The 230,686-nt window shown below is 64.0% G+C and carries 181 protein-coding genes, 4 pseudogenes and 1 riboswitch (2 of these 186 running past the window's edge); of the genes and pseudogenes, 101 read left to right on the plus strand and 84 right to left on the minus strand.

Annotated features, from left to right (window positions below):
• Positions 1–116, plus strand: the end of a protein-coding gene (locus tag ABX298_RS22240) for an HlyD family efflux transporter periplasmic adaptor subunit (protein ID WP_137163741.1). 1,078 nt of this gene lie to the left of the window's left edge; only the last 116 of its 1,194 coding nucleotides appear in the window; its start codon lies beyond the left edge, outside the window; the stop codon is at positions 114–116.
• Positions 113–1,648, plus strand: a complete 1,536-nt coding sequence (locus tag ABX298_RS22245) for a DHA2 family efflux MFS transporter permease subunit (RefSeq protein WP_025338877.1) — start codon at positions 113–115, stop codon at positions 1,646–1,648. Before ABX298_RS22240 ends, ABX298_RS22245 begins: the two co-directional genes overlap by 4 nt.
• 42 nt (positions 1,649–1,690) lie before the next feature.
• Here ABX298_RS22245 and ABX298_RS22250 read toward each other — a convergent pair whose 3' ends face one another.
• Positions 1,691–2,641: an RnfABCDGE type electron transport complex subunit D gene (locus tag ABX298_RS22250; protein WP_317409162.1), complete on the minus strand. Its 951-nt coding sequence runs from the start codon at positions 2,639–2,641 to the stop codon at positions 1,691–1,693.
• The gene (gene rsxC, locus ABX298_RS22255) at positions 2,638–4,038 is read right to left on the minus strand and encodes an electron transport complex subunit RsxC (protein ID WP_317409163.1); all 1,401 of its coding nucleotides are present in this window, start codon (positions 4,036–4,038) and stop codon (positions 2,638–2,640) included. Before rsxC ends, ABX298_RS22250 begins: the two co-directional genes overlap by 4 nt.
• A gap of 251 nt (positions 4,039–4,289) precedes the next feature.
• Here rsxC and ABX298_RS22260 point away from each other — a divergent pair, with 251 nt between their 5' ends.
• Together ABX298_RS22260 and ABX298_RS22265 are read left to right on the plus strand one after the other, a co-directional pair.
• Positions 4,290–5,306 (plus strand): FAD:protein FMN transferase, encoded by a 1,017-nt coding sequence (locus ABX298_RS22260; RefSeq protein WP_317409164.1) that lies wholly within the window; start codon positions 4,290–4,292, stop codon positions 5,304–5,306.
• 76 nt (positions 5,307–5,382) lie between these two features.
• Positions 5,383–6,129 carry an SDR family oxidoreductase gene (locus ABX298_RS22265; RefSeq protein WP_061305325.1) on the plus strand — a complete coding sequence of 249 codons (747 nt, stop codon included), beginning with the start codon at positions 5,383–5,385 and terminating at the stop codon, positions 6,127–6,129.
• A gap of 9 nt (positions 6,130–6,138) precedes the next feature.
• On the opposite strand, the gene ABX298_RS22270 is transcribed toward ABX298_RS22265, so the two are convergent.
• From ABX298_RS22270 to ABX298_RS22290, 5 genes are all read right to left on the minus strand, one after another.
• Positions 6,139–7,833, minus strand: coding sequence for a response regulator (locus ABX298_RS22270; protein WP_367393652.1), 1,695 nt, complete (start codon positions 7,831–7,833; stop codon positions 6,139–6,141).
• A gap of 63 nt (positions 7,834–7,896) precedes the next feature.
• Complete coding sequence (locus ABX298_RS22275; protein ID WP_367393653.1) at positions 7,897–9,552, minus strand: ATP-binding protein; 1,656 nt, start codon at positions 9,550–9,552, stop codon at positions 7,897–7,899.
• A 57-nt stretch (positions 9,553–9,609) separates the two neighbouring features.
• On the minus strand, positions 9,610–11,019 hold the full coding sequence (gene mapR, locus ABX298_RS22280) for a GntR family transcriptional regulator MpaR (RefSeq protein WP_013972935.1): 1,410 nt from the start codon (positions 11,017–11,019) through the stop codon (positions 9,610–9,612).
• A 50-nt stretch (positions 11,020–11,069) separates the two neighbouring features.
• Entirely contained in the window at positions 11,070–12,473 is a 1,404-nt protein-coding gene (ccoG, locus tag ABX298_RS22285) for a cytochrome c oxidase accessory protein CcoG (protein ID WP_238066443.1), read from the minus strand.
• Positions 12,474–12,594: 121 nt separating this feature from the next.
• Positions 12,595–12,834 carry a DUF3203 family protein gene (locus tag ABX298_RS22290; RefSeq protein ID WP_013972933.1) on the minus strand — a complete coding sequence of 80 codons (240 nt, stop codon included), beginning with the start codon at positions 12,832–12,834 and terminating at the stop codon, positions 12,595–12,597.
• Positions 12,835–13,083: 249 nt separating this feature from the next.
• Between ABX298_RS22290 and ABX298_RS22295 the strand changes: the two genes are divergently transcribed.
• Positions 13,084–13,602: an MgtC/SapB family protein gene (locus ABX298_RS22295; RefSeq protein WP_013972932.1), complete on the plus strand. Its 519-nt coding sequence runs from the start codon at positions 13,084–13,086 to the stop codon at positions 13,600–13,602.
• Positions 13,603–14,134: 532 nt separating this feature from the next.
• Here the strand turns inward: ABX298_RS22295 and ABX298_RS22300 are convergent.
• The 3 genes from ABX298_RS22300 to ABX298_RS22310 form a co-directional block, all read right to left on the minus strand.
• The gene (locus ABX298_RS22300; RefSeq protein WP_367393654.1) at positions 14,135–15,034 is read right to left on the minus strand and encodes a hydroxymethylglutaryl-CoA lyase; all 900 of its coding nucleotides are present in this window, start codon (positions 15,032–15,034) and stop codon (positions 14,135–14,137) included.
• 19 nt (positions 15,035–15,053) lie between these two features.
• Positions 15,054–15,452: a MerR family DNA-binding transcriptional regulator gene (locus tag ABX298_RS22305; protein WP_013972930.1), complete on the minus strand. Its 399-nt coding sequence runs from the start codon at positions 15,450–15,452 to the stop codon at positions 15,054–15,056.
• 198 nt (positions 15,453–15,650) lie between these two features.
• Complete coding sequence (locus tag ABX298_RS22310) at positions 15,651–16,529, minus strand: helix-turn-helix domain-containing protein (RefSeq protein WP_075045031.1); 879 nt, start codon at positions 16,527–16,529, stop codon at positions 15,651–15,653.
• Between the two features lie 172 nt (positions 16,530–16,701).
• On the opposite strand from ABX298_RS22310, the gene pobA reads away from it, so the two are divergent.
• Entirely contained in the window at positions 16,702–17,889 is a 1,188-nt protein-coding gene (pobA, locus tag ABX298_RS22315; RefSeq protein WP_075045032.1) for a 4-hydroxybenzoate 3-monooxygenase, read from the plus strand.
• 235 nt (positions 17,890–18,124) lie between these two features.
• Here the strand turns inward: pobA and ABX298_RS22320 are convergent, their stop codons facing one another.
• Positions 18,125–18,775, minus strand: coding sequence for an ankyrin repeat domain-containing protein (locus tag ABX298_RS22320; RefSeq protein ID WP_286101774.1), 651 nt, complete (start codon positions 18,773–18,775; stop codon positions 18,125–18,127).
• A 117-nt stretch (positions 18,776–18,892) separates the two neighbouring features.
• On the opposite strand from ABX298_RS22320, the gene ggt reads away from it, so the two are divergent.
• A complete protein-coding gene (ggt, locus tag ABX298_RS22325) occupies positions 18,893–20,683 on the plus strand; it encodes a gamma-glutamyltransferase (RefSeq protein ID WP_367393655.1) in 1,791 nt (596 codons plus the stop codon).
• Positions 20,684–20,753: 70 nt separating this feature from the next.
• Positions 20,754–21,635, plus strand: a complete 882-nt coding sequence (locus ABX298_RS22330; protein WP_085591441.1) for a LysR substrate-binding domain-containing protein — start codon at positions 20,754–20,756, stop codon at positions 21,633–21,635.
• A 338-nt stretch (positions 21,636–21,973) separates the two neighbouring features.
• On the opposite strand, the gene ABX298_RS22335 is transcribed toward ABX298_RS22330, so the two are convergent.
• From ABX298_RS22335 to ABX298_RS22350, 4 genes are all read right to left on the minus strand, one after another.
• The gene (locus tag ABX298_RS22335; protein WP_075045036.1) at positions 21,974–22,240 is read right to left on the minus strand and encodes a hypothetical protein; all 267 of its coding nucleotides are present in this window, start codon (positions 22,238–22,240) and stop codon (positions 21,974–21,976) included.
• Positions 22,241–23,018: 778 nt separating this feature from the next.
• Positions 23,019–23,486, minus strand: coding sequence for a hypothetical protein (locus ABX298_RS22340; protein ID WP_367393656.1), 468 nt, complete (start codon positions 23,484–23,486; stop codon positions 23,019–23,021).
• A 108-nt stretch (positions 23,487–23,594) separates the two neighbouring features.
• Entirely contained in the window at positions 23,595–24,179 is a 585-nt protein-coding gene (locus ABX298_RS22345) for a DUF1963 domain-containing protein (protein WP_075045037.1), read from the minus strand.
• 13 nt (positions 24,180–24,192) lie between these two features.
• Complete coding sequence (locus tag ABX298_RS22350) at positions 24,193–28,794, minus strand: RHS repeat-associated core domain-containing protein (RefSeq protein ID WP_367393657.1); 4,602 nt, start codon at positions 28,792–28,794, stop codon at positions 24,193–24,195.
• A gap of 673 nt (positions 28,795–29,467) precedes the next feature.
• Here ABX298_RS22350 and mnxG point away from each other — a divergent pair.
• The 19 genes from mnxG (at position 29,468) to ABX298_RS22445 (ending at position 50,924) form a co-directional block, all read left to right on the plus strand.
• Positions 29,468–35,317, plus strand: a complete 5,850-nt coding sequence (gene mnxG, locus ABX298_RS22355; protein ID WP_367393658.1) for a manganese-oxidizing multicopper oxidase MnxG — start codon at positions 29,468–29,470, stop codon at positions 35,315–35,317.
• Between the two features lie 20 nt (positions 35,318–35,337).
• Positions 35,338–37,314, plus strand: a complete 1,977-nt coding sequence (locus ABX298_RS22360) for a cytochrome D1 domain-containing protein (RefSeq protein ID WP_367393659.1) — start codon at positions 35,338–35,340, stop codon at positions 37,312–37,314.
• Complete coding sequence (locus ABX298_RS22365; protein WP_137164147.1) at positions 37,311–37,967, plus strand: SCO family protein; 657 nt, start codon at positions 37,311–37,313, stop codon at positions 37,965–37,967. Before ABX298_RS22360 ends, ABX298_RS22365 begins: the two co-directional genes overlap by 4 nt.
• A complete protein-coding gene (locus ABX298_RS22370) occupies positions 37,964–38,629 on the plus strand; it encodes an SCO family protein (RefSeq protein ID WP_274079795.1) in 666 nt (221 codons plus the stop codon). The genes ABX298_RS22365 and ABX298_RS22370 overlap by 4 nt, the downstream gene beginning before the upstream one ends.
• Before the next feature lie 239 nt (positions 38,630–38,868).
• The gene (locus ABX298_RS22375; protein WP_367393660.1) at positions 38,869–40,359 is read left to right on the plus strand and encodes an ABC transporter substrate-binding protein; all 1,491 of its coding nucleotides are present in this window, start codon (positions 38,869–38,871) and stop codon (positions 40,357–40,359) included.
• Positions 40,360–40,371: 12 nt separating this feature from the next.
• Positions 40,372–41,013, plus strand: a complete 642-nt coding sequence (locus ABX298_RS22380; protein WP_085588441.1) for a SurA N-terminal domain-containing protein — start codon at positions 40,372–40,374, stop codon at positions 41,011–41,013.
• Between the two features lie 248 nt (positions 41,014–41,261).
• Complete coding sequence (locus ABX298_RS22385; RefSeq protein WP_031325917.1) at positions 41,262–41,795, plus strand: response regulator; 534 nt, start codon at positions 41,262–41,264, stop codon at positions 41,793–41,795.
• Between the two features lie 165 nt (positions 41,796–41,960).
• Entirely contained in the window at positions 41,961–43,634 is a 1,674-nt protein-coding gene (locus ABX298_RS22390; RefSeq protein ID WP_367393661.1) for a GspE/PulE family protein, read from the plus strand.
• Entirely contained in the window at positions 43,618–44,409 is a 792-nt protein-coding gene (locus ABX298_RS22395; RefSeq protein ID WP_025339369.1) for a hypothetical protein, read from the plus strand. The genes ABX298_RS22390 and ABX298_RS22395 overlap by 17 nt, the downstream gene beginning before the upstream one ends.
• Before the next feature lies 1 nt (position 44,410).
• The gene (locus ABX298_RS22400) at positions 44,411–44,953 is read left to right on the plus strand and encodes a PilN domain-containing protein (protein ID WP_075045046.1); all 543 of its coding nucleotides are present in this window, start codon (positions 44,411–44,413) and stop codon (positions 44,951–44,953) included.
• Positions 44,940–45,503: a GspMb/PilO family protein gene (locus tag ABX298_RS22405; RefSeq protein WP_025339367.1), complete on the plus strand. Its 564-nt coding sequence runs from the start codon at positions 44,940–44,942 to the stop codon at positions 45,501–45,503. The genes ABX298_RS22400 and ABX298_RS22405 overlap by 14 nt, the downstream gene beginning before the upstream one ends.
• A complete protein-coding gene (locus ABX298_RS22410; protein ID WP_286101780.1) occupies positions 45,503–46,012 on the plus strand; it encodes a hypothetical protein in 510 nt (169 codons plus the stop codon). Before ABX298_RS22405 ends, ABX298_RS22410 begins: the two co-directional genes overlap by 1 nt.
• Positions 46,009–47,874 carry a secretin N-terminal domain-containing protein gene (locus ABX298_RS22415; RefSeq protein WP_025339365.1) on the plus strand — a complete coding sequence of 622 codons (1,866 nt, stop codon included), beginning with the start codon at positions 46,009–46,011 and terminating at the stop codon, positions 47,872–47,874. Before ABX298_RS22410 ends, ABX298_RS22415 begins: the two co-directional genes overlap by 4 nt.
• Positions 47,871–48,350, plus strand: coding sequence for a type II secretion system protein (locus ABX298_RS22420; protein ID WP_015270589.1), 480 nt, complete (start codon positions 47,871–47,873; stop codon positions 48,348–48,350). Before ABX298_RS22415 ends, ABX298_RS22420 begins: the two co-directional genes overlap by 4 nt.
• A gap of 5 nt (positions 48,351–48,355) precedes the next feature.
• Positions 48,356–48,730, plus strand: a complete 375-nt coding sequence (locus ABX298_RS22425; RefSeq protein WP_024087221.1) for a type II secretion system protein — start codon at positions 48,356–48,358, stop codon at positions 48,728–48,730.
• A complete protein-coding gene (locus ABX298_RS22430; protein ID WP_013972856.1) occupies positions 48,705–49,232 on the plus strand; it encodes a type II secretion system protein in 528 nt (175 codons plus the stop codon). The genes ABX298_RS22425 and ABX298_RS22430 overlap by 26 nt, the downstream gene beginning before the upstream one ends.
• Positions 49,229–49,630 (plus strand): curli production assembly/transport protein CsgE, encoded by a 402-nt coding sequence (csgE, locus tag ABX298_RS22435; protein ID WP_013972855.1) that lies wholly within the window; start codon positions 49,229–49,231, stop codon positions 49,628–49,630. The genes ABX298_RS22430 and csgE overlap by 4 nt, the downstream gene beginning before the upstream one ends.
• Positions 49,627–50,040: a curli assembly protein CsgF gene (locus tag ABX298_RS22440; RefSeq protein WP_075045050.1), complete on the plus strand. Its 414-nt coding sequence runs from the start codon at positions 49,627–49,629 to the stop codon at positions 50,038–50,040. Before csgE ends, ABX298_RS22440 begins: the two co-directional genes overlap by 4 nt.
• A 32-nt stretch (positions 50,041–50,072) precedes the next feature.
• Positions 50,073–50,924 (plus strand): CsgG/HfaB family protein, encoded by an 852-nt coding sequence (locus ABX298_RS22445; RefSeq protein ID WP_367393662.1) that lies wholly within the window; start codon positions 50,073–50,075, stop codon positions 50,922–50,924.
• Between the two features lie 140 nt (positions 50,925–51,064).
• On the opposite strand, the gene ABX298_RS22450 is transcribed toward ABX298_RS22445, so the two are convergent.
• The 3 genes and pseudogenes from ABX298_RS22450 to ABX298_RS22460 all read right to left on the minus strand — a co-directional run.
• Entirely contained in the window at positions 51,065–56,299 is a 5,235-nt protein-coding gene (locus tag ABX298_RS22450; protein WP_367393663.1) for an RHS repeat domain-containing protein, read from the minus strand.
• Positions 56,296–61,599, minus strand: a complete 5,304-nt coding sequence (locus ABX298_RS22455) for a hypothetical protein (RefSeq protein WP_317409182.1) — start codon at positions 61,597–61,599, stop codon at positions 56,296–56,298. The genes ABX298_RS22450 and ABX298_RS22455 overlap by 4 nt, the downstream gene beginning before the upstream one ends.
• A 684-nt stretch (positions 61,600–62,283) precedes the next feature.
• Positions 62,284–62,391 (minus strand): annotated as a pseudogene (locus tag ABX298_RS22460) (IS5/IS1182 family transposase); the annotation flags it as partial.
• Positions 62,392–62,474: 83 nt separating this feature from the next.
• On the opposite strand from ABX298_RS22460, the gene ABX298_RS22465 reads away from it, so the two are divergent.
• The 5 genes from ABX298_RS22465 (at position 62,475) to ABX298_RS22485 (ending at position 69,597) form a co-directional block, all read left to right on the plus strand.
• A complete protein-coding gene (locus tag ABX298_RS22465) occupies positions 62,475–63,458 on the plus strand; it encodes an IS5 family transposase (RefSeq protein ID WP_317409183.1) in 984 nt (327 codons plus the stop codon).
• A 541-nt stretch (positions 63,459–63,999) separates the two neighbouring features.
• A complete protein-coding gene (locus ABX298_RS22470; RefSeq protein ID WP_367393664.1) occupies positions 64,000–65,910 on the plus strand; it encodes a sigma-54-dependent Fis family transcriptional regulator in 1,911 nt (636 codons plus the stop codon).
• 1 nt (position 65,911) lies between these two features.
• A complete protein-coding gene (locus ABX298_RS22475; protein ID WP_367393665.1) occupies positions 65,912–67,645 on the plus strand; it encodes an ABC transporter ATP-binding protein in 1,734 nt (577 codons plus the stop codon).
• Positions 67,635–68,312, plus strand: coding sequence for a S8 family serine peptidase (locus ABX298_RS22480; protein WP_367393666.1), 678 nt, complete (start codon positions 67,635–67,637; stop codon positions 68,310–68,312). Before ABX298_RS22475 ends, ABX298_RS22480 begins: the two co-directional genes overlap by 11 nt.
• Entirely contained in the window at positions 68,305–69,597 is a 1,293-nt protein-coding gene (locus ABX298_RS22485; protein ID WP_367393667.1) for an NAD(P)/FAD-dependent oxidoreductase, read from the plus strand. The genes ABX298_RS22480 and ABX298_RS22485 overlap by 8 nt, the downstream gene beginning before the upstream one ends.
• A gap of 119 nt (positions 69,598–69,716) precedes the next feature.
• Here ABX298_RS22485 and ABX298_RS22490 read toward each other — a convergent pair whose 3' ends face one another.
• Together ABX298_RS22490 and ABX298_RS22495 are read right to left on the minus strand one after the other, a co-directional pair.
• The gene (locus ABX298_RS22490) at positions 69,717–71,030 is read right to left on the minus strand and encodes a hypothetical protein (RefSeq protein ID WP_085615438.1); all 1,314 of its coding nucleotides are present in this window, start codon (positions 71,028–71,030) and stop codon (positions 69,717–69,719) included.
• Between the two features lie 152 nt (positions 71,031–71,182).
• A complete protein-coding gene (locus ABX298_RS22495) occupies positions 71,183–72,676 on the minus strand; it encodes an aldehyde dehydrogenase (protein WP_367393668.1) in 1,494 nt (497 codons plus the stop codon).
• A 493-nt stretch (positions 72,677–73,169) separates the two neighbouring features.
• Between ABX298_RS22495 and peaA the strand changes: the two genes are divergently transcribed.
• The 5 genes from peaA to ABX298_RS22520 all read left to right on the plus strand — a co-directional run bounded on the left by peaA (position 73,170) and on the right by ABX298_RS22520 (position 79,507).
• Positions 73,170–74,735: a quinohemoprotein amine dehydrogenase subunit alpha gene (gene peaA / locus ABX298_RS22500; RefSeq protein ID WP_367393669.1), complete on the plus strand. Its 1,566-nt coding sequence runs from the start codon at positions 73,170–73,172 to the stop codon at positions 74,733–74,735.
• Between the two features lie 49 nt (positions 74,736–74,784).
• Entirely contained in the window at positions 74,785–76,215 is a 1,431-nt protein-coding gene (peaB, locus tag ABX298_RS22505) for a quinohemoprotein amine dehydrogenase maturation protein (RefSeq protein ID WP_013972844.1), read from the plus strand.
• 1 nt (position 76,216) lies between these two features.
• Positions 76,217–76,540 (plus strand): quinohemoprotein amine dehydrogenase subunit gamma, encoded by a 324-nt coding sequence (gene qhpC, locus ABX298_RS22510; protein WP_004375838.1) that lies wholly within the window; start codon positions 76,217–76,219, stop codon positions 76,538–76,540.
• A 32-nt stretch (positions 76,541–76,572) separates the two neighbouring features.
• Positions 76,573–77,694 (plus strand): quinohemoprotein amine dehydrogenase subunit beta, encoded by a 1,122-nt coding sequence (peaD, locus tag ABX298_RS22515; RefSeq protein WP_015270567.1) that lies wholly within the window; start codon positions 76,573–76,575, stop codon positions 77,692–77,694.
• Between the two features lie 139 nt (positions 77,695–77,833).
• The gene (locus ABX298_RS22520; protein ID WP_367393670.1) at positions 77,834–79,507 is read left to right on the plus strand and encodes a fatty acid CoA ligase family protein; all 1,674 of its coding nucleotides are present in this window, start codon (positions 77,834–77,836) and stop codon (positions 79,505–79,507) included.
• A 218-nt stretch (positions 79,508–79,725) separates the two neighbouring features.
• Here the strand turns inward: ABX298_RS22520 and mobA are convergent, their stop codons facing one another.
• The 3 genes from mobA to ABX298_RS22535 form a co-directional block, all read right to left on the minus strand.
• Positions 79,726–80,301, minus strand: a complete 576-nt coding sequence (gene mobA / locus ABX298_RS22525; RefSeq protein WP_367393671.1) for a molybdenum cofactor guanylyltransferase MobA — start codon at positions 80,299–80,301, stop codon at positions 79,726–79,728.
• Positions 80,302–80,362: 61 nt separating this feature from the next.
• Complete coding sequence (locus ABX298_RS22530; protein WP_367393672.1) at positions 80,363–83,491, minus strand: multidrug efflux RND transporter permease subunit; 3,129 nt, start codon at positions 83,489–83,491, stop codon at positions 80,363–80,365.
• 11 nt (positions 83,492–83,502) lie between these two features.
• On the minus strand, positions 83,503–84,678 hold the full coding sequence (locus ABX298_RS22535; protein WP_024087211.1) for an efflux RND transporter periplasmic adaptor subunit: 1,176 nt from the start codon (positions 84,676–84,678) through the stop codon (positions 83,503–83,505).
• Between the two features lie 272 nt (positions 84,679–84,950).
• Here ABX298_RS22535 and ABX298_RS22540 point away from each other — a divergent pair, with 272 nt between their 5' ends.
• Both ABX298_RS22540 and ABX298_RS22545 read left to right on the plus strand, forming a co-directional pair.
• Positions 84,951–85,652 (plus strand): response regulator transcription factor, encoded by a 702-nt coding sequence (locus tag ABX298_RS22540; protein ID WP_003259958.1) that lies wholly within the window; start codon positions 84,951–84,953, stop codon positions 85,650–85,652.
• Positions 85,653–85,658: 6 nt separating this feature from the next.
• Positions 85,659–86,957, plus strand: coding sequence for an ATP-binding protein (locus ABX298_RS22545; protein ID WP_013972839.1), 1,299 nt, complete (start codon positions 85,659–85,661; stop codon positions 86,955–86,957).
• A gap of 206 nt (positions 86,958–87,163) precedes the next feature.
• On the opposite strand, the gene ABX298_RS22550 is transcribed toward ABX298_RS22545, so the two are convergent.
• From ABX298_RS22550 to nrfB, 4 genes are all read right to left on the minus strand, one after another.
• A complete protein-coding gene (locus tag ABX298_RS22550; protein WP_025339346.1) occupies positions 87,164–88,255 on the minus strand; it encodes a diguanylate cyclase in 1,092 nt (363 codons plus the stop codon).
• A gap of 140 nt (positions 88,256–88,395) precedes the next feature.
• Complete coding sequence (locus tag ABX298_RS22555) at positions 88,396–89,235, minus strand: DUF4434 family protein (protein ID WP_075045063.1); 840 nt, start codon at positions 89,233–89,235, stop codon at positions 88,396–88,398.
• Positions 89,235–92,240 (minus strand): phage receptor, encoded by a 3,006-nt coding sequence (locus ABX298_RS22560; protein WP_367393673.1) that lies wholly within the window; start codon positions 92,238–92,240, stop codon positions 89,235–89,237. The genes ABX298_RS22555 and ABX298_RS22560 overlap by 1 nt, the downstream gene beginning before the upstream one ends.
• Complete coding sequence (gene nrfB, locus ABX298_RS22565) at positions 92,237–94,411, minus strand: cyclic di-3',5'-guanylate-activated glycosyltransferase NrfB (protein WP_317409191.1); 2,175 nt, start codon at positions 94,409–94,411, stop codon at positions 92,237–92,239. The genes ABX298_RS22560 and nrfB overlap by 4 nt, the downstream gene beginning before the upstream one ends.
• 193 nt (positions 94,412–94,604) lie before the next feature.
• On the opposite strand from nrfB, the gene ABX298_RS22570 reads away from it, so the two are divergent.
• From ABX298_RS22570 to ABX298_RS22580, 3 genes and pseudogenes are all read left to right on the plus strand, one after another.
• The gene (locus ABX298_RS22570) at positions 94,605–95,036 is read left to right on the plus strand and encodes a PACE efflux transporter (RefSeq protein ID WP_025339342.1); all 432 of its coding nucleotides are present in this window, start codon (positions 94,605–94,607) and stop codon (positions 95,034–95,036) included.
• A 181-nt stretch (positions 95,037–95,217) separates the two neighbouring features.
• The gene (gene ilvA / locus ABX298_RS22575; RefSeq protein ID WP_075045065.1) at positions 95,218–96,777 is read left to right on the plus strand and encodes a threonine ammonia-lyase, biosynthetic; all 1,560 of its coding nucleotides are present in this window, start codon (positions 95,218–95,220) and stop codon (positions 96,775–96,777) included.
• A gap of 84 nt (positions 96,778–96,861) precedes the next feature.
• Positions 96,862–96,972, plus strand: a pseudogene (locus ABX298_RS22580) (hypothetical protein); the annotation flags it as partial.
• A gap of 310 nt (positions 96,973–97,282) precedes the next feature.
• Here the strand turns inward: ABX298_RS22580 and ABX298_RS22585 are convergent.
• The 4 genes from ABX298_RS22585 to ABX298_RS22600 form a co-directional block, all read right to left on the minus strand.
• Positions 97,283–97,882: an START domain-containing protein gene (locus ABX298_RS22585; protein ID WP_075045067.1), complete on the minus strand. Its 600-nt coding sequence runs from the start codon at positions 97,880–97,882 to the stop codon at positions 97,283–97,285.
• A 90-nt stretch (positions 97,883–97,972) separates the two neighbouring features.
• On the minus strand, positions 97,973–98,809 hold the full coding sequence (locus tag ABX298_RS22590) for a bifunctional allantoicase/(S)-ureidoglycine aminohydrolase (RefSeq protein ID WP_013972924.1): 837 nt from the start codon (positions 98,807–98,809) through the stop codon (positions 97,973–97,975).
• A 106-nt stretch (positions 98,810–98,915) separates the two neighbouring features.
• On the minus strand, positions 98,916–100,307 hold the full coding sequence (locus ABX298_RS22595; protein WP_123085029.1) for an LLM class flavin-dependent oxidoreductase: 1,392 nt from the start codon (positions 100,305–100,307) through the stop codon (positions 98,916–98,918).
• A 16-nt stretch (positions 100,308–100,323) separates the two neighbouring features.
• Entirely contained in the window at positions 100,324–101,304 is a 981-nt protein-coding gene (locus ABX298_RS22600) for an aliphatic sulfonate ABC transporter substrate-binding protein (RefSeq protein ID WP_025338898.1), read from the minus strand.
• Positions 101,305–101,500: 196 nt separating this feature from the next.
• Here ABX298_RS22600 and ABX298_RS22605 point away from each other — a divergent pair, with 196 nt between their 5' ends.
• Positions 101,501–102,385: a hypothetical protein gene (locus tag ABX298_RS22605; RefSeq protein ID WP_085616944.1), complete on the plus strand. Its 885-nt coding sequence runs from the start codon at positions 101,501–101,503 to the stop codon at positions 102,383–102,385.
• Between the two features lie 139 nt (positions 102,386–102,524).
• Positions 102,525–103,208 (plus strand): TetR/AcrR family transcriptional regulator, encoded by a 684-nt coding sequence (locus ABX298_RS22610; protein WP_025338900.1) that lies wholly within the window; start codon positions 102,525–102,527, stop codon positions 103,206–103,208.
• Between the two features lie 149 nt (positions 103,209–103,357).
• On the opposite strand, the gene ABX298_RS22615 is transcribed toward ABX298_RS22610, so the two are convergent.
• Positions 103,358–104,365, minus strand: a complete 1,008-nt coding sequence (locus ABX298_RS22615; RefSeq protein ID WP_025338901.1) for a GlxA family transcriptional regulator — start codon at positions 104,363–104,365, stop codon at positions 103,358–103,360.
• Positions 104,366–104,526: 161 nt separating this feature from the next.
• Here ABX298_RS22615 and ABX298_RS22620 point away from each other — a divergent pair, with 161 nt between their 5' ends.
• Both ABX298_RS22620 and ABX298_RS22625 read left to right on the plus strand, forming a co-directional pair.
• The gene (locus ABX298_RS22620; protein ID WP_025338902.1) at positions 104,527–104,997 is read left to right on the plus strand and encodes a hypothetical protein; all 471 of its coding nucleotides are present in this window, start codon (positions 104,527–104,529) and stop codon (positions 104,995–104,997) included.
• A 265-nt stretch (positions 104,998–105,262) separates the two neighbouring features.
• Positions 105,263–105,475: a PLDc N-terminal domain-containing protein gene (locus ABX298_RS22625; protein WP_013972488.1), complete on the plus strand. Its 213-nt coding sequence runs from the start codon at positions 105,263–105,265 to the stop codon at positions 105,473–105,475.
• A gap of 44 nt (positions 105,476–105,519) precedes the next feature.
• Here ABX298_RS22625 and ABX298_RS22630 read toward each other — a convergent pair whose 3' ends face one another.
• On the minus strand, positions 105,520–105,846 hold the full coding sequence (locus tag ABX298_RS22630) for a hypothetical protein (protein ID WP_286101792.1): 327 nt from the start codon (positions 105,844–105,846) through the stop codon (positions 105,520–105,522).
• 227 nt (positions 105,847–106,073) lie between these two features.
• Between ABX298_RS22630 and ABX298_RS22635 the strand changes: the two genes are divergently transcribed.
• Positions 106,074–106,484 (plus strand): RidA family protein, encoded by a 411-nt coding sequence (locus tag ABX298_RS22635; RefSeq protein ID WP_025338904.1) that lies wholly within the window; start codon positions 106,074–106,076, stop codon positions 106,482–106,484.
• 108 nt (positions 106,485–106,592) lie between these two features.
• Positions 106,593–107,465 (plus strand): DMT family transporter, encoded by an 873-nt coding sequence (locus ABX298_RS22640; protein WP_286101793.1) that lies wholly within the window; start codon positions 106,593–106,595, stop codon positions 107,463–107,465.
• A gap of 125 nt (positions 107,466–107,590) precedes the next feature.
• On the opposite strand, the gene ABX298_RS22645 is transcribed toward ABX298_RS22640, so the two are convergent.
• Complete coding sequence (locus tag ABX298_RS22645; protein WP_075045072.1) at positions 107,591–107,842, minus strand: hypothetical protein; 252 nt, start codon at positions 107,840–107,842, stop codon at positions 107,591–107,593.
• Between the two features lie 122 nt (positions 107,843–107,964).
• Here ABX298_RS22645 and ABX298_RS22650 point away from each other — a divergent pair, with 122 nt between their 5' ends.
• Entirely contained in the window at positions 107,965–108,624 is a 660-nt protein-coding gene (locus tag ABX298_RS22650) for a VIT1/CCC1 transporter family protein (protein ID WP_075045073.1), read from the plus strand.
• 11 nt (positions 108,625–108,635) lie between these two features.
• Here ABX298_RS22650 and ABX298_RS22655 read toward each other — a convergent pair whose 3' ends face one another.
• Positions 108,636–108,881 (minus strand): hypothetical protein, encoded by a 246-nt coding sequence (locus ABX298_RS22655; protein WP_137163768.1) that lies wholly within the window; start codon positions 108,879–108,881, stop codon positions 108,636–108,638.
• A 289-nt stretch (positions 108,882–109,170) separates the two neighbouring features.
• On the opposite strand from ABX298_RS22655, the gene ABX298_RS22660 reads away from it, so the two are divergent.
• The gene (locus ABX298_RS22660) at positions 109,171–110,652 is read left to right on the plus strand and encodes a DUF3300 domain-containing protein (RefSeq protein ID WP_367393674.1); all 1,482 of its coding nucleotides are present in this window, start codon (positions 109,171–109,173) and stop codon (positions 110,650–110,652) included.
• Positions 110,649–111,542 carry a DUF2950 domain-containing protein gene (locus ABX298_RS22665; RefSeq protein ID WP_367393675.1) on the plus strand — a complete coding sequence of 298 codons (894 nt, stop codon included), beginning with the start codon at positions 110,649–110,651 and terminating at the stop codon, positions 111,540–111,542. Before ABX298_RS22660 ends, ABX298_RS22665 begins: the two co-directional genes overlap by 4 nt.
• A gap of 25 nt (positions 111,543–111,567) precedes the next feature.
• Here the strand turns inward: ABX298_RS22665 and ABX298_RS22670 are convergent, their stop codons facing one another.
• The 3 genes from ABX298_RS22670 to ABX298_RS22680 all read right to left on the minus strand — a co-directional run bounded on the left by ABX298_RS22670 (position 111,568) and on the right by ABX298_RS22680 (position 116,561).
• The gene (locus tag ABX298_RS22670; protein ID WP_075046965.1) at positions 111,568–111,999 is read right to left on the minus strand and encodes a DUF6708 domain-containing protein; all 432 of its coding nucleotides are present in this window, start codon (positions 111,997–111,999) and stop codon (positions 111,568–111,570) included.
• 335 nt (positions 112,000–112,334) lie between these two features.
• Positions 112,335–115,520: a T6SS effector BTH_I2691 family protein gene (locus tag ABX298_RS22675; RefSeq protein WP_367393676.1), complete on the minus strand. Its 3,186-nt coding sequence runs from the start codon at positions 115,518–115,520 to the stop codon at positions 112,335–112,337.
• Between the two features lie 180 nt (positions 115,521–115,700).
• Complete coding sequence (locus ABX298_RS22680) at positions 115,701–116,561, minus strand: LysR family transcriptional regulator (RefSeq protein ID WP_367393677.1); 861 nt, start codon at positions 116,559–116,561, stop codon at positions 115,701–115,703.
• A gap of 92 nt (positions 116,562–116,653) precedes the next feature.
• Between ABX298_RS22680 and ABX298_RS22685 the strand changes: the two genes are divergently transcribed.
• Positions 116,654–117,082, plus strand: a complete 429-nt coding sequence (locus ABX298_RS22685) for a multidrug/biocide efflux PACE transporter (RefSeq protein ID WP_025338915.1) — start codon at positions 116,654–116,656, stop codon at positions 117,080–117,082.
• A gap of 197 nt (positions 117,083–117,279) precedes the next feature.
• Here the strand turns inward: ABX298_RS22685 and ABX298_RS22690 are convergent, their stop codons facing one another.
• The 3 genes from ABX298_RS22690 to ABX298_RS22700 all read right to left on the minus strand — a co-directional run bounded on the left by ABX298_RS22690 (position 117,280) and on the right by ABX298_RS22700 (position 120,698).
• Positions 117,280–118,299: a branched-chain amino acid aminotransferase gene (locus ABX298_RS22690; protein WP_085665581.1), complete on the minus strand. Its 1,020-nt coding sequence runs from the start codon at positions 118,297–118,299 to the stop codon at positions 117,280–117,282.
• A 136-nt stretch (positions 118,300–118,435) separates the two neighbouring features.
• Positions 118,436–120,013 (minus strand): ATP-binding cassette domain-containing protein, encoded by a 1,578-nt coding sequence (locus ABX298_RS22695; protein WP_367393678.1) that lies wholly within the window; start codon positions 120,011–120,013, stop codon positions 118,436–118,438.
• 325 nt (positions 120,014–120,338) lie between these two features.
• On the minus strand, positions 120,339–120,698 hold the full coding sequence (locus ABX298_RS22700; protein ID WP_112254063.1) for a hypothetical protein: 360 nt from the start codon (positions 120,696–120,698) through the stop codon (positions 120,339–120,341).
• A 98-nt stretch (positions 120,699–120,796) separates the two neighbouring features.
• Positions 120,797–121,010: riboswitch (cobalamin riboswitch) on the plus strand.
• Between the two features lie 99 nt (positions 121,011–121,109).
• Between ABX298_RS22700 and cobW the strand changes: the two genes are divergently transcribed.
• The 4 genes from cobW (at position 121,110) to ABX298_RS22720 (ending at position 127,634) form a co-directional block, all read left to right on the plus strand.
• Positions 121,110–122,177, plus strand: coding sequence for a cobalamin biosynthesis protein CobW (gene cobW, locus ABX298_RS22705; protein ID WP_075045080.1), 1,068 nt, complete (start codon positions 121,110–121,112; stop codon positions 122,175–122,177).
• Positions 122,178–122,180: 3 nt separating this feature from the next.
• On the plus strand, positions 122,181–125,942 hold the full coding sequence (gene cobN, locus ABX298_RS22710) for a cobaltochelatase subunit CobN (protein WP_367393679.1): 3,762 nt from the start codon (positions 122,181–122,183) through the stop codon (positions 125,940–125,942).
• A gap of 1 nt (position 125,943) precedes the next feature.
• Positions 125,944–126,966 carry an AAA family ATPase gene (locus ABX298_RS22715; RefSeq protein WP_317410278.1) on the plus strand — a complete coding sequence of 341 codons (1,023 nt, stop codon included), beginning with the start codon at positions 125,944–125,946 and terminating at the stop codon, positions 126,964–126,966.
• A gap of 101 nt (positions 126,967–127,067) precedes the next feature.
• Positions 127,068–127,634, plus strand: coding sequence for a VWA domain-containing protein (locus ABX298_RS22720; protein WP_317410283.1), 567 nt, complete (start codon positions 127,068–127,070; stop codon positions 127,632–127,634).
• A 108-nt stretch (positions 127,635–127,742) separates the two neighbouring features.
• On the opposite strand, the gene ABX298_RS22725 is transcribed toward ABX298_RS22720, so the two are convergent.
• Positions 127,743–128,009, minus strand: a complete 267-nt coding sequence (locus ABX298_RS22725; protein ID WP_013972506.1) for a hypothetical protein — start codon at positions 128,007–128,009, stop codon at positions 127,743–127,745.
• Positions 128,010–128,350: 341 nt separating this feature from the next.
• Here ABX298_RS22725 and ABX298_RS22730 point away from each other — a divergent pair, with 341 nt between their 5' ends.
• Positions 128,351–129,676, plus strand: a complete 1,326-nt coding sequence (locus tag ABX298_RS22730) for a sigma-54 dependent transcriptional regulator (protein ID WP_075045084.1) — start codon at positions 128,351–128,353, stop codon at positions 129,674–129,676.
• Between the two features lie 703 nt (positions 129,677–130,379).
• On the opposite strand, the gene ABX298_RS22735 is transcribed toward ABX298_RS22730, so the two are convergent.
• Both ABX298_RS22735 and ABX298_RS22740 read right to left on the minus strand, forming a co-directional pair.
• A complete protein-coding gene (locus ABX298_RS22735; protein ID WP_075045086.1) occupies positions 130,380–132,380 on the minus strand; it encodes a U32 family peptidase in 2,001 nt (666 codons plus the stop codon).
• 204 nt (positions 132,381–132,584) lie between these two features.
• Positions 132,585–132,965 carry a RidA family protein gene (locus ABX298_RS22740; protein WP_015270613.1) on the minus strand — a complete coding sequence of 127 codons (381 nt, stop codon included), beginning with the start codon at positions 132,963–132,965 and terminating at the stop codon, positions 132,585–132,587.
• A 136-nt stretch (positions 132,966–133,101) separates the two neighbouring features.
• Here ABX298_RS22740 and ABX298_RS22745 point away from each other — a divergent pair, with 136 nt between their 5' ends.
• The gene (locus ABX298_RS22745; RefSeq protein WP_075045087.1) at positions 133,102–133,794 is read left to right on the plus strand and encodes a tRNA (adenine(22)-N(1))-methyltransferase TrmK; all 693 of its coding nucleotides are present in this window, start codon (positions 133,102–133,104) and stop codon (positions 133,792–133,794) included.
• 1 nt (position 133,795) lies between these two features.
• On the opposite strand, the gene ABX298_RS22750 is transcribed toward ABX298_RS22745, so the two are convergent.
• Positions 133,796–134,059 carry a DUF2790 domain-containing protein gene (locus tag ABX298_RS22750; protein ID WP_075045088.1) on the minus strand — a complete coding sequence of 88 codons (264 nt, stop codon included), beginning with the start codon at positions 134,057–134,059 and terminating at the stop codon, positions 133,796–133,798.
• 126 nt (positions 134,060–134,185) lie between these two features.
• Between ABX298_RS22750 and ABX298_RS22755 the strand changes: the two genes are divergently transcribed.
• Positions 134,186–135,118 (plus strand): LysR family transcriptional regulator, encoded by a 933-nt coding sequence (locus tag ABX298_RS22755; protein ID WP_367393680.1) that lies wholly within the window; start codon positions 134,186–134,188, stop codon positions 135,116–135,118.
• Positions 135,119–135,287: 169 nt separating this feature from the next.
• Here ABX298_RS22755 and xthA read toward each other — a convergent pair whose 3' ends face one another.
• The gene (xthA, locus tag ABX298_RS22760) at positions 135,288–136,100 is read right to left on the minus strand and encodes an exodeoxyribonuclease III (RefSeq protein WP_367393681.1); all 813 of its coding nucleotides are present in this window, start codon (positions 136,098–136,100) and stop codon (positions 135,288–135,290) included.
• Between the two features lie 132 nt (positions 136,101–136,232).
• Here xthA and ABX298_RS22765 point away from each other — a divergent pair, with 132 nt between their 5' ends.
• Genes ABX298_RS22765 through ABX298_RS22775 form a run of 3 tightly spaced genes read left to right on the plus strand, consistent with a single transcriptional unit; the run spans position 136,233 to position 142,349 of the window.
• Entirely contained in the window at positions 136,233–136,883 is a 651-nt protein-coding gene (locus ABX298_RS22765; protein WP_075045090.1) for an N-acetyltransferase, read from the plus strand.
• Positions 136,884–136,935: 52 nt separating this feature from the next.
• Positions 136,936–138,678, plus strand: a complete 1,743-nt coding sequence (locus ABX298_RS22770) for an autotransporter assembly complex family protein (RefSeq protein ID WP_085704935.1) — start codon at positions 136,936–136,938, stop codon at positions 138,676–138,678.
• Positions 138,675–142,349, plus strand: a complete 3,675-nt coding sequence (locus ABX298_RS22775) for a translocation/assembly module TamB domain-containing protein (protein ID WP_367393682.1) — start codon at positions 138,675–138,677, stop codon at positions 142,347–142,349. The genes ABX298_RS22770 and ABX298_RS22775 overlap by 4 nt, the downstream gene beginning before the upstream one ends.
• Before the next feature lie 19 nt (positions 142,350–142,368).
• Here ABX298_RS22775 and ABX298_RS22780 read toward each other — a convergent pair whose 3' ends face one another.
• The 4 genes from ABX298_RS22780 to ABX298_RS22795 all read right to left on the minus strand — a co-directional run bounded on the left by ABX298_RS22780 (position 142,369) and on the right by ABX298_RS22795 (position 144,813).
• Positions 142,369–142,923, minus strand: coding sequence for a DUF2589 domain-containing protein (locus ABX298_RS22780; protein ID WP_025338935.1), 555 nt, complete (start codon positions 142,921–142,923; stop codon positions 142,369–142,371).
• 75 nt (positions 142,924–142,998) lie between these two features.
• Positions 142,999–143,658, minus strand: a complete 660-nt coding sequence (locus tag ABX298_RS22785; protein ID WP_367393683.1) for a DUF2589 domain-containing protein — start codon at positions 143,656–143,658, stop codon at positions 142,999–143,001.
• A gap of 64 nt (positions 143,659–143,722) precedes the next feature.
• On the minus strand, positions 143,723–144,103 hold the full coding sequence (locus ABX298_RS22790; RefSeq protein WP_046616589.1) for a Mor transcription activator family protein: 381 nt from the start codon (positions 144,101–144,103) through the stop codon (positions 143,723–143,725).
• A gap of 251 nt (positions 144,104–144,354) precedes the next feature.
• Positions 144,355–144,813 (minus strand): hypothetical protein, encoded by a 459-nt coding sequence (locus tag ABX298_RS22795; protein WP_367393684.1) that lies wholly within the window; start codon positions 144,811–144,813, stop codon positions 144,355–144,357.
• A gap of 151 nt (positions 144,814–144,964) precedes the next feature.
• Here ABX298_RS22795 and ABX298_RS22800 point away from each other — a divergent pair, with 151 nt between their 5' ends.
• The gene (locus tag ABX298_RS22800) at positions 144,965–145,153 is read left to right on the plus strand and encodes a hypothetical protein (RefSeq protein ID WP_003248064.1); all 189 of its coding nucleotides are present in this window, start codon (positions 144,965–144,967) and stop codon (positions 145,151–145,153) included.
• 36 nt (positions 145,154–145,189) lie between these two features.
• On the opposite strand, the gene ABX298_RS22805 is transcribed toward ABX298_RS22800, so the two are convergent.
• Positions 145,190–145,564 carry a fe2+ zn2+ uptake regulation protein gene (locus ABX298_RS22805; RefSeq protein ID WP_137163786.1) on the minus strand — a complete coding sequence of 125 codons (375 nt, stop codon included), beginning with the start codon at positions 145,562–145,564 and terminating at the stop codon, positions 145,190–145,192.
• Between the two features lie 195 nt (positions 145,565–145,759).
• Here ABX298_RS22805 and ABX298_RS22810 point away from each other — a divergent pair, with 195 nt between their 5' ends.
• Positions 145,760–148,075, plus strand: coding sequence for an acylase (locus tag ABX298_RS22810; protein WP_367393685.1), 2,316 nt, complete (start codon positions 145,760–145,762; stop codon positions 148,073–148,075).
• Positions 148,076–148,229: 154 nt separating this feature from the next.
• Positions 148,230–148,505: pseudogene (locus tag ABX298_RS22815) on the plus strand (penicillin acylase family protein); the annotation flags it as partial.
• 121 nt (positions 148,506–148,626) lie between these two features.
• On the opposite strand, the gene ABX298_RS22820 reads toward ABX298_RS22815, so the two are convergent.
• Together ABX298_RS22820 and ABX298_RS22825 are read right to left on the minus strand one after the other, a co-directional pair.
• The gene (locus tag ABX298_RS22820) at positions 148,627–149,349 is read right to left on the minus strand and encodes a UDP-2,3-diacylglucosamine diphosphatase (protein WP_013972909.1); all 723 of its coding nucleotides are present in this window, start codon (positions 149,347–149,349) and stop codon (positions 148,627–148,629) included.
• Complete coding sequence (locus tag ABX298_RS22825) at positions 149,346–149,846, minus strand: peptidylprolyl isomerase (RefSeq protein ID WP_025338942.1); 501 nt, start codon at positions 149,844–149,846, stop codon at positions 149,346–149,348. The genes ABX298_RS22820 and ABX298_RS22825 overlap by 4 nt, the downstream gene beginning before the upstream one ends.
• Positions 149,847–150,093: 247 nt before the next feature.
• Here ABX298_RS22825 and ABX298_RS22830 point away from each other — a divergent pair, with 247 nt between their 5' ends.
• Positions 150,094–151,797, plus strand: coding sequence for a glutamine--tRNA ligase/YqeY domain fusion protein (locus ABX298_RS22830; protein WP_025338943.1), 1,704 nt, complete (start codon positions 150,094–150,096; stop codon positions 151,795–151,797).
• Positions 151,798–151,806: 9 nt separating this feature from the next.
• Positions 151,807–153,189, plus strand: coding sequence for a cysteine--tRNA ligase (gene cysS / locus ABX298_RS22835; RefSeq protein ID WP_025338944.1), 1,383 nt, complete (start codon positions 151,807–151,809; stop codon positions 153,187–153,189).
• 134 nt (positions 153,190–153,323) lie between these two features.
• On the opposite strand, the gene ABX298_RS22840 is transcribed toward cysS, so the two are convergent.
• From ABX298_RS22840 to csiR, 3 genes are all read right to left on the minus strand, one after another.
• Entirely contained in the window at positions 153,324–154,715 is a 1,392-nt protein-coding gene (locus tag ABX298_RS22840) for a sensor histidine kinase (RefSeq protein ID WP_367393686.1), read from the minus strand.
• Positions 154,693–155,373 carry a response regulator transcription factor gene (locus ABX298_RS22845; protein ID WP_025338946.1) on the minus strand — a complete coding sequence of 227 codons (681 nt, stop codon included), beginning with the start codon at positions 155,371–155,373 and terminating at the stop codon, positions 154,693–154,695. Before ABX298_RS22845 ends, ABX298_RS22840 begins: the two co-directional genes overlap by 23 nt.
• 211 nt (positions 155,374–155,584) lie before the next feature.
• A complete protein-coding gene (gene csiR / locus ABX298_RS22850; protein WP_015270630.1) occupies positions 155,585–156,280 on the minus strand; it encodes a DNA-binding transcriptional regulator CsiR in 696 nt (231 codons plus the stop codon).
• A gap of 195 nt (positions 156,281–156,475) precedes the next feature.
• Between csiR and glaH the strand changes: the two genes are divergently transcribed.
• From glaH to proP, 6 genes are all read left to right on the plus strand, one after another.
• On the plus strand, positions 156,476–157,453 hold the full coding sequence (glaH, locus tag ABX298_RS22855) for a glutarate dioxygenase GlaH (protein ID WP_075045100.1): 978 nt from the start codon (positions 156,476–156,478) through the stop codon (positions 157,451–157,453).
• A 114-nt stretch (positions 157,454–157,567) separates the two neighbouring features.
• Positions 157,568–158,818: an L-2-hydroxyglutarate oxidase gene (lhgO, locus tag ABX298_RS22860; RefSeq protein WP_286101812.1), complete on the plus strand. Its 1,251-nt coding sequence runs from the start codon at positions 157,568–157,570 to the stop codon at positions 158,816–158,818.
• 151 nt (positions 158,819–158,969) lie between these two features.
• Complete coding sequence (gabP, locus tag ABX298_RS22865) at positions 158,970–160,361, plus strand: GABA permease (protein ID WP_286101813.1); 1,392 nt, start codon at positions 158,970–158,972, stop codon at positions 160,359–160,361.
• A gap of 87 nt (positions 160,362–160,448) precedes the next feature.
• Positions 160,449–161,342, plus strand: coding sequence for a PA4780 family RIO1-like protein kinase (locus ABX298_RS22870; protein ID WP_085616542.1), 894 nt, complete (start codon positions 160,449–160,451; stop codon positions 161,340–161,342).
• A 207-nt stretch (positions 161,343–161,549) separates the two neighbouring features.
• Entirely contained in the window at positions 161,550–162,524 is a 975-nt protein-coding gene (gene hemB / locus ABX298_RS22875; RefSeq protein WP_367393687.1) for a porphobilinogen synthase, read from the plus strand.
• A 159-nt stretch (positions 162,525–162,683) separates the two neighbouring features.
• The gene (gene proP, locus ABX298_RS22880; protein WP_075045102.1) at positions 162,684–164,186 is read left to right on the plus strand and encodes a glycine betaine/L-proline transporter ProP; all 1,503 of its coding nucleotides are present in this window, start codon (positions 162,684–162,686) and stop codon (positions 164,184–164,186) included.
• On the opposite strand, the gene ABX298_RS22885 is transcribed toward proP, so the two are convergent.
• The 11 genes from ABX298_RS22885 to ABX298_RS22935 all read right to left on the minus strand — a co-directional run bounded on the left by ABX298_RS22885 (position 164,187) and on the right by ABX298_RS22935 (position 176,785).
• Positions 164,187–164,888 carry a YoaK family protein gene (locus ABX298_RS22885; protein WP_367393688.1) on the minus strand — a complete coding sequence of 234 codons (702 nt, stop codon included), beginning with the start codon at positions 164,886–164,888 and terminating at the stop codon, positions 164,187–164,189.
• Between the two features lie 10 nt (positions 164,889–164,898).
• Positions 164,899–165,525, minus strand: a complete 627-nt coding sequence (locus ABX298_RS22890; RefSeq protein WP_075045104.1) for a riboflavin synthase subunit alpha — start codon at positions 165,523–165,525, stop codon at positions 164,899–164,901.
• 747 nt (positions 165,526–166,272) lie between these two features.
• Positions 166,273–168,339, minus strand: a complete 2,067-nt coding sequence (gene treS, locus ABX298_RS22895; RefSeq protein WP_367393689.1) for a maltose alpha-D-glucosyltransferase — start codon at positions 168,337–168,339, stop codon at positions 166,273–166,275.
• Between the two features lie 202 nt (positions 168,340–168,541).
• Entirely contained in the window at positions 168,542–169,384 is an 843-nt protein-coding gene (locus ABX298_RS22900) for a TIGR03915 family putative DNA repair protein (protein ID WP_367393690.1), read from the minus strand.
• A complete protein-coding gene (locus ABX298_RS22905) occupies positions 169,375–170,595 on the minus strand; it encodes a putative DNA modification/repair radical SAM protein (RefSeq protein ID WP_075045108.1) in 1,221 nt (406 codons plus the stop codon). Before ABX298_RS22905 ends, ABX298_RS22900 begins: the two co-directional genes overlap by 10 nt.
• A gap of 335 nt (positions 170,596–170,930) precedes the next feature.
• The gene (locus ABX298_RS22910; protein ID WP_367393691.1) at positions 170,931–172,451 is read right to left on the minus strand and encodes an ArnT family glycosyltransferase; all 1,521 of its coding nucleotides are present in this window, start codon (positions 172,449–172,451) and stop codon (positions 170,931–170,933) included.
• A 3-nt stretch (positions 172,452–172,454) separates the two neighbouring features.
• Positions 172,455–172,727, minus strand: a complete 273-nt coding sequence (locus tag ABX298_RS22915) for a lipid-A-disaccharide synthase N-terminal domain-containing protein (protein ID WP_025338958.1) — start codon at positions 172,725–172,727, stop codon at positions 172,455–172,457.
• On the minus strand, positions 172,724–173,467 hold the full coding sequence (locus tag ABX298_RS22920) for a glycosyltransferase family 2 protein (protein WP_075045110.1): 744 nt from the start codon (positions 173,465–173,467) through the stop codon (positions 172,724–172,726). Before ABX298_RS22920 ends, ABX298_RS22915 begins: the two co-directional genes overlap by 4 nt.
• Positions 173,468–173,501: 34 nt before the next feature.
• Positions 173,502–174,476, minus strand: a complete 975-nt coding sequence (locus tag ABX298_RS22925; protein ID WP_075045111.1) for an NAD-dependent epimerase/dehydratase family protein — start codon at positions 174,474–174,476, stop codon at positions 173,502–173,504.
• Positions 174,464–175,801 carry a UDP-glucose/GDP-mannose dehydrogenase family protein gene (locus ABX298_RS22930; protein ID WP_075045112.1) on the minus strand — a complete coding sequence of 446 codons (1,338 nt, stop codon included), beginning with the start codon at positions 175,799–175,801 and terminating at the stop codon, positions 174,464–174,466. The genes ABX298_RS22925 and ABX298_RS22930 overlap by 13 nt, the downstream gene beginning before the upstream one ends.
• A gap of 48 nt (positions 175,802–175,849) precedes the next feature.
• Entirely contained in the window at positions 175,850–176,785 is a 936-nt protein-coding gene (locus ABX298_RS22935; RefSeq protein WP_286101878.1) for a LysR family transcriptional regulator, read from the minus strand.
• 118 nt (positions 176,786–176,903) lie between these two features.
• On the opposite strand from ABX298_RS22935, the gene ABX298_RS22940 reads away from it, so the two are divergent.
• Together ABX298_RS22940 and ABX298_RS22945 are read left to right on the plus strand one after the other, a co-directional pair.
• Positions 176,904–177,767 carry a type 1 glutamine amidotransferase domain-containing protein gene (locus tag ABX298_RS22940; protein ID WP_367393692.1) on the plus strand — a complete coding sequence of 288 codons (864 nt, stop codon included), beginning with the start codon at positions 176,904–176,906 and terminating at the stop codon, positions 177,765–177,767.
• 120 nt (positions 177,768–177,887) lie between these two features.
• Positions 177,888–178,934, plus strand: coding sequence for a class I SAM-dependent methyltransferase (locus ABX298_RS22945; protein ID WP_075045114.1), 1,047 nt, complete (start codon positions 177,888–177,890; stop codon positions 178,932–178,934).
• 143 nt (positions 178,935–179,077) lie between these two features.
• Here ABX298_RS22945 and ABX298_RS22950 read toward each other — a convergent pair whose 3' ends face one another.
• From ABX298_RS22950 to yghU, 6 genes are all read right to left on the minus strand, one after another.
• Positions 179,078–180,322, minus strand: a complete 1,245-nt coding sequence (locus ABX298_RS22950) for a saccharopine dehydrogenase family protein (protein WP_003248123.1) — start codon at positions 180,320–180,322, stop codon at positions 179,078–179,080.
• Between the two features lie 31 nt (positions 180,323–180,353).
• The gene (gene nspC, locus ABX298_RS22955; protein ID WP_013972889.1) at positions 180,354–181,451 is read right to left on the minus strand and encodes a carboxynorspermidine decarboxylase; all 1,098 of its coding nucleotides are present in this window, start codon (positions 181,449–181,451) and stop codon (positions 180,354–180,356) included.
• Positions 181,452–181,818: 367 nt separating this feature from the next.
• Positions 181,819–182,736, minus strand: a complete 918-nt coding sequence (locus ABX298_RS22960) for a pyridoxal-phosphate dependent enzyme (RefSeq protein WP_317410037.1) — start codon at positions 182,734–182,736, stop codon at positions 181,819–181,821.
• Positions 182,733–183,407: a transcriptional regulator gene (locus ABX298_RS22965; protein ID WP_137163803.1), complete on the minus strand. Its 675-nt coding sequence runs from the start codon at positions 183,405–183,407 to the stop codon at positions 182,733–182,735. The genes ABX298_RS22960 and ABX298_RS22965 overlap by 4 nt, the downstream gene beginning before the upstream one ends.
• Before the next feature lie 184 nt (positions 183,408–183,591).
• On the minus strand, positions 183,592–185,295 hold the full coding sequence (locus ABX298_RS22970) for an amidase (protein WP_075045118.1): 1,704 nt from the start codon (positions 185,293–185,295) through the stop codon (positions 183,592–183,594).
• A gap of 265 nt (positions 185,296–185,560) precedes the next feature.
• Positions 185,561–186,403 carry a glutathione-dependent disulfide-bond oxidoreductase gene (yghU, locus tag ABX298_RS22975; RefSeq protein WP_025338969.1) on the minus strand — a complete coding sequence of 281 codons (843 nt, stop codon included), beginning with the start codon at positions 186,401–186,403 and terminating at the stop codon, positions 185,561–185,563.
• Between the two features lie 200 nt (positions 186,404–186,603).
• On the opposite strand from yghU, the gene ABX298_RS22980 reads away from it, so the two are divergent.
• On the plus strand, positions 186,604–187,650 hold the full coding sequence (locus ABX298_RS22980; protein ID WP_367393693.1) for an alpha/beta hydrolase family protein: 1,047 nt from the start codon (positions 186,604–186,606) through the stop codon (positions 187,648–187,650).
• On the opposite strand, the gene ABX298_RS22985 is transcribed toward ABX298_RS22980, so the two are convergent.
• The 5 genes and pseudogenes from ABX298_RS22985 to ABX298_RS23005 all read right to left on the minus strand — a co-directional run bounded on the left by ABX298_RS22985 (position 187,612) and on the right by ABX298_RS23005 (position 192,198).
• Positions 187,612–188,805 (minus strand): MFS transporter, encoded by a 1,194-nt coding sequence (locus ABX298_RS22985; RefSeq protein WP_286101821.1) that lies wholly within the window; start codon positions 188,803–188,805, stop codon positions 187,612–187,614. The two genes, ABX298_RS22980 and ABX298_RS22985, sit on opposite strands and share 39 nt — an antisense overlap.
• Positions 188,806–189,354: 549 nt before the next feature.
• Positions 189,355–190,941, minus strand: coding sequence for an ABC-F family ATPase (locus tag ABX298_RS22990; RefSeq protein WP_025338972.1), 1,587 nt, complete (start codon positions 190,939–190,941; stop codon positions 189,355–189,357).
• 32 nt (positions 190,942–190,973) lie between these two features.
• Positions 190,974–191,342 (minus strand): annotated as a pseudogene (locus ABX298_RS22995) (integrase).
• 3 nt (positions 191,343–191,345) lie between these two features.
• Entirely contained in the window at positions 191,346–191,513 is a 168-nt protein-coding gene (locus tag ABX298_RS23000) for a hypothetical protein (RefSeq protein ID WP_157896959.1), read from the minus strand.
• Between the two features lie 10 nt (positions 191,514–191,523).
• On the minus strand, positions 191,524–192,198 hold the full coding sequence (locus ABX298_RS23005) for an SOS response-associated peptidase (protein WP_084785173.1): 675 nt from the start codon (positions 192,196–192,198) through the stop codon (positions 191,524–191,526).
• 491 nt (positions 192,199–192,689) lie between these two features.
• On the opposite strand from ABX298_RS23005, the gene ABX298_RS23010 reads away from it, so the two are divergent.
• The 7 genes from ABX298_RS23010 to ABX298_RS23040 all read left to right on the plus strand — a co-directional run bounded on the left by ABX298_RS23010 (position 192,690) and on the right by ABX298_RS23040 (position 207,323).
• On the plus strand, positions 192,690–192,845 hold the full coding sequence (locus ABX298_RS23010; protein ID WP_155951619.1) for a hypothetical protein: 156 nt from the start codon (positions 192,690–192,692) through the stop codon (positions 192,843–192,845).
• A gap of 274 nt (positions 192,846–193,119) precedes the next feature.
• A complete protein-coding gene (locus ABX298_RS23015) occupies positions 193,120–193,488 on the plus strand; it encodes a hypothetical protein (protein ID WP_075045126.1) in 369 nt (122 codons plus the stop codon).
• A gap of 130 nt (positions 193,489–193,618) precedes the next feature.
• Positions 193,619–193,930, plus strand: a complete 312-nt coding sequence (locus ABX298_RS23020; RefSeq protein WP_075045127.1) for a hypothetical protein — start codon at positions 193,619–193,621, stop codon at positions 193,928–193,930.
• Between the two features lie 408 nt (positions 193,931–194,338).
• Positions 194,339–202,723: an Ig-like domain-containing protein gene (locus ABX298_RS23025; protein ID WP_367393694.1), complete on the plus strand. Its 8,385-nt coding sequence runs from the start codon at positions 194,339–194,341 to the stop codon at positions 202,721–202,723.
• Positions 202,723–203,994 carry a TolC family protein gene (locus ABX298_RS23030; RefSeq protein WP_075045129.1) on the plus strand — a complete coding sequence of 424 codons (1,272 nt, stop codon included), beginning with the start codon at positions 202,723–202,725 and terminating at the stop codon, positions 203,992–203,994. Before ABX298_RS23025 ends, ABX298_RS23030 begins: the two co-directional genes overlap by 1 nt.
• Positions 203,984–206,146, plus strand: coding sequence for a type I secretion system permease/ATPase (locus ABX298_RS23035; protein ID WP_286101824.1), 2,163 nt, complete (start codon positions 203,984–203,986; stop codon positions 206,144–206,146). The genes ABX298_RS23030 and ABX298_RS23035 overlap by 11 nt, the downstream gene beginning before the upstream one ends.
• Positions 206,136–207,323, plus strand: coding sequence for an HlyD family efflux transporter periplasmic adaptor subunit (locus ABX298_RS23040; protein ID WP_025338981.1), 1,188 nt, complete (start codon positions 206,136–206,138; stop codon positions 207,321–207,323). The genes ABX298_RS23035 and ABX298_RS23040 overlap by 11 nt, the downstream gene beginning before the upstream one ends.
• A 9-nt stretch (positions 207,324–207,332) precedes the next feature.
• On the opposite strand, the gene ABX298_RS23045 is transcribed toward ABX298_RS23040, so the two are convergent.
• Positions 207,333–208,190, minus strand: a complete 858-nt coding sequence (locus tag ABX298_RS23045) for a LysR family transcriptional regulator (protein WP_286101825.1) — start codon at positions 208,188–208,190, stop codon at positions 207,333–207,335.
• Positions 208,191–208,280: 90 nt separating this feature from the next.
• On the opposite strand from ABX298_RS23045, the gene ABX298_RS23050 reads away from it, so the two are divergent.
• From ABX298_RS23050 to ABX298_RS23060, 3 genes are all read left to right on the plus strand, one after another.
• The gene (locus ABX298_RS23050; protein ID WP_025338983.1) at positions 208,281–208,694 is read left to right on the plus strand and encodes a VOC family protein; all 414 of its coding nucleotides are present in this window, start codon (positions 208,281–208,283) and stop codon (positions 208,692–208,694) included.
• Positions 208,695–208,721: 27 nt separating this feature from the next.
• Positions 208,722–209,990: a cation:dicarboxylase symporter family transporter gene (locus tag ABX298_RS23055; RefSeq protein ID WP_367393695.1), complete on the plus strand. Its 1,269-nt coding sequence runs from the start codon at positions 208,722–208,724 to the stop codon at positions 209,988–209,990.
• Between the two features lie 257 nt (positions 209,991–210,247).
• A complete protein-coding gene (locus tag ABX298_RS23060; protein WP_013972524.1) occupies positions 210,248–210,670 on the plus strand; it encodes an anti-virulence regulator CigR family protein in 423 nt (140 codons plus the stop codon).
• A 484-nt stretch (positions 210,671–211,154) separates the two neighbouring features.
• Here ABX298_RS23060 and ABX298_RS23065 read toward each other — a convergent pair whose 3' ends face one another.
• On the minus strand, positions 211,155–211,355 hold the full coding sequence (locus tag ABX298_RS23065; protein ID WP_075045135.1) for a hypothetical protein: 201 nt from the start codon (positions 211,353–211,355) through the stop codon (positions 211,155–211,157).
• A 134-nt stretch (positions 211,356–211,489) separates the two neighbouring features.
• On the opposite strand from ABX298_RS23065, the gene ABX298_RS23070 reads away from it, so the two are divergent.
• A complete protein-coding gene (locus ABX298_RS23070) occupies positions 211,490–211,849 on the plus strand; it encodes a hypothetical protein (RefSeq protein ID WP_075045136.1) in 360 nt (119 codons plus the stop codon).
• 1 nt (position 211,850) lies between these two features.
• Here ABX298_RS23070 and osmE read toward each other — a convergent pair whose 3' ends face one another.
• Together osmE and ABX298_RS23080 are read right to left on the minus strand one after the other, a co-directional pair.
• Positions 211,851–212,207, minus strand: a complete 357-nt coding sequence (gene osmE / locus ABX298_RS23075; protein WP_137163844.1) for an osmotically-inducible lipoprotein OsmE — start codon at positions 212,205–212,207, stop codon at positions 211,851–211,853.
• An 81-nt stretch (positions 212,208–212,288) separates the two neighbouring features.
• The gene (locus ABX298_RS23080; RefSeq protein ID WP_367393696.1) at positions 212,289–213,524 is read right to left on the minus strand and encodes an NADH:flavin oxidoreductase/NADH oxidase family protein; all 1,236 of its coding nucleotides are present in this window, start codon (positions 213,522–213,524) and stop codon (positions 212,289–212,291) included.
• Positions 213,525–213,635: 111 nt separating this feature from the next.
• Here ABX298_RS23080 and ABX298_RS23085 point away from each other — a divergent pair, with 111 nt between their 5' ends.
• A complete protein-coding gene (locus ABX298_RS23085) occupies positions 213,636–214,055 on the plus strand; it encodes a MerR family transcriptional regulator (RefSeq protein WP_367393697.1) in 420 nt (139 codons plus the stop codon).
• Between the two features lie 150 nt (positions 214,056–214,205).
• Here ABX298_RS23085 and ABX298_RS23090 read toward each other — a convergent pair whose 3' ends face one another.
• Positions 214,206–214,412: a hypothetical protein gene (locus tag ABX298_RS23090; RefSeq protein ID WP_025338990.1), complete on the minus strand. Its 207-nt coding sequence runs from the start codon at positions 214,410–214,412 to the stop codon at positions 214,206–214,208.
• A 229-nt stretch (positions 214,413–214,641) separates the two neighbouring features.
• Here ABX298_RS23090 and ABX298_RS23095 point away from each other — a divergent pair, with 229 nt between their 5' ends.
• The 7 genes from ABX298_RS23095 (at position 214,642) to ABX298_RS23125 (ending at position 221,108) form a co-directional block, all read left to right on the plus strand.
• Positions 214,642–215,622 (plus strand): quinone oxidoreductase, encoded by a 981-nt coding sequence (locus ABX298_RS23095; protein ID WP_013972529.1) that lies wholly within the window; start codon positions 214,642–214,644, stop codon positions 215,620–215,622.
• A 13-nt stretch (positions 215,623–215,635) separates the two neighbouring features.
• Positions 215,636–216,484, plus strand: coding sequence for a TauD/TfdA family dioxygenase (locus ABX298_RS23100; protein WP_013972530.1), 849 nt, complete (start codon positions 215,636–215,638; stop codon positions 216,482–216,484).
• A gap of 54 nt (positions 216,485–216,538) precedes the next feature.
• A complete protein-coding gene (locus ABX298_RS23105) occupies positions 216,539–217,591 on the plus strand; it encodes a 3-keto-5-aminohexanoate cleavage protein (protein ID WP_075045141.1) in 1,053 nt (350 codons plus the stop codon).
• A 220-nt stretch (positions 217,592–217,811) separates the two neighbouring features.
• A complete protein-coding gene (locus tag ABX298_RS23110; RefSeq protein ID WP_075045142.1) occupies positions 217,812–219,128 on the plus strand; it encodes an MFS transporter in 1,317 nt (438 codons plus the stop codon).
• Positions 219,125–219,778 (plus strand): DsbA family protein, encoded by a 654-nt coding sequence (locus ABX298_RS23115; RefSeq protein ID WP_075045143.1) that lies wholly within the window; start codon positions 219,125–219,127, stop codon positions 219,776–219,778. Before ABX298_RS23110 ends, ABX298_RS23115 begins: the two co-directional genes overlap by 4 nt.
• Positions 219,775–220,101: a Rieske 2Fe-2S domain-containing protein gene (locus ABX298_RS23120; RefSeq protein ID WP_075045144.1), complete on the plus strand. Its 327-nt coding sequence runs from the start codon at positions 219,775–219,777 to the stop codon at positions 220,099–220,101. The genes ABX298_RS23115 and ABX298_RS23120 overlap by 4 nt, the downstream gene beginning before the upstream one ends.
• Positions 220,098–221,108: a YeiH family protein gene (locus ABX298_RS23125; protein ID WP_075045145.1), complete on the plus strand. Its 1,011-nt coding sequence runs from the start codon at positions 220,098–220,100 to the stop codon at positions 221,106–221,108. The genes ABX298_RS23120 and ABX298_RS23125 overlap by 4 nt, the downstream gene beginning before the upstream one ends.
• Before the next feature lie 152 nt (positions 221,109–221,260).
• Here ABX298_RS23125 and ABX298_RS23130 read toward each other — a convergent pair whose 3' ends face one another.
• Positions 221,261–222,319 (minus strand): AraC family transcriptional regulator, encoded by a 1,059-nt coding sequence (locus ABX298_RS23130; RefSeq protein ID WP_075045146.1) that lies wholly within the window; start codon positions 222,317–222,319, stop codon positions 221,261–221,263.
• 207 nt (positions 222,320–222,526) lie between these two features.
• Here ABX298_RS23130 and ABX298_RS23135 point away from each other — a divergent pair, with 207 nt between their 5' ends.
• The 6 genes from ABX298_RS23135 to ABX298_RS23160 all read left to right on the plus strand — a co-directional run.
• On the plus strand, positions 222,527–223,105 hold the full coding sequence (locus ABX298_RS23135) for an RBBP9/YdeN family alpha/beta hydrolase (RefSeq protein ID WP_367393698.1): 579 nt from the start codon (positions 222,527–222,529) through the stop codon (positions 223,103–223,105).
• A gap of 74 nt (positions 223,106–223,179) precedes the next feature.
• Entirely contained in the window at positions 223,180–225,135 is a 1,956-nt protein-coding gene (locus ABX298_RS23140; protein ID WP_085616459.1) for a DUF1302 domain-containing protein, read from the plus strand.
• A 38-nt stretch (positions 225,136–225,173) separates the two neighbouring features.
• On the plus strand, positions 225,174–226,532 hold the full coding sequence (locus ABX298_RS23145; protein WP_317409972.1) for a DUF1329 domain-containing protein: 1,359 nt from the start codon (positions 225,174–225,176) through the stop codon (positions 226,530–226,532).
• Between the two features lie 21 nt (positions 226,533–226,553).
• The gene (locus ABX298_RS23150; protein ID WP_367393699.1) at positions 226,554–227,549 is read left to right on the plus strand and encodes a WD40/YVTN/BNR-like repeat-containing protein; all 996 of its coding nucleotides are present in this window, start codon (positions 226,554–226,556) and stop codon (positions 227,547–227,549) included.
• A gap of 15 nt (positions 227,550–227,564) precedes the next feature.
• Positions 227,565–230,099, plus strand: coding sequence for an RND family transporter (locus ABX298_RS23155; protein ID WP_367393700.1), 2,535 nt, complete (start codon positions 227,565–227,567; stop codon positions 230,097–230,099).
• A protein-coding gene (locus tag ABX298_RS23160; protein ID WP_286101835.1) for an acyl-CoA dehydrogenase C-terminal domain-containing protein crosses the window boundary here: on the plus strand, positions 230,092–230,686 show its start. Its footprint extends 1,184 nt past the window's final position; the window shows 595 of its 1,779 coding nt (coding positions 1–595); the start codon lies at positions 230,092–230,094; its stop codon lies beyond the right edge, outside the window. The genes ABX298_RS23155 and ABX298_RS23160 overlap by 8 nt, the downstream gene beginning before the upstream one ends.

Consider the following 230,686-nt stretch of genomic DNA (forward strand, 5'->3'; position numbering starts at 1 on the left):
CGCAGCAGGCCAGCTACACCACCCAGGTGTATGACCGCCAGCTGGTCGAAGCCGACAACCTGATCGCCCGGCTGATCCACGAAAACAGCGCAACCGGCAAGACGGCCCAGCGATGAGCAACAACGCTGCTGCCCAGTTCACGCCACCGAGCCTGCTGCTGACCACCATCGGCCTGTCGCTGGCGACGTTCATGCAGGTGCTCGACACCACCATCGCCAACGTGGCCTTGCCGACCATTTCCGGCAACCTGGGGGTGAGCTACGAGCAGGGCACCTGGGTCATCACTTCGTTCGCGGTGAGCAACGCCATCGCCTTGCCGCTGACCGGCTGGCTCAGCCGGCGGTTTGGCGAGGTGAAGCTGTTCATCTGGGCCACGCTGCTGTTCGTGCTGGCCTCGTTCCTGTGCGGTATCGCCCAGTCGATGCCGGAACTGGTCGGTTTTCGCGTGTTGCAGGGCGTGGTGGCCGGGCCGTTGTACCCGATGACCCAGACCTTGCTGATCGCCGTCTACCCGCCGGCCAAGCGCGGCATGGCCCTGGCGCTGCTGGCGATGGTCACGGTGGTGGCGCCGATTGCCGGGCCGATTCTCGGGGGCTGGATCACCGACAGCTACAGCTGGCCGTGGATCTTCTTCATCAACGTGCCCATCGGCCTGTTCGCCGCCGCCGTGGTGCGCCAGCAGATGCGCACCCGGCCGGTGGTCACCAGCCGCCAGCCAATGGACTACATCGGCCTGCTGACGCTGGTCATCGGCGTTGGCGCGTTGCAGGTGGTGCTGGACAAAGGCAATGACCTGGACTGGTTCGAGTCGTCGTTCATCATTGTCGGCAGCCTGATCTCGCTGGTGTTCCTGGCGGTGTTCGTGATCTGGGAACTGACCGACCGTCACCCGGTGGTCAACCTGCGCCTGTTCGCGCACCGCAACTTCCGCGTCGGCACCATCGTGCTGGTAGGGGGCTATGCCGGGTTCTTCGGCATCAACCTGATCCTGCCGCAGTGGCTGCAGACGCAGATGGGCTATACCGCTACCTGGGCCGGCCTGGCGGTGGCGCCGATCGGCCTGTTGCCGGTGCTCATGTCGCCGTTCGTGGGCAAGTACGCGCACCGCTTCGACCTGCGTGTGCTGGCCGGGCTGGCGTTCCTGGCGATCGGCAGCAGCTGCTACATGCGTGCCGGGTTCACCAGCGAGGTGGACTTCCAGCATGTGGCGCTGGTGCAGCTGTTCATGGGTATTGGCGTGGCGCTGTTCTTCATGCCGACCTTGAGCATCCTGCTGTCCGACCTGCCACCGCAGCAGATTGCCGATGGCTCGGGCCTGGCGACCTTCCTGCGTACCTTGGGCGGCAGTTTCGCGGCGTCGCTGACCACCTGGATCTGGATTCGCCGGGCGGACCAGCACCATGCCTACCTGAGCGAGCACATCAGCCAGTTCGACCCGGCCACGCGGCATACCCTGGAGCAGCTGGGCGGGGCCAGCCCGCAGAGCTATGCGCAGCTGGAGCAGATACTCAACGGGCAGGCGTACATGATGTCGACGGTGGACTACTTCACCCTGATGACCTGGGTGTTTGCCGGGTTGATCCTGCTGGTGTGGTTCGCCAAACCGCCCTTTACCGCCAAGGCGGGGCCGGCGTCGGCAGGGCACTGAGCCGGGCCAGAACAAGGCCCGGGCTCAGTGCCAAATGCCAGGTCAGGCACTCGCTGCTGCGTACCAGGGCCGCTGCATGCGCAGCACCAACCGGTCGATTTGCGGCACCAGCAGGTTGCCGGCCAGCACGGCGAAGCAGAGGCCATCGGCGTACAGCCCGAACTCGCGAATCAGCTCGGTCAGCGTGCCGACGGTCACGCCGAAGAGGATGCGACCGGCGCGGGTATCGGGGCTGGTGACCGGATCGGTGGCGATGAAGAAGGCGGTGAAGAGATAGCCGCCGAGGCTGAGGTTGTACACGGCTTCCTGCAGGCTGTGGCCGGCGGCCATGCACAGCAATACTGTGCTCGCGATCATCGCCAGCGGAATCTCGATGCGGATCACCCGCAGCGAAGCCAGCAGCAAACCGCCGGCAATGTAGCCGTACCCCGACAGGTTGTGGGTGACATGGGTGAACTCGTTCTGCGCCAGTTGAGTGGCGCCAGCGAACGCATCGAGTTCCAGGCGTGGCGCCAACTGTAGCTGTTGCAGCAGAACCGCCTTGGCGTCCAGGGCTGCGGTCCAGGGGGCATGGTTCGATGGCGCGGGGTACAACTGCTGGTAGAAGCAGATGGCAACCACTCCCAGGCCAACCATGGCAGGGTTGAGGCGGTTGCGGCCAAGGCCTCCACTGGCGTGCTTGCACAGTGCCAGAGCGGCAAAGCTGGCCAGGGCGATCATCCACAACGGCACCATCAGCGGCAATGCCCGAGCCAGTATCAGGCCCAGCACCAGCCAGCTGAGGTCGCTCAAACCCTTGCGTACGTCATGCCCGCGCAGGCGCAGCAGGGCGGCTTCGAAGCCCAGGGCGAACAGCACGCACCAGAAGGTCTGCAACCAGACCACGACACCGAATTGCCAGGCATACAGGACGGTGCCCGGCAGCAGGCACAGGACGACCAGCAGCATCACCGTGCGCAGCCGTTGCGGGATGGGGTGGCGTATCAGGCTCATGCGCGGACCTCCGTCTTGCTCTGGCGGAAGCGTTCGCGCAGCGGGATATTGCTCGGGCAGATGCTGCTGCAGCTGCCGCATTCGATGCAGGCGTCCAGGCGCAGCTGTTGCAGGCTGGCCTTGTCCAGGCGTTCGGCAGCAGCGTAGAGGTCCAGCGGCCGCAGCGACATCGGGCAGACATCCACGCAGCGCGTGCAGCGAATGCAACTGCTGGCGGGGCGAGCAGCCGGCAGGTAGCGCTCGGCGCCGAATATCAGGCAACTGCTGGTCTTGCTGACGAAGGCGTTGGCGTCCGGTAGCGGCTGCCCCATCATCGGGCCGCCGACCTGGGTCAGCTGCCCAGTGGAGGACGCGCCAGCAATCGCGCGCAGTTCGCTGACCGGGTAACCCACCGGCACCCGCACATTGCCCGGGCGCTCGCAGTCACCGGTCAGGGTCAGCACGCGGCTGGTCAGTGGTTCGCCCTGGAAGACGGCCCGGCCCAGTGCGTAGAGGGTTGCGACATTCAGCGCCAGCACGCCGATATCGGCGGGGCGGCTCCCCGGGGCCAGGTTGCGGCCACTGAGGCTCTTGATCATCAACGGCTGCCCACCTGCCGGGTAACGCTCCGGAAGTGGACAAATCTCGACCCGGGTGCGCGCTTGGCGAGCGGCGGCACGTAACGTGGTCATCGCCTCCGGCTTGTTGGTTTCGATGCCGAAACGGGTAGTCGTTATTCCCAGCAGCGCGGCGACATAGTCGGCGGCCTCGATCAACGCTTCGGCATTCTCACGCATGAGGCGGTCATCGCAGGTAAGGAAGGGCTCGCATTCGGCACCGTTGATCAGCAGCAGATCGGGCTGCTGTGCGCCGGCCAGCTTGAGGGCAGTCGGGAACCCCGCACCACCAAGGCCGACTATGCCCATCTGCAATGCGCGCTCGACCAGCGCCTCTGGCGTTTGCGGCAGGCCCGGCGCCGGGCGTTCGAGCCACTCATCCAGGCCATCTGCGTTCAGGATGACGGCCATGACCGGCTCGGCCGAGTCGGCCGCGAAGACGTGATCGATCCGTTCCACGATGCCGGAAGTACTGGCATGCACCCAGGCGGTGGTGTTGTCGCCAATACCGATCACTTCGCCCTTGCTAACATGCTGCCCCGGCTGCACGCAAGGCTGGACAAACCGCCGACCCCGCCCGAGCGGGATCGCCAGCTGGATTTTTCCGATTGCGACCGGGGCAACCGGGGTGGCGTTGGACAGTTCCTTGTATCCCCTGAGCTCGATCCCTCCATGCCAACTACGCTGAGAGGATGAGGCGATGGCCAGCAGACGGCGCCAGAAAGGTTTCTGTTGCGGCTGACGCTGGGCGCGGATGCGGCTCTGCAGGCGTTCGACGCTCTGCAACGAATGGCTAGACATTTACTGTCCTCCAATTTTTGGGCAATGAACGCCCCTGTGCGCTTATGCACATGGTTGTTTTATTGCTTCCGGGACGTTAAGCGGAAAGGGAGGGGGGATGATTGATCACCCGCGCAGATCAGAGTGCTCGATGAGGATTTTGTTCGGTTTTTGACCAGGTTTGCTGATGAACGGTAGGCCAATTGCCATCTCGCAATTCTGGTGAAATAACCTGCGCCGCGAACGGGCGGCCAGAGTCGGCGAGGTGTCGAATGATGCGCGCAAGCCTGCTGGTGATGCTGGTGACATTGCTGTATGGCTGCGGCGATAGGATTGAACGCTTTGGCGGGCCGACCATGGGCAGCACGTATTCGATCCAGTACGTACCCACCGCGCAGGCGCCCGGCGCGCAGCAGGTAAAGGCCGAAGTCGAGAGGATTCTCGAGGCGCTCGACAAGCAGTTTTCCAACTGGCGCGGCGATTCCGTGGTTGCCCGCTTCAACGCTCTGCCGGCCGGCGCCTGTCAGGCGGTGCCGGAAGAGATGCAGCATTTGCTGGTGTACGGTGTGTCTCTGTTCCGCGAGAGTGGCGGGGCTTTCGACCTGACGGTCTTGCCATTGATGAACCTCTGGGGCTTCGGCCCGCAGTCACGCGGCAGGCAGGTGCCGGACGCCAGCGCACTGGCACGGGAGCAGGCACGGGTAGGGTTGCAGCACTTGCACCTGGATGGAGAAAAGCTGTGCAAGGATGTGGCGGCGCAGCTGGATTTCGACAGCATGCTCGCCGGTTATGCAGTGGATCGGGTGGGTGACCGGCTTGCGGCCCTGGGTATCCAGGCCTATCTGGTCGAGATCACCGGTGAACTCAAGGGCGTCGGCCGCAAGCCGGATGGCTCGCCCTGGCGCATCGCCCTCGAGGTGCCGAGTGGCGGGGGCGAGCAGCAAGTGGAGCGCGCCATCGCCCTGGATGGCTACGGCGTTGCCACCGCCGGCGATTACCGCAACTATTTCAAGGAAGGTGGCCAGCGCTATTCGCACACCTTCGACCCCCGTGTCGGCAGGCCGGTCAAGCACGCGCTGGCGGCAGTGTCGGTGGTCGACCCTTCGGTGCTGCGTGCCGATGCCCTCGATACATTGTTGATGGTGCTCGGCCCGGAGGAAGGCTATGCCTTCGCCGAGCGGCATGAAATAGCTGCCTACTTCATCATGCACCAAGGGCTGGGTTTCGTTGCGCGGGCGACGCCGCGATTCGAGACGTTGTTTCCTCAGCAGGGCACGCCCAGGCAGTAGCAGCAGGAAAGGTCATTCCCACGCGCAGCCTTTTCCCCTATTGTCGATGCTCCCTTTCCAAACGATTGGCAGATCCATGGAGAAAGTCATCGTCATCACCGGTGCCAGCCGCGGCATCGGCGCCGCCACGGCGCTGCTGGCCGCCCGCCAGGGCTACCGCATCTGCATCAACTACCACGCCGACGACCAGGCCGCCGAGGACATCCTCGGCCAGGTCCGCGCCCTGGGCGCCAAGGCCATCACCGTGCGCGCCGACGCCAGTGTCGAGGATGAGGTCATCCAGCTGTTCCAGCGCGTGGACGAAGAACTCGGCCCAGTCACTGCGCTGGTCAACAACGCAGGCACCATCGGCCAGCAAAGCCGGGTCGAGGACATGTCCGAATTCCGCCTGCTCAAGGTCATGAAGACCAACGTCGTCGGCCCCATGCTCTGCGCCAAGCACGCACTGAAGCGCATGGCACGCCGGTACGGCGGGCCGGGCGGGGCCATCGTCAACGTGTCGTCGGTGGCCGCACGCCTGGGCTCGCCCAACGAATACGTGGACTATGCCGCTTCCAAGGGCGCCCTCGACACCTTCACCATTGGCCTGGCAAAGGAAGTGGCAGGCGAGGGCGTGCGGGTAAATGGTGTGCGGCCAGGCTACATCCATACCGGGTTCCACGCGCTGTCGGGCGACCCCGACCGGGTCAGCAAGCTCGAGCCCGGCTTGCCCATGGGCCGCGGCGGGCGCCCCGAGGAAGTGGCCGAGGCCATCCTCTGGCTGCTCTCGGACAAAGCCTCGTACTCCACCGGCAGCTTCATCGACCTGGGCGGCGGGCGCTGAGCGCGCCGGTCAATCCTCCAGCAGCGTGCGTACCCGTTCGGCCAGCACTTCCAGCTCGAACGGCTTGGTCAGCACCTGAGTGCCTTGCAGCAACTGGCCGTCACTGAGCGCCGCGCTTTCGTCGTAGCCAGTGATGAACAGCACCCTGAGGTCGGGATGGCGCTCGCGGCAACGTTCAGCCAACTGGCGGCCATTCAGGCCGCCGGGCAGGCCGATATCGCTCAACAGCAGGTCTGGCCGCTCGCCAGCTTGCAGGTGGGCGAGGGCGGCCGGGCCGTTCTCGAATGCATCGACCCGATAACCCAGTTCTTCCAGCACCTCGCAGACGACCACGCGCAAGGCGGCCTGGTCTTCGACCAGCAGGATACGCTGCGTGGCGCTGCTGCTTTTTTCCAGCAATGTGCGCGGTGGCCTGGGGGCGGAGGCTTCGGGGTGCTGGTGGTGGCGGGGAAGCAGCAGCTCGATGCGGGTGCCTTCGCCAAGTGTCGACAACACCCGTAGCTGCCCGCCCGACTGGCGCACGAAACCATAGGTCATCGACAAGCCCAGCCCAGTGCCGTGGCCCATCGGCTTGGTGGTGAAGAACGGGTCGACGGCGCGCTCGGCCACCTCCGCCGACATGCCATTGCCGTTGTCGCTGATGCTCAGCCGTACGTATTCGCCAGCTGGCAGTTCCAGTGCACGGGCTTGCTGGTCGTCGAGCAGCAGGTTGTCACCGAGGATATCGATCACGCCGCCGGCGGGCATGGCATCGCGGGCATTGATGCACACGTTGAGCAGGGCGCTTTCCAGTTGCGGCGGGTCGATGAAGGTCGGCCACAGCTGGCAGGGGAATTGGCTGGTCAGGGTGATGGAGGGACCGATGGTGCGGCGCAGCAGCTCTTCCATGCCGCCCACCAGCGTGGCCACCTGCGTGGAGCAGGGCTGCAGGGTCTGCTGACGGGAGAATGCCAGCAGCCGGTGTACCAGCGAAGAGGCCCGCTGCGCCGAGTCGCTGGACAGCTTCAGCAACGGCTCCAGGGCGTCGAAACGGGATTGTTCCAGGCGTTGGCGCATCAGCTCCTGGGCACTGAGGATGCCGCCCAGCAGGTTGTTGAAGTCGTGGGCGATGCCGCCACTGAGCTGGCCGACCGCTTCCATCTTCTGTGCCTGGCGCAGGGCTTCCTCGGCCTTGGCCTGTTCTGCCAGTGCCGCATTCACCCGTTGTTCCAGCTCCTCGTTCAGGCGCTGCAGGGCCTGCTCTGCCCGTCGGCGTGCGGTGACGTCCTTGAACAGTACCGCCACCTGGCGCTTTTCGGCCGGCTCTACACGGAAGGTGGTCACCGACAACACATGGCCGGTGGCGACCAGCTCCTGCTCGAAATGCAGCGGCTCGCCCGTGCGCAGCACCGCGCCATAACGAGCGACCCAGTCGTCTGCCTCATCGGGCACCATCTCGCGCAGTTTCTGCCCGACCACGTTGGGGATGCCGGCGTGCTTGGCATAGGCCGCATTGGCCAGCACATGCACATAGTCGCTCAGTGGGCCGTGCGGGCCGTCGAAGAACTCGATGATGCAGAAGCCCTCGTCCATGGTGTCGAACAGCGAGCGGTAGAAGTCCTGGTCGTGTTGCTGATGGCTTGCCAGGCGGGCTTCCAGCAGCGCGTTCTGTTGCTGCAGGGCTTCGACTTGTTGGCGCAGTGAAAGCAGGTCGCGGGAGGGCATGCCGACGTCCGACAGTGGATGAAGCCCAGACTTTAGCGTGTTCGGCAACAGGCGAATAGCCAGTCAAGGCGGGTGTGGCGCAATGCCCAGCAGCCGCTCGATCCGTTCGCCAAGGGTGCTCAGGTCGAAGGGTTTGTGCAGCAGTTCGGTGCGCCTGTCGGGCCGGGCAAAGTGCACCGTATCGGCAGCGTCGTAGCCGGTAATCAGCAATACCGGGGCATGCTCCACAAGGTTTTGGTAGGCCTCTGCAAGCTGGTAGCCGTCAACCCGCCCAGGCAGGCCGACATCGGTGATCAGCAAGTCCGGTGGCGGCCCTTCCTGCAACGACTCAAGCGCCGGGTGGCCGCCCTCGAAAGCTTGTACCTGGTAGCCCAGCTCCGTCAGCACTTCGACCAGCACCAGGCGCAAGGCCGGTTGGTCCTCCACCAGCATGATCCGGCACCCGCGCGCATGCAGGGGCGCGGTGGCGGATGTGGCTGGCTCGTCGTTGCAGGTTGCGGGAGCGCTCCGGTCTCGGGGCAGGTACACGTGAACGCAAGTGCCTTGCCCGGCGACGCTGTCGATCAGCAACTGCCCCCCGGACTGGCGAACAAAGCCATAGACCATGGACAATCCCAGGCCGGTGCCCTGGCCCAGTGGCTTGGTGGTGAAGAAGGGTTCGAGGGCGCGTTGCAGCACTTCACTGGACATGCCCACGCCGGTGTCCTCGACTCGAATGTGCAGGTAGTGGCCCGTCGGCAGGTCCAGGCGCTTGGCTTCGGCCGCTGCGAGATCGGCGTTTTCGCAACCGATGCGCAAGGTGCCGCCCAGCGGCATGGCGTCACGGGCGTTGATGCACAGGTTGAGCAGGGCGTTCTCCAGCTGTTGCGGGTCGATGCGGATCGACCATTGCGCAGTCAGCGTGCGGTCCTGGAAGTCAATGTGCGGGCCGGTCGAGCTGCGGATCAGGTCATGCATGTCTGCGATCAGGCGCTGCACATCCACCGCTTGTGGCAGCAGCGTCTGCTGGCGCGAAAAGGCCAGCAACCGCTGCACCAGGGCTGAGGCGCGCAGTGCGTTGCTGCGGCCGAGCTCGAGCATGCGGGCGGTGTCGGCAAAGCGTTGCTGGCCCAGGCGTTGCTCTGCCAGCTCCAGTGCGCCAAGCAGGCTGCCCAGCAAGTTGTTGAAGTCGTGGGCGATGCCACCGGTCAACTGGCCGACCGCCTCCATTTTCTGCGACTGGCGCAGGGCTTCTTCGGCCTGGCGCAGGCGTTCCTGCTCGGCCACGCGCTCGGTGATGTCATAGGCGAACAGGTACCCGCCCTGGACTTGCTGCTGCGCATCGTGCAACGGGTGGTAGCGAATCTCGTAATGGCGCGGGGCGTCAGGTGGGCCGAGGGTGATGGTGTCGATGAAGGCTTCGCCGGCCAGCACGCGTGGCCACACCGGTGCCAGGCGGCCCATGATGTCAGGCTGGTTGAGCAAGAACTGTGGCACGTAATCGCCGATCTGCGGCACGAAACCACGGTAATGCGCGAAGGTTTCCCGGGCCATGCGGTTGATCGCTATCAGGCGCATGCTGCGGTCGGCAGCAAACACGTTGGCCAGGCTGTTGTCGAGCAATTCGCCTAGTAGCCGGTTGTGGGCCTGTGCAGTGTCGTCGCGCTCGGCCAGGCGAGCTTCCAGTTCTGCGACACGCGCTTGCAGCTGTGCCAATGACGGGAGCGAATCTGCTTGCATGGCGAGGGCCCGGTGAGCGGATCGGGCAACTATAGTCGCCCACCGGGGTACCAGCCATCAGAACGAGCGGATGATCCGCCCCAGGGTTTCCATGGCCCGTTCGGCATCCTCGTGCCAGGGGCTGCCGTAGTTCAGGCGGATGCAGTTGCCGAAGCGCCGGGTGGGCGAGAAGATCGGCCCGGGGGCGATGCTGATGCCTTGGGCCAAGGCCATGTGGAACAGCTTGAGAGCGTCCATCTGTTCGGGCAGCTCCAGCCACAGGAAGTAGCCGCCGGACGGTTGGCTGACCCGCGTCTGCGCCGGAAAGTGCCGGGCGATGGCCGCCAGCATGTTGGCCTGCTGGCCTTCCAGGGCATAGCGCAGCTTGCGCAGGTGGCGGTCGTAGCCACCGTGCTGCAGGTAGTCGGCGATGGCCGCCTGGGCCGGCATCGAGGCACACAGCGAGGTCATCAGCTTGAGCCGTTCGATCTTCTGCGCAAAGCGCCCGGCTGCCACCCAGCCGATGCGGTAGCCGGGTGCCAGGCTCTTGGCGAACGAGCCGCAGTGCATCACCAGGCCCTGGGTGTCGAAGGCCTTGGCCGGCTTGGGTGCCTGTTGCGCGTAGTACAGTTCGGCGTACACGTCGTCTTCGATCAATGGCACCTGATGACGCGCCAGCAGCTCCACCAGTGCCTGCTTTTTCGCCTCCGGCATGCTGGCGCCCACCGGGTTCTGGAAGTTGGTCATGCACCACACGGCCTTGACCGGGTGCTTCTCCAGCGTTTGCGCCAGCACGCCCAGGTCCATGCCTTCGCGCGGGTGCACAGGGATTTCCACGGCCTTGAGCTTGAGCCGCTCCAGTACCTGCAGGCAGGCATAGAAGGCGGGCGCTTCGATGGCCACCAGGTCACCGGGCTGGGTGACGGCCTGCAGGCACAGGTTCAAGGCTTCCAGCGCGCCGTTGGTGATCAGCAGCTCCTCCATCGGCAACATCAGCCCGCCAACCATGTAGCGCAGGGCAATCTGCCGGCGCAGCTGCGGGTTGCCGGGTGACAGGTCGGTCACCACCATGCGCGGGTCCATGCTGCGGCTGGCGCTGGCCAGCGAGCGCGACAGGCGTTGCAGCGGAAACAGCTCGGGGCTGGGGAAGGCCGAGCCGAACGGCACGGTGTTGGGGTCCTTGATCGAGTCGAGGATCGAGAACACCAGCGCGCTGACGTCGACGTCGGTGGACTCGCTGACCGGCTGCAATGCCTGCGGCTCGCTGAACTGGCGCGGGGCGTGGGCGTTGACGAAATAGCCCGAGCGCGGCCGGGCGCGGATCAGCCCGCGCCGCTCCAGCAGGTAGTAGGCCTGGAACACGGTGGACGGGCTGACCCCGTGGGTCTGGCTGGCATAGCGCACCGAGGGCACGCGCTGGCCGGGGCCCAGCACCCCGGAGCGGATCAGTTCGGCGATGTCGTCGGCAAAGCGTTCGTAGCGTTTCATTCTGGCCTTCTGTCGAAGCCTGGCAGGCAAGGTGGAGTCAGTGTAAGGGATCAGCGGTTCAGCGGTGCGACGAAGCGGCTGTGGGCCACGCTGCGGATGGCGGGGTCGTCGCGCTCGCTGATCTCGAAGCTCAGCGTCTGCGAGCTGCTGGCCGGGCGCTCGGCGAGCATCGCCACCGACACCGGCAGCTCACTCATTTCACCGGCCGGGATCATGAATGAGGTCTTGCCCTGCAGGCTGAAGCCGTCGGCGTCCAGCAGGCGCAGCTGGTAGTGCCGGGTGCTTTCGGTCTTGTTGATGACCTTGAGCAGGTAGATGTTCTCGATCTGGCCCTGGGCATTCTCGCGGAACAGGCCGCGGTCCTTGATCACATCCAGCGACACCATCGGGCGCAGCTGCAAGGCCACCACCAGCGCCGCGATCATCACCCCCAGCGCGGCGGCGTAGCCCAGCAGGCGCGGGCGCAGCCAATGGGTGGTGCCACCTTGCAGGCTGCGTTCGGACTTGTAGCCGATCAGGCCACGGGCGTAGCCCATTTTGTCCATTACCCCGTCACAGGCATCGATGCACGCCGCGCAACCGATGCACGCCATTTGCAGGCCATCGCGGATATCGATGCCGGTGGGGCACACCTGCACGCACAAGGTGCAGTCGATGCAGTCGCCCAGGCCCTGGGCGCGGAGGTCGCTGCCTTTCTTGCGCGGGCCACGGGCTTCGCCGCGCCGCGGGTCATAGGCGACCGCCAGGGTGTCCTTGTCGAACATCACGCTCTGGAAGCGTGCATAGGGGCACATGTGCAGGCACACCGCTTCGCGCAGCAGGCCGGCATTGATGTAGGTGGCGGCGGTGAAGAACAGCACCCAGAACAGCGCCACGCCGCCCAGTTGCAAGGTGAACAGCTCCGCGGCCAGTGGGCGGATCGGGGTGAAGTAGCCGACGAAGGTCAGCCCGGTGAGCACGCCAATGGCCAGCCACAGGCTGTGCTTCAGCGTGCGCCGGGCCAGTTTGTTCAGGCTCCAGGGCGCGGAAGCCAGCTTGATGCGCTGGTTGCGGTCGCCCTCGGTGACCTTTTCGCACCACATGAACAGCCAGGTCCAGGTGCTCTGCGGGCAGCTGTAGCCGCACCACACTCGGCCGGCATACACGGTGATGGCGAACAGGCCAAAGGCGCAAATGATCAGCAGCGCCGACAGCAGGATGAAGTCCTGCGGCCAGAAGGTGGCGCCGAAGATGTGGAATTTGCTGTTGCCCAGGTCCCACAGCACGGCCTGGCGGCCGTTCCAGTTCAGCCAGGCGGTGCCGAAGAACAGCACGAACAGGGCGCCGGCGAAGCCGATGCGCAGGTTGCGGTACAGCCCGGTGAAGCTGCGGGTATGGATGCCATTGTCGGCGCGGCGCGGCTGGGGGCTGGCTGGGGCGGTGGCGATCTCTGTGAAAGGGATTCTATCGTTCATGGCTCGGTGCTCATCAGGCCTCGATCAGGCATGAGCACTATGGCCCTGAGGCTGTTATCAGCACAGGCTCAGATTTTGCGATAAAAACCGTATCAGATTTCCGGGCAGGCCCCGCCAGGCCTCAGATTACCGAGCCTGGCGTGCTGGCCTTCAGATGCCTGCGGCTATCCACCGCACCCGCCACGGTCAGTGCATCGGCCTCGGCTTCGGTGATGGGCACGCGCTGGCCGGCCAGCAGGGCCACGGACATGCGCAGCTGTTCGTCGGTGACGATTTCGATGGACGGGCCATCACCCTCGATGCGCAGGTCTTCGGCGATCAGGGTGCAGCGGCGGGTGGTTTCGTCGATTTCAATGGGCATGGAGTGGTCCTCCTGGGGGTTACAGGGGTGGACCACAGGGCGGGGCGGGTTGCTGCATCCGGAAGCTGAGCGGCACTTTGTCATTTGCCCGGAGGTCAACCCTTGCAGATGGCAGGCCCGGCCTCTTCGCGGGTAAACCCGCTCCCACAGGTACTGCATTGCATTGAAACCTGTGCAAACCCTGTGGGAGCGGGTTTACCCGCGAAGAGGCCGGGCCTGGCAATGCAATACTCAGGCAGGGGAAAAGCAATGGACCTCATCTGGCAAGCAATCCAGGCCGAATTCGCCGATATCACCGACGAGCGCGAGGTCACGCAAATCCTCGTACGCCTGCTGATGGCAGCCCTGCTCGGCGCCGTGCTGGGCTTCGAGCGCGAGCACAAGGGCAAGGCCGCAGGGGTGCGCACGCATATGCTGGTTTCGCTGGGCGCCGCGCTGTTCGTGCTGGCACCGAGCATGGCCGGGGCCGATGAGCAGGCGCTGAGCCGGGTGATCCAGGGCATTGTCGCCGGTATCGGTTTTCTGGGTGCGGGCACCATTCTCAAGGGTAACGGCCAGGACGCCAGCCATGTGAAGGGCCTGACCACTGCCGCCGGGCTGTGGATGACCGCCGCCATCGGTACGGCAGCCGGCATGGGCCGTGAAGCCACGGCGTTGATCAGCACGATACTGGCCCTGCTGGTGCTGGGCACGATGCCGTTGCTGGTGGACAAGCTCGAAGGGCAGGATGAGGGAAAGCAGGAGGAGGAAGAGGGCAGGAAGCACTGAGGGGAGCCGAAGCTCCCCTCAAAGCGTTGTTGCCTGCTCTTTTTTTATTATTGGGACCGGCCTGTTGTTGTTTTTGTCAGCCTGTCCTGGTGTTGCGGGCGACCCCCATGCGGGGTCAAGAGCAAACGTATTTTTTTGAGCGCTGACCTGCCTTCATCATTGCTGATCCGAACCTGGCTGCCGCTACCTGGAGGTAGTTTTATTGTTCTGTGCCAGACCGCGGGGCGTACCCCTGAAAAGCGTGTCGACTCCAAAAAAATCTGCTTGCTACGCCTCTGCCGTGTTGTTCTTGTTATGTCAGAGCCGTTACCTGTTGTTTTTATTGGGTGTCACATTCTTTTTGTTGTTGTACCAGAGATATAGCAGGGTGCGTGCCAACTTTTGCAAACCCTTTAAAATCAAGCACTTGGCGATTTCGGTCGAAATCGACCGGCCTGAAATTCTGCCGATTTGTTTCCCTGTTACCCGATTTTTTGCTGCAAAACGTGGGGGCGGTAACACTTCACCCACACCAATGTGACACCCGTATGACTTATTGCGCGCTGCGCGCCCGCGCTACCCGCGACCCGTTGTCGCGGCCCAGCACGCTGCTGATGCGGCGGCCGGCGGCGATCAGCAGGTCCAGGTCGATGCCGGTCTCAATGCCCAGCCCCTGCAGCAGGTACACCACGTCTTCACTGGCGATATTGCCGGTAGCGCCTTTGGCATAGGGGCAGCCGCCCAGCCCGGCCACCGAGCTGTCGAACACGCTGATGCCTTCGAGCAGGCTGGCATACACGTTGGCCAGGGCCTGGCCATAGGTATCGTGGAAGTGCCCGGCCAGTTGCTCGCGCGGTACCTGTGCCGCGACCACCTCGAACAGGCGCCGGGTTTCGCCGGCGGTGCCGGTGCCGATGGTGTCGCCCAGCGATACCTCGTAGCAGCCCATGTCATGCAGGGCACGGGCCACCGGGGCGACCTGCTCGGCGCTGACCTTGCCTTCATAGGGGCAGCCGAGCACGCACGACACATAGCCGCGCACGCGCATACCGTGGTTGCGCGCGGCTTCCATGATCGGCTCGAAGCGCTTGAGGCTGTCGCTGATCGAGCAATTGATGTTGCGTTGCGAGAAGGCTTCGGAGGCGGCCGCGAACACCGCCACTTCCTTCACACCGGCGGCCAGGGCGTCCTCGAAACCGCGCAGGTTGGGGGCCAGCGCCGCATAGGTGACACCCGGGCGCTGCTGGATGCCGGCGAACACTTCGGCGGAGCCGGCCATCTGTGGTACCCACTTGGGCGAGACGAAACTGCCCACTTCGATATAGGCCAGGCCCGCCTCGGTGAGGTCGTTCACCAGGCGCACCTTGTCGGCGACGCTGATGGGCTGGGCTTCGTTCTGCAGGCCGTCGCGGGGGCCTACTTCGACCAGGCGGACGTGTTTGGGCAAGGACATGGCGGGTTTCCTGTGGCGTTCAGCGGTTGTCTTTGTTGTTCAGGGTGGCGGCCAGGGCTTGTTCGCAGCGCTCCTGGGCGGTGTCCAGCTCCAGCTGCATCTGGTGGATGTCGAGCATCTGCTGTTCCAGCTGGGCGCGGCGCTCGGCGATTTTCGCCAGCATGCTGTTGAGCTGCTTGAGGTTGCCGCTGGAGGGATCGTACAGCTCGATCAGCTCGCGGCATTCGGCCAGCGAAAAGCCGATGCGCTTGCCGCGCAGGATGAGCTTCAGGCTGACCTTGTCACGCGCCGAATAGATACGCTCCAGTCCACGGCGCTCGGGGCTCAGCAGGCCCTGTTCCTCATAGAAGCGGATGGCGCGGGTGGTGATGTCCAGCTCGCGGGACAGGTCGGAGATACTGTAGGTCTGGGTGCTCATGCTGGGGCTCGGCGTGGGGTATGCGGGTATCCTGAGGGCAGGTTGACGTTTACGTCAAGCAGGGGGCGGGATGTGTGTTGCCTGAACCGGCCTCTTCGCGGGTAAACCCGCTCCCACAGGAAGTGCACAGGCCTTGAGGGCACCGCCGTCCCTGTGGGAGCGGGTTCACCCGCGAAGAGGCCAGAACAGGCGAAAAAGTTACTCAGACAACCCCGACCTGCGATACCCATTCGGTGTCTGCCCACTCAACCGCTTGAACCACCGGGCAAAATAGGTGGGGTCGGTAAAGCCCAGGCTATCCGACAACTGCCCGATGCTCATCCGCGTATAGATCAGGTTGCGCCGCGCCTCCAGCAGCAACCGCTGGTGCACCACCTGCAGCGCGGTCTGCCCACTCAGCGCCCGGCACAGCTGGTTCAGCTGCAAACTCGGAATATTCAGCCGCGCGGCAAAGTCCTCCACCGACAGGTGCTCACGGTAATGCGCCTCGACCAGGCGCAGGTACTGCCCCAGCAACTGGCGGTCGCGTTCATCGCGGTTGCGCGGCGCCTGCCCCAGCTGCTGGCGGCGGCTGATCCACACCATCAGCGCCGTCACCAGCGCCTCGAGCAGTGCCGCCCGCGCCGGGGCGTTGCCCTGGTACTCCTGCTGCAGGGTCTCGATCAGGCTGCGCAGGTGCACCCGGTCCCGGCCCAGCGGGTAACACGCCGCCTTCGCCAGCACCGCCAGCGGCGCGCCCAGGCGCTGCTCCAGGTTGGCCACCAGTGCCGTGCCAAAGGTCAGCACATGCCCCTGGATATCGGCGCTGAAGCGAAAGCCATGCACGGTCATCGGCGGCACCACCTGGATCGCCGCTTCGCTGATGGCGCTGCGCACCCCCTCTACCTCCACCTCGGCCCGGCCGCGTTGCACATACAGCAACTGGAACAGCTCGGCATGCTGGTGCGGCTTGATTTCCCAGTGGTGCAAACGGCTACGCGCCGGGATCGACTCGCAGTGCAGCAGGTCGGTGCCGGGCCAGGCCTGGTTTTCGCCATACAGCTTGAACAAGGGGACGCCGGGGAGGGTGGATTTCATGCGTGCAGGCCTGTCCGTTAATCGAACGTTTTTTGTAAAAGTGCAGGTTATGCATGGGATAGCACACTTCAATGGCTGTTTTTGCCAGTAAAAATGCAAGGGCAAACCCTAACAGCAGATGCCGCCCCACTGCCAGTCCAGGGCCGGCATCGTCCGCACAGAGACAACAACAATGAAAACTCAGGTCGCAATTATTGGTGCAGGTCCGTCTGGCCTGCTGCTGGGCCAACTGCTGCACAAGGCCGGTATCGATACGGTCATCGTCGAACGCCAGACGCCCGAATACGTGCTAGGCCGCATCCGTGCCGGGGTGCTGGAGCAAGGCACGGTCGACCTGCTGCGTGAAGCCGGTGTGGCCGAGCGCATGGACCGTGAAGGCCTGGTACACGAGGGTGTCGAACTGCTGGTCGGCGGGCGCCGCCAACGCCTGGACCTCAAGGCCCTGACCGGTGGCAAGACCGTGATGGTATACGGCCAGACCGAAGTCACCCGTGACCTGATGCAGGCACGTGAAGCCAGCGGCGCGCCGATCATCTATTCGGCAAGCAATGTCCAGCCGCACGAACTCAAGGGCGAACGGCCCTACCTGACCTATGAAAAAGACGGCCAGGTGCACCGGGTGGACTGCGACTACATTGCCGGTTGTGACGGCTTCCACGGTGTCTCGCGGCAGAGCATCCCCGAGGGCATCCTCAAGCAGTACGAGCGGGTCTACCCGTTTGGCTGGCTGGGCATGCTGTCAGACACGCCACCGGTGAACCACGAACTGATCTACGCCCACCACGAACGCGGTTTCGTGCTGTGCAGCCAGCGTTCGCACACCCGTAGCCGCTACTACCTGCAGGTACCGCTGGAAGAGCAGGTAGAGGCGTGGTCCGACGAGCGCTTCTGGGAGGAGCTGAAGGCACGTTTGCCCGAAGACGTGGCTGCGCGCCTGGTCACCGGCCCGGCGCTGGAAAAGAGCATCGCGCCGCTGCGCAGCCTGGTGGTCGAGCCGATGCAGTATGGCCAGCTGTTCCTGGTCGGGGATGCCGCGCATATCGTCCCGCCGACCGGCGCCAAGGGCCTGAACCTGGCGGCATCGGACGTCAACTACCTGTACCGCATCCTGGTCAAGGTGTACCGCGAAGGGCGCACCGACCTGCTGCAGCAGTATTCGCCGCTGGCCCTGCGCCGGGTGTGGAAAGGCGAGCGATTCAGCTGGTTCATGACCCAGCTGCTGCATGACTTCGGCAGCCACAAGGATGCCTGGGACCAGAAGATGCAGGAGGCCGACCGCGAGTACTTCCTGACCTCGCCGGCGGGGTTGGTGAACATTGCCGAGAACTATGTAGGGCTGCCGTTCGAAGAAGTCGCCTGAGGTCCTGTGCTGCCTGTCCTGGCCTCATCGCCGGCAAGCCAGCTCCCACCTCGACCACATCGGCCTCGAGCCAGGCGCTATCCCTGTGGGAGCTGGCTTGCCGGCGATGAGGCCAGGACAGGCAGCACAGAACAGTTGCTCCCACAGGGACCGCGCATGGCTTGGAGTCGATGCGGTCCTGGTGGGAGCTGGCTTGCCGGCGATCACGGGCGAAGCCCGTGCCATGCAACCTTGCCTAGCGGGCCAGTAACGCCTCCATCTCCCGATACCCCCGCTGCCGCGCATGCTCCAGCGCGGTCACCCCATCCTTGTCGGCAATCTGCCGATCCGCCCCGGCCACCAGTAGCCGGCGCACGATCTCCACATGCCGCGGCCCGCCGTCACCGAGGATCACCGCCTCCAGCAGCGCAGTCCAGTGCAGGCGGTTGAGATGGTTCACCTCCACCCCGGCATCGATCAGCAGCTGCACGGTCTCGACATGCCCGCGTTCGGCGGCGGGTATCAGCGCAGTGCCTCCATACCGGTTGGTGCTCTTGAGGTCGGCACCGTGGCTCAAGGTCAGCCGCAGGATGTCGTTCAGGCCACGCGCCCCGGCATACAGGTACGGGCTGTCGTCGATGTTGTCTTTGGCATTCACATCGGCACCGGCCTCGATCAGCGCTTTCGCGGCCGCAACCTGGTTGCCATGGGTGGCCACCAGCAGGGCAGTGCGCCCTTGCTCGTCACGGCTCTCCAGCTGCGCACCTTGTGCCAGCAGTTGTTGCAGGGTGCGCACATCATCGTGACGGGCAGCGTTGTGCAGGCGGTTGTCCATGGCAGTGCTCTCGGCGTGGGCGGCAAGGCTGGTGCACAGGGCGAACAGCATCGCAGCAAGTAGTGAACGCATGGGGCAGGCTCCTCGATGACCTGCCCGCATCCTAGAAAAAACACGCCAGGGCTTGAAGTTAAGTTTGCGCATGACAGACAGTGCCTTGCTGAATAGGTAATGGCAGGAAGCACAACGATGACATTCTCCACCCCCCTGATGGGCGCCTTGTGCCTGGTAGCTGCCAGCGGCTGGGCCTGTGCCGACCAGGTGCTGCCCGCACCACCGGAACTGGCCTCCGGCTACCGCACCGGCCTGCAGCCGGTGCATGCCAGCCGGCACATGGCCGCCGCCGCCAACCCGCTCGCCAGCGAGGCGGGGCGGGCGATGCTGCGTGCCGGTGGTAGCGCCATCGACGCGGCCATCGCCATGCAGATGGTGCTGACCCTGGTCGAACCGCAATCCAGCGGCATTGGCGGCGGGGCGTTCATCCTCTACTGGGATGGGCAGCGCGTACAGGCGTTCGATGGCCGCGAGGCAGCCCCGGCGGCGGTGACGGAAAACCTGTTCCTGCAAGCCGATGGTTCACCGATGCCATTCAGGGCGGCGCAGATCGGCGGGCGTTCGGTGGGCGTACCGGGGGTTCTGCGTGCCCTGAAGCTGGCCCATGAGCAGCACGGCAAGCTGCCCTGGCGCGACCTGTTCGCCCCGGCCATTGCGCTGGCACGTAACGGTTTCGCGGTTTCCGAGCGCCTTCACACGCTGGTGGCGGGCGACCCGTTCATTGCCCGTTCACCGGCCATGGCCCGCTACTTCCTGAATGAACAGGGCAAGCCACTGGCGGTGGGGGCTACCTTGCGCAACCCCGAGCTTGCGCAAACCTTCGAGCAGATTGCCGCGCACGGCCCCGAAGTGTTCTACAGCGGCGAGATCGCCGACGCCATCGTCGCCAAGGTGCGCAGCCATGCCAATGCCGGCTACCTGTCGTTGCAGGATATGCAGCAATACCGGGCCAAGATGCGCGAGCCGCTGTGCGGCCCCTACAAGGCCTGGCGCATCTGTGGCATGCCACCGCCGTCGTCGGGCGGGGTGACGGTGCTGCAGACCCTGGGCATCTTGGAGGCACTGCAGCGGGCTTCGCCACAGCGCGACCTTGCTGCCATGCGGCCGCTGCGCACTTCGTCGGTTGCCGGGCTGGAAGTCCCGCCGCTGGCCGTGCACCTGGTTGCCGAGGCCGAGCGCCTGGCCTATGCCGACCGCGCCCAGTACCTGGCCGACAGCGATTACGTGCCGGTGCCGCTCAAGGCCCTGACCGACTCCGCATACCTGGCCAGCCGCGCTGCGCAGGTCGGCGAGTACAGCATGAAACGCGCCCGCCCGGGCCAGCCGCAGGGGGCCGATCTGGCCCTGGCGCCAGACCGCTCGCCGCTGCGCATCTCCACCTCGCACCTCAGCGCGGTGGACGACCGCGGCCAGGCCCTGGCCATGACCACTTCGGTGGAAGCGGCGTTCGGCTCGCACCTTATGGTCAAGGGCTTTTTGCTCAACAACCACCTGACCGACTTCTCGTTCATCCCCCGGGAACAAGGCAAGCCTGTGGCCAACCGGGTACAACCGGGCAAACGGCCGCTGTCGGCCATGGCGCCGACCCTGGTGTTCTCGCAAGCTTCCGGCGAGCTGGTGGCCAGCCTGGGCTCGCCCGGCGGCTCGCAGATCATCGGCTACGTGAACAAGGCGCTGATCGGCCTGCTGGATTGGCAGCTCGACCCGCAGCAGGCCGCCGGCCTGCCCAACTTCGGCAGCCGCAATGCCGGCACCGAAGTAGAGGCGGGGTTGGCCAGTCCGGCACTGATCCGCCAGTTGGCAGCCTGGGGGCATGAGGTGACGCCGATGATCATGACCAGTGGCATGCAGATCATCCAGCGCAGTGGCGAGGGTTGGTCGGGTGGTGCCGACCCTCGGCGCGAAGGCGTGGCAGTCGGCGACTAGCGGTGCGCGTTGCGGTGCAGCAGGTGGCGTGGTAGAAGTCAGTCTTGCCATTCAGAAGTTGAATATCAAGATGTCCATCAGCGTGAAATCGAATAGGGCCCTGTTCGACCTCGACCTGCTGCGTGCCATTGTCGTGGTGGCCGATTGCGGCAGCTTCACCACGGCTGCTGCGCGGCTGCACTCCACCCAATCGACCATCAGCCAGAAGGTGCGCCGCCTGGAGGATATGGTTGGGCACCGTCTGCTGGTGCGTGGCAATCGCGACGTGCTGCCGACCGACGCCGGGCAGACCCTGCTCGGCTATGCCCGGCACATGCTGGCCCTCAACGATCAGATGCTCGAAGCCTTGGCCGGGGCGATGGTTGGCATGACCGTGCGCCTTGGCGTGCCCGAGGACTTCGTGGGCGGGCGTACCACCAATGCGCTGTCGGCGTTCAGCCGGCTGCACCCGCAGGTGAAGCTGGAAGTGACCAGCGGCCTGTGCCGCGACCTCAGCCAGGCCTACGACAACGGTGAGCTCGACCTGGTGTTGCTCAAGCAGCGGCGCAACAGCCGCGAAGGCGTGGCCTGCTGGCCCGAACGCCTGCAGTGGATCGACAGCGCGCGCACGCCCGCCTTCGAACTGGACCCGATCCCGCTGGTGACCTTCCCGCCCCGCGGCCTGTACCGCGACGACATGATCACCGCCATCGAAGGCATGGGCCGGCGTTGGCGCATCAGCTTCACCAGCTCCAGCCTCAGCGGCATCCAGGCAGCGGTCGCCGATGGCATGGGTATCAGCCTGCTGCCGCCACGGGCGGCCACTGGCGAGCACCGGGTGCTGGGGGCAGGGCAAGGGCTGCCGGAGGTCGACAGCTACGAAATCGTCATCGTCCACCGGCCGACGGCGGATGTGATGGTCAAGGCGTTGGCCGAGGTGATGACTCAATTGCTTGCAGGTGGCGGGATCTGACGAGCTGTGCGGCGATGCAGGATTTGGCAATCTCACGCGATCCCTGTGGGAACGCCGCTCCTACATCGACCGCATCGGTTTCAAGCCATGCGCAGTACGTGGGAGCAACTGTCTTGCTCAAATTCCAAAAGGTGGCGCGATCTGTGTGGGAGCGGCCTTGTGTCGCGAAAGGGCTGCAAAGCAGCCCCAGCAATTTCAACTGTTGCGCATCAACCCTGGGGCCGCGTTGCGGCCCTTTCGCGACACAAGGCCGCTCCCACAGGTACTGCGACAACCTCGAGAGCAATGCTGTACCTGTGGGAGCTGGCTTGCCGGCGATGAGGCCAGTCGACTCTACTTCAATGCCAGGTGATATCCCCGGCCTGTCGGTGGAACAGCAACTCTGTCAGGGCCTTGGTCATCTGAACATGATGCACCGCATTGACCAACATATTGATGCCGGGCTCGCCGGCGTTGGCGCAGATGAATTCGTCCAGCGTGTCTTCGATGCCAGACATCAGCTGAAGGGTGTGGATCAGAGCGTCAACCGAGGGCATGTCCTGGTTGATGGTGTAGAAGGGGCGGGACGTCAGCTTGACGGGTGGGTCGGGGACGAGCTTTTTCATTATGTAATTCCAGCTTCTAGAGGAATGGAACTACCACCTGAATCTTTCTCATGGATTGAAGGTGGCAGCCGTACGCGGGTGTGAGAAAGCCGAGAAGAAGCTAGCAAAGACCCGGCCAGGCGAAAGCCCGCCCACGTACGGCCACCATAGAGGTGCTGCTAGCTTATCTGTCGGGTTCTCATGCCCGGTCACCGAAGCGACCCGGAAACGTTATCCGTGAGGTGTTTCCCCGACAACAGCGATAGTTCGGCAGCGCGCGTAGGATAATTCCTAAGCGGGTTCATTCTGAAGCATTTGGTTTCATGTTCAGAAATGTCTTACAGGTGTTGGCTTTGTTGGCTGTGGGGTGTAGAGCGAGAGGTTGGAGTCAGGGCTCCCATGTGTCCGGCACCACATTTTCAGCGCCTGTGAGATCGAGCGCCGCCCGCGCGGCGCTCCGCAGCACAAGGCTGCTCCTACATCTGTTTCTGGCCAGTAACGCCTGTGCCAACGCGCGCGACCGCCTTTTTTGCCCGGCACAATATCGAGGTCGACGCGAAGGGGGCGTGCCTTTGCTTCAGGAACGGCCTTGTGTCGCGATCGGGCCACAAAGACCTCGCTGGCGGTGTTGATCAGTTTGGCCAGCTGACCCAAGGTATTTCCTCACCGCTGGCTTGAGTTGGGGGCGGCGGTACAGGAGTTTTGGTGAAATGCTATACCGCCGCCTCCGCTTGTTTTTCGCACTTTAGCGATGGACGCTGCCGTCTGGTGTTAGTTTCTGAGATGTAATGGTTCTGGGTCACTTGCTGTCATGGATATTAATTAGCTTGAATTTCTCTGAAAGCTCAAGGATTCTCTCGATGAGTGCCTCGCTATTTAGTTTGATAAGCGGCGGGAGTTCGTCGAATTTTCCAAACACATTGGCTGGAATAAGCTGTCCCTTTGATACAACTAGGCGAATGTCGGGCCTGATCTCAGATACCTGCTTCCTTGGGGGTGGCCATGCTGAGTCTTCGTTTGGGAATGGAATATTTACGACTCTTGGCCATTCACCGCTATCCATGGGCTTTCGTATGGTCAGGACATCTTGGTAAGATGTTAGATCAGCAAAATCTGAAGCGTTTAATAGTATTTCTCTAGAGATTATGGGGAGAATTGCTATGTCGGGGTCTTGATATGCCCGGATATAGCCGTAAAGCGGCTCTCGTGTTGATAGTGGAACCGCGAATACGTCTCCGGTGCTAATTCTAACTTTTCTCGATTTCATTTAGATTGGATGTCATAAATCTTCTATTGGTTTTCGTCGATGAGCGCATGTCTACGTCTGCGCTGTAATGGGTGTGTGGTAGTTCATTATAACTCCTATAGTAGATTGCTAAGTGGTTTGGATTATGAATGATCCGGCTGCTTGGTCTTGCTCGGTAATTTCATTTTTCAGTAGTAGATAACCTATGCCTCCAACTAGTATTCCTTTGTGTTTTGGTGTTGATTTGTTTAGTCTTGAGTTATTTATTTGGAGGATGAATTTTAAGTTTGTCTCAGCTTTTTCTTGAAGCCAAGATGGAATGCCGCCGATTTTTGCAATCCCGTTATCTGGACCATCACTTTGGGGGTTGTCGGTCACTGATATTAGGTGGCTATCAAGCGGTGGGTTAAACGTGCTTGAGTATGCTTTGCAAGGGATGTAAGCAATAACCTTTCCGCCTTCATTTAATGCTGTGTCAATATATTGGTCTGATTCGGAGTATGGTGTAAATATTGAGATTAATAGTTTTGGATTTATGGTTATCCCCTTAATATGTTCTGTAATAAAGGTGGCGGGCAGGCTTGCCAAGTGCAGCATTGGATTTCCGAATTTGTCGGTAGGCCATGGCGTGTTTTCGGGGATGTATGGTTCGCCACCAATGAACGGTAATCCAGATGATTGAGGGTGTTTGGTAAATATTAATTCTTTGAACATATAGTTTATCCTTTTACGGGCAAAAGCAGTTGCAATCTAGGAATTGCTGTGCGTTATTGCGTAGCACTCTGACGCGGGAGGCTGGAACTCCGGATGCTCTTAATGCTCCTTGCCATATATCCATCTGTCGTTTACTTGGTTTTCCATTGGAGCCGATTTGGAATTCATCGCGACCTAAGCCTAAATGAAACGATGCCAGTCGACTCTCTGCTCTATGAGCGTCGATGTGCATTGGACGCGGGATGGCGATGGAAGGATTGTTCCTGCTTCGCTTCCCTTCGGGAGTCATTCCTATTTGTTCAAGTGCTTCGTGTCGTATAAATTCGTGTGCATCTAGTTGATCTCCTCTGTTGGCGTCTAAATTTGTTAAGCTTTCGTAGGTGCCTAATTGACATTTTCGTGCTAACCCTAACGGATCTACCCACTCCGTTGGATTAGGAGCATACATGTATATGTTTATACCGCCTAAGAAACCAATAGGATCCTTTCCAATGAAGCGCCCAAGGCGCGAATCATAGTAGCGATGTCGGTTATAGTGTAGTCCTGTTTCACTATCAAAGTATTGGCCTTGGAAATGCAGCGAGTTACAGTTCTGCAACAACTCGGCGTCGGGCTGTTTCTGGCTCGTATGTCCCCAAGCTTTATATGCCCCGTGCCACTGAACGTTTCCATCGTTAGAGGTGAGTTCCATCGCAGTACCCAAATGATCACATTGATACCAGCTGAGAGCGTCGAATGGTTTCGGCATAGGCTTACGCTGCCACACGGGATCTCTGTCGATGTCATACGGGAAACTATACGCCGGCTGATGCAGCATCTCCTCAATGTGATTCATCACCCCTTGCGCGACCGGAACGAAAGTCCCCGGTTCAAACACATAGTGCGTAGTCCGCCCCTTACCATCCCGACCGCGCTGCTCGAACGCCAGCGTATCGCCGTCCCAGATGAACAGCGTCAAATCACAGCCCAGCTTTTCATCCAGCGCTCGCCGCGCATTCTCGTTCCAGACCGGCCCAGCTTGTATCCGTTTGCGGTACTTCGAGCGCGAGTCCTTGTACACTCGGCGGCCTAACGCGTCATACCCGAACTCGACAACCAGCCGCTCATCCTCGTAGCGCCGCAGCCGGTCATACAGGTCCCAGGTAAACTTGCCTGTCTTGCCGTTCTCAATCCGCTCCTGCAGGTTGCCGCGCTCGTCGTATCGATACTGCGTGCCGCAGTAGCTGCGCAGCACGTTGTCCATCAGCTTGTGCGGCGAGTGCGGATTAGGATTGGGTGGTGCCTCGGGGTCCAGCAGGTTGCTCGCCGGGTCGAAGGCGAAGGTTTCCTTCTCGTAGTTGCGGCTGGCTTCAAGCAAACGGCCAACCGGGTCGTAGCGATAGTGCAGGTCGCCACGGTTCAGGTCGTCGATGTGGCACAGCTGGCCGGCTTCGTCATAGCGGTAGCTGCGCGCCGCGATGCGTCTGGATTCACCTTGGCGAACCAGTGTCTGCTCCAGCAACTGGCCATTCGGGCTCCAGGTCTGACGCTGGACCAGGCCATTGCCTTGCACGCGGCCGATCTCCCGGTGAAGATCATCTCGCTCGTAGCTGATCAGCTCCTGGTCATCGAGCTTGAGCGCCAGAAGATGGCCGCTGCCGTAGGTCAGCCAACTGACCCGATGCCCATCGGGGCGGGTGGTGGCGATGCGTTGGTTGAGGGCATCGTACTCATGCCTGAACACGGCAACCTGTGGCTTGACCAGATAATCCAGCCACTGATGCTCGCGCGTGTTGTTGCCGGCAGCATCGTAGAACCATTGCAGCCTGCAGGCCTCATTGTTGGCCGCCAGCAGGTTGCCATTGCCGTCATAGGCAAAGGTTTCAACCTCCCACTTGTCACCGCCACGCCGAGCGGCCTTGCGCTGGATGAGCCGGCCCATGGGGTCGTACTCGAAGTGCGTGGTCCTGTCGCCATCCACGCGGCGGGTGGGCAGGTTGCTGCCGTTGTCGTAGAGGTAGTGAGTGGTCTCTTTGTCGAAGCCGGTTTCCTTGAGCAGCCGCCCGACGGGGTCATATTTGAAGCTGGCTTCGCTGTTGTTCTCGTTGCGCAGGCGTACCAGTTGGCCGAGCTTGTCCCAGTGGTAGGTGAGGGTGGTGTCGTTGGCGTTGTGGCGCTGGTGAATCAACCCTGCTTCGTTGTAGGTCCAGGCGGTTCGGCGATACAGGGCGTCGGTATGGCTGAGCAAGCGGCCTTCGGCATCACGTTCGAAGCGTTCGGTGGTCTTGTCCGGGTGGATGAGCAACACCAGCTGACCTGCTTCGTATTGGTATTCGGTAACCTCGCCGGCGGCGTTGATCAGTTTGGCCAGTTGCCCCAACGCGTTGTATTTCCACTGCGTGGTCTTGCCTGAGCAATCGGTGTAGCTCGTCAGCTGGCCATCAGGGTTATAGGCCAACTTCTTCTCACCGCCGTTGGCGTCGGTGATGGCGATGGGCAGGTTGTCGCTGTTGTAGGTATAGAGGGTCTTGTTCTCCAGTGGGTCCTGGGTTTCGATGATGTTGCCGCGCTGGTCGTAATCGTACTTCCACAGGCCGCCCTCGGCATCGCGGGTCTTGAAGCGCTGGTCCAGGTCGTCGTAGGCGTGGTGGACGGTCGTGTAGTCCGGGCGTGTGTGCTGCAGCAGATTGCCGCGATTGTCATAGACGTAGTGATCAGCGGTGCCATCAGGATGAACATGCTGGGTAACGTTCTTGTCCCTGTCACGGTACAGCCATTCTTCGTCACCATTCGGGTGGATGATGCGGTAGGTGTAACCCAAGCTGTCGTAGAAGTGCCGGGTCTGGTTGCCGTTGGCATCGGTCACGCAGGTCAGGCGAATATCTGGGTCCCAGTTCAATCGGGTATCCAGGCTGCCGTCGTCGGCCCACTCGCGGATGGCCTTGGCGTCGGAGCCTTCGCCGACCCATTCAAGGTTCATGCCCCGGCCCGTACGGTCGGTGTAGCGGGTGATCAAGTGATGGGCGTACTGGTAGGTCCATTGCGCGCCAGTTTCGTCACGCGCACTGCACAGGTCGCCCTGGGCATCGAATTCATAGCCAGCGACTTGACGCTCTGGCTGGCCATCACGCATCAACCACAGGGCGACGATCCGGCCGTGATCGTCCAGTTGCGTGTGGATGTGCTGATGGGCGGTTTCGTACTGGTAGGTCACCAGGTCGGACAGCACAGAACGGTCGGCATGGCGGTGCTCATAGAACAGTGCGATGCGTGCACCGCCCTGCTGCGAGATCAGCTCCAGCCGGAACTGGTCACCGTCGCGCACGTACACCTCATGCATCACATGCCCGCGTGCCAGCACCAGCTTGTCAGCCTCTGGTCGTCCGACCCACAGGTTTTCGATCGGGTCGTGGTGATGCTTGCTGACATCAGGCAAGGGGTAGTGCTGGCTACGGCCATCGATGCCGTGGTACACGAGCGTGTCCCCGGCCAGGTCGAAGCGGCTGGAGAACGGCGTGATCCAGCGGGCGCCGAACGGGCTATGGTCGTAGGCGCCTAGAGTCGAGCGATAGGTTCTGTTCCAGTTGATGGGAAACGCGCCGGGTAGCGCGAAGTCCGTGTGGCTGATCGTTTCGCTGCCCAGGGCAAAACTGATGCTGCATCCTGTGCCGCCGGCAACCCCGGCTTTGCGGCAGTTGGGGTCGGCACGGGCAGGGCGTTGCCGCGGGGCTGCTTCGGTGCCGTTTTGTGGGTGAACGCGCCGCACTTGGGTGACCCTGCCGTCGGCATTCACGTTGGCCCGCATCACTACAGGCTTGCGCTTGCTCAGGGCCAGCTTCAACGCATCCAGGATCGCCGCCAGGCTGCCTGGGGTGGCCTTGCTGCCGATCTGGGCGATCTTGTTGCCTGCCATTCGGCCGAGGCTTTCCAGGCTGAGCGCAATGGGTTCGAGCAGTGCCAGCAGTTTTGGGTCCGGCCCCAGGCCAAGCTGGTCTCTGCTCAAGCCGTAGCCGGTTTTGCGTTTGGCATAATCGGAGGCTTCGGCAACCAGGCGTAACCCCGGGAAGATAACGGTCAGGGCAGTGCTTTTGACGGTGCCGTCTGCGGCCGAGCGGATAAGGTCTGCGAGGAACTGGCAGATATCCACGACCTTCTGCGCAAAGCTGGCCAGGATGGTTTGTAACTGCCGGTCGATTTCCTTGACGAAGTTTTCCAGGTCGCCCCGGCAGACGTCGGCGAGGGCGTTTTCCATCGCGATCAGCAGGGCTTGGGCCATGCCGTCCTTGGAGGACGCCCTCGCGGACTTCAACACCGGCCGCATCACTTTGCGAGCGGGACTCATGCCGGGTATCGGTGCAATGGCGAACAGGTTGATGCCAAGGCCAACCCAGTTGAACAGGTCGGCCCGGTATTCCGGAGTGCCCTGGACAAGGCTGATGATGTCCCCGATGGCGTCGGTGGCGGCGAATACCGAACCGGCGACGGGCAATACCTCCGCGACGGTGATGACGGTGCGCCAGTTGACCAGATGGCCGGTGAGGTCGGTCAGCCATTGCGCCAGCAGTTCGGTGCTGGCGCCGACATCGTCCTGGTCGAAGGTCTCGGTGGGGGCGACGACGCCGGAGCATTTATCCATGGCGGGTACCCCAGGTGACGGGATGAATCATCCAGGCTGGAGTGAGGGTATTTGGGGTAACGCCTAGAGTGTGTTGTGCGCTCATTAGTGTTCCTGCTGTTCATTCCATCGGGCAGGTGAACGCCGGCATGCAGCCTCCTGGCGCATGCGGGCAGGTGTGGTGAATTGCACGGGGTGCAAGCACCGGACACTAACGAGGCAAGGGTTCCGGGTCGCTAGTCCGGCTTCCGAAAAATGTGTAGGAAAGTTCGACTCGTGGCGTTACAGGGTGTTGGGGATGTAATAAGTGGTCACAGGCAGGCCTTTGAACCGAGCGACGTGATGGATGGCACCGGCTGCGCCGGTGTTCGCGGGTGAACCCGCTCCCACATCGACCGTATCGGTTTCAAGCCATGTGCAGTAACTGTGGGAGCTGGCTTGCCTGCGATGAGGCCAGTACGGGTAGCGACTTGTTGGCTGCAAAGCGCCGCCCGCGCGGCGCTCGATCTCACAGGCGCTGAAAATCTTGTGACGAACACCTGCAACCCACCCCCCGTTTCGGGGAAAACCGCTGGGGAATCCTCCCCAACCTGTTTCGTTTGCCGCTGCAACCAACTGAAAACAAAAGCAATCCGCTCCTGGCATACACCTTGCTCCAGCTCCACGCAGAGATCCTGTGTCCCGGAGGTGCAGCATGTCTATGCCACTCAAAGGCCCCATCCTGTCATCACTCGTTCTGGCCTTGCTCGGCTGGGAGTCGACCAGCGAAGCCGCCGTGCAGTGCCAGCGCACCCTGGTCGCCAACGTGGTGGCGCTGGACCAGCCACTGATGTTCAACCGCCTTGGCGCGCAAAACGCCAACGGCATGATTTTCGCCCTGCGCGAGGATGTGGTGGACGACAAGATGGTCCCCCTCAGCAGCGGTGGGGCGGCAGTACCGGGCAAGGTCACCCTGCGCCCGGACAAGCGCCCGCGGCCCATCGTGCTGCGGGTGGCCGCCGGTGAATGCCTTACCGTCAACCTGACCAACCTGCTCGACTACAAGGCCAACCCCAACAAGCACGGCATCGAGGCCGAAGAGGCTGAGGGCGAAGAGGAGGGGCCGGAGCTCGAAAACGAAGCCGCCGAAGGCTTCGTCGCCGACGAGCAGGTGGCCGAGCGCATGGTCGGCTTCCAGGTCAACGGCATGCAGGCGGTCAACAGCATCGCCGACATTTCTGCCTACACCGGGCGTAACGGCAACTTCTTCGTCAGCCCCGGCAGCACCCGCAGCTATACCTTGTACGCCGAACGCGAAGGCGCTTTCGCCGCTACCAGCAAAGCCGCCACCTTCGGCGGCGAGGGTACTGCGGGCAACGTTGCCAACGGCTTGTTCGGCCAGGTAGTGGTAGTGCCCAAGCTCGGCCGCACCTACCGCAATACCCTCACCGAAGAAGAAATGCGCCTGGCCACCACCGGCCGTACCGCCACCGGCCAGCCGGTGATCGACTACGAAGCCCGCTACCCGCAAATGCAACCCTGGATCGCCGAAGGCAAGGCCGGCAAGCCGATCATTGCCATGGTCGACGGCAACCAGATCATCAACAGCGAAACCGATGCCATCGTCATGGGCCCCAACCCCGATGGCAGCTTCCCCAAATCCACCTACCCGCTGGAAAGCCTGGGCAAGCGCAACCCGGCGCTGCCCAACCGCCTGGAGGCGTTCCGTGACTTCGCCTCGCAGTTCGCCGACGAGGTCGCCGGCACCCAGGCCTTCCCTGGCTACTGGGCCGACCCGGTGATGGGCCACGTACTGGAACCCACCCGCGACTCGTTCATGATCAACTACGGTTCCGGTGGCATGGGCGCCGAAGTGGTGGCCAACCGCCTGGGCGTGGGGCCGATGCACGACTGCCTGTCGTGCGCCTATGAGGAGTTCTTCCTCAGTGCCCACACTGTCGGTGACGTCGGTACGCTGGTGGACGTGCCGGCCAACGTCGGCCTGGAGCACATCCGCCCTGGCGAGGTACCACCGGCCAGCGCTGTCGGGGTCAAGGCCAGCATGGCCCTGTTCCCGGCGGAACCGGCCAACGTGCACCACAGCTACATCGGTGACTTCACCAAGTTCCGCAACACCCACAACGGCCATGAACAGCACATCTTCCACCTGCACGGCCACCAGTGGCTGTTCAACCCCAATGACGACAATTCCGACTACATCGATGCCCAGGGCATCGGCGCGGGGGTCGGCTACACCTACGAAATCGCCAACGGCGGTTCGGGCAACCGCAACCGAGTGGCAGGCGATGCCATCTACCATTGCCACTTCTACCCGCACTTCGCCCAGGGCATGTGGGCCATGTGGCGGGTGCACGACGTGTTCGAGGAAGGCACCCGCCTCGAGGTGAGCGGGCAGGGCGAGAACGGCTTCCACAACACCCCGTTCGCCCTGCGCAGCGGCAAGCCGGCGGTTGGCGCCCGGGCCCTGCCCGATGGCGAGATCGTTGCCGGCACGCCGATCCCGGCCATCGTGCCGCTGCCCGGCAAGGCCATGGCGCCGATGCCAGGCAAGGTGGTGGTGGTACCGAAGCTGTCCGAAGCGCTGGTTGTCGCCAACGATGATGACGACGAGCCCGAGGAAGAAGAGGATGAGGAGCCAGCCAACCAGGCGCCGGTTCGCAAGGCCATCGGCTCGCTGGCGCTGGTCGACCGCAGCGACGCCAACCGCAACGCCGACGGCACCTTGAAGAACCCTGGCTATCCGTTCTGGATCGGCGGCATGGAAAGCAGCGTGGGCAACCGCCCACCAACCCCGCCACTGGACATGCTCGACCCGGCCATGGCACGCCAGCTCAAGGAAAGCGGCAAGGCACTGTGGGCCAACCTCGACCCGAACCAGGTCGATGGCTGGGACGGCGGCCTGGGGCGCCACGCGCTGGACGGCGTATCCGCCGGCGGCGAGGCCGAAACCACCACCACCAAGCTCGATTTCACCAAGGTGGTACACAAGGCCAAGCCGATCTACCTGCCCGAAGAGGGCACCGATGTCGAGCAGGCGGCCATGCAGTTCCACGCCCTGGCCGAACACCCAAGCTTCGCCCTGATCCCCGGCAGCCAGCCGGTGGCCAAGGCGTTCCGCACCAACGGCGCCTTGCCGACTGCCGGCGCGCCGTTCTACGAGCCGTGCATGGATGACCGGGGCAAACGCCTGACCCAGTCTTCCGGGGTAGGCGAGTACTTCAGCGGCGAAAGCCTTTCGGGCCTGAACTTCCGTGGCGCCTCGGCCTTCACCGCCGACCGCCCACGCATCTACAAGGGCGCCAACATCCAGTTCGACGCGGTGTACAACAAGGTCGGCTACCACTTCCCGCAGGCCCGCATCATCGCCCTGTGGGAAGACGCCTGGCCGGTGATCACCAAGCAGCGCCCGCCAGAGCCGCTGGTGATGCGCATGAACACCTTCGACTGCACCATGTACCAGCACACCAACCTGATCCCGAACATCTACGAGATGGACGACTACCAGGTGCGCACCCCGACCGACGTGATCGGCCAGCACATCCACCTGCCCAAGTGGGACCTGACCGCCGCCGATGGCTCGGCCAACGGCTGGAACTACGAAGACGGCATCCTCTCGCCCGGCAGCGTGGTCGAGCGGGTGCAAGCCATTCGTGCCTACAACGGCTGCACCCAGGGCGATAGCCGCGACGGCACCGCCGCCTGCCCGCAAGCCCGGCAGCACCCGTACTTCGGCCGCTTCGGCCGGGCCGACTGGCTGGGCGCACGCACGGCCATGCAGCGCTGGTTCGCCGACCCACTGGTGAACGTGTACAACGTCGACCGTGGCCTGGGCACCATCTTCACCCACGACCACCTCGGCCCATCGACCCACCAGCAGCTTGGGCTGTATGCCACCGTATTGGCCGAACCGGCCAACTCCACCTGGTACCACGCCGAAACCGGCGAGAAGCTTTACAACCCGGCCACGCGCCAGGACGGTGGCCCGACCTCGTGGCAGGCGGTGATCCAGACCGGTGACCACGATGGCGACGGCAAGAACGACAGCTACCGCGAGTTCTTCCTGGAATACAGCGACTTCCAGCACGCCTACGAGGCCGGTGTGTACGTCGGCGCCGGGCCGGACGGCATCCCCAATGCCCAGTCGTACCCGGCCACCGCCGACAGCTTCCGCTACGCCATCAACCCGCCGGTGCGCGGCAAGGCGTCGAACCTGCTGGAGGCCATCGTCGAGGAACGCGGCGGCATCAACCCCGGTTGCCCAAGCCGGCCCTGCCCGCAGGCGATCTCGGTGGATGACCCGGGCATGTTCGTCGTCAACTACCGCAACGAGCCCCTGGCCCTGCGTGTGTACGACCCGAACAAGGTCGGCCCGGACGGCAAGCGTGGCATGCAGGCCGACGGCCTGGCCGGCGACCTGAGCTACGCCTTGCAAACCCGTACCGACCGCGCCATCCCGGCACTGAACCTGGCGCCCTCGGCGATCACCTCGGCGGTCGGCCCCACCGGCGGCACCACGCTGTTCCCGCCGCACATCAACGCGGCCGGCAGCGAACCGGGCGACCCGTTCACCCCGATGCTGCGCACCTACTCCGGTGACAACGTACGCCTGCGCATGCATGCCGGTGGCCATGAAGAGGAGCACAACATCACCTTGCATGGCGTGAAGTGGCTGCAGAACGGCACCGGCTACGGCAACAGTTCCAACTCGGGCTGGAAGGCATCGCAGATGATCGGTATTTCCGAACAACTGGGCTTCATGGCGCCGGTGTCGATGATTTCCAGCTCGGCAGCCACCAACGGTGACTACCTGTATTCGCTGGATGCGGCCCTGGAGGGCTACTGGAACGGCATCTGGGGCATCATGCGCAACTACACCGCGCAGCGTGCCGACCTGTTCCCGCTGCCCAACAACCCGCAGCCGGTGGCCATGCGCAACACCGTGAACTTCGATGGCATCTGCCCGAAAACCACGGCCAACCCCAACGGCATCGGCAGCCGCCCCACGGTCAAGCGCAGCTACGAAATCGTCGCGGCACTGGCCAACGACATCCTCGAGAACCGCAACGGCGTCAGCATCAACGACCCGGCCGGTGTCGGCCAGCATGTCGGCGGACCGCTCAAGGCCAACGGCGGCACCCTGGTGTTCAACAGCCGCAAGACCGCCATACCGCTGGTCAGTGGGGTAGACCCCGAAGATGGGGAACCCTTCACCATCGGTGGCCACAGCGCGCCGCTGCACGACCCGACCGCGATCCTGTACGTGCGCAAGGCCGACTTGGACGCCACCACCGGCAAGCTGAAGGCGGGTGTGCCCGTGGAGCCGCTGGTGCTGCGCGCCAACGCCGGCGAGTGCATCAGCATCACCCTGGAAAACCGCCTGCCACTGGTGATGCCGGACCTGCCCAGCACTGCGGTGATGCACAACGTGGTCAAGCGTGACCGCTTCGACAGCGAGGGTGCCACCGCCTTTGCCAACAACTTGATGCGGCCGTCCAGCCACGTGGGCCTGCACGCCCAGCTGCTGGCCTACGACATCACCAAGTCCGACGGCGCCAACGTCGGCCTCAACCCGGTGCAGACCGTGGCCCCGCGTGCCGGCACCAGTGGCGCCTGGCCGACCCGTACCTACCAGTACTATGCCGGCCACCTGGAGCGTGAAGGCAAGCCGGTGTCGCAACTGGGCCGCACGGTGGACAACATCAACACCACGGCCATCGAGTTCGGCGGCCTCAACCTGACCCCGTCGGACTTCATCAAGCAGCCGCAGAAAGGCCTGGTGGGTGCCATGAGCATCCTGCCGCAGACCGCCACCTGGACCGAGGACGGCGCAACACGGGCCCAGGCCACGGTCAAGGTCACCGGCCAGCCGGACTACCGCGACTTCGTCACGGTCTGGCAGCGTGCGCTGAACATGCGCTGGGCCGACGGCCGCCCGGTGGAGGGCATCAATACCGAAGGCAACGGCGCCGCCGGCGACCCGCAGGACAACGGCAACATGGCGGTCAACTACAAGACCGAACCCCTGTGGCTGCGCTTCGGCATGGCCCCCGACTCGCCCTTCGGCCGCGCCGCCGGCCTGGGCTTTGGCGATGTGCCCAACGCCCACATGGCCTACGCCAACGCCCTGGTCGGCGGCGACCCGCAAACCCCGGTGCTGTACGCCAAGCCCGGCCAGCCAGTGCGCAACCATATCGTGATGCCCAGTGGCGGCAGCCGCGGCATGGTCTACCAGCTGGATGGCCACTTGTGGCCGCTGCACAACTACCAGGCCGAGAAGAACGACGTGGACGGCTACCCGCTGAGCCTGCCTGGCATCGGCTCGGTGCGCTTCGGCTACAACCCGATGGCCATGTACATCGGTGCCCAGGAAAGCGTGCTGCCGGCCGCGCACTTCAGCTTCATGCTGCCCAGTGCCGGCGGTGCCAACGCGGTGGCGGGCGACTACCTGTTCCGCGACTACGCCGCCTACGGCAACCTCTCGGGGCTGTGGGGGATCTTGCGGGTGACCAATGAAGCGCCGCCGGCAACGGCTCCGGCGCAGTGACGGTAAATGGGGGCGCGAACATGAACAAGAAAACCCGCCTTGCATACATGGGGGTAGCACTGGGGGCTGTGCTGATCGGCCTGGGCGTGGCCTATGAAAGCCTCTGGTGCGATCCGCGCGAGTATTTGCAGGGCTCTGAGGACCCGCAGGCCCCGCACCGGCTCAGCCGCGACGGCGTGACCGTGGAGTTCGAGGCCCGGCCGCTGGCGGGGGGCGAACTGCAGGAGGGCAGCTTCGCCAACATCCGCTTCAAGGTCAGCGACCAGGCCAGTGGCCAGCCGCTGTCGGGCATGGCCCCGGGGGCGTGGATCGACCCGACACAGTCGGCCCCGGAGGGCGACCGCGACCAGAGCTGCAAGGCCCGCGTCGCGCTGTTCCTCAAAAGCAGTATCGGCGCCCGGCCGTTGCTCGACCTGAACAGCTACTTCCTGTTGATGATGAACAAGGACGCCAGCCTGACGGTGATCGACCCGACCGTATCGGTGGGCGGCGTGACCAGCACCATGGCCCGCATCGACCTGCCTGGGCGGCCCATGGACTGGGTGGCTACTGGTGACGACAAGCTGGTGTTCGTGTCCATCCCGGAGCGCGGCAAGGTCTCGGTGATCGACACCGAAACCTTCACCCGCGTGGCCGACCTGAACGCTGGCGACCAGCCCCTGCGCGTGGCCCTGCAGCCGGACCAGCACCGGCTGTGGGTAGGCAACAACAGCAGCGACCCGGCCAAGGGCGGGGTAACGGTGATCGATGTACCGGGGCGCAACACCCTGAAAACCTTCAACACCGGCGGCGGCCACCACGAAATCGCCTTCAGTGCCGACTCGCGCTACGCCTATGTCAGCAACCGCGACAGCGGCACCCTGAGTGTCATCGACATCCCGGAAATGCGCCTGGCCAAGACCATCAAGGTTGGCCCGCACCCGCTGTCGGTCAGTTATTCGGCGTTGTCCCAGGCGGTGTACGTGGTCGATGGCGAGGAGGGCAGCGTGCGCGTGTTCGATGCCCGCAACCACCAGCTGCGCCACACGGTCCAGGCCGCCCAGGGCCTGGGGCCGATGCGCTTCAGCAGCGATGGCCGCTACGGCATCGTGCTCAATACTCTGGAGAACCAGGCCCTGGTGATCGACGCCAGTACCGACAAGCTGATCCACCAGGTCCCGGTGGCGGCCGAACCGTACCAGCTGACCTTCACCAAGGGCTATGCCTACGTGCGCGGCCTGGCTTCGCCGAAGGTGAGCATGATCAACCTGGCCAGCCTGGGCGAAGGGCGTTCGCCGATCATCCAGGGCTTCGAGGCTGGCCCGGCGGCGCCACGCCAGGCCGGTGACCTGCCGCTGGCCCAGGGGCTGTCGGTGTCGCGTGACGACAATTCAGTGTTCGTGGTCAACCCGGTGGACAACACCACCTACTTCTACGCCGAAGGCATGAACGCACCGATGTCCGGCTACAACAACCGTGGCCACCAGGCCCGCGCCGCCATCGTCGTCGACCGCAGCCTGCGCGAACTGGCCCCGGGCGTGTACGGCTCGACGGTGAAGATGCCCGCCGCCGGCAAGTTCGACGTGGCCTTCCTGCTCAACCAGCCGCAGATCATCCACTGCTTCAGCACCGATGTGGCCGCAGCGCCGAATGCCGGCAAGCGCAAGGGCGCCCACGCCGAGTTCATCGGCCTGGACCGGCCGCTGTCGCAGCACAGCGCCGTTACCGCGCGGGTGCGCATCGTCGGCGACGACGGCCAGCCGCGCCTGGGCCTGAGCGACCTGAGCCTGCGCTACTTCCTGGCGCCTTCGTCCATGCCGCAAAACCTGCAACTGGAGGAGGTGGGCGAGGGCATCTATCAGGCGGCCCTGACCCTGCCCGAAGCCGGCGCCTGGTACCTGCACGTGCAGTCGCCGTCGCTGGGGCGCAGGTTCGCCGAGGAAAACTACACCAGCCTGCGCGTCCTGCCGGCCGCAACGTCCACCGTTTCCGAGAATGACGTGAGGAACCTGCGATGAACGCCAAGCATGCTTGCAAACTGTTGGCCCTGAGCCTGGCTTTTGCCGGCAACCTGGCCCAGGCCCATGGTGGCCACGACCACAACGGCCACGCCGAACAGCCGCCGGCGGTGCGCCAGGAAAAGGCCAGCGTGCGCTTTGCCGATGTCTCGCTGCTGAACCAGGACGGCATGCCGGTACGCCTGGAAAAAGACTTGGTGGGCGACCACCTGGTGGTCATGGGCTTCATCTACACCAGCTGCACCACGGTGTGCCCGGTGGTGTCGTCGATCATGGGCAAGGTCCAGCAGCAACTGGGTGGCCGGGTAGGGCAAGACATTCATCTGGTGTCGATCAGCGTCGACCCGCAACGTGACGACGCCAAGCGCCTGCAGGACTACGCCAAGGCCTTCCAGAAGGGGCCGGGCTGGAGCTGGCTGACCGGGACGCCGTACGCCATCAGCGAAACCCTCAAGGGCCTGGGCAGCTTCAGCGCCGACCTCAGCCAGCACCCGCCGCTGATCTTGGTGGGTGACGGGCGCACCGGGCACTGGACGCGCTACTACGGGTTCACCGACCCGGCAGTGCTGATCGACGAAATCAACCGCCTCGGCGCCCGCCGGGTGCATGCCAAGAGCACGGCCATTGCCGACCATCACGAGGTGCAACCATGAGCCAGGTAAGCAACCGCCGCGTTGCCATGCGCGGTTTTGACTGGCTGGTGCTGGGTGGCTGCCTGTGGATCCTCGCCTCGGTGGCGTTCGCCCATGAAGGCCATGCCCCGCAGGCACCAGAACCGCAGCCGGCACCGCAGGCGATGACCAGTGGCGGCGGCACCCGCGATGCCCAGACCTGGTTCACCGACACTGTGCTCAAGGACCAGAACGGCCGCGAGCTGCGCTTCTACAGCGATGTGCTCAAGGACAAGGTGGTGATGCTCAACGTGATCTTCACCCACTGCACCGACGCCTGCCCGCTGATTACCCGCAAGTTGCGCGAAGTGCGCGAGACCATGGGGCCGCAGCTGGCCAGCCAGGTGACCTTCGTGTCGATCAGCAGCGACCCGCTCAACGACACCCCCGAAGTGCTCAAGGCTTTTGCCGAGAAGCAGGGCGTGGATGGGCCCAACTGGTTGTTCCTGACGGGTGACAAGGCCAATGTCGACCTGGTGCTCGGCCGCATCGGCCAGTTCCTGCCCAGCCCCGAGCAGCATTCGACACAATTGATTGCCGGCGACGTGGCCGGCAAACGCTGGAGCAAGATCCGCCCGGATGCACCGCCTGCGGCGATTGCCCAGCGCATGCAGTTGCTGGCACTGCCTTTGGCAGGGCGGTGAGCATCATGCGATCTCTGCGGCATTGGCCTCTGTGGCATCTGCCACTCTGGGAACTCCCTTTGTGGATGCGGTCTTTGTGGGAGCGGCCTTGCGTCGCGAAAGGAGCGCGCAGCGCTCCCCGTTATCTGGGTTGGTGCAACTATCGCTGGGGCTGCTGCGCAGCCCTTTCGCGACGCAAGGCCGCTCCCACAAAGGCCGCTCCCACAGGGCTTGCGATCTGGTTGGCGTTCGTGCTTGGCATGGCACACTTTTCTTCTGCCTTTGCCCTGGACCTGACCGAACATGAACAAGCCGGCAAACACCTCTACCGCCAGGGCGTCTCCAGCAGCGACGCACAACTGCAAGCCCGTGTCGGCGCCAGTGACATGACGGTCCCCGCCAGCGTGCTGCCCTGTGCCAGCTGCCACGGCAACGATGGCCGCGGCCGCGCCGAAGGGGGTGTACGCCCGCCCAGCCTCGACTGGCAGCGCCTGGCGCAAGGCCAGGGCGAGCGCGAGGTCAACGGCCGCCGCTATCCGGCCTACACCGACAGCAGCCTGGCCCGGGCCATCCAGCAAGGCGTCGACCCGGCCGGCAATCGCCTGGACCCGGCCATGCCACGCTTCGAGCTGACCCTGGCCGACCAGCGCAACCTCACGGCCTACCTCAAGCGCCTGGCCCAGGAGCGCGACCCCGGCGTGGAGGAGGGCGTGCTGCGCCTGGGCACTTTGCTGCCGGCATCCGGCCCGCTGGCCGAGGCCGGGCAGGTGGTGCGTGCGGTGCTGGAAGACGGCCTGACGCAACTCAACCAGCAGGGTGGCATCCACGGGCGACGCCTGGAACTGGTGGTGCTCGACCCGGGCGCCGACCCGGCCAGCGCCGAACGGGCGCTGCAGCAGTTGCTGGAGCAGGAGCGGGTGTTCGCCCTGATCGCGCCATTGGTACCCATGCTCGACCAGCGCCTGGCAACCTTGCTGGCGCCACACAATGTACCGCTGATCGGCAGCACCCCACGCAGCGGCGGCAGCCCACAGATTTTCGACCCGTTGCCCGGCTTGCCCGCGCAATTGCTTAGCCTGGCCGGCCACGCCCGCGCGTCGCTGGGCCTGGCAGCGGGCGACCTGCGTGTGGTGTATGCCGGCAATGAACATGCGACGTTGGCCGAGCAGGTGCGCGAACGCCTGCAGCAGCAGGGCTGGGCAACACCTGCGGCCCAGGCCTTTGCCGGCCAGGCCGTGGACGGGCAGGGCATTGTCTTCCTCGGCCGTGCCCAGGCCTTTGCCGAACTGGCTTCGGCGCTGCAGTCAGCCGGCCGCCAGCCATACCTGTTTGGCGCCTCCAGCCAAGTGACCGGCGCCGTGGCGCGCTTGCCCGAGTTCTGGTCGCAAAGGGTGTTCCTGGCTTATCCCTACGTGCCCGAGGACTGGACCGAACAGGGCCTGGCGACCCTGGCCGGCCTGCAGCAGCGCCAGGGCCTCGACCCCCGCCAGGCGTCGTTGCAGGTCAACACCCTGTGCGCCCTGCGCCTGTTGAGCGAAGCGTTGAAGCAGACTGGCCGTGACACCAGCCGCGAGCAGCTGATTGCCGCGCTGGAAGGCCTGCATGATGTGTCCACCGGCCTGACCCCGGCCCTGGGCTTCGGCCCCGGTCGCCGCCAGGGCATGGCCGGTGCCCATGTGGTGGCGGTGGCCCTGCCTGGGCCGCGCTTTACCGCGGTCACCCCGTACCGGCCACTGCCGGACAGCCCTTGAGCGGAGGTTGCCATGCGTGTTCTGTTGTTGTGCCTGTTGCAGGTGCTGGCCAAGGCAAGCTGGGCCGATATGCCGGCGGCGCGGGTCAACGGTGTGGAGATCGAGACGATGCGCCTGGAGCGCTATTTCAGCGAATACCTGGACGCCCAGGGCCGCGCGGTCGCCAGCATCCGCAACCCGAACCTGTACCAGCGCCTGCGCGATCAGGCCCTGGATGAACTGATCGACAAGGAGCTGTTGTGGCAGGAGGCCCAACGCCTCGGCATAGCCATCAGCGACGAGCAGGTGTCGGCGCATGTGGGCGAGATCGAGGCCGCGCTTGGCAGCCCGGCAATTTTTGAGCGGCGGCTGGCGGAAGCGGGCTTCGATAGGGCACAGTACAATGAGTACACCCGGCGCGAGCTGGCCGCGCAGCAGGTGTACGCCCAGCTCAGCGCGGTCGCCGCGCCCAGCGAGGCCGAAGTGGAGGCATTCTATGATGCCAATTCGCAAAACCTGCAAGGAGTGCAGCAACAAAGTGACGAGCCTTCGGTCATACGCGAACAGGGCCTGGTCCTGGCCAGGGCCACGCTCATCGGGCAGCGGGAGGCGCAGGCGCGCCAGTCCGTGCGCCAACGTTTGCGTGCGTCCGCTACCGTGGAGATCGCCGACTGAGGCCCCTGATGGCGTTTCCCCAATGCTGGGGAATAACGAAATGGCAGTGTGCCATCAGTTTCCCCGCATGTGGGGAACGGGGCCGGTGCGCCTGCCCGCCGCGTTGCGGGGAGTGATCGGTGCTCCTGCAAAATCAATGAGTTACGGTTATTCAGCATGACTATTCACGCCTGGCACGAAGCCTGCTCAAGCCTGTACAGGGGCGCACTTCGCAGACCGGGTTACCGGGCAGTTCTTGGGAGTCGACCTTGGTGAACAGAGTATTGGTAGTCGATGACGAACAGACTCTTGCGCAGAACCTGCAAGCGTACCTGCAGGCGCAAGGCCTGGAAGTTCATGTTGCCCACGACGGTGCCAGTGGTATCGAGCAGGCTGCAAGCCTGGCACCGCAAGTGATCGTGCTGGATTACCGCTTGCCCGACATGGAGGGGTTTCAGGTTCTGGAGACCGTACGCAGGAACAGGCAGTGCCACTTCGTGCTGATTACCGCCCACCCCACCGTCGAAGTGCGTGAGCGGGCCGCCGAACTGGGTGTGAGCCATGTCCTGTTCAAGCCGTTCCCGTTGGTGGAACTGGCCCGTGCAGTCTTCGACCTGATGGGCATCGAGCGCCGGCGCAGGGCCACGGACAACCCGGCTGAAGGGTTCGTCGAACGACGCCAGAACAGGAACGAATCGTTCCCCCTGCAGTTGTACGATGGAAGCTGGGTATTGGCCGACCGCCGCCGCAACGGCGCCAAGCCCCCAGGGCCCGACGACGATCAACTGCTCACAGGGGAATAGCGGCGCCCGCACCCCTGGCCGAGCCAGCCTGCGACGCGCCCCTGAGCGGAGTCGCAGGCCATGCCAGAAGCATTCGATGCAACCGTTACGGCCTTATCGCCGGCAAGCCAGCTCCCACAGGATTCGCGTTGCCTTCAGGATTGCGCTGTACCTGTGGGAGCGGGCATGCCCGCGAAGAATCCAACACCATTCTCAGCCTACCCCCGCGACCTGCTGGCCCAGGCCCGCCTGCAAACCAGCGACGAACGCCTGCTCACCCGCCTGGAACAGCTGGCCTGCGACACCCCCGACACCTTCACCCAGCGCCTGGGCCTGACCCTGCATTACCCGGTGCTGGGCAGCCACACCCTGCTGGCCAGCACCCCACGCTTCGACAAGGTCAGCTTGGCGATGTGCCTGAAGCGTGAATTCGTGCTGATCGAGCAAGGCGGCCAACTGCTGGGCGTGTTCGCCGACCCCTTCGACCACGCCCGCCTGGCCTGGATCGACGACGTGCTGCAAGGCGCACCGCTGTACCTGGCCCACGCCGCCGACCTGGCCACCTTCCTGGCCCGCCACGAAGAAAGCTTCCACGCCGTGGACGCCCTTGACCACGACGCCGAAACCAGCAGCGAAAGCGACCCGCTGCAGCGCCTGTCGCTGGCCAGCATCAGCGAAGACCAGAGCCGCGTGGTCAAGCTGGTCAACTCCACGCTGTACGACGCCCTCAAGCTGCACGCCAGCGACATCCACCTGGGCATGACCGGCCAGGGCCTGACCATCAAGTACCGCATCGACGGTGTGCTAAACGGCGCCGGCAAGGCCAGCGGCAGCGCCTTCGCCGACCAGGTGATCTCGCGCATCAAGGTGATGGCCGAATTGGACATCGGCGAAAAACGCGTGCCCCAGGACGGCCGTTTCAAGGTTGCCGTGGGCGACCGGCAAATCGACTTCCGGGTATCGATCATGCCCAGCATCTTCGGCGAAGACGCGGTGCTGCGGGTGCTCGACAAGCAGGACTTGTCCGACCGGGTCAGCGGCGTGCAGCTGCAGGCCCTGGGCTTTGCCGAGGAAACCCTGCGCGCCCTGCGCCGGCTGGCCGCCGAGCCCTACGGCATGATCCTGGTCACCGGACCCACCGGCAGCGGCAAGACCACCACCCTGTACGCCATGATCAGCGAGATCAACCACGGCGTGGACAAGATCATCACCATCGAGGACCCGGTCGAATACCAGCTGCCCGGCGTGCTGCAGATCCCGGTCAACGAGAAGAAGGGCCTGACGTTCGCCCGCGGCCTGCGCTCGATCCTGCGCCACGACCCGGACAAGATCCTGGTCGGTGAAATCCGCGATCCGGACACCGCGCAAATCGCCGTGCAGTCGGCGCTCACCGGCCACCTGGTGTTCACCACCATCCACGCCAACAACGTGTTCGATGTGATCGGCCGCTTCAGTCAGATGCAGGTCGACCCCTACAGCTTCGTCTCTGCGCTCAATGCGGTGCTGGCCCAGCGCCTGATCCGCCTGGCCTGCCCGCACTGCGCCACGCCGTGCGAAGTCGACGACGACACCCTGTACGGCGCGGGCCTGACCCGCGAGGGCGTGGCCGGCTGGAGGTTCGTCCGCGCCCAGGGCTGCGGCCAGTGCCGCGGCAGTGGCTACCGCGGCCGCAGCGCCATCGCCGAACTGCTGCACCTGGACGACGACCTGCGGCAGATGATCGTCGAGCGCCGCCCCCTGTCGCAGATCAAGAACCTCGCCTGCCAGCGCGGCCTGCGCCTGCTGCGGGCCTCGGCCCTGGACCTGGTCCGGGATGGCCGTACCACTCTCGAGGAGATCAACCGTGTCACATTCATCTGATCGTGGCGCTTACAGATACAGTGCCGTACTCGGCGCCGAAGGTGTAGGCCTGGGTAGCTGGCACGCCAATCACCACCAATGGCTGGGCAGCCGCGACTTTACCTGCGATGCCGCCCAACCGGCCTGGGAGGCCGCCGTCGATGCCCTGGCCACCCTGCTGGCCGAGCATGCCGTGCGCGGTGCCCAGTTGCGGGTGCTGCTGTCGGCACGCTACAGCCGCTTCTGCCTGGTGCCCTGGAGTGATGCCATCAGCCACCCGCGCGAACTGGACGCCTACGCCCGGGCCTGTTTCGAAAACCTCTACGGGCAGCCGCTGGACGACTGGCGCATCGTACTGTCGCCCGAGCCGGCCGGTGCCGCGCGCATCGCCACGGCGTTGCCCGAAGCCCTGCTGCAGCGGCTGCAGGCGCTGGGCCGGGAAAGCCACCTGAGCCTGCGCTCGGTGCAGCCGTACCTGATGGCCGCCTACAACCGCTGCTCGGCACAGCTGGAGCAGGGCGACTTCCTGTTCGTCCTGGCCGAACCGCGCCGCAGCGTGCTGCTGCTGGCCGCCGGTGGGGCCTGGCAGCAAGTGCTGGCGCAAGGCTGCGCCGACAGCGACCAGGCCCTGCAAGCATTGATCGAGCGCACCTGCGAGCTGTACGGCGAGCACCTGCCACGGGTCTACCTGCATGCCCCGGGCCGGGGCGAGGTGCCGCAACTGGCGGCGGTGCAGCTGTGCCAGCCGGCCAGCGACGCCGACCCGCTGTGCGCCATGTGGCGGGCGGTGGCCTGACATGCGCCGCCTCGACCTGGAATTCCAGCCCCGGCGCAACAGCCCGTTGGCCTGGTCGCTGCTGGCCGTGGCGAGTGCCATGGTCGCCGGCCTGGTGCTGCTGCAACAAAGCTTGCAGGCCGAGCAGGTCGAAGTGGAGGCCAGCGTGCACAGCCTGGAGCAGCAACTGGGCCGTCGCCCGGCCACTGTCGCACCGCTGGGCAGCGCCGCCAGCCGCGAACAGGCCGAGCGCCTGGCGCAGATGCAAAGCGTGTCGCAGCAGCTGCAACGGCCCTGGCAGCAGCTGTTCGCCATGCTTGAAGCGCAACCCCAGGACGATGTGGCGCTGCTCAGCCTGGCCCCCGACGCGCGCAAAGGCCAGCTGCGCATCACCGCCGAGGCGCGCAACCTGGAAGCGATGCTGCAGTACCACCAGCGCCTGGAAGCCAGTGCCGAGCTCAGCGATGTGTCGCTGCTCAACCACGAGGTGCTGGCCGCGCAGCCCGAGCACCCGGTGCGCTTCACCCTCACCGCCACCTGGGAGACCGGCCATGCGCGCCCGTGAATCGCTGAACAGCCTGATCCTCCAGGAACGCCTGCGTCGCGTCGGCCCGGTCGGCCTGGCTGCAATTGCGGTGGGCCTGCTGGCCGTGGGCGTGCTGTGCGCCGGGGTGTTGCCGCAATGGCAGAACCTGCGCGAACTGCGCGCCGCTGAAGCGGACGCCAGCGTGCAGGTCGAGCGGGTCAGGCGTGGCGAACTGAAGATCGCCATCAAGCCCGAGCAGCAGGCCCTCGACAGCCTGCGCCAGCAACTGCCGGGGCAGCCCCGGGCCAGCGAGCTGATCGAGCGCCTGTACCACTTGGCCAGTGCCGAGCATATCAGCCTGGCGCGTGGCGAATATGCCCTGGGCATCGACCCCAGGACGCAACTGGCGCGTTACCAGATCGTGCTGCCGGTGCGCGGCAGCTACCCGCAGATTCGCGGCTTCCTCAGGGGCCTGCTCAAGCAGTTGCCGACCCTGGTACTGGAAGACCTGGAGCTGCAACGCAAACGCATTGGCGACAGCGAGCTCAACGCCCGCCTGCGCATGACCCTTTACCTGTCGAGGTCGTGATGAACACACAACGTGCTGTCATCTGGGTTGGCTTCCTCGGCGTGAGCGCGGCGCTGGCCTGGGCCCCGGGCCATTGGTTCGGCGAGGAAGACAGTGTTGCCCCCTTCGCGGGCAAACCCACTCCCACAAAATCGGCGGTATCCACGGTCCCTGTGGGAGCGGGTTTACCCGCGAAAGGGCCGGAACAAGCCTCAAGAGATCTCTTCCCAACCCAGCAATGGACCAAACCCCAGGCCCTGGCCACCGTCACCGAACAACCCGTGGTCACCGCACCCGCCGTAGCCGAAGCCCCGACTGCCCCGGCCCTGCCATTCCAGTTCATTGGCCGCATCGGCGACCGCGACGACCTGCAGATCTTCCTGCAGAGCGGCGAAAAACTCTACGTCGTGCGCCAGGGCGACGTGATCGAAGACACCTACCGCCTCGAACGGGTATCGGCCAGCGAGCTGCACCTGGTCTACCTGCCTTTGCATCAGTCGCAGACTTTGTCTGTAGGGAGCGCACCATGAAGTCGTCAAAGCTGTGCAAACCGGCTCCGTTCCTGCTAGTGGCGCTGTGCGTGGCCATTGCCGGCTGCGGCTCCAGCGCGGTACGCAAGGACAGCGACCAGCTGATGAAGGAGGGCCAGTACGAAGCCGGCATCGCCCGCCTGGAAGAAGCCCTGCGCGAGGACCCGCGTGACACCGAGCTGAACATCGCCCTGGCCCACAGCCGCCAGGCCGCGGTCGAAGCGCTGCTGACCCAGGCCGACGCCGACCGCATCCGCCACGACTTCGCCAGCGCCCGCATGGGCTATGGCCGGGTGCTGACCCTGGAGCCGAACAACCGCCGCGCCCAGGAAGGCATCCGCCAGCTGGAGCTGATCCGCACCCTCGACGAGCGCGTGGCGCTGGGCCAGGCGGCGCTGCGCCAGGGCGACCTGTTCGGTGCCGAGCGCTACATGCGCGAAGTGCTGCGCCTGGACCCGCAGAACCAGAAGGGCATTGCCCTGCGCAGCGACATCGAGAACGTGCAGGCGCGCACCGCGCAACCGTTCCCGCAGCTGCGCAGCAAGCTGGAGCGGCCGGTGACCCTGGAGTTTCGCGATGCCAACCTGAAGACCATCTTCGAGGTGCTGTCCCAGGTCGCCGGCATCAACTTCATCTTCGACAAGGACATGCGCCCGGACATGAAGGCCACCATCTTCGTGCGCGAGTTGCGCATCGAGGACGCCGTGGCGCTGCTGCTGGAACAGAACCAGCTGCGGCAGAAGATCGTCAACGAAAACACCCTGATGATCTACCCCGACTCGCCGCAGAAGACCAAGGACTACCAGGAACTGGTCATGCGCACCTTCTACCTGACCAGCATCGACTCCAACACTGCGCTGAACATGGTCAAGACCATGCTCAAGACCCGCGACGTGTTCGTCGACGAACGCCTCAACACCCTGACCATGCGCGACACTCCCGATGCCGTGCGCATGGCAGAGAAGCTGCTGCAGTCGCAGGACCAGTCCAACCCCGAGGTGGTGCTGGAAGTGGAGGTGATGGAAGTGGCCACTTCGCGCATCCTCGACCTCGGCCTGCAATGGCCCAACACCTTCGGCGTGCTGAGCTCCGACGGCCAGCCGGTGAGCGTGCTCGACCAGCTCAAGGGCATCGACTCCAGCCGCATCAGCATCGCGCCGGCACCGCAGGCCAAGATCAACGCCCAGGACAAGGACATCAACACCCTGGCCAGCCCGGTGATCCGCGTCAGCAACCGTGAGCAGGCGCGCATCCACATCGGCCAGCGGGTACCGATCATCAGCGCCACCTCGGTGCCGTCCACCCAGGGCCCGGTGATCACCGAAAGCGTCACCTACCTGGACGTGGGCCTGAAGCTTGAGGTGCAGCCCACCGTGCACCTGAACAACGAAGTGGCGATCAAGGTAGCTCTGGAGGTGAGCAACGCCACCCCGCTGGAAGCCACGCGCCAGGGCACCATCCCGGTCCAGGTCGACACCCGCAACGCCCAGACCACCCTGCGCCTGCACGATGGCGAAACCCAGGTGCTGGCCGGCCTGGTGCGCAACGACCACAACGCCAGCGGCAACAAGATCCCGGGCCTTGGCGACATTCCCGGTCTGGGCCGGCTGTTCGGCAGCAACAAGGATGACATGAGCAAGTCGGAGCTGGTGCTGGCGATCACCCCGCGCATCGTGCGCAACCTGCCGTACCAGAGCCCGTCGGACATGGAGTTCGCCACCGGCACCGAGTCGGCCATGCAGGTGCGGCAGATGGCGCCGTTGCCGCCGGCGGATGTGCCTGGCAATGCCCCGGCCACCGATGCCCCGGTGGTGGAAAGCCAGATGGCGATCGCCCCGGCCAAAGGGAGCCCGCGGCCATGATCGCGCAGCGCCGCATGCAGGGCTTCAGCCTGATCGAGGTGGTGCTGACCCTGGCACTGCTCGGGCTGCTTGCCAGCATGGCCGCGCCGCTGACCGAAACCGTGGTGCGCCGCGGCAAGGAACAGCAGCTGCGCGAGGCGCTGTACCAGATTCGCGACGCCATCGACGCCTACAAGCGCGCGTTCGATGCCGGCTACATCGAGAAGCGCCTGGACGCCAGCGGCTACCCGCCGAACCTGCAGGTGCTGGTCGACGGCGTGCGCGATGTGCGCAGCGCCAAGGGCGCCAAGTTCTACTTCCTGCGGCGCATCCCGCACGACCCGCTGGTGGCGGCCAAGGGTGAGGACGAAGGCGGGTGGGGGCTGCGCGCCTACGACAGCAGCCCCGACAACCCGCGCGAAGGCGAAGACGTGTTCGACGTGTATTCCAAGGCCCGCGGCAAAGGCCTGAACAACATCCCCTACGGGCAATGGTGACAGCCATGAAACGCAGCAAAGGCTTCACCCTGATCGAACTGCTGGTGGTGCTGGCGATCATCGCCACGCTGATGACCATCGCCATGCCGCGCTACTTCAACAGCCTGGAAAGCTCCCGCGAAGCCACCCTGCGCCAGAGCCTGGCGGTGCTGCGCGAGGCGCTGGACCACTACTACGGCGACACCGGCCACTACCCCGACTCGCTGGAGCAGTTGGTGGAGCAGCGTTACCTGCGCAACACCCCGATCGACCCGATCACCGAGCGCAGCGATGCCTGGCAGCTGGTGCCACCGCCCGAAGGCGTGGCCGGCGGCGTGGCCGATATCAAGAGCGGTGCCACAGGGAGGGCGCGCGATGGCAGCCTGTTCGCGGAATGGTAAGGCCGACGCCGGCTTCACCTACCTGGGCGTGTTGCTGCTGATTGCGGTCAGCAGCGTGGCCCTGGCCGCCACCGGCACGCTCTGGGCCAGTGCCGCCCAGCGTGACCGCGAACGCCAGCTGTTGTGGGTGGGCAGCCAGTATGCCCAGGCCCTGCGCAGCTACTACCGCGCCTCGCCGGGGCTGGCCCAGTATCCGCAGGAACTGGCCGACCTGCTGCAGGACAACCGCTTCCCGCAGGCCAGGCGGCACATTCGCCGGCTGTACCCAGACCCCATCACCAACAGTGACGATTGGGGCCTGCTGCGCTCGATCGATGGCCGCATCACCGGCGTGCACAGCCGCTCGGACGCCACCCCGTTCAAGCGCAGTGGCTTCAGCGCCGAATGGAGCGGTTTCGATGGGCTGGAACATTACAGCGACTGGCAGTTCGTCGCCGAGCAGGCCTTTACCGAAAGTGCCGGTGGCGTGCAGACCCATGCCGGCCCGGGAGACACGCCATGAGCCGCCTGGCCGCGCTGTGCCTGGGCCTGCTGCTGGTGGCAGTGCTGGCCACCTCGGCCAGGGCCGGGGACGAGGACGAGATGCAAGGCTTCATCGTCGACAACACCATCTCGCACATCGGCCACGACTTTTACTACTACTTCGCCGACCGCCTGCGCGCCACCAGCCGGCTTGATTTCAACCTGGTGGTGCGCGAACGCCCGGATGCCCGTTGGGGCAGCCTGGTCACCGTGGAATTCGAGCGTGAGGTGGTGTACCGCCGCTTCCTGCCGCCGAACACCACCGAGCTCAAGGACGAGGCCGTTGCAGCAGCCGACCTGGTCAAGCAGCAAATCATCCAACGCAAGTTGCAACGCCTGCTGCAGGACACCACCGATCTGGAGAGGGACGAGCTATGAAGTACCACATACCCCGTTGCATCGCCGCCTGCCTGTTTGCCAGCGCATGTGCCGTCCAGGCCACCGAGCTGGTGTACACCCCGGTCAACCCGGCCTTTGGCGGCAACCCGCTCAATGGCACCTGGTTGCTGAACAACGCCCAGGCGCAGAACGACTACGACGACCCCGACCTCAAGGACCGTTCCTCGGCCTTTACCGGCACCACGGCCCTGGAGCGCTTCAGCAACCAGCTGGAGTCGCGGATGTTGTCGCAGTTGCTGGACAACATCAGTAACGGCAACACCGGCAGCATGGCGACCGATGCGTTTCTCATCGACGTCATCGACGATTCCGGGGCCTTGAGTATCAAGGTCACCGATCGCGCCACAGGAGAAATTTCGATCATTGAGGTCAGCGGCCTGAACCCTTGAGGGGCAAGGCTATTTGTTGGGGAGAGAACACCATGAAACGTCTGCTGAGCACGCTGCTGATCCTCACCGCCCTGGGTCTGCACGGTTGTGGCCTGCGCGAACCGATGCCCGCCGAACAGGACTCGCAAACCCCGACCCTGACCCCCCGTGCGTCGACCTACTACGACCTGATCAACATGCCACGGCCCAAGGGCCGGTTGATGGCGGTGGTGTACGGTTTCCGCGACCAGACCGGGCAGTACAAGCCGACCCCGGCCAGCTCGTTCTCCACCAGCGTCACCCAGGGCGCGGCAAGCATGCTGATGGACGCCCTGAACGCCAGCGGCTGGTTCGTGGTGCTGGAGCGTGAAGGCCTGCAGAACCTGCTGACCGAGCGCAAGATCATCCGTGCTTCGCAGAAAAAGCCTGATGTACCGGAAAACATCATGGGCGAGCTGCCACCGCTGCAGGCCGCCAACCTGATGCTGGAGGGCGGCATCATCGCCTACGACACCAACGTGCGCAGCGGCGGCGAAGGTGCCCGCTACTTAGGGATAGACATCTCCCGCGAGTACCGGGTCGACCAGGTGACCGTGAACCTGCGCGCGGTGGACGTGCGCACCGGGCAGGTGCTGGCCAATGTGATGACCAGCAAGACCATCTATTCGGTCGGCCGTAGTGCCGGGGTGTTCAAGTTCATCGAGTTCAAAAAGCTGCTCGAGGCCGAGGTGGGGTACACCACCAACGAACCGGCGCAGTTGTGCGTGTTGTCGGCGATCGAGGCGGCGGTGGGGCATTTGCTGGCGCAGGGGATTGAGCGGCGGCTGTGGCAGGTGGCGGGAGATGCGGGGGAGGGGCAGGCTACGGTGGACAAGTACCTGAGCCAGAATCAACAGCCTGATTGAGCTTGAGGGCCTCTTCGCGGGTGAACCCGCTCCTACCGGTGTGTTGATATCCCGGTAGTAGCGGGTTTATCGTGGCGTCGAACCGCTGAGAAGAAGCCGGTGCAGATTACACAATCTATTGTTAATTTCCCACTGTGGTTTTAACAGTCTCGGACGTAAAGTTTAATATCGGTGTGATTTTGTGGGAGATTTGTATTGGTTGGAAAGAAATAACGTTTATTGTAGGTTACATCATGCAGCATAGGGTTGCTTTTCAATTTTAGTGATCTCAAATACATACTGTCATGAATGTATTGAGTGGCTTGTTTCACTGCATCCGGATAGGTTATCCAACCGGGGTTTCCTGGTGCTAGGGCGGCATTTGACTTTGTCACTATATGGTTGGCAATGAAGCCGATGGAATCGATGTTGTAGTTGACTGTAAGCTCGCCGACATATGCTTGCGTTACTTTTTTGCTTGCGTCTGAGAAATCCCGGGCGAGAGAATGTGTATTGCCATCTGCGGAGTGGCATATTTTTAGCTGGACGATGTCAATGTCGTCAAAGTTTATCAGGGATTTTCCAGTTGGATCTTTAAGCGCTTTCAGTTCATTATATAGTTTTTGTCCATCCCAGTAAGAATACCGTTTTAATGTCCGGCCGCCAGTAACTCTTGGGGCGCGATCAGCAATTTGTACTCGCGCTGTGACGCCGCCGTGTACGGTTGCTTTGGCAGGTGAACCATGAGCCATGACGATAAGCCGGGTAAGAGGGGCGGTGGATGTGAAGTCACACTGTAGTAAACTGGGGCCCAGCAAATAAGATTGTTCTTTCGCGACCGTTCGTAAATCGGTATCAGTAATGTGGTTGATGGCGTTCTCTACTGCGGCAGTGACAGCACGTCTGCTGCGAGACAGCTTCATTTGCAGAGAGTTAGTGTGATTGATAATGTCTGTAACGGTGTCTTGTATCTGCTTTTGCGCTTGACTGGCGGTATCCAATGCGGTTCGCGCACTGGCGCGATCCGCCTCGATTAGCTTAGCGGTTTCGGCGAGTGCTATTTTGTTTGCTTTCTTCGTGTTTTTAAAAGGATTTAGAGGTGTGAGTTGTTTGTAACAGGCTGGGCGATAGTTGTGCTTTTTTAAAAAGTCTAAAATGACATCGGTATTGGCACTGCTTTGATTAGGCATCTCATTGACGCGTTTTGTAATACGCGTCCAGTTGGCCCGAAGTTTCTCTACCTTGGCAATGGGGAGTGCCGCTGCTTGGACTGCAGTCTCGGCATCAATCAGATCTGCGATAAGTTTTGCAGTTTTGGTGTGATGGCTAGAGATAGCGGAGCTTATAGACTTCAGCTCCGCAATAGAGCTTTGTGCGGTTGTTAAAGCGTGCGATGCTGTGGCTTTAGCAATAGTTGCTATTACGTTGTCTACATCCAAGAGTGTCTTATTCAGGCGCTTAGTGCTTGCAGCCATTCGAGACAGGTTTTCCCCAAGGGATGCCTTTACATTAAAATCGTCGATCCCGATCCACAGGCCACCATTTCCACCTGGGTTGCTGGGGAACAGGATACTGGTGTTATCGAGGATATTTCCGCCCAATCGCTCAATGGTCATTCCAGATTGTGTTACGCCATTGTCAAGCGTGTTCGTGAGCGCAGTCGGCGTGGTCGGAAGCTTGGTGCAGAGGGCATGATAGGTCTGTGAGGATTTGAAGAGTGCTTTTAGGCCCCCCATTTTTATCGCGTTTCGCAGTTGAACCACTCCACGGCTTGCTCTGCGTACGACTCTGACCAGCCACAGCCCAGCTTTGCCAATACCTTTGGCGCCTGCATCAAGAAAATTGGCTGCCAGAGAACCCCACCCCAGTTTTTTTGAAAGATCCGGGTTAGTTTGCCGCAACGCCAGCTCTGCTGCGCCCAGGCCGAAACTTACAAGGCCAGCAGCAAGCAGTAATGCTCCAGCAGCACCACCCGTGATAACGGACAAGCCAACCGTTAATAGCATGCCGTAAGCGAGTAACGCCCATTCCCACCATGCAGCAGCTTCATGATGGGGTGGCTTGGTTTCGCTGATCATTTGATCCAATGAAAAAAGATTGGCCGATGCCTCCCTCCGGCTAATCATGATATGCCCGCTCGGGTCATGCCAATTTACGGGGTCACGACCTGCGCAGTAGGCCAGATTATTCAGCCCACCGTTTTCAAAGGGGCTGAGACTGTCGCTTTGGCAAAACGCCTGGTGACGGGGATTGTAGAACCTCGAGCCGAAGTGATAACAGCCTGTCACCGGGTCGACGCGTTGGCCATTGTAGCCAAGGCCACTGTTCAACTTGTTGAGGCGCTCCAGAGGGGCCTCACCCCAAGGGGTAAAGCCGACTGACTGACTTGACCAGAGTCCCGAGGCATTGAACGAGTACTCCTCGGCGCTGCTGTTTTGTGGATCCGGAAAAACATACAAGGTCTGACTGTCACCCGCTTCTTCGCCCATTTTGTGAAGCTGTACGATCAAGCCAGCCTCTTCATCAAATGTACGATAGCTTAAAGGTTGATTCTGGCTGTTCAACCAGACCTCGCCACCCAATTGATCATCGGTGTAATGCAGCACACGCCATTGCTGATTGGCGGCATCCCATTGCCCTGCTAGTCGGCCACTTTCATCGTACTCATAGGTCGTATCAGGTTGATTGTTCAGCGTCTGTGCAACAGACAGTAGTTGTCCTGTCTGGGTATACGTGAACTGGCTGTCGTTAATGTCGTTGAGTGCACTACCATTTTTATCGGTCTGAAAGGAGATGGAAGTGGGTGGTTGAGTACTTCCATCTTCACTGAAAAGCGCTACGGTCACACGGGTGCGCTGGGTGGGATGTGACGGGTCGTCATAAGCATACGCCCGCTGTTCGCCCGCGCCATCGATAAATGTCGTGGTGCAGGTAAGCAGGTTGCCAATAAAGTCATAGGTGTAAGCTTGTTCTCGAATGTGTTTGCCATTGATATCTTCAATCTCGAAACCTTCGGCTGCCTCCACCGTCCAGTGAGTAAGTTCGTTGCGTAGTTTGTCGTAGGAAAAATTTTCTGTGCGAGAGGGTTCGGTGTTTCCATTGCGGAACCATTCTTTTTTCGACAGTTGTCCGGTTTGTGACCAGCTAAGTTTATACCTGCTCTTGGTCGTGCCGTTCAAGCTGTAAATACGTTGAACTTCCCTGCCAAAATTATCGTAATCGTAATCGACAGTTAGCTGTTGTCCTTGTCGCAAGTCATCCACGGCCATACGCTTGACCGAACCCTGTGCAGTATAGAGATAGCGATATTCAAAGTGACCGCGGCGTACGCGGCTGCGCCGATTCCTCCCATCGGACCAGACTCGCTTGGCTGAACCATTCGCGAGTTGCACTTGCTCAACATTGCCACGCAGTGAGTGAAGGCTGCATTGCTCATGGGAAACGCCATGTGTCGTCCGGCGCCTGGTCAGGTTTCCAAGCAGTTGCGGGGATAACACCTCTGTGCTGATGCGAGTTTGCAGGTTGGCTCTATGAGCAGGCCGCTCTATGTGTATGGCTTTAGTGAATGCGTTGTAGGTAAACGACGCAATCATTCTTTTGCTGTTGGGGCGCTGCAGGTCGCTATGGAACCAGAAAACCGCGTTGCCATCTGCACTGCTCTCGTTCCACACCTGAATACCGTCTGGGCGCTGGTATCCATTGTCTTCGAATGTGAACGTGCGTAATGAGCCATTGGTGCCCACTGTAAGGGAACACGTTGTGCTGTTTGTTTCATCGAAGACTTGCTGTCCAAGTTGAACTTGCTGGCCGGATGGAGATTTGATGTAAATTCTAGTCGGTTTAGTGTTGAAGCCTTCGAAGGTCCAGGTTGTCGACGTGCCGTCAGGAGACGTTATCTTCGTACGCCGCCCCAGTTCGTCAAAGGTGCTTTTCCATTCCCGGGTTAAGTCGCCAATGGTTTCATTGATTTGTTCGCATTGCCCACGTGCATTAATTATTTTTTCAGTGACTACGCCGGCGGTCTGCATCTGCTGTTGCACATTGTCCCATGTGAGGTGCGACTCTCTGATGGTGACGCATCCGTTGTGATGGTTATGTTGTGTTACTTCCTGGCTGCGCAGTGTTCCAAGCAGTGGCGTGCCTGTAACGGATCTGGTTATTTGGTTTGTTGTTCCGTCTGTTTCGGTTTGCGTGTGCTGTTCGTTAATTTCCCAGAACCAATCCCGCAGTGCGCCAGACAAGCTCACCCCTTTGTTTTGAATGCACAGTCCACCTGCATGATAGTCGTAAGTGCAGCGTTCCAGAACCTCTCCAGAGGAACCATACGAAATTTCTTCAAGGCATACGAAGTCGTTGTCTTTATCGCAGACGTTGACCAGACGTTGCAATTCGCGGCGTACCGGGCGCTGAAGGCCATCGAGCAAAGTGCGCCCTTTGCGACCGTCTGGCCCAGTAGTTGTGACCCAGTTCCCCCCAGCCTCTTGACTCCACTGGTGATGAACGCCTGCCAGTCCGAGGCCATTAGCAAGGCCTGACTGGAAACAATTAGTGTCCCAAGCATAGACGGTACTGGTTAGCAATCGATCAAGTGAATCGTGCGAGCGATAGACCATTGTAGTTGGCCGGCCCAGCTCATCCTGTCTTGACTCACGGAGGATACGGCCGCTACGCCCCGAGCGTATCTGCTGAGTAACAATCGCCGTCAACTCCAGAGCGCCCAATTTCAAGGGCGACTCACCCTTTGTCCACAGCGTGCCGTTGAGGGAATCGACGGTTGTGGTTTCTTTTAATGTTTGAGTGTGGCGTGTTTCACTGTTTTTGTACCACCGTGTTGAGGTTGTCTCGGTCTTGCTCTGTACAGACCCACCGGAGTTTTCTATTTGTTGCAGACTAACCAGCAACCCTTCCCGGCCTGACGCTTTTGTGAGGGTCCACGGTGTGCTGGAAGTGTCTACCTCAACGCCCTCCAGGTTCAGAATGATGTCGGGAATCAACATACCTTGGCTGTCTCTGTTGGCACGACCGTAGCCAAACAAGGAAACACTGATGTCCGAGCGGCCTCCATCGGGGAACGTCACATAGTTGCACTGTGCAAGAAGCGGAGGGGATAGGGCATCAAAAATTTCTGGGCACGCAAGTGGTTGAGCCAAGGCGGATGTTTCACCTTGCTGAAGCCTGAAGCCTTTCAACAATTGGTTAAGCTTTGGAACCTGATCGCTTCGATCAGGCTTATCCGCACTGGCTTGGGTTGCGTAATAGCAAAGGTGCGTGGTCTGCCCATCATCGGTGACGGCTTTCGTAAGCAGTGCCGTATTCGCATCGTAGGTGAAATGTGTGGTTTCTTTCGATGCCCGCGTTTTGGCACTTTTGGCAGCGTGATCGAGATGAGTACTCATGATTGGCTCTCCGGTGTGACGCTTTTCGCATTGCGGTCGTTCAGGACCTGAGCGCGCAGGTCTTCAAATGTCACCGTTGTGCTTACTGGTTGAGTGGCCAACCGATAGATGACAGCCGGATCGGTGCTGGTGATCGCTTCTGGATAGGTATGGGTCGTCGTTTCGCGAGCAAGTCCCGGCGTTGTTTCAACGGTCTGAGTTTCGACCAAGAAGCCGTTGGTGAGCGTCCAGGTCCGTCGGGTAGACGGGCCATGATGATGGGTACCGGTTTCCAGGCTGCGGGTGCCGCTGAAGGTATCGCCTTCCTTCATTGCAAGTACGCTGGTATTACCGTCCCATTCCCAGATATATGTGATTGGGCGTTGCCCTGCGCCGGGCAACAAGGTATGGCGCACCACCCGGGAAAGCGGAATGATGCTGTTGCTGACGTCCCAGTCTTTCCACATTGGCGCGTAGCTCACGTACTCGAGTGAGCCATCATCCTCGGCTACGGAGCACAGCACGCGGTCCAGAACCGCTTCTCCCTCGTAGCCGAACACGACTGATTGTACTGGGGAGGCATCGCGCAGGCCCTGGCGTTTCAGTTGAATGAGCAGGCAGTCCTCGATAGTGAGGCTAACGGTATAGGCCTCATCGGTGTCCGGCCAGACGGTGAATTGGCTGGTGTAAGTGCCAGTTGCTGTGGGTGGTTCATGCACTGCCGTTAGCAACTGGATGGAGCCTTCAGCGATGGAGTGCAGGTGTACATGGCCTTTTCTTCCTTCCCATGACAGCGTCAGTGTGCTGCCTTGTGGTGCCGAAATCTGGCTGGGTGTCAGGATGAAGGCCTTGCGATCCATCTCGCTTTCAAGTTTGCCTATTTCGTCGAGTTTGCTTTGGAAGTTACTGCTCTGCTCGGTCGATAGCCCAGACTCGCGGAGCCATTTCTGCAGGTTTTCCTTGATCTTGCGAACCTTCAGAAGGAGCGCGTCTTTATAGTCCTTACTGGCTTCCTGACCGTCGTGGAGAGCGGGCCTGGTCAAGGTCTCTTGGCGGCCGGAGGGGTAGATCACTGTCAACGCTGTCAGGGAAGCAAAGCTGCCTGTGGCGCCTGTCAATGTGACTCCGTTGATGGCCAAGCGCTTGTTGCCTTTTGCCTTATCAATATGATCGGCGGTGAGCGTGATGGTTTGGCCGGTGTACAGCGTCAGCTTGTGTAAACGGTTATCCCAGGCGCTGAAGCGGAATGCCCAGCCATCTCCGAGAGCACTTTCGTTGGCGCGTGTGGCGCAGTAGTGAAGGTTGAGTTCTATCTCCGGTCCATTGCCCGATAACCCGCGGATTACAGCTACGGAATAATGTGCATGGAACAGCCCGGTCTTGGCATCGACACCGTTCTCACTGGCGCCGCTGACATCGTAAACCTCTGAACCTACGGTATTGGCGTAGTCTGCGCAGAGCGTGTCCTTGGGCTTGAAGTCTCGCCCAGTGTAGGGTTTCTGAATCATGAACGGAGCTTGGCCTACTCGTCGCCCTTCGGGAGTTAGGCTTCTACGCGTTGGTACGATGCCTGTTCGGCTGACGCTGCTTGCGCTGCAAATAACTTCGTTCGGTCTGATGTCGGAGGAGCGCGGAATGTAGAGTCGAAAACCACCGTTTGGTGCATTGGCATCGACGAGTAAGTCAGGTGCGAAATCTGAAGTGTAGGAAATGAATCGAATCCCTTTTTTAACAGCGCTTGCAGTGAGTTGCAGGTGAAGGTACTCGGCATTGACCTCATCGATGCGCCCCAACCGTGAGACGAGAGCTGCTTCATCCAGTAACTTGCAGATTTCAGCGATTCCAGGTGTCGCTAACAAGCCTGCAATTAGCTCTCGACTGCACTCATTTCCCTCAGGTGTGGCCGTAGCGTCATTCGTGTCTGCATCGCGGATATTATCTGACAGGTCTGATAAGCTCAGATCTTCTACGGAAAAATCTGCTCGGTCAATAATGAGATACTCAGGAAATTCCGAAAAGTTCTCATCCCTGGCAGGGGGTGTTATTTGTTTTTTTGCCAGCGCGTCGAGGCACTCAAGCACTAGATCAGCTTCTGCCGTCAACAAGGACGCGTCCTTGAAAGCGTGCAATATGTTGGCGAGATCGGGAGTATGCTCGCGCGCTTGAATGAGATGCCGAGTGTGCAGCCGATTGTTGCTTGCGAGTGAAAGAAGCTTCAGCGCGGCGGCAATAGGAAAGTAATCAGGGTTTGGCCTCGCAAAGGCGATAGTCATCTGATAGTCGTTACTTGAAACGCACTCGGTCCAATACGATGTTCCGCGAGATTCGCGCCAGGAATAATGCGGAGGTTGCGAGTTTGTACGTAATTGCCATACATCTTTTTGTGGGTAGGGTTCGTTGCCTCTTGAGAGCTTGGATGCTACCAGTGCAGGAACATTGGCCGAAGGTATGTAGAAGTCAAAGTCGGGGCGCTTCATCAGTTCGCGAGTAAACCGTTCGCGAGCTTCTCGTCGATTTACTTCTTTTCGATCTCGCTCGGTTAGAGGTTCATCACCAAAAGCGATCATGCTCGAAAAATGAGTGTGGTAGCTGGTCACATACGCCCGTTCTTCCTCTTTCAACCTGGCGTATTCTTCTGCTTCTTCCCACTGGAAATAATCGCGCACGAAAGTAAATTCAGGGTAAAGATCAGGAAGGCAGCGCGCGGCTGGGGTGGGTTCTTTTTCAATTTGACCGACAATCAGGACACTCTCCAACGCCTTAGGCAGCCACAGCGTGTGATTAGACAGATCCATTGCATCAATGACCGGCTGCGGATGTAGAGCATCCAGTGTGCCCCACCGCACGAATTGAGACCCAAGCTGCAAGGCCAATCCCCTGACCCATTGAGCGAGCGACTGGGTTTGCTCTGAATCCGCTGTGAACATCCAGGTTGAAACAGTCTGCTCGTTCCAGCGATCGGTAAGTGCCAAGGTCAAGCCTTGCTTATAATCCTGGTACAGCTGCTGAAGCGTGAGTTTTTGACCCGCCAGCGTTTCAAGCGCTGGCTCATAAGTGCCACCTAGGCTGGGAAGACCCTCTACAATGAATCTTGCAGGTAGTGGCAATAGCCACAGCCACCAACCGTCTGCTGAGTCCGGTTTGCCTTTGTGAGAATAAGCATCCCCGAGCCGTAGGCAATCTCCCAGTGCAGACGTCTGCAGCGTCTCGGCCAGTGAAAGGAGGCACGCTTGGGCATCAGACTCACCCTGCGGGACAGTGAAGCTGAGCGGCGATCCAGGCAACTGCGTGCTGCTGTATTGGTCGAGCATGTGAAACTTTATTTCCTGACCAGCCACTGGCGTAAAGGCACTCACTGCCCGATGCTTTCTGAATGACAGTGCGTCGAGTTCAACCGAAAGGTTGGACTGCTGAGGAATCCAAAGTGAGTTTCCGCTGGGCGCTGCAGTTAGGGTTACTCCATCTTCCGCTAACGCACCTGCTCGCAGCATCCCGTATTGGCTATTGGCATTGAGGTGCTGCTTGTTAATGAAGTCACAAAACCCGTTGATCCACGTACTTGAAGCGGCATTGTCCGTGGCAATTGAGTAGAGATGGGTTTCATACAGGCGTAGGGTCGTTCGGTCGCGCACTTGTACAGAGACAGTATCGCCCTCGGCGGGCGGATAATCAGGGAGGTTGCAGGCGATAACCTGATTGGCGGTGAAGGGGGCATTGGTGAACAGCCGGCAGTTATCCGCGTAGTACCATAGGCGGTTTAGCCTATGTTTTTCTGATGATTCCAGTCTTAAGAAGTCGGTGGTACGCAAAACTGTATCGGCTATTGCCATCCCGCCGGAATCTGCCAGATAACCCGCGCACATCCACTGGTTACCATCTGCCACTGCCAGCGTCGCATTGAGGGTTGAAAGAAACACCTTTGGCCAGCTTTCCAAGATGTTGTCGTCCGTCGTTGCCTGAGAGGACACAGTCTTGAGAATACGTCCATCGTGTTCACTGATGACCCAGGCTTTTACGCATTCGCCGGGTTTCAAATCGCGATCGGCTAGCAAAAAAACTGGGCTACACCACGTGTGAGCACCGCCACCGATCATGGTAGGCTCAAACCCCGTCATGTTGGGCAACATGTCGTTATTTAATGCACTGGCGGAAACAGCCCATTGTGCAGCCGGATATAATGCTTCAATTGTCTGCGCGTCTGAAGGCACGGGTTCGGCAGTGAGCTTGATGTCGGCCAGCGTGTAGACGGCTGCGATTTCGGACTCATCGATATCGACACTATCGTATGCTGCGAATTTTGCGATAGACTCGTGCTGCTGGCTCAGCGCGTCAAAGGTTTTTTTAAAGGGGATGCTGCAACCGAAAGTAATGCTGCCTGAATAAACGTCATGTGCGGTGACAAGGCCGAAATAGCCGTAGTGGCTGTCGGTTTTTTCCGGATCGCTTTCCAATAATACCAATAGTGGTCCGGTTTCAGTGGTCAAGTCATCGTGTTCGTAGACAGGCTTGACAGGTTTTGCCCCTGCTTCAAGCAAGGCATTAATCAGGTTTTTTCTTGCTGTACGCGCTTCCGTTACCGCATTGAAATCCGCTACGGCTGCCAGCGAATAAATTTTGCGGATGTGTTGAGTAGCGATGTAGATTTCGTCGTCAGGTGCACAGAAATAACTCAGGATGGGATATTTTTCCGCTAGCTCTGTTTTGACGTCCCGGAGCATTTTGTCTGTTGATACGGTGATGTGCTGTGCGTTTGACAGGAAAGGCGGGTTATTATCAAGATAACCCAGTAAACTATAGTTTTCCAGTTTTCGAAGAATAGGGTCGGTACGTTCGCCATGCGCATAATATCCCCAGGGGGTGTCGATGCTGTCATGGTGTTCCGCGAAATTTTCGATAGGGTGTTTAAGTTCAATCAGTACGGGTGTGTGGCTGGCGGAGATTCGCGCAAGTTCTCCAATGGTTTTTATCGAGGCTCCCGCTTCAATTATGCTAGATAGGAGCTCCTCGTAAACGGATTCATACTTTTCGTAAATTTCAGGGTTGCAGCTATAGAGCGTGATGACTTCGGGCGCAATGCCATGGATGTCCTTCAGAAGCTCCGTATGCGCTGGACCTAATGCGGAATCATCAAAAACAAAACGTTTGGGGTATTTTCGGCTGCTGTCCTGAGCGGCTGTAATCCCGTCGCTCTCCAGGCTCCAAAAAGTACTGTCGTTTGTATATAGGGCTCGAATTGTTATGTTATCGCCATTTTTTAGTTTGGCTTTCTCGATGACTTCTTTGTTGTAGCCTGTTTTTAATGTGTCTGAGAAACGGCCCATTGAACTATCCTTGATTATCACCATGGGTGAGAGGGCGTTAGGCCCGGTGTGAAAAGCTTTGATGCTCGGTAATGCTGCATTGAAAACCGCCTCGGCATGCTCGTTTACGATCTGTAAACTCCGCTTCCTCGTCTGCTGTAGCTTTGCCTGGCCTGAGTCTCAAGACTTTTCACACAGAGCGTAGGACCCTGAGATAAATATGTGGCATGCCCGGTACTGCACATAAAAAACTTCGGTGCCTTGAGCTTTATTCAGTTCTGAGTGTTTGTCACCTAGCAAAAATGTCAGTTACTCTGCTTCGGGAGTTGACTGTCCCGTACGCGCCACCACGGCGTGCTCCAGTTTCTCCAGGTGCGAATGCAGCCATCCACCGTTTTTGCTGGAGCTGGCCAGGGGGGACCTGTAGTGATCTTTGTTGAGCAATGAACCATGGGCTGGATTCGGCCAAGGCGGTGGTGGAGGCGTTGCTGGATGGGGGAGAGGTAGCGGCTGGTTGGGCGGAAGACGATCTCCGGTGTCTTACGGGCTTGGCGCCAGTGACATCGAGCGCCGGCCGCGCGGCACGATGTCAGCCCCCACCCAAAACCCAAGCCATGCCCCAGCCTTTTCGCCGGGCACCTGACCTCATATGCCCAGCCACTGCTGGCCTGATGGAATGCTGACCTCGTCCAGTAGCTGGGCTTAGATGTCACTGGCTTGTCCGCCAGAGAGGAGAAAACGCAGGGGTGTCCCGTTAGCGTCGCAGAGCATGTGGATCTTGGTTGTCAGTCCGCCGCGACTGCGGCCTAGGGATTCTCCGATCAAGTCAGCACAGACCATCTGACCTGTGCTGAAATAGCCCTTCGTCCAACTGCCCTCTACAAGCCCTCCATCCCATGAGTCAGATGAGCTTTTCCGATTTCGAGTACGCCGGTAAGCGCAAGCAAACCCGCCGCGAGCGTTTCCTGGCCGAGATGGAGTTGGTGGTTCCGTGGAGCGGTTTGATGGCGTTGATTGAGCCGCACTACCCAAAGGCCGGCGGTGGTCGCAAGCCGTATCCTCTGGAAACCATGCTGCGCATTCACCTGCTGCAGAACTGGTTCTGGTTGGGCGACCCAGCCATGGAAGAGGCGCTGTACGAGATCACTTCAATGCGCCAGTTTGCTCGACTGAAGCTCAGCGCTCCGATCCCCGAAGACACGACCATCATGAATTTCCGGCACCTGCTGGAGAAGCAGCAACTGGCGTCGGGCATTCTGGAAACCATCAACAATTACCTGCGAGACAAGGGCCTGTCGTTGCGCCAGGGCACCATCGTCGACGCCACCATCATCCACGCCCCCAGTTCGACCAAGAACAAGGAAGGCAAACGCGATCCTGAAATGCATCAGACGAAGAAGGGTAATCAGTATTTCTTCGGCATGAAGGCGCATATCGGTGCCGATGCCGAGTCGGGCCTGGTGCACCACGTGCACGGCACAGCGGCGAATGTGGCTGATGTAACGGAGGTCGCTCACCTGTTGCATGGCGAAGAAAATTTTATCTGTGCCGATGCGGGTTATACCGGCGTGGAGAAAAGGCCGGAGCATGATGGGCGGCCGGTGATCTGGCAGATCGCAGCCCGCCGCAGTACCTACAAGCACTTGAGCAAACGCAGCGTGCTCTACAAAGCCAGACGTAAGATCGAGAAGGTCAAAGCGCAGGCGCGAGCGAAGGTCGAACATCCATTCCGTGTGATCAAGCGCCAATTCGGCTATGTGAAAACCCGCTTCCGTGGCTTGGCCAAGAATACGGCGCAATTGACCACGCTGTTTGCACTGTCGAATCTGTGGATGGTGCGCCGGCAATTATTGCCAGCTGCGGGAGAGGTGCGCCCGTGAGGGCAGATAACCAAGGCTTTGCCTTGGTTATCCAATAATCAGCGGCTGAAAATCGGGCTTTTCGGCATTCCCAAGCCGTACATTTCCGATTGGTGGGCGACTTGTTCGGAGTTTCCCTAAGGGCAGAAGGCATTTCCGACGCGCGCGCGCACATAATGCATGGTGCCCTATCAAAGCTGGTATCAAAGTTTCGAGGCACCCAATGAATCGCTGATACCGTTGCTCAATTGGAACCGTTGATACACCGTTGACCATCGTTGGAACCGAATTAACCCTACCCCTTGGAGTTCCATCACTTTCTGGCCGAGTCGCAAAACAGATCGAGCTCGACGGCCTTCTCGCGGGTGAACCCGTTCCCACAGAGCTTGTGCAAGCTTTCAGATCTTGAGCAAGGCGGCGCTCCTGCGTGTCCCTTTACGTAAACGTCACCATATGCCACCTTCTACCTCAGCCTGATGACGGCCAGGGATTTCTCCCGCACACTGCGGAAAATTCCCAAGCCCGTTCCCCGCCACCTAGCGGGGTACAGCCGGAGTAGAAAATGGCGCGACAACTAATAACAAACGCCCACGACCCGCTGCACGAATCCCGCCAGGCCCGCCTGAAGCTGGCCAGCGAAGGCGAGCTGCCACTGGGCATGCTGCGCGACGAGATCGATGCCTCCTGGCGCCGCAGCCTGGGCCATGGCCTGGACTGCCTGCAGGGCGAGCAGGTCGGCCTGGGCCTGGAGCAGGGCCACGACCTGCGCATGCTGCTGGAGCGCAACCGCCTGCTGGTCGACGCCGTTACCCCCGAACTGGACTACCTGGTCGCGCGCCAGGGCAAGGCCGGCATCGTCATTCTCGGCGACGCCCAGGCCAATGTGCTGGCCATCGAAGGGCAGAAGCACGTGCTGCAACGCGAGGGCCTGCGCGACCTGCACCCGGGTAGTTGCTGGAGCGAATCACTGCGTGGCACCAACGCGATCGGCACGGCAGTGGTGGAAGGCCGGCCGACCTTGATCAACTGCGGCGAACATTACCTCGACCGCCTCAGCCCGTTCTCCTGCACTTCGGTACCCCTGCGCGACCCGCGCGGCGAGGTGATCGGCGTGCTCGACATCACCCGTGAAGGGGTGATGGCGCAACCACAGGACAGCCTGTCGACGCTGATGCTGGCGGCCGGCAACATCGAAAGCCGCATGTTCGGCCTGTGCCACCCGGAGCAATTGGTGCTGGCCTTCCACAGCCGCCCGCAATACCTCAACAGCGCCTGGCATGGCCTGCTGGCGCTGAGCCTGGACGGTGAAGTGCTGGCCGCCAACGACAGTGCCTGCCAGCTGTTGCAGGTGCCGCGCCATGAGCTGTTGGGCCGGCGCAGCAGCGACCTGCTGGGTGAACGGTCACCGGCCTTCATCGCCCGCCTGTGGCAGGGCGGGGTGAGCAGTGTGCAAACGGCCAAGGGCGAGTTCTACTTCCGCGCCCTGCAGTTGCCGCGCCACGGCCGGGTCAACGGCAGTACGCCGGTGAGCAAGCCGGCGCCGGGCAAGCAGTCGCCGGCGCTCGACGCCCTGGCCGGTGGCGACCCGCGCCTGGCGCGCAACCTGCGCATGGCCCGCCAGGGGTTGGGCAATGGCCTGCCGGTGCTGCTGCTGGGCGAGACCGGTACCGGCAAGGAAGTCGTCGCCCGGGCCCTGCACCAGGCCAGCCCGCGCGCCGACAAACCGTTCGTGGCCGTCAACTGCGCGGCCATCCCCGAAGGGCTGATCGAGTCCGAACTGTTCGGCTACCGTGAAGGTGCGTTCACCGGTTCGCGCCGGGGCGGCATGGTCGGCCGGCTGATGCAGGCCCATGGCGGCACGCTGTTCCTCGACGAAATCGGCGACATGCCGCTAGCGCTGCAGGCGCGCTTGTTGCGGGTACTGCAGGAACGGCGCGTGGCACCACTGGGGGCGGGCGACGAGCAGGACATCGACGTGGCATTGATCTGTGCCACGCACCGCGACCTCAAGCGCCTGGTGCTGGAGCAGCACTTCCGCGAAGACCTTTACTACCGGGTCAACGGCGTGTCGCTGCGCCTGCCGGCACTGCGCGAGCGTGATGACCTGGCGGCGATCATCCAGGGGCTGCTGGACAAGTCCGATGCCCGGGGCGTGACCTTGGACCCGGCCCTGACCGCGTTGCTCGAAGGCTTCGACTGGCCGGGCAACATCCGCCAGCTGGAAATGGTCGTGCGCACCGCGCTGGCCATGCGCGAGGACGGCGAGCAGGTGCTGACCCTCGATCACCTCACCGACTGCCTGCTGGACGAACTGGCCAGCGGCACTGCGCCTTCCGGCAGCCTCAAGGACAACGAGCTGGAGCTGATCCGTGGCGCCTTGGCGCGCCATCAGGGCAACGTGTCTGCAGCGGCCGAGGCGCTGGGTATCAGCCGGGCGACGCTGTACCGCAAGCTCAAACAGTTGCGCGGCTGACGTGGGCGGCCTGTTCGCCCGGCTGGTGGAGTCCAGCGACCCTGTGCTCATGCGCCAGGCGTTGGCCTGGCTGTATGGTTTCGTGCGCCCCCATCGACGTGCCATCGGCCTGTTGCTCGGTTTGTCGCTGGGCGCCTCGTTGCTGGCGCTGGCGCAACCCTGGCTGGTCAAGACGCTGATCGACGAGGGGCTGCTGGCCAAGGACTACCAGACCCTCTGGCACATGGCCGCGATCATGATCAGCGCGGGCCTGCTGGGTACCGTGCTGGCCGGGGTCAACCGTTACCTGCACACGCGCTTGTCGGGGCGCATTCTGTTTGCCCTGCGCGACGACCTTTACCGCCACCTTCAGCAGCTGTCGCCGACGTTCTACGGGCGGCGGCGCATCGGCGACATCCTTTCGCGGCTGGATGGCGATGTGGCGGAAATCCAGCGCTTTGCCGTGGATTCGCTGTTTTCGGCGGTGTCGGCGGTGATCGGTCTGGTGGGGGCGGTGGTGTTGATGCTGATGCTGTCGTGGCAACTGTCGCTGCTGCTGGCGCTGCTGGTGCCGATCGAAGTGCTGTGGCTGCGCTGGATGCGGCGCAAGGTGGAGCGTGAAGTACGCAACCTGCGCGAACGCTCGGCAGATGTGTCGTCGTTCCTGGTCGAAACCCTGCCGGCAATGAAGTTCATCCAGGCCGCCGGCCAGCAAGGCCGCGAGGCGGGGCGCCTGGACCAGCTGGGCCAGGGCTACATGCGCCAGCTGCTCAAGGTGCAGGTGACCGAATTCTTCACCCAGGCCATCCCCGGCACGCTGACCTCCTGGTGCCGCGCCTGCGCGTTCCTGGTCGGCGGCTGGTGGGTGATTCAGGGTACTTGGCAGTTGGGTGCGCTGATCGCCTTTTCCACCTACATGGGCATGGCGGTAGGGCCGGTGCAGAGCCTGCTGGGCCTGTACGTGGCGGTGCAGCGCATGGCGGTGAGCCTGGGGCGGGTGATGGAACTGAAGCAGGAGGCCGTGGCCGTGCGCCCGGCAGCCAACCCGCAGCCGATTCCCGACGGCCCGGGCGAATTGCGCCTCGAGGGGGTGAGTTTTGCCCATGAAGGGCGCCAGGGCGCGGTGCTGAACGATGTGCAGGTGTGCGTGCCGGGTGGCCTGAAGGTGGCCATCAGCGGTGCCTCGGGGGTGGGCAAGTCGACCCTGATCGACCTGCTGCAGCGCTTCTACGACCCGGACGCCGGGCGCATCCTGCTGGACGGCACCGACCTGCGCGAACTGGACCTGGCGGCGCTGCGCCGGCGCATTGCGGTGGTCAGCCAGGATATCGTGCTGTTCCGCGGCACCCTGGCACAGAACCTGGCCTACGGCGTGCCCGAGGCCAGCCGTGAGGAACTGGAACGGGTGGTGCGCCTGGCGCGGCTGGACAGCCTGGTCGACAGCCTGCCGCTGGGCCTGGACGGCCTGCTGGGTGAGCGTGGCCAGCAGTTGTCCGGTGGGCAGAAACAACGCATTGCCATTGCCCGCGCCGTGCTGCAGGCGCCGGCGATCCTGGTACTGGACGAGGCCACCTCGGCGGTGGACGAAGCCACCGAGCGCGAAGTGATCGCGGCCATCGACCAGCTGTTCGCCGGCCGCACGCGCATCCTGATCAGCCACCGTGCTTCGACCCTGGCCGATGCCGACCTGCACCTGCAGCTGCACGCTGGCCAGTTGCAGGTGCTGCCCGAGGAGGTGATCAAGCATGGGCACTGATGTGCGTGTTGGCGTGATCGACAGTGGTTGCACGCCGGAGCAGGCCAGCGCCTTGCTGGGCGCGCGCCGCTTCTGGCTGGAGGACGGCCAGTTGCGCGAAGGTGACATGCTGCCTGACCAGCTTGGGCACGGTAGCGCGGTGCTCGCCGGCTTGCAGCGGGAGGCCGGGCCGGTGCCCGTGCTGCTGGCCCAGGTTTTCGGCGCCCAGGCCAGCACCAGTGCCTTGCAGGTGGCGGCCGCGCTGCTGTGGCTGGTGGAGGCGGGGGTTACGCTGGTCAACCTCAGCCTTGGCCTGCAGCAGGACCGGCCTGTGCTGCACCAGGCCTGCGCCGAGGCTTTGGCTGCGGGTGTGCTGTTGTGCGCCTCCAGTCCGGCCCAGGGCGGGCCGGTGTATCCGGCCAGCTACCCCGGAGTGATCCGGGTTACCGGCGATGCCCGCTGTGCACCGGGGCAGTGGTCCTGGCTGGGTACCCGGCAGGCGGACTTTGGCGGTTATGTGGGCGTGGGCGGCAGGGCGGGCGCGAGCCTGGGCTGTGCGGCCCTGAGTGGCAGGATCGCTGCGTTGCTGCGTAATGAGCCGGGCATGGGCCACCAGCAGGTTCATGACTGGTTACGCCACCACGCGGCGTTTACCGGCCCCGAGCGACGAGGTGCCGGCCATGGCTGAACCACGCATTGTGGTGCTGGGGGCAGGCCCTGCGGGTGCGGCCACGGCCATTGGCCTGCGGCGGCTGGGCTATGCGGTGACGGTGGTGTCCGAGTGGCGCCGGTTCGCCGCGCTCGAAGGGGTTTCGCAGCGGGTGCTGGACGGTCTGCGCCACGCCGGCCTTGGCGGGGCGTGGCGCCAGGCGGCGATGCCGGCGACTCGGCAAGTGCACTGGAACGGCCAGCAACTGCACCTGAACCAGGAGTTTCTGCTGGATCGGCAAAGGTTTGACCGGGCGCTGCGCGACGACCTTCAGCGTGCGGGTGTGAGCGTGGTCGAGGGGCGGGTGCGTGAGGTGGTTCGCGAAGTCGGCCATGGTATTCGCCTGGACGACGGGCAGGTACTGCAGGCCGATTTCCTGGTCGAAGCCCGAGGCCGCCAGGCCCCGCTGGCTGCCGACCGCCTGCGCGGGCCGGAGACGGTCAGCTTGCTCAATGTCTGGCAGGCCGCCCCCGGGGCGCCCGCGTCGGCGGTGGAGAGCCTGGCGGATGGCTGGGCGTGGATGGCGCGCCTGGAAGACGGCCGCTGCTACTGGCAAGTCACCCTGGACGCGGCCGGGCTGCCGGGCAAGGCCGGCTTGGCGGATTACTGTGCGGCGCGGCGAGCCGGCAGCGCGCTGGTGGCCGAGCTGTTCGATGCCAGGGCATTGGCGCCGGCAGAGGTGCATGCGCGCAGCAGCACCGCGATTCTGGCCGGTGAGTGCGTCGGGCAGGACTGGATACGCGTGGGCGATGCCGCGATGGCCGTTGACCCACTGTCGGGCAACGGGATCTTCCAGTCGCTGTCTTCGGCGCTGCAGGCGCCGGTGGTGATCAATACCTTGCTGCGCAGGCCCGAGCGGGCCGGGTTGGCGCGGCAGTTTCACCAGCAACGGATCGAACAGCTGTTTTTGCGTTTTGCCCGGATCGGGCGGGATTTCTATGGGCAAGAGCAGGGTCGGGTGGGGCAGCCATTCTGGGCGCGGCGGCAGGGGTGGCCGGACATGCAGGCATTGCACGTGGCGGCGGACTGGAGCGCGGTGAGGGTCGAGCGGCGGCCGGTGTTGCGTGATGGGTTGGTGGATGAGGCCGAGGTGGTGGTGACGGCGGATCAGCCGTTGGGGGTGTGGCATTTGCAGGGGGTGGAGCTGGCGCCGGTGGTGCGGGGGCTGCGTAGCGGCCGACCTCTCGAGGCAGTGTTGTCAGGCTTGCCAGGGGAGCAGCAGGTGATGGTGCGGCGGTGGTTGTTGGAGCAGGGCTTGGTTTGAGATTGCCGGGGCCGCTTTGCGGCCCTTTCGCCGGCAAGCCAGCTCCCACAGGTTGCCACAGAGCCGGAGGCTTGTATTGTACCTGTGGGAGCTGGCTTGCCGGCGATAGGGCCCTTGAATCAGAAGAATGTCCCGACGATCAGCTGCATGTAGGTCCCGGTATCCCGCCCGCCCAGCTGCGTCCCGCCATTGGCCGCGCTGCGCTCCGGCTTGTAGAACCCTACCAGCGGGCTGATCAGCAGGTGATCGTTGACCATCCATTCCACATACAGGTCCAGCTCCCGCCCGCCCAGGTTGCCTTGGTCGGTGTCCAGCGTATCGAAGTCGAAGTACAGCGCGCCGACGGTCAGGTTGTCCCGTGGCTTGCCCTTCAGCGCCACGTGGTGCACCTGGCTGTTGCTGTTGAACGGCCCGGCGTAGTTGGCTGCCACCTCACCCTGGAACCAGGTGCCATAGCCACGGCTCAGGCCATAGAACAGCGGGTCGAAGTCTTCGGAAAAGCGGCTGTAGCGGTAGGTGGCGGTGGGGGACCAGGGCAGTTCGGAAAAGGTCCAGTTGCCTTCCAGGTACCAGGCGTTCTCCCGCCCGCCGGTTTTGTCCTGGGTCACGTACTCGGCGGCCAGCTCCAGGTCTTTCACCCCCAGGTTGCCACGCCCACGCAGGCTGGCGGTGTCCATGCCGTCGCGGTGTTCCAGGCCCATGATCTGCGCGTAGCGCTGGTCCACGTCGAGGCCGCGGATCCAGCTCAGGCCGACGGTGCCGGCGTCGGCGACATGCTCCAGGTTGGCCACCGCCAGCGAGGTGTCGGCCTGGTAGTGGTTGTCGGACTTCAGCCACATCAGGTCGCTGCGCCAGCCTTGCTTGCCGCCCAGGCGCAGCACGGCGGTGCGGTCGAAGGCCTTGCGTGCGGCCAGGTAGTAGGCGCCGCCGCGGTCGAAGTTGGCGCCCAGGTCGACCTTGCCCAGGTTCACCGGGTCGCCCTGGATCAGGAAGCCGTCGCCCAAGGTCACCACCTGGCGGCCGCCGGAAATGTCCACGCCGTCTTCGCCCAGGGCCGGGAACAGGTTGGCCGAGCGCCAGCCCAGGTACAGGTCTTCGATGGCGGTGCGGCGCTCGTCACCCAGGGTCAGGCCGGCGGCATCGCCGTCGCCCCAGGTGGCGGAGCTGAGCAGGTTGAAGGCGCCGTAGAGCGCGCCGCTGTCGGCCAGGGCCTGGCTGCCGCTGAGGCCATATTTGACGTAGCCTTCCTGCCAGGCGGTACTGCCGGGCTTGCGGTTGCCGGCCAGGTTGAAGCTTTCGTCACTGTGGAAGGCGCCGAACAGGGCTTCGAGGTCGGCGTTGAGGGTGGTGCCGTCGTGGTTGTACAGCTCGTAGGCCTGGGTGACCGGGGCGGCGAACAGCAGGGCCAATGTGCAGGCGAGTTTGTGCCTCATGGTGTGCTCCATGTTTTTGTTGTTGTTTTCGGGTTGCCTGTGCCGGCCTCTTCGCGGGTGAACCCGCTCCCACAGGGACCCCACAGTGTTCAGGCCTGTGGTGATCCTGTGGGAGCGGGTTTACCCGCGAAAGGGCCGGTACAGGCTGAAGATCAGAGCTTGATCAACACCGACTTCAGCTCGGTGTAGTGCTCGATGGCAGCCGCCCCCATCTCACGGCCGACGCCGGACATCTTGTAGCCGCCAAAGGGCAAGGCAGGGTCGAGGGCGCTGTGGCAGTTGACCCACACCGACCCCGACTTGATGCGTGGGATCATACGGTGCACGGCGGCCAGGTCGTTGGACCAGATGCTCGCACCCAGGCCATAGGGGTTGTCGTTGGCCATGCCGATCACTTCGTCGATGTCATCGAACGGCATCGCCACCAGCACCGGGCCGAAGATCTCTTCCTGCACCAGGCGGTGGTGCTGGTCGACATCGACGATCACCGTTGGCTTTACGAAGTAGCCCGGCCCGAAGCCTTCGCCACCGCAGGCGATGGTCGCGCCCAGCTCGCGGCCAAGCTCGATGTAGCCGGTGACGCGGTCCTGCTGCTTGGCCGAGATCAGCGGGCCCATCTGCACTGCCGGGTCCAGGCCGCTGCCCAGCTTCATGCCGTTGGCGATGCCGGCGATGTCGGCCACCACGTTGTCGAAGTGCTTGCGGTGCACGTACAGGCGGGACCCGGCACAGCACACCTGGCCCTGGTTGAAGAAGATCGCCGTGGCAGCGCCGGCCGCGGCTTCCTGCAGGTTGGCGTCGGGCATGACGATGGTCGGCGACTTGCCGCCGAGTTCCAGGGTGACGCGGGTCATGTTGTCCATGGCCGCCTTGCCGATCAGCTTGCCGACCTCGGTGGAGCCGGTAAAGGTCAGCTTGTCCACGCCGGGGTGGCGGCTGAGTGCGGCGCCAGCGTTCAGGCCGGTGCCGGTGACCACGTTGAACACACCAGCCGGGTAGCCGGCTTCGTCCACCAGCTCAGCCAGCTTGAGCACGCTCAGCGGTGTTTCGTCCGCAGGTTTGAGCACTACGGTGCAACCGGTAGCCAGGGCCGGGCCGAGCTTCCAGCAGGCCAGCAGCAACGGGAAGTTCCAGGCGACGATGGCGCCGACCACGCCCACTGCCTCGCGCCGCACGAAACCATGAAACTGGTCGTTGGGCATCAACGGCATCGAGGCTTCGACGGTGCTACCCTCGATCTTGGTGGCCCAGCCGGCCATGTAGCGCAGGAAGTCGATGGCCAGTTGCACGTCCATCACCTGGGCAACGGCGGCGCTCTTGCCGTTGTTCAGGCATTCCAGTTCGGCCAGCTGGCGGGCGTCGCGCTCCATCAGGTCGGCCAGGCGCCACAGCAGGTTCTGCCGTTCGCGTGGGCGCAGGCGGCTCCACGGCGAATCATCGAAGGCCTGGCGCGCGGCGCGCACGGCGCGGTCGACATCTTCGGCCTCGGCGGCGGGCACTTCACCCAGTACCTCGCCAGTGGCCGGGTTGCGGAACGACAGGGTGCGACCGCTGGCGGCGTCCTGCCAGTCGGCGCCGATGCGCATCTTCAGCTTGCGTTCGAGAAAGGCGCGGGTGGCGGGCAGGATGGGCAGTTCGGAAAGCATGGGACGGTGCCTCTTGTCATTGGATGTGACAGGCATAGGCGCAATGGGCGTGCCAAGGTCGGTAGATGGCCGCAAGCCGTTGAACGGGTTGGGTTTTGTCCTGGTGCAAGGTTGGGATTGCAGGGTTGCGCTGTTGCACATTGAGACGGTGTGAGACGGTGGTGAAACAGTGGCATCAAGGGCCAATCGCCGGCAAGCCAGCTCCCACAGGTTAACCACTGCCTTGAAGGCCTGTGCTGTACCTGTGGGAGCTGGCTTGCCGGCGATTGGCCTGCGCAGCAGGCCTTGTCTCAGGATGAAACACCCTGTCGCGAAATGGCACGCTGCAATTGGCCATACCTGCTGCTGGCCAAGGCCGGAAAACCGGCTAAAAGGTTGAAAGAAAACACCTTTACAGCACCTGGCACAGTTCCTGTATCACAACCGTCACATGCACACCTGCTGTACCAAAGCGTGCGAAAACGATAAGAACAACAACCGTGGAGGTCTGACCTTGAAGACGACTCGACTCCGGCGGCATGCGGGCAAACTGGCGCTGGTCGCCGCCGCGCTGCTGAGCACCCAGGCCATGGCGGCCGAGCAGGGCCCGAGCCTGTTGCAGAACAAGTGCATGGGGTGCCATATCCCCGAAGGCAACGACACCTACAGCCGTATCAGCCACCAGCGCAAGACGCCGGAAGGCTGGCTGATGAGCATCGCCCGCATGCAGGTGATGCACGGCCTGCAGATCAGCGACGACGACCGCCGCACCCTGGTCAAGTACCTGGCCGACAAGCAGGGCCTGGCGCCCAGCGAAACCGATGGCGTGCGTTATGCCATGGAGCGCCGGCTGAATACCGTCGAGCAGTTCGACACCCAGCTCAGCGAAACCTGTGGCCGTTGCCACTCCGGTGCCCGTGTCGCCTTGCAGCGGCGCCCGGCCAAGGAGTGGGAGCACCTGGTCAACTTCCATCTCGGCCAGTGGCCGTCCCTCGAATACCAGGCCCAGGCGCGTGACCGCGACTGGCTGCCGATCGCCCTGCAACAAGTGGTGCCGGACCTGGCCAAGCGCTACCCGCTGGAAAGCGCGGCGTGGGCCGAATGGCAGAAAGCCAGGCCCAAAGCCGATGCGCTGCCGGGCCAGTGGGCATTCAGCGGCCACATGCTGGCCAAGGGCGATGTACGCGGGGTGATGAGCGTCACGCCTGACCAGGGCGACACCTTCAAGGTCGAGGTCAAGGGCGCTTATGCCGACGGCACGCCGTTCAATGGCAGCGGTTCGGCGATCCTCTACAACGGCTATGAATGGCGTGGCAACGTCAAGGTCGGCGACGCCAACCTGCGTCAGGTGTTCGCCGCGCTGGATGGCGAAATGAAGGGCCGCATGTTCGAGGCCGAGCACGATGAGCGTGGCCTGGACTTCATCGCGGTGAAGGAGGGCAAGGCGCGCCTGCTGGCGGTACAACCGGCATTCATCAAGGCCGGTGGCGAAAGCGAGATCACCCTGGTCGGCAGTGGCCTGGCCGGCAAACCGGACCTGGGCGCTGGCGTGGAAGTGACCGAGGTGTTGGAGCAGACCCCGACCCTGGTACGGGTGAAGGCCCGCGCCGCGGCCGATGCCAAGCCTGGCCAGCGCGAAGTCGCCGTAGGGGCGCTCAAGGGCGTCAACCTGGCGGTGTACGACAAGGTCGAGGAAGTGAAAGTGGTGCCGGCGTTCTCCATCGCCCGCATCGGCGAAAACGGCGCCTCGGTGCCCAAGGTGCAGGGCCGCTTCGAGGCCGAAGCCTGGGGCAAGGACGCCAATGGCCAGCCGCTGCGCATCGGCTACCTGCCGGCCAGCTGGAAGGTCGAGCCGTTCAACGAGCGTGCGGTCGAGGACGAAGACGTCAAGTTCGCCGGGAAAATGCAGGCCGATGGCGTGTTCGTGCCAGGCGGTGCCGGCCCCAACCCGGAGCGCAAGATGATGACCAACAACGCCGGCAACCTGAAGGTCATCGCCACCCTGGCCGACGGTGGCCAGACTGGCGAAGGGCACATGATCGTCACCGTACAGCGCTGGAACAACCCACCGCTGCCGTAACGGCAGGGGGCTTACGGTTTTCCAACGGATCGATTATCGGGAGGTCGCCATGGGCGCGCTACTGAACCTGGTCGAACGCAACCTGCATGAAGTGCAGGTCGACGCCGACCGCATGCTGTTCCATATCCCCAGCAGTTCGCTGTTTACCGCCGACGCGGTGACCGGCGGCATCATCGACACCCTGCGCCAGCAAGGCTGCTCGGCCGAGGAGCTGATGCAGCGCCTTGGCCAGCAGTTTGCCGGCAGCGATATCCAGGACACCCTGCGCGAGCTGATCGCGCTGGAGCTGGTCAGCGACGGCTCGCCGCTGACCCCGGAAATCGCCCTCAAGCAGGTCGAGCGCACGGCGCTGAACACCGTGGTGCTCAACGTCAACACCGGCTGCAACCTCAGCTGCACCTACTGCTACAAGGAAGACCTGGACAAACCGTCCGCGGGCAAGAAGATGAGTACCGCCACCGCCGAGGCTTCGGTGGAGATGCTGCTCAAGGAGTCGCCCGACGAGCAGCGCTACAGCGTGGTGTTCTTCGGTGGCGAGCCGCTGTCCAACCGGCCACTGATCGAGCACATGGTCGCCTACTGCGAGCGGCGCTTCGCCGAGGCGGGCAAGCAGGTGGAGTTCATCATGACCACCAATGCCACCTTGCTCACCGAAGAGATCATCGACTGGCTCAATGCCCACCGCTTCGGCCTGTCGATCAGCATCGACGGCCCCAAGACCGTGCACGACCGCAACCGCATCACCGTGGGCGGGCAGGGCACCTATGACGTGGTGCGGCGCAAGGTCGACATGCTGCTGTCGCGCTACCACAGCCGCCCGGTGGGTGCGCGGGTCACGCTGACCCGTGGCATCACCGACGTCGAGACCATCTGGAACCACCTGTTCAACGAACTGGGCTTCGCTGAAGTCGGCTTTGCCCCGGTCACTTCCGGCGACATGGCCAACTTCAACCTCACCGGCGAAGAACTGGTGCAGGTGTTCGCCAACATGAAGGCGCTGGGCCGGCGTTACCTGGAGGCTGCGCTGGAGCACCGCAACATCGGCTTCTCCAACCTGCACCAGCTGATCACCGACATCCACGAAGGCCACAAGAAGGCCTTGCCGTGCGGCGCCGGGCTGAAGATGCTGGCCGTGGACCATGAGGGCGAGCTGAACCTGTGCCACCGCTTCACCGGCTCCAGCCTGCCGACCTTCGGCAATGTGCACCAGGGCGTGAAGCAGGCGCAGCTCAACGACTTCCTGTCGCAGCGCCTGGACCGCAGCAACACCGGCTGCGACAGCTGCCGCATCCGCAACCTGTGCTCCGGCGGCTGCTACCACGAAAGCTATGCCCGCTATGGCGACCCGCAGCACCCGACCTACCACTATTGCGAACTGATGCGCGACTGGGTCGACTTCGGCATCGAAGTCTACAGCCGCATCATGGCCGCCAACCCGGCCTTCATCGATCGCTACATCACCCCGCGGAAGGCGCACTGACATGAAGCACTTGAAGCCCCTGAACAACAAGGCGCGCATCCTCGAGCAGGCCGCCGCCGAAGACCGCGTCGAAGAAGTCATGGCCATGAGCGCAGTGGCGGGCTGCACCGCCACCACCGACCCGGGCTGGGAAGTGGACGCCTTTGGTGGCGTGAGCTCGCTGTGCCAGCCGATGGAGGCCGACCTGTATGGCTGCTCCGACCCTTGCTGGTGGCCGGCCCAGGTGCCGGACATGATGAGCACCTACCAGGACTGGAACGCCCAGGCGAGCAACTCGGCGGAAGACTGGCGCAACCTCGGCACCGTGTTCCCGAAAGACAAGTGACCGGCCCAACAAGAATGACAAGGGGAAACCGCATGAAAGCTGGACGCTGCGCGTCACTCGCGCTCACCATCGCCGCCACGGCCTGTGCCGGGCTGGTACAGGCCGCCGACACCGGGCCGGCGCTGAAGGCTGGCCACGAATACATGATCGTGACCAACTACCCGAACAACCTGCACGTGGTCGATGTGGCCAGTGACACGGTGTACAAGAGCTGCGTGATGCCCGACAAGTTCGGCCCCGGCACCGCGATGATGGCGCCGGACAACCGCACCGCCTACGTGCTCAACAACCACTACGGCGACATCTACGGCATCGACCTGGACACCTGCAAGAACACCTTCCACGCCAACCTGTCCAGTGTGCCGGGTGAGGTGGGCCGGTCGATGTACTCGTTCGCCATCAGCCCGGACGGCAAGGAAGTGTACGCCACGGTCAACCCGACCCAGCGCCTGAACGACCACTACGTGGTCAAGCCACCGCGGCTGGAAGTGTTCAGCACCGCCGATGGCCTGGAGGCCAAGCCGGTGCGCACCTTCCCGATGCCGCGCCAGGTGTACCTGATGCGTGCGGCGGACGATGGCAGCCTGTACGTCGCCGGGCCGGACATCTACAAGATGGACGTGAAGACCGGCAAGTACACGGTGGCCTTGCCGCTGCGCAACTGGAACCGCAAAGGCTACAGCGCCCCGGACGTGCTGTACTTCTGGCCGCACCAGAGCCCGCGCCACGAGTTCTCGATGCTGTACACCATTGCCAGGTTCAAGGATGACAAGCAGGACCCGGCCACCGCCGATCTGCTGTATGGCTACCTGAGCGTCGACCTGAAGACCGGCAAGACCCACACCCAGGAATTTGCCGACCTGACCGAGCTGTACTTCACCGGGCTGCGTTCGCCGAAAGACCCGAACCAGATCTACGGCGTGCTCAACCGCCTGGCCAAGTACGACCTCAAACAGCGCAAGCTGATCAAGGCGGCGAATCTGGACCACACTTACTACTGCGTGGCCTTCGACAAGAAGGGCGACAAGTTGTACCTGGGCGGCACCTTCAATGACCTGGCGGTGTTCAACCCGGATACGCTGGAGAAAGTGAAGAACATCAAGTTGCCGGGTGGGGACATGTCCACCACTACGCCGCAGGTGTTCATCCGTTAAACCGGTGTTGCTTTCTTCGCGGGTAAACCCGCTCCCACAAGGACCTCCACAGGGGCTGAATGTGGTGCGGTCCCTGTGGGAGCGGGTTTACCCGCGAAGAGGCCCGCTCAATCAACACAAGAACAACAAGAGACCGCCCATGCCCCAGCCAAGCTATTCCCAGGGCAACCAGGACAAACCCCTGCTTACCCAGTGCATCGGCGACGCCTTCGACACCACCGTCGCCCGCTTCCCCGACCGTGACGCCCTGGTCGTCCGCCACCAGGCCCTGCGCTACACCTGGCAGCAACTGGCCGAAGCCGTCGACCAGCATGCCCGTGCGCTGATGGCCCTGGGCGTGCAGCCCGGTGACCGCCTCGGTATCTGGGCACCCAACTGCGCAGAATGGTGCATCACCCAGTTCGCCAGCGCCAAGGTGGGCGCGATCCTGGTCAACATCAACCCGGCCTACCGCTCCAGCGAACTGGACTACGCCCTCGGCCAGTCCGGCTGCCGCTGGGTGATCTGCGCCGACGCGTTCAAGACCTCCGACTACCACGCCATGCTGCTGGGGCTGGTCCCGGGCCTGGCCGGCGGCCAGCCGGGCGCCCTGATCTGCGAACGCTTCCCCGAACTGCGCGGTGTGGTCAGCCTGGCCGTCGCGCCACCGCCGGGCTTCCTGGCCTGGCACGACCTGCAGGCCCGTGCCGCGGCCGTCAGCCGCGAAGCCCTGGCCGAGCGCCAGGCACAGCTGCGCTGCGACGACCCGATCAATATCCAGTACACCTCGGGCACCACCGGTTTCCCGAAAGGCGCCACCCTCAGCCACAGCAATATCCTCAACAACGGCTACATGGTCGGTGAAAGCCTGGGCCTGACCGAGCATGACCGGCTGGTGGTGCCGGTGCCGCTGTACCACTGCTTTGGCATGGTCATGGCCAACCTCGGCTGCATGACCCACGGCAGCACCCTGATCTACCCCAACGACGCCTTCGACCCGCTGGCCACCCTGCGTGCGGTGGCGGAAGAAAAGGCCACGGCGTTGTATGGTGTGCCGACCATGTTCATCGCCGAACTGGACCACCCCCAGCGCGGTGAGTTCGACCTGTCGAGCCTGCGCACCGGGATCATGGCCGGTGCCACCTGCCCGATCGAAGTGATGCGCCGGGTTATCGGCGAGATGCACATGGCCGAGGTGCAGATTGCCTATGGCATGACCGAAACCAGCCCGGTGTCGCTGCAGACCGGCGCCAGCGACGACCTGGAGCGCCGCGTGACCAGCGTCGGGCGCACCCAGCCGCGGCTGGAGAACAAGGTGATCGATGCCGATGGCAACAGCGTGCCGCGTGGCGAGATTGGCGAGCTGTGCACGCGGGGTTACAGCGTGATGCTGGGCTACTGGAACAACCCCAAGGCCACGGCCGAAAGCATCGATGAGGACGGCTGGATGCACACCGGCGACCTGGCGGTGATGGACGAGCAGGGCTATGTGCGTATTGTCGGGCGCAGCAAGGACATGATCATTCGCGGCGGCGAGAACATCTACCCGCGCGAGCTGGAGGAGTTCTTCTTCACCCACCCGGCGGTGGCCGATGTGCAGGTGATTGGCGTGCCGTGCAGCAAGTACGGTGAAGAGATCGTGGCCTGGGTGCGGCTGCACCCGGGGCATGCAGCCAGTGCGGAAGAACTGCGTGAGTGGGCGAAGGCGCGGATAGCGCACTTCAAGGTGCCGCGGTACTTCCGCTTTGTCGATGAATTCCCGATGACGGTGACCGGCAAGGTGCAGAAGTTCCGCATGCGCGAGATCAGTGTCGAGGAGCTGTCTGCCGGGTGATGTGTCGCCTGTGCTGGCCTCTTCGCGGGTAAACCCGCTCCCACAGGTACTGCACAGGCTTCAAGGGCATTGGAGACCTGTGGGGAGCATCTACTGCCTGTGCCGGCCTCTTCGCGGGTAAACCCGCTCCCACAGGTATTGCACAGGTCTCAAGGGCAGTGGAGAACCTGTGGGAGCGGGTTTACCCGCGAAGAGGCCGGCACAGGCAGCAGATGACCTCAGCCCTGCAACAGCTCCGGGCTGTTGAAGTTGCTCAACCTGCGATCATCGTCGGCACATTCCAACCCTTGCACCGCTTCACGCAGCAAGGCCTTCTGCAAACTCCGCTCGCCCGCCGCCCAGGCCTGCTCCAGCACCGGCAACACCCGGCGTGGCAGCACGCTGAACATCGGCTGCCAGTACCCACCCTGGCGTACCATGGCCGCACTGTCACCCGCCACCGCCAGCCGCAGCAGGTCCTCGATCAACCCCCGGTCAACCAGCGGGGCATCACAGGCCAGCAGCACCACCCATTCATGCCGCGCCACCTTGAGCCCGGCAATCACCCCCGCCAACGGCCCGGGGTGGTCCGCCTCGGCATCGCCCACCAACTGGTCGGCATACGCCCGGTAGGCCTGCTGGTTACGGTTGCAGGAAATCACCAGGTCATCGCTGAGCGGCCGTACCACGCGCTGCACATGCGCCACCAGCGGTTCGCCCTGCCAGTCGACCAGGCCTTTGTCGCGACCGCCCATGCGCTGGCCGCGGCCACCGGCGAGAATGAGGATGGAGCAGAGGGGAAGGGCATCAGGCATGAAAAAGGGTTCCGGGCAGTCATTGCCGGGAACCCTCCCATTTCACGCGGGGCTTGTCCAGTCAGCTTTCGCTGGTCACGGCCTGCGTGTCGGCATTACCCGCCTGGCGTCGCCCGGCAAGGCGCATCACCACCACGAAGAACACCGGCACGAACACCACTGCCAGGGTAGCGCTGAGCATGCCGCCGATCACCCCGGTGCCGATCGCCTGCTGGCTGGCCGAACTGGCGCCGCTGGCGATGGCCAGTGGCACCACGCCCAGGATGAACGCCAGCGAGGTCATCACGATCGGCCGCAGGCGCAGGCGCGCGGCCTGCACGGCGGCGTCGGCGGCATCGACGCCCTGGTCGACCAGGCTCTTGGCGAACTCGATGATCAGGATGGCGTTCTTCGCCGACAGGCCGATCAGGGTGATCAGGCCGACCTTGAAGAACACGTCGTTGGGCATGCCGCGCAGGGTCACCGCCAGCACCGCACCGAGCACGCCCAGCGGTACTACCAGCAGTACTGCGGTGGGGATCGACCAGCTTTCGTACAGCGCTGCCAGGCACAGGAACACCACCAGCAACGACAGCGCCATCAGCATCGGTGCCTGGCTGCCGGACAGCCGCTCCTGCAGCGACAGGCCAGTCCATTCCAGGCCGGCACCGGCCGGCAGCTGGGCCACCAGGCGCTCGATTTCGGCCATGGCTTCGCCCGAACTGTAGCCGGCTGCCGGTTCGCCGGAAATCGACACCGCCGGGTAGCCGTTGTAGCGGGTCAGCTGCACCGGGCCGCTGACCCACCTGGCCTGGACGAAGGCGCCCAGTGGCACCATCTTGCCGCTGTCGTTGCGCACGTGGATCTTCAGCAGGTCTTCGACCTGGCTGCGCTGGTCGCCTTCGGCCTGCACCACCACCCGCTGCATGCGGCCCTGGTTGGGGAAGTCGTTGACGTAGCTGGAACCCACGGCCACGTCCAGCACCGAGCCGATATCGGCAAACGATACGCCCAGGGCGTTGGCCTGGCGGCGGTCGATTTCCAGTTGTACCTGCGGGCTTTCCGCCAGCGAGGCTTCGCGCACGTTGGTCAGCACCTTGCTCTTGCCGGCATTGGCCAGCAGCTCGTCGCGGGCGGCCATCAGCTCGGCGTGGCCCATGCCGCCGCGGTCCTGCAGGCGGAACTCGAAGCCGGTCGACTCGCCAAGGCCGTCGATCGGCGGCGGCAGCACGGCGTAGGCCACGGCGTCCTTGAGCTGGGTGAAGGCCATGGTCGCGCGGTCGGCAATCGACTGGGCGCTGTCGTCGGCGCCGCGTTCGGACCAGTCCTTGAGCGTGGTGAAGGCCAGTGCCGCGTTCTGCCCGCTGCCCGAGAAGCTGAAACCCAGGATCAAGGTGGTGTTACCCACGCCGGGCTCTTCGGCGTTATGCGCCTCGATCTGTGCCGCCACCTGTTCGGTGCGCATGCGGCTGGCGCCAGGCGGCAGCTGGATATCGGTGATGGTGTAGCCCTGGTCTTCGGTGGGCAGGAACGCCGTGGGCAGTTGGCTGAAGCCATAGCCCAGCACTGCCAGCAGCAGCGCGTATACCAGCAGGTAGCGGCCGCTGCGCTTGAGCGCCTGCATCACCCAGCGCTGGTAGCCGTTGCTCATGCCCTCGAAGCGGCGGTTGAACCAGCCGAAGAAGCCCTTGCGTTCGTGGTGCTCGCCCTTGGCCACCGGCTTGAGCAGGGTGGCACACAGCGCCGGGGTCAGGCTGAGGGCGAGGAACGCCGAGAACAGGATCGACACTGCCATCGACAGCGAGAACTGCTGGTAGATCACCCCCACCGAGCCTTGCATGAAGGCCATGGGCAGGAACACCGCCACCAGCACCAAGGTAATGCCGACGATCGCGCCGCTGATCTGGCCCATGGCCTTGCGCGTGGCCGCCTTGGGTGGCAGGCCTTCCTCGGCCATGATCCGCTCGACGTTTTCCACCACCACGATGGCATCGTCGACCAAGATGCCGATGGCCAGGACCATGCCGAACAGGGTCAGCACGTTGACCGAGAAGCCCATGGCCAGCATCACGGCGAAGGTGCCCATCAAGGCCACCGGCACTACCAGGGTCGGGATCAGGGTGTAGCGCAGGTTCTGCAGGAACAGGAACATCACCGCGAACACCAGCAGCATGGCCTCGAACAGGGTGTTGATGACCTGCTCGATCGACACCTTGACGAATGGCGAGGTGTCGTAGGGGATGTCGTACTTGACGCCTTCGGGGAAGTAGCGCGCCAGGTCCTGCATCTTCGCCCGCACCAGGGTGGCGGTTTCCATGGCGTTGGCGCCCGGCGACAGCTGCACGCTGAAGGCGGTGGCCGGCTTGCCGTTCAGGCGCGTGCCGTACTGGTATTCCTGGGCACCGATCTCGACCCGGGCGACATCGCCGATGGTCACCGTGGAACCGTCCGGGTTGGCACGCAGGACAATCCCGGCGAACTCCTCCGGGGTGCTCAGCTGGCCCTTGACCACCACGTTGGCGGTGATTTCCTGGGTGCCACGGGTGGGCAGGTCACCAATGCTGCCGGGGGCCACCTGGGCGTTCTGCGCGGCGATGGCCTCGGCCACGTCGTTGGGCGTGAGGTTGAAGCCGATCAGCTTGCGCGGGTCGATCCAGATGCGCATGGCACGTTCCGAACCATACAGCTGGGCCTTGCCGACGCCCTTGAGGCGACGGATCTCGTCCATCACGTTGCGCGCGAGGATATCCGACAGGGCGGTTTCGTCGAGCTTGCCGTCTTCGGAGGTGAGGGTGGCCAGCAGCAGGAAGCCGGTGGAGACCTTTTCCACCTGCAGGCCTTGCTGGGTCACCGGGCGCGGCAGGCGCGACTCGACCACCTTCAGGCGGTTCTGCACGTCGACCTGGGCCAGGTCCGGGTTGGTGCCCGGGGCGAAGGTGGCGGTGATGGTGGCGCTGCCCAGGCTGCTCTGCGACTCGAAGTACAGCAGGTTGTCGGCGCCGTTGAGCTCCTGCTCGATCAGGCTGACCACGCTCTCGTCCATGGTCGCCGCCGAGGCGCCCGGGTACACGGCGTAGATTTCCACCTGCGGCGGGGCCACGTTGGGGTACTGGGCCACCGGTAGCTGCGGGATGGCCAGGGCACCGGCCAGCAGGATGAACAGGGCGACCACCCAGGCGAATACCGGGCGGTCGATGAAGAATTGCGGCATGAATCAGGCCCTCACTGGCCAGTGTGCTGTGCGATGGGCGATGCCCCTGATGCGTTGTCGACCTGCACCTGGTCACCGGCCTTGACGTGTTGCAGGCCCTCGACCACCACCCGCTCGCCGGGGGCCAGGCCTTCGCTGACGATCCAGCGGTCGCCCTGGGCGCTGCCCAGTACTACCTGGCGGTCGCTGACCCGGGCCTGCGGGTCGACCACCAGCACCTTGGGCACGCCAGCGCTGTCACGCAGGATGGCGCGCTGCGGCACGCTGAGGCCCTTGGGCTGCACGGCCTGCTCCAGGCGCACGCGCACGTAGCTGCCGGGCAGCAGGTCGAGGTCCGGGTTGGGGAACTCGCTGCGCAGGGTGATCTGGTTGGTGCTGGGGTCGACGCTGATGTCGGAGAACAGCAGTTTGCCCGGCAGCGGGTAGGTGCTGCCATCGTCCTGGATCAGCGTGGCCCGGGCCTGGCCGTCACCGACCTGCTGCAGCTCGCCGGCACGCAGGGCACGGCGCAGGGCGTTGAGCTCGCGGGTCGACTGGGTGACATCGGCGTGGATCGGGTCCAGCTGCTGGATGGTCGCCAGCGGCGTGGTCTCGTTCTGCCCCACCAGCGCACCTTCGGTGACCTGGGCGCGGCCGATACGGCCAGAAATCGGCGCGGTCACGGTGGCGTAGCCGAGGTTGAGGCGGGCGCGTTCCAGGGCGGCCCTGGCCTCGGCCACTGCGGCATCGGCCTGCAGGTAGCTGGCCTTGGCGTTGTCGTATTCCTGGCGGCTGACGGCCTTGTCGTCGACCAGCTCGCGGTAGCGCTGCTCCTGCAGGCGTGCCTGGTACAGGGTGGCCTCGGCCTTGGCCAGGGTGGCGCGGGCGCTGTCGTGGTCGGCCTTGAACGGTGCCGGGTCGATCAGGAACAGCACATCGCCCTGCTTGACGTCGCTGCCTTCGCGGTACACCCGCTTGAGCACCACGCCCGCGACGCGCGCACGCACTTCTGCGGTGCGCGGCGCAAGGATACGGCCGCTGAGCTCACTGCTGATGGCCAGTGGCTGCAGTTGCAGGGTTTCCACCCGCACTTGCGGGGTGGGGGCCTGTTCTTCCTGTTCGGCGCTGTCGTCGCAGCCGGCCAGGGACAGGCTCAGGAACGCCAGAAGCGCCAACGGGCGCAAGCGTGGGGGGAGGGTAGTAGACATACGGATCTTCCGATGATGACCACCGGTATGCTACGGCAGGCGTTCCTTGGGTGGCTGTTAATACCTGTAGGACGAGTGTGAAAAAGTGTGAAGAACAATCCTGCCGACCTGTAGGGTTCTATATTCTGCGTGTACCTGTACCGGCCTCTTCGCGGGTAAACCCGCTCCCACAGGGACCGCACAGCATCTGGAACCTGTGCAGCCCCTGTGGGAGCGGGTTTACCCGCGAAGAGGCCGGCAAGGCCTACCACAACCCAGACTTACAAGCACCTATGCCGAATATTTTCCTGGTCGAAGACGACAGCGCCCTGTCCGAGCTGATCGCCAGCTACCTGCAACGCAACGACTTCCATGTCCAGGTGATCGCCCGCGGCGATCATGTGCTGGACGAGTACCGCCGGCAAAAGCCCGACCTGGTCATCCTCGACCTGATGCTGCCGGGCATCGATGGCCTGCAGCTGTGCCGCCTGCTGCGCCAGGAGTCGCAGGGCCTGCCGATCCTGATGCTGACCGCCCGCGACGACAGCCACGACCAGGTCCTGGGCCTGGAAATGGGCGCCGACGACTACGTGACCAAACCCTGCGAGCCACGTGTGCTGCTGGCCCGCGTGCGTACCCTGCTGCGCCGCAGCAGCGTCAACGAGCCGCGCCTGGACAACGACCTGATCCTGATCGGTGGCCTGCGCATCGACCTGGCCGAGCGCACCGTGAGCTGGCGCGGCGAAGAGGTGGAGCTGTCCAGCGGCGAGTACAACCTGCTGGTGGTACTGGCGCGCAATGCCGGCGAAGTGCTGAACCGCGACCGCATCCTGCAGCAACTGCGGGGTATCGAGTTCAACGGCACCGACCGCTCGGTGGATGTGGCCATCTCCAAGCTGCGGCGCAAGTTCGACGATAACGCCGGCGAAGCGCGCAAGATCAAGACCGTGTGGGGCAAGGGCTACCTGTTCAGCCGTGTCGAGTGGGAGTGCTGACCGCCCATGCTGAAAATTCTGGTGCGGCTGTACCTGGTGATCATCGTTGCCTATGCCGGTGCACTGTTGTTCATCCCCGACACCATCGTCGGCCTGTTCCAGGACCGCTTCATGGCCTACAACCTGGACCAGGCCAAGGGCGTGCAGTCGCTGATCGTGCGCCAGTTCCGCCAGGCCCCGCGCGAGCAGTGGCCGGCGGTGGAGCAAGAGCTGGCCAGTGATTTCGCGCCGTTGGAACTGCAGCTGCTGCGCATGGACCAGGCTGACCTGAGCGAGGACGAGCAGGCGCGCCTGGAGCACGGCCTGTACGCCGTGCGCATCGCCGAATGGGGCTACTACGAGACGGTGCTGGCGCCGCTGGACAAGGAATGGCTGGTGCGCCTGCACTCACCGCCAGACCCGCTGGATATCAACGTGCTGTCGTGGGGCGTGACCGTACTGATCGGTGCAGCCATGCTCGGTTGCCTGCTGCTGTGGGTATGGCCGCACTGGCGCGACCTGGAGCGCCTCAAGGAGACCGCCCGGCGCCTGGGCCAGGGGCAGATGGCCGAGCGTACGCACATCTCGCCGCACTCCAACATCGGTGAGCTGGCCGGGGTGTTCGACACCATGGCCAGTGACCTGGAGCGCCACGTCAACCAGCAGCGTGAGCTGCTCAATGCGGTGTCGCACGAGTTGCGCACGCCGTTGACCCGGCTGGACTTCGGCCTGGTGCTGCTGTTCGACGAAGTGCCGCCGGCCAGCCGCAAGCGCCTGCTGGAGCTGGTGGGGCATGTGCGTGAGCTGGATGAGCTGGTGCTGGAGCTGTTGTCCTACAGCCGGCTGTACAACGCCGACCAGGCCCGCGAGCGGGTCGAGGTGTCGTTGCTGGAGCTGGTCGACAGCGTGCTCGGCGGCTTTGCCGAGGAGCTCGATGGCCGGGGTATCCAGTGGGAGGTGCGGGCCGAGGGGGATCTGCCGCGCTTTGTGCTGGACCCACGGCTGACGGCACGGGCGGTGCAGAACCTGGTGCGCAATGCCATGCGTTACTGCGACGAGAGCCTGTTGCTGCGCTTGCGCCTGGAAGACGATGGCGCCTGCCTGGTGACGGTGGAGGATGACGGGATTGGTATTCCGGTGGAGGAGCGCGAGCGGATTTTCCAGCCGTTCTACCGCCTGGACCGTAGCCGTGACCGCAATACCGGCGGGTTTGGCCTGGGGTTGGCGATCAGCCGGCGGGCGATCGAGGGGCAGGGTGGCACCTTGACCGTGGCGCAGTCGGCGCTGGGTGGGGCGCAGTTCCGGATTCGCTTGCCTGCCGGGTGATGGGCTGCCTGTACCGGCCCTTTCGCGGGTAAACCCGCTCCCACAAGGACCGCACAGATTTCAAACGCTGTAGAGAACCTGTGGGAGCGGGTTTACCCGCGAAAGGGCCGGGCCTGCTAACCCTGGTCCTCCACAGGGGCCGCACAGATTTCAAACACTGTGGAGCACTTGTGGGAGCGGGCGAGCCCGCGAAGAGGCCGGGCCTGCTAATCACTTTCTGCCAGCCGGGCAGACCACAGCACAAACCGGTCCTTGCCACTGTGCTTGGCCTCGTATAGCGCCTGGTCGGCGCGCACCAGCGCCGTGGTCAGGCTGTCGCCCTGGTCCACCCGGGCCAGGCCGATGCTGACAGTTACCGGATGCTCGCCAACGTCTTCGCGCACCCGTTGGCACAGCGCCGCCACCCGTTGCTCGGCGCCTTGCTGGTCCAGCCCCTGGAAAAAGATCGCGAACTCCTCGCCGCCCAGTCGGGCAAACTCGTAACCGGCCATGCTCGCCTTGATATGCAGGGCCACGCGCTTGAGCACTTCATCGCCCACGTCATGGCCGAAACGGTCATTCACCCGTTTGAAGTTGTCGATGTCGATCATCGCCAGGTACTGCTCGGCCGTGGCCAGGCGCAGCTGGCGGTCGGCCTGGGCCATGAAGGAACGGCGGTTGGGGATTTCGGTCAGGGCATCGACATAGGCCTGGTCCAGCAGCACCTTGGACAGGTAGAAGTTGTGCAGCTTGGCCTTGCGCATCTGCAGGTAGCTGTAGATGACCAGGCCGCTGAGGAACACCGCGTAGCTGATCAGCATGGCGCCTTCGAGTTCGTCCGGCCCGATGCGGGTGTGGTAGAACGGGTTGAGCACCACCCAGGTGATGGCCATGGCGCAGAAGAACGACCAGCGCCGCACCGGTAGCACCGACACGGCATACAGCACGGTGGAGACTCCGAGCACCAGCCACACCGGGCGCAGGGCCACCGGGATGCCTTCGATCACCAGGCGCATGCCCAGGGTGATGGAGGCGATGAACAGCAGGTTGAGCACATCGAAATGATGGCTGCGACGGGTGAACCGCAGTACCACGGTGAGGGCGCCGAGCAGGGTGATGAACAGGTAGGACAGCCAGGTGAAACCCTGGCCGCCGAGGAAGCTGACGATCAGGTCGAACACCAGCCAGATCAGGATGCTGACGCAGAATACCAACAGGCAGAATGGGCGCATGGCCTCGAATTCGTGCTGGCGGAATTCGGCGCGCAGGGCGGCGGGGGCGACCTGTTTGCGAACGTGGGCTTCGATGGTCTTGAACATCGCTGGCTCCTGAGAGTACTGCTTTACCAGGCCTGGCCCTTTCGCGGGTAAACCCGCTCCCACAGGCCTCCCACAGCACTGGAAATCTGTGCGGTCCCTGTGGGAGCGGGTTTACCCGCGAAGAGGCCGGGCCTGGAGACTCAATTGGTGGGCAGAACACCCCGGGCCCATGGCCGGTAACGCAGGTCGAACACCGCCTCGGCATGGCACCCGGCGCCCAGCTTCGGCTGGGCAGGCTCAGCCCGAAACGCCTGGCCTGGCGCGCTCACCTGGCGGAACGCCTCGCGCACCACGCCCACCCGGCACGGCAAGGCCTGCTCGTAGCCCTGGCGTACCAACGCGGGCAAGCGCCCGGTCCCGGCGCCATCCTGCCACCACACAGTCAAGCCCAACCCGGCCAGTTGATCCAGCCATGCGGCATTGACCCGAGGTGAGAGTTTGCCGGCGCTGAAAGCGCTGATGTGCAATGGCTTGTCCAGCTGCCGGTTGAAGGCCTGCAACTGGGTGTGCAGGGCATCCCGGCGCTCGGCCTCGCGAAAATGATGGTCGTCCAGCTCCATGGGCAGGTACCAGCCGTCCACCGGCAACTGCCACGCCTGGCGCAGTTGCTGGTACTGGCTGAGCGAGCGCCCCAGCTGCGCCTTCCAGTAACTGTTCAGGCCTTCACCGTCCAGTTCGTCGATGCGCTGGTAATAGGCCGGGTCCATGTACAGCCCCAGCACCAGTTGCAGGCCCTGGGCACGCGCGCTGCGCAGGCTGTCGGCCAGCCAGCCTTGGGCACCGCCGAAATCGCTGTCGCCATAGGCGCTCCACTGCACGATCAGGGTCTTGCCGCCCTGGGCCACGGTGGCGTGCCACAGTTGCTGCCACTGGGCGGGGGTGACATTGGCGTCGCGGTTGAGGGGTTGGTAGAACAGGCGCTGGTCGGCGCTGGCTGGCAGGCACAGGGCAAGCAGGCAGAGGGCCAGGAACGTACGCATCAGAAGGTCATCTCCGCACCGACCAGCACGCCGTTGGCGCGCTCGTATAGATTGCCGCCCAGCGATTGCTGGTATTCGGCACGCACTTTCAGCGAACCACGGTAGGCGTTGTAGCGGTCGTCATCGAACCACCATTGCCAGCGCACACCAACCCCGGCCCGGGCGTCCTGGCGCCAGTCGTTGCTCGGGTCCTGGCTGGAAAACTCGACAAAACCATAGGGCATGATGGTTTGCGGCGAGCTGCCCGGCAGCTTCCAGGCGTGGCCCTGCTGGTAGCGCGACAGCCAGGCGTGGTCGCCGGCACGGGTCCACCAGGCGGCGTCAAGGTAGAGGAAGCGCTCGTTCCAGTCGTCTTCATCGACCCGCCAGTCGTTGCGCCAGTCGCCCTGGTCGAGGAACGAGGCGGTGGCACGCAACAGCAGGTCGTTGCTCGATTCGGCGTGGTGACGCAGGTCGCCCCAGTTGCCGCCGACCTTGGCCGGGCTCAGCAGCTGGCCCAGGCTCAGGCCGCGGTAGTGCTCTTCGTCGATCTGACGCTGGTGGTACAGCTCGGCATACAGGTTGAGGTTGGCCTGGCCGAATGGCTTGTAGCGCAGACCGACACCGGTACCCATGCTTTGCGCGTAGTCGGTGCGGCTTTGCCCACCGAACAGTACCCGGCCATACACCGACAGGGTGCTGCCGTTGCGGCTGGGCTCCTCGCCCAGGGCGTGGTCCCACATGGCCAGTTGCACGTTCTGCGATTGCGCGCGGCGCGAAGTGCCGCTGCGCTGGCCATTGTCGAGGAACTTGTCGTTGGTCGAGGTGCCGGCCGGCGACCAGGTGCTGGCCAGGGTGATGGTGTCGCGCCGCGACAGGCTTTCGTGGGCGCGGCGCTGGCGGTACTTGCGGGCTTCCAGGCTGCCGTATTCATCGTCGCCGTCGACCAGGTCCTGCTCCACATCGAGGATGCGGCGCAGTTCGCGGCGCGCCGAAGCGCTGTCTTCGGCTTCGTCGTAGCGCAAGGCCAGCGTCTCGCCAAGGCGGTAGTCCTCGGGGAAGTCGTGGGTGGCGCGCTCCAGGTAGGGGATCGACTGGCGGCGCTGGGCCTTGTCCGTCGAGCTGGCCAGGCGCATGCCGTAGTCGGCGCGGTAGCGTGGCTGGTCGGGGGCCAGGCGCACGGCTTCGGCCAGCCAGGCGCTGCTCTGGGCACTGTCACCAGCCAGTTGCGCGGTGCTGGAGGCCGCGTAGTAGTGGTCAGCCCGCGGGTTATGCGCCAGGGCCTGGCGCTGGAAGCCCAGCGCCGCCTGGTAATCGCCTTGGCGCTGGGCGATGGCGGCACCCAGGGCCCAGTCGTCGGCGCTATCGTGCGCGGCGGCGTCCCAATAGCGCCGGGCCGCTTGTGCGTCGCCGGCGTTCAGCGCGCCACGGGCGGCGGTGAGGCGGGCGTTGTCGGTCCAGGCGCTGTCCGGCTGGGTGCGCCAGATAGGCAGGGCCGCTTCGGAGTCGCCAGCGGCTTCCAGGGCATAGGCCAGGGGCAAGCGGCTCCCGCTGTCGCCCAGGCGCTCGGCGGCCTGGTAGTAGACCACCGCTTCGCCGGGCTGGTCGGGCATGGCGCAGCGGCCCAGGGCGCGGTACTGGCCAGGCTCGCTCGGGGTGGCCGGTACGGCCTGGCGCACGGCATCGCACTGGCCAGCCTCGGCCAGGCGGCCGAGCAGCTGGGCCCGGGTACTGGCGTCGACCCGAGGGATCAGGCCGAGCATGCGGCGGCTGTCCAGCGGCCCGTCGTTGCGCGCATACAGGTTGCCCAGGCGCTGCAGCAGCGACGGTGCAAGGCGGCCCTGGTGGCGGTCGTAAGCCTGCTCCAGCAGTTGCCGGGCGTGTTCGCCGTGGCCCTGTTGCATCAGCAGGAAGGTGGCTTGCTCCAGTGCGGCCATATCGCCGTTCTGCCGATAGCGTTGCTCCCATTCGGCGGCGGTGCGTGGTTGCGGCGGCTGGGGCGGGTCGCCGTACAAGCGTTGCCTGAGCACGGCATAGGCCCTGGGGTCGGTGCTGGCGGTGCAGCCCTTGAACTGCGCGCGCGCCAGCTCCGGATCGCGGCGCGACAGCCAGTCGACGGTTTCCAGGCAGGGGCGTTGCAGTTCGTTGCTCAGGCGCTGTACCAGCGGCGCGTCGTCGCCTTCGCGGGCCAGCTCCCACAGTTGCTGGCGCTGCTCGGGCTGGTTCAGCTGCGCGGCGGGCAGTGCCTGCAGCCAATGCTGGGCCTGCTGGTTCTGGCCGACGGCGATGGCGCGGTTGGCCATGGCCAGGCGGGCCTGATTGGCTGCTTCGGGGGAAGGGGCGCTGGGCAGCAGCGCGTTCAGCCCTTTTTCATCCACCTGCTGGATATAGGCATTGGCCAGGCGCTGCCAGTCTTGCGCAGGCAACTGGCCTTGGTCGGCCAACGGCTGCAGCTGTTCGATGGTTTCCTTCCAGTTGCGCAGTTGCTCGGCGAAGTTGGCCCGGGCCAGGCGCAGTACTTGGCCGTCCCCCTGAGGCGGCAGATGGTTGAGCCAGTCCAGCGCCTTGGCGGCACCAGCGAATTTGGCCAGGCTCAGGCTATAGGCCTGCCACAGGCGCACCCGGTGGGTGCCGTCGCTGCTGGCCAGCCACTGTTCCACCTGGCTGGCCGGCGGCGGGTCTTGTTCGATCCAGGTCAGGCGCAGTTCAAGCAGGGCGTTGGCGTATTCGGGGCTGTCGCCCAACTGTTCGGCAAGGGCTTCGGCCTCCTTGTAGCGGCGCTGGTGAGCCAGTGCCTCGACCAGCAGCGCACGGGCTTCGTCGTTGTTTGGCACCCGGCCCAGCACGTGGCGGGTCAGGCGTTCGACCTCGGGCCAGTTGTCCTTCTTCGCTTCGCGGTAGCTGCGCTCCATGAACGGGTAGCTGGTGAACCGCTGAAAGTCGGTCATCGGCGCCGAAGCGGCGCAGGGCAGGGCGGCGGAGCACAGCAACAAGCCAGTGAAGGTGAGGGAAAAGCGCGGCTTCATGCCACCTCCCGGGTCAGGTCAAAGGCGGCCTGCTGTTCGCTGGCCTGTTCGATCAGGGCCTGCTGCAGCACCTGCTCGGTGATGATGCCGCGGGCAATCAGGTGCTCGCCGAGGCTCTGGTGTTCCGGGTCGAAGTCGATCAGCGCCTGGTTGAACAAAGTGACCGGGACCATGCCGCGCACCTGCAGCAGGGCGCCGAGCATCACCTGGTGGTGGCTGACCTGTTCCAGCAGCACTTCGTCGTCCTGGTGGCGCTCGAGGATGGCCAGCATGTCGCGGGTTTCCGGCTTCTGCCAGGGGCTTGGGTAGTGGTAGCGCAGGCCCAGGGTCACCCGGCCCTGGGGCGCCAGGCGGGCGCTGACCGGGCGCTTCAGGTGGCGGCTGATTACCCCCAGCGATACCTGGCTGACCGGGCTTTCGCTGGCCAGCACCAGCGTGTCGCCGTCTTCGGCCACCGGCAGCACGCCATAGTGCGTCGCCAGCTTGCGCGGCAGTTTGGCGATCAGCTGCGGGTCGAGCTTGAACGGGTTGAGCGGTGCCCAGGGCAGGTCCATCTGCTCGGCCAGGGTGGCGACCAGCTGTTCGCTGTTCAGCCAGCCGCGCAGCAGCAGCTCGCGGCCCAGGCGCCGGCGTACCGGGCTGGTGATCGCCTGTTGCAGCTGTTCGTCGCTGATCAGGCTCTTGGCTACCAGGCGCTGGCCCAGCGGCGTGCGGGCGGGGGCGGCGATGGCGGGGAATTCGTGAGTGGTCTTGTCCCAGGCCACGCGCCGCGAGTCACCCATCTCCATCACCTGGCGCAGGGCGCGCAGGTTGGCGAAGAAGTTGACGAAGTTGCTCCACATCATCCGCGGTGCCGACAGCAGCCCTTCGCCGATGCCATAGAAACGGGTGACGAACCAGGCGCGCTGGAACAGGCGGTTGAACAGCATCAGCCCGTTCAGCCACAGCAAGGTGGTCAGCAGCCAGCTGTCGCTGAGGATCGACATGAAGCGCCACGACTCCGGCGCAATCACCGTGACCAGCCACATGGCCAGCAACACCAGCAGCAACAGGTTGACCAGGAAACTCAGCAGGTAGGCGAACAGGCCGCGGCGGTCACGCCAGAGGAAGTAGTTGAGCGCGCCCTTGCGGCTCCAGCCGAGGTTGCTGGTGCCCTGGAACACGATGCCGACGATCCACCGCGACTTCTGCCGGATGGCATGCTGCCAGTCGCGCGGGAAGTGCTCGCGCACGCAGATTACCTGGGAGAATTCGCGGCTCATGCCCGGGCGCCATTCCTGCTTCAGGGTCAGCGCCGGGTCGGTGATGGAGTAGCGGGCGAAAATGCACTTCATGCCCTTCTGCTTCAGGCGGAAGCCGATGTCGTAGTCTTCGGTGAGGCTCTGTACGTCGAAGGCGATGCCATCGCCGTCCTCGAGCAGCGCGCTGATGGCGCGGCGGCTGAAGCAGGTGCCGACCCCGGCGCTGGGCACCTGGCCGGTCAGGGCCTCGCGCACGATCACGTCCTTGCCGTGGTTTTCGGCGAACTCGTCGACATAGTGGCCGGCGGTGAAGCCTTTCCATTCCGGTGCGTAGGGGTACACCGGGATCTGGATCATGTCCTTGTTCGGTAGCAGGTAGTTGAACAGGCGCAGCTCCATGGGCGAGATCACGTCTTCGGCGTCGTGCAGGATGAAGCCGGCAAACTGGATGCCGGCGTCCTGCTGGAAGCGCAGCAGCGCGTCGATGATGTTGTTCAGGCAGTCGGCCTTGCTGGTGGGGCCGGGGCGAGCGCAGACCACCTTGTGCACGTTGGGGTAATGCAGGCACACCGCGTCGACGTCGGCCTGGGTTTGCGGGTCGTTGGGGTAGGTGCCGACGAAGATCTGGTAGTTCTCGTAGTCGATGGTCGAGGCTGCCAGGCGCGCCATCTCGCCGACCACGCCCACTTCGTTCCAGGCCGGGACCATGATGGCCAGGGGCTTTTCCGGTACCTCGAACAGGCGTTTTTCGTCGGCTTTTTCGTACTTGTCGTAGATGCGAAACCGCCGGATCAGCTTGCGGCCCCAGTAGCAAAGGTCGATGAACAGGTCATCCAGGCCCAGCAGGAACATCAGCGTGGCCAGGACGATCGCGAGGATCTTCAGGCCGAACAGCACATAGGTGAGAAAATCGATGAATGCCAGGCTCATGTGCCGGTCACCGGCAGGAAGGGGTGGGCCATCGTCTATATCCTCGTTCGATTCCCTGGACGAAGTTGTACGACTTGTCGCCGTTTGTACTGGATAGATACAAGCAGCCGAACGCGGGGTTGTCCAAATTTCAGGCTTTTTCTTGTGGGCCACTTCTTGTAGCTTTACAGGTCGTTTACCCAGGGAGCTGAACATGCAAGGCAAGGCACGCAAGATCGTCCAGGCCATTCTTTACGAAGCCATCGCCGTCGCCTGCGTGGCGCCCGCGCTGGAGCTGGCGTTCGGTGCCGGCATGGCGCAGTCGACCGTGCTGTCAGTGCTGATGTCGGGCATCGCGATGAGCTGGAACATGGCCTACAACTGGGTGTTCGAACGCTGGGAAGCGCGCCAGCACCGGCGTGAGCGCACTTTCCTGCGGCGCCTGCTGCATGCGCTGGGCTTCGAGGGTGGGCTGGTGCTGATCCTGCTGCCGCTGGTGGCGTACTGGCTGGATGTCAGCCTGTGGGCGGCGTTGCTGACCAACCTGGCGTTGTTCGTGTTCTTCTTCGCTTACGCGTTCGTCTTCCAGTGGGGCTTCGACAAGGTGTTCGATGTGCCGCTTTCGGCGCAGCAGGCGAAGTGTTGACTTTGTGCCGCACTACCGGCTAAGTTCCTACCCCATGAATACTTTCCAGCACGTCAACGCCATTATTATTACCGCCATTATCAGCTTGGCGGGCTAGCGCGTACGTGCACCGAACCCGCCCTGGAGGCGGGTTTCTTCTCTCTGACTCCTGGGCAACGTGAACACAGCCAAGGAGTCATCGATGACCAGCTTCGTCAGCCCTCGTTCTACCGTCACCCCCCAGCAACTGCTGTCGGAGCAGGTGCGGCGCATTCTTGCCGCCCCGGTGTACGACCTGGCCATCGAAACGCCCTTGCAAGCTGCGCCTGCGTTGTCTGCCAGCCTGGGCAACCAGGTGTTGCTCAAGCGGGAAGACCTGCAGCCTACTTTCTCGTTCAAGATCCGCGGTGCGTACACCCGCCTGTCACGCCTGAGTACCGTGCAGCGCGAGCGCGGCGTGATCACCGCCTCTGCGGGCAACCATGCCCAGGGGGTGGCCCTGGCGGCATCGCACCTGGGCATGAAAGCCACCATCGTCATGCCTACCACCACGCCGTCGCTGAAGGTGGAAGGGGTACGTTCGCGCGGTGGCCACGTAGTGCTGCACGGCGAGAGCTTCCCCCATGCCTTGGCCCATGCGCTGAAACTGGCCGACAGCGAAGGTGCCACCTTCGTGCCACCGTTCGACGACCCGGATGTGATCGCCGGGCAGGGCACCGTTGCCATGGAGATCCTGCGCCAGCGCCCGGGGGCGCTGGACGCCATCTTCGTGCCGGTGGGTGGCGGTGGGCTGATCGCTGGCATTGCCGCCTATGTGAAGTACCTGCGCCCCGAGGTGAAGGTGATCGGCGTCGAGCCGGAGGACTCCAACTGCCTGCAGGCTGCCATGGCGGCTGGTGAGCGGGTGATCCTGCCGCAGGTCGGCACCTTCGCCGATGGTGTGGCGGTGGCGCAGATCGGCGCCCATTGCTTCGAGCTGTGCCGGCACTTCGTTGACGAAGTGGTGACCGTGAGCAGCGACGAGCTGTGCGCGGCGATCAAGGACATCTATGACGATACCCGCTCGATCACCGAGCCGTCCGGGGCCCTGGCCGTGGCCGGGATCAAGAAGTACGTGGCGCGCGACGGCGTGCAGGGGCAGACCCTGGTGGCGATCGATTCCGGGGCCAACGTCAATTTCGACCGCCTGCGCCATGTGGCCGAGCGTGCCGAACTGGGCGAGCAGCGCGAGGCGATCATCGCTGTCACCATTCCGGAACAGCCGGGCAGCTTCCGCGCCTTTTGCCAGGCACTGGGCAAGCGGCAGATCACCGAGTTCAACTACCGCTATTACCCCGGCAAGGAGGCGCGGCTGTTCGTGGGTGTGCAGACACACCCGCTGCACGACCCGCGCGACCAGTTGCTGGCCAGCCTGCGCGAGCAGGGCTACAGCGTACTGGACCTGACCGACAACGAACTGGCCAAGCTGCACGTGCGCCATACCGTTGGCGGCCATGCCGCACCCGGGGCTGACGAGCGGGTGCTGCGCTTCGAATTCCCCGAGCGCCCGGGGGCCTTGCTTGGCTTTCTGGAGCGGCTTGGCAAGCGCTGGAACATCAGCCTGTTCCATTACCGCAACCATGGTGCGGCGGAGGCACGGGTGTTTGCGGCGCTGGAAGTACCGGGGGATGAGTTGGCGGGGTTGCCGTTGACGCTGGATGAGATGGGGTACCGGTACTGGGATGAGACCGACAACCCGGCGTACAAGCTGTTTCTGGGTTGATAAGCAAACCTAATGCAGCCTGTGCGGGTCGCCCGCTCCCACAGGGACGGCGCACGGCTTGAGGTTGTCGCTGTACCTGTAGGAGCGGCCGCGTCGGCCAACAGTGGCGTGTATTCCGGCTCGCGGATGCTCTACGGCCTGTCGCACCAGCAGCAGGCGCCGGTGGCGTTCGGGCGGTTGTCGGGCTCGGGTACGCAGGCCTGTTGCTGGCCTATCGGCGCAGGGCCAGGGCTTGTGCTCGGCCGCAGGCAGCTACTGCTGCTTAGCACGTTGGGGCTGCTGTGCAGCCCATCGCCGGCAAGCCAGCTCCCACCTCGATTGCATCGACCTCGAGGTTTGCACAGTATCTGTGGGAGCACTGTTGCGCATCAATCCTGGGGCCGCGTTGCGGCCCTTTCGCGACACAAGGCCGCTCCCACAGGTACAGCGACAACCTTGAGAGCAACGCTGTACCTGTGGGAGCTGGCTTGCCGGCGATGAGGCCGGTGCAGGTTTTCAATACCCTCTACGGCTGGCGCTCGGCCACCGCCCGCAAGGTCCGCAATGTCACCACGGGTGCATCCACCACAAACCGGTTGGCCAGCCACCCCGGCACATCCCCCGCAGGGTCGGCCTGCAGTTGGTAGGTCACTTCGGTCTTGCGCTCACCCAGCGGTTTCATCCGCCACTCGCCGCTGAGGTGCTGCACGCGGATCAGCCCCTTTACCTTGGGGATCCTGCCGGGCTCGGCGCTCAGGTGGCGCAGCAGTGTGCCATCGTCCAGGCGTTCGGTGGTGACCTTCAGCACGATGTCCCGCGGCATTGTCGGCCACGGCAGGTTGGTGGTCAGGTACACCCAGGTGTTTTCGCCCTGCACATCCAGCAAGCGCATCTCGGCACAGGCGTACAGCCACTTGCAGGCCACCCGCAGGTTCTCCTGCAGGTCGGTGAGCGTGCGAACGCTGGCTTTCATGGTGCTGACACCACGGAATTGCTGGTAGGGCGAGTCGGGGGCGGCGCTCAGGTAAACGCGGATGCCTTCGCGGTCGTAGGCCAGGTTCCAGTCATCGGCGGCTGGGGCGGTGGTGCAGAGCAGCAGGGCGGCGAGCAGCAGGCAGCGGTTCATGGCTGGTACCGCGCGGGAGGTGGGTGTTTCAGTATGCGCGGCAAACAGAAAGCCCGCCAGGTTGGCGGGCTTGCGGGCATCAGCCTGGGCTTAACGCTTAGGGTTGAGCGTCAGGTGCACGTGACGGTTCACGTCCTTGTACAGCAGGTAGCTGAACTTGCCTGGGCCGCCGGCGTAGCAGGCTTGCGGGCAGAAGGCGCGCAGCCACATGAAGTCGCCGGCTTCCACTTCGACCCAGTCCTGGTTCAGGCGGTACACCGCCTTGCCTTCCAGCACGTACAGGCCGTGTTCCATCACGTGGGTCTCGGCGAACGGGATCACGCCGCCCGGCTGGAAGGTGACGATGTTCACATGCATGTCGTGGCGCATGTCGGCCATGTCGACGAAGCGGGTGGTGACCCAGCGGCCTTCGGTGCCCGGCATCTCGATGACGGTGGCGTTGTCACGGTGGGTGACGAACGACTCGGGAACGTCCAGGCCTTCGACCTTCTGGTAGTGCTTGCGCAGCCAGTGGAAGGTGACGTTGGACTTGCTGTTGTTGCGCAGGCTCCACTCGGCGCCCGGGGCCAGGAAGGCGTAGCCGCCCGGTACCAGGGTGTGGTGCTTGCCTTCGACGGTGATGTCCAGTTCGCCTTCGACGATGAACACCACGGCTTCGGCGTTCGGGTCCAGCTCAGGGCGCTCGCTGCCGCCTTCCGGGGCCACTTCGACGATGTACTGGGAGAAGGTTTCGGCAAAACCGGTCAGCGGGCGGGCGATGACCCACATGCGCATCTTGTCCCAGAACGGCAGGTGGCTGGTGACGATGTCACGCATCACGCCCTTGGGGATGACGGCATAGGCTTCGGTGAACATGGCACGGTCAGTCAGCAGCTCGGTCTGAGCCGGGTGCCCACCGTGGGGGGCGAAGTACGAATGGTTCGACATGGACGATCTCGACTTGTTGTTCTCTCCCCATGCCGTGAACCGCACCGGCCGGTGCGGCGCAGGGGATGTGGCGACAGAATAGGGTCGAGTGTGTGCCATCCACAAATTAAATGTTGGAATACCCGGTATTTGCCGGCTGAATGCGAACCTGCCGGCCAGCGTGGCCTTCCGGCAAGCGGTCGCCCTGGCCGAACAGCTTGTGGCGCAAGGTGCCTTCGGCATAACTCAGCGGGTAGCGGCCACGGCGTTGCAGCTCCGGCACCAGCAGCTCGACCACATTTGCCAGGTCGTCCGGTTGCACTGCGTAGGTCAGGTTGAAACCATCGATGCCGGTCTGGTCCAGCCAGCTTTCCAGCTGGTCGGCCACCTCGCTGGCAGCACCCACCAGCACCGGGCCACGGCCGCCCAGGCCAACGAACTCGGCAGCCTCGCGCACGGTCCAGCGGCGGTTCGGGTCGGCGGCGGTGAAGGCGGCCAGGGCCGCGCGGCCGGCATCGTTCTCGACGTATTCGATGGGCGCATCGGGGTCGAGGCCGGCAAAGTCGATGCCGGTCCAGCCCGACAGCAGCGCCAGGGCGGCGTCAAGGTCGACATAACGGCGGTATTCGGCGAAGCGCGCCTCGGCCTCCTCCCGGGTAGGGGCGACGATCAACAGCGCCTGGGCGTAGATCAGCACCTCGTCCCGGCCACGCCCGGCCACCTCGCTGGCCTGGCGGATGCCGTCGGCGTAGCGGCGCAGTACCGTGGGCGTCGGCCCGCTGATGAACACGCATTCGGCGTGCCGCGCCGCGAACTGCTGGCCGCGTGCCGAAGCACCGGCCTGGAACAGCACCGGCGTGCGTTGCGGCGAAGGTTGGCACAGGTGCATGCCCGGCACCTGGAAGTGCTCGCCCACATGGTTGATGGGGTGCACCCGGGCGGGTTCGATATAGCGCCCGCTGTCACGCTCCAGCAGCACCGCATCGTCGTCCCAGCTTTTCTCCCAGAGCTTGTACAGCACCTGCAGGTATTCCTCGGCCAGGTCATAGCGCTGGTCGTGGCCCAGCTGGCGCGCCAGGCCCAGGTTGCGCGCGGCACTGTCGAGGTAGCCGGTGACGATGTTCCAGCCGACCCGGCCATTGCTCAGGTGGTCGAGCGTCGACATGCGCCGGGCGAACGGGTAGGGGTGTTCGTAGGTGAGCGAGAAGGTGACGCCGAAGCCCAGGTGCTCGGTAACCCCGGCCATGGCCGGCACCAGCAGCAGCGGGTCGTTGACCGGCACCTGCACGCCACCGCGCAGGGCGGCTTCGGGGCCGCCCTGGTAGACGTCGTAGATGCCCAGCACATCGGCGATGAACAGGGCATCGAACAGGCCGCGTTCGAGCAGGCGGGCCAGGTCGGTCCAGTAGCCCAGGCGGTTGAAGGCCACGCTGGTGTTGCGCGGGTGGCGCCACAGGCCGGGGGACTGGTGGCTGGCGGCATTCATGCTGAAGGCGTTGAAGCGAATCGGGCGGGGCATGGTGGGCGCGCTCCGCTCAAGGCAATACGGAAGCCGGGTAGACCGCGTCGGCCACCTGCAGCTTGCGTGGAATCAGGCCCAGGCCCTGGAAGGTATCGGCCAGCTTCTGTTGCTCGGCAACGATCTGCGGGGTAATGGCCACGGCGTTGTAGTTGCGCCGCTCGCTGGCCACTTGCAGCACGTTGGCGTTGATCCCCAGTTGCGGGGCCAGCAGCGCGGCAACTTCCGCAGGCTTGGCATTGGCCCACTGGCTGACCTTGCCCAGTTCGGCGAAGAAGGTCTTCAGCAAGGCGCGATGCTGGTCGGCGAAGCTGGCGGTGGACAGGTAGAAGGTGCGGTTGTTGGACAGGCCGCTGCCGTCGCGCAGGTTTTTCAGGCCCGGCTGGCTTTCTGCCGCGGCGAGGAACGGGTCCCACAGGGTCACGGCCTGGACGCTGCCCGATTGCAGGGCAGCCACGGCATCGGCGGCGTTGTTGACGTAGGCTGGGGTGATGTCCTGGTAGCTGAGGCCGGCCTGTTCCAGGGCAACGGCCAGCAGGTACTGGGCGTTCCAGCCGCGGCCGGTGGCCACGCGCTTGCCCTTGAGGTCTTGCACGCTGGCCAGGTGGTCCTGCTCGCGCACCACCAGGCCGATGCCGCGTGGGTAGGGTTGCTCGGCGGCCAGGTATACCACCGGCTTGCCTGCGGCCTGGGCGAACACCGAGGGTGCGTCGGCGGCATGGCCGAGGTCGATGGCGCCGGTGCTCAAGGCTTCGAGCAACTGCGGGCCGGCGGCGAACTCGTGCCAGCTGACTTTCACGCCTTGCGGTGCCAGGGCCTTCTCCAGGGCGCCGCTGCCTTTGAGGATGTTGATGCTGTTGAACTTCTGGTAACCGATGCGCAGGGTCCTGGCCTCGTCGGCCAGGGCTTGGGACCAGGGCAACAGGGTACTGGCGACACTGGCCAGCAAGCCGCCGATCAACAGGCGGCGCAAGGGGGAGAAGGCACGGGCGGGCATGGGCATTGCTCCTTGATCTGGAAGGGAAACGATGTGCCCAGACTAAGGAGGTGGCGTTTGGCTTTCAATTTTTATATTCCTGTTTGTTAGATTGTTTTGTTATTTTTATATCCTTTTGTTTTGTAATGGTTGGTCCATTTCGACATTTTTTTCACATTCGCTTGCTAGGCTCCCCGGCATTCCCGAGGAGCCCTACATGTCGCACATCCTGCGCAAGCGCAGCACCCGCATCGCCTTGGCCGCCACCGCCGGCCTGCTCACGGCCACCCTGGGCTTCTTTGCCTGGCAGAGTTTCTACCCGGTCCAGGCCGCCTCCGGCTGGGGCGTCGAGGTGCTGCACCGCGACGTGACCAAGGCCGCGTCGCTGTTGCCGCAAGCCGATGGCAGCCTGCTGGTCAGCCGCGAACTGGACGATGGCCGTGGCAGCATCCTCAGGATCACCGCCCAAGGTGATCGGGTGGTGGTCATCGACAACCTGTCCAAGCCCGACGGCATGGTGGCGGCGCAGGGAGGCTGGGTGTTCAGCCAGGAAGGCGGATTTGCCCCGGTCAGCCTGGCCCGCGATGGCCAGGTCACGCGGCTGTTCGATGGCGAGAGCGTGCAGGGCCTGTGGAACGACGGCGAGCACCTGTACGCCATCGAGGACCGCAAGGGCAATGGCCGTTTGATGCGCTATGACTGGCGCAGCGGCCAGCTCGATGTGCTGCGCTCCGGCCTGACCGAAACCGAAGGCCTGACCCGCTGCAGCGACGGGCGTCTGCTGTATACCGAAAAGGCCAACGGCAAGGTCCGCGCCCTGTCCGACGATGGCCGGGACCCGGTGGTGGTCGATGGCCTGCGCAACCCGACGTTCCTGTTCTGCGACCAGCGCGGCCTGTGGATCAGCGAAGACAACACCCACCGGGCCCGGCTGCTGCGCATCGGCGCCGACGGCACGCGGCAGACCGTGCTGTCGTTCCTCAAGGCGCCGCAGTCGATCGTTGCCGATGGCAAGGGCGGCTACCTGCTGGCCGAAGGCGGGCGCAACCGCGTGCTGCACCTGACCCCGCCGCTGGAGCGCAATACCGCCCAGCGCGACTGACCCTGCGCCTGGCTGGGCAGGCGCCGTTTGCGGGTGGGCAGCCGCCGCGGGTGATGGCTACCCGACCAACAGCGCGCTTCCCTGCATGGCCGTGCTCGCGGATAATCCCTCCATTCCAATAAACAGCCTGTGAGTGGGTATGAGTGATTCCGTAGTCAGCCTCGGCCAGCCTGAAACCGAAGGGGGGCGCAAGACGCGCAAGAACAACCCCGAGAAAACGCGCGAGGACATCCTCCAGGCCGCCATCAACGAGTTCGTCCAGCAAGGGCTGGCCGGTGCCCGCGTCGACGCCATCGCCGAGCGCACCGCCACCTCCAAGCGCATGATCTACTACTACTTCGGCAGCAAGGAGCAGCTGTACTGCGAGTGCCTGATCAAGCTGTACGGCGACATCCGCAAGACCGAGCAAAGCCTGGACCTGGAGTCGCTGCCGGCCGAGCAGGCGATTCGCCGGCTGGTGGAGTTCACCTTCGATCACCACGACCGCAACGTCGATTTCGTGCGGATCATCTGCACCGAAAACATCCACTACGGCGAGTACGTCAAGCAGTCGCCGGCGATTCGCGAAATGAGCAGCCTGGTGCTCGAGGCCCTGGGCAGTACCTTGCGCCGTGGGGTGCAGGAAGGTGTGTTCCGCGCCGGCATCGAGGTCATCGACCTGCACATGCTGATGAGCTCGTTCTGCTTCTACCGGGTTTCGAACCGCCACACCTTTGGCGAGATCTTCCAGATCGACCTGTCCGATGAGCAGGTCAAGCTGCGTCACAAGGCCATGATCTGTGATGCGGTGTTGCGGTACATCCAGATCGAGCGCCGCCCCTGAAAGTTCTCTAGTGCCTGGGCCGGCCTCTTCGCGGGTAAACCCGCTCCCACAAGGATCACCGCTGTCCCAAAGATTTGCACAGTACCTGTGGGAGCGGGTTTACCCGCGAAAGGGCAGGCCCAAGCGACACATGAATGAAGCCTTGATGCTCACTCGCCCAACCGCTGCTCACGCGACGGCGGATAGCCAAAGTAAGCCGCATAGCATTTGCTGAAGTGCGACACCGAAACAAACCCGCAAGCCACTGCCACTTCCATCACCGACAGGTCGGAATACTGCAACAGGCGGCGGCTCTTGGTGATGCGCAGCTCCATGTAGTAACGCCGCGGCGAAGTGCCCAGCTGGGCCTGGAACAGGCGGTCGATCTGCCGGCGCGAGCGCCCGCTGTAGGCGGCCAGCTGGTCGAGGCTGAGGGTTTCCTCGAGGTTGTTCTCCATCAGTTCGACGATGGTGCGCAGGTGCAGGCTCATGGACTTCTTCGCGCCCGGGCCGACCTGGCGGTAGCGGGCACCGGAGAACGACAGGATTTCCTCGACACCTTCGGCCAGGCCGTCGCCATACAGCCGGCGCACCAGGCCGAGCATCAGCTCCATGGCGCCATTGGGGCTGGCAGCGCTGAGGCGGTCGCGGTCGAGGGTGAAGCTGGCCGGGGTGATCCGCGTCTGCGGGCTGCGCTCGGACAGGCTGGCGCGCTGTTCGGGGTGGATACTGCAGCCATAGTCGTCCAGCACCCCGGCGCGGCCGAGGAACCATGCGCCGTTCCACAAGCCGCCCAGGGCCATGCCGTGGGCCGCGCAATCACCCAGCAGGCGGTCGAGCTCGGGGTACTTCAATGGCGTGCGCAGGCCGCCGCAGATCACCAGCAGGTCCAGCTCCTTCAGCGCCTCGGCGGACAACTCGGTGGCCACCAGCTCCAGCCCCAGGTCGCTGAGCACGCGGTCGCCTTCCAGCGACAGCGGGGTGAACTGGAAGCTGTCGGCGCGCAGCAGGTTGGCCGTGACCAGCACGTCCATGGCCACGGTGAAACTGGCCATCGAGAAGTGTTCGAGCAATACGAAATCGACCCGATAGGGCGCTTGGGCATTGGCGCTGGTGGACTTCAGCCGCAGCATGTTGCTGGTACTGGTCTTCTTGCTGAACTGGCGTGGCGTGGGCACTCTGGACTCCGCTTCCTGGCTGGCCTCGAGAGTTTGGCGGGTGGCCGGGGGAAAGACAATCTCCCGGGTGGCCGTGTCGTGTTCGAGGTCGTGTTCAGGCAACCTGTCTGGCTTGGCCCATTGCCGTTATGCTGATGCTCCCGTCACTGAGGATACCCTTGATGAAGTACGCCGCTGCTCTGTTGCTTTGCCTGATGCCATTGCTGGCCAATGCCCTGGAACCGGGCGACAAGCTCGCGCCGTGGACGCTGCTCGACCAGCACGACCAGGCTTATAGCCTCGGCGCCGGTACGCACATCCTGCTGGTGGCGCGCGACATGGACGGTGCCAAGCTGGTGAAGGCGGCGTTGGCCGAACAGCCCAAGGGTTACCTGGAAGCGCGCGATGCGGTGTTTGTTGCCGATATCCAGCGCATGCCGGCACTGATCAGCAAGCTGTTCGCCATCCCCGCCATGCGCGATTACAACTACCGGGTGCTGCTCGACCGTGACGGGCGGGTGGCCAGCCGTTATCCCGGGCAGGATGGCCAGGTGCAGTGGTTGCAGTTGGAGCAGGGTACGCTGGTGAGCCAGCGGGCATTTGCCGATGCGCCGGCGTTGAAGGCGGCGCTGGAGACTGCACCACGTCATTGAGTGAAGCCCTTGCGTTGCGTCCTGTGAGATGGCACTTAACGTGTGCAACCTGTGGGAGGGCCTTGTGTCGCGAAAGGGGCGCGCAGCGGCCCCAGGATTCAAGCGTCACCGCCTGAATGGCCGGGGCTGCTGCGCAGCCCTTTCGCGACACAAGGCCGCTCCCACAGGTTCGCGCATGCCTTGGTGCCGTACGATCAGCCAAATCAATCTGAACCCTCGGCAGCCTCTGCAACCCAACCCATTACATGCCAAATGGGAGAGCGCTATGGAAATCGGAACGATCTGGATCATCGTCGCGGCCTTTGTGATCCTGCTGGAAATCTGGGCCATCTGGCACATCATCGGCAGTGACCGGCGCGCCGAGCGCAAGATGCTGTGGATCGTGTTCGTGGTCTACGCGCCATTCCCTGGTTTGCTGTTCTGGGCCTGGCGCGGGCCTCGGGCGGTGAAGGGCAGGGCGGTACTGCAGGAAAAATGACGGTGCGCAGCATCAGGCGCGGGGGCGCCTGATGCCGTCGCTGTTCATTTGGGCAGGATGTCGAAGCGAATGGCTGCGCCCAGCCCGTCCACCATCAAGCAACCGTAGAACTTCACGGTCGACAGCACACACAGATGCTTGAGCGCTTCATGGATGTAATCGTGAAGCAGCTTTTCGGCGTCGCGCCTGCGGTCTGCGAGCGAGGTGCTGTTGAGAGTGATCACCCCGAGCAAGGTGGTTTCAATGTGTTCGACGGTGTCCAGGCCAATTTTCTCGCGCAGGTGCAGGCGCGCCTTTGCCGCATCGTCTTCATCATCTCGTGCGTTTTTTGGCTTGATGGTGTAGGCCAGTTGAAAATTGTATTTGCTCATCGCTTTATCCTTGTTACGTACAGGCCTCCATGCCGGGCCTCGCAATCTAGCGCCTGATGGCCACTTCGCATATGAACGCGTGGTTCACGGAAGCTCGTTCGCTGTGCGAAACGTCCTACAGTCGACGCCTGTTTCGCGGGCAAGCCCGCCCCTGAAAACCGCGCTTGACCTCGAGTTAACTCAAGGTTCGATACTCCGTCCCTCTTCCAACTGATCGAGGGTTTACCGTGAGCCATTCAACCGCGTTCCAGCTGAGCAATCCCGAAGGCCTGTACGACCCCAGCGGCAACGCCTATTCCCATGTCGCCGAGGTGCATGCAGACAGCCGCCTGCTGTTCATAGCCGGCCAGGGCGGGGAGGGCCGCAACGGGCAGCTGTCGCCGCTGTTCGCCGAGCAGGCGCGCCAGGCACTGGCCAACCTGGAGGTTGCCCTGGCGTCGAAAGGCGCCAGCCTGGCCCAGGTGTTCAAGCTGACCCTGCTGATCGTCGAGCATTCCGAAACGCGCCTGCGTGAGTGGGTAGCCGAGGCTGACAGGGCCTGGGGCCCTTGCATGAAGCCGACCTGCACGCTGATACCGGTACCCCGGCTGGCGCTGGACGGCATGCTGGTGGAAATCGAGGCGGTGGCAGCGGTATAGGTCCGGGCGATTCGGTGGTGGCCTCAGATAAACACTATGTTGTATACCGGTGCTGGCCCTACCAGCATGGCCGCTATAACAACAATTGATCTCAGAGGTGACCACACCATGAGCACCGGCACCACCACGCTCACCGACCGCAAGGCCCGGGTCTGGGTCTGGCCTGCACTTTTCAGCCTGGTGGCCTTCGCTGCCAATTCGGTGTTCTGCCGGCTGGCGCTGAAGGACGGGGCCATCGACCCGGCATCCTTCACCGTGGTGCGCCTGGCCAGTGGTGCATTGTTCCTGCTGCTGTTGCTCCGCCTGCGCAAACCCGCGCTTGCCATGGGGGGCAGCTGGCGCGGCGGCCTGGCACTGTTCCTCTACGCATTCCTGTTTTCTGCGGCGTACCTGCAGCTGGGCGCAGGCGCGGGGGCGTTGCTGCTGTTCGGCGCGGTGCAGATCACCATGTTCGGCTTCGCCTGGTACAAAGGCGAACCTATCACCGCGCGGATGCTGCTGGGCATGCTGATCGCCTTCGCCGGCCTGCTGGTGCTGCTGTTGCCCGGTACCGCGGCGCCATCCTTTGCCAGTGCCTTGCTGATGGCCCTGTCCGGCGTGGCATGGGGCGTGTACACGCTGTTGGGCAAAGGCTCACCCCGGCCGCTGGCCGACACTGCCGGCAATTTCGCCCGGAGCCTGCCGTGCCTGGTGCTGCTGGTGCCGATGCTGTTGCTGGGCGCTGGCTTGCACCTGAGCCCGCTCGGCTTGCTGTATGCGCTGGGCTCCGGTGTGCTGGCCTCGGGTGCGGGCTATGCCGTGTGGTACGGCGTGGTCAGGCAAGTCAGCGCGCAGCAGGCGGCGACCATGCAACTCAGCGTCCCGGTGATTGCGGCGTTGGGCGGGGTTGGCCTGATCGGCGAGCCATTGTCGTTGCGCTTGCTGGTGGCGTGCGTAGTGGTGCTGGGCGGTATCGCCCTGGCGCTGGCGCCGCGCCGCTAAAAGGGTGAAGGGCGTGACTGGGCATGGCTGTCGGGGCCTGCAATGCCTGGCTGACTATAATGGAGCAACCTCACCTCGCAGCCCAATCTGTGCAGGTAGCGGTAGGGAACCGCTGGCGAGCCCAATCAGCCTTTGCTCGAACGGTCGGCGTCGGCAGCTTCGGTCACCACAGGCAGGTTGCCGGCACGCTGGATTACCCGCCGTTGCTGCTCGTAGTCGTCCAGCGACAGGCCACGGCGTTGCAAGGCTTCCAGTTGCAGTTGGCGGGTTTCCTCGGCGGTGTAGGGGCGCAGTTCGGGGTGGCTGGCACAGCCGCTGATGATGGCGATGGCAATAACGGCAAGGGTGGCGGACAGCAGGCGGGCCAAGGTGTTCATCAGGTAGCTCCAGGGGCCGGGGTAGTGGGCGGCGAGTCGATGGAGCTAGGTTATTCGGCCATGTCGTTCGGCAGAAATTGCCATTCTCGATAGTGACTATCGATGGTTCCTGGGAGGGGGCGATGGGGCAAGACGAGCAACCGCGTAAATGGGGCGTGCTGGAACCGATCGACCGGATCACCGAAGTCATCTTCGGCCTGTTGATGGCGATGACCTTCATCGGCTCGCTGAGCGTGGCCACCGCAGGGCGCGAAGACGCGCGGCTGATGCTGATTGCCGCACTCGGCTGCAACCTGGCCTGGGGCCTGGCCGATGCCGTCATCTACCTGCTGCGTACCTGGACCGAACGCACCCGCAGCCGGACCTTGCTGGCCCGTCTGCAAGCCGGTGATATCAATCAGGGGCGCAGGCTGATTGCCGATACGCTGCCAGAGCGCATCGGCCTGGCACTGGATGAAGACGGGCTGGAGATGCTGCGCGGGCGCATGCTGCGTGATGCTGGCCGCCCGCTGCCGGCACGCCTGGGGCTGGATGATTTCAAGGCGGCCCTGGCCACTTTCCTGCTGGTGGTTCTGGCAACTTTCCCGATGGTCATTCCGTTCCTGCTGATCGAGACCACCGGTACGGCCATCCGTGTGTCGAACCTGGTCGCCCTGGCCATGCTCTTCCTTGCGGGCTGGCTGCTGGCACGCTATTCCGGTGGCCGCACCCTGTTGACCGGCGTGGTCCTGGCGGTAGTCGGGGCGTCACTGATCCTGGCGATCATCGCCTTGGGCGGCTGAGCACCGCCCGCTCAGTATTTCATGTCGCGGGCGCGCTCACGGCCTTGCTGCTTGGTGTGGCGTTTGTCCTGTCGGCAGCCGGCGTTGCTTTGCTGGTCGGCGTGGCGGCAGTCCTGTTTGGTCTGCCGCGCGTCCTGGCGGGTTTCCTGCCGCACATCGCGGGCTTCGCGGCGCCGTTCGGCGCGGTCGGTGGCCGCCCAGGCCGAGGTGCAGAGCACGGCCAGCATGATCATGGCGATGAGGCGGGGCGTGTTCATCAGGGTGGGCTCCTTTTTTGGATACGTGCATGCACCGGCCTCTTCGCGGGCGCGCCCGCTCTCACAGGTACTCCACAATGTTCGAACCTGTGGTGACCCTGTGGGAGCGGGCGTGCCCGCGAAAGGGCCGGTACAGTCAATTACAGATCTCAGCCCAGCCCTGGTATAGATTCAAAAGCAGCAACCACCCTCACCTTTAGAGCGCGAAAAGTTTGCGCCCGCACATCTGGCCAAAAGCATCGCCATTGCTACCCTTAATCCACGCGGTCTGATCTCATGGAGAGAAGCGATGCGCATCCCACTGTCAGCGGTCCTGTCGGTAATCCTGTATCTGAGCGCCACGCCCGGCCTGGTGCTGGCAGAAGACGTACCTGCCCCCGACCCGGCACCACAAGCCGACACGGTCGCGGCCAAGGACCCGGTGTTCACCCAGGAGCAACTGGACCAGATGCTCGCGCCCATCGCGCTGTACCCCGATGCGCTGCTGGCCCAGGTATTGATGGCCTCCACTTATCCGGGGCAGGTGAGCGAAGCGGTGACCTGGTCCAAGGCCAACCCCAAGGCCACCGGCGACGATGCCGTCAAGAAGGTGGCGAACCAGCCCTGGGACCCAAGCGTACAAGCGCTGGTGGCCTTCCCGCAGGTGCTGGCAACCCTGGGGCAGGACCCGGTCTGGGTGCAGCGGCTGGGCGACGCCTTCCTCGCGCAGCCCGACGATGTCATGGGCGGCGTGCAGCGACTGCGTCACCAGGCGCAGGCCGCCGGCAACCTGCAGAGCAACCAGTACCAGAACGTGACCGTGCAGACCGCCCCGGCACCGGCACCGGCACCGGCACCGGCACCGGCCTCCAGCGGTAGCAGCACCCAGGTGGTTACAGCCAGCAGCCCGCCCACCACCATCATCATCGAGCCCTCCGACCCGCAAGTGGTGTACGTGCCCAGCTACAACCCGACCACCACCTATGGCACTTGGGCCTACCCGGCTTCGCCGCCGGCGTACTACCCGCCACCGCCCATGTACTACCCCGGTTCCGCGCTGGTGGCGGGCCTGGCCTTCGGTACCGGCGTGGCGATCGTTGCCTCGCTGTGGGGTGACTGCGACTGGGGCAACAACGACATCGACATCGACGTCAACCGCTACAACAACATCAACGCCAACAACCGCATCACCAACAACCAGAACAAATGGCAGCACAACGCCGCCAACCGCGACGGCGTGCCGTACCGCGACTCCCGCAGCCGCCAGCAGTACGGTCGCCAGCTGGACGGTGCCACCCAGCGTACTGCCTTCCGTGGCGATGACGCCCAGCGCGCCCAGGCGCGGGACAAGGCCAGGGCGTCGATGGACCGGGCCGGCATCGAACGGCCGGCCACCAGCAACCGCCAGGCACGCCAGCAGATGCGCGAGGCGCAGGCGGGCAATTCGGTCGGCAACCGCATGCAGCCTCGTAGCGACAACCCGCGGGCGACCGACCGCCGACAGGAAACCCGCAACACCCAGGCTCGGCAGCAGAACAGCCAGGTGAGCCAGCGCAGGCAGGGCGAAGGCCAGGGGCGGCAGCTGGCGCAAAACCGGCCTTCCAATAGCGCCGGCCGGGCGCGTAACAATGCCTTCGACGGCGTGCGTTCACCCTCGCGCACCAGCGCGCAGGCCAGCCGTGGCCGCACCAGCCAGTCGTTCGCCCAGCGCCCGAGCGCATCGCGAGCCGCCGGGCACCAGATTTCCCGGCCCAGTGCGCCCGCACGCCGCGGGGGAGGTGGCCGTCGATGAACCGTCAATCGATAGCGGCACTGGCAATCGCAGCCGGTATGGCCTGGTCAACCCTGGCCGCTGCGCAGGAAGTCTTCCCGACACCGGAAAAGGCCGTGGAATCCTTTGTTGCGGCGCTGGGTGAAGACAAGCCTGACGAAGCCCGTCTGGCCCAGTTGCTGGGTGATGACTGGCGTACCTACATACCGCGCGGCGGTGTGCAACGCAGTGACGTGGACACGTTCCTGGCGCAGTATCGCGTGCAGCACAGCATCGACATGTCGGGGGCAAACAAGGCCATCCTCGCGGTGGGCAGTGATCACTGGACGTTACCCATACCGTTGACCAAAGGCAGTGAGGGTTGGCGTTTCGATCTCAAGGCCGGCAGCTCCGAAATCCGCGCCCGGCGCATCGGCCGCAACGAGCTGGGCGCCATGCAGTCGATGCTGGCCTACCACGACGCGCAGATGGACTACGCCACCCAGGACCACAACGGCAACGGTGCGCTGGAATACGCGCAGAAGATATTCAGCGAGCCCGGCAAGCATGACGGGCTGTACTGGGATGACGATGGCGATGGCCAGGTCAGCCCGCTGGGCCCGCTGTTCGGCCAGGACATGGTCGGCGACGCCTGGTATGGCTACCACTTCCGCATCCTCGATGCACAGGGCCCGTCCGCCCCCGGCGGTGCCTACAGCTACTTGATCGGCAACCAGATGAGCCGTGGCTTTGCCATGGTTGCCTGGCCGGCCAGGTACGATGACACCGGGGTGATGAGCTTCATGATCAGCCATGACGGCGAGGTGTTCGAGAAAGACCTCGGGCCGCACGGCGACAAGCTGGCCAAGGAGATGAAACGCTTCGACCCGGATGACAGCTGGAAGGTGGTGGATGTGCCGGCGGGAGATTGAGTGGGGCGCACCCGCGGTGGCCGGTTCAAGGTGCGGTTCGCGATTCAAGGTCCATATCAGCTGGCCAGCTCACTTTGGGTGCCAGGCGCAGGGCGAACTCACACCAGAGCACATCGTTGTGATCCTTGGGGGGGCCGGGTGGTGGCAGGGCTGAGGGGCCTTCCTGCATGTAGGTGCAGATGTAGGCCCAGGCATGCTCATTGGCGCCCATGGTGACCAGAGGGAAACGGTCGATGACATTGTTTGTGCCTGGTGCAACGATGGAGAGTGTGACACCCCATTTGAAAATTAACCCACCGTTTGGCAGTGCGCCGGTCTGGGACCAGCGCTCGGCGCGGACTTGGGACCATTCGTAACTGACCGGCACGACTTTGCCCTTGTCGAATGGGTTCCACCATTGATGCTTGAAGTTGTAGGCGTATATTTTATTACGGGCCCGGTTGAAGCGGATGGGCATGTCTCGTGGGGGGGCTAGATCCACCCGGAAAAGGACAACAACGCACCATGTGATCAAAACATGCGGGATGACTAGCATTAAAATACTCTCTAGATCTGTTGGGTCTGTGTGGATAATCATCCAAGGCAGGTCAATAAGGGTGGAAATTACGAGTACTAGTGTCAGGGCCGACACCAAGCCACGGTATGCCATTGCTGAGCGGGGTATTTCGAGGCAGATATCATCCTGATAATTCGGAGTCTGATTGCCCAGATGAGGCTCTGAAAGCGGCGCATCGCAGGGGGGTGGTAAGTCTTCCTTCCATCCAGTACAGGGTGGGTTCAGCGCTGGCCGGCTCATTGTTTGTCATTCCTGCTGGTACGTATATTGTTTTCTTTTACAACGACTCGGGCGCATGTCGTTGGGTCATGTTTATCTGGCCAGTAGCATACGTTGAACTCGGTGGCCTGAATCGTGTGGTGGTCGGACAGTGGCAGTGATCCCTGGATGCTGAGAGCTCCCGTTGCGCCGTTTAGCTTGATAATCGGTTGCATATCGGATGCTGCCGAGAAAAGGTCTTTAGGTGATTGATTTTGAACGTCCAGTTTTACCGGTGACAAACCATCAGCCAATAATATGACTGTCTCATGATGCCTACCTCCGCGGTGTATGGTTAGACTCCACTGATAGTGCGAGAGGTGCTGGTTGTAATTTGGGAGGCGAATGAAGTAATGCAGGTAGAAGCTCGCCGGCACCGCACTATCGTCGCCAAAGAATATCGGTACTTCATCCCCTCTGTGAATGGTGTGGCTGAGATCGAATTGTATCTGGATTGAAACTTCTGCCTCGAGCCCGATGATTGCGGCATTAAGTGCGCCAATTGCAGTGTCGAGGTCATTGTGGGTAGCCCATTGGCGCCGTGCGGGAGGTAGCCCCCATCTCCCATTTTTGGCCCAGAGTTCAATTGGAGATGACTCGCTCCGTTTGGCTATAGTTGCAAGAATATAGGCGGTTATTCCCAGCGTGATACTTATGCCTATCGGTCCAAGTAACGCGCTATAGCCAACCGCAGCCAAAGCTCCAAATACTGCCGCCCCAAATGAGGTCGCACTTGCGTACTGATAGGCTTGAGCCGCAGTTTCATCTCCTACTCGCTCGGCTCTGGAGCTTGCAAACTTGTACTGTACCCCATCCATGATTCCAGCTATTCCCGCAATGCCGGCGCCGTATCGAGCAATACCGGTTCCCAAAGATGTTGTCGTCACTGTTCCGGGCCACGGTATCTTCGGCCGCATGACTGCAACAGCCAGTCCTGCCGCCTCCACGCTTGCCCCCAACAAACCCAGGGATGAAGACCAGATCGCCGCAAGCGCCTCCGGGTTGTCCTGATGCGTCTCTTGCAACGCGCGATAGTTCTTGCCCAAGCTGTCCTGATGGAACCACATGCTGCCCAAGGCAAATAGCAGCCCGACACCTCCGCTACTCGCTGCAGCATCCCGCAGGCTGCGCATCGCATCGCTTGCCACGCTTTGCGCGGCCGTAGAACTGACCTTCAAACCACCCGTAACCTGCGCACGCAGCGTACCGGCACCAATCGCAACATTGCGTACCAGCGCCCCGACGCCACCGGCTGCACCCTCGCGCAACTGCACCAACCGCGCCTGCAGGCTCTCTGCGCTTTCCAACGTCCAGAGCATCACCTCGATCATCTGGCTACGGTTACCCGCTGCCGCAATATTGATCGCGCCACTCAGCACCATGGCCCGCACCTTGCGGCCCAGTGGGTCACGGAACTGCTTGTCTACCTGCTGCAGAAACGCATCGGTCCGCGCCTCCAGGGCTTCATTGAGCAGGCTCATGTATTCGCCCACTGTCAGCGACACCCGCAGCGGCGTTACCTGCTGCCCCGCAAACAGGGCAAACGCCGAGCGATGCACATGGCCGATCAGGTTTTTCGTCCGTTCACTCAGGTGCTGGCTGAGCGCATTCCCTGCGCTGTTGGTCGCGGCCAGCAACTGGCCAACGGCATCCTGTATCGGCTTGATCATCAACAGCTGGCCGTCGGCGGTACCGGCGATGCCCTTGATGATGTCGTACACCTTGCCGAAGTCGTCCCCGGACAGCGCGCTGGCCACCTGCTGCATCAGCTTCTGGTTCTTGGCCAGCAGTGCCTGGTAAAGCAGGCTGCGGTCGTCTTCCAGCAGCTGCTGCCAGATATGCTGGGTGATCCCGAGCGGCTGACCCTCCTGCGGCAAGGTTTCAGTGGGCCCGCCGGCCAGGCAGGCGGCCATCATCTGGATGAAGTACTCCACCGAAACGGGGGAGGTCGCGTCATAGTCGTAGTAGCCGATCTGCTGAAACGCCCGCTTGGCATAGTGCCGCGCATACAGATCGCCAACCTGGTCGATCATCGACTGCCAGTTTTTCAGTTCGCGGTCGTAATCGGCCTGGAACGCGGCGCGGGCGCTTTCGTCGTAACGCTCTTCCAGCCGCTCGCGGGCGTCCTGCTGCTTGCGCGCGATGTTGCGTTCGGTCTGCGCGTCGATGTCCACCGGCGGCAGATAAGCCTTGGCCGCGATCGGGCTGTCGTTCCATTGCTTGACCTGCCGGGCTTCCCGCTGCGCGTCCTCGGCACCCTGCACGGCAGCCATGGCAGCGTGCAATTCGCGGATGCCCAGTAGTGCTTGCGAGGTGAAATACTCGAAGTGCCGCTGCGGCTGCGCCCGCCATTCCTGCAGGGCTTGCACCCAGCCAGTGCGTTGCGCGTTGAGCTCCATGACCATGCCGACCGGGTCGGGCAGCGTCAGCGCCAGCAGGCCATTGGGCAGTTGTTCCTGCTGGATGACATTGCGCACATGCGTGCGGGTTTCATGCCAGCGGCCCAGGCGGCTGTAAAAGCCATGAGCGCTGGTAAACCTGGCAGAAGAAAAGGTAGAGAACTCCAGCACCTGTTCCAGGCCGAAGCGGAAGCTGTCGGTCATGGCGATGCCGAGGCTGGCAGGGTCGTTGCGTGCGGTGTGCAGGTCCACTTCGACGAAGCGGGCGAGGGTGCCCGGGTCGCTGTCGGCGATGCCTTGCCGATAGCGGTCGAGTACCGCTCGGGGCCAAGGGTCGTTGGCGAAGGCGATCCAGGCCTTGCGGTAGAGCAGGGTATCGATGTTGATGAACGAGGCGATCACATCGTGGCCTTCGGTGGCGCATACCTTGGGTAACGACCTGGGTGGCCCGAAGGGCATCTGCGATACCGGAAAGCGCTGCAAGGTACCTTCCGCCGCTACCTCGTAGGCCTGCCAGATTTCCTGGTCGAGCAGTACGTAGACATAACCCTGGCGCAGGAGGCGCAACTGGTCGGTGTGCATCGGGTGGAAGATGATTTCGCTATCGTCTGCCAGGCGATAGGGGCGCCCCGTATCCGGGCGCGGGGCGTAGGCCTCGCGCAGCAGCAGAATCGGCAGGCCGGAGCGTTCGCAGGCGTTACAGGTGCCGTAGGTGTTGGGGATCTCTTCCTGCATGGCGATGTGGATGGCTTTGCTGATGCTCATCAGGAGTTCCTTTTCCAGTGATTTGACGCAACGGCCAAAACACTAGCGAGGAACGCCTTCGCGGGGGAGCAATGGGCTTCCTAAAACGTTGTAGGATTTTTCGCTTTAGTGCCCTGTAGGAGCGGCCTTGCGTCGCGACGGGCTGCGCAGCAGCCCCAGGGTCTTGCAGGCGATAAAGGCCTATTGCCCCAACATCTGCCGCACCAGCCACTGCCCCGCCGGCCCGAGCGCGCGCCGGCTCGACCAGGCCACATCCATGTCAACCCGTCGCGGGTACCCGGCCACCTGCAGCTCCACCAGCCCATTGCCAAACCGTGCCACCAGTGCCCTGGGCAGTTCGGCCCAGCCGAACCCGCGCACGGCGAACTCCAGCAGGGTGAGGTAGTCCGGTGCCGACCAGGCCTGGCCACGACCGTGGTGCAAGCTGGGGGCATAGGTCTTGATATACAGCTGCCGGACGTTCTCCAGATGCTGCGTCTGCACCTGGGGCGAAGCCGCCAACGGATGCCCGCTGGCCACGTACACCCCAAACTCTGCCTGCTCGGGCAAGCGTGCCACGGCAACGTCAGCGGGGTAGCTGGGCTGGGTGGCAAGAATGCCGATGTGGGCCAGGCCCTGCTGGATCAGCTCGATCACATCGGCATCTTCCGAGGGGCCGCAGCGCAGCTCGGTATGTGGGTAGTGCTGGGCGAAGCGGGCCATCACCGCGCCCTGGAAGGTCACGCTGTAGCTGTCCGACATCACCACCGAGACCAGAGCCTCGACGTTTTCCGCCAACCGCACCGCCAGGGCATCGAGCTGGGCGCTGGCATCGAGAATTGCCTCGACATGGCTCAGCACCTGCCGCCCAGCCTCGTTCAGCGTGGGGTGACGACCGCCACGCTCGAACAACGGGCAACCCACATCGGCCTCGAAATTGGCGATGGCGATGGCGATGCTGATGGTGGACTGGCTTTTGCGCAACTTGCGCGCCGCAGCGGAAAACGAACCCAGCGATGCAGCTTCGACAAAGGCGACCAGAGCTTCAGGTGAGTAGCGCATGGTATTGATAAAACCGATGGTAGCTATGTCGCGAGTATCAGTTCTATCAAAGAAAATAGGAAGCACGACTCACGCAATGGATGGAATTTGCAATGAAAAACGTCTCTTTCACCGAACGCCTGGTTCACGCCGTCGGTTATGAAGTGTTCGCCGTGCTGCTGTGTGCGCCGCTGTTGTCCTGGATCATGGGCAAGTCGCTGGCGACGGCAGGGGCGCTGGCGGTGACCCTGTCGGTGATCGCCATGCTGTGGAACATGGTCTACAACGCGCTGGTCGATCGCTACGTGCGGGTCGAGCGCATCCACTGGAAGGCCGGCGCACGCTTTGTGCACGGCCTGGGCTTCGAAGCCGGGCTGGTGGTGTGGTGCCTGCCGGTGGCGGCGTGGATGCTGGAGATTTCGTTGCTGCAGGCGTTCATGGTGGAGTTGGGCTTCTTCGTGATCATCCTGCCCTACACCGTGCTGTACAACTGGGCCTTCGACAAAGCCCGGCACCTGCTGATGCAGCGTCGCCTTGCATGAGAACTAACTGCCCTGCGCGGCCCCTCGATTTGTGCATTGTGCGGATATCCTGGGGCCGCTTCGCAGCCCTTTCGCGACACAAGGCCGCTCCTACAGGGACGGCACAGCCGGTGCCATCTATAGTTGACCGCGTCAGCCAATAAAAAACGGGGCATGCCATCGCTGGCATGCCCCGTTTTTCAAACCGTTAAAGCGCCTCAGGCAACCTTGACGATCCAGCCAGCTGGTGCTTCCACGTCACCGCTCTGGATACCGGTCAGCTCGTTGTAGAGCTTCTGGGTAACCGGGCCGACCTTTTCCAGGTCGTGGAACACGTGCAGCTTGCCGTTGTACTCGATGCCGCCGATCGGGGTGATCACCGCAGCGGTACCGCAGGCGCCGGCTTCGATGAAACGGTCCAGCTTGTTGATTTCCACATCGCCTTCGATCACTTTAAGGCCCAGGCGCGATTGCGCCAGTTCCATCAGCGACAGGCGGGTGATGCCTGGCAGCACCGAAGCCGATTTCGGGGTGACGAACTCGTTGTTGGCGGTGATGCCGAAGAAGTTGGCCGAACCGACTTCCTCGATCTTGGTGTGGGTCAGCGGGTCGAGGTAGATGGCGTCGGCGAAGTTGGCTTTCTTCGCTTCTGCACCCGGCTGCAGGCTGGCGGCGTAGTTGCCACCGACCTTGGCCGCGCCAGTGCCTTGCGGGGCTGCGCGGTCGAAGCTGGAGATCTGGAAGTTGTGCGGCTTCATGCCTCCCTTGAAGTACGAGCCAACCGGGATGGCGAAGATCGAGAAGATGAACTCGGGGGCGGTGCGCACGCCAATGTTGTCACCGGTGCCGATCACGAACGGACGCAGGTAGAGGGCGCCTTTACCATGCGGTGGCACGAATTTCTCGTTGGCCTTGACCACTTGCTTGCACGCCTCGATGAACACATCGGTCGGCACCTGCGGCATCAGCAGGCGGGCGCAGCTGCGCTGCATGCGGGCGGCGTTCTGGTCCGGGCGGAACAGGTTGATCGAACCGTCCTTGCAACGGTAGGCCTTGAGGCCTTCGAAGCACTGCTGGCCGTAGTGCAGGGCCGTGGAGCCTTCACTGATGTGCAGTACGTTGTCTTCGGTCAGGGTGCCTTTGTCCCACTCGCCATTGCGCCATACGGACAGGTAGCGTTTGTCGGTCTTGATGTAGTCGAAACCCAGCTTGTCCCAATTAATGCTTTCGTTGCTCATGACACCCTCATTGTCTTGCAAGTGCCCGATTGCTCGGGCTGCTGTTATATGCGCACCACGCCACCATAATACATCCGTGGCAGATCGGGAACGGCCAGTCACGAATTGATAGCCTGCAATGCATTCATTGCGGCTTCTACAGGTGCAGGTACTCGTCCAGCGCCAGCTGGTCGAGCAGTACCTGGTCGTGGGACGCCACCACCAGCGCCCCGCGAAACTGCCCGAGCATGTGTTCCAGTGCGGCCAGTGACGGCAGGTCCAGGTGGTTGCCGGGTTCGTCCAGCAGCAACAGGTCGAGCGGCCGTTCGCGGTATAGCACGGCGGCCAGTGCTGCCTTCATCCGCTCACCGCCGCTGAGCAGGCCGCTGGGCAGTTCGATGCGGGCCGCATCCAGGCCCAGTTGCGCCAGGCGGCTGCGCAAGTCGCCCTGGGCCAGTGACGGGTTTGCCTGGCGCAGGTGGTCGAGCACGCTGATGTGGCCTGGTAGTGCGCTGCAGTGCTGATCGAGCAGGGCGGTTTCACCACTGAGGCGCAGGCTGTCGGGCGGTGCTGGCAACTCACCGTTCATCAGCCTGAGCAGGGTGGACTTGCCACTGCCATTGGCGCCGACCAGGCCCACCCGCTGGCCCAGGCACAAGCGCAGGTTCAGTGGTTTGCGCGTGCCGCGGGGCAGGTGCAGCGCCTGCAAGGCCAGCACTTCGCGGCCCGGATGACGCTGCGGCGTGGGTGCATGCAGGGTAATGGCGCTGTCCTGCTCGACTTCGCGAGCGGCGTCACGCACTTTGCCCTGCAGCGCCTGCCGGGCGTCGCGATGGTCGCGGCGCTGCTTGCCCGCAGTGGCCTGGCTGCGTTGCTGCTGGCGGTCGACCAGGATCTTGGCCTGGTTGGCGTGCCTGGCGTTGCGCCCGGCGCGGGCTTGATGACGTTCCAGGTCTTCGCGCTGGCGCTGCAGTTCGCGGGCCTGGCGTTGCTGCTCCTGTTTCAGCCGGGCAAGTTGCTGTTGGGCCTGCGCTGTCTGGCTGGCTTTTTGGGCCGAATAGAAGCTGTAGTTGCCGCCATAGGCCTGCAAGCCCAGGCTGGACAGTTCGACGATGCGCGTCATGTGCGCGAGCAGGCTGCGATCATGGCTGATCACCAGCAAGCCCCGGTCCCAGGCTTCGATCATGCTCAGCAGTTGGGCGCGGGCGTTGCTGTCCAGGTGATTGCTCGGTTCGTCGAGGATCAGGTAGTCCGCTTCGCTGAGCCAGGCGCCGACCAGCGCCACGCGCATGGCCTGGCCACCGCTCAGGCTGTGGGCGGGCTGGTGCCAGTCGAGCTGGCCCAGGCCGTGGCGTTGCAGGTGCCCCTGCAATTGCTCGCGGATATCCCAGCGTTCGCCGACAGTGTCGAAGTCACTGGGTGCGACGCTGCCTTGCTCGATGCGCTCCAGCGCAGCGAGCACCGCGCCCACCTGGGCCAGGTCGGCGACCGTGGCGCTGTGCTCGATCACCTGCTGGTCCAGAAGATGGATGCGCCCAAGGCGCCGACACTGGCCGCTGCTTGGTTCGCGCTGGCCGGCAAGTACTTGCCCGAGCAGGCTCTTGCCCACACCGTTGCGCCCGACCAGGCCGGTGCGGCGTTGGTCGAAGGTTTCGCTGAGGTCGGTAAATAACAGCCTGCCGTCAGGCAAGGCCAAGGAGACGCTGTCCAGCGTCAGGATCGACGTGTTCGTCATGCACAACTCCACAAATGCCGCGACATCTCCGGAGCGAACCGGAGGCTGAAGACTGGCCGTCGAAGGGACGGCGGCATCAATGGCGCATTGGACGAACACCTCGTGACAGGGGAATGCGTAGCCTAACGGATAGAGGCATCGTTGTCGCGGGAAAACAGATTCCGCGAGTGCGCCGCGTGCCCTGTAGGAGCGGGTTCACCCGCGAAACAGGCGACGCGGTGGATGGCACGGGCTTCGCCCGTGTTCGCGGGTAAACCCGCTCCCACATGGCCGGCGTCGCCCTTAAGGCGTGCACTGGACCTGTAGGACCGCGCATGCCCCTGGTTCAGCGCCCCATCAAGCGCTTGCTCCAGTCGCCCCCGTGGCTCTGCTGGCAGGCCTCTTCACTGTCAAACCGCACATGCCAGGCCGGATGATCCAGCTGAATGCCGGCCTGTTCCAAAGCCAGGCCGGTCAGCGCCAGCATGCGCACCTTCGCGTCGCCCGCCACGGCGGCGGCCTTGTCGGCCTCTCGTTCGAACACCCAGGTAATACGCAGGCTGGCCGGAAAATCCTCGGGAGCCAGACGATGGGTAAGCCAGCTGAAACCGACGATCTCCGCCTTGGCGGTTTCGCAGGCTTCGGTCAGGCAAACCACCAGTTCACGCTCCAGGCGTGCCATATCGCGCTTGTTCAGGGGTTTCACCGGGGGGCCTCGCTGCTCAAAGCCACCACTGTAACGCAGTTGCGCCACTTGTTGTCGGCCAGCCCGACAGCAATGGTTGACCACCCGCCAGCCACTGCGTAGCCTTGCCACTTCGAGGTTCTTCGGCCAGGCCGAAGCTAAGACGGGAACGCGGTACAAGCCGCGGCTGCCCCCGCAACTGTAAGCACCGACAACGGATCGACACAGCCACTGCGCCCGCGCGCGGGAAGGCGTCATCCCGCCAGCCCGCTGCACCAGCGGGCACATGGAACGGTGCGAGCCAGGAGACCTGCCTCGTCACGTTTTCGACTTTCAACCGGGCGGGGTGATCCGGTGGCGAACAAGCCCGGCCAGCCTGGCCCGTGGCTGTCGTCCTGCATGCCCGCGCCAATCTGCCAAGGGCAATGCGACATGAAAACACTGGCCAAGCTCCCCGTCACCATCGTCACCGGCTTCCTCGGCTCGGGCAAGACTACCTTGCTGCGCCACATGCTCGACAACGCCCAGGGCCGCCGCATTGCGGTGATCGTCAACGAGTTCGGCGAACTGGGCATCGACGGCGAAATCCTCAAGCAGTGCAGCATCGGTTGCACCGAAGAAGAAGCCACCGGTCGCGTCTACGAGCTGGCCAACGGCTGCCTGTGCTGCACCGTGCAGGAAGAGTTCTTCCCGGTGATGCGCGAGCTGGTGGCACGCCGTGGCGACCTGGACCATATCCTCATCGAAACCAGCGGCCTGGCCCTGCCCAAACCGCTGGTGCAAGCCTTCCAGTGGCCGGAAATCCGCAATGCCTGCACCGTCGACGCGGTGATCACGGTGGTCGACAGCCCTGCGGTGGCCGCTGGCACCTTCGCCGCCTACCCGGACCAGGTCGATGCCCAGCGCAAGCTCGACCCCAACCTGGACCACGAGTCGCCGCTGCACGAACTGTTCGCCGACCAGCTGGCCAGCGCCGACCTGGTGGTGCTGAACAAGGCCGACCTGATCGACGCCGAAGGCCTGGCCAAGGTGCGCGCCGAGGTGGCCGAAGAACTGCCGCCGGCGGTCAAGGTGATCGAGGCCAGCAGCGGCAAGCTGCCGCTGGAGGTACTGCTGGGCGTGGGCGCCGAGTCCGAGGCGCACATCGATGGCCGCCGTACCCACCACGATTCGCATCATGACGGCGATGACCATGACGATCATGACCACGACGCCTTCGACTCCATCTCCATCGACCTGCCCGAAGCCGACGAAAGCCTGCTGCTCGACGCCCTGACCCAGCTGGTGGTGGAATTCGGCATCCTGCGCGCCAAAGGCTTCGCTGCCATCCCGGGCAAGCCGATGCGCCTGCTGGTACAAGGCGTGGGCACCCGTTTCGACAAGCACTTCGACCGCGCCTGGCGCGCCGGCGAGCCGCGCATCACCCGCCTGGTGCTGATCGGCCAGGACCTCGACGCCGCCCAGCTGGAAGCGCGCCTGCGCCAGGCACTGGGCGCCTGACCCATGCACCTGCTGCGGACCCAGCCCGGCGGCTTCGTGCCGGATGACAGCATTGCCGACCTCGGCCAGACGCCCGCCGAGCTGGTGATTCTCTGCAGCGGCGATTCGCACCTGGCATTGCTCGCCGATACCGCCGAGCAATTGCCCGAGGATTACCCCAGCCTGCGCCTGGCCAACCCGATGCAGGTACAGAACCATGCTTCGGTCGACCTGTACGTCGACCAGGTGCTGCGCCATGCCAAGGTCATCCTGGTGTCGCTGCACGGCGGCGTCGGCTACTGGCGCTATGGCGTCGAGCAACTGGTCGAACTGGCCGGCCGTGGCGTGCAACTGATCCTGGTGCCGGGCGACGACCGCCCGGACCCGGAGCTGACCAGCCTGGGCAGTGTCAGCGGCGAGCAGGCCGAGCGCCTCTGGCACTACTTGCGCCAGGGCGGCAAGGCCAACGCCATCAACCTGTTCAACTGCCTGGCCAGCCAGTGGCTGGGCCGCGACTATGCCTGGGACGAGCCGCAGCCTTTGCCGCGCACCGCCGTGTATCACCCGGCCAAGGGCAGCGCCACGCTGGAGGACTGGTACCCGCAGTGGCATCCCGAACAGCCGGTGGCACCACTGCTGTTCTACCGCTCGCACCTGCAGGCGGCCAACACCGCGTTCATCGATGTGTTCTGCCAGCGCCTGCAGGCCGCCGGGCTCAACCCGTTGCCGATCGCCGTGGCCAGCCTCAAGGAAAGCGCCTGCCTGGAACAGGTCGAAGCCTGGCTGGACGAGGTGGGTGCCGAAGTGCTGGTCAACACCACCGGCTTTGCCCTGTCCAGCCCCGAACGGCCCAACCTGCGCCCGTTCCGTCGCGACACCCCGGTGCTGCAGGCCATCTGCGCGCAAGACAACCAGCCCGGCTGGGAAGCCAGCGAGCAGGGCCTGGGGGCGCGTGACCTGGCCATGCACATCGCGTTGCCCGAGCTGGACGGGCGGATCATCACCCGCCCGGTCAGTTTCAAGGACATGGCCTGGCGCAGCGAGCGCAGCCAGTCCGACGTGGTCTGCTACCGCGCCCACCCCGAGCGCATGGACTTTGTCGCCGAACTGGCCCGCCGCTGGGTCGAACTGGCGCGCCTGCCGAATGCGCAAAAGCGCGTGGCCCTGGTGCTGGCCAACTACCCGACCCGGGATGGCCGCATTGGCAACGGCGTTGGCCTGGACACGCCAGCGGCGGCGCTGAACATCCTCAAGGCCCTGCAGGCCGAAGGCTATCCGCTGGCCGACTTGCCGGGCAGCGGTACGCAACTGATCCACCAGTTGCTCGGCGGCGTGACCAACGACCTCGACCATCTGGACTTGCGCCCCTGCGCGCAGAGCCTGAGCCTGGCCGACTACCAGGCCGCCTTCGAGCGCCTGCCCGAGGCCAACCGCCAGGCCGTACTGGAACGCTGGGGGCCACCGCAGCAGGACCCGATGTACCGCAGTGGCCGGCTGATGGTGGCCGGCCTGCGCTTTGGCTTGACCTTCGTCGGCATCCAGCCGGCGCGGGGCTACCAGGTGGACCCCAGCGCGGTGTACCACGACCCGGACCTGGTGCCGCCGCACGGCTACCTGGCGTTTCACTTCTGGCTGCGCCATGCCTTTGCCGCCGACGCGGTGATCCACGTCGGCAAGCACGGCAACCTCGAATGGCTGCCCGGCAAGGGCGTCGGGTTGTCGGCGCAGTGCTGGCCGGACGCCTTGCTCGGCCCGCTGCCAAATATCTACCCGTTCATCGTCAACGACCCGGGCGAGGGTGCCCAGGCCAAGCGCCGTACCCAGGCGGTGATCATCGACCACCTGATGCCGCCGCTGACCCGTGCCGAAACCTATGGCCCGTTGCGCCACCTGGAGCAATTGGCCGACGAGTTCTACGAAGCACAGCTGCTCGACCCGCGGCGCGCCCGCGAGTTGCAGCGCGACATTCTCGAACTGGTCAAGGCCAACCACATCGACCGCGAACTGCAGCTGGAAGGCCAACTGGACGATGCCGCTGTGTGGCTACCGCGCCTGGACACCTACCTGTGCGACCTGAAGGAATCGCAGATTCGCGATGGCCTGCATGTGTTCGGCCAGTCCCCGGAAGGCCGGCTGCGGCTGGATACCTTGCTGGCGCTGTTGCGGGTTGAGCGTGGCGACGGTCGCGGCGGCAATGCCAGCCTGCTGCGGGCTTTGGCCAAGGCGCTGGTGCCGGGTTTCGACCCGCTCGATTGCGAGCTCGGGCAGCCGTGGCAGGGCTCACGCCCCGAGCAGTTGCAGGCCATGAGCAGCGAGCCCTGGCGCATCTGTGGCGATACCCGCGAACGCCTCGAACTGTTGGCGCTGCAGGTAATCGACCAGGCGCTGGGCGGAACAGCACAGTTACCAGCCCAGAGCGAATGGCAGCCGGTGCACGATGTGGTGCAGGCGCTGCGCGAAGCGGTGGCCCCCAGCCTGGACGCCTGCGGCAGCGCCGAAATGAATGGCCTGCTGGCGGCGCTGGCCGGGCGTTTCGTGCCCGCCGGCCCCAGTGGCGCGCCCAGCCGTGGGCGCCTGGACGTGCTGCCCACCGGTCGCAACTTCTATACCGTGGACGTGCGCAACCTGCCCACCACCACCGCCTGGCGCCTGGGCTTCGCCTCGGCCAACCTGATCCTCGAGCGCCACCTGCAGGACCACGGCGATCACCTGCGCCAACTCGGCCTTTCGGTGTGGGGCACGGCAACCATGCGTACCGGCGGCGACGACATCGCCCAGGCCATGGCGCTGATGGGCGTGCGACCGGTGTGGGCCACCGGCAGCCAGCGGGTCGACGATTTCGAGATCCTGCCGCTCAGCCTGCTCGACCGCCCGCGGGTGGACGTGACCTTGCGCGTTTCCGGCTTTTTCCGTGATGCCTTCGGCAACCTCATCCGCCTGTTCGATGCCGCAGTGCAGGCGGTGGCCGCGCTGGACGAGCCCGACGATCTCAACCCCCTGGCCGCCCGCGTGCGTAGCGAGCGCGCCGCGCTGCAGGCGCAGGGCGTGGACGCCGAGCAGGCCGCGCGCCAGGCTGGCTGGCGGGTGTTCGGTGCCAAGCCCGGGGCCTACGGCGCCGGGGTGCAGAACGCCATCGACGGGCGCCTGTGGCACAGCCGCGACGACCTGGCCGAGGTCTACCTCAACCACGGCGGCTATGCCTACGGCGCCAGCGACGACGGTACCCCGGCGCGCGCCCAGTTCGCCCAGCGCCTGGCCAAGGTGCAGGCAGTGATGCAGAACCAGGACAACCACGAACACGACCTGCTCGATTCCAACGACTACTACCAGTTCCAGGGTGGCATGCTGGCGGCGTCGGAAACCTTGTCCGGTGCGGCAGTGGCCAGTTACCACGGCGACCACAGCCAGGCCGACCGGCCGCGCATCCGTACCCTCAAGGAAGAGCTGAACCGGGTCATCCGCGCCCGGGCGCTGAACCCGAAGTGGATCGACGGGGTCAAGCGCCATGGCTACAAAGGCGCTTTCGAGATGGCGGCGACGGTCGACAACCTGTTCGCCTTCGACGCCACCACGCAGCTGATCGACGACCATCATTACCAGGCGCTGGCCGATGCCTACGTGCTCGACCCGGCGACCCGCGACTTCATGCGCGAGCACAACCCCGAGGCCCTGCGCGACCTTACCGAACGTTTGCTGGAGGCCCAGCAGCGCGGCCTGTGGCAGGCGCCTGGCGACTACCGCGAAGCCCTCGAGGACCAACTGCTCGACGGCGAGGAACAGGCTTGAAATGAGTGAACCCGTGCAATTTCCACTGGCAGCCGTGGTCGGTGCCGATGACCTGAAACTGGCGCTGTGCCTGACCGCCATCGACCCGAAGATCGGCGGCGTGCTGATCGAGGGGCCGCGTGGCATGGCCAAGAGCACCCTGGCCCGTGGCTTGGCCGACCTGCTCGGCGAGGGCCCGTTCGTCACCCTGCCACTGGGCGCCAGCGAAGAACGGTTGGTCGGCACCCTCGACCTGGATGCCGCGCTGGGGCAGGGCAAGGCGCAGTTTTCCCCGGGGGTGCTGGCCCAGGCCGATGGCGGCGTGCTGTATGTCGATGAGGTCAACCTGCTGCCCGATACCCTGGTCGACCTGCTGCTCGATGTGGCGGCCAGTGGCACCAACCGCATCGAGCGCGACGGCATCTCGCACCGGCACAGTGCCCGCTTCGTACTGATCGGCACCATGAACCCGGAGGAGGGCGAACTGCGCCCGCAGTTGCTCGACCGCTTTGGCCTCAACGTGGCCCTGGAAGGCTTGCCTGAGCCCGAGGCGCGTCAGCAGATCATTCGCCGCCGCCTGGCCTTCGACAGCGACCCGCAGGCCTTCTGCGCGCAATGGGCCGAGGCCCAGGCGCAATTGCGCGAGCGCTGCCAGGCGGCGCGCCAGGCCCTGGCCGGTATTGCCCTGGACGACCAGGCGCTGGCCTGGATCACCGAACGCTGCTACGCCGCCGGGGTCGACGGCCTGCGCGCCGACCTGGTCTGGCTGCGCGCCGCACGCGCCCACTGTGCCTGGCGCGGTGGCGAGGCCATCGAAGAGGCCGATGTCGATGCAGTGGCCGAGTTCGCCTTGCGCCATCGCCGCCGCGTTGCGCCCCAGGCCAACCCCCCTGCGGCACCGCAGCAGCCTGAGAAACAACCCGATCGGGAAGGCGCAGGCAACCCTGGCGAACAGGGCGGGCAGGGCGACTGGGGTGCGATGGCGGCGCAGCCAGTGGCCAGCGGCGCCCGCCGCGAGGTGCCGAATTGGGCAAAAAAGCCCTGAGCATCCCCCAGCCACCTGCCAAAGGGGCGGATGCCAGAGCAGGCGCAGGTAAACAGTACGGTGCCAGCCGAGGCCGGGCGCGCAGTGCCGCGGCCGGTCGGGTGGCCTGGCTGCCGACCCTGCTCAAGGGCCGGCCACGCCAGCGCCAGGACCTGTGCTGGCAGCAACGCCAGGCCAAGCCTGCAGAACTGTGGCTGGTAATCGTCGATGCGTCGGCCTCGACCCGCCGCCACCAGGCGCTGGCACAAACCAAAGGGCTGCTGGCGGCGCTGTTCGACCAGGCCTACCGCCAGCGTGCCCGGCTGGCCCTGCTTACCGCCAGCGGGCGCACGCCGCAGTGGCAGCGCCACGGCCTGAAGGCCTCGGCCGCTTTGCAACCTTGGCTGCAAGCCTTGGGTGCCGGTGGCGGCACGCCGTTGATCGCAGCACTGGAACAGGCTCGGCACTGGTTGCAGGCGCGGCAACGGGCCCACCCTGAAGAAGCATTGCGCTGCCTGGTGTTTACCGACGGTCGGCTGCAGCACTGGAATACCGTGCAGCCGATGCCGTGTGCCACTTTGCTGGTGGATATGGAACTGGCGCCAGTGCGCCTGGGCCGTGCGCAGCGTCTGGCGCAACAACTTCAGGCTGAATACCAGCACCTGCAACAGTTCAGGTTGGTGGATTGAAAAAGTATCGATGCGACACTATGTCGCAATAAGAAAAGTTGCCAGAACAGCAACCCGGAAGTTTGTACAAGTGCGTGGCGGTGCACGCACTTGGTTTGCCGGCCGATATTATTTCGGCATCGACCACGGTTGCAGGTCGTAACCTTTTTCGCACAGTTCGGCGCGCACTTCCTCGATCAGGCTGGCCCACTGGGCCGGGTCGGAGTAGATACGCGAGGACACTTGCTTGCTGCCGATGCGGGTGCTGGTCCGGTCGATCACTGCCAGGCTCAGTTCACCAGTACCGTTGGGTGCATCCCAGGCTACGCACTGGAAAGGTTCGAAGGCGTGGTCGGCAATCAGCAGTGCTTCGTTGACACGGAGCGGGGCATTCATGGTTCGGTCTCTCTATGGTCCCAAACATCCAGGTAAGTCCGCGTTGCTTCAAAGTCGCCTCGGTTATCGCGAAGTGCAGCGCGGGGTTATGTGTACTGATGCTCGTTGTCCGGGGGCGAGTCACACATTGGTTGTAAAAAAATTTGCCAGGTTCGAATCCGTTCTTGCCCATGCCGCCATGTGATGTCGATAAAGTGCGAAAATTCCCGTCACTGATTGTAAAAAAATGATTCGGCAGACAGACGGTACTGGGAACCGTCAACTTCGTTGCTACTGTTAATCGGGCGCCACAACTTACTGTTTTATTTCACAAAACCGAAAACTGGCGCCAAGGATCGGTCATGCAGCAGCCTGCCGCCCAACGCCGTTTGCTCATCGTTGACCCCTGCGATGACTGCCACCGTTTGTTGCCTGGATTGCGCAGCGCAGGCTGGGATGTGGACAGTTGCATGCTGGGTGCCGCGCTGGATCATCCTTGCGATGTGGGTCTGTTGCGCTTGCAGGCGTCGCACCTCAGGCGCCCGGACGGGGTCAAGGACTTGATCAAGCGCAGCAACACCGAATGGATTGCCGTGCTCAGCGCCGAACAGTTGCGCATGCCGGCCGTCGGCGATTTCGTTTGTGAATGGTTCTTCGACTTCCACACCTTGCCGTTCGACGTTTCCCGCGTGCAGGTCACCCTGGGCCGGGCCTTCGGCATGGCGCGCCTGCGTGGCAAAGGGCTGGCGAGGGTGGATGAAACCAGCCACGAGCTGCTCGGTGACAGCCGCCCGATCCGCGAGTTGCGCAAGCTGCTGGGCAAGCTGGCGCCTACTGAATCGCCGGTGCTGATCCGCGGTGAAAGCGGCACCGGCAAGGAACTGGTGGCCCGCACCCTGCACCGGCAGTCGCAACGCAGCGAACAGCCGTTCATTGCCATCAACTGCGGGGCGATCCCCGAGCACCTGATCCAGTCGGAACTGTTCGGCCATGAGAAGGGCGCCTTCACCGGTGCTCATCAGCGCAAGGCCGGGCGCATCGAAGCGGCCCATGGTGGTACGTTGTTTCTCGACGAAATTGGCGACCTGCCGCTGGAGTTGCAGGCCAACTTGCTGCGCTTTCTGCAGGAAAAGCACATTGAACGCGTGGGGGGCAGCCAGCCGATCCCGGTGGATGTGCGGGTGCTGGCGGCTACCCACGTGGACCTGGAAAGGGCCATTGAGCAAGGGCGTTTTCGCGAAGACCTGTATTACCGCCTGAACGTGTTGCAGGTAGTGACCGCGCCTTTGCGCGACCGGCATGGCGACCTGTCGATGCTGGCCAGTCATTTTGCCCATTTCTACAGCCTGGAAACCGGGCGTCGACCGCGTTCGTTCAGCGACCATGCCCTGGCGGCCATGGGCCGGCATGACTGGCCGGGCAATGTCCGCGAGTTGGCCAACCGGGTGCGGCGCGGGCTGGTGCTGGCCGAAGGCCGGCAAATCGAGGCGCAGGACCTGGGATTGCAGACCCTTGACCAGATGCAGCAACCGCTGGGTACGCTGGAGGAGTACAAGCACCGGGCCGAGCGCCAGGCGCTGTGCGATGTACTCAGCCGGCACAGTGACAACCTGAGCGTGGCGGCCAAGGTGCTAGGTATATCGCGGCCGACTTTCTATCGGTTGCTGCACAAGCATCAGATTCGCTGAGCAGCAGCGCAAAGGTCATGTATTGGCGTGATCCCTGTGGGAGCGGGCATGCCCGCGAAGCAGGCGCCGCGGTGGATGGCACCGGCTACGCCGGTGTTCGCGGGCGTGCCCGCTCCCACACTGACCGTGCAGGCCTCAAGGTCTTTGAGTCAGACCATTGCCTCTACAGGCATGGCGCAAGCCCCTGGGGCCTTGAGCGATCCCCTGTGGGAGCGGGTTCACCCGCGAAGCAGGCGCTGCGGTGGATGGCACCGGCTACGCCGGTGTTCGCGGGCATGCCCGCTCCCACATTGACCGTGCAGGCTTCGAGGTCTTGAGCAAGGCCATTGCCACTACAGGCATCGCGCCACGCCTAGGTCTTGCACGATCCCTGTGGGAGCGGGTTCACCCGCGAAGCAGGCGCTGCGGTGGATGGCACCGGCTGCGCCGGTGTTCGCGGGTAAACCCGCTCCCACACTGACCGTGCAGGCCTCAAGGTCTTTGAGTCAGACCATTGCCTCTACAGGCATGGCGCAAGCCCCGGGGCCTTGAGCGATCCCCTGTGGGAGCGGGCATGCCCGCGAAGCAGGCGCCGCGGTGGATGGCACCGGCTACGCCGGTGTTCGCGGGTAAACCCGCCCACAGGTACTGCACAGGTATGGAGGACTGTGGAGATCCCTGTGGGAGCGGGCGTGCCCGCGAAAGGGCCCTTACCGGCTACCGATCAATGCGGCCCGCGCGGAATGGTCTTCAGCAGGTCTTCCGGGCTGATATGCCCAACCACCTGGGCCACCGCGCTGCCCGGGGTCGGCAGGTCGATGATGTGGCTTTTCATCTTGCCGATCACGTGCATTTCGCACGGCTTGCAGTCGAACTTCAGGGTCAGCACTTCATCACCCTGGATCAGCTGCATCGGCGCCACCTTGGTGCGCACGCCGGTCACGCCCTTGGCCTGCTTGGGGCACAGGTTGAAGGAGAAGCGCAGGCAGTGCTTGGTGATCATCACCGGCACTTCGCCGTGCTCTTCATGGGCCTCGTAGGCCGCGTCGATCAGTTGCACGCCGTGGCGGTGGTAGAAGTCGCGGGCCTTCTGGTTGTACACGTTGGCCAGGAACGACAGGTGCGACTCGGGGTATACCGGCGGTGGCGTGGTCTCGGCCTTGCGCCCGCCACGCGGGTGCGCCTGCACCCGTGCCGCAGTCAGCGCCTCGATGGCTTCGCGGCGCAGGGCCTTGAGCTGCGAGTTGGGGACGAAGTACGCCTGCGGGGCGTCCAGCTCGATGCTGTCGGCGTGGTACATGGTGGTACCCAGCTGGCCGAGCAGGTCGTGCAGCTGGTCCAGCGCCTGCTGCGGCTTGTTGGCCGGGCCGAACGGGCCGTCCAGTGCCAATTGCGCGCTCACGCCTTCCTCGCTGGTGACGGTCAGCGCCAGGCGTTGCTCGCGCAGTACTGCGTGCCATTGCACACCGACGCGGCGCTCGGCCGAGGTGCGTTGCAGGGCTTGCTGCCAGTTGTGGTCTAGGTTGCGCGACAGCGGGTGATTGGGCCGCAGCTTGTGCAGGCCTTCGGGCATTTCGTTGGGCTCGACGCGGTAGCGGTAGCGCTTCTCGCCGTCTTCCTCGAACTCGCCACGCGGTTCGGCGATGTTGGCGCGGAAGCCCACCACTTCGCGCTTGACCAGCACATTGAGGCCGTCGCCGTTGGTCAGCGGCACCTCGGTGACCACCTGCAGGTCACGCTTGCCGACCTTTTCCACCACACCCACCGGCAGGCCGGTGAAGGTTGGCGAGTCGAAGGCGCCGATGTCGACCTTGCGGTCGGTGACGAAGTAGTCGGTGCTGCCGCGGTGGAAGGTCTTGTCCGGGTCGGGCACGAAGAAGTGCTCGGTGCGGCCGCTGGAGGCGCGGGCCAGCTCCGGGCGGCCTTCGAGGATGGCGTCGAGCTCCTTGCGGTAGTGGGCGGTGATGTTCTTCACATAGGCCACATCCTTGTAGCGGCCTTCGATCTTGAACGAGCGCACGCCGGCATCGACCAGGTCGGCCAGGTTGGCGGTCTGGTTGTTGTCCTTCATCGACAGCAGGTGCTTCTCGAACGCGACCACGCGGCCCTGGTCATCCTTCAGGGTGTAGGGCAGGCGGCAGGCTTGCGAGCAGTCGCCGCGGTTGGCACTGCGGCCGGTCTGCGCATGGGAGATGTTGCACTGGCCGGAGAAGGCCACGCACAGCGCACCGTGGATGAAGAACTCGATGGCGGCGTCGGTTTCGGCGGCGATGGCGCGGATCTGCTGCAGGTTCAGCTCACGCGCCAGCACCAGCTGGGAGAAGCCGGCCTGGTCGAGGAACCTGGCCCGTTCCAGGGTGCGTATGTCGGTCTGGGTGCTGGCGTGCAGCTCGATCGGCGGGATATCCAGCTCCATCACCCCCAGGTCCTGCACGATCAGCGCGTCGACACCGGCGTCGTACAGCTGGTGGATCAGCTTGCGCGCGGGCTCCAGCTCGTTGTCGTGGAGGATGGTGTTGATGGTGGTGAACACGCGTGCGTGGTAGCGATGGGCGAACTCGACCAGTTCGGCGATATCGCTGACTTCGTTGCAGGCGTTATGGCGCGCGCCGAAGCTCGGGCCACCGATGTAGATGGCGTCTGCGCCGTGCAGGATCGCTTCGCGAGCGATGGCCACGTCACGGGCAGGGCTGAGCAGTTCCAGGTGATTCTTTGGAAGGGACATGTCGTTATAGGTTCGGGCTGTCACGGTTTAGGCGGGCATTGTAGCGGCGAAACGGGCTGGCGGCATCATCGGGGTGCCGAGAGGTGTATTGCCTGCACCGGCCCTATCGCCGGCAAGCCAGCTCCCACAGGTACTGCACAGGCCTGAGGGCAGCGCGGTCGAGGTGGGAGCTGGCTTGCCGGCGATAGGGCCCTTGAAGGTGAATCAGCGCTTGGCGGCCATTGCGGTCACTTCCACGCGCATGCCTTCGAATGCCAGTGCAGCCACGCCCACGGCGGCGCGTACCGGCCAGGGCTTGCTGAAGAAGCGCTGGTACACCTCGTTGAATGCCGCGCGGTCGGCCATGTCGGTGAGGTAGATGGTCAGGTGCAGCACGCGGTCCATGCCGCTGCCGGCCTTCTCCAGCGCCACTTTCAGCGCCTGCAGGGTGCACTCGCTCTGCTCGACGATGCCGCCCAGTTCCAGGCTGCCATCGGCGTGGGTCGGGATCTGCGTGGTGACCAGCACGCCGTTGTATTCGGCAACGTCGGAGGAAATCGACTCGGCGTCCGGGTCCGGGGTGTAGATGATGTCTGCTTGTGCCATGGTGTGTCTTGCCTTGCTACGGAAGGAAAGCGGCAAGCCTACGCGAGCGCGCCGGCACGGTCGAGGGCACCCCGGTGTTTGAAATGCGCGGCGTTCGCCGTCAGAATCGCGGCCGATTGCAAAGCAGGGGTTTACGTTGAACGAACAGACATTGTCCAGGCGCCTGGAGCGCGTGGCTGCACAAGTACCGCAAGGCGCGCGCCTGGCCGACATCGGCTCGGACCATGGCTACCTGCCGGTGGCCTTGATGCTGCGCGGCGTGCTGGACGCGGCGGTAGCGGGCGAAGTGGCGCAGACGCCGTTTGCTTCGGCCCAGCGCAACGTGCGCAGGAACGGCCTGGAAGGGCGGGTCAGCGTGCGCCTGGCCAATGGCCTGGCAGCGGTCGAGGCGGAAGACCGCATCACGGTGATCAGTATCTGCGGCATGGGTGGCGACACCATGTGCGAAATCCTCGAGGCCGGCAAGCAGCGCCTGGCTGGCGTCACCCGCCTGGTGCTGCAGCCCAATGGCGCCGAGCGCGAATTGCGCCAGTGGCTGGTGGGCAATGGTTACCGGATCGTCAGCGAAGAGCTGCTGCGGGAAAACCGCTTCGATTACGAGATCATCGTCGCCGAGCCGGGCGGGGCGGCGTACACCGCTGAACAGCTGTACTTCGGCCCGGTGCTGGTGCAGGAGAAAAGCGAGGCGTTCCTGGTCAAGTGGCGGCGCATGCTGCGGCAGAAGCAGCAGACCCTGGCCAACTTCGAGCGGGCCCGCGGTGCGGTGCCTCAGGCGAAAATCGACGACTTCAGGCAACAGGTCGGCTGGATCACCGAGGTGCTGGCCTGACTCACTGCTGCGAGCAGTTGCCCATTTCCCGGTAGTCGATTTCGCGCTTCTGGCCCTGGTGGTCGACATACACCATGTGCGCGGTGCCAACCTGGCAGTCGGCGGCGTTGCTGGCCGGAGTGATGGAGATGACCTTGGCCACGTCCAGCGGCATGCCGTATTCGTAGTTGCTGCTGCTGACCGGCTGGTTGCTGCCGGTGTCGGCAAGGGCACCGAACGAGGCGAGAGTAGCGGCAACGGCAAGGACAGCGATCGAACGTTTCATGGCAGGCTCCTTTTTTTCAATGTATGGCTAATGATCCATTCATTGGTCATCCACAATAAATGGGCTAACCCGTGATAGATTCCTGCCTGTAACGCAAGAATAAGACCGAACAAGGAGCACACCTTCATGGACATGCTGCATGCCATGCGTACCTTCGCCCGTGTGGTGGAATGTGGCAGCTTCGCTGCGGCCGCCAATGCCCTGGACATTTCTGCGGCGCAGGTTTCGCGCATCGTTGCCGAGCTGGAAAACCAGCTGCAGACCCGCCTGCTGCACCGCACCACGCGGCGTTTGCGCATGAGCGAGGCTGGCGAGCGGTTTCTCGAGCGCTCGCGGCAGATCATGTTGCTGACCGAAGAGGCGGTGGGCGAAGCCCGTGGCGCGCATCTCACGCCCCGCGGCCACCTGCGTTTGCATTGCCCGCACGGTCTGGGCCTGTTGCTGATGCCGCTGGTGGCCGGCTACAACGCATTGTGCCCAGAGGTGGTGATCGAGCTGACCCTGTCCCAGCGCAACCCCGACCCCCTGGCCGAAGGGCATGACGTGGTGATTACCGTGGACGGGGCGCTGCCGGATTCGCAGCTGATCGCCGTGCCGCTGGGCAACATTTTCAGCATCCCCTGCGCGGCGCCGAGCTACCTGGTGGCCCACGGTGTGCCAGAGTGCCCGGAAGACCTGCACCAGCACCGTTGCCTGCGCATGGCTTATCCGATGTACGAAGGTGACTGGGTGTTCCCGCAAGGGGTGGACCAGTGCGTGATCGCACCGAACGACAGTTTTTCCACCAACGTCGCCGACGCCATGCTGGTGGCCAGCGAGCTGGGCATGGGCATTGGCCTGCTGCCGTTCTACACCGCCAGCCAGGCGATCGAGCAGGGGCGGTTGTGCCGGCTGCTGGCGCCGTATCGCCTGCGCGAGAGCGCGCTGTATGCGATCTACCCGTCACGGCACTATCTGGATGCCAAGGTGCGCACCTGGATCGACTACCTCAAGGAGCAGTTGCCGGCGCTGTTCGAGGGGCATGCGAGGGTGGTGGATGATTCGCGCTATTGGCGATAGCCGAGTGCGGGGCGGTTAACGCTGGCCCTTGTAGGAGCGGCCTTGTGTCGCGATAGGGCCGCAACGCGGCCCCAGGATGTCAGCTTCGATGCACAAATTACTGGGGCCGCCATGCGGCCCTATCGCGACACAAGGCCGCTCCTACAGGTGCTGTGCGTTCAGCTGGTGATCAGCTCAATTCCAGCCAGATCGGCGCATGGTCCGACGGCTTTTCCATCCCGCGCAGTTCATAGTCCACACCCGCCGCCTTGATCCGCGGCACCAGGTGCTGCGAGGCCATGATCAGGTCGATGCGCAGGCCGCGCTTGGGTTCATCCTCGAAACCACGGCTGCGGTAGTCGAACCAGCTGAAGCGGTCGGAAACTTCCGGGTACAGGTGGCGGAAACTGTCCACCAGGCCCCAGCCTTTCAAACGTTCCATCCACTCGCGCTCTTCCGGCAGGAAGCTGCACTTGCCGGTCTTGAGCCAGCGCTTGGCGTTGTCCGGGCCGATGCCGATGTCGCAGTCCTGCGGCGAGATATTCATGTCGCCCATCACCAGCAGTGGCTGGTCGTTGCGGAACTGGCCTTCCAGCAGCGCCTGCAGGTCGCTGTAGAAGCGCTGCTTGGCCGGGAACTTGGTGGGGTGGTCGCGGCTTTCACCCTGGGGGAAGTAGCCGTTCATGATGGTGATCGGGTTGCCATCGGCATCGGCGAAGGTGCCCCAGATGAAGCGGCGCTGGGCGTCTTCTTCATCGCTGGCAAAGCCCTTGTGCAGGCTCAGCGGTGCCTGGCGCGACAGCAGGGCCACGCCATAGTGGCCTTTCTGGCCGTGGTAATGCACGTGGTAGCCCAGCGCCTGCATGTCGGCCAGCGGGAACTGATCGTCGCTGACCTTGGTTTCCTGCAGGCCGATCACGTCCGGCTGGTGCTTTTCGATCAGCGCCGCCAGCTGGTGCGGGCGGGCCCGCAGGCCGTTGATGTTGAAACAGACGATCTTCATGGAAAGATAATCCCGGTAAAAGGCGCGATGCTAGCCGACATCGCTTGCCATCACCAGCATGGCGGCTTCGGGAGCCTGCTGCTAACGTCCTTTCCAGGGCACTGTAAGCCCATTCCAGGAGGACTGCCCGCAATGCCCGAAACCACTGCCACTCCGGCCCGTGTCTGCCTGCTCGATGACGGTTACAGCCGCGAGGCGCGTTCGTTGCTGTACAACGCCTACCGTCACGAACCTACCTTCGCCTATATCTTCGAGGCCCAGCGCCCAGGCTATGAGCGGCGCCTGCGGGTGATGGTGCGCGAGTGGGTACGCCAGCACTTCTACCTGCAACTGCCCGCCATCGGCCTGCTGGTGGAGGACCGCCTGATCGCACTCGCCCTGATCGTGCCGCCGCTGCGCCGGTTGGGCGTGGCCGACAGCTGGGCCTGGCGCCTGCGCATGATGATGGGCACCGGCCTGCGCTGTACGCGCCGTTACATGGACTACCAGGCCGCCCTGGCCACCTGCCTGCCCACCGACGAGGTGCATGTGCTGCCGCTGTTGGGCGTGCACCCGCAATTTCAGGGCAAGCACTACGGCGAGCAATTGTTACAAGCTGTGCATGACTGGTGCGCAGACGACCCTGGTACCCAGGGTGTGGTGCTGGACACCGGCAACGAGCACTATCTGGCCTTTTACCAGCGCCAGGGTTATGAGGAAATTGGCGAGGTGGCTGTAGGACCAATCCGTGAGAGGGTGTTCTTCCATCCCAATCCGGTCTCTTCCAATTCTGCTTTTGCCTGAGCAGACGGCACGGCGGCTCCCTTGAGCGCCCGGCTCTGGTAGCATGCGCCGCATGACGTATTCAGGAAGATTGACCTGGGGCCTGGTTATCTGGGTCGCCAGTTTCGCAGCATGGGGCCAGAGCGAGTTGCTGGTGAAGGTCAAACCGGCCAACAAGGCGCTCAAGGCCAATGTCGAAGGCTATATCGGTACCCTTGGTGACCGCGATGAAGAAGCGCTGCTGCGCTTCAGTCGCGGCGCCCAGGAGCAGGCGCGCAAAGCCGCGCAGGCACTTGGCTACTACCAGGCGCAGATCGACACAGAGGTCAAGCCCGCCAGCGAGGCTGACCGCTCCCCGCAACTGATCATCACCATCGACCCCGGCGAGCCGATTCGCCTGCGCAACGTGACCGTACGCATCGAAGGCCCCGCCAGCGAGATGAAGGCCTTTCGCGTGCCCGACAGCAAGGCCCTGCGCGCGGGCGAACAACTCAACCACGGCCATTACGAGGATGCCAAACGGCTGATCCAGAACCAGGCGTCGCGCTATGGCTTCTTCAGTGGGCGCTTCAGCCGCCAGCGCCTGGCGGTCGACCCCCAGGCGGGTGTGGCCGATATCGAACTGGTCTACCAGAGCGGCCCGCGCTATCACCTGGGCGCCGTCACCTTTGGTGGCGACACACCGCTGGACGACGACCTGCTGCAGCGCATGGTCTCGTTCAAGCCGGGTACACCTTACGACTCGGAACTGATCGCCGAGCTGAACAACGACCTGCAATCGAGCGGCTACTTCGAAGGCGTGCGCGTGGATGCGGCGCCCACCGCCGCCGTGGGCGAAGAAATCCCCGTGGATGTCCGCCTGGAAACCCGCAAGCCGCGCACCATGGGCCTGGGCCTGGGCTTCTCGACTGACGTCGGGCCACGCGGCAAGGCCAACTGGACCCGCCACTGGGTCAACCCGCAGGGCCATAGCTACGGTTGGGAAACCGAACTGTCGGCGCCCCGGCAGAACGTCGGCCTTTGGTACGACATCCCCCTCGACCCGCCGCTGACCGACAAGTTGCGCTTTGCCGGCGGCTACCAGAACGAAGAAATTGCCGGCACCGATACCCTCAGCAAACTGCTGACGGTGGGCCCCGAGTGGCACAGCAAGCTGCCAAGCGGCTGGCAGCGGGTGATTTCCCTCAAGTACCAGCGCGAGGAGTACCGCCTGGGTGATGACTCCGGGCTGAGCAACCTGCTGATGCCTGGGGTGAGTTACTCCTTCCTGCGCAGTGACAACCGCATCGACCCGCATAACGGCTACCGCCTGCAGTTCGATGTGCAGGTGGCCAAGGAAGGGCTGGTCTCGGACACCAACCTGCTGCATGGCAATGTGCTGCTCAAGGGCCTGACCACGCTTGGCCATGACCACCGCTTGCTCGGCCGGGTGCAGTTCGGTGGCAGCGCGACCAATGGCTTCAAGAACAACATTCCGCCGTCGCTGCGCTTCTTCGCCGGTGGCGACCAGAGCGTGCGTGGCTATGACTACCAGACCCTGTCGCCGAAGAACAGCGACGGCGACCGCATTGGCGGGCGCTACCTGGTCGCCGGCAGTGTCGAGTACCAGTATTCGCTGACCGAAAAGTGGCGGCTGGCAACCTTCGTCGACCAGGGCAACTCGTTCAACGACCTGGAGCTGCCAAGCCTCAAGACCGGTGTCGGTTTTGGCGTGCGCTGGGTGTCGCCGGTCGGGCCGCTGCGCCTGGACCTGGCCAAGGCGCTGGATGATGAAGGGGGAATTCGCCTGCACTTTTCCATGGGGCCTGAGCTGTGAAACGCGTGATCAAGTACATTCTGGCGGGCCTGCTCGGGGTCGCCGCAAGCCTGGGCCTGGTACTCGGCCTGCTGCTGGGGACCGAGGCCGGCAGCCGCTGGGTGCTGGGCAAGGTGCCCGGGCTTGAGGTGGCTGACTTCCAGGGCCGCCTGGCAGGTAGCTGGCAAGCCAGCCGGCTGAGCTGGGCCGATGCCGGCAGCACGGTAGAGGTGCAGGCACCGCTGCTGACTTGGTCGCCGGCATGCCTGCTGCGCTCTACCTTGTGCATTGACCAGTTGCAGGCACAGCGCATCGACATGGCCTTTGCGCCCAGCGCCGAATCGGCCGACAGTGGCCCGCTGCAGTTGCCGGCCCTGCGCTTGCCGCTGGCCATCGAACTGGGTGAGGTCAAGGTTGGCCAGTTGCGCCTGGATGGCAGCGACCTGCTTGGCGACTTGCAACTGGCGGCGCACTGGACCAATACCGGGCTGCGCATCGACAGCCTGCACCTGCAGCGCGATGACCTGCAATTGAACCTGCAGGGCGACCTGCAGCCCGAAGCTGACTGGCCGATGCAACTCCAGGCGCAGCTGCAATTGCCAGCGGTGGACGGCAAACCTTGGCAGCTGGCGCTGACCGCCACCGGCGAGCTGCAGAAAACCCTGAAACTCACCGGCACCAGCAGTGGTTACCTTGACGCCAAGCTGAACGGGCAATTTCAGGCGTTGGCCGAGCACCTGCCGGCGACATTGCAGATCCGCTCCGAGGCATTCAAGCCGGCCGCCTCGTTGCCCGACACCGTGCAGTTCAACCAGCTCAAGCTTGACGCCCGGGGCGACCTGCTCAAGGGCTATCAACTGTCGGGGTCGGCCAGCCTGCCGGCCGAGCAGTCGCCGATCGTCTTGCTGTTGTCCGGGCTGGTCGACAGCAAAGGCGCCAGGCTCGATGCCCTGGACCTGAACGCCAGCGATACCCAGCGGGTCAAGTTGCAAGCCACGGCTGACTGGCAGCAAGGCCTGGTCGCCGACGCCCAATTGGACTGGCAGGACTTCCCGTGGCTGCGCCTGTATCAACTGGAGACGCCGCCCGAGGTTACCCTCAAGCGGCTCATGGCCCAGGTGCATTATCGCGATGGCAACTACCAGGGCACCTTCAATGGCGACCTGGATGGCCCGGCCGGCGCGTTCAGCCTGGCCAGCCCGTTCGAAGGTGACCTGAGCCAGGTGAAGCTGCCGCAGTTGGCGCTGAGCGCCGGGCAAGGCAAGGCTGCCGGCAGTGTCGCCGTGCGCTTTGCCGACACCCTGGCATGGGATGTCGACCTGCAGTTGTCGGCGCTTGACCCAGCCTATTGGCTGGCCGAGCTGCCGGGTACCTTGGCGGGGCCGCTGCGCAGCAAAGGCGAGATGAAAGGCGACGCCCTGAGCCTCGATGCCCAGCTTGACCTGAAAGGCCGCCTGCGGGGCCAGCCGGCAATGCTCAAGGTCGAGGCCCAGGGGGCAGGGCAGAGCTGGACCTTGGGCGCCCTGGCAATCCAGCTGGGGGACAACCGCATCAATGGCAGTGGCAGCCTGCAGCAGCGCCTGGCCGGGCGGGTCGACCTCGACCTGCCGCGCCTGGGCCAGTTGTGGCCAAGGTTGCAGGGCCAGGTCAAGGGTCGGCTGGACGTCGCTGGCACCTCGCAGGCCCCGCAAGGTACGCTGACCCTGCAGGGCCAGCGCCTGGCCCAGGCGGAAAACCGCTTGCAGCAGCTGGACCTGGATGCCCGCCTGGACAACGCCCAGCGCGGCGTGATCGAACTCAAGGCCAGCGGCATTCACCTGGGTGACACGGCATTGGGTACCTTGCAGGCCAACGGCAAAGGCGACATTCGCCAGCAAGCGTTGACCCTGGCGCTGGACGGCCCGCAGCTCAAGCTCGACCTCGGCCTGGATGGCCAGTTGAACAAGGGTGACTGGCGTGGGCGCCTGGCCAGTGGGCGAATCCAGGCCGGCGGCCAGGACTGGCAGTTGCAGGCACCGGCGCGCGTGCAGCGGCTGGCCAGCGGCCAGCTGGACTTTGCTGCGCACTGCTGGCGTTCCGGCCAGGCCAGCTTGTGTGGCGACGACCAGCGCCTGGCCCCCGAGCCACGCTTGCGCTACCACCTCAAGCAGTTCCCGCTGGACAGCCTGGCCCAGTGGCTGCCGAAGGACTTCGCCTGGCAGGGCCTGCTCAATGCCGACATCAATCTGGACATCCCGGCCAGTGGCCCCAAGGGCAACATCGTCGTCGACGCCAGTGGCGGTAGCCTGCGCGTGCGCGACAAGGACCGTTGGATCGACTTCCCGTACCAGGCCCTGCGCCTGGACAGCACGCTGGCGCCAAGGCGCATCGATACCCGCCTGGCGTTCCGCGGCGAGCGCCTGGGCGAGCTGAACGTCAACACCCGCCTCGATCCACTGGGCAAGAACAAACCGCTGTCGGGTGATTTTCGCCTGGCCGGCCTCGACCTGTCGGTGGCGCGCCCGTTCGTGCCTATGGTCGAGCGCCTGGCCGGGCAGCTCAATGGCAGTGGCCGGCTGTCGGGCACCTTGCTGGCGCCGCAGGTCAACGGCAACCTGATGCTCAGCGGCGGCGAAGTCAGTGGCGCCGAACTGCCGGTCAGCCTCGAGGACCTGTCATTGCAGGCATTGATTGCCGGCGAGCAGGTACAGCTCAATGGCGGCTGGCGCAGTGGCGAGGCGGGGCGTGGCCAGTTGAATGGCAACCTCACCTGGGGCCAGGCCTTGGGCATGGACCTGCGTCTGCAGGGCCAGCAACTGCCCGTCACGGTCGAACCCTATGCGACGCTGGAAGTTGCCCCGGACCTGACCTTGCGCCTGATCGACGACAAGCTGGCGGTGACCGGCAAGGTACAGGTGCCCAAGGGCACGATCACTGTACGCGAGCTGCCACCGTCCACCGTCAAGGTCTCGGATGACACGGTGATCGTCGGCCACCAGACCGAAGAGGGCAAGCCACCCATGGCGATGGCCATGGACATCGATGTCGAAGTGGGCCGCGACAAGCTTTCGTTCAGTGGCTTTGGCCTCAAGGCCAATCTGCTCGGCCATGTGCACATCGGCGACAACCTCGACACCCGTGGCGAGCTGAGCCTGGCCGACGGCCGCTACCGTGCCTACGGCCAGCGCCTGACCATCCGCCGTGCGCGGCTGCTGTTCGCAGGCCCGATCGACCAGCCGTACCTGGACATCGAAGCGATCCGCAAGGTCGACGACGTGATTGCCGGTATCCGCCTGAGCGGCAGTGCCGAGCAGCCCACCAGCAAAGTGTTCTCGGAGCCGGCCATGAGCCAGGAGCAGGCGCTGTCGTACCTGGTACTGGGGCGGCCTCTGGGCGCGTCCGGCGAAGACAACAACATGCTTGCCGAAGCGGCCTTGGGCCTGGGCCTGGCGGGTAGCGCCGGTATCACCGGCAGCCTGGCCTCGAGCCTGGGTATCGACGACTTCCAGCTGGACACCGAAGGTTCGGGCAATACCACCAGCGTGGTCGCCAGCGGCAACCTCACCGAGAAACTGAGCCTTCGCTATGGGGTAGGGGTGTTCGAGCCTGCGAACACCATTGCATTGCGTTACAAGTTGAGCAAGAAGGTGTACCTCGAGGCTGCCAGCGGGCTGGCCAGCTCACTGGACATTTTCTACAAGCGCGACTTCTGAGCCGTCGCGGGGGCGGCCGTCAACGGACGATGGCCGCCTCGATGAACTCATTGGTGTCGGGCGAGGGCGGCGGGCTGGGGGCGCGTACCGGGATGATCAGGCTGGTGTACTCCTCGATCAGCCGGTTGAGGGCTTCTGGTGGTTCGCTGGCCTGGAACTGCATGCGGATCTGCACTTCATCGGGGTCACGGTTGTCGCCCTGACGGCTTTGGCCACCGATGGTGACCTTGAAGCTGGCCGCCTTGTTCTCGCCTGCGGTCAGCAGTGCCTGCTGTGCTTCGGTGCCTTTGACCCTTACCGAAAGGTCGACCTGCATGCGCTCGAGGGCCAGGCCCTTGGGCGACACCAGCGCGAACAGCGGTACGCGCATGATGTGCTGGCCGTCCATGGCCACTTCGACCATCTTGGCTTTCATGGGCGCGCCCAACGCTTCGGTGTCGCATTCGAAGAACTGGTCGAACAGGTTGATGTACTGCTGCGCGATCAGGCTGTTGGTAGCACTGGCGGCTTCCTGCAGGCCACGGGTGATTTCGCGCAGGTCGATGGAAGTCATGGGGGCGGGGGATTTATCCAATGCTTCGACTCCTCAGGCCAGGTGGTGCCCCCCTGTGGCTGGTCAGGGGGGCTGTTCGGGGCGGGGAGGTGCGCCTCAAGCGGTGGCGGCGCCGAGGGCCGGAGCGCCGTCGGCCGCAGGGTTCTTCAAGGTATCGGCCTGGGAAATCAAGTCCTGGCTTTCCAGTGTGGCGGTCTTGACCACGGTCGGCTTTGTCGCGGCGTCGGTCAGGAAGTCGATCACCCGCATCATCGCTTCAGGCGGGTCCTGGCGCTTCAAGGTCGTGTTGAAGGCGTAGCGGGCGCGGGTGTCAGTCTTGCGGGTTTGCGTGGACTTGTGACTGACGCTGCCTTTCACGTTGAGCCTGAACGGCCCCCAGCCCAGCGAACCGCTTGCCTCGGCGCTCATGTCCTTGCTGGAAACGTCTTCCGACATCTGGTTGATGACCAGCTCGAACTCGACATTACCTTCTTCGATGGAAATGTTCGGGTGGGTGATGGCTGCCACCAGCGGCACTTTCATGGTCTTGCTGACCACGCCCTTGTACTCGCCTTGTTCGTCGACGATGGTTTCGTCGTAGTCGAACTGGATGGCCACGGCCTTGCCGTCCTGGACGCACACCTGCATCAGGAAGTCGGCGTAGGATTTGCTGGCGGTGACCTGGGCCTGGACCATGGCCTGCAGGGGGCCTGCGATCATGCGGTCCATCGGCAAGGCATTGATTACGGAACCGATGAGGCTGTTATCTATCGACATTGCTGGGTTCTCTTCTGGTTGGGTTAAAAACTTGGCTATCAATCGTGGTCACGATGCCTGGGCTTCAGCGCGCGCAATGCTCCTGGCGGCGGATATTGCCGATCTGGCGCAGGCTCAGGCCGTATTTGTCAGCGAGCAGGCTGCGAGACAAGCCGCTGGCGCTTTCCTTCTGGATCTGCAGGTTGCGCAACTGGCGCATGAAATGGTCAGCCTTGGGAATTTCCAGGGCGACACCGGCAAAGCGCTTTATCAGTGCGTCGAGCGCTTCGGCCGGCAGCACGTCGGCAAGCTTGGTGCGCTCGCGGTGCTTGGGGATGTACTTGGGCCTGCCGCCGTAGGCGCAGGTCAGCTGGTAGGCGTTGTCGATGCCGATGCAGTCGATCAGGGCCTGCAGCGAGTGGGGCAGTTGGCTGATATCGATGTGGCTCAAGTCTGGCAGTTGCATATGGCGCTCCTTCGGGACGGATGGGCTGTGCTAACCGATCACCAGCGGCGTTATGTCGAAGGTGTGGCTGGATTTTCTGTGACAGCCGAGGCATGTCGCTAGGCGCCATATGGGTTGGGGCTTGTAGCTTCCGCGAACAGGTTTTGCAGGCAGCGATATCCGGCGTTGTAGGACATGGCTTCAACATTTGGCTGTGGCGGGTGATTTCCCATCACGTCACTCCCTGTGCAGCGCGTTGGGTGTGGTAACCCTCAATCGCACGGATAGCTGCTCAGCAGGCTGGCGCTGCGCAGGTAGGCCTGGGGGTAGTCGCGCATGCCTTGTGGCAGCGTGCGCCAATCGACCAGCAGGCACAGCGCATGCAGCGGCTGCCCGTCACGGTGGCCGATGACCTGGTCGGCAAAGCTGCGGCGGTACAGTGCCTGGGTCTGCTGCTGCGCTTGTACCTGGTCGGCCTGGGCCAGGGTTTGCCGGGCCAACTCGGGCAGTTGCGCCAGGGGGACACTGAAATGCACCGACGCACCTTTTGCCTGCAGGTAACCGGCCTGGCGCACGCGCTGCCACAGTTGTTGCCATTGGCTGGCGCCAGCTTGGGCAGCCAGTTCGCGGCCCAGTTCGAACAGTTGCTCGGCCGAGGTCTGGCGGGTGTCCAGCGCATGAAGGGAAAAGGGTGTCAGCAATAGCGACGCGAACAGAAGGGGTTTGTACATGGTGCCTCCGGCATGGGTGCTTGGGAGCCCCATGCTTTCAGGCAGGCGCCGGCCCACCCAGCAGGAAATGCAGCGCCGGGGCCGGTGGCCGTTGTATCATTGCCGCGGCTCGTTGCGAGCCATTTGCCCCTGATGTTGCAAGGAACCTTCGATGACACACGTGCAGCGCCTCAAATATTCCCTTCTGATCATCCTGGTGGTACTGGGCCTGATGCTGGGCCTGTCCCACCTGCAGAAGCAGGGCACGATCAGTGAGCAGACCTTCCAGATGCTGGCCATTGCCATCGCCGTGGTGGTCGTGGTGATCAACGGCATCCTGCGGCGCAAGGTCAAGCCCTGATCCTGGCGGGCCGGCCAGCCATGGCCGGCCATGCGCTCAGCGCACAGGCGTTCGCTCCAGCACGGCGCGCGCCTGCGGGTCGAGGCTGTAGCATTTGTCGCTGCCCAGCTGGATGACGCCCTCGCTGCACAGCCGCTTGAGCACTTCGCGCACGCTGAGGAACGACAGCGGGATATCCAGCTGTTCCAGCTGCGCGTGCACGCCGCGCACGCCAATGCTGCGGCCATTGCGGTCGGCGGCGTGCAAGGCATCGATGACCTTGAGGCGGATCAGGCTGGTACGCAGGCCGAAACTGCGCAACAGCTCGCGGATCTGTTCGTTGCCGATGCGTTCGTCAGCCAAAACGTCCTGTTCCCTGGGCGCTTTGCCTGGGACGCGCCCAGCCTGGATCGAGGGTTGCGGGTTGTACATGTGAATGCTCCTTTTCGTGGACGAACCCGAAATTTGGGTGCCTCACTTACTAGGACGAATGAGAACGGAAAAACTGCAGCCCACGCGCAAAAAAAAGCCTGGTTCTGTTCAAGACGTTCCATTGCCTGGTAATACGTAAAATTTTCATGTGGCCATTCGTCTGATCGGGATGACCCCCGAACCCGAGGAGTGCCCGTGTTTCCACTTTCCCGTCCCATGACTTGCGCTGGCCTGGCCGCCGCCCTGGTAGCCTTCAGCGTCGGCGCAGCGCCGCTGCAATCCGCCGCCGCCGATGCCAGTGCGCAGATTCGCCGAACCAGTTACGGGGTGCCGCACATCGTGGCCAAGGACGAGCGGGGCCTGGGCTATGGCATCGGCTACGCCTACGCCCAGGACAACCTGTGCCTGCTGGCCAATGAAGTGCTGACCGTCAGTGGCGAGCGCTCACGCTACTTCGGTGCCAAGGGCAAGACCCTGGAACAGCGTGACAACCTGGCCAGCGATGTGTTCTTCGCCTGGCTCAACACGCCGGCGGCAGTCGATGCGTTCTTGCAGGCGCAGCCAGCGCCAGTACAGGCGCTGCTGGCAGGTTATGCCAGCGGCTATAACCGGGCACTGGCCGAGCGCCGCAGCCAGGGGTTGCCTGCCGAATGTGGCAACGGTGAGTGGCTGCGGCCGATCAGCAGCGAGGACCTGGTCAAGCTGACCCGTCGACTGCTCGCCGAAGGCGGTGTCGGGCAGTTCGTCGAAGCGCTGGCGGGGGCGCAACCACCAACGCTGGCCAGCCAGCAGGCGCCGGCAGGGTTTGCCGCGGCGCTGGCCATGCAGCAGCGTTTTGCCACGGAACGCGGTAGCAATGCGGTGGCCGTCGGGGCGCAACGTTCGGCCAATGGCCGCGGCCTGTTGCTGGCCAACCCGCACTTCCCGTGGATGGGGGGTATGCGCTTCTACCAGATGCAGCTGACCATTCCCGGCCAGCTCGACGTGATGGGGGCGGCATTGCCGGGCCTGCCGGTGGTCAACATCGGTTTCAACCAGCATCTGGCCTGGACGCACACCGTCGACACATCGAAGCACTTCACCCTGTACCGCCTGCAACTCGACCCCAAGGACCCGACCCGCTACCTGCTCGATGGCAAGTCGCTGCCGCTGGCCCGGCAAACCGTCAGCGTTGCGGTCAAGGCCGAGGATGGCAGCCTGAGCCAGGTACAGCGTCAGGTCTACAGCTCGCAGTTCGGCCCCGTGGTGCAATGGCCGGGGCGCCTGGACTGGGATGCGCATGCCGCCTACAGCCTGCGCGACGCCAACCTCGAGAACACCCGGGTGTTGCAGCAGTGGTACCAGATCAACCATGCCGACAGCCTGGCTACGTTGAAAGGCTCGATCGAACAGCTGCAGGGTATTCCCTGGGTCAACACGCTGGCGGTGGACCCGGCAGGCAAGGCCTTGTACCTGAACCAGTCAGTGGTGCCTTATGTGGATCAGCAACTGCTGAGTGCGTGCAGCAATCCGCAGGAACAAGGGCGCCTGGTGGTACTTGATGGCTCACGCAGCGCGTGCCAGTGGAAGGTCGATGCGCAGGCCGCGCAGCCGGGGATCTTCCCTGCGCGGCTGCTGCCGAGCCTGGAGCGCGAGGATTTTGTGCAGAACTCCAACGACCCGGCCTGGATGGCCAACCCGGCGCAGCCGCTGACCGGTTACTCGCCGCTGGTCAGCCGCAGTGACCAGCCGCTGGGCATGCGTGGCCGCTTTGCCCTGCAACGCCTGCAGGGTACGGCCCGCCTGGGCGTTGATGACCTGCAGCGCATGGTGACCGATGACGAGGTGTACCTGGCCAGCCTGCTACTGCCTGACCTGCTGCAGTGGTGCAAGGGCGCCGATGCGGATGTGCGGGCGGTATGCAGCAGTCTGGCGGCCTGGAATGGCAAGGCTGACCTGGACAGCGGCATTGGCCTGGTGCATTTCCAGAACCTGTTCGATGCCCTGGCCGAGCACCCGGAAAGCTGGCGGGTGGCCTTCGACCCGGCCGACCCGCAGCACACCCCGCGCGGGCTGGCGGTAGAGCAGGCGGCCGTGCGCAAGCTGCTGCACCAGGCCGCGCTGGCGTCGCTCAAGCAGGTGCGTGACAGCGGCATGGCAGGGGACGCGCGCTGGGGGCAGGTGCAACAGGCGAGCGATGGCACGCCGGTGCCGGGTGGCCCGCAGGCGTTGGGCGTGTACAACGCGATCTACAGTGTGCCGCACGGGCAGGGCAAGCGGCTGGTGGTAAGTGGTACCAGCTACCTGCAACTGGTCAGCTTTACCGACAAGGGGCCGCAGGCCCGTGGGCTGTTGGCGTTTTCCCAGTCGAGTGAAGCGGCTTCGGTGCATGCCGGTGACCAGACCAAGGCGTTTGCGGCCGGAAAACTGGCGGTGATTCCGTTTACCGAGGCGCAGATCAAGGCTGACCCGGAGTACCGGGAAGTGGTGATCAGCGAGCGGGACAAGGGGGCGGTGGTCAGCCGGCCTTGAGGCGTTAGCCTGTGCCTGCCTCTTCGCGGGTAAACCCGCTCCCACAGGTACTGCACCAAAGCTGCAAGCGGCACGATACTTGTGGGAGCGGGTTCACCCGCGAAGAAGGCGACTCGGTCGGTCAGGAAAACTCGAACGGCGCCAGCTGAAACCCTTGCCGCACGGGCAGGGCAAGCGGCTGGTGGTCAGTGGTACCAGCTACCTGCAACTGGTCAGCTTTACCGACAAGGGGCCGCAGGCCCGTGGGCTGTTGGCGTTTTCCCAGTCGAGTGAAGCGGCTTCGGTGCATGCCGGTGACCAGACCAAGGCGTTTGCGGCCGGGCAACTGGCGGTGATTCCGTTTACCGAGGCGCAGATCAAGGCTGATCCGGAGTACCGGGAAGTGGTGATCAGTGAGCGGGACAAGGGGGCGGTGGTCAGCCGGCCTTGAGGCGTTAGCCTGTGCCTGCCTCTTCGCGGGTAAACCCGCTCCCACAGGTACTGCACCAAAGCTGCAAGCGGCACGATACTTGTGGGAGCGGGTTCACCCGCGAAGAAGGCGACTCGGTCGGTCAGGAAAACTCGAACGGCGCCAGCTGAAACCCTTGCTCGTCAACCTGCAAGGCCCAACCGCGGCGGTCCCAGTCGCCCAGCACGATACGCCGTGCCGGTTGCCCGTCGACCACCAGCTTGTGTATCGCCGGCCGATGGGTATGCCCATGCACCAAGGTACGTACACCATGCGCCGCCATCACCTTCGGCACTTCCTCCGGCGTGACATCGACGATCTCGGTGGACTTCATCCGCGTTTGCGAGCGGCTTTCGCTGCGTAGCTTGCGTGCCAGCTTGTAGCGGGCCGACAGCGGCAGGTGCCGCAACACCCACAGGCTCAGCGGGTTGCGCAGCAAGCGGCGCATTTTCATGTAGGCCAGGTCGCGGGTGCACAGGGTATCGCCATGCATCAGCAGCACCTGCTCACCACCCAGCTCGATCACGCTGGGGTCGTGCAGCAACGTGCAGCCCGCAGCGTCGCAGAAGGCCTGGCCAATCAGGAAATCACGGTTGCCATGCATCAGGTAGATGGCCGTGCCGCTGTCGCTCAGCCGCCGCATGGCCTGGCAGACCGACTGCTGGAAGGGCGTCATGGCGTCGTCGCCGATCCAGGCTTCGAAGAAGTCGCCAAGGATGTACAACGCCTTGGCGTGGCGGGCGCGGCCATCGAGCAGATCAAGAAACGCCCGGGTAATGTCCGGGCGTTCTTCTTGCAGGTGCAGATCGGAGATCAGCAGGATCACTCAACGATCTCGGCTTTCTCGATGACCACGTCGTCCTTCGGCACGTCCTGGTGGCCAGCCTTGGAGCCGGTGGCGACCTTTTCGATGGCGTCGACGATTTCACGGCCTTCGATCACTTCGCCGAATACCGCGTAGCCCCAGCCCTGCACGTTCTTGCCGCTGTGGTTGAGGAAGTCGTTGTCGGACGAGTTGATGAAGAACTGCGCCGAGGCGGAGTGCGGCTCCATGGTACGGGCCATTGCGATGCTGTACTTCTTGTTCTTCAGGCCGTTGTCAGCTTCGTTCTGGATGCTGGCGCGGGTCTTCTTCTGGCTCATGCCAGGCTCGAAGCCGCCGCCCTGGATCATGAAGCCCTTGATCACACGGTGGAACACGGTGCCATTGTAGTGGCCGTCCTTGACGTACTGAACGAAGTTTTCGGTAGTCAGCGGCGCTTTCTCGGCGTCCAGTTGCAGGACGATGTCGCCGTGGTTGGTGCTCAGTTTGACTTTGGACATGCTGAAACTCGCTCTTTCAAGGCAATCGGAATTAGGGTGCGCAGGGCGCGGGTTATCACCTGACGCAGGATCAGGCGATCGCGACACATGGCGCGCACTGGCCATTTTGCCAGGCTGCGGCAAAAAGCCGTGATAAATCACGCCAGTTTGTCCGGGCCCGACTGTCAGCAGCTTGACTGCTTCGGCTATGATAGGCCCTTTGATTCAATCGGCCTACCCAGGCCGGACACGTGCATTCAAGGATCCTATGAGCAAGCCCACTGCCGACAACGCGCCCAATGCCGCTGCCAAAGGCGCCCCCGCTGTCCCTGCGAACTTCCTGCGGCCGATCATCCAGGCCGACCTGGACTCGGGCAAGCACAGCAGCATCGTCACCCGTTTCCCGCCGGAGCCCAATGGCTACCTGCACATCGGTCACGCCAAGTCGATCTGCGTCAACTTCGGCCTGGCCAAGGAATTCGGGGGCGTCTGCCACCTGCGTTTCGACGATACCAACCCGGCCAAGGAAGACCAGGAGTACATCGACGCCATCCAGAGCGATGTCAAGTGGCTGGGCTTCGACTGGGCCGGCGACGTGCGCTACGCCTCCGACTACTTCGACCAGTTGCACGACTGGGCGGTCGAGCTGATCAAGCGCGGCAAGGCCTACGTCTGCGACCTTACCCCCGAGCAGGCCAAGGAATACCGTGGCAACCTCAAGGAGCCGGGCAAGAACAGCCCGTTCCGCGAGCGCAGCGTTGACGAGAACCTCGACCTGTTCGCCCGCATGAAAGCCGGCGAGTTCAAGGATGGCGAGCGCGTGCTGCGGGCCAAGATCGATATGGCCTCGCCGAACATGAACCTGCGCGACCCGATCCTGTACCGTATCCGCCATGCCCACCACCACCAGACCGGTGACAAGTGGTGCATCTACCCGAACTACGACTTCACCCATGGCCAGTCGGACGCCATCGAGGGCATCACCCACTCGATCTGCACCCTGGAGTTCGAAGGGCATCGTCCGCTGTACGACTGGTTCCTCGACAACCTGCCGGTGCCGGCACACCCGCGCCAGTACGAGTTCAGCCGCCTGAACCTGAACTACACCATCACTTCCAAGCGCAAGCTCAAGCAGCTGGTGGACGAAAAGCACGTCGAAGCCTGGGACGACCCACGCATGTCGACCCTGTCCGGCTTCCGTCGCCGTGGCTACACCCCGGCCTCGATCCGCAACTTCTGCGAAATGATCGGCACCAACCGTTCCGACGGTGTGGTCGACATGTCGATGCTCGAGTTCAGCATCCGTGACGACCTGGACCGCACCGCACCGCGCGCCATGTGCGTGCTGCGCCCGCTGAAGGTGGTCATCACCAACTACCCGGAAGGCCAGGTCGAGCAGCTCGAACTGCCGCGCCACCCGAAGGAAGACATGGGCGTGCGCGTGCTGCCGTTCTCCCGTGAACTGTACATCGACCGTGACGACTTCATGGAAGAGCCGCCGAAGGGCTACAAGCGCCTGGAACCGGCCGGTGAAGTGCGCCTGCGCGGCAGCTACGTGATCCGCGCCGACGAGGCGGTCAAGGATGCCGACGGCAACATCGTCGAGCTGCGCTGCTCGTACGACCCGGACACCCTGGGCAAGAACCCGGAAGGCCGCAAGGTCAAGGGCGTGATCCACTGGGTGCCGGCCGAGGGCAGCGTCGAGTGCGAAGTGCGCCTGTACGACCGCCTGTTCCGCTCGCCGAACCCGGAAAAGACCGAGGAGGGCGGCAGCTTCCTGGACAACATCAACCCAGGCTCGCTGCAAGTGCTCAGCGGCTGCCGTGCCGAGCCGTCGCTGGCCCAGGCGCAGCCCGAGGACCGCTTCCAGTTCGAACGCGAAGGCTACTTCTGCGCCGACCTGAAAGACAGCCAGCCGGGCCGCCCGGTGTTCAACCGCACTGTCACCCTGCGTGACTCCTGGGGCAGCTGAGGAACCGCCGTGCTTACCATCTACAACACGCTGAGCAAAGCGAAGGAAACCTTCAAGCCGCTGGATGGCAACAAGGTGCGCATGTACGTGTGCGGCATGACCGTATACGACTACTGCCACCTGGGCCATGGCCGCAGCATGGTGGCCTTCGACCTGGTCACCCGCTGGCTGCGCAAGAGCGGCTACGAGCTGACCTATGTGCGCAATATCACCGACATCGATGACAAGATCATCAACCGGGCCAACGAGAACGGCGAAAGCTTCGACGCCCTGACCGCCCGCATGATCGACGCGATGCACGAAGACGAGCGCCGCCTGAACATCCTGCCGCCGGACCAGGAGCCGCGTGCCACCGACCATATCGCCGGCATGCACGCGATGATCCAGACCCTGATCGACAAGGGTTATGCCTACGCACCGGGCAATGGCGACGTGTACTACCGCGTCGGCAAGTTCGTCGGTTACGGCAAGCTGTCGCGCAAGAAGATCGAAGACCTGCGCATCGGTGCCCGTATCGAGGTCGACGAAGCCAAGCAGGACCCGCTGGACTTCGTGCTGTGGAAGGGCGTCAAGCCGGGCGAACCGAGCTGGGAATCGCCATGGGGCCCGGGGCGTCCGGGCTGGCACATCGAGTGCTCGGTGATGTCCACCTGCTGCCTGGGTGAAAGCTTCGACATCCACGGTGGCGGCAGCGACCTGGAGTTCCCGCACCACGAGAACGAGATTGCCCAGAGCGAGGCGGCCACCGGCAAGCAGTACGCCAACGCCTGGATGCACTGCGGCATGATCCGGATCAATGGCGAGAAGATGTCCAAGTCGTTGAACAACTTCTTCACCATCCGTGACGTGCTCGAGAAGTACCACCCTGAAGTGGTGCGCTACCTGCTGGTGGCCAGCCACTACCGCAGCGCGATCAACTACTCGGAAGACAGCCTGCGCGATGCCAAGGGCGCACTGGAGCGCTTCTACCACGCCTTGCGCGGCTTGCCACGGGTGGCGGCCAAGGGTGGCGAAGAGTTTGTCGAGCGCTTCAGCGTGGCCATGAACGACGACTTCGGCACCCCCGAAGCCTGCGCCGTGCTGTTCGACCTGGTGCGCGAGATCAACCGCCTGCGCGACAGCGACCTTGAGGCCGCTGCCGGCCTGGCCGGTCGCCTGCGCGAGCTGGGTGATGTGCTGGGTGTGCTGCAGCTGGAGGCCGATGACTTCCTGCGTGCCGGTGCCGAAGGCAAGGTGGATGCCGCTGAGGTCGAGGGCTTGATCCAGGCGCGCCTGCAGGCGCGTGCGGACAAGAACTGGGCCGAGTCCGACCGCATTCGCGACCAGTTGACCGCCATGGGTGTGGTGCTGGAAGACAGCAAGGGTGGGACTACCTGGCGTCTGGCTGACTGATCGATGTCATTGGGGCTGCTGCGCAGCCCATCGCCGGCAAGCCAGCTCCCACAGGAACCGCGCAATAGTGAAGAACTGCGCAGTCCCTGTGGGAGCTGGCTTGCCGGCGATGGGCCGCATAGCGGCCCCAGCTTCTATTTGGCTAGCCCGGCGAGCGGGCAGTGCAGTACCAGCCTCGCCCCACCCAGCTCGCTTTCCCCCACCTCCAGCCCGAACCCATGCAGGTCGACGATCGCCGCAACGATCGACAACCCCAGCCCGAACCCCGCATGGCGGTGGCCTTCATCGCTACGGTAGAAGCGCTTCAGCACTGCCGCCCGTTCCTCTTCCGGAATACCCGGCCCGCTGTCCTCGATGGCCAGGTGCAGCCCTTTGTCGTCCTGCGTCGCAGTAATCCGCACCAGCCCACCCTCGGGCGTGAACTTGATGCCGTTGCCCACCAGATTGGCCAGTGCCTCGAACAGCAGTTCGCGGTCACCATGCAACGCTGGCAGTTCGGCTGGCTGCTGCAGTTCCAGGCGGATGCCGACGTCTTCGGCCAGCGGCAGGTAGAAGTCGTGCAACTCCACCAGCAGTTCGTGCGGGTCAAGCTGGACGAAACCGGCCCGCCGCTGGCGGTCTTCCAGTTCGCTGATACGCAACAAACCGCGAAAACGCGCCATCAGGGTATCGGTTTCGCCGATGGCCTGGTCCAGTGCCTCGGCCTGGGTGGAGTCGACGTCACTTTGCTGGCGAATGCGGTACAGCTGGGCGCGCAGGCGGGTGAGCGGGGTGCGCAGGTCGTGGGCGATGTTGTCGCACACGCCCTTGACCTCGTGCATCAGCCGCTCGATGCGGTCGAGCATGGCGTTGACGATGGCCGCCAGCATGTCCAGCTCGTCACGCCGGGCCGACAGCGGCAGGCGGTGGGTTAGGTCACCGGCGACGATCAGCTCGGCCTGGGCCTGGATCGCGCGAATGCGCTTGAGCGGGCGGCGCCTGAGCAGATACCAGCCGGCAAAGCCCGGGATCAGGGTCAGCGAGATCCCCCAGAGCAGGGCATGCAGGATGATCCGGGTGACCACGAACAGCGAGCCGTTGTCGCGCACCAACACCAGCCAGCGGCCATCCTGCACCTTGATCGCCACCGCGTCGCAGCTGTCACGCGGCATGTGCGGGTCGTCGGCGTCCAGGCAGCGCTTGAGTTCGTGAACCTTGCCGTCCAGCCCCAGCTCTGGCGGGATGGCGCGAATGCGCCCGCCGATCGGGTTGAGCTGGTTGTCGAACAGGCCGTAGGCGTCGAAGCTGCGCTCTTCGAAGGCCTGGCTGGCGACCAGGGCGTCGTCCAGCTGTTTGCCGCTCATGTGCGCGAACAGGTGCTGGCGCTGCAGCATCGAATGGCGGGTGAGTTTGTTCAGGTAGCTGGACACCTCGAAGTACAGCACCCCCATGAGGATGCTGCTCCAGGCCACGAACAGAAAGCTGTACAGCGCCAGCAGGCGGCTGGTCGAGGAGCTCCAGCCCTTAGACGGGTTCAGCAATGGCATAGCCGGAGCCCCGTACCGTACGGATCAGCGGCGACTGGCCGGGTGAGTCGATTTTCTTGCGCAGGCGGCCGATGTGCACATCGATCAGGTTGGTGCCCGGGTCGAAGTGGTAGCCCCAGACTTCCTCGAAAATCATCATCCGCGTGATCACCTGGCCGCTATGGCGCATCAGGTACTCCAGCAGCTTGTATTCGGTGGGCAGCAGGTTGAGGGTCTGTTCGCCGCGGCGGGCTTCGTGGCTGATCAGGTCCAGTTGCAGGTCGGCGACCTGCAGGCGGGTCTGGGTCATGGGCACGCTGTTGCGGCGCAGCAGCACTTCGACCCGCGCGGCCATCTCGTCGGAGGCGAACGGTTTGGTCAGGTAGTCGTCACCCCCGGCACGCAGGCCGCGTACCCGCTCGTCGACGTCGGAGAGGGCGCTGATCATCAGGATCGGCGTGGCGATCTTGAGGCTGCGCAGGGTGGTGACGATGGTCAGGCCATCGACCTCGGGCAGCATGCGGTCCAGGGTAATCAGGTCGTAGCCGCCGGCAATGGCCTTGGCCAGGCCTTCACGGCCATTGTCGGCCCAATCCACCTCAAGGCCGTGGCTGGTAAGTTCGGCGACGATTTCCTGGCCGGTGACGGCGTCGTCTTCGATGGTCAGTACGCGAGGCATGCTGGTTCCCGGGCATCTAATGGAGACTTGATTGTGCCAAAGAATAGCCAAACGGCGATTTAAGAAAAATTCATCTGGTGCGTTTTGCCTGCACTGGCCCTATCGCCGGCAAGCCAGCTCCCACAGAGACCCCACAGGCCCCGAAGGCAGCGCAGTACCTGTGGGAGCTGGCTTGCCGGCGATAGGGCCCTGAAAGGTACAAAGCAACCCTCTAGCGTGCGCCGATACCCTCGGCATGCATGATCTGCGCAATGATCGGCACCGGAGTCATCAGGTGCGAACGCATCATGGCGCTGGCGCGCTTGGCGTCCCGGGCCAGAATCACTTCGACCAATGCCGCATGCTCCTGGCGCTTGAGCTCCAGGGCCTGTTCGGAAAACACCGTCTGGGTCAGCCACAGGTGCCGGTAGCGCTCGGCCTGATCGAACAGATAGGTGCGCGCCTGCAGCAGGTGCTTGGAGCCGCAGCCTGAGGCAATGGCCGTGTGGAACGCCTTGTGCCGTTCGTCCCATACATCCAGGCGTTGCTCGCGGGTTTTCACTTCCACCACCTTGGCCAGGGTATGCGAATGGGCCAGTACCGACGCCTCCCAGGCGTCGTCGCCACGTTCGATGGCCAGGGTGATGATCATCGCCTCCAGGTTGGCGCGGGCATCGTAGATGTCGTTCATCTCGTCCAGCGACATGGGCGCCACACGGTAGCCCTTCTGGCTGATCGCGTTGACCAGGTGCTCGGCCACCAGCTGCGACAGTGCTTCGCGCAGCGGGCCCACGCCCAGGTCGTAGCGTTCCTTCAGGGTGCTCATCAGCAGCTTTTCTCCGGGCTTGAACACGCCGCGGATGATGTCCTTCTTGAGCCTCTCATACCCGCTGAATGCTGAGTTTTGTCGGGGGGCGAGCGCTTCCAAGGTCCTGTTCCTCAAACGGTTTTGTCGATCATACCGAAAGCGTTCGCTGGCGAAAAACAATGGACAAACACTCGTTTTGTCTGTGAAAAATAAAAATGTAGACATTTTGTGTTTATGGCGATAATTTTAGCTCGCCCGCACTGATCCAGGTCATGACCGGACGGCGCCACTCACTTTCTCTGCCAGGACACTGCCATGAACGCTTTTACGCAGATCGACGAACTTGTGATGCCACTGCCGCTCGAACCGCGTGGTTTCACCATCGCCCCCTCGAAACAGTCGCCGCGCCTGCTTGAGCTCACCTTTGCCCGCGAAACGGTCGAAGCGTTCGTCCAGGCTGTTGCCCAGTGGCCGGTGCAGGCGCTGGAGTACAAGTCGTTCCTGCGCTTCCGGGTTGGCGAGATCCTTGACGAGCTGTGCCAGGGCACCCTGCGGCCGGTGCTGCTCAATACCATCCTCAACCGCGCCAGCGGCGGCATGCTGATCACCCCGGTCGGCCTGGATGACGTGAGCCAGGCCGAGGACATGGTCAAGTTCACCACCGCCTGCGCACACCTGATCGGCCGCTCCAACTACGACGCCATGAGCGGCCAGTTCTATGCCCGCTTCGTGGTGGTCAACACCGACAACTCCGACAGCTACCTGCGCCAGCCGCACCGGGTCATGGAGCTGCACAACGACGGCACCTTCGTCAACCAGATCACCGACTACGTGCTGATGCTGAAGATCGACGAAAAGAACATGGAAGGCGGCAACTCGCTGCTGCTGCACCTGGACGACTGGGAACAGTGCGACGAATTCTTCCGCCACCCGCTGGCCCGTCGCGAGATGCGCTGGACCGCACCGCCGAGCAAGAAGGTGTCCGAGGATGTGTTCCACTCGGTATTCGACACCGATGCCGAAGGCCGCCCGACCATGCGCTACATCGACCAGTTCGTGCAGCCGGAAAACTACGAGGAGGGCATCTGGCTGAACGCCTTGTCCGAATCGCTGGAAGGCAGCGAGAAGAAGCTTTCGGTACCGGTTGGCGTGGGTAGTTTCCTGCTGATCAACAACCTGTTCTGGCTGCATGGCCGTGACCGCTTCACGCCGCACGAAGGCCTGCGCCGCGAGCTGATGCGCCAGCGCGGTTACGTGGCCTTCCCCAAACCGCTGTACCAGCGCGGGCAATAATGACAGGGCGCGGGGCGGGCGCCCGCCCACGCGTCTTTGCACAAAACGATGCCACCAGGGCCCGCGCGGGCCTTGGTGAGCCAGTCAGGCAATGCCTGCGTGTGAGGTAAGGCTGTGTACGATTTCATCATCATTGGCGGTGGCATTGTGGGCATGTCCACGGCCATGCACCTGATCAAGGTCTACCCGGATGCGAAGATTCTCCTGCTGGAGAAAGAGTCCGGCCCGGCCCGCCACCAGACCGGCCACAACAGCGGCGTGATCCACGCCGGCGTGTATTACACCCCCGGCAGCCTCAAGGCGCGCTTCTGCCTGGAAGGCAACAAGGCCACCAAGGCCTTCTGCACCCAGCACGGTATCCGCTTCGATGAGTGCGGCAAGCTGCTGGTGGCCACCAACGACCTGGAAATGCAGCGCATGAAGGCGCTGTGGGAACGTACCGCGGCCAATGGCCTGGAGCGCTACTGGCTGTCGGCGGCCGAGCTGCGCGAGCGCGAGCCCAATATCGTTGGCATGGGCGGCATCTTCGTGCCCTCCAGCGGCATCGTCAATTACGCCGAAGTGACTGCGGCCATGGGCGCCGAGTTCCAGCGCGCCGGCGGTGAAATCCGCTATGGCGCCGAGGTGGTCGGCCTGCAGGAGCTGGCCAGCGAAGTGGTCGTGCGCACGCAGAGTGACGAATTGCGCAGCCGTTTCCTGGTGACCTGCTCGGGCCTGATGGCCGACCGCGTGGTGAGCATGCTGGGCCTGCGGACCGAGTTCGTCATTTGCCCGTTCCGTGGCGAGTACTACCTGCTGCCCAAACAGCACAACCAGATCGTCAACCACCTGATCTACCCGATTCCCGACCCGTCCATGCCGTTCCTGGGCGTGCACCTGACACGGATGATCGACGGCACCGTCACCGTTGGCCCCAACGCCGTGCTGGCGATGAAGCGCGAGGGCTACCGCAAGCGCGATGTCAGCCCCGGCGACCTGTTCCAGACCTTGACCACTCCCGGCATCCTCAAGGTGCTGGCGAAGAACTTCCGCCCTGGCCTGATCGAGATGAAGAACTCGCTGTTCAAGGGTGGCTACCTCAAGCAGGTCCAGAAGTACTGCCCGAGCATCACCAAGGCCGACCTCACGTCTTACCCGGCCGGCGTGCGTGCCCAGGCCGTGTCGCGTGACGGCAAGCTGATCGACGACTTCCTGTTTGTCAACACCGCTCGCAGCGTCAATGTGTGCAACGCACCGTCGCCGGCCGCCACCTCCGCCATCCCGATCGGCGCCTACATCGTCGACAAGGTATGCGAGCAGGTCGGCCGTCAGGGCGGCAGTTTCCCCAAGGCCGATCTGGCGCCCCGTCAGCGGGCTGCCGGCTGACCTACCCGTAATACGTTCTGCGGTTTCGTTTTACTCAACCCGTGCTGCCCTACTCACCATCTGGGGCAGGGCGGGCTTTTTCGCGCCTGCGTCGGTGACGTGCAAGCCGGCGGCCCCTGCGTGGGCATGACAAAAACAACAAGGTAGCGCCATGCAAACCCACAAGAACAATTTGAGTCATGGATTGAAATCCCGGCATGTCACCATGCTGTCCATTGCCGGCGTGATCGGTGCCGGCCTGTTCGTCGGCTCCGGCCGTGCGATTGCCGAAGCAGGGCCCGCCACCATCCTGGCCTATATCCTGGCCGGCGCGCTGGTGGTGCTGGTGATGCGCATGCTGGCCGAAATGGCCGTTGCCTCGCCGGACACCGGTTCGTTCTCTACCTATGCCGACCTCGCCATCGGCAAGTGGGCCGGCTACACCATCGGCTGGCTGTACTGGTGGTTCTGGGTACTGATCATCCCCATCGAGGCCAATATCGCCGCCACCATCATCAATTCCTGGGTCCCGCAGCTGGAGATCTGGGTCTTGTCGCTGGTGATTACTCTATTGCTGACTGCCACCAACCTGTTCAGCGTGAAGAACTACGGTGAGTTCGAGTTCTGGCTGGCGTTGGTGAAGGTGGTGGCCATCGTCAGTTTCATCGCGCTGGGGGGGTGCGCCATCTTCGGCCTGCTGCCAGGCTCAGGTGTCAGCGGCGTGTCGCGCCTGTGGGATAGCGGCGGCTTCATGCCCAACGGTTTTGGTGCGGTGCTCAGCGCCATGCTGATTACCATGTTCTCGTTCCTCGGTGCCGAGGTGGTGACCATCGCCGCGGCCGAATCCGACGAAGCGGGCAAGCATATTTCCAAGGCCACCAACTCGGTGATCTGGCGAATCACCCTGTTCTATATCCTGTCGATCTTCATCGTCATCGCGCTGGTGCCGTGGACCGACCCGCGCCTGGCCACCGAAGGTTCCTATGTCACGGTGCTGGACACCCTGGGCGTGCCGAATGCCAAGGCCATCATCGACTTCGTGGTGCTGACGTCGGTGACCAGCTGCCTCAACTCGTCGCTGTATACCGCTTCGCGCATGGTCTACTCGCTGAGCCGCCGCGGTGATGCACCGGCCTGTGCCCAGGTGACCAGCCGCAGCGGCACCCCCGTGGTAGCTGTGCTGCTGTCCACTGGCGCAGCTTTCCTGGCGGTGATCGCCAACTACCTGGTACCGGCCAAGGTGTTCGGCTTCCTCATGGCAAGCTCCGGCGCCATTGCCTTGCTGGTGTACCTGGTGATCGCCGTTTCCCAGCTGCGCCTGCGCCAGCGCCTGACCGCACAGGGCAAGACACTGGGCTACCGCATGTGGCTGTTCCCGTGGCTGACGTGGGGCGTGATCCTGTTTATCAGTGGCGTGCTGGTGCTGATGCTGTTCCGCCCGGATCACCGCCTGGAAGTGGTATCGACCATGGTGCTGGCGGTGCTGGTGGTGTGTTCGGGCCTTCTGGTCACACGGCGTCGGGCGCGCGAGGTGGTGGTTGGCCGCGTAGGGCAGGGCGCCTGAGCCGTTCGGCCTGAAGACAGACGAGCAAGTCGCATCAGGCTGTGAGAGGATGTCCGCCATCACAGCCAGGACCCCGAACGCAGCCTGATGAAGACACCCAAAAGAATCGAACCCCTGATCGAAGACGGCCTGGTCGACGAAGTACTGCGGCCGTTGATGAGTGGCAAGGAAGCCGCCGTGTATGTGGTGCGCTGTGGCAGCCAGGTGCGCTGCGCCAAGGTCTATAAAGAAGCCAACAAGCGCAGTTTCCGCCAGGCTGCCGAGTACCAGGAGGGCCGCAAGGTTCGCAACAGCCGTCAGGCCCGGGCAATGGCCAAGGGCAGCAAGTACGGCCGCAAGGAAGCCGAAGACGCCTGGCAGAACGCCGAAGTGGCGGCGCTGTTCCGCCTGGCCGGCGCTGGCGTGAGGGTTCCCAAGCCTTACGATTTCCAGGACGGCGTGCTGTTGATGGAGCTGGTGACCGATGCCGACGGTGACGCGGCCCCGCGCCTGAACGACGTGCACCTCGAGGCCGAGGATGCCCGGGCGTTCCATGCCTTCGTCATTCGCCAGATCGTGCTGATGCTGTGTGCCGGGCTGGTGCATGGCGACCTGTCGGAGTTCAACGTGCTGCTTGGCCCGGACGGGCCGGTGATCATCGACCTGCCGCAGGCGGTGGATGCAGCGGCCAACAACCATGCCTTCAGCATGCTGCAGCGCGATGTGGCCAACATGGCCCATTATTTCGGGCGCTTTGCGCCGGAGCTGAAAAGCACCCGGTATGCGCAGGAAATGTGGGCCTTGTACGAGGCGGGCGAACTGCGCCCGGACAGCCCGCTGACGGGGCTGTTCGAGGATGACGAGCATGCGGCTGACGTGGCCGGGGTGATGCGCGAGATCGATGCGGCCCGGCTGGATGATGCGCGCCGGCGCGCCGCGCGGGCCGAGTCTGAGCATGGGGCGGCCAGGGCAGAGGAGCCTGCGCCGCCCTGGCTGCAGTAATAGGTTGCCTGCACTGGCCTCTTCGCGGGTAAACCCGCTCCCACAAGTACAGCGCGAATCCTGTGGGAGCGGGTTTACCCGCGAAGAGGCCGGCACAGGAAAAATGCAGCCATTGCCTTTGACGCAAGACAATATCTCGTCATCTAGCCTTTTCACTGGCGCGCGACAGGCATAAGGTATACGCCGTTCAAATTCCCTGGAGCTGTCATGTCCAACCAATTCCCGTCCGTTCGTCCACGCCGCCTGCGCCAGAACGAGTCCCTGCGCACGATCTTCCAGGAAACCGAGTTCCGCCTTGAAGACCTGATCCTGCCGATCTTCGTCGAAGAGGGCATCGATGACTTCGTGCCGATCACCAGCATGCCGGGCGTCAACCGCATCCCCGAGAAGCTGCTGGCCCAGGAAATCGAGCGCTATGCCCGCGCCGGTATCAAGTCGGTGATGACCTTTGGCGTTTCGCACAACCTGGACGCCGTCGGCAGCGACACCTGGAACGAAAACGGCCTGGTCGCGCGCATGTCGCGCATCTGCAAGGACACCGTGCCGGAAATGGTGGTGATGTCCGACACCTGCTTCTGCGAATACACCAGCCACGGCCACTGCGGCGTGCTGCACGACCACGGTGTGGACAACGACGCCACTCTGGCCAACCTGGGCAAGCAGGCGGTCATCGCCGCTGCTGCCGGTGCCGACTTCATTGCCCCGTCGGCGGCGATGGACGGCCAGGTCCAGGCTATCCGCAGCGCACTGGATGGTGCCGGCTTCCACGACACCGCGATCATGGCCTATTCCACCAAGTTCGCCTCGTCGCTGTATGGCCCGTTCCGTGAAGCCGGTGGTACCGCGCTGAAGGGCGACCGCAAGAGCTACCAGATGAACCCGATGAACCGCCGCGAAGCCGTGCGTGAGTCGCTGCTCGACGAGCAGGAAGGGACCGATGTGCTGATGGTCAAGCCGGCCGGTGCCTACCTCGACGTGATCGCCGATATCCGTGCCGCCTCGCGCCTGCCGCTGGCGGCGTACCAGGTGAGCGGCGAGTACGCGATGATCAAGTTCGGCGGCCTGGCTGGCGCCATCGATGAAGGCCGTGTGGTGCGTGAAAGCATTGGCGCAATCAAGCGTGCCGGTGCCGACCTGATCCTCACCTACTTCGCCATGGACCTGGCCCGCGAAGGTATCTGACCGCGAGCCGTTGTCCATGCAAGCCGCTGCCATCGCAGCGGCTTTTCTTTGCCTGCGCCGAAACCGGTGAGGAAAAACACAAAAAACCCGTAAGCGCTGAATTATTTAGTGTCCCGTTGTATCTCATCCCTTAGAGCATTCATCGACAGGGATACGGACATGAAACCTCGCAAGAAAAGCCTCCAGCCAATCGGCCTGAAGGACATCACCATTGTCGACGACGCCAAGATGCGCAAGGCAATCACCGCGGCAGCCCTGGGCAATGCCATGGAGTGGTTCGACTTCGGCGTCTACGGCTTCGTCGCCTACGCCCTGGGCAAGGTTTTCTTCCCCAATGCCGACCCGAGCGTGCAGATGATCGCGGCGTTGGCCACGTTCTCGGTGCCGTTTCTGATCAGGCCTCTGGGCGGGCTGTTCTTCGGTGCCTTGGGTGACCGCTTCGGGCGGCAGAAAATCCTCGCTGCGACCATCGTGATCATGTCGCTCAGCACCTTCGCCATCGGCCTGATACCGTCCTATGCCAGCATCGGTATCTGGGCGCCGATCCTGCTGCTGCTGGCCAAGATGGCCCAGGGCTTCTCGGTGGGGGGCGAGTACACCGGCGCGTCGATCTTCGTCGCCGAATATGCCCCTGACCGAAAACGGGGGTTTCTCGGCAGTTGGCTGGACTTCGGCTCGATTGCCGGGTTCGTGTTGGGTGCCGGTGTGGTGGTGTTGATCTCTACGGTGCTGGGTGAGGACAAGTTCCTCGAGTGGGGTTGGCGCCTGCCGTTCTTCCTCGCCTTGCCGCTGGGCATCATCGGCCTGTACCTGCGCCATGCGCTGGAGGAGACGCCAGCCTTCCAGCAGCACGTCGACAAGCTGGAGAAAGGCGACCGCGAAGGCCTGGCGACCGGGCCCAAGGTGTCGTTCAGGGAAGTGGCCACCCAGCACTGGCGCAGCCTGGTGACCTGCATTGGCGTGGTGATCGCCACCAACGTCACTTACTACATGCTGCTCACGTACATGCCCAGCTACCTGTCGCACAACCTGCACTACAGCGAAGACCATGGCGTGCTGATCATCATCGCGATCATGGTCGGCATGCTGTTCGTGCAGCCGATGATCGGGCTGCTCAGCGACAAGTTCGGCCGTCGACCGTTCATCATCGTCGGCAGTATCGGCCTGTTGGTGCTGGCCATCCCGGCATTCATGCTGATCAACAGCGGCGTGCTGGGGGTGATTTTTGCCGGGTTGCTGATCATTGCCGTGCTGCTGAACTTCTTCATCGGCGTGATGGCCTCGACGCTACCGGCAATGTTCCCCACGCACATCCGCTACAGCGCCCTCGCCAGCGCCTTCAATATCTCGGTGCTGATCGCCGGCCTCACCCCGACCATCGCCGCCTGGCTGGTGGAAAGTACTGGCAACCTGTACATGCCGGCCTATTACCTGATGGTGATCGCCGCGGTGGGGCTGGTCACCGGCCTGACCATGAAGGAAACCGCCAACAAACCGCTGCGCGGCGCGGCACCGGCAGCATCGGATATCGAGGAAGCGCGTGAGCTGCTGCAGGAACACCACGACAACATCGAGCAAAGGATCGAGGACATCGATGCGCAGATTGCCGAACTGGAGGCCAAGCGCAAGTTGCTGGTGCAGCAGCACCCGCGCATCGAGTGATCAGTGTGGCATGTAGCCACGCTGCCATGTCCGTGGAATGAACCGCGACACCAGGGCCAGTACGCAGGCCAGCGCACAGCTGCCGGCCAGCGCTTGCAGGCCCAGGTGGTGCTCCAGCCAGGCACCCAGCGCGGCGCCCAGCAGCATGCCGGCCCAAGGCACGAGTTGCACCCGCCAGCCGTTGCGCCGCTCGCCCAGCAGCCAGCGTCCCAGCCCACGACCGAAGCGTGACAGGGCGCCGGTGACGTAGGTCAGGCCGATGGGCAGGCCGTTCACCTGTTCGACCACGGCATTGATCATGCCCATGGCCAGTGTGGCAGCGAGCAGCGCTGGAAAGGTGGCTGCCAAGGGCCATGCGGCTGCAAAGCCCAGCAGGGCGGCGACTACCAGCAGCACCGGCCACGCCCGACGGCGGAAAGCGCGCGCCAGCAGCACGCCCAGGGCGTTGCCGACGACGAAGCCCAGCACTGCAGCACTCAGGCGCAGCACCAGGGCCAGGTCTGCATCGCTGATGGCGACGGCCAGGCGCGTGGTGTTGCCACTCATGAACGACACGAAGTCGCCCAGCGCCAGCAGGCCGATGGCATCGGTCATGCCGGCAAGTACGGACAGGCCGGCGACCAGGCCGAGGCCCACGCGGCCACGCAGCATCTGCAGGCGCAGCCGCTTGGCTGTGCGCGCGGGAAGGGTGTTGGGCAGCATCCTCGGGAACTCAGCGAGGCATTTCGCGGGCCAGGGTGCTCTTGATGGTGCGCTCCACTACATCGACCAGCACCATTGTCTGGTGGTCCACTTCGATGTTGAGCAGCTCGCCGGCCTTGTAGCTGGGGAAGGTGGTCTGGCGCAGGGTTTCCGGGATCAGGTTGATGGTGATCACGTTGTCCTCGACATCGGCTACGGTCAGGCTGCAGCCGTTGACCCCGATGAAGCCGCGCGGGAACACATACTTGCCCCATTCCGGTGGCATGCGGAACTTGATGAAGGCGCCGGTTTCCTTGATCGACAGCTCGACGATTTCGGCGGTGGTGGCGATGTGGCCGGCCATCAGGTGGCCGCCGACTTCGGCGTTCATCTTCGCCGAGCGTTCGATGTTGACGCCCTGGCCGGCCTTGAAGTTGCGCAGGTTGGTGCGCTCGAGGGTGGCGGTCATGGCGTCGAACCTGACCTGGGTGCCGTGGATTTCGGTGACCGACAGGCAGGTGCCTTCGACACTGACGCTGGCGCCGATCTTCAGCTCGTCGAGCAGTTCGGGGGTGAGGTCGATGGTGAACTGGTTGTGGCCCGGGTAGGTGGTCACATCAAGCAGAGGGCGGACGGCCTGGACGATGCCGGTGTACATGGAGTTGCTCCTGGGCACGGAAAAGAAAACTTCCGAACGCTATGCCCGTGGAGCGGTAAAAGCAAGCCGGCCATTTGTCTGGACACTTGAAACCCACAGGTATGGCGCACTCTGTCAGCTGGAGGTGACCCTGTGGGAGCGGGTTCACCCGCGAAGCAGGCGACGCGGTGGATGGCACCGGCTAGGCCGGTGTTCGCGGGCGCGCCCGCTCCCACAGGTACGGCGCACTCCTTCAGCTGGTGGGGGCCCTGTGGGAGCGGGTTTACCCGCGAAGCAGGCGACGCGGTGGATGGCACCGGCTGCGCCGGTGTTCGCGGGTGAACCCGCTCCCACAGGTATGGTGCATTCCTTCGGCTGACGGGGACCCTGTAGGAGCGGGCATGCCCGCGAAGCAGGCGACGCAGTGGATGGCACCGGCTGCGCCGGTGTTCGCGGGTGAACCCGCTCCCACAGGTATGGTGCATTCCTTCGGCTGACGGGGACCCTGTGGGAGCGGGCATGCCCGCGAAGCAAGCGACGCGGTGGATGGCACCGGCTAGGCCGGTGTTCGCGGGCGCGCCCGCTCCCACAGGTACGGCGCACTCCTTCAGCTGGTGGGGGCCCTGTGGGAGCGGGTTTACCCGCGAAGCAGGCGACGCGGTGGATGGCACCGGCTGCGCCGGTGTTCGCGGGTGAACCCGCTCCCACAGGTATCGCGTGGCTGCCGTTCAGAGCGTCACCGGCGAAGGCAACAGGGGCAAATACAATTCAGACATGGCCGCTGCTGTTGACGATCCGCAGGCACAGCGCCTCATACGGGTCCAGGTTCACCATCAGGCGCCCATCCTCGGTCAAATCCCCTTCGACCGTTTCATTGATCATGTCCACCACCGGCCCCGGCGTGAACCCGGTCAGTTGCAGCTCCTCGGCAATCACTTCCTGGCCAAAGTTCAGCGCAGTGATCTGGATGCCACGCCCGGCCGGCAGTTCATGCACCATTACCAGCAAGCCGGGGCTGCTGACTTCAGGCACCAGCACCTGGCGGCTGGTGGCGATGCCGTAGGCCTGGCGCACCGCCAGCAGTTTCTTCACCTTGCAGGCAAACGAATCGCCGTTTTCCAGCTGGCTGTCCAGGCTGCCATACAGCGCCCGGGCACGGGGCATGCCACGCACCGACGTCTGGGCCTGCGGCTCCAGCCCGGCCAGGTCGTAGCCGCCGCGGTGAATCCAGCGGGTATCGCCATCCAGCATCCGCTGCGCGACCGCTTCGGCGGGCAAGGGCAGGGCGCCCACCAGGTCCCAGCCGGACAGCGCCACCACCCCCGGCTGCATGGCGTTGTACATGACCAGCAGCAGGTGCACCTTCTGGATCAGCTCGATTTCTGCAACCCCGATCTGCCCGAGGTCGCGGATGCCCAGTGCGGCAGCGATCAGGCTGGCCGTGGTGCAGGCTATGCCGTTGGTGACGAAGCGCAGGTTGTACGGCGCATGCTCGCCCGACAGCCGTTCGTAGATCTCTTCGCGGATGTGCTCGCGCAGGATGCCGCCGGGCAAGGTCTGGCCTTTGTACAGGTACATGTCGTGGGCATGCAGGGTCCAGAAATGCACCAGCTCCACGGTCAGCTCGTCATGGTTCTGCAAGGCATGGATCAGCGACGCCGGGTCGATGCCGAAGGCATGCATCTCCTTGAGCATCAGGCGCAGGAACTCGGTGTCGCCGGTCAGCAGCGCATGCTGGTAGGCCGGCCGGGTAATGAAATCGTAGGACAGGTCGGCACCGCCCCTGGACATCTGCGCGATGTCGTCGAGGGTGAGGTTCAGTTCCTGGAAGCTGAAACCGCCGGCCTTGCGGATCATGCCACCGATCAGCTGGTTGCCGACGATCGACAGCGGGTGGCTTTCCGACCAGGCAGTGCCGCTGGCGCGGGTCTCCACGCCGAGAAAGCCGTTGGCATCCAGGCGCAGGCCGCGTGCACCCAGGCAGTCCAGGGCGTGCAGGGCATCGCCAATGATCATCTGCTGGGCGGCAAAGGTCGGGTCCAGCCAGTTCAGCGACGGCTGGCCTTCCTTGAAGTAGTGCAGGTACACCCAGCGCCGGGTCTTGCCATCCACACCGGTCACCGGCGGCGTGGCGCTCCAGTCGGTTTCCTTAACACCTGGTTCGAAGAAGATCACCCGTTGCAGCTGGCCGACGATGTAATGGCGGGCCTTGAGCTCGTCGCACTGGGCCGGCAGCAGGTTGACCGCGTCGCGCCCGGCAGGCACTTCGGGCAGCAGCGGCCAGTCTTCCTCGCGGATTTCGACCATGTGGTACAGCCCCGGATAGGGACCGTGGGCCAGCTCGGCCAGGCGAAAGTCGGCACCCTTGCCCGTGTGCGAGGGGATCAGGTCGTCGATGGTCACGGCGTTGTGCGCGGCGGCCATGCGGCTCATCTGGATCAGCTCCTGCTCGCTGCCGTACAGCGGGTCGATGTCGAAACTGATGCGGTCGAAGTTGCCGTCCACGCTGGGGGTGAGCTCACGGCCACGAATGCCGCCGGACAGCTTGATCGGGCCGGTGTGCAGGCCCTGGATGCCGATCTCCGACAAGCGCTTCCACAGCGCTTCGTGGGCCAGGGCACCGAGCACCGAACAGCCTTCGGGGGCGATGATGGCGTCGGGGTAGACGGTCAGCCAGACCGAAGCGATTTCAGTGGCGCGGCGGGGCTGGGCTTCGGCGTAGGGCTGCTGCCACAGGCGCGACTGGCCCGAGTACAGGTGGGAGCGTTGCTGGGAGGCCCTGAGCATGGCGCGGTCTTCGAGCCATTTGACGTATGACGGGTCGGGTTGGGTCATTTCGCGTCCTCTTTGCGTGTCGGCAGCGGCTCAGGTTATGACGGCTGTGGCGGCTGATCGTTCGGCTTGAGTATGGTTTGGCTGCTTCGCGGGCGCGCCCGCTCCCACCGGATCTCCACACATTTTGAGATCAGTGCAATACCTGTGGGAGCGGGCATGCCCGCGAAGAAATCCCGACTGATCAAGGTTTGCGAATACGCAACTACCGTGTGGGCTTGCTGATCTGTTTGCCAGCCTGGGAGGCGACTTCCAGGGCTTGGCCATCCCGTTGCTTGCCTTGCCGAGCCAGGCCTTCGAGCTGCGGAATCAGCATGCCCTCCGGCAAATGACGCCAGAACCGCCCGGGCATGTGCAGGCGCAAGGCGTCGGGGTTGAGGCGGGCAGGGTTGAAGGTATGGCGATAGTAGGTGCGCCACAATTCGGCGCCAGGGTCTTCGGCGTTGCGGGCCCACTGGCGCCAGGGCTCGGGGCACTGGCGCTGGTAGTCGAATGCCTGGCCGTCGAAGCGTATGCCGTCGTGCGCCGTGGCAATCATCCAGCGCAAACGCCCCAGGCGGTCGGCGAAATGCGCACTGGCGCTTTCCAGAATGTCATGCGCCGGCTCGTGATAGGCCACCAGGTCGAGTTGCAGCTGTTCAGCCAATACTTCGGGTAGTGGCACGAAGCGCACAAACGCATGCAGGTGGTGCGCTTCGCGATTGACCTGCTTGATCCGTCTTTGCAGCTCGCTGCCCAGTCGGTCACCCGCCAGCATTGCAGTGCGGTCGCCATGGGCCACCCGCCAAAGTACCTCGTAAAGCAGGTTCCAGCGGTGCTCGCCACGGTAGCGGGCGGCCTGTTCCAGCTGGCTCAGCAGCGCCGCTGGCACCTTGGCGCGAAAAGGACCGCAGCCTTCCGGCAGCGCTGTCGGTACGGCCAGCAAATCAGCCACCGGCCCTTGCGCCCAAGTCACCTCCGACGGGTCGATGCCATGCCCCAACAACACCCGGGCCTGGTCACGCCAGGTGGCGAACAGGCCGTCGCAGTCGAGCGCGATCATCCCCACAAGCCCATCTGCACCGGCGCCTGCGGCTCACGCAAGCGCGCCCTCAGCAGGCCGCTGCGCAGCTCGGCCTGGGCCGGGCGGTAGTCGCTGGTGACAATGAACGGCCGCGCCTTGTCCAGCACGCAGCGCAGCTGGATCAGGTCATCGTAGCGAATGCGCCGTTCGCGTCGCAGGGCTACCAGGCGCTGCACGCTGCGCAGGCCGATGCCGGGGATGCGCGCCAGTAGCGCCGGCTCGGCACGGTTCACGTCCAGCGGGAACACTTCGCGGTTGGCCAGCGCCCAGGCCAGCTTGGGGTCGATGTCCAGTGCCAGGTTGCCGCTCTGGCCCAGCAGCTCGCCGGCCTTGTAGCCATAGCCACGTAGCAGGAAGTCAGCCTGGTACAGGCGGTGCTCGCGCAGCAGCGGTGGTGCGGCCAGGGGGACGCTGCCGGGGCTGTCAGGGATGGGGCTGAAGGCGGAGTAGTACACGCGCTTGAGGCCATAGCCTTGGTACAGCGATTCGGCATTGCGCAGCAATGTGCTGTCATCGGTGCTGTCGGCCCCTACGATCACCTGGGTGCTTTGCCCGGCCGGGGTAAAGCGCGGCGCCTTGGGTTCGTGGGCCACGGCTTGCTGGCCTTGGTGAATCACGCCCATGGCCTGGCGAATGGTGTGCGCCTGTTTTTCCGGTGCCAGGCGTTTCAGGCTGGCGTCGGTCGGCAGCTCGATGTTGACGCTGAGCCGGTCTGCCAGGCGCCCGGCCTCTTCGATCAGCAACGGGTCGGCATCGGGGATGGTCTTGAGGTGGATGTAGCCACGGAAGTCGTGCTCTTCGCGCAACAGCTTCGCCACGCGGATCAACTGCTCCATGGTGTAGTCAGCAGACCGGATGATGCCGGAGCTGAGGAACAGGCCGCTGATGCAGTTGCGCCGGTAGAAGTCCAGGGTCAGCCGGACCACTTCCTCGGGGCTGAAGCGCGCGCGTGGCACGTTGCTGGAGCGGCGGTTGACGCAGTACTGGCAGTCGTAGAGGCAAAAGTTGGTCAGTAGCACCTTGAGCAGCGAGACGCAGCGCCCGTCGGGAGTGTAGCTGTGGCAGATGCCCATGCCATTGGTAGCACCCAGGCCATCAGCCCCGCGCGAGTTGCGCTTGGGTGCGCCACTGCTGGCGCAGGATGCGTCGTACTTGGCAGCATCGGCAAGGATGCCGAGTTTGGCGATGAGTTGCATGGGGCTGACCTGTGATACTGAATATTCATACAGTATTTTGAGATGTGACGGATTGCAAGCGATTGTGCGCCGGCCATGCCCGACTATCTTGGCGGGCAGGAACCTGGACTGCCCCCGAAAAAGTGGCGCGATCCCCTGTGGGAGCGGCCTTGTGTCGCGAAAGGGCTGCAAAGCAGCCCCCGCAATTTCAACTATTGCGCATCAATTCTGGGACCGCGTTGCGGCCCTTTCGCGACACAAGGCCGCTCCCACAGGGTTAGCGCGTAGCTTGAGCTCGGCGCCAAACCTTTGGGAGCAATCGTGCCTGCGAAGTCCTGCAGAAACGCTGGCAGGCACTAAGGCGAGCCCGCCCAGGCGAAGTGATACACGTGGCTGGGGGCCGTGGCCTGGCACTGGCCGTTATCGGCATCGGCACCAACCACATACCATTCTGCGCGCGAGGTCTCGCCCAGCCTGCGTGCCTTGTCGGCACTGAAGCAGCGGCCCAGCTCCGAAGCCGGTACCAGGGCGAAGGCCGTGGGGTTGTGACGCAGCCAGTAAGCGGCCGTGTCCGCCCTGGACTGGCCGGTGAAACCGAAGTGCACGATGGGTTGCCGGGCAAACAGCCAATGCCCCTCGCGCCAGTTGACCAGCACCAACTCGGCGCCGCCGGTGGCCCGTGCGGCTTCACTCATCAATGTTTCATGCGGGTTGCGGCCTTCCTTCAGCGGCTCGACGAAGCCGCGTGCGAACCACAGCGCGAACCATGCCAGGACCACGGCAGTGAACGCCTTGCGCCAGGCTGGCCGGCGCTGCAGCCAGCGCTTGAGCAGCCACGGCAGCAGCGGCGCGATGGCCAGCACCAGGCCCGGCAGCGCCGGGAAGATATACAGCTTGCGCTTGCCGCTGCTGAGGCTGAAAAACAACAGCACCAGCACCACCCAGCCGAGCAGCAGCAGAAAGCGCCCGTCGCGTTTTTGCAGCTGCCGGCGCCAGGCCGGTACCAGCCAGGGCAGGGCCAGCACCAGTGGCAGCCAGTATTTGGGGATGACTTTGACGAAGAAGTACCAGAACGGTTCGCGATGGTCCCAGGCATTGGCATAGCGGCTGGCGGTCTGGCGCAGCAGGATTTCCTTCAAATAGGCCAGCTCCGCCGCGCCACCGCCATGGGCGATCGATACCAGCAGTGGCAGCAGCCACACCGCGCAACCGGCCAGCAGCCACGCCAGCCCCAGGCTCCAGCGCCAACCCTGGCCGGGCATGGCCACCACCCCGTGCCAGCGGTGGCGCACCGCCCAGGCATAGGGCAGCAATAGCAGCGCCGGGACAAAGCCCACGCCCTTGCTGATAATGCCCAGGCCCATCGCCGCGCAGGCCAGGTAGAACCAGCCCCAGGCCGGCCCGAGCAGCAAGTGGCGCAGCATGCCGTAGAAACCCAGTGCCACCCACAGGCACAGGAAGCTGTCGATCTGCCCGGTGCGCAGGATGCTGTAGCTCTGGTAGGTGGCCAGGAACAACAAGGCGGCGATCACGCCGATGCGTCGGTTCCACAGGCGCCGCCCCAGGTCATGCAGCACCCAGGTAATGGTCGCCGCCGACAGCAGCCCTGGCAGGTACAGGGCAACCTTGGGCGAGCCGGTGAGGTGGCTGAACAGGGCCACGGTCCACATGAACAGCGGCGGCTTGTCGCCGTAGATTTCCGCCGCCCGGTGCGGGATGAACCAGTTGCCGCTCTGCAGCATTTCCAGGGCGACGCCGAGAAAGCGTTCTTCATCCACGTTCATCGGCTGGCGCCAGCCGATACCCGCACCCACCAGCACCACCGCGAGGGCAATCAGGGCCAGGCGTTCGGCCCCGAGCGTGTTGAACCTAGGCAAGGGCTATTCCTTCTGTTCCTGGTGGCGGGCGATCAGCTGCAGGTTGCGCAGGTAGACCAGGAAGCCGAAGCTCTGGCCGATGATGAACACCGGGTCCTGGCGATAGATGGCGTAGGTCAGCAGCAGCGCGCTGCCGAGCATGCTCAGGTACCAGAAGCCCACCGGGATCACGCTGCGGCGCTTGAACTCGCTGTACAGCCACTGCAACACGAAGCGCCCGGTAAATACGGCCTGGCCGGCGAAACCGATGACCAGCCACAGGGTTTCACGGGTCATCCTTCGAACTCCTGGGGGCGCGTGTCCAGGCGGGTGCGACGGATCAGCCACCAGACCCCGAACAGGTCGAGGATGCCGACCAGGGCGCGGTCCAGGTTGCCGTACTTGGACACCCCGGCCTGACGTGGCCGGTGGTTGACCGGGTGAACCAGCATGCGGCCGTTGTGGCGCAGGATCAGCGCCGGGATGAAGCGGTGCATGTGGTCGAAGTAGGGCAGGCGCAGGAAGGCCGCGCGCTCGATCAGTTTCAGCCCGCAGCCGGTGTCTGGCGTGGCGTCCTTGAGCAAGCGGCTGCGCAGGCCGTTGGCAAGCCGCGAGGCCCAGCGTTTGCTGGCGCTGTCGCGGCGGTTGACCCGGTGCCCGGCCACCAGCTTGACGCCGCCGGCCAGGTCCTGGTTGGCGCGCACCAGGGCCAGCATGCCGGGGATGTCCGCCGGGTCGTTCTGGCCGTCACCGTCCAGGGTCGCCAGCCAGCGCCCGCGCGCAGCCTGGGCTGCATGCCACAGCGAGGTGCTCTGGCCCAGCGAGCGCTCGTGACGGAGGATGCGCAGTTGCGTGTATCCCTGGCTTTTCAGTTGCAGCAGTACGCTCAGGGTGCGGTCGCTGCTGCCGTCATCGACCACCAGTACTTCATGGTCTTCAGCCGCCAGCGCGATGCGTATTTCCATCAAGAGTGACGGCAGGTTGTCGACCTCGTTCCTGGCGGGAATGAGCACCGAGAGGTCAAGTGGATCTGTCATGAGGCTACCTGTGATCTTGTTGTGATTGCGCGGCTCAGACCCGGTAGAAATCCCGGTACCAGCCAACGAAGGCGTTGACGCCGTGTTCCAGCGATGTGCCGGGGGTGTAGTCGATCCAGCGTGCCAACGAGCCGACGTCGGCCCAGGTTTCCAGCACATCACCTGCTTGCAGCGGCAGGTAGTCGCGTCGGGCCTTGATGCCCAACGCATGCTCCAGGCATTCGACGAAGTGCAGCAGCCGTACCGGCTGGCCTCGGCCGATGTTGAACAGCTGGCAGGGCGGCTGCCCCTCGGCCGGCAGTGGCGGCTTCAGGCGCAGGCGCACAATGCTCTCGACGATGTCGTCGATGTAGGTGAAGTCGCGCCCCATCAGGCCGTTGTTGTAGACCTCGATCGGCCGGCCCTCGAGCATGGCGCGGGTGAACTTGAACGGCGCCATGTCGGGGCGGCCCCAGGGGCCGTATACGGTAAAGAAGCGCAGGCCGGTGGTCGGCAGCTGGTACAGGTGCGCGTAGCTGTGCGCCATCAGTTCATTGGCGCGCTTGCTGGCGGCATACAGCGACAGCGGTTGCTCGACCGGGTCGTCGACGCTGAACGGCAGCTTGGCGTTGGCGCCGTACACCGAACTGCTGGAGGCGTAGATCAGGTGGCGGGGTGGCTGCTGGCGGCAGGCCTCGAGGATGTTGAGAAAGCCGACCAGGTTGGCCTGGCCATAGGCGCCGGGGTTGTCCAGCGAATAGCGCACCCCGGCCTGGGCTGCCAGGTGGATCACCTCACTGAACGCCTGGCCGGCGAACAGCTGTTGCAGTTCGCTCGGGTGGGCGATGTCGAGGGTGTGGAAGCGGAAATTGGCAAAGCCGAACAGCTGCTGCAGGCGCGCCAGCTTCAGCTGGACGCTGTAGTAGGCATTGAGGTTGTCGATGCCGACCACCTCGATGCCTGCTTCGCACAGGCGCCGCGCAACGTGGTAGCCGATGAAGCCGGCCACGCCGGTAATCAGTACGGGCATGCTGGCTGCACCTGGCCACGGCCGATGCCGTAGTAAGTCAGGCCGGCGGCGGCCATGTGTTCGGGTTCGAACAGGTTGCGCCCGTCGAACACCACCCGGTCGGCCAGCTGTTGCGGCACCTTGTCCAGGTTGAGCACGCGGTAATCCTGCCATTCGGTGACGATCACCAGGGCATCGGCGCCGCGCAGTGCATCGTCCTTGCATGGCACCAGTTGCAGGTCGGCGCGCGGGCCATAGTGCCGCTGGATTTCTTCCATGGCCTGCGGGTCATGGGCCTGCACCCGCGCGCCGGCGGCCCACAGCGCTTCCAGCAGGACCCGGCTGGAGGCCTCGCGGATATCATTGGTATTGGGCTTGAACGACAGCCCCCACAAGGCGAAGACCTTGCCCCGCAGGCCGCGTGGGTAGTGGCGCTGGATCTTGCTGAACAGCCGGCCCTTTTGCTGCTCGTTGACCGACTCCACCGCACGCAGCAGCTGCGGCTCGAAGCCTTCGGCCTCGGCGCTGCGGCGCAGGGCTTGCAGGTCCTTGGGGAAGCACGAGCCGCCAAAACCGCAGCCGGCATAGATGAAGTCGTAGCCGATGCGCGGGTCCGAGCCGATACCACGGCGCACCATTTCGATATCGGCGCCCAGGTGCTCGGCCAGGTTGGCGATTTCGTTGATGAACGAGATCTTGGTCGCCAGCATGCAGTTGGCCGCGTACTTGGTCAGCTCGGCGCTGCGCGCATCCATGACCATGAGTTTTTCGCGGTTGCGGCTGAACGGCAGGTACAGCTCGCGCAGCAGCTCTACCTCGGCAGGCTCCGCGCCACCGATGATGATGCGCTCCGGGCGCATGCAGTCATCGACTGCCGAGCCTTCCTTGAGGAACTCGGGGTTGCTGACGACGTGGAAGCGGCTGGTATCGGCCACGGCCTGGGCGATGCGCGCCTTGATGCGGTGCACCGTGCCGACCGGCGCGGTGGATTTGTTGACGATCAGCTTGGGGCCGTCGGCATGTTCGAGGATGCTGTCGACCACGGCGAACACGTGCTTGAGGTCGGCGCTGCCATCGGCCTGTGCCGGGGTGCCGACGGCAATGAACTGCAACCTGGCGTAGTTGGCCGCTTCGCTGGCGTCGGTGGTGAAGCGCAGGCGGCCGCAGGCCAGGTTCTTCTCCAGCATCGGCGCAAGGCCGGGCTCGAAGATCGGGCAATGGCCTGCATTGAGGCTGGCGACCCGCTCGGCGTCGACATCCATGCATAACACCGAGTGCCCCACCTGGGCCAGGCACACTGCCTGGGTGAGGCCGACATAGCCGGTACCGAAAACCGTGACCTTCATTTGACAGCTCCTTGGCGAGAAAGCTGAAAAAAAATGTCACAACGTTGTTTAGATATTGTTACTTGCGCAGGCCGCTGCTTCCTGGGCGACGTTCCACAGCTGCTGGCGGAACCAGCGCCGCAAGGGGTCGGCGTGGGTGCGTTCATGCCATATCTGCATCACCTCGATTGCGGGCAATGGCAGCGGCAGCGGGTACATGCGCAGGTCGTCATCACGCTCGGTGGCTTCGATGGCCAGCGAGCTCAGGCAGGTGAGCAGCAGGTCGGTGCCGCGCAGCAGGCGCGTGGGGGCCACGAAGCTCGACAGGCCAGCCACGACCCGTCGTTGCATGCCCTGGCTGCGCAAGGCGCGGTCGACCAGGCCATCGAGGTCGCCGGTTAGGGTGGTGAGCAGGTGGTCGCTGGCGAGGAAGCTATCGAGGTCCAGGCCTTGGTCCGCTGCTGGATGACTGCGCGAGGCCAGCACAACGAAGTGTTCGGTGAGCAGGCGCTGTTGGTGGAAGGTTTCCGGCAGGTCGGTGTAGAACCCGGCAACGGCCAGGTCACAGGTGCCTTTCTCCAGTTCTTCGCGAGGCAGCTGGCCACGGGTGTTGTAGGTGACCAGCGTCAGGTTCGGCGCCTGGCTGCGCAGGATCGGCAGCAGCCTGGGCAACAGCGTCTGTTCTACATAATCGGTGCTGTACAGGTGCAGGCGGGCAGGGCGGGCAAGAAAGTCCTGCCCTTCGCAGCGTTCATAGAAGCCTTCCAGGCCCACTACCAGGCGTTCTACCTCGGGCGCCAGTTCGTGGGCGCGTGGCGTCGGGGTCAGGCCCCTGGGCGCGCGGACGAACAGCGGGTCGCCAAACTGATGGCGCAGCTTGTTGAGCTTGTGGCTGAGCGCGGGCTGGCTCAGCGCCATGCGCTGGGCGGCGAGGGTGGCGTTGCGTTCCTGATACAGCACATGGAACAGGTACAGCAGGTTGAGGTCCTTGCTGGAGATATTCATTTTCTGGATCGCAGACATGAGAGCTTTCGAATTATCGAATCATAGCCTTGCCATTAGCATGAACGCATCCCGCCGACATGAGCGGACGGCTCTCTTTGCCTGATCAGGAGATTGTTGCATGACCAAGATGTCCCGGCTTGCCCTGGCTGTTGCCAGCACCCTGCTTGCCGTCGGCGCCCACGCTGCGCCCAAGGGAGAGGTGCTGGTGCTGTTGTCCAGCGAGAACCAGCTGCCCCTGCAGGACGGCAAGCGCTACGCCACTGGCTACTACCTCAACGAGTTCGGCGTGCCTGCCGACCAATTGCTCAAGGCTGGCTACAAGCTGGTGCTGGTAACCCCCGAAGGTAATGCCCCGAGCGTCGACCAGCGTTCGATTGACCCGCGCTACTTTGCCGGTGATGCGGTGGAGATGCGCCGGATCGAGAAAGTCGTGCAAGGCCTGCCGGGCATTGACGATACCCTGTCGGTGAAAGAGGTCCTGGCAGGTGACTTGGGCCGCTATGCCGGGCTGTTCATCCCCGGCGGCCATGCGCCCTTGATCGACCTGGCCAACAACCCGGACGTGGGCGCCTTGCTGCGGCATTTCCACCAGGCCGGCAAGCCCACAGCCGCCATCTGCCACGGCCCCATCGCCTTGCTCTCGGCCCAGCAAGACCCGGCGAGCTACCAGTCGGCGCTGGCGCGTGGTGAAAAGCCGGCAGCCAATGACTGGCTGTACAAGGGTTACAAGATGACCATCTTCTCCGACCCGGAGGAGCAGGTGTTCGAGGGTTCGCTCAAGGACCAGCGGCTGTTGTTCTACCCGGCCAACGCCATGGCAATGGCAGGGGGCGACATGGGCTACGCCAAGGCCTGGCAACCCAATGTGGTGGTGGACCGCGAACTGATCACCGGGCAGAACCCGTTCTCGGACAAGGTGCTGGCCAAGGTACTGCTGGAAAAGTTGGCCGGGCAGGCAAAGGCCGCGGATAAGGGCATCTAGACTTACAAGTGGCCTGCATCGGGCAACGCTCGGCAGGCCCATACCATTCAACCGACCACCGCCTCCCCGGAGCGGATGTCCCTCGCTGGCGATGGCCTTCTTTGCAGAGGAGGGCAGGTCATGGACGAGGCAAGGCTTCACGACTTCATGGGCAAGCTGGTGGGCGACATGGGCGCGGCGGCGACCTTGGCCAACGTCATTCTCGGTGACGAGCTGGGGTTGTACCGGGCCATGGCCGACAGCCAGCCGACCACCCCCGAGGCGCTGGCGGAAAAGACCGGCTGCCACCCGCGGCTGGTGCGCGAATGGCTCAGCGCCCAGGCCGCCTCGGGCTACATGGTGCATGACAAGGGCCGTTTCGTGTTGCCTGAAGAGCAGGCCATGGCCCTGGCACTGGAGGATTCCCCGGCCTATATGGCCGGTGGTGCGGCGGTGGTGGCCGCGCTGTTCCACGACAAGGACAAGCTGGTCGCGGCCATGCGCGGCGATGGCGGGCTGGCCTGGGGCGACCATCACCCCTGCATGTTCAGCGGCACCGAACGGTTCTTCCGGCCGGGTTACCGCACCTTCCTGGTGGCCGAATGGCTGCCGGCGCTGGAGGGCGTGGTGGCCAAGCTGCAGGCGGGCGCCAAGGTGGCGGATGTGGGCTGTGGGCATGGCGCTTCCACGCTGGTCATGGCCCAGGCGTTCCCGGCATCCACCTTCGTCGGCTACGACTACCACGGGCCTTCCATCGCCACCGCCAACGAGCGTGCGCGCGAGGCGGGGTTGGCGGGGCGGGTGAGCTTCCAGCAGGCCAGCGCCAAGGACTACCCGGGGCATGACCATGACCTGGTGTGCTTCTTCGATTGCCTGCACGACATGGGCGACCCGGTGGGGGCTGCGAAGCATGCCTACCGTGCGTTGAAGGCCGACGGCACGGTGATGCTGGTGGAGCCTTATGCCGAGGATTCGCTGGAGGGCAACCTGACACCGGTCGGGCGCTTGTTCTATGCGGCGTCGACGTTTATCTGCACGCCGAACTCGTTGTCGCAGGAGGTGGGGTTGGGGCTGGGTGCGCAAGCGGGGGAAGCGCGGTTGCGGGCGGTGTTCGAGGAGGCGGGTTTCGGCCGGTTCCGGCGGGCGACGCAGACGCCGTTCAACCTGATCCTGGAGGCTCGGAAGTAGAGGTCAGCCTGTGCCGGCCTCTTCGCGGGTGAACCCGCTCCCACAGACCTGTGAAATACCTGTGGGAGCGGGCGTGCCCGCGAAGAGGCCGGGCCTGCAAAAGCAGAGGGGGCGCCTCGATGGCGCCCCCTCTGTCTTGCTGCTTAGGCTTCAGCGTCCCAGGGACGATCGCCTTTTTCATCCTTGACGCGGGTCGGCAGGCCCATCACGTCCAGCGCCTTGAGGAACGGCTCGGCTGGCAGCTCCTCGACGTTGACCATGCGCTTGGCATCCCACTCGCCACGGGCGACCAGCAGGGCGGCAGCCACTGGCGGTACACCGGCGGTGTAGGAAATGCCCTGGCTATCGGTCTCGGCGTAGGCTTCTTCGTGGTCGGCCACGTTGTAGATGAACACTTCGCGCGGCTGGCCATCCTTGGTGCCCTTGACCAGGTCACCGATGCAGGTCTTGCCGGTGTAGCCCGGGGCCAGCGAGGCTGGGTCCGGCAGCACGGCCTTGACCACTTTCAGTGGTACCACTTCCAGGCCTTCGGCGGTTTTCACCGGTTGCTCGGAGAGCAGGCCCAGGTTCTTCAGCACGGTGAACACGTTGATGTAGTGCTCGCCGAAGCTCATCCAGAAACGCACGTTCGGCACGTTGAGGTTCTTCGAAATCGAGTGAACTTCATCGTGGCCGGTCAGGTACAGGTTCTGCGAACCTACCACCGGCAGGTCGTCGGTACGCTTGACCTCGAACATGGTGTTGCTGGTCCACTGGCTGTTCTGCCAGCTCCACACTTGCCCGGTGAACTCGCGGAAGTTGATTTCCGGGTCGAAGTTGGTGGCGAAGTACTTGCCATGCGAACCGGCATTGACGTCGAGGATGTCGATCGAGTCAATGCTGTCGAAATACTGTTGCTGCGCCAGCTTGGCGTAGCTGTTCACCACACCCGGGTCGAAACCGACGCCGAGAATGGCGGTAATGTTCTTTGCCTGGCACTCTTCGAGGTGTTTCCACTCGTAGTTGCCGTACCACGGCGGGGTCTCGCAGATCTTGCCCGGCTCTTCGTGGATGGCGGTGTCCAGATAGGCGACACCGGTATCGATGCAGGCACGCAGCACCGACATGTTGAGGAAGGCGGAACCAACGTTGATCACGATCTGCGATTCGGTCTCGCGGATCAGCGCCTTGGTTGCCTCGACATCAAGGGCATTGAGCGAGAAGGCCTGGATGTCGGCGGGTACCTTGAGGCTACCCTTGGCCTTGACGCTGTCGATGATGGCCTGGCATTTGGAGATGTTCCGTGACGCGATGGCGATACGACCCAGTTCGTCGTTATGCTGCGCGCACTTGTGGGCCACCACCTTGGCGACACCTCCTGCACCAATGATAAGAACGTTCTTCTTCAATTTATCCCTTGCTCCTTACTGAAAGCCGGTCTTACGACAGGCTGGAAACGTAGTCTTCGAAACCGAACTCGCGCACCACTTCGACGCTGCCGTCGAGTTGCTTGACCACGATGGATGGCATTTTCAGACCGTTGAACCAGTTTTTCTTGACCATGGTGTAACCCGCCGCGTCGACGAACGACAGGCGATCACCGATGGCCAGCGGACGATCGAATTGGTATTCGCCGAAGATGTCACCGGCCAGGCACGACTTGCCGCAGACCATGTAGGTGTGCGCGCCGTCGTTGGGGGCCATCTTGGCGTTGAGGCGGTAGATCAGCAGGTCGAGCATGTGCGCTTCGATCGAGCTGTCGACCACGGCCAGGTGCTTGCCGTTGTACAGGGTGTCGAGCACGGTCACTTCCAGCGAGGCGCTGTTGGTGATGGCCGCTTCGCCCGGCTCCAGGTACACCTGCACGCCGTACTTTTCCGAGAAGGCTTTCAGGCGCGCGCAGAAGGCGTCCAGCGCGTAGTCTTCACCGGTGAAGTGGATGCCGCCACCGAGGCTTACCCACTCGACTTTGTGCAGCAGGTGACCGAAGCGCTCTTCGATGTGCGTGAGCATCTTGTCGAACAGGCCGAAGTCGCCGTTCTCGCAGTTGTTGTGGAACATGAAGCCGGAGATCTGCTCGATCACCTGTTCGACCTTGGCCGGGTCCCATTCGCCCAGGCGGCTGAACGGGCGGGCAGGGTCTGCCAGCAGGTAGTCGGAGCTGCTGACCTGCGGGTTGACGCGCAGGCCACGGACCTTGCCTTCGGACTGTTCGGCGAAGCGCTGCAACTGGCCGATCGAGTTGAAGATGATCTTGTCGCAGTTCTCGAGCATTTCCTCGACCTCGTCGTCGGCCCAGGCCACGCTGTAGGCGTGGGTTTCGCCGGCGAACTTCTGGCGGCCGAGCTTGAGCTCGTACAGCGACGAAGAGGTGGTGCCGTCCATGTACTGTTGCATCAGGTCGAAGACCGACCAGGTGGCAAAGCACTTGAGGGCGAGCAGCGCCTTGGCACCGGAGTGTTCGCGCACGTAGGCGATCTTCTCCATGTTGCCCAGCAGCTTGGTTTTATCGATGAGGTAGTACGGCGTCTTGATCATTTAAAGGCCCCCGGCCAGGCCGGCCAAAAAAAGGACACGCATTGTGCCTTCACTTGCCGCAGACCGAAAGGGTGGGTTACGCATTTCGTCGTGGTTGACGCTGTTGCGAGAGGTTTTTCCGGTTGCGGCGGGCTCAGTAGAACAGCGGCATGTGACTATCGTAATCAGCAACCGGGTGCCGCAAGGAGAATCCGATGAGCAACGTTCTGTGCTGGATGGCACGGGCTACGCCCGTGTTCGCGGGTGAACCCGCTCCCACAGGGATTGCGCTTGCTTCAAACCTTGCACAGTCCTGTTGCTACTTCAATCCTGTGCAGTCCAATCTGTGGGAGCGGGTTTACCCGCGAAGAGGCCGGTACAGGCAACCTCAATCAACCTGCTGCAACCACGCCTGGATCTGCTCCAGCGTGGCAGTTGCCCCGCCACAAACCACCACCAGCACATTCTGGTACTGCGCCAGGGCGCCCGGTGCATAGGCCAACGCCAAAGCCGCCCCACAGGCAGGCTCCACCAGCACGCGATGGTCCAGCAGGAACCGTTCGCAGGCTTCCAGCGCCGCGCGGTCAGTGACCAGGTGGCTGTGCACCGGATGCTCCTTCACGCACACCAGCGCCTGGTCAGCCACACGCTTGGCCCCCAGCGAGGTCGCCACCGAGGCAATACGTTCCAGCTCCACCGAATGCCCCGCCTGCATGGCCGCATGCAGCGATGCCGCGCCCTCGGTTTCCACCGCCAGCACCGGCACATCGCCCCAGCCGTTGTGCTGTAGCCCCTCGACCACACCACTGAGCAAACCACCGCCGCCTACCGACAACACCACGGCATCTGGTTTCACGCCGGCCTCGGCGACTTCATCCACCAGGCTGGCATGCCCGGCCCACAGCAGCGGGTCGTCGAATGGGTGAATGAAGGCGTCATCCGGGCTGACCAAGGTCTGCGCCAGGGCGTTGGCCTCTTGCCAGGAGCTGCCATGCACCTCCAACTTGGCGCCCTCCAGGCGCAGCAGGTCCTTGGCTCGCTCGGTGGTGGTCTCGGGCACTACCACGGTCACCGGCACGCCCAGCTTGCGCCCGGCATAGGCCACTGCCAGGCCGGCGTTGCCGCCCGAGGAAGACACGAAATGCCGCGCGCCACGGGCATGGTGCACCTCACAGGCGTGGCCCACGCCGCGCAGCTTGAACGAGCCGCAGGGCTGCAGTGCATCGAGCTTGAGCCAGACGTTGCTGCCCGCGGCCAGCGACAGCGGGCGGGATTCGATCAGGGGGGTATGAATATGCAAGGTCATTGGCTGGCACCGCGCAGTTGCTCGAGATAGTTGTAAACGGTGTAGCGGGTCACACCCAGGGCGCTGGCGGCCTTTTCCACGCCGCCCTTGACGATGAACAGGCCACGCTCCTGCATCACGCGCACGGCCTCGACCTTGGCCTGCTTGTTCATCCGCCCCTGGCCGCTGCGCTGCAGGGATGCCTGGATTATCTCGCTCATCAGCAGTTCCATGTCGGCGGGCTCACTGACGGCAGGTGTGGCCCCCAGCGGTTGGAACTGCTGAAGAAAGTTCATGGCAGCATCCAGGCCGGTGACGTCGGTGTTGACGCAAAGGCTGGCGAAGGGGTGGCCGTTGCTGTCTCGGAAGATCGCCGTGGCGCTGCGCAGCGTGCGGCCCTTCAGCGTGGTGGGGTAATCGGGCAGCACCACCGGCTCACAGCCGTGCTGATCGGCCGAGGCCTGCATCAGTGCCTTGAAACCCTGGTCCTGTTCCGGGGCGGCGAGGATCGGGCTACCGACGCTGCGGCCAGAAAGGTGGCCGTTGACGATCGCCACCACGGAGTGTTCCGGGTGGTCGAGGTCGTGCAGGAGGATTTCCATGTTGCGCGCGGCAACGCTGCCCAGGGCCTGGATGGCGGCCTTGAGGACGGTGAGGGTGAGTTGGCGTTCTTCGCTTGGGGTGATAGGCATGGCAGATCGCAAAATCAACGTTTTGTGTATTTTTACACATAAAGTTGAATTAGGCGATTTGCTTTTCCAGGCCCATTCGCGGGTAAACCCGCTCCCACAGGGACATCACGGTATTCAATACCTGTGGTGAACCTGTGGGAGCGGGTTTACCCGCGAATGGGCCGCAAAGCGGCCCCTTTAACCCTCAGCCCAGGGCCGGGGTGCGTGGTGGGATCATCCGACGCGACCCGGTCGCCTCGAAGGCCGCACCAAAGCTCAGCAGCGCATTGTCGCTGTAAGCCCGGCCAGCAAAGGTCAGCCCCACCGGCATGCCGATATCGGCCATCACGCCCATCGGCACGGTCACGGTCGGCACGCCCAGGTGACGGATCGCCAGGTTGCCGTTGGCCACCCAGATACCGTTGCTCCAGGCGATGTCCGCCGATGCCGGGTTGACGTCGGCATCGGCCGGGCCCACGTCGGCCACGGTGGGGAACAGCACCGCGTCCAGGCCCAGGTTGTCCATCCAGTCTTCCAGGTCGATCTTGCGGGTCTGCTCCAGGCCGCGCAGGCCGTCGGGCAGGGTTTCGATCTGGTCCCAGGTCTTCAGGCCACGCTTGGCCATGTTGACGTACTCGTCCATGCCAGCGGCCAGGTCGTCCTCACGGTTGGGCAGGGTGCCCGGGTCGTGGGGGAAGATCTGCGGCCCGTCGACATCGGCCAGGCGGTTGAGCCTGGGGTCACCGTTGGCGCGCAGGAAGTCGTCGAAGGCCCAGCCCGACAGCTCCCACAGCTCGTCATGCAGGAACTCTTTGCTGACGATGCCGCGGTTGTACACGGTCGGTGCGCCCGGGCGGTCGCCCTCGCAGTTGGACACCAGCGGGAAGTCCACTTCCAGCACTTCGGCACCAGCCGCCTCCAGTGCCTGGCGGGCCTGCTGCCACAGGTCGATCACCGTGGCGCGGGTGTTGATGCGCTGGCCAGTCGGGCCGCCGATGCCAGGCTTCTCGGAAGTACCGGCCTCGGCATCGGCATTGATGTACATGCGTGGCACGCCAAAGCGCTTGCCTTTGAGCGCGCTGGCATCCACGGCCAGGTCCAGGTACGAAGCCGGGCGCACCGTCGAAGCCGCCGGGATTGGCACCCAAGGTTGCAGGCGCCACAGGTCGCCGCGCTTGTCAGCGTCGTCGGCTACGACCACGTCGAGGATTTCCAGCAGGTCGGCCATGGTGCGGGCATACGGCACCACCACGTCCATGGTCGGTGTCAGCGGCCAGTTGCCACGCACCGAAATCACCCCGCGCGACGGGGTATAGGCGCACAGGCCGTTGTTGGACGCCGGGCCACGGCCGCTGGACCAGGTTTCTTCGGCCAGGCCGAAGGCACTGAAGCTGGCGGCGGTGGCGGTGCCGGCACCGTTGGACGAGCCCGAGGCGAACGGTGCGGTCAGGTAGTTGGCGTTGTACGGGCTTTCGGCGCGGCCATACACGCCGCGTTGCATGCCACCGTTGGCCATGGGCGGCATGTTGGTCTTGCCCAGGCACACGGCGCCGGCGGCGCGCAGGCGTTCGATGGTGAAGGCGTCGCGCTGGGCCACCAGGTCCTTGAAGGCCGGGCTGCCGGAGGCAGCGGTCAGGCCTTTGACCAGGTAGCTGTCCTTGGCGGTGTAGGGGATGCCGTCCAACGGGCTCAGGACCTGGCCTTTGGCGCGACGGGCGTCGGAGGCTTCGGCCTCTTTCAGCGCCTCGGGGTTGCGCACCACCACGGCGTTCAGGGCAGTGGCGGTGTCGGCGCCATCGTAGGCATCGATGCGCGCCAGGTAGGCCTGGACCAGCTCGACCGCCGTCGTGCGGCCCGATTCGAGCGCGTCGCGCAGCTCGGCAATGGAAACCTCGGTTACCTCGATCATGCGTTCACCAAAAAAATGTGCAGGTGGGGGCTAATGCGAGGAGTGTACAAGAAGGGCTTGGCGGGCGCAGGTTTGCGCGGGGGCAAATGGTTTTTTGCAGGCGGGCATTGTCGGGCCTCCCAAGCCCGGCGCGAACCCTGTAGGAGCGGCCTTGTGTCGCGATAGGGCCGCAAAGCGGCCCCAATGATTTCACTGTGATACGAAGACCCTGGGGGCGCTTCGCACCCCTTTCGCGACGCAAGGCCGCTCCCACAAGGGTGCCGCGTCAACCGTCCAGGTCTGCCGCTGCATGCCGCTCCGGCACCTGGCTGGCCTCATCCCCCCAGGTCCGGTTCACCCGTGTGCCACGCTGCACCGCCGGGCGCAAGGCAATCTCCTCGGCCCAGCGCTGCACATGTGGGTACTCGTCCACCGCCAGGAACTCCGCCGCGCCATACAGGTTGCCGCGCACCAGCTGGCCATACCACGGCCACACGGCAATGTCGGCGATGCTGTATTCCTCGCCGCCCAGGTAGCGGCTTTCGGCCAGGCGCCGGTCGAGCACATCCAGCTGGCGCTTGGCTTCCATGGTGAAGCGGTTGATCGCGTACTCGAACTTTTCCGGCGCATACACATAGAAGTGGCCAAAGCCGCCGCCCAGGTATGGCGCCGCGCCCATTTGCCAGAACAGCCAGTTCAGGCTTTCGGTGCGTGCAGCTGGCGCTTTCGGCAGCAAGGCACCGAACTTTTCCGCCAGGTACAGCAGGATCGAACCCGACTCGAACACCCGCACCGGCGGCTCGACGCTGCGGTCGAGCAGGGCGGGGATCTTCGAGTTGGGGTTGACCTGGACGAAGCCGCTGGAGAACTGCTCACCCTCGCCAATGCGGATCAACCAGGCATCATATTCGGCGCCCGGGTGGCCCAGCGCGAGCAGCTCTTCGAGGGCGATGGTGACCTTGACGCCATTGGGCGTGGCCAGGGAGTACAGCTGCAGCGGGTGCTTGCCCAGCGGCAGGTCCTTGTCGTGAGTCGGGCCGGCAACCGGGCGGTTGATGCTGGCGAACTGGCCGCCGGACGCTGCGTCGTTGCGCCAGACCTTGGGTGGCACGTAGGCGGGCTTGCTCATGCATGAATCTCCTTCATTGGCGCGAAACGGTCACGTAGAGACGTGGACCTGCATCTATGCCACGGGTTCGACGAAAAGCGCAAATGCATAGGGCGCGGGCGTGAAGTGCATGACTTCGCTTTCATCCAGGTTTCATCCGGTGCAGCCCAGGCCGGTTCTATGCTGGGCTATCTCTTCGCCCTGCAAGGAACCGCCGGCCGATGACTCTCCCACGCTGCGTGTTGGCGCTGGCCCTGTTCGGCAGCTTGTTGGCCAACGCCGAGGCTGCGCCCTGGGTTGCCGGCCTGCACCACATGACCCTGGCCGACCCGGTCGACGCGCGGCCCATGCAGGCGCTGGCGTTCTACCCGGCCATTGGCAATACCCGCAGCAGCCGGATAGACGGCTACCCGATCGACGTGAATGAGGAGGCGCCGGTAGCGTTGGGCCAGTTCCCGTTGCTGGTGCTGTCCCACGGCAATACCGGCAGCCCGCTGGCCTTGCACTACCTGGCGACGTCGCTGGCACGCCAGGGCTTTATCGTGGTGGCGGTGGTGCACCCCGGCGACAACGCCCGCGACCACAGCCGCCTGGGCACCCTGAGCAACCTGTATGGCCGGCCGCTGCAAGTCAGTGCCGCGATTACGGCCGCCCGCGAAGATGCCTTGCTGGGGCCCTACCTGAACGGTGGCAAGGTTGGGGTGATCGGCTACTCGGCCGGTGGTGAAACCGCCTTGATCCTCTCAGGCGCGCGCCCCGACCTGGACCGCCTGCGCAAGTACTGTCTGGAGCGCCCGAACGACGCCGACGCCTGCAAGACCCACGGCGTACTGATTGCCGACCGCAGCGAGCTGGTGCCAGAGGCCGACCAGCGGGTGGGGGCGGTGATGCTGATGGCGCCGCTCAGCCTGCTGTTCGGGCGCCATGCCTTGGCCGGGGTGCAGGTGCCGGCGCTGATCTACAGTGGCGACAGCGACCAGCTGGTGGCGGTGGACCGCAACGCCGAAGCCCTGGCCCGCAAATTGCCGGTCACACCGGACTATCGCCTGCTGGCCGGCGCCGGCCACTTCGTGTTCATGGCCCATTGCGATGCCGAGCAGTCCGTACGGATGCCGGCGCTGTGCAAGGATGCCGCAGGCGTGGACCGTCGGCACATCCACCATTCCCTGCAACGTGAAGCCGCGGTGTTCTTCAGCCAGGCGTTGGGCGCGCCGCAGCCGGCCGAGCGTTCAGCCGCGAGCGGCGCGCCGCGCCAGCAACAGCGTTAGGCCGACACCCGCCAGGGCGAGCAGGGCGGCCACGCAGAAGATCGAGGCATAACCCAGGTGCGCGGCCACCGCGCCCATCACCGGCCCGGCGATGGCCAGGGCCATGTCGAAGAACACCGCGTAGGCACCCAGCCCTGCGCCGCGGCTGCTGCTGGGTACCTGCTTGATCGCTTCCACTCCCAGCGCCGGGTACACCAGCGACAGCCCGAAACCGGTAAGCCCGGCACCGATCAGCGCCCACGGCGGCGATGGTGCCAGCCACAGCAGGCTCAGGCCGAGCACTTCGGTGGCCATGCACGCGACCGCCACGTTGTAGCCACCAAAACGGTTGACCGCGTTGACGAACAGCAGCCGGGAAATGATGAAGCACACGCCAAAGGCACTCAGGCACCAGGCCGCGCCCGCCCAGCCGCGCTCCAGGTAATACAGGGTGACGAAGGTGGTCAGGGTGCCGTAGCCGATAGAGGCCAGGGTCAGGCCCAGGCCACAGGGTGCGACCCGGCCGAAGGCCGACCAGAAGGGCAGGCGCTCGCCACGCACCACCACCACGTCCGGCCGCTTGCGCAGTACCAGCAGGGCCGATACCGCCAGCACCAGCAATGCCGGCCCCAGCACGCTGAAGTCCAGCCCGTCCACGGCCAGTACACCCAAGGGGGCACCAATGGCGATGGCGCCATAGGAGGCGATACCGTTCCAGGAAATCACCCTGGCGGTGTGCTCGGGCCCGACCTGGCTGATGCCCCAGCTCAGCGTGGCCACGCCGATCAGCCCTTGGGCGATGCCCAGCAGCAGGCGCCCGCCGAGCAACAGCGCCAGGCTCAGCAGCGGTAGCGTCAGGGTCCAGGCCGATAGCAGGGTCAACACCCCGCAGCCGGCAATCCCAAGCAAGCCGAAGCGAATGGCCTGCTTGCCCCCCAAGGTATCGGCGATGCGCCCGGCAAACGGGCGGCTGAGCAGGGTGGCCAGGTATTGCAGGCCAATGGTCAGCCCAGCGACCACCGCGCCAAACCCCAGCTGGTCGTGCACATGGCTGGGCAGCACGGCGATCGGCAGGCCGATGCAGAGGAAGGCAATGAAGGTGTAGAAAACGATCGACAGGATCTGCAGGGTAATTTGCAGCGTGTTGCTGGCGGGGGCGGGTTGTTGCGCGGTCATGGGCTCGTTCGCGGGCGGGCGGTTGGGCGTGGTCCCATCATGGCCGTTGCGCGAAGGAAATGAAAGCAGGCTAACGAATTATTCGTCGGGCAGTGCCAGCCTGTGGGATCGGCGGTGGATTCTTCGCGGGTGAACCCGCTCCCACAGGATTTGCATAGGCCTCAAGTGCTACGCAGTCCCTGTGGGAGCGGGCGTGCCCGCGAAGAGGCCGGCCCAGCCATGCAAGATGCCACTACACCCTGGCTACGCAGATAATCGTCATTCGCGGGCTCGCCCGCTCCCACAGGATTTTGCATAGGCCTCAAATGCTACGCAGTCCCTGTGGGAGCGGGCATGCCCGCGAAGAGGCCGGCCCAGCCATACAAGATGGCCAGGCCGCCGCATCAATCAGACCACTACACCCTGGCTACGCAGGTAATCGTCATTCGCGGGCTCGCCCGCTCCCACAGGATTTGCATAGGCCTCAAGTGCTACACAGTCCCTGTGGGAGCGGGTTTACCCGCGAAGAGGCCGGCCCAGCCATACAAGATGGCCAGGCCGCCGCATCAATCAGACCACTACACCCTGGCTACGCAGGTAATCGTCGTAGGTACCGCTGAAGTCCACCACGCCATCAGCCGACAGCTCGATGATGCGCGTGGCCAGCGACGACACGAACTCACGGTCGTGGCTGACGAACAGCAGGGTGCCCGGGTAGTTTTCCAGCGCCAGGTTCAGCGCCTCGATCGATTCCATGTCCAGGTGGTTGGTCGGCTCGTCCATCACCAGCACGTTCGGCTTCTGCAGGATCAGCTTGCCGAACAGCATGCGGCCTTGCTCTCCACCGGAAATCACCTTCACCGACTTGAGAATCTCGTCGTTGGAGAACAGCATGCGCCCGAGGGTGCCGCGGATCACCTGCTCGCCGGAGGTCCACTGGCCCATCCAGTCGAACAGGGTCATGTCGTCTTCGAAGTCGTGGGCGTGGTCCTGGGCGTAGTAGCCCACTTCGGCGCTGTCGGTCCACTTCACTTCACCCTTGTCCGGGGTCATTTCACCGACCAGGGTGCGCAGCAGGGTGGTCTTGCCGATACCGTTGGGGCCGATGATCGCCACGCGCTCGCCAGCCTCGATGGTGAAGCCCAGGTCCTTGAACAGCACCTTGTCGTCGAAGGCCTTGGCCATTTTCTCGACGGTGACGGCCTGGCGGTGCAGCTTCTTGGTCTGTTCGAAGCGGATGAACGGGCTCACCCGGCTCGACGGCTTGACCTCGGCCAGCTGGATCTTGTCGATCTGCTTGGCCCGCGAGGTGGCCTGCTTGGCCTTCGAGGCGTTGGCCGAGAAGCGGCTGACGAAGGTCTGCAGTTCGGCGATCTGGGCTTTTTTCTTGGCGTTGTCCGACAGCAGCTGCTCGCGGGCCTGGGTGGCAGCGGTCATGTACTCGTCGTAGTTGCCCGGGAATACGCGCAGTTCGCCGTAGTCCAGGTCGGCCATGTGGGTGCAGACACTGTTGAGGAAGTGCCGGTCGTGGGAAATGATCACCATGGTGCTGTTACGCGCGGTGAGGATGGTTTCCAGCCAGCGGATGGTGTTGATGTCCAGGTGGTTGGTCGGCTCGTCGAGCAGCAGCACATCCGGGTCCGAGAACAGCGCCTGGGCCAGCAGGACACGCAGCTTCCAGCCCGGTGCCACTTCGCTCATCGGGCCGAAGTGCTGTTCCAGCGGAATACCCAGGCCCAGCAGCAGTTCACCGGCACGGGATTCGGCGGTGTAGCCGTCCATCTCGGCGAATTCGGTTTCCAGCTCGGCGACGGCCATGCCGTCTTCCTCGGTCATTTCCGGCAGCGAGTAGATGCGATCGCGCTCGGCCTTGACCTTCCACAGTTGGCCGTGGCCCATGATCACCGTGTCGATCACGGTGAATTCCTCGTAGGCGAACTGGTCCTGGCGCAGCTTGCCCAGGCGCGTGTTCGGCTCGAGCATGACCTGGCCGCCGGACGGCTCCAGGTCACCGCCGAGGATCTTCATGAAGGTCGACTTGCCGCAACCGTTGGCGCCGATCAGGCCGTAGCGGTTGCCGTTGTTGAATTTGACGGAAACGTTTTCGAACAGCGGCTTGGAGCCGAACTGCATGGTGATGTTGGCGGTAGAAATCAAGTGCTTGTCCTGCGGGGGTTCCAGAGGTGTATTTAGGCCATCTCGTCAGTCTTGGGCCAATTTTGGGCCAATTCGACTCGGGGCGGCAGCTTCTCCAGCTCCCTCCAGTCCGAGGAGGAGCTGATCCATTTCGCGTAGGTAGAAAGCAACATCTCGACGCTGTGACCAAGCTGGTTCGCGATGAACGCGGGTTCATCCCAGACATCAGGCATAGGGTGGCGTAGGTGTGGCGGGTGTCGTACTGACGGCGTTCACGGATGTTCAGCGCCTTGGGCGCCGATTTGAAGTGGCGGATTGTAACACTTGGTTCGTTGATCCACAGCCCACCTTTGCTCGGCTGGAACAGAAATGGGCGGATCGGGTGCGCTGGCTTGGGATGCCCTGCGCTGGAGAGTTGCCATCCTCTAGGCCTGCTGGATGGCATTCAGCGCGCGCTCGTTGAGCAGCACTGATCTGCAGATACTTCTACGCGTCGCATAGAGGCGCGAGATCTTGGCCAGCTCGGTATGGCTGATGGCAGGGATACGGTCCTCATCGCAATAATCGCAGGCGCCGCGCTTACGATCCTGCATCGCTGCGCATTCAGATCATACGCTGAAGCGGGTACATCAGCTCGGCACCTTGGTTGCGCACATTCCCCACGGCGATACCCACCCGGTACCACTCGAAGGCTTCGGCCGGCTCACCCAGGTTGAGCACCAGTTGTTCTGCGCGCTCGCTGGGCATTGCTGCCGCGATCCACTCGTACGCGAGCTCTGGCGACAACACGACAGGCCGGCGGTCGTGAACGTCGACCATTCCGCCCTGAGCGTCGGCGGTAATGATGACGAACCCGTCGTGCTCGGTGCCGGTGAACTGGCCGATCGAGGCGCAAAGGGCAGGGTGCCCATCCTGGCGGCGGATGTAGTACGGCTGCTTCTTCGGCCCACCTTCATCAACCCATTCGTACCAGCCGTCGATAGGGGTGATGGCCCGGTGCGGCCAGATCGCCCGGAAGAATGGGCCATGCGCCACCTTCTCGACCCGCGCGTTGATCGGCGCAGCGCGATCGTTTGCCCAGTGCGGCCGCCATCCCCACTTCACCAGGTCCGCTCGTGGGCCTGCGTCATCCATCCGCAGTACTGCCACCAGCGTGGTCGGCGCGATGTTGTACCGGCCAAGCGGCTGGTCGCCGACGTTGTTCCGCCAGGCCTCTGGCAGGCTCAGGGTTTCAACGAAGTCATGTATGCCACGGTACTGGCTGAGCCTTCCGCACATATTCGCTTCCTCCGAAACCATGAGCATAGGCCAGGGCATGGTTCCTCGGGCACATGGCAGCAGGGGGCCGAGCATGGACGGAGCGACCCTGATCGGATGTGTCACGGTTTTGGAACAGCAATTGCTTTGACCCTGAGGCATTGATCATTCGGGGAACGCAAAAATGACTCAGGATGACCGCTATTACATGGCCTTCGTGGTGGTTGCCGTACTGCTCCTGGATCTGGTGGCGACACTGGTGTTCCTGAAGGCCATCGCCTGACCCCGATTGTGGGTTCAGCCCCCCCGGAATCGGGGCACCAGCAGGAAGGCAATCCGGTCTTGGTCGGGTTTTGCTCGCGCTCTGGCGGGTTCATGGCCATACGGTACCGGAATGTCCTGCGCATGAAATCGCTGGCAAGAAGACCAACGGCCGGCCCCTGCCTGAACATCCCTCCTTTGTGCGGTCCAACGTAAGCAAGGCCTGGTTTCACCTGGCCGGAGGTACGCACATGAAACGCAAGACTGCATGGGTCGTGGTGTTGTCAGGGTTGCTGCTGCTCGGTGGTTGCTGGCCATACTGGCACCACGGTGGGCATCACGGCGGCGGTCATCACCGGCATTTCAACGATGGATACCATGGTGGCCAGGACTACCGCCGCTATTGATGCAGGCAGCATCCCTTCCGCTTGCGGCCAGGCCTGTGCGAATACACTGCAAGACAACGCAAACTCGCCCAGGCTGGCCTGTCTGGAACTTGCCCGCTTATCCATGAACGAAGGTTATCTTCGCGGGGAAAGCCCGTCCTGAAACCTATATAGCAAACAAGCATATTGCCCGGCTGACGTTGAGCAGTAACATGGGCAAACAAAAACCAAAAAAAGGCATGCGGCTTGGCAACACTTTCCCAAGTTACTCGATGGGGCGACAGGAGCGTGTCGCGTGAAGAGCTCAAGATCGGTAGCAGGTGCAATACTGATATCCACTTTCGCCACACTGTTCATGGCAGGCTGCGCACATGACCCCGATGTGCGGGAGGGCCATGGGTATGCGGCCGGGGCCACGGAAAGAAGTACGCCGGCGTACCTGGGATGCGTCAAAAGCGAACTTCAAGGGAATGTGAAAACCTACCAGGTCGATGGCGATAACTCGGTCAGACTTTTCGTCGATAGTACCGACCCCGACAAGGCGGGTGGCCTGGTCGAGGTGCGGGGCACGGGTAACCAGCGCCAGTTCGCGGCCTATCAACGCGATGCCTGGTACGACCATGGCAGGCTGCTGGATGCCGCGCTGATGTGTTCTAAAGCATGATCGACTGACCCTCGCGAACAAAATGCCCGCCCTCGAGAGCGGGCTTTTTGCATTTGCTGACTCCAGCGGCAATAATCCGCTCATTTGAACGGAGAGCACCAGGTTGGAAGCAAGAAGCATTGTCGCGGAAATGTTCATTGGAATGCCGACGCATTTCTGGGTGTTGCCGGTTGCCGGCCTGGTCGCCTGGTTCGGCCTGAAATGGGCCGAGCAGTCCGATAACCGCGCCACCATGCTGCGGACCGTGACCTACCTGCTGCTCATCGCGTTGGCGGTGTTGCCCAACGGCTTTTATGCGCTGTTTCCACCGTCGCCCGACATGCCCGAGCTGTTGTTGAATCGTGTACCGCTACCGAACTACGAAGGCCGCTTCTATCTGGATGCGTTCTACGTGTTCAGTGGGTGGGCACTGAGCAAAGTGGCAAAGCTCAAGTTCAACTAAGGGAACGCTGAACGAGCCGCTCGAAGACCAGCACCGAGCGGCCTACTGTCTCATGTTGCTCGATAATCTGCCTTGCTGTCGGGCTTACCCAGGCTCAAGTTGAAAGGTTCGTCAGGAGCTGGAAGCAAACACGATTTGTTTGCATTTATCAAGGTGTGGGGGCGGCTACTTTTCAACTAATACCTTCCTGTTAACACCAACTTTCAGTTACGCCATCCTGCGGTGAGGAAGGGCTAACTCAAAAGTAATAGATCAAGTAGATTTTTGCGAACCTTGATGATGATCCTCCCCGCAAGAGACCTTCCTTAAATATTCTAAAGCCCGTCTGGCGTTTTATGGGGGTCGTGCTATTTGTGGATATACGCGTGCGATCGCTCGGTCGTGCTGTAGACAAAAGGACTGTCACGTATGTCGATTCAGGCCAAGGTATCTCCCCTCGCTCAAAGTGTTACTTCTGCCGCCCCCATCGCAATCCCCGATAACGGAATCCTGACGCTTACTCAGAGCAGTAACATTGTTCTGGATATTGCTCCCGAAAGCGTGACGAGCTACACAAAAAGCGGGGCGGACCTGATCGTACAACTGAAGTCTGGCGAGAGCCTGCGCATTGCCAACTTCTATGTCGAGGGGCAGCCGGTAAGCCAGTTGTACCTGGTAGACCGGGACAAGCTGCTTGCCGTCGACCTGCCACCGGTCGCTGCCGATGGGCCGCTGTTGGCAGGTTATGTACCCCAGGAAACTGCGGCCGGGTTCGAGTCGCTCACTGGCGCCGACGGCACCATTGCCGGGCTCAGCCCCGGCGCTGCATTGCTGGCTGGGGCTGCGATCATTGGCGGCGGCGTCGCGATCGCCAACAGCAACGATGGCGGCGGCGGCGGTGGCGGCGGTGATGGCGGTGTGCTGCCTGACACCACGGCTCCGGCGCCCGCCAGCGGACTGCAGATTGCCCCGGATGGCAGCAGCATCAGTGGCACGGCCGAGCCGGGTGCCACCGTGGGCATCGACAGCAACGGCGACGGGCAAACCGACGTCAGCGTGGTGGTCGGCTCCGACGGCAAATTCCAGATTCCACTGAATCCGCCACTGACCAACGGCGAAACGGTTACCGTGGTGGTGACCGATCCGGCCGGCAATAGCAGCCCGCCCGCGACCGTGCAGGCCCCTGATTTCCCCGATGCGCCGCAAATCAACCCGAGCAACGGCTCCAGCATCAGCGGTACCGCCGAGCCGGGCAGCACCGTGGTGCTTACCGACGGCAACGGCAACCCCATCGGCCAGACTACTGCCGACGGCAACGGTAACTGGTCGTACACACCCGATAGCCCACTGCCCGATGGCACGGTGGTCAAAGCAGTGGTAGTGGATGCCGCCGGTAACAGCGGCCCGCCCGCCAGCATCATCATCGACGGCGTGGCGCCAGCGGCACCGGTGATCAACCCGAGCAATGGTACCGAGCTCAGTGGTACCGCCGAGCCGAACAGCACCGTGACCCTCACCGATGGCAGCGGTAACCCGATCGGCCAGGTGACGGCCGATGGCAACGGCAACTGGAGCTATACCCCCGCGACACCGCTGCCCGACGGTACCGTGGTCAACGCGGTGGCCCAGGACGCGGCTGGCAATACCAGCGGGCAGGGCAGCACCACCGTGGATAGCGTGGCGCCGGGCGCTCCCACCATCAACCTGAGCGACGGCAGCAGCCTCAGCGGCACCGCCGAGCCGAACAGCACCGTGACCCTCACCGATGGCAGCGGTAATCCGATCGGCCAGGTGACGGCCGATGGCAGTGGCAACTGGAGCTACACCCCCGCGACACCGCTGCCCGACGGTACCGTGATCAACGTGGTGGCCCAGGATGCAGCTGGCAATACCAGCGCTCCGACGAGCACGACAGTGGATGCCCAGGCCCCGGCTGCACCAGTGGTCAACCCCAGCAATGGCACCACGATCAGTGGCACCGCCGAACCGGGCAGCACCGTCACGCTGACCGATGCCGGCGGCAACCCGATCGGCCAGGTCACCGCCGACGGCAGTGGCAACTGGAGTTTCACACCGGGCAGCCCGTTACCCAACGGCACCGTGGTGAACGCCACTGCGACCGACCCGACTGGCAATACCAGCGCTCCATCGAGCACCACAGTGGACTCGGTGGCCCCGGCCGCGCCGGTGGTCCAGCCGAGCAACGGCAGCGAAATCAGCGGCACCGCCGAACCGGGCAGCACCATCACTCTGACCGACGGCAGCGGCAACCCGATCGGCCAGACCACCGCCGACGGCAGCGGCAACTGGTCGTTCACCCCAGGCACACCGTTGCCGGATGGCTCCGTGGTCAATGCCACGGCGACCGACCCGGCCGGCAATACCAGCGGGCAGGGCAGCACCACCGTGGATGGCGTGGCCCCGGGCGTGCCCACCATCGACCTCAGCAACGGCAGCAGCCTCAGCGGCACCGCCGAGCCGAACAGCACCGTGACCCTCACCGACGGCAGTGGTAATCCGATTGGCGAAGTTACCGCCGACGGCAGCGGTAACTGGTCGTTCACCCCAGCCACGCCGCTGCCCAATGGCACCGTGGTCAATGCCACGGCGAGCGACCCGGCTGGCAACACCAGCCCGGCAGCGACGGTCACCGTCGATTCCAGCGCGCCGGCTGCACCGGTAATCAATCCGAGTAACGGCGCGACCATCGGCGGTACCGCTGAAGCAGGTGCCACCGTCACCCTGACCGATGGCAGCGGCAACCCGATCGGCCAGGTCACCGCTGACGGCAGTGGCAACTGGAGTTTCACACCGGGCAGCCCGTTACCCAACGGCACCGTGGTGAACGCCACCGCGACCGACCCGACCGGCAACACCAGCGCCCCAACGAGCACCACAGTGGACTCGGTGGCCCCGGCCGCGCCGGTGGTCGAGCCGAGCAACGGCAGCGAAATCAGCGGCACCGCCGAGCCGGGCAGCACCATCACCCTGACCGACGGCAGCGGCAACCCGATCGGCCAGACCACCGCCGACGGCAGCGGCAACTGGTCGTTCACGCCAGGCACACCGTTGCCGGATGGCTCCGTGGTCAATGCCACGGCGACCGACCCGGCCGGCAATACCAGCGGGCAGGGCAGCACCACCGTGGATGGCGTGGCCCCGGGCGTGCCCACCATCGACCTCAGCAACGGCAGCAGCCTCAGCGGCACCGCCGAGCCGAACAGCACCGTGACCCTCACCGACGGCAGTGGTAATCCGATTGGCGAAGTTACCGCCGACGGCAGCGGTAACTGGTCGTTCACCCCAGCCACGCCGCTGCCCAATGGCACCGTGGTCAATGCCACGGCGAGCGACCCGGCCGGCAACACCAGCCCGGCAGCGACGGTCACTGTCGACTCCAGTGCGCCGGCTGCGCCGGTAATCAATCCAACTAACGGCGTGACCATCAGCGGTACCGCCGAAGCGGGCGCCACCGTCACCCTGACCGACCTCGGCGGCAACCCGATCGCTCAGGTCACCGCCGACGGCAGCGGCAACTGGAACTTTACCCCCGGTACACCGTTGGCCAACGGTACCGTAATCATCGCCACGGCAACCGACCCGACCGGCAACACCGGTCCGCAGGCCGCCACCACGGTGGACTCGGTAGCCCCGGCCGCACCTGTGGTCGAACTGAGCAACGGCAGCGAAATCAGCGGCACCGCCGAGCCAGGCAGTACCATCACCCTGACCGATGGCAGCGGCAACCCGATCGGCCAGACCACTGCCGACGGCAGCGGCGACTGGAGCTTCACCCCCGGTACGCCGCTGGCCGACGGAACCGTGATCAACGCCACGGCGACTGACCCGGCCGGCAATACCAGCGGGCCGGCCAGCACCACCGTGGACGGCGTGGCCCCGGGTGTACCCACCATCAATCTCAGCAACGGCAGCAGTCTTAGCGGCACCGCCGAGCCGAACAGCACAGTGACCCTCACCGACGGCAGCGGTAACCCCATTGGCGAAGTCACCGCCGACGGCAGCGGCAACTGGACGTTCACCCCAGCGACGCCGCTGCCCAATGGCACCGTGGTCAATGCCACGGCGAGCGACCCGGCGGGCAACACCAGCCCGGCAGCGACGGTCACCGTCGATTCCAGCGCGCCGGCTGCACCGGTAATCAATCCAACTAACGGCGTGACCATCAGCGGTACCGCCGAAGCGGGCGCCACCATCACCCTGACCGACCTCGGCGGCAACCCGATCGCCCAGGTCACCGCCGACGGCAGCGGAAACTGGAGTTTCACCCCCGGTACACCGCTGGCCAACGGTACCGTAATCATCGCCACGGCAACCGACCCGACCGGCAACACCGGTCCGCAGGCCGCCACCACAGTGGACTCGGTAGCCCCGGCCGCACCAGTCGTCGAGCCAAGCAACGGCAGCGAAATCAGCGGCACCGCCGAGCCGGGCAGCACCGTCATCCTGACCGATGGCAGCGGCAACCCCATCGGCGAGACGACCACCGACGGCAGCGGCGACTGGAGCTTCACCCCAACCACACCGCTGCCCAACGGCACGGTGGTCAACGCCGTCGCCCAGGACCCAGCCGGCAACACTGGCCCGCAGGGCAGCACCACGGTGGATTCGATCGCACCCGCCGCGCCAGTGGTCAATCCGAGCAACGGCGCCGTGATCAACGGTACTGCCGAGCCGAACAGCACCGTGACCCTCACCGATGGCAATGGTAATCCGATTGGCGAAGTCACTGCCGATGGCAGCGGCAACTGGACGTTTACCCCGGGCACGCAACTGCCCAATGGTACCGTGGTCAACGCCACGGCGACCGATGCCGCCGGCAATACAGGCGCTCCAGGGAGCACCACCGTGGACTCGTCGCTGCCGTCGATTCCGCAGGTCGACCCGAGTAACGGCTCGGTGATCAGCGGTACTGCCGATGCCGGTAACACCATTATCCTCACCGATGGCAGCGGCAACCCGATCGGCCAGGTCACCGCCGACGGCACCGGTAACTGGTCGTTCACCCCCGGCATTCCGTTGCCGGATGGCACCGTGGTCAACGCGGTGGCGCGCAACCCCGGTGGGACCGATAGTGCGCCGGCGGTCATTACCGTGGACGGCGTGGCGCCGGCCGCTCCGGTGGTTGAACCTAGCAATGGCACGGAAATCAGTGGTACTGCCGAAGCCGGCGCCACTGTCATCCTCACCGACGGCGGCGGCAACCCGATAGGTCAGACTACCGCCGACGGCAGCGGCAACTGGTCGTTCACGCCCGGCACGCCGCTGGCCAACGGCACGGTCATCAACGCCGTGGCCCAGGACCCAGCCGGCAATACCAGCGGGCCGGCCAGCGTCACCGTTGACGCCATCGCCCCGGCCGCACCGATTATCAGCCCGAGCAACGGGGTGGTGATCAGTGGTACCGCCGAAGCCGGGACCAAGGTGATCCTCACCGACGGCAGCGGCAACCCGATCGGCCAGACGACCGCCGATGGCAGTGGCAACTGGGCCTTCACGCCTTCGCCTGCGCTGGGCAACGGCACGGTGATCAACGCCGTGGCTCAGGACCCGTCCGGCAATACCAGCGGGCCGACCAGCGCCACCGTTGACGCCATCGCGCCGGCCGCACCGGTCATCAACCCGAGCAACGGGGTGGTGATCAGTGGTACCGCTGAGGCCGGGGCCAAGGTGATCCTCACTGACGGCAGCGGCAACCCGATCGGCCAGACCACTGCCGACGGCAGCGGCAACTGGTCGTTCACGCCCGGTACGCCGCTGGTCAACGGCACGGTCATCAATGCTGTGGCCCAGGACGCCGCTGGCAACACCAGCACCCCACAAGTCAGCACCACGGTGGATGCGGTAGCCCCTGGCCAGCCGACGATCGAGCCGAGCAACGGTACCGAGATCAGTGGTACCGCTGAAGCCGGCGCCAGGGTGATCCTCACCGACGGCAGCGGCAACCCGATCGGCCAGACCGTCGCCGACGGCAGCGGCAACTGGTCGTTCACGCCCGGCACGCCGCTTGCCAACGGCACGGTGATCAACGCCGTGGCCCAGGACCCGGCCGGCAATACCAGCGGGCCGGCCAGCGTCACCGTTGACGCCATCGCCCCGGCCGCACCGATTATCAGCCCGAGCAACGGGGTGGTGATCAGTGGTACCGCCGAAGCCGGGACCAAGGTGATCCTCACCGACGGCAGCGGCAACCCGATCGGCCAGACGACCGCCGATGGCAGTGGCAACTGGGCCTTCACGCCTTCGCCTGCGCTGGGCAACGGCACGGTGATCAACGCCGTGGCTCAGGACCCGTCCGGCAATACCAGCGGGCCGACCAGCGCCACCGTTGACGCCATCGCGCCGGCCGCACCGGTCATCAACCCGAGCAACGGGGTGGTGATCAGTGGTACCGCTGAGGCCGGGGCCAAGGTGATCCTCACTGACGGCAGCGGCAACCCGATCGGCCAGACCACTGCCGACGGCAGCGGCAACTGGTCGTTCACGCCCGGTACGCCGCTGGTCAACGGCACGGTCATCAATGCTGTGGCCCAGGACGCCGCTGGCAACACCAGCACCCCACAAGTCAGCACCACGGTGGATGCGGTAGCCCCTGGCCAGCCGACGATCGAGCCGAGCAACGGTACCGAGATCAGTGGTACCGCTGAAGCCGGCGCCAGGGTGATCCTCACCGATGGCAGCGGCAACCCGATCGGTGAGACGACCGCCGACGGCAGTGGCAACTGGTCGTTCACGCCCGGCACGCCGCTGGCCAACGGCACGGTGATCAACGCCGTGGCCCAGGACCCGGCCGGCAATACCAGCGGGCCGAGCAGCGTCACTGTTGACGCCATCGCCCCGGCCGCGCCGACTATCGAGCCGAGCAATGGTGTGGTCCTCACGGGTACTGCTGAGCCCGGCGCCACCGTCATCCTCACCGATGGTGGCGGCAACCCGATCGGCGAGACGACCGCCGACGGCAGTGGCGACTGGAGTTTCACCCCAACCACGCCGCTGGCCAATGGCACGGTGGTCAACGCGGTGGCCGAGGACGCCGCCGGCAACAGCAGTGGCCCGGCCAGTACCACGGTCGACTCGGTGGCGCCGTCGGCACCGCTGTTGAGCATCAGTGCCGACGGTGCGCTGCTGACCGGTACCGCCGAGCCGAACAGCGAGGTACGCCTCGTGATCGACGGCGATACCGCCAACCCGATCACGGTGAATGTCGACGGCGCCGGTAACTTCAGCCTGCCGTTGGCGCCACCGCTGATCACCGGCGAGCTGATCAGCGGGGTCACCGCCGACGCTGCCGGCAACCTCAGCGGCCCGGCGACGATCAACGCGCCGGACCTGGCGCCGCCGACCATCAGCGTGCCGGAAGCCGCCGATACCTGGATCAACGCGGCCGAGATCAGCGACGGCATCCAGGTCGACGTGACGATCCGCCCGACCATGCAGGTCGGCCAGGTGATCACCGTCGCCTTCGCCGGGCAGAACGGCTACGAGACGCAGGCAACGCACACCATCACCGCCGGCGATATCCTGGCCGGCAGCGTCACCGTGACCATTCCCCCTGGCGGTGGCATGGGGCCGTTCCCGGAGGGCGCCTCTACCGTCACCGCAGACATCAATGGCGGTACTGCTTCGACCTCGGTGCCGTTCACCGTCGACACCATCCCGCCTGCGACCCCGGTGCTGTCGCTGGTGGGCAGCATCCTGACCATCTCCACCGATCCGGGAACCGAACTTACGGTCGAAGTGGACATCGGCGGCGTCACCGCCACGGCCACGGTGACCGCCGACAACAGCGGGCTGGCTTCGCTGAACCTGCTCACCGACCTGGACATCGACCTTACCCTGGACCAGTTGCTCAACGCCCAGGTCTCGGTCACCGGCGAGGATCCGGCCGGCAACACGAGCAATGTAGCGACCATCGGCGTTGGCGGCAGCATTGAACAGCCAGTCACCATCGGCAACTTCGGCGTCGATGTCAGCCTCAACCCGCTGAACCCGCGGTTCGGTTTCAGCGGCACCACCGAGCCGGACTCCAGCGTGGTGATCCGTGTCATCACCCCTGCGCTGAACGTCGAACTGCTGCCGATCCAGGCGGACAGCTCGGGCAACTTCTCGCTGAACCTGCTGAGCCCGACCGTCCTCACCCAGCTGGGGCTGAACATCACCGATATCCTCAACCTCGGTTCGCAGATCTCGTTCAATATCGTCGCCACCGACACCAATGGCAACGACAGCTCGGCCTACGGCATCACCCTGACCCCCAACGGGCTGTCACTGAATATCGGCCAGATCGACGTCAACGGTACCTCGGGGGACGACGTCATGTCCGGGGCGAGCGGCAGTTCGGAGCACATCAATGGAGGTGATGGCAACGACCTGATCTTAAACGTGGGGACCGGTGATCACGTGGTGGCCGGCAACGGCAACGATGCCATCCAGATCACCGCGACCAACTTCGTCAGCATCGACGGCGGCGCCGGCTTCGACACGTTGGTCCTGGCCGACGGCATCGACCTCGATTACAACGCCGTCGGCGTCGGCACGCTCTCCAACATCGAGCGTATCGACCTCGGCAAGGGCGACTCGGGGAGCGTACTGACCCTGACCGCGGCGGAGGTCGACGCCATCACCGATGCCAACAACGTGCTGCAGATCACCGGCGAGAGCAACGACACCCTCAACGTGGTGGGTGCCGTGAACACCGGGACCACCCAGCAGGTCAACGGCATTACCTACGATGTCTACAACTTTGGCAGCAGTACCCTGCTGATCGAGGACAACACGGTACAGGTCGTGGTCTGATGCGCGGCCTGTCCGTGCTCAAGGGACGGCGCCGTGGCGCGGGAGCCCTCTGGCTCCTGTGCCTGGGGCTGCCGTTGTCCGCCCCGGCCATCCCGCTTGACCAGGCGGTGCGGGCGGGGTTGGCGATCCACCCGCAGGTGCGTTCGGCGATGGCCGAAGCGGATCGTGCGGGCACCGAGGTGGAGATCGCCAAGGGTGGCTATTACCCCTCTGTCACCATGTCCGGAGGGCCGCAGGAGTTCGACGTTGGCGAGGTCGTCTACGACGTCACCGTCTCGCAGATGCTGTATGACTGGGGAAGGGTGACGAGCAAGGTCGACAGCGCCAGCGCGACCCGGCGCAAGCTTTCCGAGGCGGTGCTGGTGGCGCGCGACGATGCGGCGCTGGATATCGTCGAGACCTATCTCGATGTGCTTGCCTCGGAGCGCCGGGTGGAGACGGTGCGCCAGCACATCCAGCGCCTCGACGGCATCCGCGAGATGACCCAGGCGCGCGGCAGCGACGGTTACGCCGACCGCAGCGAACTGGACCGCGCCAACCTCGAACTGGCGCGTGCCCAGGAACAGCTGTCGCTGGAGAAGGGCAACCTGCAGGACGCGCGCAACCAGTACGCGATCCTGGTTGGCCAGGACCCCTCCGAGCTGGTGGAGCCCGAGCCGATGTCGCTGCAGCGCTACCTGGCTGCCAGCGATGTGGCGCGGGTGATCCGCGAGTCGCCGTTGCAGCGCAAGGCGTTGGAGGACGCCAATGTCGCCGAGGCGCAAGTCCGCGAGGCCAAGGCTTCGTTGCTGCCGCAGTTGAACCTGGAGGCCTCCGCGCTGCGCCGGGAGATCGGCGGGCGCCCGGAAAGCGACTCGGTGATGTCGCTGCGCTTTCGCATGGATACCTTCCAGGGGCTTTCCAACTTCCGCCGGCCGACCGCTGCGCAGCAGCGTCTGGAGTCGGCGCAATGGACGGCCGATGCGATGCAGCGTGACATCCGCCGGCAGTTGCAGACGCTGTTCGATAATGGCGACACCCTGCGCTGGCGGGAACAGTCGCTGAGCCAGCAGGTGACGGAGTCGGAGCAGGTTGGCGAGCTGTACCGCGAGCAGTTCGAGGTCGGCCGGCGCGACGTGATCGACTTGCTCAATGTGCAGCGCGAACGCTTCGAGGCCGAGCGGCAATTGATCAATCTGCACATCGAGCGCAAACGCATCGAGTACCGGGCGGCTGCGCAGGTCGGGCTGTTGGGGGCATTACTGGAGAATCGGTTGAATCATGGAAGTTGAACAAACCCCGGATAATGTCGTGACCCTGAACCACGACGACCCGCTGCGCCAGGGCCTGCTGCTGCTGTGCCGGCAACTGGGCCGGCCGCTGGGCGACGCCGAGCTGGTCGACGGCCTGGCACTGGAGCACGGACGCCTGCCGCTGCGCCTGGTCGCCCGCGCCCTGCGCCGCGCCGACATCACTGCCAGGGTCGCGGAGCTGCCGTTGCGGCAGATGGACGCCTACCTGCTGCCGGCCCTGCTGTTGCTCGACGATGGCCGCAGCCTGCTGCTGGTTGGCATCGAGGGTGAGCAGTACGAGGTGCTGGTGCCGCAGAGCGACGGCGGCCGTGAGTGCATGGCGCTGCCCGTTCTGGAGGCGCTTTACAGCGGCACGGCGGTGTTCGCCAAGTGCCGCTACCACCCCGACGGGCGGGTGGGCGACTACGCCAGCGGCCTGCCGGAGCACTGGTTCTTCGGGCCGCTCAAGCGGCTCTGGCGCTCTTATGCGGAAGTCACGGCGGCGGCCCTGGTGGCCAACGTCCTGGCGGTCGCCTCGGCGCTGTTCGCCATGCAGGTGTACGACCGCGTGGTACCCAACGCGGCCTTCGATACCCTCTGGATACTCGCCAGCGGCGTGGCCCTGGCGATCATCGTCGACGGGGTATTGCGGATCCTTCGCGGGCACCTGCTGAACGTTCTCGGCAAGCGCCTGGACCTGCAGTTGTCGAGCCTGCTGTTCGCGCGTGTGCTGAGCACCCGGATCGCCGCCAAACCGGCGTCGATGGGCGCGTTCAGCACCCAGGTGCGTGAGTTCGAGTCGGTCCGCGAATTCTTCACTTCGTCCAGCGCCGCACTGATCAGCGACCTGCCGTTCGTGGTGATCTTCCTGTTGATCATTGCCGTGATCGGTGGCCATGTGGTCTGGGTGCCGCTGGTGGCCTGCGTGTTGATGCTGCTGCCGGGGCTACTGACCCAGCGCCTGCTGGGGCACCTGTCGCGGCAGAACCTGCGCGAGGGGGCGATGAAGAACAGCGTGCTGCTGGAAGCCTTCGAACACCTGGAGACGGTCAAGGCTGCGCGTGCCGAAGGCCGCTGCCGCCAGCAGTGGGAGACGCTCACCGGGGAACTGGCCGGTACCGCAATGAAGACCCACGCCCTGGCCTCGACTCTCAGCTATTCGGCGAGCATCGTCCAGCAGCTGTGCTATGTCGGGGTGGTGGTGTTCGGCGTCTACCGGATAAGCGACGGCGCGATGACCGTCGGTGCCCTGGTGGCCTGTTCGATCCTGGCCTCGCGGGCCATCGCACCGCTGTCCCAGGCTGCCGCCATTCTTGGCCGCTGGCAGCACACCAAGGTGGCGCTGGAGGGCCTCGACCAGCTGATGTCCGCCGAGCAGGAGCGGCCCGCCGGCAAGCGCTTCGTGCACCGCGACCGGCTCCACGGGCATTACCGCCTGGAGGCGGTGCGCCTGGCCCACGGCGACAGCCCACCGGTGGTCGACGTGCAGGCGCTGAACATCCAGGCCGGTGAGCGGGTGGCGCTGCTCGGCGGCAACGGCGCCGGCAAGTCGACCCTGCTGCGGCTGCTCAGCGGCCTGCTCGACGCGCAATCCGGCCGGCTGTTGCTGGACGACATCGCCCTGAGCCAGCTCGACCCGGCCGACCGCCAGCGCGGCATCGGCTACTTGCCGCAGGACGTGGCGCTGTTCCACGGCAGCCTGCGCGAAAACCTCAACCTGGCCAACGCCGCGCTGGGCGACGAGGAATTGCTGGAAGCCCTCGATGGCGTGGGGCTGGGTACTTTCGTGCGCGCCCACCCGTTGGGGCTGGACATGCCGATCCAGGGCAACGCCAGCCTCTCCGGTGGCCAGCGCCAGGCGGTGGGGTTGGCCCGCGTACTGTTGCAGGACCCGCCGATCCTGCTGCTCGACGAGCCGACCGCGGCCTTCGACCAGAACAGCGAGAAACAGGTCATCGACTACCTGCAGAAATGGCTGGGCCGCCGTACCCTGATCATCACCACTCACAAGAAAAGCGTACTGGCGCTGGTGGACCGTGCGGTGGTGCTGCGCAACGGCCAGGTGATCATGGACGGCCCGCTGAACCAGGTGGTGCTGGGCAACCAGGTGCAGGCGCCACAGGTCGCCGAAGGAGCCGGCCATGGCAGCTGAAAAGAGTTCTGTAGTGCTGCGCCGGCAACTGGCCGATCCCTTGCTGGCGACCACTCACCCGGTCTATCGCCCGCTGCTCTGGACCCTGCTCGGCAGCGTCTTGCTGTTCGTCGCCTGGGCCGCCTGGGCAGAGCTCGATGAAGTGACGCGCGGCGATGGGCGGGTGGTGCCGTTCAGCCGCATCCAGAAGATCCAGAGCCTGGAAGGGGGCATTCTCGACCGCCTGCTGGTGCAGGAGGGCGACCTGGTGGAGGTCGGCCAGCCGCTGCTGCGCCTGGACGAGACACGCTTTCTCACCAATTTCCAGGAGTCGGCCAACCAGGCCGGCGTGCTGCGCGCGGCCATCGCCCGGCTGGACGCCGAGGTGCTGGGCAAGGCGGCCATCGAGTTTCCATCGGACATCGACCCGCAAGGGCCGCTGGCGCGTTCCGAGCGCGAGCTGTTCAAGTCGCGGCGGGACAAGCTGCTCGAAGGTAGCCAGGCGATCCAGAGGCAGATCAGCCTGGCCCAGAGCCAGCTCGACCTGGTTCGCCCGCTGGTGGCCAAGCGTGCGGTGAGCCAGATGGAGGCGCTGCGCCTGAGCCAGGACATCGCTACCCTCAACGGCAAGCTGACCGAGCTGAAGAGCAGTTACTTCCAGGATGCCTATACCGAACGCTCACAGCGCAAGGCCGACCTCAGTGCCCTGGAGCCGATTGTCCAGCAGCGCCAGGACCAGCTGCGCCGCACCGGGATCGTTTCGCCGGTGCGTGGGCGGGTCAACACCGTGCTGATCAACACCCGTGGCGGGGTGATCCAGCCCGGCGAGGCGATCATGGAAGTGATCCCGGTGGAGGACCGCCTGTTGGTAGAGGCCAGGATCAAGCCGCGCGACGTGGCCTTCCTGGTGCCGGGCATGCCGGCCAAGGTAAAGATCACTGCCTACGACTTCAGTATCTATGGCGACCTCAAGGGCACCCTGGAGCAGATCAGCGCCGACACCATCGAGGAGGACACGCCCCACGGCAAGGAGTCGTACTACCAGGTGCTGATTCGCACTGACGGCAGCCAGCTCAAGCGCGGCGAGGAGGTGCTGCCGATCATTCCCGGCATGGTTGCCGAGGTGGATATCCTCAGCGGCAAGCGCAGCGTGCTCAATTACTTGCTGCGCCCGCTGATCAAGGCCCGTCTGTACTGAACTGGGGTGTCAGGCCATCAGTACGGATGCCAGCAGCTTGATTGCCGACGTGCGGTGATGGCCGGCACTGTAGGCCAGCACTATGTCGCGGCAGTACCTTGGGTCATCGGTCAGAATGAGGGCGTTTGGCGATTGCTCCAGCAATGACGGCCATTGCGGTACCAAGGAAACACCTTGCCCCAGCGACACCAGCAGGCTGATGGCCTCGAGCGCATCCAGGTCGCAAGCCACGCTGGGCGCGAGACCCAGATCGTCCAGATAGCGCTGGGTTATCAGGCCGCCCCAGGAATCGACGGCGTATCGGATATAGGGCCCGGTGGCCAGCATTGCCTGCGCTTCAGCCCGGGAGGCCGCGGCAGGTGCCAACAAGCACAGCGGTTCGCTGCGCAACGTGAGCGTTCTCAACGATTTTGCTGTCTTGAAGGGTGGCGCCACCAGAATTGCCGCATCCAGTTCCTGATTGATCAGCTTGTCATGAAGCAGTTTCGAGTCACCGGGCGTGATGGTGAGTTTGAGGTCGGGCGCGGAGGATGACAAATGCTCCAGTGCTGCCGGTACAAGGCCGGTTAGGGCGGTTGATATGGCGCCAATGCGCAGTTCCCCGGTCAGCGTATCGGCGTTCAGGTCGTTCCTGAGCTGATTGGCATGCTCGACGATGCAACGTATCCGTGGAATCAATGCCAGCAGCTTTTCTGTCGGCCTTATCGCGTGTGCCTCTCTATTGAAGAGAGTGCAGCCCAAGTGTTTCTCCAGGTTTCGAATGCGCAAACTTATTGCGGCGGCTGAAACATTTGCTTTCTTTGCCGCACCCGCAATGGAACCGCATTCAACAACAGATATGAGGCTTTCCAGATTTTGAATGTCCATAAGAAATGCTTATGCTCAGACCAAGTGTCAGTTGGTGTACATGAATGCCGGGCGGTGTGAGGATAGTGGCTCCGTTCGAGGAGTACCATCATGTTGACACCCTTTCATGTTGCTTATCATGTCAAAGATCTGGATGAAGCAAGAAAATTCTATAAAGAGGTTCTTGGCTGTGTCGAGGGGCGTAGCACTGATACGTGGGTAGACTTCGAGTTCTTTGGTCACCAGATATCTCTGCATGTGGGCAAACCCTTTGAAACCAGCCGCACTGGCAAGGTCGGCCCGCACCTTGTACTGATGCCTCATATCGGGGTGATATTGCCTTTGGATCGCTGGCAAGCCTTGGCTGAACGCCTTGAAGTTCTGGGCGTGCAGTTCGAAATTCCACCGGTTGTACGTTTCGAGGGTGAGCCTGGCGAGCAGAGGACAATGTTTTTCCTGGACCCAAGTGGTAATCCGATCGAAATCAAGGGGTTCAAGAATTTGAATGCAGTCTTTGCTTCCTAGTGTCTTATAAAAACAGAGATCAGTCCTGTGAGAATAAAAATAAATTTAATCACGCAAATTGCAATTGGTCTGGCTGTCGGTATATGCGTTGGCGTGTTGTTGAATCATTTTCCCGATTACAAGGGGTGGTGGATCGAGCAAGTGCTACAGCCGGCGGGCGATGCGTTTATAAAACTGATGAAAATGATCATCGTGCCGCTGGTGTTTTCCTGCATGGTGGTAGGCATAGCCGGCTCTGGCAAGCGCGCCCTGGGGCGGGTGGGAACAAAAAGCCTTGTCTATTTCTTTGTCGTGACTGGGGTCGCAATCATTTTCGGCTTGTTGGTCGGTAACGTGCTCCAGCCAGGCGCCGGTGCGGGTTTCGCCGTTTCATCGGCGAGTGAAGCAGTGCCACCGGTGCAAAATGGTTCGGCAGGGCTCGGCAAGGTATTGTTGGGCATCATTCCTGATAACGTAGTGGCCGCAATGGCAGAGGCGAAGCTGTTGTCGGTACTGTTCTTCGCCATCTTGTTCGGGGTGGCACTGTCTACGCTGGATGAACCCAGGAGGCAGCCTTTGGTTGCCGTGCTGCAGACGGTAGTGGATACCATGTTCAAGGTCACTCATATGGTCATGGCCTACTCACCGATCGGCATCTTTGCCCTGATAGCTGTAACCGTGTCGACCTTCGGGATTGATTCACTGATGCCGCTGGCAAAGCTGACAGCCATTACTTATGTGGCGGTACTGTTCTTCGCGATTGCCGTGCTGGGCCTTGTTGCCAGGGCTGTTGGCGAGAATATCTTCGAGATCATCAAGGCCTTCAAGGATGAACTGATACTGGCCTTCAGCAGCGCGAGTTCTGCCACCGTCATGCCGCAATTGATGGCCAAGACCGAAGCACGGGGTGTGCCGCGACCGATCACGTCGCTGGTGATCCCGTTGGGTTATTCATTCAATCTGGATGGCGCGTCGCTGTTTGCGGGCCTGGGTACGCTGTTTATCGCGCAGGCCTACAATATTGAACTGGCCCTGGCCGACCAGGTGATGCTGGTATTCATCATGGTATTGACGTCCAAAGGCGCTGCCGGGGTGCCCGGGTTCATGTTTGTGATTCTGACTGCAACCCTGACAGCGGCAGGTTTGCCATTGGAAGGCGTGGGCCTGATTGCAGGGGTATATCGATTGATGGACATGCCCGTTACGGCACTGAACGTACTCGGCAATGCGCTGGCGCCGATCGTGGTCGCAAAATGGGAAAGCCGCGCTGGAACATTACCGGCTGATGTCGTGGTTACGGAGCAATCATCTCGATAGCAGAGGGGAGGCTCGTTCAGCCAGGCGTTTGGAACGGGAATTGCTGCATCCCTGAAAACCTGCCCATTTGGGGATACGGCCATGTTTCCAGAAGATCTGTACTTCATGTTTCTCTTCGCCGTTGCCGTGTTGGCACTCGATGTGGCAGCCATCATGCTCTATCGGAGTGCCAAGCCCTGACCCGGGTTTGGGGACTTTCACCCTGAACCGGGTTTTGGTCTACAGTGCTGGGACGTCTCTGGTGTAAGGAAACAGCTATGGCAAAGCGTCGATGGGCAGTTATCGCTACCTCGATCGCGCTGGCAGTGGGGCCGGCGCTCACTTATGCCGACCCGGGTAATGGTAAAGGGCAGGGCCACGGCAAGGACAAGGGCCAGCATGGTCAAGGTCACGGGGGCTCGTATGGTGGGCCGTCGATCAACCGTGGCGATGTGCTTGGCATTCTTGACGGGCACCGCAGCTACTGGAGCGCAGGGCCGGCGCTGCCCCCGGGCATTCAGAAGAACCTGGCCCGTGGCAAACCACTGCCGCCGGGTATCGCCAAGAAGCTGGATGGCAGGCTGCTGGGGCAACTGCCTCATTACGATGGCTATGAATGGATGCAGGCGGGTGCGGACCTGATCCTGGTGGCAGTTGCTACGGGGATTATCTACGAGGTGTTGAACGGCGCGCTGGATTGACGTCAGGCGCAGGTGTCAGCGAGCGCCCCCGGCAGGTGACGCGGTGGTTGGCACCGGCTGCGCCGGTGTTCGCGGGCACGCCCGCTCCCACAGGGACAGCGCATTCTTTCGGCAGGTGGGGTCCTTGTGGGAGCGGGCATGCCCGCGAAGCAGGCGACGCGGTGGCTGGCACCGGCTGCGCCGGTGTTCGCGGGTAAACCCGCTCCCACAGGGACAGCGCATTCCTTCGGCAGGTGGGGTCATTGTGGGAGCGGGCATGCCCGCGAAGCAGGCGACGCGGTGGCTGGCACCGGCTGCGCCGGTGTTCGCGGGCGCGCCCGCTCCCACAGGGACAGCGCATTCTTTCAGCAAGTGGGGTCCTTGTGGGAGCGGTGCATTCTTTCGGCTGATGGGGTCCCTGTGGGAGCGGGTTCACCCGCGAAGCAGGCGACGCGGTGGCTGATACCGGCTGCGCCTGTTCTCGATAGCGCCCGTTCCCCCAGAATCAGGAGTTTTCCTGCACGTTCAGCACTGAACCCTTATCGTCCGTCGCCAGCAAGCCGCTGGAGTGCATGCCTTCCGTTCGCAGTTCGGCGAGTGGCACATCTGTAATACGGAAAATGCTGCGACCTTGTTCACCAACCGTCAGAGAGATCAGTTTTCCATTTTGATAGAAGAATTGCATTCTGTTGGTGTTCCTTTGCATGGTTAGTGCTCCGAAGGCTATTGGCAGATGCACTTTCCCAGCCTTCACTCACCCAGGCCACTGGCAGAAATATCAGTTGCGGCCCGTGCAGCGAGACTTTGGTTGATTGGTAAGCCAATACAACCCCCGTTAGAATGCAGCGTATTCTTGACGGCCAATTGCAAATGTCTACCTTTCGTATCGTTCTCTCCGCTGTACTGGTCACCGGCCTTGCCGGCTGCGCAACCCCTGGCAAACCCACTGCCAGCAAACTGACCCATAAATCGCCCCAGCAGTACGCCGCCTGCGTACTGCCCAAGTGGCAAGCGCTGGCGCCACAGGCCACGCAGAAATCGATTGCCCACGGCTACCGGTTGACGGCTCCCAGCGCCGTGGCATCCGATGATGTATTGGACGTAGTCGATTCCCGCGAGGGCAGCCGCGCGACCTTCTACAAGGGCAGCTTCCTGTCTGGCGACAAATTGCGCCAGGCTGCCAGGGAATGTCTGGACTGACTCAGTAACCCGATCCGCTAGAGCCGCCCATGCTGGGCAGGCGGGCCCTGCGCTGAGCATTGCTCCACTCGGCGCAGGTCATGAAAGCGGTATTGTCCACTTTGCCGGTGCCGTCGAAACTTACGCTGTAGGGTTGCCGGTTGTCGGCTTTGGTCAACATGTAGTCGAAACAGGTACCGGGCACCACTGTGCGCTCGGTCTCGGCAGCGGGCTTGCCGCCGATCTGCATGACCTGGTCTCTGCTCATGCCGTTGGCGACTTTCGCCACCAGCGGCTGGTCGTGGTACAGCGCGGAATTGGACGAGCAGGCAGAAAGCGCTGCCAGTGCAAGGATCAGCGCGTGAAAGGGTTTGTTCATGGCAGTGCTCCGGTAGAGGACGCCGATGAAGGCAGGTGCTCCCCGCGCGAATGTGCGACCCCTGGCTCTGCGATCACACCATCAATCCGCTCGGCTTTTCATCATACGCCTGTACTGCCGCACCCGCAGTAACGTGCAGCCTTGCTCCAGCAACAAGGCGCGCAAGGGCGACGCATGCGCCTTGGGCCGGCTGCCGGCCGCCAGACGGCGCATGTGCAATTTCACCAGGGCCATGTAGGCCAGTGCGGCAAAGGCCTTGCGCTTCCAGCGAATGGGCTGCAGTTCGGCGGTTGCCGTCGGCTCGCCGTGCTGCCAGCGCCGGGGCAGGGCAGGCTCGACTGCCAACGCCGTGGCAATCCCCGCCATGGCCACACCGCTGGCCAGCACCTGCTCGACCACCGGCAACCGCCGGATACCGCCGGTGACCATCACCGGCATCTTCGCGATGGCGGCTATTTCCCGGGCAAACTCCAGGAAGTAGGCCTCGCGAGCCAGGGTGCGCCCATCGCGGGCATCACCCTGCATCGCCGGTGCCTCATAGCTGCCGCCCGACAGCTCCACCAGGTCCACCGGCAATTCATTCAGCCACAGCACTACCTGGCGCGCATCCGCCGGTTCGAAACCGCCGCGCTGGAAATCCGCCGAATTCAGTTTCACTGCCACGGCGAAACCGGGCGAAACCACGTCACGCACGGCCTTGACCACCTCCAGCAGCAACCGCGCGCGATTTTCCAGGCTGCCACCCCAGCGATCCTGGCGCTGGTTGCTCAGAGGCGAAAGAAACTGGCTCAGCAGGTAACCGTGGGCAGCGTGAATCTGTACGCCACTGAAACCAGCTTCTTCAGCCAGCGCCGCAGTGCGGGCGAAGCGCTGGATCAACGCGCCGATCTCGGCTTCGTCCAGTGCCTTGGGCAAGGGGAACAGCTTGGACAAACCGCCCATGTCCAGGGCAATGGCCGAAGGCGCCACGGTGGGCTGGCCGAGGTTGGCCTGCATCTGCCGGCCCGGGTGGTTGATCTGCATCCAGAACTGCGCGCCGTGGGCGCGGCCGATGCGCGCCCAGTCGCGAAAACGTTGCAGTGGCTGGCTGGCATCGAGCATCACGCCACCCGGGCCGGTCATGGCGCCAGGGTCGACCATCACGTTACCGGTCAGCAACAGCCCGGCACCGCCCTCGGCCCAAGCCTGGTAAAGGCGCAGCAGCTGGTCGGAAGGGGTCTGGTCCGGGTTGGCCAGGTTTTCCTCCATCGCCGCCTTGGCGATGCGGTTGGGGATGACACTGCCATTGGGCAGGTGCAGGGGCTGGAACGGCGTCATGGCGATCTCCGCAAAGGGTTGCCACGCATCGGTTTTTGCGCGCGTGGGCTAGGTTCGGGAGAAGGCTAAGGTTAAAGTCAGCTTTAAGGTCAAGAGGGGAATGCTGCCGCAATGAAAATTGGTGAACTGGCGCGACGCACGGGGCTTAGTGCATCGCGTATCCGCTTTTACGAAGCCAGCGGACTGATTACTGCGCGCCGCCTGGGCAATGGTTACCGGGATTACCCGGAGCAGGTGGTGCGGGCGCTGGAGGTCATCACCTGCGGCCAGCAGGCCGGGTTCAGCCTGGAAGAAATGCGCAAACTCACCGACGCCTCCGGGGCTGCGGCGGGTGGGCATGATTTATTGCTGCGCAGCCTCAAGCGCAAGGTGGCGGAGATCGAAGCGATGCAGCAGCGGCTGGCGCACAACCGCGCGCAGTTGCTGGCGGTTATTGCGGGCATGGAAGACAAGCCGCAGGGGATGGATTGCGAGGAGAATGCCCAGCGCCTGATTGCCGGTTGGCAGCAGGGCGAGGCCACGAACAAGTGACCCCCTGTGGGAGCGGCCTTGTGTCGCGAAAGGGCCGCAAAGCGGCCCCGCAATTTGAGTGTTGACGCTGAAATCTCGGGGGCGCTGCGCACCCCTTTCGCGACACAAGGCCGCTCCCACAGGGATCGAGCAAGGCTATTGCTTGCGCGATCAGCCTGCATCACCGCGCTTGTTCATCTGCTCGCACTGCATCAGCGCATCCGTCCTGCTTGGATAACTGGGCTTGAGCCGCTCCTTCGCTTGGTTATCGTAAATGTCGAAACCCCCACAAACGGTAGCGGCGTAATAGCGGCTACCCACGCGGAACGACTCCTTTTCGATCGGCACAGCGGGAACGATAACGAATCTTGGTTGCATTTTTCGTGCCTCCCCAGGCAGAGACTTAAGTATTAGTCTGGCCATGGATAACCATCAAGGAGACTCATGAATAAAACCCGGTTTTCGTGATCGGCAGGTCGCTACCCGCACTGTCATCAAATGAAAACCCGCTGTCGTCCGATGCGAAGCACCCCGCACCCCAAGGGCATACAGTCCAATCACCCAGAACTGACGCCATGCGTCCAGATCGATGATTGGAGAGACAAGCATGTCCAAAGTCGTACGTTTCCATCAGACCGGTGGCCCCGAGGTGCTGCGCTACGAGGACGCCGAGGTCGGCGAGCCCGGCCCGGGGCAGGTGCGCTTGCGCCAGGTGGCGGTGGGCCTGAACTACGCCGATACCTATTTCCGCAACGGCACCTACCCGATCCCGCTGCCCAACGGCATCGGCGTGGAAGCGGCCGGCGTGGTCGAGGCGCTGGGCGAGGGCGTGACCCAGGTGGCGGTCGGTGACCGGGTCACCTACACCGGCTTCCTCAACACCCTGGGCGCTTATTGCACCGAGCGCCTGATCCCTGCCGCCGCGCTGATCAAGCTGCCGGATACCATCGCCTTCGAAACCGCCGCCGCCATGACCATGCGCGGCCTGACCTCCGCCTACCTGCTGCGTCGGCTCCATGACTTCAAACCCGGCGACAGCGTGCTGCTGCATGCTGCCGCTGGCGGGGTCGGCCTGATCGTCGCGCAGTGGGCGCAGCTGCTGGGGCTGAACGTGATCGGCACGGTGTCCACCGAGGCCAAGGCTGAAGTGGCTCGTGCCCATGGCTGCAACCACGTCATCAACTACAGCGTCGAGGACGTTGCCACGCGCGTGCGTGAGTTGACCGACGGGGTAGGGGTGAACGTGGTGTTCGACAGCGTTGGCAAGAACACCTTCATGGGCTCGCTCGATTCGCTCAAGCGCCGCGGCCTGATGGTTTGCGTCGGCACGGCGTCAGGCACCATCCCGCCGTTCGACCCGCAGTTGCTGGCGATCAAGGGCTCGCTGCAGCTCACCCGCCCGGCACTGGCCGACTTCATCGCCGACCCGGCGGAAAAGGCCGACCTGGCTGGCGAGCTGTTCGATCACGTCGGCAGCGGGCGCATCCGTATCGAGATCAACCAGCACTACGCACTGCAGGATGCCGTCCAGGCCCACCGTGACCTGGAAGCGCGCAAGACCACCGGCTCGTCGATCTTCGTCATCTGAAGAGGGCAACAGCATGCACATCGAACAACTGACCTGCGCGATCGGTGCCGAGGTAAGTGGGGTCAACCTGGCCGACGCGATCCACGACGACGACCTGTTCGCCCAGCTTCGCGCGCAGTTGCTCCGGCACCGTGTGCTGTTCCTGCGCGACCAGCACTTCAGCCGCGCCGAACACGTGGCGTTCGCCCGCCGCTTCGGCGACCTGGAGGACCACCCGGTGGCCGGCAGCGACCCGGAGCATCCGGGCCTGGTACAGATCTACAAGCGCCCGGACCAGCCCAACGACCGCTATGAAAATGCCTGGCACACCGACGCCACCTGGCGCGAGGCCCCTCCGATGGGCTGTGTGCTGCGCTGCATCGAATGCCCGCCCGTGGGCGGCGACACGATGTGGGCGAACATGGTGCTGGCCTATGAAAACCTGCCAGGCGATGTGAAGGCCAAGATCGAAGGCCTGCGCGCCCGTCACAGCATCGAGGCCAGCTTTGGCGCCGCCATGCCGCTGGAAAAGCGCCTGGCGCTGAAGGCGCAGTTCCCCGATGCCGAGCACCCGGTGGTGCGCACCCACCCGGAAACCGGCGAGCAGGTGCTGTTCGTCAACGCCTTCACCACCCATTTCAGCAACTACCACACCCCGCAGCGGGTGCGCTTCGGGCAGGACGCCAACCCCGGAGCCAGCGACCTGCTGCGTTACCTGATCAGCCAGGCCTACCTGCCGGAGTACCAGGTGCGCTGGCGCTGGAAGCCCAACAGCGTGGCGATCTGGGACAACCGCAGCACCCAGCACTACGCCGTCATGGACTACCCGCCGTGCCACCGCAAGATGGAGCGCGCCGGGATCAAGGGCAGCCCCACGTTCTGAGTTCGTCGCCGTCGCTGGCGGCAACCGCACAATAACAATAGCGAGGACTACAGCATGCAATTCTTCGACGATTCGTTGCACCCGGAAAACATGGAAAAGGTGGTGATCACCGTGGCCCCCTATGGCCCGGAGTGGATGCCCGAAGACTTCCCTGAAGACATTCCCCTGACCATGGACGAGCAGGTGCAGAAGGCTGTCGACTGCTACGAGGCAGGTGCCACCGTATTGCACCTGCACGTGCGCGAACTGGACGGCAAGGGCTCCAAGCGCCTGTCCAAGTTCAACGAGCTGATCGCCGGGGTGCGCGAAGCGGTGCCGGACATGATCATCCAGGTTGGCGGGTCGATTTCCTTCGCCCCGGAAAGCGAAGGCGAGGCGGCCAAGTGGCTGTCGGACGACACCCGGCACATGCTCGCCGAGCTGACGCCGCGCCCCGACCAAGTGACCGTGGCCATCAACACCACGCAGATGAACATCATGGAGTTGCTGTACCCCGAGTACCTGGAAGGCACCTCGCTGGCCAGCCCGGCGATTCATGCCGCCTATAGCGAGATGACCGTGCCGGCCGGCCCGGCCTGGGTCCGCGAGCACCTGCGCCGCCTGCAGGCCAGCAACATCCAGCCGCATTTCCAGCTGACCGGCATGCATGCCCTGGAGACCCTCGAGCGCATCGTCCGCCGCGGTGACTACATGGGCCCGCTGAACCTGACCTGGATCGGCATTGGCGGCGGTTTCGACGGCCCCAACCCGTTCAACTTCTTCAACTTCATCCACCGCGCGCCGGACGGTTGCACCTTGACCGCCGAATCGTTGCTGAAGAACGTGCTGCCGTTCAACACCATGGCCCTGGCCATGGGCCTGCACCCACGCTGCGGCAACGAAGACACCATCATCGACCAGCATGGCAAGCGCTTCACCTCGGTGCAGCAGATCCAGCAGACCGTGCGTGTGGCCCATGAGCTGGGCCGCGAGATTGCCAGCGGCAAGGAAGCACGCGCCATTTATCGCATCGGGCAGCAGTACGACAGCATCGAGCAGACCCTCGAGGCCAACGGCATGGCGCCGAATCGCCAGCCGGGTGTGAAGGGCGTGCCGCAGCGCGGTTGATACAGCAGGGTGCCACGGTCCTGATGCTTTTTGTGGGAGCGGCCTTGTGTCGCGAAAGGGCTGCGGAGCAGCCCCAGCAATTACTGCTCTGTCGCTGATTTCTGGGGCTGCTCCGCAGCCCTTTCGCGACACAAGGCCGCTCCCACAGCGACCGAGCAAGGTTTTGCAGTAGTTCATAACAACAAGAACAACCTCACGCCCTACACCCCAAGGAGGCAACATGGCCACCTATCTCGCCAGTGCCGAAGATTCCGGCACCGACACCGCCCACAGCGTCCCCCGGCGCTATGCCTGGGTGGTCTTCGCCCTGACCTTTGGGCTGTTGATCTCCGACTACATGTCGCGCCAGGTGCTCAACGCGGTGTTCCCGCTGCTCAAGGGCGAATGGGCGTTGAGCGACAGCCAGCTCGGCCTGCTCAGCGGTATCGTCGCGCTGATGGTCGGCCTGCTGACCTTCCCGCTGTCGCTGCTGGCCGACCGCTTCGGCCGGGTGCGCAGCCTGGTGCTGATGGCAGTACTGTGGAGCCTGGCCACCCTCGGCTGCGCCCTGGCGGAAAACTACCCGCAAATGTTCGTCGCGCGGTTTCTGGTGGGGGTGGGCGAGGCTGCCTACGGCAGTGTCGGCATCGCCGTGGTGGTCGCCGTGTTCCCCCGTGACATGCGCTCGACCCTGGCCGGCGCGTTCATGGCCGGTGGCATGTTCGGCTCGGTGCTGGGCATGGCCCTGGGCGGTGTACTGGCCCAGCACCTGGGCTGGCGCTGGGCATTCGCCGGCATGGCGCTGTTCGGCCTGGTGCTGGCGATGTTGTACCCGCTGATCGTCAAGGAGGCGCGTATTGCGCCTAAATGCGCGCAGCAGTCGCAAGGCAAGGCCGGCCGCCCGCTGCGCACCCTGTACAGCAGCCGTTCGGTCATCGCGGCCTACGTCGGCAGCGGGCTGCAGCTGTTCGTCGGCGGCACCGTGATCGTGTGGATGCCCAGCTACCTGAACCGCTATTACGCCATGGGCACCGACCGCGCCGGGGCTATTGCGGCAGTCATCGTGCTGTGCAGCGGCATCGGCATGATCCTCTGCGCCATGCTCTGTGACCGCCTCGGGCGGCAGCGCCCGGACCGCAAGATCAGCCTGGCCATCGCCTACTGCCTGGGCAGCTGCGCGTTGTTGTCCCTCGCTTTCGCGCTGCCAGCCGGCACCGCCCAACTGGTGCTGATCTGCCTGGGCATGATGATCGCCGCCGGCACCAACGGCCCGTCCAGTGCCATGGTCGCCAACCTCACCCACGCCTCGGTGCACGGCACCGCGTTTGCCACCCTGACCCTGGCCAACAACCTGTTGGGCCTGGCCACCGGGCCGCTGATCACCGGGCGCGTTTCCGACCTGATCGGCCTGCATGCCGCCTTCCAGCTGGTGCCGCTGATGAGCATCGGCGCGGCGGCGGTGTTTTTCCTTGCCAAACGTCATTACCACCGCGATATGGACCGTCTGCATGCACCGGCACACGACGCCGCCGACGCACCCCGGGAGTTGAAACCGTGAAACAGCTGTTGTCCGTTGAAGTGTTCTTCGATTTCGTCTGCCCGTGGTGCCTGATTGGCCAGCGGCACCTGCAGGCCGCCCTGTTGCTGTTGCAGCGCGAACAGCCGCAAGTGCAGGTACTACTGCAATGGCGAGGTGTGCAGTTGTTGCCTGGCTTGCCAGCCGCTGGCGTGCCGTTCCATGCCTTCTATCTGCAACGCCTGGGCAGCGAGGAGGCGGTACGCGAGCGCCAGGCCCAGGTGCGCGCCGCTGCCCGTGTGGTAGGCGAGGACATCGACTTCTCGCGTATTCGCCGCATGCCCAACACCGGCAATGCCCATCGGCTGCTGCAGCGGGCTGCCCAGTTGCTCGAAGCAGCGCAACTGGAAGCCTTGCTGGCGCAGCTGTTCATCGCCTATTTCCACCAGGGCCGCGATCTGGGGGATAGCCGCACCTTGCTCGACATCGCCCAATGTTGCGGGCTGGATACCGCGCAGGTGGTCGACTGCCTGCGTGACGACGGCAGCCCGTTCCTCGATGGGGCCGGGCGCGCTGGCAGTGCCGTGCCGCGCTTCCGTTTCAATCAGGGGCCGCTCGTTGCGGGTGCGCAGCCTGCCGAGGTGCTGTATGCGGCCATGACCGAAGCGCTGCAAGAGGTTGAGAAGGCATGACCCGGCGCATTGCATTGGCCCCCCATCAGGTGCCGGAACGTGACGGCCGTGTGCTGTTGGCCTGCGAAGGGCGCAGCGTGGCGCTGTTCAACGTTGCCGACTCGCTCTATGCCATCGAAGACAGCTGCCCGCACCAGGGCGCGTCGTTGTGCGGCGGGCGGCTGGAAGGCCGTGTCATCCAGTGCTGCGCGCATGGCCTGCGCTTCGACCTGGCCAGCGGCTACCTGGTCAATTCCAGGGCATTGAAGGTTGCCAGCTACCCGGTCGAGCAGCAGGGCGAGCAGGTCTACATCGTGTTTGACAGTGAGGAGGCGGGGCAATGAATACACTGGCACTTGGCGCTACCCATCAGCGTATCCGCACCCTCGCCCCGGGGGTGGTGGTCAGCCTTGTCGTCGGCGCGGCCGCCAGTTTCCTCGGTGAGCATTACGCGGCCCCGGTCATGCTGTTTGCCTTGCTATTGGGGATGGCGCTGAACTTTCTCGCGGTCGACGGCCCCTGCAAGGCCGGTATCGAGTTCACCGCCCGCACGGTACTGCGCCTGGGCGTGGCGCTGCTTGGCATGCGCATCACCCTGGACCAGATCGCCAGCCTGGGCTGGAAGCCCGTGGCCCTGGTCGTGACCTTGGTGGTGGTGACCATCCTGGTCTCGGTGGTGGTGGCCAAGGTGCTGGGGTTTTCACGGCTGTTCGGCATGCTTACCGGCGGTGCCACGGCCATTTGCGGTGCCTCGGCGGCGCTGGCGCTGGCAGCTGCCTTGCCGCAGCACCCGCGCAAGGAGCATGCAACGCTGTTCACCGTGATCGGCGTGTCGGCGCTATCGACCCTGGCGATGATCCTCTACCCGATGATTGCCCAGTGGCTGCACCTGTCCCCAGCGCAGGCCGGGGTCTTCCTCGGTGCGACCATCCACGATGTGGCGCAGGTGGTGGGGGCGGGCTACAGCATGTCTACCGAGACCGGCGATATCGCCACGGTGGTCAAGCTGATGCGGGTGGCCATGCTGTTGCCGGTCATTGTCTGCGCAGCCATGATCACCCGGCGCCAGGGCCTCGAGGCAGGCGGGCAGCGGCCACCCTTGCTGCCATGGTTCGCGGTCGGCTTCCTGCTGCTGGCGTGCGTCAACAGCACAGGCTGGGTACCCGCCACAGTGCAAGGCGGTATCAACGACCTGTCGCGTGGCTGCCTGGTGGTGGCGATCAGTGCCCTGGGCATGAAAACCCAACTCAAGGCGCTGGCCTCGGTCGGGCTGAAACCCATTGCGTTGATGGTGGGGGAGAGCGTGTTTCTTGTGCTTTTGGTGCTGGCGTTGATGCACTGGGGCCTTTAGAAAGTGACCGTGGGTGACAACACTCCGCGGCGCCTGCTTCGCGGGCATGCCCGCTCCCACAGGGCCCGCGCTGGGTCGAGGGTTTGTACCATACCTGTTCTGGCCTCATCGCCGGCAAGCCAGCTCCCACAGGGATAGCGCATGGCTTGAGGTCAATACGGTCGAGGTGGGAGCTGGCTTGCCGGCGATGGGCTGCATGGCAGCCCCAATGGGCCAGCCCGCTGTGCCCGCCAACTGGCCGGCGGCATGCCGAACTGGGCGATGAACCAGCGGGTGAACGAACTGGGCATCGAATAACCCAGCATGTCGGCGATACGCCCCAGCGAATAGCCGGGGTTCTCCAGGTAGCGCATCACCAGGTCACGGCGCACGCTGTTGATCAGGTCCTTGAAGGTCAACCCGCTTTCTTCCAGGCGCCGCTGCAGGGTGCGCACGTTCATGCCCTGAGTCTGTGCCACCTGCTCGATGGTGGCGCGGCCCATGGGCAGCAGCAGGTAGATGGTCTTGCGCAACTCCAGCTCCAGGGACGGCGTGCCGCCCGCCGGCAGGCTGTCCAGATAGCGCTGCGCCAGGCGCGCCATGGCCTCGTTGGCCTGCGGGCTGGCGCTGTCGAGGTCGGCGGCCGGGCAGACGATACCGTTGAACTCGCTGCCGAACACCAGCGTGCAGCCGAAAATGCGCCGGTGGGTGGCCAGGTCGGCGGGAGGCGCGTGGGTGAAGTTGGCGCTGATCGGGTGCCAATGCGCACCTAGCAGCGCCGCGCACAGGCGCATCATCACGCCGATCGCCAGCTCGGTGGCCTGGCGGCTGCAGGGCGCGCGTTCGTTGATCACCTCCTCACGGATGACCACGGTCTTGCCGGCTTCCTCGATATGAATGGCCAAGGCGTCATTGAGCAGGTGACGGTACTGCACGATTACCTGCAGCGCATCACGCAGGGTGCGTTGGTGGCTGAGCAGCAGGCTGATTTCGCCGAAGTCCGACAGTTGCCGCAACTCGGCCATGCGCAGGCCGAAACTTTCGCAACGGGTGGCGCTGGCGGAGGCTTCCAGCAAGGTGATGACGCTGGCAACCGGGATACGCCGGTTGGGGTCATCGAGCAACGCGGCGCTGAGGCCAACCTGTGCCAACAGTGCATGGGGATTGAGGCCCAGGTGTCGGGACACCTCAAGGTAATTGGTCAAGCTGGCGGCACGGACTAGGGCAGGCATCTTTGGTTGTTTTCCATGCGGTTTCTTGTTGTTGGGTATGCCGACATGCGTTTTGTGTTTTATAGCCTGCGTGTCATGAATTGAAAAGCAAAGCCCTGTCTTGGCCATTGTCATCAAATGAAAAGCCCCTGACGCCCAATGTGAAGCACCCGGTGGGTGGGCTGTTTACTGTGAACCTCAAGAGCTACACCGCACACGAGGTTCACCGTGGAAAAACTGCAAACCACTGCCACCGTGCTGATCGTCCCCGGCCTGCGCGACCATGTCGCCGAACACTGGCAGACCCTGCTCGCGGGCCGCCTGGCCAAGGTGCGCAGCGTACCGCCGCTGCAAGTCGACGGCCTGAGCTGCATGGCCCGGGTCGAGGCGATCCAGCGCGAACTGGACCAGATCGATGGTGAAGTGATCCTGGTGGCGCACAGCGCTGGCGTGCTGATGGTCGCCCACTGGGCGGCGCGCTACCGGCGGCCGATCAAGGGTGCATTGCTGGCGGCGCCGCCCGACCTGAACGCGCCATGGCCGGCCCACTACCCAAGCCCGGCCAGCCTGGCCGAGCACGGCTGGTCGCCATTGCCCCAGCAGCCGCTGCCGTTCCCCAGCATTGTCGCGGCCAGCAGCAACGACCACCTGGCCAGCTTTGCCGCAGCCAGCGCCCTGGCCCAAGGCTGGGGTAGCGAACTAGTCGCACTGGGGGCCGTCGGCCACCTCAACCCGGCCTCCGGCTTCGGCCCCTGGCCGCAGGCCGAGGCGTTCATCCAGCGACTGGACCAGCCCAACCTGCAATAGCGCATGGACGCCCCAGCCACGCTCGCGAAAGACGGGCGGCGAAAAAAACAATAACAATACGTGGAGCCATCGTAATGCCAGAACACCGCATTCACCGTGCTGTGAAACCACAGCGCTGCCTGCTCGCCTGCGCCATCGGCCTGCTCACACTGCCCGCCGCCCAGGCGTTCGAAGTCGATACCGGTAATGAAAACTGGGCCGTGCGCTTCGACAACACCGTCAAGTACAACTACGGCGTACGCACCGAAAGCGCCGACAAGCGCATGCTGGGCACGCCCAACAGCAACGACGGTGACTACAACTTCCGCAAGGCCGGCACCAACATCACCAACCGGGTCGACCTGCTGACCGAACTGGATGTGGTCTACCAGGGCAACACCGGGTTCCGCGTCAGCACCGCCAGCTGGTACGACAAGGCCTATGACAACACCGGCTCCAACAGCAACCCGTTCGTCAACGGCAACGGTGACCAGTCCGGCATCAACCCCAGCCTCAATGGCCTGCCCGGCACCGGTGTGCCGCTGGGCAGCCCGCACCTGAGCAACTACGCCCAGCGTTACTACAGCGGCCCGTCCGGTGAAGTGCTGGATGCCTTCGTGTTCTTCAGCCGTGAAGTCGGCGAGGCTTCGCAGGTCAGCGCCAAGCTGGGCCAGCACAACCTGTTCTGGGGTGAAACCCTGCTCAACCCGGTGCACTCGCTGAGCTACGGCCAGTCGGGCCTCGACCTGGCCAAGCTGGCCGCTTCGCCGGGCACCGAGGCCAAAGAGCTGTTCGTGCCGCGCAACCAGCTGTCGACCTCGTTCCTGGTCAACTCCGAACTGACCCTGGGCGCCCAGTACTTCTTCGACTGGGACGCCGCCCGCCTGCCCGAAGCCGGTACCTACTATGGCGGCTCGGACGTGGTAGGCGAGGGCGCCCAAAGCTTCCTGCTCGGCCACACCGGTACCCCGGGGCTGATCCCGGTGCGCGGCGCGCTGACCACCATCCGCCGTGGCCATGACCTTAACCCGGGCAAGAGCGGCGACTGGGGCATCATGGCCAAGTGGTCGCCCGAGTGGCTGGGCGGCACCCTCGGCTTCTACTACCGCAAGACCTCCGAGATCCTTCCGCAGGCCTGGCTCGACGCGCGCGGCATGACCGTCGCCAACGGCCCGTTCGGCAACCCGCCGGGCAGCCGCCAAGGCGCAGTCGGCAACCTGTACAACTCGCTGCAAAGCACTACCTACCAGTTCGCCTACTCCGACGACATCGACATCTATGGCCTGAGCCTGTCCAAGGATGTGGGTGGCATCAGTGTCGGCAGTGACCTCAACATTCGCCACAACATGCCGCTGGCGAGCATCCCGGCAATCGTCAGCGCCCCCGGCCAGGGTGGCCTGGGCGGCGGCTTCGGCCTGCTGCCGGCACGCCTGCCCAGCAGCGGGGTGATCTACGACGTGCCCAAGGATGGCGACGGCCTGAGCGCCACCGGCGACACCCTGCACTGGACCTTGAACGGCCTGATGACCATTGGCGACACGCCGCTGTTCGATTCGGCAACCCTGCTTGGCGAGCTGTTCTACAGCAACCTGCTCAAGCTCGATAGCCACAACGAGGCCTTGTACAAGGGCAAGAGCAGCTACCGCGGCATCGACAAGGCCACCCGCGACAACTGGGGCATCGCCGTCAACTTCACCCCTACCTGGTACCAGGTGCTGCCGGGCATGGACCTGAGCATGCCGCTGTCGGTCAACGTCGGCCTCGACGGCGTGTCGCCGGTGCAGGGCGGTGGCGCCGAGAACACCGGCAACTATGCGGTGGGCGTGAGCGCCGCGATCTACAACCAGTACTTCGTCGACCTCAAGTACGTCGACAGTTTCGGTGAGACCAAGGCCTGCAAGGACGGCCAGACCGACGGCAGCACCCCCAACGCCCTGGACGGCGAACAGGATTACACCTGCTACGGCGGCGGCTACGCCTCCTTCTCCGGCGGTGGTGCCACCACCGAGGACCGTGGCGCCCTGTACCTGACCGTCAAGACGACCTTCTGAGTCATGTTTCCTACAGCCTACACAGGAAGACAACCATCATGAATTTCGTACGCACCCTGCTGGCCTCGTGCCTGTCACTGGCCGCCCTGAACGCTGCCCAGGCCGCCGTTTCCACTGACCAGGCCGCGCGCCTGGGCACCAGCCTGACCGTCATCGGCGCGGAAAAGGCCGGCAACGCCGATGGCTCGATCCCGGCCTACCAGGGCGGCCTGCTGACGCCACCAGCCAGCTACCAGAGCGGCGCCAGCATGCGCCCCGACCCGTTCGCCAGCGACAAGCCGCTGCTGGTCATCGATGGCAAGAACGCCGAGCAGTACAAGGGCCAACTGACCGCCACCACCCTGGAACTGCTCAAGCGCTACCCCAGCTACCGCGTCGATGTGTACCCGACCCACCGTAGCGTGGCGCTGCCGCAAGCGGTACTCGACAACACCCGCAAGAACGCCACTGCCGCCAACAGCAAGGAGGGCGGCACTGCGGTAGACAACGTGCTGCCGGGCATCCCGTTCCCCATTCCGCAGAACGGCGCCGAGGCCATGTGGAACTTCCTGCTGCGCTATCAGGGCGTGAGCATGACTGCCAAGTACGACTCTTGGAACGTCGACGCTGCTGGCAAACCATCGCTGTCGACCACCGGCCAGGCCAATATCAGCTACCCGATCTACGAAGACATGACCAAGCCGATCGGTGCCAAGGACACCTACTACCAGATGAAGCTGGTATACACCGGGCCCGCACGCCGTGCCGGCGAAGCGATGATGCTGCGCGATGCCGCCAACCCGCTGGTGCAGCCACGCAGTGCCTGGCAGTACCTGCCGGGCCAGCGCCGGGTCAAGCTGGCGCCGAACCTGGCCTACGACACGCCCAACCCGGGCACCTCGGGTTCGGGTACCTACGATGACGTGTTCGTCTTCAACGGTGCGCTGGACCGCTACGACTGGACCCTGATCGGCAAGCAGGAAATGTACGTGCCGTACAACACCTACCAGCTGACCTACAACACCGACGTCAAGCAGGTGATCACCCCCAACCACCTGGCGCCGCAGTTCGTGCGCTGGGAGAAGCACCGGGTGTGGGTGGTGGAAGGCAAGCTCAAGGACGGTGCGCGCCATATCTACCACAAGCGCCGCTTCTACCTCGACGAAGACAGCTGGATCGCCCTGGCCTCGGACCAGTACGACGCCCGTGGCCAGCTGTACCGCGGCTCGTTCGCCTTCCTCACCCAGAGCTATGACAAGCAGACCCCGGACGCCACGCCGTTCATGATCTACGACCTGATCGGCGGCACCTACAACCTCAATGGCGTGGTCGGTGCCTACGGCGGCATCCGCTACATCGACCCGCTGTCGAAAACCCAGTGGTCGCCCGAGTCGCTGGCCGGCAACGGCATTCGCTGAACGCACGGAGCAGAGGTGGCAATGTCTGTCTTCAAACGATGCAGCGCGGTAGTTCTGGCTTTGGCCGCGCTGCAGGGCGCGGCCCAAGCTGCGCCCTTCACCGATGTGCTGGACCTGCCCGCCATGCCCAGCGCCCTGGTCGCCAGCAGCGCCTTGCGCGATGTAACCCTGGCCGGCCAGCGCCTGGTCGCGGTGGGCCCGCGCGGGCACATCCTGTACTCCGACGACCATGGCGCGCACTGGCAGCAGGCCCAGGTGCCGGTCAGCGCCGACCTTAATGCCGTGAGCTTCGCCACGCCCGAGCTGGGCTGGGCTGTTGGCCACGATGGCGTGGTGCTGCACAGCCGTGATGGCGGCGTGCACTGGCAGAAGCAGCTGGATGGCCGGGCGCTGGCCGAACAACTGCCGGGCACGGGTAGCGACAATGCCTTGCTCGACGTGTGGTTCAGCGATGCCCGCAATGGCTATGCGGTCGGCGTGTTCAACCTGCTGTTGCGCACCGTTGACGGCGGCGAGCACTGGCAGCCGTGGCTCGACCACAGCGATAACCCGCAAGGCCTGCACCTGACCAGCCTGGCCGCGGTGGGTGACGAGCTGTACATCACCGGCGAGCAAGGCCTGTTGCTGAAGCAGGACGGTGAGCGCTTCAGCCGTGTCGAGACACCCTACGCCGGCACACTGTTCGGTGCTGTCGGCAAGCCTGGCGTACTGCTGGTCTACGGCCTGCGTGGGCATGCCTACCGCAGCACCGATGGCGGCCGGCAATGGCAACCGGTCAGCACGGGTGTGAACACCAGCCTCACCGCCGCCGGTGTCGACCGTGACGGCCAGCTGTGGCTGGCCAGCCAGGCTGGCGACCTGCTGCTCAGCCGGGATGATGGCGCAAGCTTCAGCCCGGTGCCGCAAAGCGCCCGTGGCCCGGTGACCGCGCTCGCCACCGATACCGGCAACGGCCTGGTACTGGTGGGCGAGCGGGGCGTGCGCAACCAGGCCGGTAACCCCACGCTGCACCCATAACAAGAGAAGACCCTGATGGCCGCTACCCGCCAAGACACCCTGCCGGTAATCCGCAACCTCGACGATTTCGACCCACGCTCGGGCAATTGCCTGGAGCGCCTGGTGTTCAACCATCGCCTGCCGTTCCTGCTGTGCATGCTGCTGGCGACCCTGGTGCTGGGCTACATGGCGCTGACCCGCCTGGAGCTGCGCCCCAGTTTCGACAAGATGCTGCCGCAGAGCCACCCCTACATCCAGAACTACCTGGAAAACCGCCCATCACTGCGTGGCCTGGGCAACGCGGTGCGGGTGGTGGTGGAGAACACCCAGGGCGACATCTTCGACCCGGGCTACCTGCAGACCCTGCGCCACATCAACGACGAGCTGTTCCTCAGCCAGGGCGTGGACCGGGCCTGGGTGAAGTCGCTGTGGAGCCCGGCGGTGCGCTGGACCGAGGTGACCGAGGAGGGCTTCCAGGGTGGCCCGGTGATGCCCGACGGCTACCAGGGCGCTGCGGGTGACATCGAGCAGCTGCGGCAGAACATCGAGCGCGCCAGCATCGTCGGCAGCCTGGTGGCGCGCGACTTCAAGTCGAGCATGCTGGTCGTGCCGCTGCTCGACCAGGATTCGGCCACCGGCAAAGGCCTCGACTACCACGCCTTCTCGCAGAAGCTCGAACAACTGCGCAGCCAGTATCAGGCCAGCGGCCAGTACCGCATCCATGTGATCGGCTTCGCCAAGCTGATGGGCGACCTGATCGACGGGCTGATCCAGGTGATGGCGTTCTTCGCCCTGGCGGTGCTGACCAGCCTGCTGATCATCTACTGCTACACCCGTTGCGTGCGCAGCACCCTGCTGGTGGTGCTGTGTTCGCTGACCGCGGTGGTGTGGCAGCTGGGCATCGTCGCCTGGCTGGGCTACGCCATCGACCCGTATTCGATCCTGGTGCCATTCCTGATCTTTGCCATCGGCGTGTCCCACGCGGCGCAGAAAATGAATGGCATCCTCCAGGACATCGGCCGTGGCACCCACCGTCAGGTAGCAGCGCGCTATACCTTCCGCCGCCTGTTCGTGGCCGGGGTGACTGCGTTGCTGGCCGATGCGGTGGGCTTTGCCGTGCTGATGCTGATCGACATCCCGGTGATCCAGGACCTGGCCATCACCGCCAGCATCGGCGTGGCGGTGCTGATCTTCACCTCGTTGCTGCTGATGCCGGTGGCGCTGTCTTATGTTGGCGTGGGCCGCAGGGCCGCTGAACGAGCCCTGGCTATCGATGCGCGCTGGGGCCTTCGCGGGCACGCCCGCTCCCACAGGGACGGCGCGATACCTGTGGGAGCGGGCATGCCCGCGAAGGGCTGCAACGCAGCCCCAATCAACCCATGGAGCCTGCTCGACCGCTTCACCGAACGTAAATGGGCCAGCGCCGCACTGCTGGTGGCCCTGGCCCTGGGCGCCCTCGGCATCTGGGGCAGCCTGCAACTGAAAATCGGCGACCTCGACAGCGGTGCCCCCGAGCTGCGCGCCGATTCCCGCTACAACCTCGACAACGCCTACATCACCCAGCACTACGCGCTGTCCAGCGATACCTTCGCGGTCATGGTCAAGACCGCTCCGGAAGGCTGCCTGCAATACCAGACACTGGTCCTTGCCGACCGCCTGGCCTGGGAGCTGCAGCAATTGCCGGGTGTGCAGACCACCGTGTCGCTGGCCAACGCAGTGCGCCAGATCACCGCCGGCACCTACGAAGGCAACCCGCGCCTGAACAGCCTGCAGCGCAACCAGGACGTGCTCAACTACGCTGCCCAGCAGGCCTCGGTCAATGCCCCCGAGCTGTTCAACAACGACTGCTCGCTGATGCCGGTAATCGCCTACCTCAAGGACCATCGCGCCGACACCCTGGCCCAGGTGGCCGCCGTGGCCGAGCGTTTTGCCCAGGCCAACAGCAGCGCCGAACAGCAGTTCCTGCTGGCCGCCGGCAGCGCCGGTATCGAGGCTGCCACCAACGTGGTGGTCCGCGAGGCCAACCACCGCATGCTTTTGCTGGTGTACCTGGCGGTCACGCTGTTCTGCCTGTTCACCTTCCGTAGCTGGCGCGCCACGCTGGTGGCGATCCTGCCGCTGATGCTCACTTCGGTGCTGTGCGAGGCGCTGATGGTAGCCATGGGCATTGGCGTCAAGGTCGCCACCTTGCCGGTGATCGCCCTGGGCGTAGGCATCGGCGTGGACTACGCGCTGTACCTGCTCAGCGTGCAACTGCACTACCAGCGCGCCGGGTTGAGCCTGGCCCAGGCCTACCAGAAAGCCGTGGCCTTCACCGGCCGGGTGGTCGGGCTGGTCGGCATCACCCTGGCCGCCGGCGTGGTCGGCTGGGCCTGGTCGCCGATCAAGTTCCAGGCCGACATGGGCCTGCTGCTGACCTTCATGTTCCTGTGGAACATGCTCGGTGCGCTGGTGTTGATCCCTGCGTTGTCGCATTTCCTCCTGCGTGGCCAGGCCGCCCCGGCGCCTGCCGAGGCCCAGGCCACGTCGCTTCCGCAAACCCAAGAAACCGAGTGTTCGCCTCATGTCTGATTACCTTCCGCCACTGCGCGACATGGATTTTCTGTTCAACGAAGTGTTCGACATCCCGGCCTGGTGGGCGCAAACGCCCGCGCTGGCCGAGCAGGTCGATGGCGATACTGCCCGGGCCGTGCTCGAACAGGCCGGCCGGCTGATTGCCGAGGTGGTGGCGCCGCTCAACCGCAGTGGCGACGAGCAGGGCTGCCGCTGGGAGGCCGGCCAGGTACACACCCCCGATGGCTTCGCCGATGCCTACCGGGCATTTGCCGCGGATGGCTGGGTGGGTGTGGCCGGTGCCCCGGAATATGGAGGCATGGGCATGCCGAAAGTGATCGGTGCCCAGCTCGAAGAAATGCTCAATGCCGCCAACCTGTCGTTCGGCCTGTACCCGATGCTGACCGCCGGAGCCTGCCTGGCGCTGCTCAACCATGCCAGCGAGCCGTTGAAGGCGCTATACCTGCCGCCCATGTACCAAGGGCGCTGGACCGGTTCGATGTGCCTGACCGAGCCGCACGCTGGCACCGACCTGGGCCTGATTCGCACCCGCGCCGTGCCGGTTGCCGATGGCCGCTATCGCATCAGCGGGACCAAGATCTTCA

The organism is Pseudomonas sp. X4, assembly GCF_040784925.1.
GTDB classification, from domain to species: Bacteria; Pseudomonadota; Gammaproteobacteria; order Pseudomonadales; family Pseudomonadaceae; genus Aquipseudomonas; species Aquipseudomonas putida_Z.

What these genes read in the sequence shown, in the direction of transcription:
- ABX298_RS22245 (WP_025338877.1), top strand. Translation starts at nt 113, where the DNA reads ATGAGCAACAACGCTGCTGCCCAGTTCACGCCACCGAGCCTGCTGCTG.
- ABX298_RS22250 (WP_317409162.1), bottom strand. Translation starts at nt 2,641, where the DNA reads ATGAGCCTGATACGCCACCCCATCCCGCAACGGCTGCGCACGGTGATG.
- rsxC (WP_317409163.1), bottom strand. Translation starts at nt 4,038, where the DNA reads ATGTCTAGCCATTCGTTGCAGAGCGTCGAACGCCTGCAGAGCCGCATC.
- ABX298_RS22260 (WP_317409164.1), top strand. Translation starts at nt 4,290, where the DNA reads ATGATGCGCGCAAGCCTGCTGGTGATGCTGGTGACATTGCTGTATGGC.
- ABX298_RS22265 (WP_061305325.1), top strand. Translation starts at nt 5,383, where the DNA reads ATGGAGAAAGTCATCGTCATCACCGGTGCCAGCCGCGGCATCGGCGCC.
- ABX298_RS22270 (WP_367393652.1), bottom strand. Translation starts at nt 7,833, where the DNA reads ATGCCCTCCCGCGACCTGCTTTCACTGCGCCAACAAGTCGAAGCCCTG.
- ABX298_RS22275 (WP_367393653.1), bottom strand. Translation starts at nt 9,552, where the DNA reads ATGCAAGCAGATTCGCTCCCGTCATTGGCACAGCTGCAAGCGCGTGTC.
- mapR (WP_013972935.1), bottom strand. Translation starts at nt 11,019, where the DNA reads ATGAAACGCTACGAACGCTTTGCCGACGACATCGCCGAACTGATCCGC.
- ccoG (WP_238066443.1), bottom strand. Translation starts at nt 12,473, where the DNA reads ATGAACGATAGAATCCCTTTCACAGAGATCGCCACCGCCCCAGCCAGC.
- ABX298_RS22290 (WP_013972933.1), bottom strand. Translation starts at nt 12,834, where the DNA reads ATGCCCATTGAAATCGACGAAACCACCCGCCGCTGCACCCTGATCGCC.
- ABX298_RS22295 (WP_013972932.1), top strand. Translation starts at nt 13,084, where the DNA reads ATGGACCTCATCTGGCAAGCAATCCAGGCCGAATTCGCCGATATCACC.
- ABX298_RS22300 (WP_367393654.1), bottom strand. Translation starts at nt 15,034, where the DNA reads ATGTCCTTGCCCAAACACGTCCGCCTGGTCGAAGTAGGCCCCCGCGAC.
- ABX298_RS22305 (WP_013972930.1), bottom strand. Translation starts at nt 15,452, where the DNA reads ATGAGCACCCAGACCTACAGTATCTCCGACCTGTCCCGCGAGCTGGAC.
- ABX298_RS22310 (WP_075045031.1), bottom strand. Translation starts at nt 16,529, where the DNA reads ATGAAATCCACCCTCCCCGGCGTCCCCTTGTTCAAGCTGTATGGCGAA.
- pobA (WP_075045032.1), top strand. Translation starts at nt 16,702, where the DNA reads ATGAAAACTCAGGTCGCAATTATTGGTGCAGGTCCGTCTGGCCTGCTG.
- ABX298_RS22320 (WP_286101774.1), bottom strand. Translation starts at nt 18,775, where the DNA reads ATGCGTTCACTACTTGCTGCGATGCTGTTCGCCCTGTGCACCAGCCTT.
- ggt (WP_367393655.1), top strand. Translation starts at nt 18,893, where the DNA reads ATGACATTCTCCACCCCCCTGATGGGCGCCTTGTGCCTGGTAGCTGCC.
- ABX298_RS22330 (WP_085591441.1), top strand. Translation starts at nt 20,754, where the DNA reads ATGTCCATCAGCGTGAAATCGAATAGGGCCCTGTTCGACCTCGACCTG.
- ABX298_RS22335 (WP_075045036.1), bottom strand. Translation starts at nt 22,240, where the DNA reads ATGAAAAAGCTCGTCCCCGACCCACCCGTCAAGCTGACGTCCCGCCCC.
- ABX298_RS22340 (WP_367393656.1), bottom strand. Translation starts at nt 23,486, where the DNA reads ATGAAATCGAGAAAAGTTAGAATTAGCACCGGAGACGTATTCGCGGTT.
- ABX298_RS22345 (WP_075045037.1), bottom strand. Translation starts at nt 24,179, where the DNA reads ATGTTCAAAGAATTAATATTTACCAAACACCCTCAATCATCTGGATTA.
- ABX298_RS22350 (WP_367393657.1), bottom strand. Translation starts at nt 28,794, where the DNA reads ATGGATAAATGCTCCGGCGTCGTCGCCCCCACCGAGACCTTCGACCAG.
- mnxG (WP_367393658.1), top strand. Translation starts at nt 29,468, where the DNA reads ATGTCTATGCCACTCAAAGGCCCCATCCTGTCATCACTCGTTCTGGCC.
- ABX298_RS22360 (WP_367393659.1), top strand. Translation starts at nt 35,338, where the DNA reads ATGAACAAGAAAACCCGCCTTGCATACATGGGGGTAGCACTGGGGGCT.
- ABX298_RS22365 (WP_137164147.1), top strand. Translation starts at nt 37,311, where the DNA reads ATGAACGCCAAGCATGCTTGCAAACTGTTGGCCCTGAGCCTGGCTTTT.
- ABX298_RS22370 (WP_274079795.1), top strand. Translation starts at nt 37,964, where the DNA reads ATGAGCCAGGTAAGCAACCGCCGCGTTGCCATGCGCGGTTTTGACTGG.
- ABX298_RS22375 (WP_367393660.1), top strand. Translation starts at nt 38,869, where the DNA reads ATGGCACACTTTTCTTCTGCCTTTGCCCTGGACCTGACCGAACATGAA.
- ABX298_RS22380 (WP_085588441.1), top strand. Translation starts at nt 40,372, where the DNA reads ATGCGTGTTCTGTTGTTGTGCCTGTTGCAGGTGCTGGCCAAGGCAAGC.
- ABX298_RS22390 (WP_367393661.1), top strand. Translation starts at nt 41,961, where the DNA reads ATGCCCGCGAAGAATCCAACACCATTCTCAGCCTACCCCCGCGACCTG.
- ABX298_RS22400 (WP_075045046.1), top strand. Translation starts at nt 44,411, where the DNA reads ATGCGCCGCCTCGACCTGGAATTCCAGCCCCGGCGCAACAGCCCGTTG.
- ABX298_RS22405 (WP_025339367.1), top strand. Translation starts at nt 44,940, where the DNA reads ATGCGCGCCCGTGAATCGCTGAACAGCCTGATCCTCCAGGAACGCCTG.
- ABX298_RS22410 (WP_286101780.1), top strand. Translation starts at nt 45,503, where the DNA reads ATGAACACACAACGTGCTGTCATCTGGGTTGGCTTCCTCGGCGTGAGC.
- ABX298_RS22415 (WP_025339365.1), top strand. Translation starts at nt 46,009, where the DNA reads ATGAAGTCGTCAAAGCTGTGCAAACCGGCTCCGTTCCTGCTAGTGGCG.
- ABX298_RS22420 (WP_015270589.1), top strand. Translation starts at nt 47,871, where the DNA reads ATGATCGCGCAGCGCCGCATGCAGGGCTTCAGCCTGATCGAGGTGGTG.
- ABX298_RS22425 (WP_024087221.1), top strand. Translation starts at nt 48,356, where the DNA reads ATGAAACGCAGCAAAGGCTTCACCCTGATCGAACTGCTGGTGGTGCTG.
- ABX298_RS22430 (WP_013972856.1), top strand. Translation starts at nt 48,705, where the DNA reads ATGGCAGCCTGTTCGCGGAATGGTAAGGCCGACGCCGGCTTCACCTAC.
- csgE (WP_013972855.1), top strand. Translation starts at nt 49,229, where the DNA reads ATGAGCCGCCTGGCCGCGCTGTGCCTGGGCCTGCTGCTGGTGGCAGTG.
- ABX298_RS22440 (WP_075045050.1), top strand. Translation starts at nt 49,627, where the DNA reads ATGAAGTACCACATACCCCGTTGCATCGCCGCCTGCCTGTTTGCCAGC.
- ABX298_RS22445 (WP_367393662.1), top strand. Translation starts at nt 50,073, where the DNA reads ATGAAACGTCTGCTGAGCACGCTGCTGATCCTCACCGCCCTGGGTCTG.
- ABX298_RS22450 (WP_367393663.1), bottom strand. Translation starts at nt 56,299, where the DNA reads ATGAGTACTCATCTCGATCACGCTGCCAAAAGTGCCAAAACGCGGGCA.
- ABX298_RS22455 (WP_317409182.1), bottom strand. Translation starts at nt 61,599, where the DNA reads ATGGGCCGTTTCTCAGACACATTAAAAACAGGCTACAACAAAGAAGTC.
- ABX298_RS22465 (WP_317409183.1), top strand. Translation starts at nt 62,475, where the DNA reads ATGAGTCAGATGAGCTTTTCCGATTTCGAGTACGCCGGTAAGCGCAAG.
- ABX298_RS22470 (WP_367393664.1), top strand. Translation starts at nt 64,000, where the DNA reads ATGGCGCGACAACTAATAACAAACGCCCACGACCCGCTGCACGAATCC.
- ABX298_RS22480 (WP_367393666.1), top strand. Translation starts at nt 67,635, where the DNA reads ATGGGCACTGATGTGCGTGTTGGCGTGATCGACAGTGGTTGCACGCCG.
- ABX298_RS22485 (WP_367393667.1), top strand. Translation starts at nt 68,305, where the DNA reads ATGGCTGAACCACGCATTGTGGTGCTGGGGGCAGGCCCTGCGGGTGCG.
- ABX298_RS22490 (WP_085615438.1), bottom strand. Translation starts at nt 71,030, where the DNA reads ATGAGGCACAAACTCGCCTGCACATTGGCCCTGCTGTTCGCCGCCCCG.
- ABX298_RS22495 (WP_367393668.1), bottom strand. Translation starts at nt 72,676, where the DNA reads ATGCTTTCCGAACTGCCCATCCTGCCCGCCACCCGCGCCTTTCTCGAA.
- peaB (WP_013972844.1), top strand. Translation starts at nt 74,785, where the DNA reads ATGGGCGCGCTACTGAACCTGGTCGAACGCAACCTGCATGAAGTGCAG.
- qhpC (WP_004375838.1), top strand. Translation starts at nt 76,217, where the DNA reads ATGAAGCACTTGAAGCCCCTGAACAACAAGGCGCGCATCCTCGAGCAG.
- peaD (WP_015270567.1), top strand. Translation starts at nt 76,573, where the DNA reads ATGAAAGCTGGACGCTGCGCGTCACTCGCGCTCACCATCGCCGCCACG.
- ABX298_RS22520 (WP_367393670.1), top strand. Translation starts at nt 77,834, where the DNA reads ATGCCCCAGCCAAGCTATTCCCAGGGCAACCAGGACAAACCCCTGCTT.
- mobA (WP_367393671.1), bottom strand. Translation starts at nt 80,301, where the DNA reads ATGCCTGATGCCCTTCCCCTCTGCTCCATCCTCATTCTCGCCGGTGGC.
- ABX298_RS22530 (WP_367393672.1), bottom strand. Translation starts at nt 83,491, where the DNA reads ATGCCGCAATTCTTCATCGACCGCCCGGTATTCGCCTGGGTGGTCGCC.
- ABX298_RS22535 (WP_024087211.1), bottom strand. Translation starts at nt 84,678, where the DNA reads ATGTCTACTACCCTCCCCCCACGCTTGCGCCCGTTGGCGCTTCTGGCG.
- ABX298_RS22540 (WP_003259958.1), top strand. Translation starts at nt 84,951, where the DNA reads ATGCCGAATATTTTCCTGGTCGAAGACGACAGCGCCCTGTCCGAGCTG.
- ABX298_RS22545 (WP_013972839.1), top strand. Translation starts at nt 85,659, where the DNA reads ATGCTGAAAATTCTGGTGCGGCTGTACCTGGTGATCATCGTTGCCTAT.
- ABX298_RS22550 (WP_025339346.1), bottom strand. Translation starts at nt 88,255, where the DNA reads ATGTTCAAGACCATCGAAGCCCACGTTCGCAAACAGGTCGCCCCCGCC.
- ABX298_RS22555 (WP_075045063.1), bottom strand. Translation starts at nt 89,235, where the DNA reads ATGCGTACGTTCCTGGCCCTCTGCCTGCTTGCCCTGTGCCTGCCAGCC.
- ABX298_RS22560 (WP_367393673.1), bottom strand. Translation starts at nt 92,240, where the DNA reads ATGAAGCCGCGCTTTTCCCTCACCTTCACTGGCTTGTTGCTGTGCTCC.
- nrfB (WP_317409191.1), bottom strand. Translation starts at nt 94,411, where the DNA reads ATGAGCCTGGCATTCATCGATTTTCTCACCTATGTGCTGTTCGGCCTG.
- ABX298_RS22570 (WP_025339342.1), top strand. Translation starts at nt 94,605, where the DNA reads ATGCAAGGCAAGGCACGCAAGATCGTCCAGGCCATTCTTTACGAAGCC.
- ilvA (WP_075045065.1), top strand. Translation starts at nt 95,218, where the DNA reads ATGACCAGCTTCGTCAGCCCTCGTTCTACCGTCACCCCCCAGCAACTG.
- ABX298_RS22585 (WP_075045067.1), bottom strand. Translation starts at nt 97,882, where the DNA reads ATGAACCGCTGCCTGCTGCTCGCCGCCCTGCTGCTCTGCACCACCGCC.
- ABX298_RS22590 (WP_013972924.1), bottom strand. Translation starts at nt 98,809, where the DNA reads ATGTCGAACCATTCGTACTTCGCCCCCCACGGTGGGCACCCGGCTCAG.
- ABX298_RS22595 (WP_123085029.1), bottom strand. Translation starts at nt 100,307, where the DNA reads ATGCCCCGCCCGATTCGCTTCAACGCCTTCAGCATGAATGCCGCCAGC.
- ABX298_RS22600 (WP_025338898.1), bottom strand. Translation starts at nt 101,304, where the DNA reads ATGCCCGCCCGTGCCTTCTCCCCCTTGCGCCGCCTGTTGATCGGCGGC.
- ABX298_RS22605 (WP_085616944.1), top strand. Translation starts at nt 101,501, where the DNA reads ATGTCGCACATCCTGCGCAAGCGCAGCACCCGCATCGCCTTGGCCGCC.
- ABX298_RS22610 (WP_025338900.1), top strand. Translation starts at nt 102,525, where the DNA reads ATGAGTGATTCCGTAGTCAGCCTCGGCCAGCCTGAAACCGAAGGGGGG.
- ABX298_RS22620 (WP_025338902.1), top strand. Translation starts at nt 104,527, where the DNA reads ATGAAGTACGCCGCTGCTCTGTTGCTTTGCCTGATGCCATTGCTGGCC.
- ABX298_RS22625 (WP_013972488.1), top strand. Translation starts at nt 105,263, where the DNA reads ATGGAAATCGGAACGATCTGGATCATCGTCGCGGCCTTTGTGATCCTG.
- ABX298_RS22630 (WP_286101792.1), bottom strand. Translation starts at nt 105,846, where the DNA reads ATGAGCAAATACAATTTTCAACTGGCCTACACCATCAAGCCAAAAAAC.
- ABX298_RS22640 (WP_286101793.1), top strand. Translation starts at nt 106,593, where the DNA reads ATGAGCACCGGCACCACCACGCTCACCGACCGCAAGGCCCGGGTCTGG.
- ABX298_RS22645 (WP_075045072.1), bottom strand. Translation starts at nt 107,842, where the DNA reads ATGAACACCTTGGCCCGCCTGCTGTCCGCCACCCTTGCCGTTATTGCC.
- ABX298_RS22650 (WP_075045073.1), top strand. Translation starts at nt 107,965, where the DNA reads ATGGGGCAAGACGAGCAACCGCGTAAATGGGGCGTGCTGGAACCGATC.
- ABX298_RS22655 (WP_137163768.1), bottom strand. Translation starts at nt 108,881, where the DNA reads ATGAACACGCCCCGCCTCATCGCCATGATCATGCTGGCCGTGCTCTGC.
- ABX298_RS22660 (WP_367393674.1), top strand. Translation starts at nt 109,171, where the DNA reads ATGCGCATCCCACTGTCAGCGGTCCTGTCGGTAATCCTGTATCTGAGC.
- ABX298_RS22665 (WP_367393675.1), top strand. Translation starts at nt 110,649, where the DNA reads ATGAACCGTCAATCGATAGCGGCACTGGCAATCGCAGCCGGTATGGCC.
- ABX298_RS22670 (WP_075046965.1), bottom strand. Translation starts at nt 111,999, where the DNA reads ATGCCCATCCGCTTCAACCGGGCCCGTAATAAAATATACGCCTACAAC.
- ABX298_RS22675 (WP_367393676.1), bottom strand. Translation starts at nt 115,520, where the DNA reads ATGAGCATCAGCAAAGCCATCCACATCGCCATGCAGGAAGAGATCCCC.
- ABX298_RS22680 (WP_367393677.1), bottom strand. Translation starts at nt 116,561, where the DNA reads ATGCGCTACTCACCTGAAGCTCTGGTCGCCTTTGTCGAAGCTGCATCG.
- ABX298_RS22685 (WP_025338915.1), top strand. Translation starts at nt 116,654, where the DNA reads ATGAAAAACGTCTCTTTCACCGAACGCCTGGTTCACGCCGTCGGTTAT.
- ABX298_RS22690 (WP_085665581.1), bottom strand. Translation starts at nt 118,299, where the DNA reads ATGAGCAACGAAAGCATTAATTGGGACAAGCTGGGTTTCGACTACATC.
- ABX298_RS22695 (WP_367393678.1), bottom strand. Translation starts at nt 120,013, where the DNA reads ATGACGAACACGTCGATCCTGACGCTGGACAGCGTCTCCTTGGCCTTG.
- cobW (WP_075045080.1), top strand. Translation starts at nt 121,110, where the DNA reads ATGAAAACACTGGCCAAGCTCCCCGTCACCATCGTCACCGGCTTCCTC.
- cobN (WP_367393679.1), top strand. Translation starts at nt 122,181, where the DNA reads ATGCACCTGCTGCGGACCCAGCCCGGCGGCTTCGTGCCGGATGACAGC.
- ABX298_RS22715 (WP_317410278.1), top strand. Translation starts at nt 125,944, where the DNA reads ATGAGTGAACCCGTGCAATTTCCACTGGCAGCCGTGGTCGGTGCCGAT.
- ABX298_RS22725 (WP_013972506.1), bottom strand. Translation starts at nt 128,009, where the DNA reads ATGAATGCCCCGCTCCGTGTCAACGAAGCACTGCTGATTGCCGACCAC.
- ABX298_RS22730 (WP_075045084.1), top strand. Translation starts at nt 128,351, where the DNA reads ATGCAGCAGCCTGCCGCCCAACGCCGTTTGCTCATCGTTGACCCCTGC.
- ABX298_RS22735 (WP_075045086.1), bottom strand. Translation starts at nt 132,380, where the DNA reads ATGTCCCTTCCAAAGAATCACCTGGAACTGCTCAGCCCTGCCCGTGAC.
- ABX298_RS22740 (WP_015270613.1), bottom strand. Translation starts at nt 132,965, where the DNA reads ATGGCACAAGCAGACATCATCTACACCCCGGACCCGGACGCCGAGTCG.
- ABX298_RS22750 (WP_075045088.1), bottom strand. Translation starts at nt 134,059, where the DNA reads ATGAAACGTTCGATCGCTGTCCTTGCCGTTGCCGCTACTCTCGCCTCG.
- ABX298_RS22755 (WP_367393680.1), top strand. Translation starts at nt 134,186, where the DNA reads ATGGACATGCTGCATGCCATGCGTACCTTCGCCCGTGTGGTGGAATGT.
- xthA (WP_367393681.1), bottom strand. Translation starts at nt 136,100, where the DNA reads ATGAAGATCGTCTGTTTCAACATCAACGGCCTGCGGGCCCGCCCGCAC.
- ABX298_RS22765 (WP_075045090.1), top strand. Translation starts at nt 136,233, where the DNA reads ATGCCCGAAACCACTGCCACTCCGGCCCGTGTCTGCCTGCTCGATGAC.
- ABX298_RS22770 (WP_085704935.1), top strand. Translation starts at nt 136,936, where the DNA reads ATGACGTATTCAGGAAGATTGACCTGGGGCCTGGTTATCTGGGTCGCC.
- ABX298_RS22785 (WP_367393683.1), bottom strand. Translation starts at nt 143,658, where the DNA reads ATGTCGATAGATAACAGCCTCATCGGTTCCGTAATCAATGCCTTGCCG.
- ABX298_RS22790 (WP_046616589.1), bottom strand. Translation starts at nt 144,103, where the DNA reads ATGCAACTGCCAGACTTGAGCCACATCGATATCAGCCAACTGCCCCAC.
- ABX298_RS22795 (WP_367393684.1), bottom strand. Translation starts at nt 144,813, where the DNA reads ATGTACAAACCCCTTCTGTTCGCGTCGCTATTGCTGACACCCTTTTCC.
- ABX298_RS22800 (WP_003248064.1), top strand. Translation starts at nt 144,965, where the DNA reads ATGACACACGTGCAGCGCCTCAAATATTCCCTTCTGATCATCCTGGTG.
- ABX298_RS22805 (WP_137163786.1), bottom strand. Translation starts at nt 145,564, where the DNA reads ATGTACAACCCGCAACCCTCGATCCAGGCTGGGCGCGTCCCAGGCAAA.
- ABX298_RS22825 (WP_025338942.1), bottom strand. Translation starts at nt 149,846, where the DNA reads ATGTCCAAAGTCAAACTGAGCACCAACCACGGCGACATCGTCCTGCAA.
- ABX298_RS22830 (WP_025338943.1), top strand. Translation starts at nt 150,094, where the DNA reads ATGAGCAAGCCCACTGCCGACAACGCGCCCAATGCCGCTGCCAAAGGC.
- ABX298_RS22840 (WP_367393686.1), bottom strand. Translation starts at nt 154,715, where the DNA reads ATGCCATTGCTGAACCCGTCTAAGGGCTGGAGCTCCTCGACCAGCCGC.
- ABX298_RS22845 (WP_025338946.1), bottom strand. Translation starts at nt 155,373, where the DNA reads ATGCCTCGCGTACTGACCATCGAAGACGACGCCGTCACCGGCCAGGAA.
- glaH (WP_075045100.1), top strand. Translation starts at nt 156,476, where the DNA reads ATGAACGCTTTTACGCAGATCGACGAACTTGTGATGCCACTGCCGCTC.
- gabP (WP_286101813.1), top strand. Translation starts at nt 158,970, where the DNA reads ATGCAAACCCACAAGAACAATTTGAGTCATGGATTGAAATCCCGGCAT.
- ABX298_RS22870 (WP_085616542.1), top strand. Translation starts at nt 160,449, where the DNA reads ATGAAGACACCCAAAAGAATCGAACCCCTGATCGAAGACGGCCTGGTC.
- hemB (WP_367393687.1), top strand. Translation starts at nt 161,550, where the DNA reads ATGTCCAACCAATTCCCGTCCGTTCGTCCACGCCGCCTGCGCCAGAAC.
- proP (WP_075045102.1), top strand. Translation starts at nt 162,684, where the DNA reads ATGAAACCTCGCAAGAAAAGCCTCCAGCCAATCGGCCTGAAGGACATC.
- ABX298_RS22885 (WP_367393688.1), bottom strand. Translation starts at nt 164,888, where the DNA reads ATGCTGCCCAACACCCTTCCCGCGCGCACAGCCAAGCGGCTGCGCCTG.
- ABX298_RS22890 (WP_075045104.1), bottom strand. Translation starts at nt 165,525, where the DNA reads ATGTACACCGGCATCGTCCAGGCCGTCCGCCCTCTGCTTGATGTGACC.
- treS (WP_367393689.1), bottom strand. Translation starts at nt 168,339, where the DNA reads ATGACCCAACCCGACCCGTCATACGTCAAATGGCTCGAAGACCGCGCC.
- ABX298_RS22905 (WP_075045108.1), bottom strand. Translation starts at nt 170,595, where the DNA reads ATGCAACTCATCGCCAAACTCGGCATCCTTGCCGATGCTGCCAAGTAC.
- ABX298_RS22915 (WP_025338958.1), bottom strand. Translation starts at nt 172,727, where the DNA reads ATGACCCGTGAAACCCTGTGGCTGGTCATCGGTTTCGCCGGCCAGGCC.
- ABX298_RS22920 (WP_075045110.1), bottom strand. Translation starts at nt 173,467, where the DNA reads ATGACAGATCCACTTGACCTCTCGGTGCTCATTCCCGCCAGGAACGAG.
- ABX298_RS22925 (WP_075045111.1), bottom strand. Translation starts at nt 174,476, where the DNA reads ATGCCCGTACTGATTACCGGCGTGGCCGGCTTCATCGGCTACCACGTT.
- ABX298_RS22930 (WP_075045112.1), bottom strand. Translation starts at nt 175,801, where the DNA reads ATGAAGGTCACGGTTTTCGGTACCGGCTATGTCGGCCTCACCCAGGCA.
- ABX298_RS22935 (WP_286101878.1), bottom strand. Translation starts at nt 176,785, where the DNA reads ATGAATATCTCCAGCAAGGACCTCAACCTGCTGTACCTGTTCCATGTG.
- ABX298_RS22940 (WP_367393692.1), top strand. Translation starts at nt 176,904, where the DNA reads ATGACCAAGATGTCCCGGCTTGCCCTGGCTGTTGCCAGCACCCTGCTT.
- ABX298_RS22945 (WP_075045114.1), top strand. Translation starts at nt 177,888, where the DNA reads ATGGACGAGGCAAGGCTTCACGACTTCATGGGCAAGCTGGTGGGCGAC.
- nspC (WP_013972889.1), bottom strand. Translation starts at nt 181,451, where the DNA reads ATGATCAAGACGCCGTACTACCTCATCGATAAAACCAAGCTGCTGGGC.
- ABX298_RS22960 (WP_317410037.1), bottom strand. Translation starts at nt 182,736, where the DNA reads ATGACCTTGCATATTCATACCCCCCTGATCGAATCCCGCCCGCTGTCG.
- ABX298_RS22965 (WP_137163803.1), bottom strand. Translation starts at nt 183,407, where the DNA reads ATGCCTATCACCCCAAGCGAAGAACGCCAACTCACCCTCACCGTCCTC.
- ABX298_RS22970 (WP_075045118.1), bottom strand. Translation starts at nt 185,295, where the DNA reads ATGATCGAGGTAACCGAGGTTTCCATTGCCGAGCTGCGCGACGCGCTC.
- yghU (WP_025338969.1), bottom strand. Translation starts at nt 186,403, where the DNA reads ATGAGCAAGCCCGCCTACGTGCCACCCAAGGTCTGGCGCAACGACGCA.
- ABX298_RS22980 (WP_367393693.1), top strand. Translation starts at nt 186,604, where the DNA reads ATGACTCTCCCACGCTGCGTGTTGGCGCTGGCCCTGTTCGGCAGCTTG.
- ABX298_RS22985 (WP_286101821.1), bottom strand. Translation starts at nt 188,805, where the DNA reads ATGACCGCGCAACAACCCGCCCCCGCCAGCAACACGCTGCAAATTACC.
- ABX298_RS23000 (WP_157896959.1), bottom strand. Translation starts at nt 191,513, where the DNA reads ATGCAGGATCGTAAGCGCGGCGCCTGCGATTATTGCGATGAGGACCGT.
- ABX298_RS23005 (WP_084785173.1), bottom strand. Translation starts at nt 192,198, where the DNA reads ATGTGCGGAAGGCTCAGCCAGTACCGTGGCATACATGACTTCGTTGAA.
- ABX298_RS23010 (WP_155951619.1), top strand. Translation starts at nt 192,690, where the DNA reads ATGAAACGCAAGACTGCATGGGTCGTGGTGTTGTCAGGGTTGCTGCTG.
- ABX298_RS23020 (WP_075045127.1), top strand. Translation starts at nt 193,619, where the DNA reads ATGTTCATTGGAATGCCGACGCATTTCTGGGTGTTGCCGGTTGCCGGC.
- ABX298_RS23025 (WP_367393694.1), top strand. Translation starts at nt 194,339, where the DNA reads ATGTCGATTCAGGCCAAGGTATCTCCCCTCGCTCAAAGTGTTACTTCT.
- ABX298_RS23030 (WP_075045129.1), top strand. Translation starts at nt 202,723, where the DNA reads ATGCGCGGCCTGTCCGTGCTCAAGGGACGGCGCCGTGGCGCGGGAGCC.
- ABX298_RS23035 (WP_286101824.1), top strand. Translation starts at nt 203,984, where the DNA reads ATGGAAGTTGAACAAACCCCGGATAATGTCGTGACCCTGAACCACGAC.
- ABX298_RS23040 (WP_025338981.1), top strand. Translation starts at nt 206,136, where the DNA reads ATGGCAGCTGAAAAGAGTTCTGTAGTGCTGCGCCGGCAACTGGCCGAT.
- ABX298_RS23045 (WP_286101825.1), bottom strand. Translation starts at nt 208,190, where the DNA reads ATGGACATTCAAAATCTGGAAAGCCTCATATCTGTTGTTGAATGCGGT.
- ABX298_RS23050 (WP_025338983.1), top strand. Translation starts at nt 208,281, where the DNA reads ATGTTGACACCCTTTCATGTTGCTTATCATGTCAAAGATCTGGATGAA.
- ABX298_RS23060 (WP_013972524.1), top strand. Translation starts at nt 210,248, where the DNA reads ATGGCAAAGCGTCGATGGGCAGTTATCGCTACCTCGATCGCGCTGGCA.
- ABX298_RS23065 (WP_075045135.1), bottom strand. Translation starts at nt 211,355, where the DNA reads ATGCAAAGGAACACCAACAGAATGCAATTCTTCTATCAAAATGGAAAA.
- ABX298_RS23070 (WP_075045136.1), top strand. Translation starts at nt 211,490, where the DNA reads ATGCAGCGTATTCTTGACGGCCAATTGCAAATGTCTACCTTTCGTATC.
- osmE (WP_137163844.1), bottom strand. Translation starts at nt 212,207, where the DNA reads ATGAACAAACCCTTTCACGCGCTGATCCTTGCACTGGCAGCGCTTTCT.
- ABX298_RS23080 (WP_367393696.1), bottom strand. Translation starts at nt 213,524, where the DNA reads ATGACGCCGTTCCAGCCCCTGCACCTGCCCAATGGCAGTGTCATCCCC.
- ABX298_RS23085 (WP_367393697.1), top strand. Translation starts at nt 213,636, where the DNA reads ATGAAAATTGGTGAACTGGCGCGACGCACGGGGCTTAGTGCATCGCGT.
- ABX298_RS23090 (WP_025338990.1), bottom strand. Translation starts at nt 214,412, where the DNA reads ATGCAACCAAGATTCGTTATCGTTCCCGCTGTGCCGATCGAAAAGGAG.
- ABX298_RS23095 (WP_013972529.1), top strand. Translation starts at nt 214,642, where the DNA reads ATGTCCAAAGTCGTACGTTTCCATCAGACCGGTGGCCCCGAGGTGCTG.
- ABX298_RS23100 (WP_013972530.1), top strand. Translation starts at nt 215,636, where the DNA reads ATGCACATCGAACAACTGACCTGCGCGATCGGTGCCGAGGTAAGTGGG.
- ABX298_RS23105 (WP_075045141.1), top strand. Translation starts at nt 216,539, where the DNA reads ATGCAATTCTTCGACGATTCGTTGCACCCGGAAAACATGGAAAAGGTG.
- ABX298_RS23110 (WP_075045142.1), top strand. Translation starts at nt 217,812, where the DNA reads ATGGCCACCTATCTCGCCAGTGCCGAAGATTCCGGCACCGACACCGCC.
- ABX298_RS23120 (WP_075045144.1), top strand. Translation starts at nt 219,775, where the DNA reads ATGACCCGGCGCATTGCATTGGCCCCCCATCAGGTGCCGGAACGTGAC.
- ABX298_RS23125 (WP_075045145.1), top strand. Translation starts at nt 220,098, where the DNA reads ATGAATACACTGGCACTTGGCGCTACCCATCAGCGTATCCGCACCCTC.
- ABX298_RS23130 (WP_075045146.1), bottom strand. Translation starts at nt 222,319, where the DNA reads ATGCCTGCCCTAGTCCGTGCCGCCAGCTTGACCAATTACCTTGAGGTG.
- ABX298_RS23140 (WP_085616459.1), top strand. Translation starts at nt 223,180, where the DNA reads ATGCCAGAACACCGCATTCACCGTGCTGTGAAACCACAGCGCTGCCTG.
- ABX298_RS23145 (WP_317409972.1), top strand. Translation starts at nt 225,174, where the DNA reads ATGAATTTCGTACGCACCCTGCTGGCCTCGTGCCTGTCACTGGCCGCC.
- ABX298_RS23150 (WP_367393699.1), top strand. Translation starts at nt 226,554, where the DNA reads ATGTCTGTCTTCAAACGATGCAGCGCGGTAGTTCTGGCTTTGGCCGCG.
- ABX298_RS23155 (WP_367393700.1), top strand. Translation starts at nt 227,565, where the DNA reads ATGGCCGCTACCCGCCAAGACACCCTGCCGGTAATCCGCAACCTCGAC.